This is a genomic window from Halomonas sp. R57-5, from assembly GCF_900070345.1.
Classification (GTDB): domain Bacteria; phylum Pseudomonadota; class Gammaproteobacteria; order Pseudomonadales; family Halomonadaceae; genus Vreelandella; species Vreelandella ventosae_B.
On sequence record NZ_LN813019.1, the window covers coordinates 1729376 to 1960061 of the forward strand.

Below are 230686 nucleotides of genomic sequence, written 5' to 3' on the forward strand. Positions count from 1 at the left end.
GTACCTGCGTCTTGGGCAATCCGCTCGGCCAGTGCAACGGCGGCTTCCGTCTCGATCCAGCCCGGCGACACCCGAACCACACGCACCCCTTTGGGTGACACTTCCTTGGACAAGCTCTTGCTATAGGTGGAGAGCGCCGCCTTGGCCGCCGCGTAAGCCGTGGTCGACTCGGGCAGGGGGAGCTCACGCTGAATGGACGTAACATGAATAATCACCCCATCGCCCTGGGCCAGCATGCTTGGCAACAGGGCGCGATCCAGCCGCACGGCGGGGAACAATTGATGTCGAACTCGCGTTGCCACTCCTCCTCCCCAAGGGCTGCGAACCCGCCGCCGGGGGCGGATGAACCACCCAGTACGTGAACGATAATATCCACGCCGCCCAAACGTTCGTTGACCGCATCGGCCACCGTGGCACAGCCTTCGGCCGTCGTCAGGTCAGCGGTTACAAATAGCTCATCGGGCAGGTCAGCGGGGCGAGTACGGGCGGCGGTCAGTACCTGCGCGCCTTCCTCGCGAAAGAGTGCCACCGCGGCAGCGCCAACCCCTTTGCTACCACCAGTGATCAATACGCGTCGCCCGTTCAAGTTCAGGATCATTAGTGAATCTCCAATGACTGAATTTGCGTATCGGCAAGCTGGAAAGCGTGGTCGAGTTGCACCGGGCTGCCAGTGAAGTTGCCAGTTACAGTGGCGGTAACCACCATCTTATTGCCTTGTTGGGAAACACTGACCGGCTCTACGCGATACTCAATCTTGCCACGGGTGGCGCGCACCCAAGCTTGAATAGCGGTGCGCCCGCGGTGCGTCTCTCCTTCATCCAGCACACAGGCATCTTGAGTGAAGCAATCCGCAATGAGGGAGGCATCCGCACCGTTGCTGATGCTGAAATAAGTGGTGATCGCGTCTGGCAGTGACAAGCTCATGATGGTCATCTCTCGCAAGGTAATGTGAGAGAATATTCTGCTCAGGCTGACGCGTTATCAAGAACGCACAAAAAGGTAAGTGGCTTACCCATGAGAAAGATTTATACGCCCACTACCGCCGCAAGCGATGTGGAAAATGTATTAAGAATGCTGGAAGGGCGCTGGAAGCTCATTATTCTCTTTCATCTCTTCGATGGAAAAGTGCAGCGCTACTCCGATTTCGGAAAACTCATCCCTGACATCTCCCAGAAAATGCTCGCCCAACAGCTGCGCCAACTGGAAGCGGATGGCATTGTGGCCCGAAAGGTCTATCCCCAGGTGCCGCCGAAAGTGGAATACCGCCTTACCGAATGGGGGCAAACGCTCTGCCCGGCGCTGGATGCCTTATTGAAATGGGCAGAGCAGAAGGATCACTTCAACAACCCTGACGAGAAGAACGAACAAAACGATGCCGCCACCCAATGAGAACCGCCTGATGCACTACCGCACCATGACCATCAACGACTATGAAGCTGCCATTGCCCTGTGGAGCGAAAGTGAAGGCGTGCGGCTGCGCGATGCCGATTCACGAGAAGGCATTGAGAAATACCTGCTGCGCAACCCCGGTCTGAGTTTTGTGGCAGAAGTCGAAGGAGAACTGGTGGGAACGATTATGGCGGGCCACGATGGCAAGCGCGGCTATGTTCAACACTTATCGGTATCGGATGCCCATCGCCGATTAGGCATCGCCACGCGGTTGGTAAGCCTCTGCCTGGAAGCGCTCAAGAGCGAAGGCATCCAAAAATCACACCTGATGATTCTTCCCGAGAACGTAGCCGCTCAGAAGTTCTGGGCCAATCAGGGCTGGGCCTACCGATCCGATATTTTGCTCTATTCGTTCGTGAATGGAGATAACCAGAACGTTTAGTAGCGCTCGTAGGTTATTGGTCTCGATTGACGTCTGTGAGCCTACACCGGGGCGGGTGGCATCTAATCACATAAGATATCGGCGATCTTTAAGATAAGCCCTCAATGTTTCTGAACGTGAGCCGATAATGCTAAATGGTGACTAGCAGGATACGTTCTGTCTGAACGCTTGCAGTTACCGAGCTGGCTTCCACCTGCCCAAAGAAGAGTGCTGCGGGCCTCTACGAGATCTTTCCATGCTACTTCTGAATCGAAGCGTCAAACTGCGGCTTGCCGTTAGTTTAGGCGCCTGCATCTTGATGCTGATCGTCGTCGGTACTATCGGTCTTTACAGTCTCAGCAAGACTAACGATGCCCTCAACAGAACTTACGAGGGCAACGTGCTCACACTGGGTAACCTTACTCAGATCAACCAAGCGTTGCTCGGCAACCGGGTGAAAGTGACGGCCGAACAGCGCGATCGGAATCCGGCATCTGCCATTACCACGAAGCAGGAGGTCGCTGAGAACGACGCTATTATCGATGCTGCCTGGAATGATTACTTTCCTGATCGTGTCTCCGATGATCAAGAACGTGCCATCGCTAATGAGTTTATTGCGTCGCTGACCAGTCTTCGCGCCGGTATTGACGACATTAACGCGGCAATGATCGGCAATGATTTCGATGCTGCAAGAGAGATTGCCACCACCACGCTACGCGCAGAATATCCAAAGGTGCTAACGGCGATCCAGGGGCTCATCGACCGTAACAGCACTCAAGCCGCTGCAAATAACCAACAGTCCTCAAGTGACTATGTTTGGACGCGCAATTTCGTTATTGGGGTGATGGCGGCGGCTGTCATCTTCGGAATTCTGCTCGCTATATGGTTGATCCGCGGCATCATGACGCCGCTGGGTAAGGCACAAGCACTCGCCAACGCCATGGCTGAAGGAAGGCTTGATAACGACATTGACGTTACATGCAAAGATGAGTTTGGTGTGATGCTTCGGGCGTTAAAGAGCATGGAAAGCAAGTTCTCGCAGGTTGTCATGYCCGTTCGTCATAACGCCGAGTCTGTGAATGTGGCCGCTGACGAAATCGTGCTAGGCACCGACGATCTTAGCCGCCGTACTCAGGAGCAGGCCTCAAACATCGAAGAGACCGCGGCCTCGATGGATGAAATTACCTCGACCGTGCGTCAGAACGCAGACAATGCTGCCGAAGCCGATAAACTCGTATATGACGTCAGCCAGCAAGCCAACGCCGGGGGGGAGATCGCCGAGCAAGCCGTCAAAGCGATGGAAGACATCAACATCTCAAGCCGTAAGATCTCTGGTATCGTCGGGTTGATCGATCAAATTGCCTTCCAGACCAATTTGCTGGCGCTGAATGCATCGGTGGAAGCCGCTCGCGCGGGCGAGCAAGGCCGTGGGTTTGCCGTGGTGGCCAATGAAGTACGCAACCTGGCCGGACGCAGTGCCGATGCCGCTAAAGACATCAAAAAGCTCGTGGAAGAAAGTATCAGCCAAGTTGACACCGGCTCAAAATTGGTCAACCGGGCGGGCAAATCGCTTGAAGATATCGTCAATGGCGTACAGCGCGTCACGGTGCTGATGGCTGAAATCGCAACCGCGAGCCGAGAACAGTCCCAAGGCATCGAGCAAGTCAACACGGCCGTCTCGCAGATGGACAGTGTCACCCAGCAGAATGCGAGCCTGGTAGAAGAATCCAGTGCGGCAGGTCGTTCTCTGCAAGGCCAAGCGGAGTCATTGTTGAAGGAGGTGTCGTTCTTTAGAGGAGCGACCGCTGACCTAAACCAGCGCGCTCTGCCTGCTACGATAAGGCAAAACGACAGCCAGCCACGGGCAGCTAAACGCTTGCCGACTCACGTTATTGGTAGCAAAAAAAAGACCGAAGAATGGGCATCTTTCTAAACGCCTGAAGCAACCATAAAGCGCCCAGCCAGGGCGCTTTTTTGTGAGCCGAAAGCCTCCACAAGAAAATTCTGGGCCACTCAGAGCTAGGCGTGCCGACCTGATATTCAGCTGTATTCGTTTATTAATGGAAATGATGCAAATATCTAAACTAGGACTGCCATGCCCTTGTCTACTTCTTATGCTATTTGTAATATGGTGAGCCTTTCCACGTTAAGCATAGGTAGTTGTCCAATGAGCCATTGATGCCCGCCGTTGCAATAACGGCCAGTCTCCATTAGCCCCTGACCCAGGGGGAGTACTTGGCATCTATGGAATCACCTATGACCACTACCCATCTCACCCTAACGGGTGTCTCCTACGTTTTGTCGGATGGCAGAACGCTTTTCACCGACCTTCATGAGCAGTTCGATGCACGCCCAACCGGGCTGGTTGGGCGTAATGGTGTGGGTAAAACAGTATTAGCCCAAATCCTCGCGGGCCTGTTGCAACCCACCGCCGGCGAATGTCAGCGCTCCAACAGCGTGCATTACCTTGCTCAACAAGTGGCCCAGCCGAAGGGTGCTTCTGTCGCCGATCTCGCAGGTATTCAACCAACGCTAGATGCGCTGGCACGCATTGAGGCTGGCAGCACTGCCATAGAGGATTTTGAGGCCGTGGGTGAGCGTTGGGATTTGCCCCAGCGATTTCGCCATGAACTTGAACGCGGCAGCTTGGGCTATCTTGTGGCCACAACACCAGCCAGCACATTGAGCGGTGGGGAAGCCATGCGGGTTGCCTTAATGGGCGCCATGCTCTCGAATGCTGATTTCCTGATTCTTGATGAGCCAAGCAACCATCTCGACCGACCAAACCGCCAGGCACTCATCGAACAACTGCAGCGCTGGCCGCGTGGGCTGATTGTGATCAGCCATGACCGGCAATTGCTGGAAACCATGGCGCGTATTGTAGAGCTGTCCCCCTCAGGGCTGCACAGTTATGGCGGCAACTACACCTTCTATGCAGAGGCAAAAGCACACGAGCAGCAAAATGCGATTGACCAACTCAATAAGCATAAGCTAGAGCGCCAACGCCAAGAAAGGGCGATGCGCAAGCAGCGTGAACGCCAGGAGAAACGGCAGTCCCGCGGAAATCGGCAAGGCAAGGAAGCCAACCAAGCCAAGATACTGCTGGATCGCCAGAAAGAACGCAGCGAAATCTCGTCAGGTGCACTGAGCCAACAGCAGGCGGCCAGCCGTGATCAACTTAACCAGCGCGTGCGGGAAGCGGCAAAACAGGTTGAAGACGAGGCGCACATCACCCTGCATGAGATACCCGTTAATCAGGTCGCCAAGCGCTGCTTGGCAGAATTAGAAAAGGTAGAACTACCGTTTGTCATGGGAGCCACTCGTCACATTAGCCTACTGCTGAGAGGGCAACAGCGCATAGGCGTTGTAGGCCCCAACGGCTGGGGGAAATCCACGCTGCTTCGCGTGCTAGCGGGCCAGATCGAACCATTATCCGGAACCTGCAAGGTGGCCCCAGAAAAGGCTTATCTCGACCAGCGGCTGGAGAGTCTTGAGCCGGACAAAACCGTGCTCGAACAGCTGCAACTGGCTAACCGCTCAACGACGGAAGGCGAGCTGCGCATGCTACTGGCCCAACTAGGCCTGGACGCGCAGAAGATCACCACGCCCAGCGGACTATTAAGCGGAGGTGAGCGTCTGAAAGGAGCACTGGCCTGCATCCTTTACGCCGACTCGCCACCGAAACTATTGCTGCTGGACGAGCCAAATAACCACCTCGACCTGCCATCGGCACAAGCGCTGGAAACGCTGTTGCGCAGTTATCAAGGCGCGTTAGTGGTGGTATCCCATGATGATGCGTTTCTGGAAAACCTCGCCCTGACAGACCGCCTGATTGCAACCGAACAAGGGTGGCATTTGGAGCCTCAATTCAGCTGAGCTTCTATTGCGCTCTTGTCGATCACCGACCAGACTTCCTGAATCTTATTATCATGGAAGAGGTAGAAGGCGTTCTCGCAAAACGTCACTTTTTTGCCGTCCACCGCAAGGCCGAGGAAGCTACCTTTGGGTGTGACATCGAATCGCAGCCTGCACGCGACATGGGGTGGATCAACGGTCAAAAGCTCAATGTTGAAGTGAAGATCTGGTATCTGCTCATAATCGGCTTCCAGCATGGCGCGATAACCATCAAGCCCTAGGCGCCTGCTGTTGTGGTGGACATTGTTATGCACGAACTGGTCAAGGTTCGTCCAATCCTGATTATTGAGGCAGGTGATGTAATCACGGTAGGTTGCTTCCAGGTCACGTTTGTTCATCTTGGTTCTCCTTTCCTGGTTAGGCGTGAAGGCATTCGCCAAGGGTATACAGGCTCAGTATCATAAGCAGCCTAAACCAAACCACAGAAGCCATCATTCATGTCGTGCCCACCTTGCCCCCATTGCCAATCCGAATTCGCCTATCAGGATCAAAGCCTGTTAATCTGCCCCGAGTGCGCCCACGAATGGAACCCTTCTGAGACTGAGGCGGAAGAAACCGTGACGGTAAAAGATGCCCACGGCACGCTGTTAGCGGAAGGCGATAAGGTAACGATGATCAAAGACCTCAAGGTCAAAGGCAGCTCACTGGTACTCAAGGTGGGCACCAAAGCCGTTATCAAGCGGCTCTTGGACAGCAAGGATCACCAACTGGACTGCAAGGTCGACGGCGTCGGCGACATGATGGTGACCGCCCACTTTGTGAAGAAGGCCTGACTAAAATCTGAACTTACATGACAACCGTGCCGCCGATGACTGCTAGCCGACATTACCGCTGGATCATTCTTCTGATAGCCACCCTGGCTCAAGCAGCGGCATGCTTTTTCGTTCAAGGCATTGGGGCCATCAGCGTTTATATACAGGCAGATATGGAGCTTTCTGCACTGCAGATTGGGGCGCTGGTCTCTGCTGCTCAACTGGTGCCTTTAGTCGGGCTGTTGGTTGCCGGGGAGTTGCTAGACAGATTCAGTGAGCGTTTGGTGGTGGGAGTGGGAACCCTCGTTGTGGGCATTGCGCTTAGCGCTGCCGTGCTGGCGGAGAGTTACTGGGCTATGCTGCTGTTTTTGGTCATCGTAGGGGCAGGCTACAGTACCGCCCAACCCGGCGGTAGCAAATCGGTAGCCGCTTGGTTTGACAAATCCCTGCGTGGCTTTGCCATGGGGATTCGTCAGGCAGGCTTGCCGCTGGGTGGGGCGCTGGCGGCTATCATACTGCCAACCGTCGCTATCACCTGGGGGTGGCGGGCCTCTTTTCTGGTGGGCGGGCTGATTGCGATCTTCGGGGCGCTGGTCTTTATGCTTTTTTATCGTGCCCCTGAGGGCGCGGTGCCGGTCGTAAGAGCCTCTGAAGGCAGCGTGACAAACGTCGTCTTGTCGCGACTGGCGATGATTCGCGAACCGGCCATGAAGCAGATTATGGCGTCCGGTATTAGTTTAATCTCGGTTCAATACGGTATTTTGATTTTTACCGTGCTCTATCTGCATAGCCGTTTGCAGATGGAGGTACTGCAGGCGGCGACGTTGCTATTCGTAGCCCAAGGGGCCGGGGTTGCCGGGCGTATTTTGCTGGCGGCCTGGAGCGACCGCTGTCGCTCGCGCTATTTTCCGGTAATGGTGTGCATGGTGGCGGTAATAGTAGGGCTGCTGGTATTGGTTTGGCTGCCGCTTCACTCAACGCTCATGCTGAGCGGTTTGATGGCCTGGTTGGGCTTTTTTGGTTTTGGTTGGTACGGCCCTTGGGTAGCTTATGTAGCGGAGTCTGCACCTGCTGATAAAACCGGCTTTGTTCTGGGATTGGCTATGGCGATTAACCAACTGGCGATTGTATCGATACCACCACTCCTTGGGTGGCTGTTAGATATAAGTGGCAGTTTTATGCTCGGCTGGAGTCTGCTGATCGCCATGACGTTATGGGGGCTATTAATGACCATCCCGCGGCAAGGAGAAAATAATGAAAGCGATCGTGTTTGACGTATTTGGCACTATTGTTGATTGGCGCTCCAGTTTGATTAAGCAATTCAATGAGCTAGAGAAAGAGCTGGGGGTTGAACTACCCAGTGAAGTATTGACGGATCAATGGCGTCATCAGTATGCCCCTTCGATGAATAGGGTACGGCAAGGCGAAATCCCATGGATGGGATTGGATGACCTGCACCGAGAAAGCCTAGTCAAACTACTCAATCAACATGGGATTGCGCTAGACGAGGCGATCATTGATCGCATTAACCTCTTCTGGCATCGCTTAGCGCCATGGTCGGATGTGCAACGCGGCCTTCAACAATTAAAAGAGCACTACATCATTGCAACCCTGACCAACGGCAACTTGTCGCTAATGGTGGACGTTGCCCGTTATGCCGAATTGCCATGGGATATGGTGTTTTGCGCAGAGTTATTCCAACACTACAAACCTGACGCTGAAGTCTATTTAGGGGCTTGCCGCCTGCTTCGCCTGCCGCCAGAAGAGGTGATGCTATGCGCGGCGCACAATTACGACCTGGGTGCTGCCCGTGCACTGGGAATGAAAACGGCGTTTATACCCCGGTGCACAGAATATGGGCCCCAACAGAGCAAAGATTTAGAAGCAGAAGAAGCATGGGATTATGTGGCTGAAGACCTCGTCGCGTTGAGCGAGCGGCTAATAAGAGATAGAAAGCGAGCTTAGTGCTGGGTCTCGGCCCGCAACCTTTCTACTTCTTCGACGCTCAGCTCTTCGATGTCGGCGATCATCTGGTCATCCATTTCGGTGCGAGCGATCAGCTTTCGGGCTGCATTATGCTTGCTTTCCAATGCGTGCTTCTCAGCTTCTTGACGTCCTTTCTCAATACCCAGTCTCTCAATCGTGTTGACGTAAGGCATGTGCTTCTCCTCCTGTATGGCGTAGACCGCCTGTGCAAATTCAGGATCTAAACTTCTAGGCAATTGGATCATCCAATCGATGATATTGAACAGCCGTAAAACCTGATCGCGGGTGGTCACCGCGGCGACTATCCTCCTGATCGCTCATGCATCCCCCTCGTATCAATACGCTATTCTACCGCTTCGCATAAAAATATATCTAAGAATAAGTAGCGGGTCTTCGGGAAGCAACTATTGGCTCATGAGAGAGAGGAGAGGCCCATATTAGGGCCCATTTTGTAAAAAAGCCTAAATACCCCCCGGAATTCTTAGATCCACCTCACGACGCAGTCAGCTGAGGCTCATCCACCACCACCGCGTCACGCAACGTTTCAGCGAAGCTTGCCAGGGCGGGTGTCCAGGACTCTGGTTCGGGGGCGACAAAATAGGTATCGACATTGGCGATGGACGTGGGCAGTTCCAGCGTGTGAATCCCAAACCGGTGCTGGTGGGCTTCAACCGTCCCACGGGGCAGAACCGTGTAACCCATCCCGGCAGCAACGCAGCCAAGCATCGCGTCCAGCGAACCGAACTCAAAAATTCGGCCKGCATTGACGCCGTAGGAAGCCAGCAACAGCTCGATACGCTGGCGGTAGCTGCACCCTTGGCGAAACGCCAAGAAGGCGGACGTCAGCAGCGCTTGTGAAGAGGGCATTTTCGTCATAGGCGTTGAGCCTACTAAAACAAGCTGCTCGCTAAACGCTTTGATCAAGTGGTAGCGGCCATGCTCAAGCCTCCCGGCCACGAAAACACAGTCCACCTGCCCGTTAAGCAACAACTCGACCAGCTCAGCCGTGGGCCCGGTCTTTATCTGGATATCAACGTCAGGCTGTGCCGCATGGTACGCCGCCAGTATCGGCGGAAGGCGCAACGCCGTTGTGGTCTCCATGGCGCCTATACGTAGCCGCCCACACGCCTTTTCCTGGCCTTTGAATAGCGATACCGCTTCATCGTGGGCGTTCAGTATGCGTTCGGCGTACTCCATCAGTGCCAAACCCGCACTCGTAGGGCGAACGCGTCCTGCGCGGTGAATCAGCTGTACGCCTAACTCGCCCTCAAGTTTCTTGATGTGGGCCGTCACATTGGATTGCACCGTGTGCAGCTGCTTAGCCGCCGTCACGAAGCTGCCTGTTTCGGCCACGGCCATGAATAGTCGCAGTGATTTCAATTGCACGTGCCGTCTCCCTGTCAGTCTATCTGTAAACAAGATAGTAGCTATCAAAACTAATCGTTTCTAGAAATAGCTCCTCGCGCGTAGTCTGGCTGTGCACTAACGCGCTGCCCACCTTGCCCGAAAGGCGGCACGAAAAGGACACCACATGATGCATCGAACACTCACTACCCACGATCTGCCCGCCCTGATGACAGGAATAATGGCGACCCTGGCGGGGATTGGCATTGCGCGCTTCGCCTATACGCCGCTATTGCCCGCAATTATTCAAGAGGGCTGGTTTTCCGCGAGCCAAGGCGCCTACCTGGGGGCCGCTAACCTGCTGGGGTATTTTATCGGTGCACTCGCAGCTCACTCGCTGAGTGAGCGCTTTTCTCCTCGGCTGGTAATCGGCGCAAGCTTCGCGGCTATCGCTCTCAGTTTTATGCTTTGCGCTGGGGCGGGCAGCTTCTCATGGTTCTTCTTATGTCGATTAGTCTCCGGTATTGCCGGGGCCGTCTTAATGGTGGTTGGCCCCTCGCTGGCGCTGGCGGCGACACCGCCTGAAAGGCGAGCCAGTGTGGGTGCCATGGTGTTTACCGGCATTGGTTTGGGCGCACTGCTTTCCGCCTCCATCGTACCCGTGCTTCTTGAGTTAAGCCTAACGGTCACCTGGGGCACGCTGGGGTTGCTTTGCATCGCGGCGGGCCTTTTAGGCGACTGGGGCATTGACCACTTACATGTAGCCCCACATTTGGCAACTAGCCCAACGGCCAATAGCCAGAAGGGAGTTGCGGGAGTCAAGCTAGTGGTGTTGCTGGTTATTGGCGCCTATGCCCTGGACGCGGTTGGGTTTGTGCCCCATACCGTGTTCTGGGTGGATTATCTCGCCAGGGAAAATGCGTTGGGCAGTCAAGCAGCTTCCCTGCAGTGGGGCATCTTCGGCTTGGGTGCAGTGTGTGGACCGTTAATGGTAGGCGCACTGGTGCAGCGTGTGGGTTGGCATCGCGGCTTGATGATCGCCTTTGCGGCAAAGGCCGCCGCTGTTTCGCTGCCGGTATTCTCGCTAGCACTGTTCAGCCAGTCGGTTTCCTCCTTCATGGTGGGGGCGATGATCCCCGGCATTGTTGCACTCACCTCTGGCCGCCTTGCTGAATTAGTAGGCCCGACCGCGCACAAGAGGCTTTGGGGGCAGGCAACCGCTGCTTTTGCTGCTGCCCAAGCGGTGGCAGGCTATTCCATGTCCGCGCTTTATGGTGCCTGGGGCACTTACACGCAGCTATTTGCCATCAGCGGCCTTATGTTGGTGGCAGGCTTTTTGTTGATACTGCTTAGCCGTGGTGTACAGCAACGCCACGCGCAGCTTTCTTCCCAGCACTCTTCAAACCAAGGGAGGCAATAATGGAACTCTACCTGAACGCGACATCACCCTATGCGCGCCTAGCGCGGATCGTGTTACTGGAAAAAGGCTTAGCGGAAAGCGTCACACTGAAGTGGTGCGACCCCTGGGCAGACGATGCCGATCTATTAAAAGCTAACCCCGCAGGGCGTATTCCGGCGTTGATAACGGAGAAGGGGATCACGTTAAGCGAGTCACTGCTGATTGCCGTTTACCTGGATAGCGTTAGCCCCAACAAGCCGATGATTGCCCAAGACAGCTTGGGTGAGGTGTTGCACCTGGCAGGGCTGGGACAAAACCTGATGGATGCCGCGTTCAATACCGTGATTGCCAGAAAGCATTACGGCAATGGGATTGATGATAGCGAGCTGGGGCAGAGGCGTTCGAGGGCCATTCAGCGGCTACTGAAACAGTTGGACGGTGAGCTTGGCGAAGAACAACAGAGCTCAACTATCAACCTGGGCCACATCGCTACCGCAGTGGCGCTGGATTATCTCGCCTTTAGGCTGCCAGAGGTGAACTGGAAAGAAGAGTATCCACAGTTACAGGAATGGCATGCTGGTGTTACAGCACGTGCAAGCTTTGAGCAGACTGCATTCAGTTAGTATCGCTGATTGGCACCAGTCATTATCTAAATTGATACTCCCCGCGCTTATCACTCATTTCAGGCTTTATATTCAAAATAAGAATATTAAACAATCCTTTTATGCTTTTTAGTAAATTAAGGATGCACTAAAATGGTGCCCTTTCTGAGCCAGGCCGCTGGGCGCCTGGAGCCGTGTTAGGTCAAAGATAGGGATGTCACCATGAGTGAGCCAGCAAGTGATCAAGAGGGGGCGCACTTCAAGCGCAGTATGCAGACGCGCCATTTGGTGATGCTCTCGTTGGGGGGCGTGATTGGCACCGGGCTGTTTTTGAGTTCCGGTTATACCGTTCAGCAGGCCGGGCCTATTGGGGCAGTGTTGGCCTATCTGGTAGGTGGCATTGTTGCTTGGCTGGTGATGATGTGCCTGGGCGAGTTGGCGGTGCATATGCCGGATTCAGGTGCCTTCAGCGCGCATGCCAGCCGCTATATCGGCCCGGGAACCGGCTATATGGTGGCTTGGATGTACTGGCTCACCTGGACAGTGGCGCTAGGTTCCGAATTCACCGCGGCGGCGGTCTTTATGGGGCGCTGGTTTCCCGACATCCCCGGCTGGTACTGGAGCGGCATGTTTGCGGCGATTGTGTTTGGTGTGAATGCGTTTACCTCGCGCTTCTTTGCCGAGTCTGAGTTCTGGCTTTCATTGATCAAAGTGATTGCGGTGGTGGTGTTTGTGCTGGTGGGCGCCGTGGCGATTATTGGCTGGGTACCGCTGCATGATGCCGCTGGCGCTGAGGTCGCCTCACCGGGGCTATCGGCACTGTGGGGAGAGGGCGCCATGCCGCCCAACCTGATGGCCATTGGTACCGCCTTACTGGCAGTGATGTTTGCCTTTTCCGGCACCGAGCTGATTGGCATTGCCGCCGGGGAAACGGTGGATCCGGCCCGCAATGTGCCCAAGGCGATCCGCGCGACTCTGTGGCGGTTGATCCTGTTTTTCGTCGGCACCATCGTCGTGATTGCGGCGCTGTTACCGCAGGATCAAGCCGGGCTCAGTCAAAGCCCCTTTGTGGCTGTGTTCCAGCGCCTTGGCGTGCCGGGTGCAGCCGATATCATGAATTTTGTCATCATCACCGCGCTGCTGTCGGCGGCCAATTCCGGTCTTTATGCCTCGTCGCGCATGCTATGGACGCTCGCTGACCAAGGCACCTTGCCCAAGTCGCTTGGCCGCCTCAACAAGCGTGGCATTCCGATGAATGCCCTATTACTCAGCATGGTCGGCGGCCTGGGTGCTCTGTTCTCCAGCGTTTATGCCCCTGAAACCGTCTACTTGGTGCTGGTCTCGATTTCCGGTTTGGCTGTGGTGGTGGTCTGGATGGCGATTGCGCTTAGCCAGTTTAACTTCCGGCGCCACTACCTGCGTGAAGGCGGGCAACTGAAGGATCTGGTTTATCGCACGCCGTTCTACCCCTGGGTGCCGATTATTGCGTTTGCAGCCTGTCTGGCCGCGTGCATTGGCATTGCCTTCGACCCGCAACAACGCGTGGCGCTCTATTTCGGTGTGCCTTTCATTGGCCTGTGCTACCTGGTGCACTATGTGCGCCACCGTGGGGCCTCCCAACGTTCTGAATATTCGCCCAACGCCGTTGAGGAAAACACCGTATGAATGAGTTGAATCCGATCAAAGCCCTGTTGGCCAACGTACCCTTTATGGTCATCGACGGCGCCATGGCCACCGAGCTGGAAGCGCTAGGCTGTGACCTCAATGATGCCCTCTGGTCGGCGCGCTTGTTGGCGCAAGCCCCAGAGAAGATTCGTCAGGTGCATCAGGCTTACTTTGAAGCCGGTGCCGATTGTGCGATTACCGCCAGCTATCAGGCCACGGTGCCGGGTTTTATGCAGGCGGGGATGACGGCAGAAGAGGCTCGGGCGTTGATTCAGTTATCGGTCACGCTGGCGCAGCAAGCGCGGGATGCGGTCTGGCAGTCCGGCCAAACCGACCGCCCCAAACCGCTGGTGGCTGCATCCGTTGGCCCTTATGGCGCGTATCTGGCGGACGGCAGTGAATACCGAGGCGGCTATGATCTGGATCGCGCCGGGCTGGTTGAGTTTCACCGTGAGCGCTTTGAACTCTTGCTGGCGGCGGGGGCGGATCTACTGGCCGCTGAAACCTTGCCTTCATTGGAGGAAGCGCTGGCGATCACCGATTTGCTGGCTGAGCACCCAGGTGTGCAGGCCTGGATTACCTTCTCGGCGAAGGATGGCAAACACATCAGCGATGGCACGCCGATCGCAGAATGTGCGAGGGCCCTGGCCAACTGCCCAGGCGTAGCGGCGATTGGTGTGAACTGCACGGCGTTGGCCCATATCGAATCGCTGATTGAGGAAATCCGCCGTCAGTGCGATCTGCCGGTGCTGGTTTACCCCAACTCAGGGGAAGTGTATGACGCGGTGACCAAAACCTGGCACCCGGCACAATGCGATCATACCGCTGCGGATATTTCCGGGCTGGCGCAAGGAGTTGAGCAATGGCTGGCAGCAGGTGCGTCAGGCATTGGCGGATGCTGCCGGACGACACCGGAGGATATTCAAACGCTGGCCCAGTGGCGGAGGTTGCGCCAGCTTGCTTAGGCCTTAATGCTGAGTCTCTGCCCGTCACGTCTCCATCTCTGCGACGGGCAGCTTTTCGATGTCCGCGATCACCTGATCATCCATTTCGGTGCGAGCGATCAGCTTACGGGCCGCGTTGCGTTGGCTTTCCAAAGCACGCTGCTCGCCTTCCTTAAGCTCTTCCAAACGTCCTTTCTCAAAGCCCAAGCATTTATTACTTCAGCCAAAGGCAGTGGTAGGGTGGTAGCACTGGCATCAACATGACCCAGGTCATGTCCGTATCCTAAAGTTTAATGAGGCAAACGTAGGATTCAACGGAGCCAACTGCTAGGCTGATTTTATTAGAGCGAAAATCGCCGCAGGGAACAACCGAATGCCACAGGCACCTCGCATTACGCTTCATCCCGTTAGCCAGCGCATGCAGGTGCATGTGGATGGCAAGCTGCTTGTGGAAGTTATAAAGAGTACCCAAACCCTCGAACTCCGCGAAACCGGCTACCCGCCGCGCCACTATTTCCCGCGAAAAGACGTGCGCATGGATTTGCTTAACACCTCAGAAACGACGACCCACTGCCCGTTTAAAGGACACACGGTGTATTTTTCGCTGGGTGAGCGTCGGGATATTGCTTGGAGCTACGAGCAGCCGATTGAAGGGATGGAAACGATAGCGGGTAGGGTGGCGTTTGGTGGCGACAGCGTCAAAGTGCAGGTGTTGAATGAATAAGAAAAGCTTAGTTATCAGTATAGTATTATTGAAATGAAAAATACAGCAGGCGCGCGAATTTTGCAGGTTGCATTTGCTGGATAAACGCGCCGAGAATTTTTTCAATTATAAGATGGGAATCAAATACGCTGTTATATCAGAATAGGGCTTTGAAACTATACCATGGAATAGTGTAAATAATATTAGCTCAAAGCAATACACATGTGGGCATTGCGGAAACATTATCGCCACTCACATTGGCTTCTTCTCTGACAGCAATCAAAGAATCTATATCTGTCCTCATTGTGATCAACCAACTCATATAGATGGCCAAGGTCATCAGCATCCAGATGTTGCACCCGGAAACGACGTTAACCGCTTACCCGAAGATCTGGACGCTTTGTACAAAGAGGCTCGTAACTGCGTTGCGGCGTCGGCCTATACCGGCTCGGTACTACTTTGTCGGAAGCTGTTGATGAACATTGGTGTAAAACAAGGTGCGGAAGAAGGTAAGCCATTCATTCACTACGTGAACTATCTCGCAGAGCAAGGCTTTATACCACCTAACGGTCGAGGTTGGGTAGACCATATTCGGAAAAAAGGAAACGAAGCAACTCACGAGATTGCATTGATGAGCAAGGAGGATTGTGAGGACTTAATCGCTTTTTCTGAGATGTTGATGAAGTTTATTTAGGAATTTCCGAATAAGGTGCCTAGCCAAAATTAAGGATATAATCACTGCAGGCAAGGGATGCTCCTGATGTCGCGCCCCTGCTACAAGCGTTAATGTCAGGGAGGAAAGGKAATGGAAGTAAAACAAACATACGAAACTGAAGTCTCTTTTTCAGAGGGCTTGGGAATTAGGGCTATCACCATTCCAGCGAGAAATTTCAACATAGAGAATTTCACTACTCTGGATCAAGTTGGTGAAAGGCTGGGGATTCGCTTATTAGAAGAAGTAGAGCTTGATTGGATTCAGCGGGCAATAGCGACTTTACTTCTAGCAGAAAATCAAGAAGATTTAGAGGGCTGGAAATCGGATAGGTCCTACCTGCTTGGCAAGTTCACACATGGGCCTGAGGTCTATAAATTTGCTGAGTATGTCTCGATGGCCGCGGTGTTCCCCTTCGAGAATTCGCCTTTGACCGCAGAATCTATAGGGAGCCTTTTAACGAAAGCTGGCGGATGTGGTGCTGGAACATATATAGGATTTGCGGTTGCAGGTACAACTCCACTACTTTTTATAGCGGTGCCTACAGGAATGATAATTTGTGGCGCTGCGGCTGGAATTGCCCAAGGACTAGAAGAGGGTTTGAGGGAGCGAATTTCAAAATTTATCCGCGACAAGTAGACATTAACAAAGCAGTCAACTAGACCGCTTTTCCGCGCCGCCTTTGGCTCTGCTTTAAAGCGGCCCGTTACCAGCGGCGTTAAGCATCCAAAAAATTAAGGATCAACGAAATGAAGATTAGCAATTTTTCGGTTAATAATTATCGAGGTATAACGGGCGGCTTAGAAAAGAACCGCATTGATTTTAATAGTATATACACACTTTTTATTTTTGGTCAAAACAATACAGGAAAGTCAACGTTTCTCAGAGCATATGAGTTCTTCTATCAAGGCATTGATCCAAAGCAACTGGATTTCTATCGCCAGGCTAATGGGACTACTCTACAAGTAGAAATAGAGGTTGAGCTCGATGAATGGGACATGAAGAGGATTGAAGAGGCTGCACCTAAATCAAAAGATAGTTATAAAAAATATCTTATTGATGGTAGTCGTATAAGGCTACGAAATGAATGGGTTCTAGATGGGAAGAAAATATCCAAAAAGGCTTTGAGTTGGAGTCCAGAAGATAACGATTTCGTTGACAAAGGCTATGCGTCAGTAGGGCTACATTCAGTCTTTCAATCATGCTTGCCGAAGCCAATCTTTATAAAAGCAATGCCTAGCGAGGAAGAAGCAAAAAATATCATAAATGAAATTCTGAAATCTGTTGCAGAGTCCCGACTAAAAGATGCCGAATTAGCAGAGTTGCAGGCGGCACAATTAAAAATCAAAGAATTGCAGGAAAAAATGTACAACAAAGATGTCATAGCCAGCTATGAAGAATCTGTTAACGAGTATATGATAGCACTTTTCCCTAAAATTCGTGTGGGGATTGAGGATAAAAAGGATCGTGTAGCATGGACAGAAAACAAGCTAGGTCGTGAGTACGATATCCATTTTCAAAATGTAAATAGTTCCGGAGAAATTGATACAGACTTGCCAAGTCATGCTGCTCATATTGGTCATGGAACAATTCGGACGACGATCTTTGCTTTACTTCTCATGAGAGATGTTGCCGAAGAGTTTGAACGGATAGAAGGAAGAAAAGACTATTTGGTTTTATTTGAAGAGCCTGAGCTATTCCTTTATCCAAAGGTAATACGTGAACTACGAGAGCTTATATATAAAGTTAGCTCTGGTAATACGCCATACCAAGTTCTTTGCGCTTCGCATTCACCGTCGATGATCGATATTTCTAAGCTCAAGTCTTCCATTGTCAGGCTGGTTAAGAAAGAAGATTCTAAACAGCTTCATCAAGTATCAGACCAATTCTTAAAAGCTGCTGCTGGCTCAAAATCAGATGATGATTTTAAACAAGAGATGTATGAAGTCCTAAGGTTCAATCCGCATATTTGTGAATCTTTCTATTCTGACGAGGTTATATTAGTTGAAGGGCCAACAGAATAAATAATACTTAGGGATTGATTCCAAGAGCACGTTCAGTCAAGATTTTATTTTATTCTTAACTGCGGCACAGTGAATAATATCCCGTTCTATCAGAAAGTCTTGTCTCAATTTTTTATTCCTTACAGCGTAATTTGCGACACTGATAAGGCAAGCATTATAGGTTATGACAATACGGGTAATCCTAGATTCGACTCGGGGATTCAAAAATCAATCTCAGACCAATTTGGTTTAGATTTAGCTAGTGGAATTTCGAGGGTACTACGCTGTCACGAAACTACTTTCGAGCCAGCACATAGAGATAATAGCATTCCGACTCACCTAAGAATGCCAGATGGGACAAGTCAAGGAAAACCAGGTGATGCCAATAAATATTGGAAGGATGTCCTTCTTCCGAATTTGAATGACCCGAATATCGATTCGGTTCCGATTATATCCGCCATGAATGCGATCACGGTATGATAGAAATTTGTAATAAGTTGCTGCTGTCGGTCAAATTGAAGTGACCCCCTCCAGAGCTGCACAGGCTATAGTGCAGCTATCAGGAGGATGAGATGAACAACGAACCCTCAGTCAAACGCTGGACCGCCAAGCGCAAAGCCGCTGTGGTCATGGATATCTTCAAGGGCAAGACCACCGTCGCTGAGGTGGCTCGACAGCATGACCTCACCGTCTCGGAAGKCGAGGGCTGGATCGAAGTAAGCGCTCCAATAACTACATCTAGCCAGTCATTGTTCAGAGGGGTAACGTCTCTTTCCACTGCCAAGGCAGCAGCGTGTTCAGTTCGTCATCGTTGTTGAGGGTGGGCAGTGTTTCGAAGACGTACTGCAGGTACTCGTAGGGCGAGAGGCCATTGGCCTTGGCGGTTTCGATCAGGCTGTAGATCGCCGCGCTGGCCTGAGCACCGCTCGGGGTGTGGCTGAACAGCCAGTTCTTGCGTCCCACCACGAACGGGCGGATAGCGTTCTCTGCTGGGTTATTGTCCAGCGGGATCAGGCCATCGTCCAGGAACCGGGTCAGGCGGGGCCACTGATGATCCAGGTAGTGAAGGGCTTTCCCCAGTGCGCTTTTGGGCAGCACCTGGGCCAGTGACTTGTCGAGCCAGGTGCGCAGTTGATCGATTAATGGGCGGCTCTTCTGGTCACGCAGCGTTTGACGCGCCTCAGGCGCCAGGGCCTTGGCCTGCTTTTCCACGCCATACAGTTTGCGTATGCGCTTGCAGCTCATCGGTAGACAGTCCTGACAAGTCAATGAATTGCTCGTCAATTGAGTACACCGATATTGGGCCGGTATGGGCCTGCATGGTGGACACAACCCGTCGCGACATCTAGCCAAACAGGGCATAGGCCGAGCTAAGCAGCACTGTCTGTCGACGGACATCAGGGGAGAGCTGGAAGGCGGGCAAGCCATTAGGCACGCCAAGGGCTTTCAATTCATTTGACCTAGCGACGAGGCATCCCTCGTTCGAGGATAGGACACCGACAGGGCGCCCGCGCAGCTCGGGCATGAAAACGCGAAAACAGCTGACGTAAAAGTTATTGCAATCACAGTGGCCAATCATCACACACCTCTACGACGATGCGTATGGACGTTGTGAGTGACGACACCCCATGTCTCGCAATCGGTTCCAATGAGAGCGATCGGATGGTAGGCCGGGTTACCTGGCAATAGCGCTGGCTGACCATGCCATTTGCCAAGCTGCTTGCAAGTAAGCTCGCCATCCAGACACACCACGATAATGTCTCCGTCCACTGGCTCCAGCGAGCGATCGACAATGAGCAAGTCCCCATCGTAGATGCCGCATCCCTCCATGCTGTCCCCCTTCGCACGGCAGAAATAGCTGGCGCTTGGGCGAGGTATCAGGTGCTCGGTAAGGTCGAGGATGCGATCGACCTCAGCCTCGGCATGGATCGGAAAGCCAGCCCTGACCTCGCCGGCCATCAGGGGGAGGGGATACCGCGAGCTTTCGGAGGACAAGCCCAGGATGGCAATGTGTCCGGCCAGTTGGCCGCTTCCGTTAGCGGTTCCTTCAAATCGTGGTGTGCAAACCATGAGGCAACTCCTTGTACTGTACAGTCATACTGTATCGAAGGAAATCCAGCCCCACTGCAAGCCAATGAACCTTCCCGAGAACCGAATGAGTATTCACCTTACGCAAAATGTGGCCTCACGCGGAAGAGAAATAGTGATTTTATCTAGCCGCTAATGGAAAACCCGCCATCAACGGGTAAGGCAACGCCTGTAACGAAATCAGAAGCAGAGCTGGCCAAGAAAACTGCGACACCGGCAAAATCACTGGGTAGGCCCCATCGCTTAGCAGGGGTTCGATCGATAACACGCTGATGTAAATCTTTCACCTGGGAGCGTGTCTCTCTTGTCATCTCCGTATCTACCCATCCTGGCAAAATAGCATTTACTTGAATATTCTTATCAGCCCAAGCTGCGGCAAAAGATCGACCCATCTGTACAATACCTCCCTTGCTAGCGCCATAAGGCACGCTTAAAGGCATTCCAAAAATAGATAACATCGAGCCTATATTAATAATTTTACCACCACCTACTTCAACCATATAAGGGTATACGTGATGAGAGCAATAAAACGCACCAGAGAGATTGACATCAATTACGCTACGCCATTCATCAACAGAATATTCCTCAGGGGGTTTGCGGATAGCAATACCAGCATTATTCACGAGTATATCAATACGACCAAACTCTTCTGCCACAACAGCAAGCATCGCTTTACATGAAAGCTCATCTGCTACGTCAACCTCAATCCCCAACACCCGCCCCCCTAGTCGAGAGAGTCTTTCAACAGCTGATTTATTCTTATCTTTCTGACGTCCCGCTATCACAACCGTAGCTCCGTATGAATGCAGCGCAGAAGCAATACCGAACCCTAGGCCTCCATTCCCACCAGTAATAACAGCAACACGACCTTCCAAGCTGAAAATATTCATAGATTACTCCTGTATCAGGGCGAAGCAATGGAAGATTTATCATGGCCTATAACGAGTTAGCCCTATCCCACCAGCTATCATCGCAGCAGAAACAAAGCGCCAAACACCAAAGCCCTCTTTAAGAATGAAAGTAGAAATAAGAGCAGCGAAAAGCACGCTGGTTTCTCTCAAAGCTGAAACCATACCAAGCGGTGCATATGCCATAGCCCAGATAACTATCCAATACGCTCCAACCTGCATGCCACCACCAATGCTTACCGAAACGATATTATTGCGAATCACCTCTAAGATTAATTTGTGCTTCCATGTCATAGCAATAATAAAAGTTAGCAAGCCGTTACCTATAGTCAATAAAACAGCAAATCCGAACGCTGAACCAGCTTGACGTGCACCAATTCCATCAACGAGGGTATAGGACGCAATAAAAAAACCAGTGCCTAAGGCGGTAAAAATTGCTCGCGGGTTCTGGGTAATCCCGGTTTTAGCATCGAGTGCTAGAGCCATGACGCCAACGGAAAGGAGTAAAATGCCAATTAAAATTGGAAAGCTTAATGCTTCGGAAGCAAACAAAGCTGCGCCTAATGTAACGAGTAATGGCGCCGAACCACGAGCAATGGGATACACTTGCCCATAATCCCCAAATTTGTAAGCCAAAGGAAGGGAAAAATGATAGGCAGTATGTATTAAGATTGCCACACATAAAAGTGGCCAGCTTTCAGGGGAGGGGATAGTAACGAAAGGTAAGGCAACAAGGGAAAACAAACTGCCCATAAAGGTTATTAACGCCATAACTGCAATTTTGTCTCCACCTACCTTTACAAGGGCATTCCAGCCAGCATTTAGCATGGCAGCAAACAACACTACAAAGGTTATCTCGATTTCCATTTAATATCCTCATGAAAATACATGCTCGTTAGCTTGGTTTAAGTATAGCAGGTGCTAGCCAGGCACTTTGTTGTGTAATGCTATAAAATCTTTAGCTTGCATCGCTGCACGTCCTACAAGCGCCCCATCAACGTTAGCGATCGATAAGATCTCTTCAGCGTTGTCTGGGTTGACAGAGCCACCGTAAAGAAGTCGAACAGAGTTAGCTGGCGAGCCCAGCAACCCAACAAGTTCGTTTCGTATAAAAGAGTGTGTCGAGGCTATATCCTCACGCGTAGGGGTCAACCCTGTACCAATCGCCCAGATTGGCTCATAGGCTATTACGAAGCTTTCGGAACCTGCAGCTTCAGGAAGGGAGCCTTTTAGCTGCTTCGATAAAACATCGAGAGTCTTTCCGGCTCTGCTATCTTCTAATGTTTCGCCGATGCAGATCACAGGCACCAGACCTGCTCGCCATGCGGCCTCAACCTTACTATTAACAATGATGTCCGTTTCGCCATGATCAATGCGGCGTTCTGAGTGGCCAACAATCACGTAGGTAGCCCCGGCATCCTTTAGCATTTCAGCGGAAATATCACCGGTGTGAGGACCAAATACCTTTATGGCACAATCTTGGGCGCCGATACGGACAGGCGAATTGGTTAGACATTCGCTTGCTTGATAAATAAGTGTTGCTGGCACAAAAATAATGGCCTCGGCCTCCGATGGATGTTTTTTTAAGCCTTGCCCAATAGCAGACAGCTCAGACAGCGAACTCATGAGCCCGTGCATTTTCCAATTACCAGCGATCAATGGAGTGATATTAGGAGTCATGTTTTCTTTTCCTTATTTGATCTTTCGAAGAAAAATAACAAAAGCAACAAGTAAGCTTATATCAAGCTCCCCCAGATCGAGTGACAAAGGACCTAACCTTAGAAACTATTCGATCCGCGATTGCATGTTGCGATTGACGTGTCTGCGCGCCTACATGAGGGGTAAGTACAACGTTAGGAAGAGATAGCAAAGGGKCATGCATTAGCGAATACTCATTATAATGTACATCAAGGCCCGCAGAAGCCAATGTTCCATTTTTCAAAGCCTGGAGCAAATCATCATGTGCAACAATTGAGGCGCGAGCGGTATTAATCAGAATGGCTCCTGGCTTCAACATTGATATCTCCTTTCTTCCAATAAGATCTACGGTGCCTGGGGTCAGGGGCAAATGAATAGAAACAACACTACACACCTTAAACAAGTCATTAAGAGACCTGCATGGCTTAATATTATAGCTTGAGAGCTGTTCGGCCTTGAGCCCAGCTTCTATAGACCTGTCCCATGCGTAAACGTCTGCGCCAAGAGCACGGACCATCTTTCCAAAGGCCTTTCCTATACATCCGAACCCTACTATGCCGACCTGGCGAGACGCTATTGTATCGGTAACTAGTTGAGATTTTATATCCCAGTTTCCTTGGCGAACTGCAGTATTAAACGTAGGAATCTGGCGCAAGCTAGAGAACAGCAGTGCCAAGGCTAAATCGGCGACGCTCTCTTCAGAGCCACCAGTGGCGACAACATCAATTTTACGAGCTGCCGCAGCTTGTAAGTCGATCGTATCTAAGCCAGAGCCGGCTTTTATAATTAACTTCAAACTAGGCGCCTGATTTAAGAAACTAGAATCAACCACGAGCTTTCCCCGGGTGACAAGAATAACCGCATCAATTAGCTTACCAGTGCCGATAGCATCATCGAGGCTGAATGTTTCTAAATATTTCGCCAAACGCTCATGAAGATCATGATGGAATTGACCACTAAGTGCGATCAGCATAACACCCTCACAATTGTCATATTTATAAAATAGCCTGATCGCTTCTTCCCATTGCTTTGTTAACGTCAAGTTCCAGGCGAGTCATTGCAAAAAGTGCATCAAGTGTTTCTGGAATAACAATAGATTCCATGTGAACGCCAGCCGAAAGGACAACATTTTCTCCAAAGGTTTGAACACTTTCTTGCCATATGATTAAATCAGGACAATCATTTCTTTTATGGCCACGTCCGACATCACGCAGATCAGTTAAACCACCTCGACCCTCTATCACCTTTATTCGAGGGGAACTCCTCAGAACATCTAGTATTTCATATCTACTGTGGATGCCCTTGAGGTTGGCGAACATGCTTATAAGGTGTCCACAGTTTACGGGAGCATACGTAGCTTGCGTATGTACTTCTAAGTCAGGCCAAAACAATTTAGCGTCACTGCTATGATGAGATACGCCCATAGAAGGCAATATGTTGTTAACATAACCTTTAAGGCTTTTATCTGGATCAGCTGCGGACCTAGTAAGAACAGCTCTAACTGATTGAACAGTGAAAGAAGATGAAAGTGAATGAATAATACGGACCAGGCCAGTCGTATTACAACTGAGTATTCGCACTGACGGCGCAGATATAGCTTCATTGTAACCATGGCCATAACAATAATTGCAAGCAGCCAAAGCAGATGACTCACCACCTTGGTAGATCATCCTTAGGTTATAATTATTATAGACATTTGAATAGACAGCACCAGTGCCTCTCGGAGTACAGTCTAATACATAATCGCTAGAGGATAGAAGATCTGCAGCATCCCCAGCCACTACGCCTTCTAGGCTGGTGTTATCATTAGAATCTGTGCAATAAACTGGAATCCCTGCTTGTATTATCGGAATCAAAGCTGGAGTTAAACGCCTAACCCCTACACCAGTCAGCTCAAATTCAGGTATACCTTTGACTGTCTCAGCCAGGCGTTTGCCGATGGTCCCCATACCAAGCAAAGCAATTCTTGGCTTAGATATAGAAAGCGAATTATGCCTATTCATGGTTGACCTCGCAAAGGGGTTTTCAGGGACTCATGAAGGATCTCATATCTAGTCTCTCTTTGTAGATCAGGCTGGTAATATGTGCCGATTTGATAGGCTAAGACAAAAGCGACAACAGCATCTGTAACTGCCAACCAAACATTAAATTCCTTATCCGTAGCGCAGATATTATCGGCCTTGCCTAACAAAACTATGTCGGGAAAGTATGCATCACTCCAGCCACAGTCCCTTGCAAACTCTGAAAGAGTGGCAGTATCAGCTATCTTCAACATGGCAGGCGGATTTACCATCTTGCTTGGAACAACACTTCTTCGAGCAAAGCTATCTACTTCAGGTTTTCGGTTACGGGAACCGATTATATTGACCAACCAGCAGCGCGTATGGCTTATTGAAACACAAGATAAGGCCCAAGCATCTCGCAGCCAGTCTGATTGAGGCGTGATGTTAGAAAATATTACGCTATCAATAGCGCCTATTTTAACAGGTGATAGATAGCTTCCGACTGGGGCAAGAACCACAGCATGCCCAGATGCGCCCGGGTATGCATTTTCAATAGCCAGTAGAGCAGCTTCCCAAGTGGTTGGCAATTGCACATTTAAGCATGGCAGCTCGCTCTTTAATTCGACAATATTCCTCTCCACATCGTGAACTACCTTAACTTCAAACCCATCCACCTCCAAAGCTGCACTGTTATTAGCTTCAGATAATATGATCGCCGGCCAACCAGCCTTGCAACTATATTCGACTCCCTTAACACTAATCGCCATAGCTACGTTCATTTGTCAACTCGCTGAGTTATAGGCATGATTTTCTGAAGCATAATTTGCGATCACAGCTTCCGCGAAGCCACTCGTACTCAGGGTTCCTCCCATTTCATGCGTTCGTGTATTCTTGTTCCGAAGAGTGCAATCTATAGCCTGCTCAATCTGCTCTGCAGCGTATACGAGATCAGTGCGGTGATGCTTCCTCCCTAACCATTCGAGCAGCATTGCCGCTGAAAGGATCAAACCTGACGGATTAGCTATATTATTTCCAGCAATATCTGGCGCCGAGCCATGGGAAGCCTGAGCCATGGCTAGTTTATGTGAGCAATTTAGAGAAGGTGCGCTCCCGAGGCCCCCACTTAATTCAGCCGCCTCATTGGAAAGTATATCTCCGAACATGTTAGTAGTTAGTATTACGTCAAACTGCTCAGGATTTCGCACCAGTAGCGCTGCGGCAGCATCTACTAGCACCTCGGACGAAGCTACGTCTGGGTAAGATTGAGACACTTCCCTTACAGTCCTGAGAAACAGGCCATCTGATAATTTTAGTACATTTGCCTTATGTACAATCGTTACGTGCTTCCTTCTTAGCTGAGCTAATCTATAAGCGGCGGTGGCAATGTCACGGGTAGCATCTGCAGTTATTTTACGCAAAGCAAACGCTGAATTAGCATCTGGCATAAATTCGCCATTTCCGCTATGCATAGAGCGGCTTGCATAAAATCCTTCAGTATTTTCACGCACTATTACTAAATCAATGTTATTATATGTTTTATTCGTATTGCGAAGCTTGCTCGGCCGATAGTTAGCAAAAAGATGGAGGCGATTTCGAAATTCCGCCGAAGGGTTCAAGCCACCTTCATCACGGCTTGGATATTCGTAGGTAGAGAGTGGCGCCAGTATAATTCCTTCGACCTCGCGAGCCCTCTTCATGACATCGTTTGGTAGAGTCGTACCCGTTTTTTCATACGCTTTGAGTCCTACCTCTCTTATATCAAAGGTGAGACCCAGACAATCGAAATTAGAAACGTGGTTTAAAACTGATAAGGTTGCCTTCGTAATTTCTGGGCCTATCCCATCACCCGGAAGAACCAATATATCCATTTTAGCCTCCAGCGCTGCAGATACGATATTGTCATTTGTATGAAATGACGATTAGGCGTCTGTAGATTGTTTTTCCCTTGCTAGAGCTGCATCGTAACCAACCAGACTGAAAATATCACCGACCGAGCTGCAGATACCATCTGCTTCAAAAGAACGATCATTTTCTAGGATTCTTTTGCAAACTTTCTTCATTGCAAAATGCGATGCTCTTAGCATATGGTTAGCGTGTATTACAATATTGGCACCATGCTCAAATAGGTCCTGGGCTCTTATTTTGTTGTAGGTAGTAGGCACACATATAATTGGTTCTTTGTGGCCCGCGCTTCTAAATCTGGTAATGAACTCTATAATATCATCGCCATCCTTTGATTTAGAATGAATCATTACTCCATGCGCACCATTACGCAGGTATATTTCGGCTCTCTCCAGTGCATCGTCTACGGTACGTCCAGCTATTAAGCTTTCAAGCCGTGCAAAAATCATAAAGGTGTCGGATAGCAATGCAGAGCGCGCACGTCTAATTTTTGCGCCAAAAGCATTTGGCTCTTCAAGGACGTGCCGCGAATCTAATGACAGGCTATTCCGCTTAGGGTGTTGTTTGTCTTCAATTACTACTGCGCTGACCCCTAATGATTCTAACCTAGTGCACAAATACTCAAAACTTGTTGTTTCTCCACCCGTATCACCGTCCACAATAATCGGCTTCATAGACGCTTGGCAAACTTCGTCTATTAACTCGAGTCTTCTCTCCAGCACGTACATTTCCATATCAGGCAACCCTCTGGATGCAGACCCAGTTAAACTTGAAATCCAGAGAGCGTCAAAATTTGGCGAGGATCCTTCAATTGCGTAGTTTGTCGCTTCACTACACACAAGCGCTGAAAGCCCGTTATGCACTTCTATACATCTCACATGGCCTTTTTCATCTAATTGTTTTTTGAGTTTACCCCGACGGCTATCTGGCAAGGTCCTATATTGTAGACACATGTTGCACACCTTTAATTAGATAAAATTATTGTCGGCTTAGTTGCCAGTCGCTTTTCGAGCATCGCAAGAAGCCCGCCCTGTTCTACCATTTCCAGCATTTTCTCTGGAGGTGGCTGAAAATTTATGGTTTCACTATTACCGGCGATTTCACCCTTTATCAAGTCGAGGTTTACAGTTTCCTTTTCAGCAAAGGATGGGCTAGGAATCTCGAGCGCAATCAGCCCAAGATTCCATGCGTTGCGAAAGAAGATCCTTCCAAAGCTTGGCGCTATCACAGCTATCACACCGGCAGCTAGAAGTGAACTCACTGCCTGTTCCCTTGAGCTACCTATACCAAACGTATCACTGCAGCAGATAACGTCTCGCTCCTGAAGAGTCACAGCAAACCCCGGTATCGCGTTTTCAAATACATGTTTAGCAAGTTCTTTTGCATCGGTATACATGTGTTTGTATCTACCCGGGATAATGTCATCTGTTGATATGGTCTGCTCAATTCTACGCACCCGTAAATTTAATATTTCTTTCATGAGACTAGTTCCGTACTATTTGGTATTTCCCCTTTTATAGCGGTATGCGCAGCTACCAAAGGAGATGCCAAGAAGATTTCTGCTTCGGGATTTCCCATCCTGCCTAGAAAATTTCGATTCATAGTAGATAAAACTCTATCACCGGAAGCAGGTATGCTTCCTTGTGTTCCCAGGCAGGCACTGCAACCAGGAGGCGAAATAATCGCTCCGGCTCGCATTAACGTAGCGATATAGCCTTTTTCCAGAGCCTCAAGATATACTTTTTGTGATCCCGGAGTGACTAGGCAGTGTACTTTTTGGCGCACCTTACCCTGTGCGAGTACGGAAGCAGCTTCTGCTATGTCCTCCAAACGCCCGTTTGTACAAGTTCCAATAAATACGTAGTTAATCTTTAATCCAGCGCACTCATCTAGGGGAACACTGTTTCCAGGTGAATTTGGCTTTGAAATCATCGGTGGTAAACCCTCGATATTGAACCTATGTAATCGAGGATCCCCATCTTCTGGCTTATGTAGGGAAACCATACCATTCGGTCGATCCTTGCCTTGAGGCAGAAACGAACATTTGGCGCCCATCTCAACCCCTAGGTTGGCCACACTTGCGCATGAATCCAGGCTTAAATCCTCCGCCCATGGTCCCACCCACTCGATGGATTTGTACATGAAAGGGTACTGGCCAAGTTCCGCTAGTACATGCATGACCACATCCCGTGCTCGTGCGCTTGCTGCGGGTCTACCTTTAATATCTAGCCAGACTGTTCCTGGGACCTTTAACCAAGTTTCCCCTGTAACCATGGCAGCCGCACAATCTGATGCTCCCATACCAAGTGCAAGGCACTGCGTTGCTCCGCCTGTACATGTATGCGAATCGGAACCTATAACAATTGTTCCAGGCTCATACCATCCTTGCTCAAGAGCCACCACATGGCTTATTCCCTCTCCAGCCCTAAAGACCTGTACTCCGAGCGATTCTGCAAATTCCTCTGCTTCACGGAGTCGGGCAGCAATGTGTTTGTCTGGAGACAACACCGAATGATCAAAAAACACCCCTACGTGTTCTTGATCAAACACATCCGAAAACCCGTGTTTTTTGAACAATTTGCTTATGGTTGGGGAGTTTCCGTCTTGGAGATAGACGCGATCCACACGAGCGGTGACTAGCTCACCTTCATGTATGCTGTCTCGGTCCGCATGCTTGGCAATGACCTCCTCGACGAATGGTGAGTTCATTTTGTTGCCTCCGCCTTCTGGTCCAGTTCCCGATATAAGCTCAGAAGCTGTGCTGGCTCAATTTGCGAACCCTGTCGAGTTGACTCAGTGCGTACTCTAGCAAGGCAGGCAGACAGCACTTCTTCTCTAATGGTGATACTATTCTGCTCAAGCACACTGCGTAACGTTGCACGGCCTGAATGCTTACCGATCACATAGCGTCTCTTATTTCCTACCTCTTCGGGTGTGAACGGCTCAAAGGTGGAAGTATCCTTCAACATTCCGTTAACATGTATACCCGATTCATGCGCAAATACATTATCTCCTACAACAGGTTGCCAAGCTGGGATAGGCTGTTTGCTGGCTACTGCTACTTGTTCGGACAGCTCCTTGAGCTTCGTGGTGTCCATTCCTAAGTCACGCCCATATAGATGTTTCAGTGCTAGGACCATTTGAGCCATGTCGGGCATCCCGGCTCGCTCACCCATTGCATTAACGCAAACATGAAAGTAACGTGCGCCAGCACGAAGGCCGGAAATCGTGTTAGCAACTGCAAGCCCGAAATCATTATGGCAATGGCATTGAGTATCTATAGAAGAGACTTGTCCTACTGCATCAACGCGCCTGGCATACTCTTCTGGCCCTAAAATTCCGATGGTATCTGATAACCGCAGACGGTCTGCTCCTGCTTCAGTTATTGCTATTGCATACTCCTGCAAGAAGGGTATTTCCGTTCGGCCTACGTCTTCTGCGCTAATCGATACAAAAACGCCTCTATCCTTGGCATATTTAATAAGGTCTGAGACCTTCTCAATGAGCCATACTCTATCTTTACCAATACTCCCTTTTAAGTGGTTAGTAGAAGTTGGCAGGCCTATGTGAACAGCCTTGAAACCCAAGTCTATCGAGAATGCTATGTCTTCCTTGATACCCCTGTTCCATCCAATCAGTGTTACTTCATCCCTCCGTTCGAGCATTTCTTTCAGGGTTTCTACCTCCTCACCACCCATTGCAGGTATGCCAGGCTCGATCCACTTTACTCCAGCCTCGATAAGTTTATTGAATAACTGAAGTTTTACCTCTTTTGAAAATGCTACCCCTGGTGCCTGCTCACCATCTCGGAGGCTAGTGTCTTCTAATATAATATCGTGACGCATCATGGCATAATTCCTCTGTACCTTAAGTTGTCATTTTTTCGTCATGCAGTTCTGAGTTTTAGCACAGCCACATCGGTACGCCACTGTCCTTTCAGACAGTGGCGTATCTAAAATGGCTTACCTAGGCTCGTGCTTGGCAATAGTCAAAATATGGAAAAACTTACTTTTTTGTTTTAAACAACACCACGCCGGCACCTACTCACTTCTATAAAGAATGATAGGTTATCGGTTTACTTAAGACCTAATATGAGGTATTACCTGTGCTTGCCAGACAACAATTAGAGTCGTTTTCTGTCCATACGAGCCACTACAACGATCTTGATGAGTCGACTCTCAAGCAACTTTATAAATTAAGGAAGCACGTCTTTATCGATCGCTTGAAATGGAATATTGTAAGTTATAATGGTGGGAATTCAGAGAAAGACGAATATGACAACTCAGACTCATACTATATTTATACTATGAGCGATGGCATTTTAAGTGGTTGTGTTAGGCTTCGCTCGTCCTCTAAGGCCACGCTTTTTACTGGTGCCTTAAGCTATGTTCGGCCAAGCTATTTAGAACCCTCCATATCGGCTGTAACTTGGGAGGCTAGCAGGTTTTGCCTTAAAAAGTATTCAGCGAGTAATTCATCCCCTCATAGAAACAGGTTTGGGATCGATCTCCGCACAATTTCAATATTCAAAAGTATGGTTGAGTTTGGCATTAATAATGAAATCTCTCAATATGAAGCAGCTATAGTTCCTGCAATGAGTAGGGTTTTGAGGCAATCTGGTTGGGAACACCGAATGCTTAACAAGGATGTAGCAGCCTTCGGCGAGCCTATACTCTATGTCTTATTACCCTGTACCGAAGCCATACATAGTAAGTTGTCCTATGAAATGTATTAACCTATGCAACTTATATTTCGTTATTTTTAATAGCTGCAGTTAGTGCCTGTCTTACATTGCATGCATTTAGCTTTGTGGCTGAGACGTTAATATGATATTTAACCGTTCTCTCTGTTATCCCTAATATCATGCCAACTTCGGCATATGTCTTTCCCATTGAAGCCCAGTACAAGCACTCACTCTCCCTTTCTGTGAGTATTTTATTTTTCGTTGGCATCATATAATTTGGTCTATACATATGCGAGAGATGGGCTAAATATATGAAAGTTTCCAACTCTCGTTCGACCAGCGTTTTTACTTTATCATGGTCACTTGGCGCTGCAAAGTTAACCAATCCAAAGGAGACCCCTGGTTCATGTATCGGTATTGAATAGCCTTGTTCTATTCCATAAGCACTTGATTCTTTAAAGATAGCGTCCTGATACAGATGATGCTCCGTCCAGCAAAAAGGTATCGAGCTTCGCGATGCGGTTTTTATTACAGGGTCCTTTTGATATAAATTGCTTTGGCGATATTTCTCGACCCATTCGTGAGGATAGTTACCTTCGATAACAGCCTTGCTGTGCTGGGTTTCATGTCGATATATGCAAACATAGCTAAAATAAGGGATGCTGAGCTTTGCGAAGGCCCATGAAAGCACCTCCGAATACCAGCTACAATCATCTCTTGAAAGAGTGTTTTTAACCTCCTGCAGGATGGCTTCTTTATCCTTAATCATTTTAATCCCTTATTGTTTGATTGTTTTAGGGTTTGTCTAAAATAACTCTAGTTGCGTTCAACTTTGCAAATAATCTCTGACTACAAAAATCTAGCGCGATTTGAGCCTTTCATCTGTAAGTTAACTACGTCTCGCCCTGCTCAACTATTTAACAATGTCCCTGTCGTTCGGTAATTCAGGCTATTTCCCAAGCCACCCTAGAACATTTACTGGCGATCACCTAGCCACATCGGAGGTACATGTTATGCATATCTAAAGGAAGTCTAGCGTGTCTCATGGCTTCCATCCAATGAATCCACCATCAAGTGTTCCAATTGAAGTGCGCAGGGCATGCCTACTCAGCGCAGTCTGGTAAGCTCGAGCATGGCCGCGTGTATGCATTTGGCGCGTTCGCCATCAATGTGCCAATTGTTAGGCTTTCATTCTTTCATATAGGCTATACCGCCGCTTGTAATTACCGAAGACGGGGAGCTACATGGAACCTAAATTTTGTTCCGTAAGCCAGGCAACATGGCCATGTCCATACACGGCTCGCCAAACCAGACTTTAAACAGGCCCAAGATGACGACACCGGACTCCAAGCAACTCTCTGACCACGCCAGGCAGGCACACGAAAAAGTTGATGCCTTTGAGCCCCGCAAGATTGAGATACAAGACCGCGGCCTACCTGCTCTCCAGCGCTTGGCCGCCAATGCCTTGGGATATACCCACCAGCCACACCATATCCGACGCATACTGCTGGCCACCTATAACGGGGAAGCCTGGCCCCTCGATTTGACCCGGCTACGTAGGCTGGATGCTGACCTCATCGCTGATGCGCTTACGGTCATCGAATGGTCGACCTATGCCGATGCTGAGCTGTTTGAGTATCTGCCTGACGGCGMCCGCTTCATGCAGCAGCTCGCCGACATTGAACGAGAGCCCTAGCCGCATATGTCCCATACAAGCCCTACCCCCTCCCTTTCCAGGAGACAGCTACCGAGCATCTTCAGGTAGTGCGGCATCGCTTGGCGCCAGCTCATGACATACAGCGCAAAAATTCCCTACGGGCTTCGCCAGGACCGGCTGGTACATATCAGCCAGTTGACCCCGGCCGAACGCGGTGATCGTTGCGGCTGTGTCTGCCCAGAGTGCAGAACGCAGCTGATCGCCAAGATGGGCAAGATCGTTCGCCACTACTTCGCACACGCCCCGGGCATACGCCCATGCGCTGGCGGGGCTGAAACGGGCATACACCTGGCAGCGAAACAGCTGATCGCTGATCGTAAGGAAGCGCCCATCCCCCTGCTTCTAGCGCAGATCGAGGGAATGGATACCGATGGCTACAAGCACACCGAATCCAAGGTTATTTTTCCCGGCTGCGATCGGCAATCCGTGGATGACGCGAAGCTCGAGTTCAGCCTGGGTGACATCCGCCCTGATTTGATCGTGACCCTGGGCCAGGTAGAGATCCTGGTTGAGGTGGCCGTCACCCATTACATCGACGCCGAAAAACTGCAGCGACTCGAAAGCCGTGGCCTGCGCTGCATCGAAATCGACCTGGGGGATATACCGCGTGACCTGATCCCAGCTGACCTCGAGGAGCATGTCTTTAACTACCACCGGGCCTAATGGATCGTGAATCCCAAGATCCACGCAGAGCAGGAGAAACTGCGCCCCAGGCTCCAGCAGCAGATCGAGCGGGCCAACAACCGAATCGCTCAGGCAAAGGCTGCCCGGGAGCGCGAGGAACAGCGCCAGCGCGAACGCTATGCCCAGAGGGAGGCCTACTTTCAGGCACAAGCTGAGAAGCAAGCCGAGCAGAAGCGCCAATGGGAGGTGGAGCAGCGGCTGGCGCGAGAAAAGGCTCGAAAAGAGGCTGATGCCCGACAACGAGAGGCCGAGGCAACTCGCCAGCGGGAAGCCAAGGCAAGGGCCGAGGCCGAACGGAAACGGCGACAGGAATCCTGGGCTGACGAGCGCCAGCAACTCGACTTGGAAAGCATGCGCCAGCTTGCCAGGGAACTATCAGCGGCCTGCCAGCGTATCGAAAGCCACCTGGCCACGGCGCCAGCGTCATCACGGCTCTGCCTACCACTGGCACGGCGCCATGTCCAAAGAGACATCTACAGGATGGACCTGGAGCCCATCCCTGCCGCGATCGAGACACGCACCGAGTACGACTGGATGTTCGGGGTGCCTGCCCGGGAGTGGAAACTAGCGGCCTTCCTGGGGGCGGTTTATACCCGGGAGAACCTTCAACGACAGACCTGGATCGCCATCCAAGACATCGAGCGCTGCCTCGTTGAATTCGGATACCGGCCTGTCGTCGCACTTCACCGCGCCGAGCAGTTGCTGACTACGGCTCGATACTACCAAGTGCTTGAAGACGACCCCGCGATCMCTGCACTTGGGCAGCTGCCACGGCCGCTGGCTGCGATCGCAGAATTCGTTGCGGAATTGGACAATTTCAACATGATCCAGCTGCGGGCAGCCGAGCTGGATGAGCTTACGCTGACCCTCAAGCCTGCCGCCAGCTGGCGCTTACGCGAATAGCCGGCTCAAAGGCCGGCTACGGAGCTGGAAGTGGGGTGCTCAGGCAGAAAGGAATTGAGATTCAGCTTTGGCCTCGGCGTCCGTATAGACCTTGATTAGAGCACCGTCAGCGATTGCTTTGCCCTCGAGCGCATCCTTGACCAGGCAATACTCGGTGAACACTTGCCTAATGAGCTGACCGGCATCAGCCAGCTCGTCATCGATGTGGGTATCAGCATCCAGGGCATCCCAGTGCAGACCTTCTGACATCCCAGTGAGCATATCCTCGGCAGTGGTTTCCCGCGGGTCAGAGTCTTGGGCGATGAAATCGCTCACCACCAGCTCGATGAGGTGTTGGCGCTTATCTGATCCGGTCATGCTTGAGTATTCAGTCATTGGCTTACCCTGGTCTCGATATGTTCGGTGGCAACGTGGCGACCTACCAACCTGCCGCTTAGGTTATGCCTCCATTGTAGTGTGCAATGCACACTTTTTGCAATGCATTTAAGCGCACACCGGCAATCAGTCCTTGTCGAGCTACCAGCGATCGGCAGCTCGCGGTGTGTTATTCGACAATCCCTCGATTGGCAGTTATTTCTTACATTAACAGCTCAATGCGGCCCACCAGGGGGAGGGGATATGTGTAGTCGATACGAGGCGCCTGATGCCGATCAGCTGATGCATGCCTTTGGCGTTGCGCCAGATCAGGGGATGCAAAGCGAACTCTGGCCAGGGTACATCGGCCCATTTCTCCGAGCGCCCCAGGCAAGCGATCCCGATGACGAGGCCGCTCCCTCTGTGGAGGCACTGACTGGGATGTTTGGCCTACTGCCGTTTTGGGCAAAGGACACCAAGCTGGCGCGGAGAMCCTACAATGCGCGATCGGAAACGGCCGATAGCAAGCCGTCATTCCGTTCTGCGTGGCGCCAGGGGCAGCACTGCATTATCCCCGCGACGTCGATCTACGAGCCCGATTGGCGCTCTGGGAAGGCGGTCCCGACTCGAATTACTCGGGCAGATGGTGGCCTCATGAGTATTGCCGGTCTATGGGAGAAATGGACCAACCCAGACGGTGAGACTGTGCATAGTTACTCGATGCTCACGGTAAACGCCGACGTTCATCCCCTGATGCGAAACTACCACCGTCAGGGGAGCGAGAAGAGGATGGTGGTTGTCTTGCCGAACGGGGCGCTCAAGGACTGGCTGACAGCGCCAGCGGCAGAGAGCAAGGCGTTCATGCGGCAGTATCCAGCGGATCGACTGCAGGCTGAGCCCAGGCCCTAAGGGCTTGGCTTGATACTCAAGGGCTCAGCAATGCTGGCATGTTTAGCGGGTAATAGTTCAGGTCATGGCTTAAAGAGCTTGATTGTAAAGATTAGACAAAAACCGCTCAATAGTCTTGATAGTTGAGTCTATATAATTCATCTCGACCTTGATCTGGTTGTTCCAACCATAACCGAGGTCAGGAGTATTGTTTACAATGTTCTCTATAGTCGAAGGGGGGGTAGTGCTTTTCACATATCCCTCTTCGTGAACAATCTGGTTTCTCAGTTTATTCAAATCACTAATAGCGCTCCAAAGAGCGTTCATGCCGCCAGAACTGAAGTCTACGCTGACCATTTTTTCTAGGTACATTTTAGACCGAACAACCCCTTCACCTCTCAGGTCAGTCACCGCGATCGGCAAGCTGTTCTTCTTATCAACTCGCTTACACAGTTGGTGCATCTGCCTTTCAAGGAATGAGTAAAGAGATACGAGGGTCGACTTCCTAAATGTGTCAATGAAAGTATTTTCTATCTCGTGTATATCGTCGGATATAAACTCGATTATATCGTTGTATTCGTCCTCATCCTGACCGTAGTTATCTGGCGACAAGTCATAAGATTCGACAATCGCTCGTTTGTCACTTTGGAACTTGGCATCCAGCTCCTCCGTGTACTTTCTAAAGCCTTCAAGCCTTGCGACACAGGCGTCAATCAAAATACTTTTCATCATACTGCTGGATACTCCCCATTCTAAAAAATCGCGTGCTGCTTCCTCCCGATTATCAGCCTACCCCACCCAGGGCGTAATCGAAGTGATGGCATAAACCGAGCGCTCCGGCACACCTTCGGAGGTGTCGACACGTTCAATTTCCTGCCCCTCTGCTAAGGGCCGGTCAAGGAAGTCGATAAAAGTCTCAGTGGAATCGCCGTGACTCCACTCTGCCTGGTAGCAACGGCAGCCCTTGTTCACGTCTGTGAGCAGGAGAGGGTAGAGAGTCAATAACTCGCCAAGGTCGCTACGTTCCTTTGAATAGCCATATATCTCTTCTGTCTGCAGTCGACCATCTTGGTTCACGACTGCCACCAGGCGCATCACGCACTTGCGATCGGCCGTGTACTCAAGGTCGATCTGAATTGCCCTGTTGCCTGTAGTCATAGATGTCTCCGAGGGCATCTCATTCAACTCCATGTCTGTCAGCCTTAGCTCTTCGCCTTAGGAATCTTTACCCCATCCAGCTTGTAGTGCTCACCTAGCTCAATGGCGCGGCGCACCGACTCCAATACGGGTTTGCGCACAGCACGGTAGCGGGTCGAGCCAGGCGAGGCGAACCAACCCTTCACCGTCTCCACGCTGTACCCAGTCAGGGTGGCCACATGGGTCTGGTTCAAGCCATGCCTCTCCATAAGCTGACGGAGGGCTTCATTCGTTGGTGTCTCGGAAGTGCTCATGAATGTCTCTCTATATATCGCCACAGGCTAATGCCAGCAGCGCTAGTTCTTGGATGACGCTTACTAGGCCTCTAAGCCCCAACAGCGTCTAGCGCGATCCCTGGCACTCTCTCGGTCGAACGTATCAGGTAGAGCAGGGCAGCTGTCCTGGTTGAAGTGCGCAAGCAGATCGCCAAACAGCGAGGAGTCACGCAAGTCGAGGTCGATACCCACCAGCACATCGACCGCTTGGTGTATCTCCACGACAGACCAGGGCTCCAGTTGGGCAATGAACTCATTGTCACGAATCAGCCGCTGGATCTCTGGATGCTCCTTGATTGTCTCGAGCTGCACGGTTGACGCCATGAGGCCTCCGTTTTCATAGGTACTGTTGACAGTTTAATGTGCAATGCACACCAATTCAATACTAACCAATCGTCAAACAGCGCAAACCATAGCCCATGTAGGCAAGGGTAGAGTATGCCCCGAGCAATCTACCGCAGCCCAATCGATTATTAAAAAAGTGTTCTTTGCACACTATTATGAGGTTGCTTAGTCAACGACGCCTTATTGGGAGCCAAAATGTCCATTTACTTCATTCCACTCTTCTCGCTACCAACAATCATTGAAGGGCCTGGTGACTATCTCACTCGCGGCGGGGAGCGGGTTACTATTGAACGCACTTCAGCACGGCATGACTTGAACTGTGTGGGGCACTATTCGGAATGCGGTACAGCTGAGCGGTGGCATAAAACGGGCCGCATTATGGCGACCTCCGAGACTCGTAACGACATCGTAAAGCGCCTCTAAACGCTAACCAATGGTCAGGTATCAACCATGAACAGCCATAGCATATACCCACCGCTTAATTCGCCTGCAGTCCTGCCGGAAACCCTGAAGCGTGGCCTACAGGTTCAAACACGCTATTTCTATGCGGACAGCGCGCCTGGCAATAAAGCCACAGTAGTCCGCCACTGGAGCACTCCTGCAGGCATCCAGGTCCGCTGTAACTTTGGGAAAGACCTAGGGGGGAATAGCCTGCTGAAAACCATGCCGATCGACGCCCTATCCCTGGGAACGCCCGCATCAACTGACCAAAGAAAAAAAGGAACCGAATAGATGACCACCAAGAAGCACACCAAAAACATGCCTGACAGCAAAAAAACATTTGCGGAAACGGTAATGCCTCTCATGACTCACTTTTTGTTCTACATCACTTTATTTGCCATTTTAGTGGTGTTTTTTGTCTTCACTATAAACCCCAAGGCCTCTTTGCTTTCTGGCGCGACTATGTTGTCTATCCTCCTTCCCGCTTATCAAACCGTTAACGATAGCGGCTGGGACAAGGGGTTTCGCGAATTGCCAAAAGCCAAGCGTTGCAATCTTGTAATGACGATTATTGGCATGGTGGTGACTGCTATTTCATTCCTGGCAGGCMCCAGCACTCTGTTCGKTTGCTAGCAAGGGGGAGACATGCTTGCTGAAATTCAACTGGATATGTTGTTCAACGCCGATTTGAACGCGAACGACATGGCAATCATGCGTACTCAGCGGATGATAGCTCTCGGAGGGACTAAGGAAATGGAGCTGGCGCTGGCACGAATCCAGCTTGAGCCCCATGAGGGCCGGTGGATGTGGGCAGTATCGATCAACTCTTCAAACGGCAGCGAGAGCGGATACAGGCCGTTGCCGAAGTGGGGCAAATTTGCCCAGACCCGGGAGGGCGCTCTTGGAATGGCTGCCGATGAATTGCGAGGGCAGCTAGGCCGTCTGACAGATCGAGAGCGGTTGCGTGTCATTGCTTGGTKAGGGAGCATTCTGCCCGCCACCCAATAACGATCGGAAATTAAGACACCGTACAAAGGCCTCCACTTCTGTGCAGCCAGCCATAGCTCTCAGTGTATGTATCCTGGCTAACCAAATTGTTACGCATGCGAAACATCAACGATCTTTGAAAGGCCGGGTGACCCTCTTGCTAGAAGTGGAACCCATAAAGCGCATCATTAAGATCCAGACACGCGCTTTCTATACGGTCAGTGCCCCAGGCAATAAGGCCGAAGTGGTGCACTACTGGCGATCTGCCAACAAAATTGCGGCGTTGAATTTGTCCCAGAGAGACAAGTGGTTACTGACCACTTAGGAAAAAAATAATAGGTATGCTTATCTGCATGATAGCCTGCTACGAAACTAGCGGGGGAGGAGATGCAGATGGAGAGCCTAAAGTTTTCCAATGAAGGCCCAGCGTTCCCAGGCCACTTGGTAAATGCCATGTTCGCTGGTGACGTTGTGTTCCTGTGTGGTGCTGGCATCAGCGCCCCCCAACTCCCCACCTTTAAGGCGTTGGTTGATGAGTGCTTTGCGCGTCTTCGCTTAAACATGAGCGCTTCAGAAAATCAATCTTATAAGGATGGACGGTACGAGGAAGTGCTGGGATCAGCCAGTCGTAGAATTGTCGATCCAGCCGAGTTGGAAAGAACGATCATGGACTTGCTTGGTCCGCAAATTGATCATGATCTTAGCCACCACCACACCATCCTGAAGTTGTCACGCAATCTCAATAACCAACCATTAATCATCACCACAAATTTCGATACATTGCTTGAACAGGCACTATCGGAGCAAGAAGACCCAGAGCAAATAATATCGCTTAGTTTCGCTGGGCAAGATCTCCCGCCACCAGGCAATGCAAATTTTGGTGGGATTATCCACCTTCACGGCCGCATCGAGAATGAAGAGCTCGGGCTCAGTGCGACACCATTAGTTATGACAAGCTCAGATTATGGTGAGGCGTACATGCGTGCTGGATGGGCGTCACGATTCCTCTTTGATCTGTGCCGATGCAAGACAGTCGTCTTGGCTGGGTATCGTGCTGGTGATGCACCAGTAAGATATTTTCTGAATGTGCTTGAAGCTGACCGCCAACGTTTTCCAGACTTGCATAAAGTTTATGCCCTTGAAGCGGTAACCGAGGACAAGAAAGTCGATACTCGCTGGGAGGCCTTGGCAGTAGAACCTATCGCCTATAAATATCATATTGAGCCTGAGACTAAGGCTGAAAATCACAGCGTTCTATGGCGCGATCTTGAAAGGCTTGCAGATGTGATCGAGCGCCCCAGTGTGACACGTCAACAATGGKCACGCGAAATTCTCGGCAAACCCTTTGCTGAAGCCGATCCCCTTGAGCTAGATCGTATAGCTTGGCTGTATCGCGGACATCGCGACCTTTGGTGGGTTGCCATTAAAACGATTGAGGATGCAGATTGGTTCGATTTTTTAGCTGATCGCAAGCTATGGAGTGATGAAGAGGCGCCGCGGATTCTTGCTGCGTGGGTCGCTCTTGATTTCCAATCAGCTGACCGATTTCAGTTGGCGATAGAATGGTTAAGGAAGCTGGGGAAGCCGTTCGCACATGAGATCTCTCGCCGCCTTCAGCAGCCTCAAGCGCTCCCTGAGTTCTGGGTACGTGCGTGGCGTTTGCTATCAATCAGCGAGCCTAGACCGAACAACCAATCCGATGAAGCGATGCCGTCCTTTATGCTCGTACAAGTGCTCCAAAGTGCAGTAGTGCTTAATGACGACTTGGAGCGGGCTGTTAGGCTTCTTAGGCCTGTTCTCGAGCTGAGACCAAAACTCACCAGCTTTTACACTGAACCCGATCCTGAGACACCAGAAAGGATTAATCAGCTAGCCTGGCCATATCTTCGATTGCGAGATGAAGTCGGCGCGGAAAGGCTAATGAATGCTCTTATCGAGTTTCCACAGCCTCAGGTCATTATGTCTATTGCAACCGCACAACTAGCGTCCGTAGCTAGGCTCTCGCTCGACATCGGCGACATCAGCGAAGACTTTGACAGAAGCAGTAGTAACGTACCCTCTATCGAGCCACACCCACAAAATGCTCATCGAGACGGATTGATCTACCTCGTACAACTACTCGCCAGCAAACTCCCTGAAGCGGCTGACGCGGATTGCCTTACTACCCGAAATCTTGTTGACGTGTGGCCAACGATGCCAGGCCAGCTCGGCACCCGACTTTGGCTCCATGCGTTGCGTAACAACAAGTTATTCACTGCAAATGAAGCAATTGAAGGGCTAATGGCTCTTACGCTCGCCGATTTCTGGACGTTGCGCCGCGAACTTGCCCTCGTCTTGCGAGACCGCTCAGCGGATGCCGATGCGGATTCGTTAGCCCTCATAGAACACCGTATTCTGACCGAAGGTCAGAATTACTTCGATCGCTACGAAATAGAGGCAGGGCAAGCCGACTGGCGAGTTCATGCTCTCGATACCGCCGTGTGGCTGCGGCTCAATATGCTAGCCGTTGCTGGCAGACTTTCCGATGCGGGTGCGGCCGAGTTAGAGGAAATTAAGAGGCGGCGCGATTATCTTGCTCGGGAAATCGATGACCAAGATTTTTTTGATTCATACTCATCTGGAGTGCGATTGGTCAAGGGTGACGCTCAGCCGATAATGGACGCTTCAGACACAGATCGAATTGAAATCGCACGCAAAGCTATGCACAGCCAAGACATAGAGCAGCAACTGGGCTGGAGAGCCTATTGCCAAGCCGATCCCCATGGCGCGTACGACACGCTAACGCAAGAAGAACTCGACGAGCCGAATGCCTTACTTTGGAGCGGTTTAATCGAAACCTTGTCTACTGCTAAAGAGGAGAGCGATCAGAGCCGCAATCAACTTGTATCGAGCATTTTTTCAGCTTTAGAGCCAGCAACCAACGAATTCCTCGCGCTAGTTATTAATCCCCTCGCAAACCTTTATGGCAGTGCTCAACGGCGACCTGAGTCTACAGTTATCAAATGGTGGCCGAGGCTATTCGACATTGCAGTGAATAACGATTCGACTCCCTTTGAGTTGGGTAATGATCTCATTGATGAAGCGATCAATTCACCCGGGGGGCGTCTGACAATTGCGGCTTTAAGTGACATCAGTGAACACAAGCAATCAGGCGAGCCAATCAACCTGGAGCTTATTAACGCGATCACCCAAGCTGCTTCAGCCGAGGGCCGACAGGGGGTGATGGCGCGTGCAATACTTGTTGAGAACGCGGCTTTTGTTGACTCGCTTGATGAAGAGCAGATCAACAAACCGCTTGAAATGGCTCTTAGAGGAGATACGAGCGAAGCCGTGGCGTTGCGATCGGTCATGGTAGTGCATGGGCGCCTATCGCGGCCCGCTTATCGAGCGTTCAGCAAGCATATCCTTCGTGGAGTTACTGAGGTCGATAGCCAAGGGAGTGCCCCTACTGTTGCGGCCAGGATTATTTCGCCCGCGCTGTCTATTGTAAGTGGAGATTCAGAGTCTGCGGACTGGGGCATCATGCTAACGGACGTCGCTGAGGCTCTGCGCAGTGGCCCACCAGCGTTGCGCGTGGGTGCCGCAAAATTCCTGAATCAATGGATCACCTATCAGTTCAAGGGAGACCCATCCACAGCATGGCGCAGCTACATAGGGCCATTACTCGCGAAAGTCTGGCCTCGCGAGCGGATGCTGCGTGAGAGGGAGCTAACTCCCCATTTTGCAGACTTGGCCGTAAATTCAGGAGAAGCCTTCCCAGAAGCCCTTAATATGCTGCAGCCTTATCTTGAAATATCTGAAAATCAACATGTCACACATACAATCTCTAAGACGCAAATCCCCGAGAATTTTCCCAGCGAAACGCTGGCTCTACTTTGGAAATTGTTTGGTGTGGGTAGCACCGGAGATCTATATAACGCCCACCAGATATTAGACCGACTCATCGAAGCTCAACCTAATATTGAGGTGGATAGGCGTTTTCAATGGCTAAACCAGCGTACTGTCCGATATGAATGATCAACCACACGCAAAACGGTATTAGGTAAGCCGCCACCAGGACTACACACTGCCGATCCTTCTACCGGCAGGGCAGAACTTAAAATGCCTGCTGGCGCCTTTGGGCCTGAGGGAGGTGGTTCGGATTGAGGTAGGGCGGGGAGACCCGCCTTCCCCTAGCCAGGGAAGGGGACTGAAAGGTATCCGCTACTGGCCTCGCCACAACCAGCAGGCGGCAAGGTTATCAACCATCTGCAATTACGCCTGGGCAGCCTGGCTGGCGCCAGGAGCAAGAAACAACGGCAGATAAAAACGGATTTGAAGCCGCCGATAAGCCGCTGAATGTGGCACAGCTATTTACACTACAACGGTTAGTTCTAGGGCTGTTGTAGTCGAGGAAGTGGCCCTATTAAGACTATGATCACATCACCACTGTGACAGAACCGTATTACCAATAACTTTTATAGCATTTAAGAAATTGATTTTAAACATGTTTGCATCATCATCAAAAAAGACGGTTCCACCACGTAGTGGAATGTTATAAATAGCGCTCTGTGACATTGGAATCTGACACATGTTAGCCGATACMCTGAAAACTCTTGGTCCTTGCTTGAGCACGGACCTGACAGACTACTTAGTAACCCATAAGGGGTTGTCTCAACAGGCGGCGCGTCAGCGCGTAAGCCGAGGTGGCGTGCGGATAAAGCGGCTAGCACATCTTCCTTTCGGCAGAAGGGCAAAATTTCTTTATCACGAAGACGACTTCGCGTCTCCACGGTATTGGGAAAATCTTTATGAAGCTATATTCAAAGCAAACGGACCCTATGCACGCGCCTTAGGGGCCGTTCAGGCACGTGGCGCCGTGCCACTGGAACATTTTAAAGGCGCATGTGGTGCGCCTGTTGCTCAGAGAAAGCAAATCTCCGCAAAAACATTGTTGGATCGTATGATCTCCGCGAACGTTTTAGTCGAGGAAACCTTGCCTGGGCTGGGGCTATGCGTGATGACCAAGGAGACGTATGAACGTTATCAGAACCAATTGGATAAACTAGCGGCTGCTACCCGATCTCGTCTCATCGCAGAGAGCATCTTATTGGATAGTGTTCGAGAATGGCTGCGAAGATTGGCTATGGTGAGTTACAACTCTGTTCGGACACGTGAGTCGGAGATGCCTCGTGTTGGCACCTTTAACTGGGATTTGACTGCTCCAAGCTACCTAACATCCGTAATAACTCGACAGAAGGATGAAGGGATTAAGCCAGGCTACGTAGTATGCGATATATTATTGATCGACCACGCGCAGCTTACACATGTCGAACCTTTCTTGCATAAAGTACGGTCACTAAATGCGCTCAAAAATATCGGGCGGACCATGTTTATTATGGTGGCACATAGCTACGATGAGGATGCATTCAGAGCCTTGCGATCGGCTGGCATTATGCCAGCCACCCCAAAATCTCTATTCGGAGAAGACATTGCCATTGGCTTTCGTGAACTTATTCAAACGCTCAAGAAAGCTGCCAAGGGTGTCGTCGAACCTGTTAAGTTTGATCAACTTTTCTCTACGTTCGGTAAACTTGAAGGTGCTGTCGGCAACATGCGGGGCGCTTTCTTCGAGTTATTAGTGGCCGAGGTGGTACGCAAAACAGCAGCGGGACAAGTTAAGTTGAATAAGATATGCAAGGGTGCAGACGGCGATGCAGAGGTGGACGTTTATCATCTAAACGAAGGTATCACAGCCCAAATGATCGAATGCAAAGGGGTCGCACCCGACACCTTCGTTGACGATGATGCTGTAGGGGTGTGGTTGACTACACGGATTACTCGTGTGCGTCATCATCTTCAAAGACTTGGGTGGTCAGATCCGCTTCCTCGTTTTGAACTTTGGACTAGCGGGGCGTTGTCCACACAGGCTCAGGAGAGGGTGGAAAGGACGCGGCTCGCCAATGCAAAAAAATTCGAACTCTTAGTAGTAGAGGGCGATGCGCTACGTACCTTGGTCAAGGGTTTGAACGATAAAGCATTGCTCAACACATTCGAACAACATTTTTTGCCATAGATGACCACATGAGGATTGCTTGATAAAGATCAGAAAACCTCTTCAAATTCGTAACAAAAATTCAAAGTTGATAACTCTATGAACTCTGCCGGCATCGACACCTGCGCCTTACTTACAATGCTAGGATTGATTGCTGCGGTTTGGGCAGTCGTACCAAGCACGGGAGGGATGACACGCCTTCCCCTGGCCAGGGAAGGGGGCTGAAAAGAATTCGCTACAGTGCCTAGGCTGGCCCCGATACGATCAGGAGTCGGCCATGGCTACCAACCAACCGCGATAACGCCTGGGCAGCCTGGCTGGCGCCACGCGCACGAAACAGCTGGCGCACTACCGCTGGTATGAAACGCCATGCGCCCATCAATCCCTTGGGAAGGGAGCCTTTCACCCACTCCTCAGCCATCACATCGGGATCGACCCTGATCTCTGTGATCGATAGATGCTGGTTTGTGCCAGTCCTCACCAAGCTACGGTAATACGCATCAGGCTCAAGAACAGAGGCGGCGCTAAGTTGATTCCACGGCTGGTGATAGAGGACGTTAGCTGAAGGGCTATCGCTCCACGAACCCAGGGTCTCGACTGGCCCTTCCCATTTAAGCCCCAGGACAACGCCATAGCCTCCAAAAATCTGCTGTTGCCCAGCTTGAGGCAATCGCTCGCCGTCAGCATCGAGCAACAGCATATTCAAACAGGCATCGGCACACAGCACGTCATGCGAGAACGGCTCGAATACACCACTAGACAGTATGTGATGCGCCGCTTGCGGCGAGGTAACGTGATGAAGGTAATTGGCCAAGTTGGGTTCCTCTTGTCAGTAAAGGGGTGAAATGAAGCTTCATCCCGGCAGGCTGGAGCATTAACGAGCCGGGATGGAGTGATGCAAACGATCGGGGAGCTTGTCCCCGTCTTCTAGCGTGCCAGCAGGTAATGCTTCGAGCACGCACTCGCCCATAAGTCGACGCCTAAAGCCAAAGTAGGGGGGGGGCTGTCACATGCTCAGCCATTCTGGCTGGCTCACTACCGGCAGCAGGGCGTGTCGTGTGTCCATATCGGCTTGATCCATGGTGGTGGGCACTGGCTCGCCAACCTCCAGGGCAATCGCGTACACGAGGCGATCCCAAAGTGCTCTGATCACACCATCCCCAATCGCGGCAAACGCAACGGGAAAAGTCAGTCTCGGCAGCTCGGCATAAATATCTTGAATCGATTTCGAGTCATCTACGGCAACACCGAGCAACCAGGCATTGGCGCTCGTAAGCTGCTGCAAAATCGAGTAGTGGGTATAGAGACGATTCAGCCCCCTGACTCGGCATATATGAAGACTCACATGCCTGGCCAGGCGGGTTGCCTCATTCCGAACCCGCAAATGTTGATGCATCGTTCATACCTCACAGCAGCGCGATGGCTTCAGCTCTCGTCACACTGAGCCTGAAGTAGGACGGCAATTTCTCGCTCGACTGACGCGACCACTGGCTGCAACGTCTCATCAACGTAAGCGCGCCATAAACCCCATCTATGCAGGCTTTGCTTAGACCGGTAATGTCTCTTTCCACTGCCAGGGCAACAGCGTGTTCAGTTCGTCATCGTTGTTGAGGGTGGGCAGTGTCTCGAAGACGTGCTGCAAGTACTCGTAGGGTGAGAGGCCATTGGCTTTGGCGGTTTCGATCAGGCTGTAGATCGCCGCGCTGGCCTGTGCACCGCTGGGGGTGTGGCTGAATAACCAGTTTTTGCGGCCAACGACGAACGGGCGGATGGCGTTCTCTGCTGGGTTATTGTCCAGCGGGATCAGGCCATCGTCCAGGAACCGGGTCAGGCGGGGCCACTGATGATCCAAGTAGTGCAGCGCTTTCCCCAGTGCGCTTTTGGGCAGCACCTGGGCCAGTGACTTGTCGAGCTAGGTGCGAAGTTGATCGATTAATGGGCGGCTCTTCTGGTCACGCAGTGCGTGACGCGCGTCGGGCTCAAGCGCCTTGGCCTGTTTTTCCACGCCATACAGCTTACGGATCTGGTTCAGCGCCCAGTCCGCCTTGCCGGTCTTGCCTTTGGGCTGCACCTTCTGGGCCTCGACGAACTTACGCCGGGCATGCGCCCAGCAGCCCGCATGGGTGATCCCATTGCGGCGCACAACCTCGGCGTAGCCTTCATAGCCATCGGTGATTAAGCGACCCGCATAGTCGCCCAACAGATCAACGGGCACCCGTCCGGCGCGGCTGGCGGCGTAGTCGAAAAGAACGACTTGTTGGCCCGGCGGCCCACCGCGCTGCACCCACATGTAAGACGTGGCACTCGCTTGACGATCCGCTTCTTGATTCACCTGGAGCGTTGTCTCGTCCATGTGGATCAGCGGTGCGCTGAGCAGGTGATGACGTAACGTCTCGATCAATGGGGTGATGCGTTCACCGGCCTGCACCATCCAGCGGGCCAGGGTATTGCGGGGGCTCTCGGCACCATGGCGGGCGAAGAGTTGGCTTTGTCGATATAGCGGCAAGGCATCCTGGTACTTGGCGGTCGCCACATACGCCAACAGCGTGGCGCTGGCATTGCTTTTGGGGAGTAGCTTAGCGGGTGCCGCGGCGATCTTAACGCCCTCTTCGCAGGTTCGGCACGCATACTTGCGCCGGACATGACGGATGACCTCGACCCGTGCGGGCACCACGTGAAGTTCCTCGCTAACCGCTTCACCCATGACCGTTAGCGCGGTGCCATCGTCCTGACAGTGGCGAGCTTCTTCGGGGAGTTCATGCACCACCTCAACCCGTGGAAGTTCGGGCGGCAACGCCACCCGGCCACCCCGGGTTCGGCGTGTCGTCGGCGTGGCGGGCTCGACCGTGGTGTCATCCACGACATCGTTATCTGTCGCCTCGGTGGCGCCGTCTTCCTCGTCAACCGCCACTTCGGCTTCGTTGATCAGCAAGTCTTTCTGATCCACCTGATACTTCTCAGTGGAAGGGCCGAACTGGCGCTCCAGGGCCAACCGGAACTGTTCAAACAGCGATTGCTTGGTGGCTTCCCACTGGGCTTCCTTTTTCTCCATCAACGCCACTAGCCGCGCATTTTCAGCGTCAGCAGCGGCCAGCTTGCGCTCAAGCTGGGTGATCGTTGGCGAGGAGGAATCGGCGTTTTTCATACCGCCTAGTTTACCAAAAACGCCGCTAAAACAAGAGCAAAAAAAGCTAACCAACCTGCTGAAAATACAACGCTTTGTGGGGTTGCATCGCCTTCAGATTCACACCATCCAGCAGCCAGTTAAGTTCCTGGCCCGTCAGCGTCACCGTGTCGCCTTCCAGGTGTGTTGGCCACTTAAAGCGTTCGCGTTCCAGCCGCTTGTACCACACCACAAAACCGTTACGCTCCCAAAACAGCAGCTTCACCTTATCGCGTTGGCGGTTACCGAACACAAAGAGCGCCTGCTCAAACGGATTCAAGTCCATGGCCTCCTGAACCAGCAGGGCCAACCCATCGATTTGTTTTCGCATATCCACAGGCTCGCGGCACAGGTACACCGTCAGATCGGTACCGGGGCGGATCATGTCACCMCCTCCACCGACAAAAATCGCGCGGGGCGGCAACGTGGTGGCACCGGTAACCCTTGCACGCTTAACCGCCTTTCCCACGTCAGCAGGTCGGTGAGGGTTAACGCCTGTGAGTCGGCGTAATCACTTAACGGCATGTTCCGCATTGAGGCAACGTAAAGATGCCCTAACCAAAAGGCCTGGGTCGGGTTGAGTTCACAGTGCATGAGGATCTCCAAACCAAAGAGATCGTCAGTGTGATCAGCACTGATTAGCTTGCCTAGATGGGGTTAATGGCTCGCTTACGGATCGAAGAGGACCAACGCAACATGGAGACCGGGTTCCGAGTCCGGCCCAAGGCTATCCGCGAGCAGTACGAGTCCGATCTGCGGGAAACCAAGGAGGCGCTGGGCGAGGCTAACCTGCAGATCTATGCATTAAAAAAGTTCAAACGCCTGCTCGACGAGGACGAGAACTCATAAGGTCGTTGCAGGCGGAACTGGCCCAGGAGGGCCACGTGGTATCACTCGTCAAGCTATGTCAGTGGCTGGGGCTCCCCCGGCGGACGCTGTACTATCGTCTCAAACCGCGTCGCCGGGTGATCAATACCGATCTCGCCGCTCGGGTAAAGCTGGCTCTGGAGCGATTCCCCACCTATGGTTATCGTCGTCTGGCGTGTGTGCTGGGTGAGAACCGCAAACCGATCCAGCGCATCCTGCAGTTGAAGAACTGGCAGGTACGCAAGCGACCGTAGGGCTTCCGGCCGCGTGCCCGGAGTCTGCCCTCAGTGACCACACGACTGGATGAGCGCTGGGCCACCGACCTGACGCACGTTTGGTGCGGCGAGGACCGACGGGCCAGCTTGGCGATGATCATCGATTGCTGCACGCGAGAAATTCTCGGTTGGCGACTATCGGACAATGGCAGCAGCAAGACCGCCGAGGCCGCGCTGGAAGAGGCTCTGGTGTATCGATTCGGCGCGCTGGGTCGTTTTCATCAACCTCTGGCACTGAGGTCGGTTAATGGCCTCGTATTCAGCAGTCGGCATTACACGGCGACAGTGAAGGCCTATGGGCTCACCCAGGAGTTCACGACGCCATATACACCGGAGCAGAACGGGCTTGTCGAGCGCTTCTTCCGATCATTGAAGGAGGAGTGCATCTGGTAGCATCGATTTGAGTCGTTGGGCCAAGCTAGAGCGGTTCTCGGGCGCTGGATGCGGTACTACAACGAAGAACGGCCACATCAGTCACTAGGCTATGTGGCGCCCCGAGCACACCCTGCAATAGCTGCGTAGGGTGTGCAAAAACCAGGGGGGCATTACAAATCTTCCCATCCCACTCACCCGCATAACCTCCCTCGTCATCGAATCGTTCAATGGGCGCTTTCGAGATGAATGTCTGGATGAGCATTGGTTCACCAGCCTTCATCACGCCAAGGTTGTCATCGAAGCATGGCGGCGGGAGTACAACAAAGAAAGACCGAAAAAGCGTCTTGGAGGGCTGACGCCTTCAGCCTATGCCGAGCAACTGGTGGTAAAACACGATAAAGTTACTTCTGACTCTAAACTCGGCTACTACTGAAGATGGCTTGACGTCGCTCCTGTTTCTACCGGGTTGCCCAAAGTGCTGCGGTTATTCTATGAATCCAGGTGATAAAGATTTGAAACCGCTTTGTAAAGTACTTTTATCTCATTGTCCTGATACGTCAACGAACATGGAATTTGATCTATGACCCCACTTAAGCGACTTGAGAAATGGCTTTACAGAAAGGCCGAAGGAAAGCCCATGCTGCAATGGTTTGTTGATGGCGAATTTCTGTTTGACTACACAAGCCCTCCTTTGAAGATAGTGGAGCTTGGCCTTACGTTGTTTCTCGGCGTGGTTATCACGTTCTGGTGGCGCCTGCCTCCCGAAGTACCGGTTGGCCTTTATCTATCGGTGCTGATGATAACACTGCTATTGGTTGGGGGTATCAACTACTTCCAACATGTGATCGGTTCTGAAAAGCAGGGTACTTTGAACGATCTGATCAAGTCGGTCAGTCGCAATCAGGACGATCTGACCAAACTCCTAGCCACCATGCCGCCACCGCATGCGATGGAGACCTTTATTCTCTCGTACAGCAAAACGCTGGACTTGAAGCGCAATCTGGGCTCCTACATACCCGAAGATGCCGAAGGGCTTGAGCAAAGGTTGAAGGATCTGAAAACCGGTGTCTTGATGTGCCTTCATGGTTTGGCCCGACTATACGTTCAGTACGAGCATAAACCCCGCTCTACCACCTGTTATGCCCACTGGCTGGAATACAGGGGAATGGCCGACCTCAATGCGGATGATACGCTGAAGCAGGCCGTGCGGGACAAGATCCAGTTCGTGGAGAACAAGGACGATCCCCTGTATGGGTTAGCGGGTGTTCTTCATGTCGATCCCGAGATGACAGTTCAGGTAGGCCGTACAGAAGCCAAACCAAAAGCTGATGAGAACGTCACGGAGATGTATCTCCCTTTCCCCGAGGAACGGGAAAGTGACACAGCCTCCACTAAGACGCGGTTTCTCCCTGTCGCCCCGCTGGCATTCCATCTAGGGCAAGTGGACTACAACAACGTCAGCCAGCAGATTACGAAGGACAGCCTCCAGAAGGAGTGGAATATCAGTTCCGAGGTCATGGATGAGGTGCTTGAGTTTTTTGGCAAGAGTGGTTCGGTCGGCAGTGTCGTCGGCTATAAGCTGAGCCTCAACATTGAAGGCGATACTGAACATCTAGGTGTTCTGGTTGTCTCGTCAAAAAGTGAGGACTCGAAGGATGGAAAAGCTGCAATTGATGCCTACTTGAATCTTTGCCGACCATTGATTGAACTGCAAAAAGAGTTTATATCTGATATCATAATAGTCAGGGCTATGTTATCAGAGCCCAAAGCCACCACCCAGTTGGAGGTGTGAAATGGAAAAGTTAACTACTGCAGAACGAATCAAAAAGCTTCGCATGGGCAACCCCGAGAGCGCAGCCAAGATCGCTGAACGCTACTACGAGGAGTCTCAGGCTCAGATGAACGGTGAGTTCGTAAACCTGCGCGACAACGATCATTACGTCGCCAGGCCAGATGGCTCCCTGGAGAAGGTGGCCGAGGCTGCTACATTCTGACACCGCTACGAATCCCCAGAACCCGTCATCAAGCTTTTTCAGTGCATCAAATAAGTCTTTGGCTATCGCAAAATCCGCTGTCGTAGCCTAGCCAAAACACCTACTGTTCGCACTTACTAACAGCGTTTCCAACCTGCTGATCGGAACCTCATTCGCTACCGTTACTCGCCAGAGCGCGTCCTGACACTTTATTGTAAACGCGTGAGGTCGAAACCAACATATGTGAACTCAAATTGGCTGTTGGCCGAAAACCGTCACTACGAGCACTGGTAATGTCGGATTTKATTACAACCTTCTCAACCCACTCACTCTCATAACCTCCCTCGTCACCGCATCATTCAATATCCCGCGTTTGGCTTCGATCAGCCTGAGCCATTCGCGGGCGCGGGTGATGCCAGTGTAGACCAGCTCGCGGGTGAGAATGGGGTTAGGCGTGGGTGGTAGCAGCGAGGCGGTGTGCAGGAATTCCGAGCCCTGGGACTTGTGTACCGTCATCGCGAAGACGGTTTCTACCGCGTGCAGGCGGGAAGGCAGCACCCAGTCGATGGGTTTTTCCGGGTCGCTGGTGGGGAAGGCGACGCGCAGTAATGATTTACCCGGCGTGCGCAGGTTCGGCACCGCGAGGGTAATGCTAATGTCGCCGTTCATCAGCTTCAGGCCGCAGTCATTTTGCGTCACCAGTACCTGGCGGCCTTCATACCAGCTTATTCAATGCGGTGTCGTCATTGACTACCTGGATGGCGTTAGCTCCAACCAGCTAATGCCTTGCCAGGTTAAGGTGCTGTCATTCAGTCGAACGAATAAAGGCCTCAACGGGGGGAGATAAATGACGGTAACCCAACACAAGATCGAATTGAGCTTCAGAACCCGGTAACGAACGATAGCTGATTCGGTCTCCCTGAAAGCCACGCATGCTTTCGGGAACAATAGATACGCCGCCTCCGACTGCTATCAACGACAGCACGGCATGCATTCCGTGTGCCTCTTGCGTCACCCTGGGTACAAAGCCTGCATTAGCGCAAAGGCGGATAACCTGCAGGTGAAAGCCGCGCCCCTCCACCATTGGCCATAGAATGAAAGGTTCGTCAGAGAGGTCGGCAAGCGTTAATGTTGGCCGCCTACAGAGAGGATGATCTTTCGGGATGGCCATGCATAATCGATCACTATCGAAGCGTGTCTGCTCGATATCTTCAGCATTCACAAGCGGTGGGATCAAAACACCCACGTCCAGTGTTCCGTCGCGCAACGCGCCAATCTGTGCAGCAGTCGTTGCCTCACGTAGCTCAAGACGAACCTCAGGATGGCTTGTCCGAAATTCACGAATGACATCAGGTAGTCGCCCATAAAGCGAACTTCCCACATAGCCTAGGCGCACTAAACCTGCTCTGCCTGCCGCGACATCTCGTGTTGCGGTAATGGCTTGTTCTGCTCGTCGAAGCGTTTCGTATGCTTCATCAAGGAATCTCTTTCCCGCAGGGGTTAAGCCAAGAACACGGTTGCCACGCTCAATCAGGGTGACATTGATATCGCCCTCCAGCTTGCGGATCGCGCTGGTAAGAGGGGGCTGCGACATATTCAATCGCGCTGCAGCACGGTGAAAGTGTAATTCTTCCGCCACAGCCACAAATTGCTCCATTGCACGCAAGGTGATATGAGCTTTGGTGTCTGACGTCATGCTGTAACTCCGAATATGCCATTAGTAATTCAATGCTCTTATGATATTAAAAATATATCAAATCACCATATTATTAGTATTTTATGTATTGTATTGCCCGTTTCATACTTTCACTAGTGTTCTCAGAAAGAACGGAGTGTGAAATGGTGAATTTTAAAGGGCAGGTGGTACTTATCACTGGATCAGGTCGCGGGCTTGGTTTTTCGTATGCTCAATGCGTTGCACGACTTGGTGCAACAGTTCTGATCCAGGATAACGGTGCCGGTTCTGATGGTAATGGAGCGGATCCACAGGTTGCGGAGCTTGCAGCAGAGCAACTTCGGTTGGAAGGTCTGGATGCAAGAGCAGTATCAGCAGATATTGGAACGCGTGAAGGCTGCCATGCACTAGTACGCAGTGCTCTGACAATCAACGGACGGTTGGATGCTCTGATTCATAATGCAGGGTGGGTAGCCTATGAAAACATTGACGCTATAGAGGAACGCGCCTTTGACCAAATGATGGCCATCGCCGCGAAGGCACCTCTTTGGCTCGCACAGGCAGCTTGGCCTGCGATGAAAGCAGCGGGCTATGGCCGCATCGTCATGATCACTTCTTGTCGAGCGCTCTACCCACAGTATGTTCAGAACGGGCTCGCTTCCTACGCGGCTGCCAAGATGGCGGTGGTGGGAATCATGAATGTGCTTGCTGCTGAAGGCAAAAAGGATGGGATTATCGTCAATGCGGTTTCGCCCGTTGCCAAGACACGCATGTGGGGAATAGAGGGTGAACCAGATGAACTGCGTCCTACCGATGTCGCGCCAGGCGTGGCGTATCTTGCATCTTCGCAATGCGCCGAAAGTGGTTGGATACTGCGTGCCGCGAACGGGCAGTTTCATGCCACCAAGGCAATGGAATCCGAGGGAGTGGACTATCCGCGTGATCTGCGTGCAGTACGTGTCTCAACAGCGGATGAGATGGCTGCGAACTGGCCGCTGATCGCTATTCCTAGCGTGGAGCCTCGCTCATGAACGAGGTGACAGTGGCATTCTCAAGTCAAGCAGTGCTGGGAGAGTCACCTATTTGGAGCGGATCCACTGCTCGGCTTCTATGGGTAGATACCCTGGGGGCTTCGCTCAATATATTCGACCCAATAACGGGCCATAATGTAGTACATGCGATGCCCAGCCCGTTAGGCTTTGTCGCTGAGACATCGGCTGGCCGGTGGATCATTGGCACCGGTTGTCATGTTGAGCTAGTCAGCAGGTCAGGTGATAGGCAGCGAATAGCGACCGCGCCGCATGCCCAAGAAGGGTGCCGGCTCAATGATGCTAGCCTCGACCCTTCAGGCCGCCTGTGGGTGGGCTTGATGAATGAAGAGCTAAAAGAAGGCTCGGGCTATCTTTACCGACTTGATCCTGATAGCGCGTGGCACACTGTCGATTCGGGATTCACGCTCATTAATGGAATTGACTGGAGCCATGATAGGAGCACGCTCTATGTGACAGACTCCCGGCAAGGTGTCATCTACGCCTATGATCACGACCCCTTATCCGGTGAGGTTAAAAACCGACGATCCCTCATCCTTATCAGCCCCAATAAAGGCAAGCCTGATGGGCTGACGGTAGATAGGGAAGGATTCCTGCTCAGTGTTCTTTTTGATGGCGCTGCTATCGCCCGGATATCTCCAGAGGGATATATCGCTAGTACGATTGCGCTCCCTGTTCCACGCCCTACGAGCTGTGCCTTTGATGCTACGGGCCAACACCTCTTCGTTACCTCGGCACGACTTGGTTTGTCCAGAAGCGAGATAGAAAGAGCGCCTGCATCGGGGGCGCTGCTTCGAATTGACTATAAACAGGTGACGGCATGAAGTTACGACTAACCTTCATTAAATAATGTTGAGGTCGCAGGTACGTATTGCCCAAGAGAGCATTGCGCATCGTCTGCCTCTCATATACAGCGGTCATGAGCACTGTTCAAAAGCGTGCATTATCGTGGGGGGGGGGGGCACCATGACGAAACAAAAACTGATTCTGCTATTCGATGGGACGTGGAACGACCCTGAAGACCAAACCAATGTTTATCGTATTACCCGGTTGATCCATGATGACGATGACGGTATCAGGCAGAGGTTCTATTACAACCCCGGCGTAGGGACATCTAAGTTTCAGCGCTTTACCGGCGGAGCCTTCGGTCACGGGCTGAGCACAAACCTACAGGAAGGCTATGACTGGCTGGCAAGGCGTTACAGTGAAGGCGATGAGATCTGGATATTCGGGTTCAGCCGTGGTGCCTACACCGCCAGAAGCCTGGTGGGGATGATTCGTAAATGCGGGCTAGTGCATGTCGTCACGCCAGGGTTGCTCGATAAGGCCGAAAGTATTTATCGAAACCGCGATTTGCACCCCGATTCTGAGGTGTGCACAGGGTTCAAGGAGAGCTTCAGCCTCCAGCCCAGGATTCATTTCATTGGTGTGTGGGATACCGTTGGCGCGCTGGGCGTGCCCGGAACCAACCTGTTCAAAAGCAAATACGATTGGCACGATACCGAGCTTTCCAGCATTGTCGATCATGCCTATCAAGCGGTCGCGCTGGACGAACACAGAGCGACTTACAACGTATCGCTCTGGACAAGCAAGGATGGCAAGCAGAAAACGGGCAATCGCGACGTAGAGCAGTGCTGGTTTATCGGCGCCCACGCCAATGTAGGCGGCGGCTATGGTGCTGACGACACACTGGCCGATATATCGCTGAGCTGGATGTTAGCCAAGGCGCAAAAGGCAGGCCTAAAAGTGGCACCCTACGAAGTTGCTGAGGATGCCTGGAAGACAGCACCCAAAGACTCGTTTTCTGATTTCCTGAGGGGGTTCTACGCCAGATACAAACGCCTTGGAAACACCTCTGACGGCCGTTTTTACCGACAATATGCGGAAGTGATGCCAGGGCAGTGTGCGGTGAATATTTCAGTCGATGAGAGTGTTTGGAAGCGCTGGGCCGATACAACGTGTGAGTACCGGCCGCGTACTTTGACCGATGTCCCCCTTTTCCCACCGGAGGAGTAGGCCGAGCGGGCACTTTTGACTCGCAGGCTACGAGCTGGCGCTATGCCGCATTCACCCAGGCGCCATAAGCAGTCGCATGAAAGTGATGGCTGACCTAGATCACGAAGTGGCCACTATCGACTAAAAACTAAGTATTCAAAGTAGGTTTAACCTAAGTTAACTGCTAGTCTCGAAGCATTAGAGCGAAAAACGCCGCAGGGATAATATGATGCAGAATGCCCGCATAACGCTTCACCCAAGCAAGCAGCGCATGCAGGTGCAGGTTGATAGCATTCTGATAGCCGACTCCACCAATACGCTCGAACTCCGCGAACACGGCTACTCGCCACGCCATTACTTTCCACGTGAAGACGTGCGGATGGATTTACTCACCGTTTCAGAGACCATCACTTATTGCCCCTTTAAAGGGCATACGGTGTATTTTTCGCTGGGTGAAAGTCGGGATATTGCTTGGAGTTATGAGGAGCCGATTGAAGGTATGAAAGCTTTAGCAGATAGGGTTGCATTTTCTGAGGAAGTTAGCGAATGACGCTTTTCGACCCAAAGCTGACGTTCGCATATGCAAATAATACGTCACAGGCAGGGTGCTTGAACGTCTACCTACTGCGTTCATAACCAAGCAGGTGGCTCAATATAATTGCACCGCAAGTTCTACCTAGAACAAATCCTACTGACGGCTGCTGCAACTCATCAAAAACTCCATTTGATGATTTATAAGGGAATATCGATACCGTTAAGTTACGCTGGTTTCCGTATAAAAAATTTATTCAAGGGAATGGGAGCATCCAGAAAACCATGCATATTTCAAAGCTGAAATTGGTCAACTATCGAAATTTTAAGAACACCACGTTGTATTTTAAGCGAGGTGTCAACACGATTATTGGCGAAAATGGTTCTGGTAAATCAAATATCCTCCGCGCTATACGTCTCCTACTGGATGACCACATGGTGCGAGCTGCCCATCGCCTGGATGAGTCAGATTTCTGTCGTTCACTAAGTCGGTGGCAAGGCCACTGGATTATCATTAGTGTGGAATTCGAGGAGATCAGCTCTGACGAAGCTGTGCAGGCGCTATTTCTACAGACCACCGCCATTCTAGAGGATGGCCCGATCGCAAAGGCGACCTATAACCTTATCTTTCGTCCTAAAAAGGAGATCCGCCTTAAGCTGGCCTCGCTTGGAGACTTCGACAATGATGAGCTAGCGGACATTCGAGACGCGATCACAATCGATGACTACGAGACAATATTCACAGGTAGAAGCAGCGCTGACTTTACTGACCAGTCGGTATACGAATCTATCGTGGGTGATTTCGATATGTGCTGTTTCAGCCCGGAGACTGAATTTCCGGAGATCGGGTCGAAAGTGCCGGGTTTTCTCTCAGTTACAAAAGAGGTTTCGCTGACTTTTGTCCAGGCCTTGCGAGATGTTGTTGCGGAGTTCCATAACAACCGAACGAACCCACTGTTTACGCTTCTTAAGAGCAAGAGCGGCGAAATAGATCCAGGAGCAATGCAGCCCATCTCTGAGATGGTTCGCAACTTGAACACCTCCATTGAAAGCCTTGAGGATGTGCAGTCGGTTCGCCAGCACATCCGTGAGACGATAAAAGATGCTGCCGGTGAGACCTACTCCCCGGCTTCGCTTTCAATCAAGTCCGACCTGCCAGACGAAGCGGAAAAACTTTTTCAATCCTTACGCCTGTTTGTGGGCGAGTCCGATGATGGCTATGAGGGTACGATTCATGAACTGAGCTTGGGTGGGGCAAATCTGATTTACCTGACGCTGAAGCTTCTTGAGTTTAAATATCAGCGCGAAAAGCTCGCTATTGCCAACTTCCTCTTAATCGAAGAACCAGAAGCTCATATCCACAACCATATTCAGAAGACCTTGTTCGATCGCATTTCTTATAACGATGCGCAGATCATCTACACTACACATTCGACCCAGATCTCCGAGGTTAGTAATGTAAGCAACGTTAATATCTTGGGTCGTCAAGGCTCTTTCTGCGAAGCCTACCAACCGGCAACAGGGCTTGATCCATCTCAAGTCGTGAGCATTCAACGCTACCTTGACGCGGTGCGTAGCAACCTACTTTTCGCTAAGAGCGTATTGCTGGTAGAAGGTGATGCCGAGGAGATACTCGTCCCAGTCCTCGTTAAGAAAGTCTTGGGACTAAGCGTCGATGAATTAGGCATCAGTGTCATCAATATTCGTAGTACAGGCTTCAAAAATGTTGCTGTATTATTTCATGACATGCGTATCCGCAAGCGCTGCGCCATAGTCACTGACCTTGACACGACATTCTTCAATGTAGAGCCAAAGTCTACTGATACTGCCGCCTTCGCAGCGAGGAAACTTAAGGCGATCGGCTCGCAGAAAGCCGGTGCTGATCGCAAAACCAATCTCGATACCTTTGTAACCGGAAMCCCCTGGGTCAATGCCTTCTACGCGACGCACACGTTTGAAGTTGATTTCGTCGCGGCTAATAACCAAGAGGCAATCGTTAAAACTGCCCATAAGGTGTATAAGTCGCCAGCAACTATCGAACTAGTACTTGAGCAGCTCCGTTCAGGCAAGCTGCAACAAGTAGGCTTACGGACGCTTCTGATGGCCGAGCAAGAAGGAAAAGGCTGGTTTGCGATCCTGCTCGCCGGTGAGCTCGATCATCAAGTTGTGATACCTGATTATATCAGGAAAGCAATTTTGTTCGCGCATGGTCACTTCTCCCGTCCGCTTATTGCTAGGATTCTTCAGTATCGGGTCGACTGCCAATTCCGTGCTGATCCTTCAGCGAATACGCGTTTAGCCATCTTCGAAGATGAAATCGACCGCTTTCTTCAGGGAGAAATCACACTGCCAGAAATTAGAGCAGCATTCGCCTTAGCGGTACCCTACGATGCTATCAATCCATTCTTAGCGGAGATGACCTGATGTTTGTTTGGGAAGAGAACGAACTTGACTCGGAACAAACAGCCGCAGTGAAAGAGTCATCGAGCGTCTTCCTAGTAGCGTGTCCCGGCAGTGGAAAGACGCGCACACTCACGTATAAAATTGCTTATGAACTTTCCCGCCAAGCGGACAAACGGTTCGTCGTTGCGATCACTTATACGCATCGCGCAGCCGACGAGATACAAGAGCGTATTGAAGAAATGGGTGTCGATACGTCTGGTCTGTGGATCGGAACTATCCATTCCTTTTGCCTTGAGTGGGTTATCAAACCCTACGGTATCTACCACCCTGAGCTTGCGCATGGGTACCGTGTCCTTGGTAAGCATGATCGCGAACTCATGCTTGACCGGCTATGCGCCTCTTATTCGGGAGTGACTCATTGGGACTGCGACTACTACTTCACTGTATCTGGATACCATCTTGGATGTGTTGATACTAGAAAGCATGGGGCACTAAACAAGATCCTAAGTGAGTATTTCCACGAGCTTTCAGACACGCGGCAGATAGATTTCGAACTCATCCTTTGGTATGCGCATTCGCTTATGCGTGATCAGAAACATATCGCGCCGCTGCTCTCCCAAGTATTTTCACATATCTTCGTGGACGAATACCAAGATACGAAGCAGATTCAATACAGCCTTCTAACAACTATTCTACGCGAAGGCGAGGGGCGAACGAAGACTTTCATTGTCGGCGATCCGAACCAGGAAATTTTCGGTTCACTCGGAGGTTATGCGATTTCAGCGGCCGACTTCCGAGCGCAGGCGGGAATCCCGATCAAGGAAATGGCTCTCAGTCGAAATTATCGCTCGAGCGAAAGAATCATCAGTCATTTTTCAAACTTCAACGTGCATGCCACTAGCATTCAAGGCGTGGGGATAAACGCAACGTTTCCAAGTATAGTTTCTTACAATCAGCACATAGCTCATACTGACCTACATGACGAGTTGGTTAGGCTGATCCAAGTGAGTCTCTCCGCAGGKCACGCACCCGCGGAGATATGCGTAGTCGCTCCGTGGTGGGTATTGCTTGCGTCAACTACGCGCAAATTGGTGGCAATGTTGCCTGATCAACAGTTCGACGGCCCGGGCCTAGTCCCTTTTAGCAATGACCTGGACAATTTCTGGTTCAAACTATCGAAAATTCTGCTTACTGAGTCTTCGCCAAACATGCTTGTGCGTCGCATGCGTTGGGCTAAAGTTATAATCAACGACCTCGACGATTTTGGCTTCAACACGTCTAGTCTGACACAGCGTTTGTTATTGAGAGAGTGTAATGCACTCTCGATTGTCGAGACGGATGGACTTAACTACCTTGATCAAGCCTTTACCCAACTGTTTGAGCGGCTCGACATAGATTTAGATAGCTTTCCTCCTCTGGTGGAACACCGTGAGGCATTCTTTCGTAGTTCATATTCACGGATTGAAAGGCTTCGTAGGGATGGGGCTAGTTATATAAATGATATATCTTTCTTCAGGAAAGTATTTCGCGAAAGAACCGGCATCACTGTTTCGACCATACACGGGGTCAAGGGTGCTGAGTTCGACGTCGTCATCGCTTTTGGTCTTCTTGAGGGTATGGTTCCGCATTTCAATGAAGTTGCTGGCCAAGTTGCCGCCCAGAAACTGCTTTATGTTATAGGCTCCCGCGCACGTAAGCATCTTCACCTCATATCAGAAGCAGGTCGCCCACGAGGGCGCTACGCGCACTATGTAGCTACTGAGGCCCTAGACTCATGCGCATTCAGCTATAACAAGTGTTGATAGGATAGAAAGGAGTTCTAAATAGGTTAGATCTGCTAAGGGTTATGCAGTAAATTAAAAATTATTCTTAGTAACAAAAAAATAGCTAGTGATGGTATCATTATGATTCGGAAACCATATTCACATATAAAGCCGCGAAGATCGTTAGCCTTAGTGCCTTAGTGCCTTAGTGCCTTAGTGCCTTAGTGCCTTAGTGCCTTAGTGCCTTAGTGCCTTAGTGCCTTAGTGCCTTAGTGCCTTATGGGCTATCGCTTCGCTCAACATAATGCATCTTTATGACAGCGTTGCATAGACCAAAAGTAGCGATAGCTATCTTAGCTATAGTTTACTTGTTATCATTCGTTATCATGTCTGAATCTAATGTTGGTTCGAATTTGGCAATGATCTTTGGCATAGTTGTTCTTATCATACCTTATTTAGTTCCTTTGGTTTGGCTAGGTAGTTTTAAAAGCCGCACTAAGTATCTAGATCCGGTGTGGGTAAAAGTTGCTCTTGCATTCGTGAGTGTTGGATATTTGGCAGTTTCGACCTCATGGGCATCTGCTGTGCTAAATGAGGCTTTTCATGTCCCAGCTTCAAATTTTCCAATCACTCTTGCGATCATCACACTTGTGTACTTGCCTACCCAGTTAATTTTATTAGTAATTTTTGGCATTGTTTTGATGTCGTTGTTCGCTAATGTAGCTGTCTTTTGGGCTATTTTTTCCAGCAAAAATTGGAAGGAAACACTAAAAAAATTGTTTTCTAATCTTTTTAATAACATATCTCGGTTTTTTGCACGGAAGTTCTGGGTTTTTTGATAAAAATATGAGCCATGTCGCACAACTAATCGCAGTGAGTTTAGACTTCGATGAAAATCATCAATGCACTAACCTCAATAATACTTCTGTAGCTAAGGTGTCACATGTGGGTAATGGTAATGTAATTATATTTAATCGGAACCGGACTGAATATAAAAATTTTAATGGTTTATTCGAGTTTGCGAAGTGTGAGTTCTGGCCAGAAACTTAGTGAAAAGGCTATTTTTGATATCTGTATCGCTGTCCGTCTACAATGCTGCATTAAAAATGTAAATTAAAAATACTTAAGCATAGGTTTTAACCTCGCCAGATCCACTCACCCGCATAACCTCCCTAGTAACCGCATCATTCAATATCCCACGCTTAGCTTCGATCACCGTAAGCCAATCGCGGGCGCGGGTGATGCCGGTGTAGACCAGTTCTTGGGTGAGAATTGGGTTGGGCGTTTGCGGTAGCAGCAGGGCGGTGTGCTGGAATTCCGAGCCTTGGGATTTGTGTACCGTCATGGCGAACACGGTTTCTACTGCGTGTAGGCGGGAGGGCAGCACCCAGTGGATCGGGTTTTCCGGGTCACTGGTCGGAAAGGCAACGCGCAGTAACGATTTACCCGGCGTGCGCGGGTCAGGCGCGGCGAGGGTGATGCCGATATCGCCGTTCATCAGTTTCAGACCGTAGTCGTTTTGGGTGACCAAGACCGGGCGGCCTTCAAACCAGCCTTTTTCCAGCGTGTGGTCGTTGCCGAACAGCAGCTTTTCACTGCGTAACGTTTTGGCTATGCGCAGGTTTAAGCCTTCTACTCCCCACGGGCCTTTGCGTAGCGCGCATAGCAGCTGAAAGCGGCTGTAGGCGTTGAGTACTTGCTTAGCCCACGCATCGTAAACGTCTCTGTTCTCTTCAAACGCCAGTGCCGTATCAAGCCGCTCACTATCTAATGTGTTTAGGTAGTGACAGTAGCCGGTGGGGGGGGCAATGGACTCGCCCTTGAAATTGGTGCGGCCTTCGCCTGCGTTGGGAAAGCGTTCCGGGCTGCCGGTGATCACCAAGCGCTCCAGGGCGCTGTCTTCGTTTTGTGCGTTTGGCTTCAACACCAGGTGGTGCAGGTCGGCGTAGCTGTTATTCAGTACGCCATGCACGGCTTGGTGTTTATCCCGTTCCCGCAATGCCTCACTTAGCGGCTGGTTAATCGCCTGGGCGAGCTGGCCGATGCCGCTTGTTTCAGTAAAGCGGTGGCTTACCCGCAGCATGGTAATGGCTTGATCCAGCGGCTGGCCGTCCGGGTCGATTAATACCTTTGGCAGCGGGTGGTCGGTAAGTTCGGAAAGCCACTTTGCCGTGGCGGGGGTGTAGTGGGCAGCGTCGGCGCGGCGGCATAGGTCGCCCAGCACGGCGCCTGCTTCTACAGATGCCAGCTGGTCTTTATCCCCCAGCAGCACTAGCTTGGCGCTGGCGGGTAGGGCGCTGAGCAGCGCCGTCATCATTTCGATATCCACCATTGAGGCTTCATCTACCACCAGCACATCCAACGCCAGCGGGTTGGCGGCGTTATGGCGGAAGTGGCGGGTGTCGGCTCTGGCACCTAATAAGCGGTGAAGTGTGGTGACTTCTGTAGGGATAGTGGCTTGAAGCAGCTCTGTGGCCTTTTCTTCGCCAGCTAAAGCTGCCTCCCACAATGATATTAGCCCTTTGAAAGGTAGCTTGCTCACCTGCCCGGCGATGGATTCATTTAGCCGTGCGGCGGCTTTGCCGGTGGGGGCGGCCAGGCGGATGCGCAGCGGATGGGCGTTGGGCTGGGCCAGTTGCAGGGTTTGCAGCAGGGCCAGCAGACGCACAACCGTGGTGGTTTTACCGGTGCCGGGGCCGCCGGTGATGATCGCGAAGGGGCTGCGGGCGGCTAGGGCGCAGGCAGTTTTTTGCCAGTCTATGCTGTTGCTGGCGGGGAATAGCGTATTCAGCGCGCTTTTTAGTAACGGGCTATCCGCCTGGCTATCCACACTAACCCGGTGGGCTATTTCCTGGTGCAGGGTTTGCTCGAACTGCCAGTAGCGGCGCAGGTAGAGCCGGGTGGTGAGCGAGGAATCGCTTTTCACCAAAGGCGTATTGCCGGGGCCGTCGCTGATCAGTGTGGGGTGGTTGAACGCGGCCTGCCACTCGGGCAGCGTTAGCGTGGTCAGTACATGGCTGGGCAGCGGCGGCGGGTCGTTCAGGTCGTCGCCTTCCGGCGGCAGCGAAAGCGCAAAATCCGGCGCTTCCAGGGTGGAGGCTATATCCAGGCAGACATGGCCACGGCCAAGCTGGTGGCTGGCCAACGCTGCGCCTAGCAACAGCAGTGGCGGGGCGTTTTGGGTTTCACGGTCGAGAAAGCGCACCAGGGCCAGATCCAGATCCCGCAGCCAGCCACGGGAAACCCAACGCTCACACAGCAGGAATAGCGCGGCTGTGTCGCTTAGCGCGGGGTGCGGCTGGGTAGCACTGGCGGCTGATTCTGTCGGTGGTGTTACCGATGCGGTTGAATCAGGTGCAGCGGGCGGCGCCTCATCGGCGAACAGGTCTAGGTTCATAGATTGTGTGTCTCTATTGCTCATACCAACGCCTCTAGGCCTGTTTCTGATACTGCATCTGCTGCCGTGCCTGTAAACAGTGCATCCAGTGCTTCAATCAATGCGACCGGCGCAGGCACAGCGTGTACGCCGCGGGCGGTGGTGCGGCTGCCGCGCAGAAATACCGTCATCGAGCCGCCCAGGTGTTGGTGCGGGTCGTAGTCGGGCAGGCGCGCTTTCAGCAGCCGATGGAGGGCGAGCATATAAAGAGCTGCTTGCAGGTCGTAGCGCTTTTCGAGCATGGCATCGCGCAGAGCGTCAGTGGTATAGGCGCTGTCGTCGCTACCCAGGTAGTTGGATTTCCAGTCGAGCACATAGAAGCGGCCTTCATGCTCAAAGGCGAGGTCGATAAAGCCCTTGAGCATGCCGTTGAGGGTGTCGGCATCCAGCGCGGGGCGCGATATTCCAGGCAGTAAGTGGTCACTGACCAGTTCGTCCAGCTTGCGGGTTCCTACATGGTGCGCGGTAAACCAAAACTCCAGCTCTACCTGATAGCTTTCGAGTTCGCATAGCGCCACCTGGCTGCCTTCGCTGGGCTGTGACTGTTGTTGTAGGAGTGGCAGGGGAAGCGGCGTGGCGAGCAGCTCTTCAAACCAGCCCGCCAGGGTGACGTGCCACGCCTGCCAGCCGCGCAGCTGCACGCGCCGCCGCAGCATATCTTCTCGGGCAGCGGGGTCTTCTAGCGCTTTGTTGAAGCCCAGTTGGCCCGCCCACTCCAGCAATCCATGCAGGAAGGTGCCGGGGCCTGGGCCACGTGGAAACCGGTGCAGGTGAAACGCTTCGGTGTTGATGGCGTTGTCGTGGGGCTCGTCCAGCACTTCCAGGGTGGTGGCTTCCTGGGGGGTGGTGGGTTCCGGCGCGGGCGTTGTCAGCGGGGTGGTGCTAGATCCAGAGACGGCCCCAGAAGTACGCAGCGCCGAGTAGCTGGCGATCCACCACTGTTCTCGAGCGGGGCGTAGCGGGGTGCGGGCGTGGCCCAGTGCCTGCTGCTCCGGCGCCGGGGTGAAGCGCAGCGCGGTGGGTTCCGGGGCGTCACTTAGCGCAATATCGCTGCCTTCCACCAGCTCGCCTAGCGCGTGGGTAAACGCGCCGGGGGCGATGGCCTTGCCGCCGTTGATCAAGTGGCCGATGGCGCTGTTCTCGATGCCTTTTAGCGGCGCCAGCCCCAGCCAGGTGGCGTGGCGGGCGCGGGTGAGCGCCACGTAGAGCTTGCGCAGGTCTTCGCCCAGCCGTTCACGGTCGGCGGTGGCCAGCGTTGCTTCATCGGCGCTTAGGCTGAGTTGCAGGTTGCCTTCGCTATCGTGCCAGCGCAGCGGCAGGTCGGTGTCGCTGACCGGGCGGTGGTTGGCGATAAACGGCAGGAACACCAGCGGGTACTCCAACCCCTTGGATTTGTGAATGGTCACTACCTTGACCAGATCGGCATCGCTCTCGAGGCGCAGCTTGTGGCTGTCGCCGTGGCTATCCGGGTCGGCAATGGCTTCGGCCAGAAAGCGAATCAGCGCGTGTTCGCCATCCAGTTCCTGGCTGGCGTGCTGCAGCATTTCACCCAGGTGGAGCAGGTCGGTTAGCAAACGCTCACCCTCGGCGAACTCGCCCAGTAGCCGCGCGGCGATATCAAAATCGACCATCAAACGGCGCACCAGCGGCAGCACACCTTGGCGCTGCCACAGGCGGTGGTAGTCGCTGAACTGCTCGACCCGCGCTTCCCAGGCCAGCTCGCTCTGGTTGAGGTGGTCTAACTCTTCAAGACTTAGCCCAAGTACTGATGTTGCCAGGGCGGCGCGCAGCTTGGCTTCCGCCTGGCGGGAGTTGGCCTGGGGTTCGGCGCAGGCGCGCAGCCAAATGGCTAGCTGCGGGGCAATGGGGGAACTGAACACCTTGTCGTGATCGGAAAGGTAGACGCTCTTAATGCCTCGGCTGGCCAGCGCCAGTCGAATCGCCCGGGCTTCCTGTAGGCCGTTGACCAACACTGCCATGTCCGAGGGGGCCAGCGGAGTGAGTCCGTTATCGTCACTGTCATCAGCGGCTTTCGCAAAGCCCGCTTGCTGTTGTCGGCCTGCTTCCAGAAGTGCGGCCATGTGCGAGGCGCAGCGCTCGGCCATCTCGGTTTGGTAGGCGGTTTTGGAAAGCGGCTCTTCGCTTTCAAGTGGCCACAGAGTCATAGCTGCTAGCGGTTTGCCGTTGAGTACCAGCGTCTCCTTGGTGCCTTTGGCGTTGACAGGGTTGAACGGCAGCGGGTTGTCGCCGCCATCGGCACGGAACAGAAAGGCGCCGGCATCGTGCTGGTCAGCGTAGCTGAAGCAGTGGTTGACCGCCGCTACCATGGCGCGGCTGGAACGGAAGTTGGTGCCTAGCGTGACGTGGCGGCCATCGGTGTCTTGGCGGGCCTGCAGGTAGGTGAAGATATCCGCGCCGCGAAAGGCGTAGATCGCCTGTTTGGGATCGCCAATCAGCAGGATGGCGCTGTCGCGGCGGGGCGATGCAACGTCATACACGGCGTTGAAGATGCGGTACTGGATCGGGTCGGTATCTTGAAACTCGTCAATCAGCGCCACGGGGAACTGGCGCTGGATCTGCGCGGCCAGGGCCTCTTTGTTAGGGCCTTTCAGGGCGCGATCCAGATGGGTGAGCAGGTCGTTGGGGCCCATCTCGGCGCGGCGTTCCTGTTCGCGCTCCAGCCGGGCGCGGCACCACTGCACGGCGTGAATCAGCAAGTCGTTGCGCGGCTCGGGCAGGGCATCCAGTGCTTTCGGTAGCTGTGCCAGCGCTTGCCATGCCTGCGGGCAGGGCGGTGCGCCCTCTTTCCAGATATCCGCCATGCCGTCCGGCGTCATGCGTTTCCAAGCGGCGTCGGTGAGCGCGGGGCGGTCAGCATCCGTTTCGCACCACTCGCGCAGTGCGCCTAGCCAGTTGGCGCGGCTTTTGGCGTTGAAGCTTTGGCCCTTGAAGGCTTTGCGTGTGGCGGCCTCTTCCAGGGCGGGTACCAGCTCGTCCAGCCAGGCGGCCCAGGGGGCTTTGAGCTCGCTGAGCTGGGCGGCGCGTTCGGCCTGGGTGGCGGCCAGGGTCTCTCTGGGCTCGGGCTTTTCGTCGCCCAGCGCTTCGCTTTCGGGCAATAGCCGTTGTAGCGGGGCGTGCAGGTCGTCGGGTGATTTCCAGTAGCGAGTGACAATGCCGAGGGCGTCACTGTCCAGCGGGTAGTAGAAGCTGCGCCAGTAGTCGCGCACCACTTCCTGTTCCAGTTCGCGCTGGTCGTTTTCCAGGTTGAGGGAGAACAGGCTGCCGCTGTCGAAGGCGTGTTCGCGCAGCATGCGGTAGCACCAGCTGTGGATGGTGGAAACCGCAGCTTCGTCCATCCACTCGGCAGCCAGGGCTAAGCGCCGTGAGCAGGCGGGCCAGGTGGCGGGGTCGTATTGGTCGCGGAGTTGGAGGAGTAGTGGATCTGCCCCTCCTTCTACGTCCTCAGCTCGAAATACTTCTGCTGCTTCTACCAGTCGATTGCGGATGCGTTCGCGTAGCTCTTGGGTGGCGGCGTTGGTGAAGGTGACGACGAGGATTTCCGGCGGCGTGAGCGGGCGGATAAACGCGGTGTCATCGTCAACGCTGTGACCGCCGAGCACCAAACGCACGTAAAGCAGGGCGATGGTGAAGGTTTTACCGGTGCCAGCACTGGCCTCTATCAGTCGGCTGCCGTGAAGGGGGAGGCTCAATGGATTGAGGGGGGCGGGCTGGCTCATAAGAAGATACTGTTAATTTCAGCGGAAAAATCTTGCCTAGAGATGAACAACTGACTCATGCCGCTTCCTCATTTTCAATCGGGCTCGACTGTGCCAAGGCTATTGCTTGGAAGGGTGTGGGTTCAGCCGTCGAGACATAGGTCACGATATCCACCGGTAACTGCAAGCGCTCTTCAAGGGCCATTTTAAGTTCGGCACAAGCAAGCAGCGGAATCGTTGTCTGGGAGATCAAGAGTAGATCCACATCGCCGCCTCGCTTTGCATCATCAAGACGCGAGCCAAGCACATGAACGTTGACAACTGTGCCCATGAATTCGTGCACGCCTGAAAGAATGATGGCACGCTGCGCTTGAGTAAGACGCATGAAGACAGCTCCTGCTTGTTAAAGTCTAGTCCTGACTGAATGAGCCGCGGCTACTTAATCAATAGGCAGAGCTTCAGCTAAGGCTTTCGCCTGGAGCGGGCTTGGTTCATCGGACGGATCATAGGTTACAATGTTAACCGGCAGCTTAAGATATTCTTCTAGTATGCCTTTGAGTTCGTCGCAAGAAAGCTCGGAGATCTCTGTCTTGGAGGTCAACAATAGATCTACACTGCCGCCTAGCTTGGTATCATCAAGTCGTGAACCGAAGACAAGAACTTCCACATCAGCATCAATATACTCTTCCACCCCGGAGAGAATGATTGCGCGATGTGTTTGAGTAATGCGCATGAAGTCAGCTCCTTAACTGTATGACAGCCCCGCCACCTGATAATCTTATCGCCGAGCCACTTTAGGTGCATTTTAGTTTACGCTACCGGCGGCTTCGGTTCACTCTAACGATGGGATCTCATGCTGACATCGCTGCTGGATAATGACTTCTATAAGATCACGATGCAGAACGCCGTGATCAAACGCTTTCCTTATGCCCATGCGCGCTACGCCTTTATTAATCGTGGCGAGCATGCTTTTCCTGACGGCTTCGGCGCCGAACTTCGCCGCGAAGTCGATAAGATGGCATCGCTGCGCTTGAGCGATGAGGAGAAGCGCTATCTCGAAATAACATGCCCTTATCTCGACCCTACGTATCTCGATTTCCTCGCCGGTTTTCATTACAACCCCAGCGAGGTGACTGTAGAGCAGCAGGGGAGTGATCTTTCGGTGATCATTGAAGGGCCCTGGTACCGCACCATTCTCTGGGAAGTGCCGCTGATGGCGCTGATCAGCGAGCTCTGGTATCGGCTGCGTGGCGTGACGATCGCGCCTGACGCTGATGCGATGATTGAGCAGCACGCCCAGGAGAAAATCGAACTTTACCGCCGTTTAGGGCTGAAAATTGCTGAGTTTGGCACCCGTCGGCGCTTCTCTTCTGACGTTCACGACCGGGTAGTCGGTGCGCTTAGCCACCACGGCGGTGAGGCCTTCAGCGGCACCAGCAATGTGCTGATGGCCATGCGCCACGGCGTTAAGCCGATCGGCACCCACGCCCACGAGTGGTTTATGTTCCACGGTGCCCGCTTCGGCTTCAAAATGGCCAATAGTCTGGCGCTGGAGCATTGGGTTGATGTGTACCGGGGGGATCTGGGAATCGCCTTAACGGATACCTTTACCTCGCGGGCCTTTTACGACAGCTTCGATAAGAAATTTGCCAAGCTGTTCGATGGCGTTCGCCACGACAGCGGCGATCCTATCGAGTTTGCTTCCCAGACCATCGAGCACTACGAGCGCTTGGGCATCAACCCGCTAAGCAAGACGATTATCTTCTCCGACGCGCTAACACCGGAGAAGGTCGAGCGGATACATGCCTTCTGCAAAGGTCGCATCGGCATGGCGTTTGGTATCGGCACCAACTTCACCAACGATGTAGGCGCTGAACCGATGAACATGGTGATTAAGATGGTCGAGGCGCGGCCGGAAGGGCAGGGCTGGCTGCCGGTGATCAAGCTTTCCGACGTGGCGGAAAAGAACACCGGCGACCCGGAAATGATCGCGCTGGCGAAGCGGGTATTGTCGCTGAATGGGCAGATTATTTAGCCTGTGGCTGGTTGCTTTCGCTAATCGTTTATTCCTGGTTCGGTAACGTTAAATCACCCCTTTACCGAACGGTGCAGCGGCGCGTAGAGCGCCTCGGTCAGCGTGACAAAGCTATGCCCTAGGGCGCGCTCGTTAAACAGTCGCTCAAAACTCGACCATTGGTGAGAAAGGTAGGCGCTTTGGGTGACTTCGCCGGTTTGGAATCGGCCGCCTTCGTAGGCGGTTTCGGCGGCGGCGTAGGCGTCGCTATCGGTCTCACTGTCAGGCGTGCCAAGCTTAGCCAGCCAAGCGAAAGCGGCCTGGGGGGCCAGCGGTAGCGGGGCCTGCATGCCATCGCACCAGGCGTTGAGCATGTTTTGTAGCTGGTAGTGTGCATTCTCGGCGTCTAGCGGCTCCAGCCGCACATGGCCCGCTTTTGAGAGTAGCTGGGTGGTCATTGGTCGTTCAATATTGCCCGCCAAGTGAGCGACCCAGGGGCGCAGCAGGTGCTGCCAGCGGTACTGACCACGGCCACGCCCTTGGCTGACCAGGCTACTGCTGAGCAGTAGCAAGCGGCAGCGGTTGCCCGCGTCATCCTGGCGAAGCTCTCCCAGCCAGTCTTCCAGCGTTACCTTCCCGGCAGCTGTTTCAACAACATGCACCGCCTGGGGCGCTGCGACTACCTGGGGCCACTCCTGCAGTGCTTCTTCGTAAGCGCCAAACAGCGCCTCCATCGGTTCCGCCAGCGCTTCACGCATCCGTTCACCAAAGGCGCCCACTGCCAGCACGCCCTGGCCTTTGAAGCGCTCTAGTGCTGCATGCAGCGCTTCTATTCTTGGTTGGCCGTTATCCACTGCATGGCGCTGGGCGGCGATTAACTGATCCTGTAACTGCCAGTTTTGTAGCCCGTCCAGGGTGAAGGGCTCTACATCCAGTTGAGTGAGTTCTTCCTGCTCGAAATAGACGCCCAGGCGGTTATTGAAAAACGCTTTGGCCGGTTCGCGCAGAAAGCCGCCTAGCTGGGCCAATGTTAAGGTGCTTTGTTGCTCGGTGTCCGGTTGAAGCGACGGTGGCTCGGAGCCTTGGGCGTTTTCGCTACGTGGTGCGTGCAGGGCGTGCCATTCATGTGCATAGGTAAACAGCCGCGCCTGGGCGGGGGAGTCGCTGGCTTGGGAAGAGAAGTAGCGGCGGCTAAAAGGCTGCAGCGGGTGCTCGGTGGTTAACGCTTCCAGCAGCGCCTCGCCATTTTGCGTGTGCCAGCCCGCTTCCAGGTGATCGCGTAGTTGGCCGACCAGCACCGAGGGCGGCATGGGGTTGTTGTCGATCTGACTGCGGCCGACCCAACTGACATAAAGCTGCTGGCGGGCGGAGAGCAGCGCTTCCAGAAACAGGTAGCGGTCGTCTTCGCGCCGTGAGCGGTCGCCGGGGCGGTAGTCGCTGCCCATCAAGTCAAAGTCCAGCGGCGGCTGGGAACGGGGGTACTCACCGTCGTTCATGCCCAATAAACACACACGCTTAAACGGAATGGCGCGCATGGGCATTAGCGTGGCGAAGTTGACCGCTCCCGCCAGGAAGCGCTGGGAAAGGCTGTGCTCGTCGATTTGCCCTAGCCAGTGTTCGCGCACCATGGAGAGCGGCAGGGGATCAAAAAGCTCGGCTTCTTCGGTGCTGTCCAACAGCTGCTGTAGTGCGGTTTCGAGCTTGGTGAGCATCACGCTTTCTTGAGCGTCGTCGGTCAGGAAGTAGGTTTCCAGCAGTTCACGCAGCCGGGCCACCCAGCTGGCGGCGTCGGTGGGCTGGCAGAAGGTTTTCCAGGTGCTTTCCAGTTTTTCCAGCAGATTTGCCAGCGGGCCTGCCAAAGAGGCTTCCAGCCCGCCGATATCATCGAATGGCTCGATKCCTTGCCACGCCTCGGCACTTCCCACCGTATACCCCAGTAGCAACCGGCGCAGGCCAAAGGCCCAGGTGTTCTGGGTTAGCCCTTCGGGTAGATCCAGCCGGGTGCGCTGTTCGGCATTGAGCCCCCAGCGGATACCTGCACCCTCAATCCAGCGGCTGAGCGTAGGCAGGTCGTGTTCATCGATGCCAAAGCGTGTGCGCAGGGCGGGGACTTCCAGCAAATCGAGCAGATCGCTCACCGAAAGGCGCAATTCCGGCAGGCGCAACAATTTCTCCAGCGCGATCATCATCGGCAGGCGGTGGCGGCTGGCTTGATCCGAAAGGGTGTAGGGGATGTAGCGCGGGTCGTCGGGTCTAGCGTTCGCGTTGTAGCTACCGAAGGCGGAGCGGTACTGGCCGAATACGGCTTCAATATGGGGCGCGTAGCGGTCGATATCCGGCACCATGACGATGATATCCCGCGGGCGCAGATCCGGGTCGGCGCTGAAGGCCGCCAGCAGCTGATCGTGAAGTATCTCCACTTCCCGCTGGGGGCCGTGGGCAATATGAAACACGATGGAGTCGTCGCTGACCGGGTCTAGCGCGGGCCAGTGGGTTTGGGTCTCTGCTACCGGGCGCAGCTCGCGGATATCGTCTTGGAGTTGGCTGAGTAGGCAGTTGCGCTCTTCGCCGCTAAAGGGCTCGAACATATCGATTCGTAGCGCCTGCTGCTCAAATAGGGTTTGGTAGTTGCCCGCGTCGTCGTGTTCGTCGAGCAGGCGCAGGTAGTCGCGGCCTTGCTTGCCCCAGGCGGCCAGCAGCGGTTGGGCGTGTAGGTGCAGGGCATCGCTGGCGTCACCGGTGCCCAGCACGTCCAAAGCGTCGGGCATGCCAGCCTTGCGCTGCTGGCGGTAGCGGCTGGCGCGCAGCAGGTCTTTGTGCTCAATGATATCCGCCCAGTAGTACTGGCAGGGGTTGTGCACGCAGAGCACGATCTGGCAGCAGCGCGACAGCGCCGCCAGGGCTTCTAACGTCTGTTGCGGCAGCGATGAGATGCCGAAAATAATCAGTCGCCGGGGCAGGCCGGGTGGGCACGCTTGGCCTTCAAGCTGAACGGCGGCTTCCAGAAAGCGGCTGTGCACCTGGGCGCGGCTGCTGTTAAGGCCTGCATCGCCAAGATTATTAGCCACATCATCGCGCAGTGCGCGCCACAGCTCTGGCTGCCACAGCTGGTGTTCTTCCAGCGGGCGGGCTTCGCCACGGGCGGTGATCAACACATCGTTGCCCTTGGCCCAGGCGTCCAGCCAGTCGGCGCGATACACCTGGTACTGATCGAACAGATCCGCCAGACGCTCGGCCAGCTGGTAGTGCTTGCGCTGGTCGCGATCCACTTCTAAAAAGCGTGCTAGCGGCGCGAAGGCTTCCTGCTCGGCAAGGCTGGGCAACAGGCGCAGAAGGCGCCATATCAACCGCGACTTATCGAACGGCGAGGTTTCAGGCACCGCGTGGTCGTCATTGGTTAGCTGCGTTAGCACCGTTCGGTAGGCCTGCCATAGAAAGCGCGCGGGCAGGGTGACGTTCAATGCCGCGGCTATGCCCGCACCGCCTTGGGCCGGGTCTTCTGCTAGCGCTAGCTTTAGCCACTGCCCGATGCCGTTGCTCTGCACCAGAATGGTCTCGTTCTCCAGCGGCGAGAGCGGATGTCGGCGCATCCACTCCACCGCCAAACCGCGCAAATCTTCCAGGCGATTGGCATGCACCACCATAAAGCCCGGCGTTAGCGGCGTTTGCGTGAGCAGAGAGTTTGCAGACATGCACGATTCCTTAATGGATGGTCCCTCACGGCGGTGGCGGGGCGACTAAGTGTATGGTGCCATAAGTTTAGTTCTGAAGCTTGAAACCCTAGCGTCCTGTTTGAGAGCTGCTATGATGAATATGTGATGCATATAAGTTGTATATTGGTTGTATAGGCGTAGCAGGAGGTTGCCGATGGCAATGGGCAATGTAAAAGAATCACTTAATGAGCCTTCCGGGTATCTTGTGCCTGATTCGTTCGAGCGGTTTTTGGCTGACTTGAAGGGCGTTGCTCGAGAAGAGCGTCACCCATTGATTAACCCGAAGTTGTTTGCCAGTGCATTGAGCATCGATATTCAAACGCTTGCTAGTCAAGCGCATGTTCATCGTACGACAATCTCACGTGCCCAGGGGGCAGAAAAACTCCAACGTTATCTTCGTGATGCACTTCGTGTGCTCGGTGCAGCGGCGGATATTAATGGTGACTTTCATGACGCTCTGTTTTGGTTTCGCAACGAGCCGCTTAGCGCATTTGACTATAAAACACCCGAGCAACTCGTGAGTGAAGGGCGCTCAAATGACCTTCTGCGCTATGTTCAGTCGCTGCAAGCAGGAATGGTGGGATGATGTTTTGCCACCTCTTCTCTTGCGCGAACGCCGTGGCATCGCCAAGCTATGCGGATACCGTGAACAACGCTAAGAGAGATTTCTAATGTCTGATTCATCGCAAAACTCCCGCCGCCACTCTTCCCAAGTGGTCGATGGCCCAGGCAAAGCCGCCAGCCGCGCTATGCTGCGCGCCGTGGGCTTTAACGACGAAGATTTCAAAAAGCCTCAGGTGGGTATTGCCTCTACCTGGAGCATGGTGACGCCCTGCAATAGTCATATTAATGAACTGGCCGAGTTTGCCCGCGATGGCGCCGATGCGGGCGGTGGTAAGGGTGTGATTTTCAATACCATCACCATTTCTGATGGTATTGCCAACGGCACCGAAGGTATGAAGTACTCGTTGGTGTCGCGGGAGGTGATCGCCGATTCCATCGAAACCGTTGCTGGCTGCGAAGGCTTTGATGGTCTAGTCGCCATTGGCGGGTGCGATAAGAACATGCCGGGCTGCCTGATGGGGTTGGCGCGTTTAAACCGCCCCAGTGTGTTTGTTTACGGCGGCACCATTATGCCTGGCAAAGGCCATACCGATATCGTTTCGGTCTTCGAGGCCATGGGTGCCCACTCCCGCGGCGATATGGATCTTATCGAGCTTAAGAACATCGAAGAAACGGCGATCCCTGGCCCTGGCTCCTGTGGCGGCATGTACACCGCCAACACCATGGCGTCGGCCATTGAAGCTTTGGGCATGAGCCTGCCGGGCAGTTCGGCGCAGAACGCTATCTCTCAGGAGAAACGCGACGACTGCAAAGCGGCTGGCGAAGCGGTACTGGCGCTGTTAGCCGACGATATCAAACCCTCCGATATTATGACCCGCGAGGCGTTTGAGAACGCGATTACCGTGGTGATTGCCCTGGGCGGCTCCACCAACGCGGTACTGCACCTTATCGGCATGGCGCGCACCATAGGCGTTGAGCTTACCCTTGCTGACTTTACCGAAATTGGTAAGCGTGTGCCGGTGCTGGCAGACCTTCGCCCTAGCGGCCATTACATGATGAGCGAGCTGGTGGCGATCGGCGGTATTCAGCCGCTGATGAAGATGCTATTGGATGCTGGCCTACTCAATGGCAACTGCTTGACCGTCACCGGCAAAACGTTGGAAGAGAACCTTGCTGAGGTTGAGCCTTATCCCGCTGAACCACCAATTATTGCTCCGCTCGGTAATCCGATTAAAGCGGAAAGCCATCTGCGCATGCTTTACGGTAACCTGGCACCAGAAGGGGCGGTTGCAAAGATTACTGGTAAGGAGGGCACTCGCTTCTCTGGTTCAGCGCGGGTATTTGGCTCGGAAGAAGAGGCACAGGCGCGCATTAATGATGGCACCGTCGTTGCCGGCGATGTGGTGGTGATTCGCTATGAAGGGCCGAAAGGTGGCCCCGGTATGCGCGAAATGCTGACCCCGACCTCGGCGATTATGGGCCGCGGTTTGGGTAACGACGTGGCGCTGATTACCGATGGGCGTTTCTCTGGCGGCAGTCACGGKTTTGTGGTCGGCCATGTGTCGCCGGAAGCCTTCGACGGCGGCCCGCTGGCGCTGGTGGAGGATGGCGATACCATCACCATTGACGCCGAAGCAGATACCATCGACGTGGATCTCTCTGATGAAGAGCTGATGCGCCGTCGCGCTGCCTGGCAGCAGCCAGAGCCCCGCTATACGCGTGGTGTGCTGGCTAAGTATGCGCGTTTGGTCAGTTCGGCCAGCACCGGGGCGGTGACCGACCAGGAGTAATCCGCGTTGCCGTTATGAGCGTATCCTCATGAACGCGCTGTCATAAAGAATTAAAGCGCAAGGCTTACTATAAGAGCCTTGCGCTTTTTTATTGGGATAACAGGTGGCCGAAATGGTGGAGCAATCGCAGGCACGCGGGCGTATAGGTGAGGTGTTTTGGGTGTTTTTAGCGTTCGGCTTAACGTCCTTTGGCGGCCCGGTAGCGCACCTGGGGTATTTTCGCACGGCCTTTGTGGAGCGCCGCCAGTGGTTAACTGAAAGCGCCTACGCTGATCTAGTGGCGCTGTGTCAGTTCTTACCGGGGCCCGCCAGCAGTCAGGTGGGCTTTGCGCTTGGCCTACTGCGCGCAGGCCCTTGGGGGGCGGCCATGGCGTGGCTGGCGTTTACGCTGCCCTCGGCGATCATCCTGGTGCTGTTTGCGTTTGGCGCGGCGGTGCTGGATGGCCCCATTGCCAGTGGCATTATCCATGGCTTAAAAGTAGTGGCGGTGGCGATTGTGGCCCACGCGGTGTGGGGCATGGCGCGTAATCTTTGCCCGGATAAAACCCGCACGGGCATTGCGCTTGCGGCGGTATTTGCGGTGGTGCTAGTCAGCGGCCCGCTGGGCCAGGTGTCGGCGATTGTATTGGGTGGCTTAGCCGGGCTAGCGCTGTGTCGCGATAGTGCTGCTGTCACAGCAAGTGAATCGCTGCATTTTCCAGTAACGCGCAAGGCAGGCATGGTGGCGCTGGGGATGTTCGCCGGGCTGTTAATTCTGCTGCCGCTATTGGCGGGAGTCGCCGCTTGGCTGGATATCGCCGACGCGTTTTATCGTTCAGGTGCATTAGTATTTGGCGGCGGTCACGTGGTGCTGCCGCTGTTGGAAGCAGAAGTGGTGCAGTCGGGCTGGGTGACGCCGGATGAGTTTTTAGCCGGTTACGGCGCCGCCCAGGCGGTACCGGGGCCGCTGTTTACGTTTGCTGCTTACCTGGGAGCGCTGCTGCCCGGCATTAATGGTTTAGTTGGTGCTTTGCTAGCGCTATTGGCCATCTTCATTCCTGGCTTTTTGTTATTGGTGGGCGTGCTGCCTTTCTGGAATCAATTTCGTCAGTGGGGCAGTGTCCAGGCACTGATGCGCGGTGCCAATGCAGCGGTGGTCGGCATTTTAGGCGCAGCGCTTTATCAGCCGGTGTGGACGAGCGCGATCATTGGTGCAGAGGAGTTTGCGCTGGCGCTTACCGGTTTCTTGCTATTAACCGTATGGAAGCTGCCCGCTTGGGTCGTGGTGGTTGTTGTAGCGTTTGGGGGGATTGCGATTGCGCCATGAGCCGTCATTACGAACGAAGTGAAGTAATCTCGGGATTGGGGTAAGCGTAAAAAAACTTTCTTAGCAGACCGCCGGGAGGCGGCCTGCGTTGAGTGGAGAAGTGGGAACAGCAGAAAAAGTGTCTGCTATGGCGCCTCCAGCTCTAAGGTGCGACGCAGGGCGTGAAGTTCATCCMCTCCCAGGTGCTCAAGCCTTCCGGCGAGCAAGTCGCTAATTTTCTGAACGGGAAGCCCTGCCCGGCGGGCAATTTCTCGGCTTCCTAGGTCTGATACGGCGATCAGACGCGTGATAATACGCATTAATCGCGTACGTTTTTCAAGTTCCCTGACGTCGAGGTCAGGGCTGCTTCGCGGAGGATCAAGCTGTTCCGCTGTGGCAGTTGCGCGTGCCGTGCTCATGTGGCTCCATCAGTCTGAAATGACCTTCACACAATGCCGCCAACCGATGCGCATTTCAATGCCTATTTTGATGAAAATTTCACGACCTCAGCAAAGCCCGCAAAGGGGCTAGCTCTGGTAAACTATGTGCCTTCCTATTTTTATGTGTATCGGGTTCGATGCACGCTACTTTTTCGATTTTTTATCTCGCTTTTATAGGCCGTTGGGCCGAGGAGTTTTGCATGTCGTCGAACAGCGCACCCAAGGTGGGCGTGATCATGGGATCTAAGTCTGATTGGCCGGTCATGGAGCACGCTGTCTCCATGCTGGAGCGTTTGGGCGTGGCTTATGAAACCCGCGTGGTCTCGGCGCACCGCACGCCTGACCTGCTGTTCGATTATGCCAAGAGTGCTGCCGAGCGCGGCTTGCAGGTTATCGTGGCGGGGGCGGGCGGTGCAGCCCACTTGCCGGGCATGGTGGCCTCGCAAACGCCGCTGCCCGTGCTGGGGGTGCCGGTGGAGTCGAAAGCGCTCAAAGGTTTGGATTCACTGCTCTCCATTGCGCAAATGCCGGGCGGCATTGCGGTGGGCACCTTGGCGATTGGCAAAGCGGGCGCCACTAATGCGGGGTTGCTGGCGGCGCAAATTGTCGGCCTGCAAGATGCGACTGTACGCAGCGCGGTAGAAGCGTTTCGCGCTGAGCAAACTCAGAAAGTCCTCGACAACCCTGACCCGCGCCCCGAGCCGGAAGCGGAATAAGGAGTCTGGCTATGAACTCTGGTATTGCAAAGAGCGACGTAGTTACAACTGATATCGTTAAAACTGACGTCGTACAAAACATTGGCGTACTGGGTGCAGGTCAATTAGGCCGCATGTTGGCGCTAGCGGGTTATCCGCTGGGTAATCGTTTCACTTTTTTAGATACTACGGGTAATCCCAGTGCTGGGATTGGCGATGTCATTATCGATCCTGACAACCAGCACTTGGCCGAGTTTTTGGCCAAGGTTGACGTAGTGACCTACGAGTTTGAGCACTTGCCCGTTCAGTTGGTGCGTGAGATCGAGCAGCACAAACCGGTCTACCCCAGCAGCCGTGCCATTGAAGTGTGTCAAAACCGAGTCGAGGAGAAGACACTGTTTGATCGCTTAGGCATCCCCACGCCTGCCTACCGGGTGGTTGAGAGCGCCGAGCAGCTTGAAGCGGCCGCCCGTGAGTTGGGTTGCCCCGTAGTGGCTAAATCGGTCACTGAGGGCTACGACGGCAAAGGCCAGGCAGTATTAAAGCAGCCTGAGCAGGCGGCGGATGCGTGGAGCGCTATCGGCCATTCGCAGTTAGTTGTTGAGGCCTTCGTCGACTTTGTGCGCGAAGTCTCAATGATTGCCGTTCGTGGTCGTGATGGCGAGGTGGTGTTCTACCCCATGGCCGAGAACCAGCACGTAGACGGTATTTTGCGCTACTCGGTGGCGCCTCTGCCGGATTTGGATGCCAGTGTTCAGCAGACCGCCGATGGCTATATTCGTGCGTTGCTTGATGAGCTGGATTACGTGGGCGTGCTGGCGCTAGAACTGTTTCAAACCCGCGATGGCAGCCTGCTGGCCAATGAAATGGCCCCCCGTGTGCATAACTCCGGCCACTGGACGATGGACGGCGCGGTGACCAGCCAGTTTGAAAACCACCTGCGCGCGATACAGGGCTTGCCCTTAGGCGATACCCAGGCGATTGCGCCTACCTGCATGATTAACGTGATTGGTCGTGAAGGTGACAACGCAGCGATTCTAGCGCTTGCCAATACGCACCTGCATCGCTACGACAAAGCCGAGCGCGCCGGGCGTAAGCTTGCCCACGTCAATATCCTCGCGCCTAATCATGCCGAACTGCTGGAAAAAGTGAACGCCTGCAGTGCGTTACTGCCTGAGGCACCGTCGCCACAGTTAAGCTTTTCCATCAAACAGTAGTTTCTAAAGCCGCCTGCTTAGCTCAGGCGGTTTTTTTCTACCAATGTTGACCAATCATGCAACTTTTATCGCTAAAAGTGACTGAATGCGCTAAAAAGGAGCCACAACAAAAAATCAGCTAATTATGCTGATCTTAATAGCCACTTTTAGGCGGATAGTTAGTATGCCTCACTCTTCAACTACTGGGTCTGCCCCTGGGCTGCGCAGTGGTTTCCATCGCGACCACCATGTCACTGTAAAGCGCCTGCATAGCGAAAAAGTACGTCTGCTGTACGACAATCTTTGGCAACCGGTGCTAAGCAGCGTGTTGGCAGGCATGCTGCTAGTCGCAGCCATGTGGCCAGTGGTCGCAAGCTGGGTACTGCTCACCTGGCTCGCAGTATTGMCCTTTGTTTCGTTCGCTCGCCTTGCCTTGGCCTACTATTTTCGCCGCTTACCGGCACAGCAACAGCAGCGTCGCCGCTGGCTTTATCGGTTTAGCGCCGGGGCGATTGCGGCTGGCTGCGTATGGGGTGTCGGTGGCATCGTTCTGTTTACTGGCGAAAATCATGGCCAGGTTGCGGCGCTTTCGATTGTACTGGCGGGTATTGCTGCTGGTGGAGTAACCACGCTTTCTGCCGTGTGGTGGGTAGCGCTTGGTTTCGTGCTGCCAATTTTGCTCCCTCTGTTAGTACAGTTTTTACTATTAGGCTCACCGCTGGCGATCTTGATTGGCGCCATGCTTAGCCTGTTTCTCGGCCTGATTGTTACCACCAGCCGCCGGTTAAGCCGAATTATTCACGATAACATTGCCCTGCGGGTGAGTATGTCCGCCCGGGAAGCGCAGCTGCAAGAGAGCGAAAATCGCTACCGCTCGATCTTTCAACACTCGCCGTTGGGAGTGCTGCATTTCGATGGGCAGGGGTACGTCACTGATTGTAATAGCAAGCTGCTGGAGATACTGGATGTTAACCGCGCGCAGCTGCTCGGCTATCGGATGTTATCCCGCTCAGCGGATCCAGAAGTGGCCAATGCAGTACGTAATGCCCTAGCTAAGGGAACTGGCTACTACGAGGGCACTTACTATTTGCCCAAAGCGAGCGCAGGCACCCCTTTGCGAGCGTTTTTTAACGGCGTGCATAGCGCCAGTAATGAGATGGTGGGCGGTGTGGCCATTATCGAAGACTTTACCGAGCGTAAGCGCGCTGAAGCGATCATCTATCGCCAGGCGTTCTATGACTCACTCACCAATTTGCCGAATCGGCGGCTGTTTATCGAGCGTTTGGAATCCCTCTGCGATGAGAAACACAAAGGACTTCAGAGCGGTTTACTGATGTTCTTGGATATGGATCGGTTTAAATTGATTAACGATACCTTAGGACACGCTACTGGCGATAATTTGTTAGTGCAGGTGGCCCGAAGGCTGGAAAGTTGCCTGAGCGAAGGCGACATAGCCGCACGCCTAAGTGGTGATGAATTTGTGTTGCTGGCGTTGTTTGATGAGCCCTCGGCACAGCGCCTCGAAGCATGCGCTGAGAGTTATATGCTCAAGGTTCAGCAGGCGCTCTCTCAGCCTTACCGACTGGCAAGCCACGATACGGACGTAACGCCGAGTATAGGTTATACCTGCTTTACTACAGCCGCCTGTGACCACGAAGAAGTGCTTAAACAGGCGGATATTGCGATGTACCGCGCCAAAACAGAAGGTCGGGCACAGCTGTGCCGCTATCAACCCTGGATGCGCGATAAGCAATGCAGTGATCCGAACGCTTAAGCCAATTGACCGATTAGCAGCACCCACAGCGCGATTAACGCAAAGTGGCCAGGGTACCATGCTAGCCATAAACGCCGTGGCATCACTAAGTAGACGGGGGGGATTCGTTGCGCTGCACCTGCAGCAAGAATGAGTACGAACAGGCAGGTGCCTACGGTAAACGACTTGGCCATATCAGAGGCATTCATCTGCCCGGCAATCCAGAGTACCGGAAATGCCGCTAAGCCTGCCCATAGGCGCGCTTGAAAATGGCTTTCTGCTTGGCTTAGCGCATGCATGGCAAACATTAACAGCGGAATCAGCAGCAGCCCGTTGTGACCATACTCCACCCAAAAGCCGAGCAGGTACCACACGGTAACGCCTATCGCCGCGCCTGCTAACAGCCAGGGCAGACTTAACGTTTGCTGCTGGTAGTGCTGCCAGCCTTGGCGCACTAACGCCCCTAGGGCTAAACCAGTAGCCAGGGTAAAGCAGACGTTGAGTATAAAAGCGTCTGATGAGCGTGGCATCATCATGTAGGGGAGTTGGGCGACCAGGCCGATAATCAGAATACGCCGTGAGTAGCGCAACGGGTTACGGGTATTAAACAGCCCGTGCCAGGCCACCATGGCGGCAAACAGCGGGAAGGCGATGCGGCCAATGGAAGAGCCTGCCCAGCTTAAATCCCAATCACCGGGCAATACATAGCGTGTGAGGTGGTCAATGGTCATAGTGATCAGCGCCAACCATTGGCCCCAACCTGTCCAGTGAGAAGAAGGGCGAGGGAGAGCGCCTGCATGTGGGCTAGTCGAGTGAGCCATAAAACCTCCGTGTTGAACATGCGCAATGATACACAGACAGAGGTAGCTTTACCTAGTTCACTGAATTAGCAGAGTTAGACAGAAACGCATCACCCCGGCAATTGCCGGGGTGATGGATATTAAGGCTTGCTGTGAAGCTTACTCTTGCCCGCCGAAATAACGGTTGTAGATCTCGTCGTAAGTACCGTCTTCTTGCACTTCAGCCAGGGCTTCGTTGAACTGCTCGGCGAGTGCTTCGTCGCGTTGACGGAAGGCGATACCAAAGCCATCACCAAAATATTCTTTAGGTTCGGTGAGCATCTCGCCGACAACAACGTAGTTGCCTTCTTCGCTATCCAGTAGCGTTGACTTACCGACCGGGTAGTCGAGGAACAGGATGTCCAAACGCTCGGATTCCATGTCCAGCACCATGTCGTCGGCGGTAGAGTAGCGGTTGATGTCGGCGACATCGCCGTACATGTCGGTGACGTAGTTATCCTGCAGAGTACCGCGCTGAACGCCGATGGTCATGCCGGCGAGTGATTCTTCATTGGTTGCATCAAGGTCGGTGCCTTCAGGGGCAAACCAAGCGGACGGCGGGGTGATGTAGGGGTCAGAGAACAGCACTTGCTCGCGACGGTCATCATTGATCGTCATGGAGGACATAATAGCGTCGTATTTGCGGGCCATGAGACCTGGGATAATGCCGTCCCAGCCCTGTACCACCCATTCACATTCAACGCCGATACGCTCGCAGAGGGCGTTGCCCAGGTCGATATCAAAGCCGGTCAGCTCGCCATCCGGCGTGCGGTATTCCATCGGCTCGTAAGGCACATCAACCCCGATACGTACTTGGTCTTCTTGCGCCTGGGCGGCGCTTGCTGCAACGGCTAAGCCTAGCAGTGAGACAGACAGCAGTTTTTTCATTATGTATCTCCTTGGAAGCAGAGTTCATCTAAGCAACCGCCGCGTAATGGTGGCGTTGCCTATAGGGCGTTGACCACGTTAATCACAGGTTGCTTTGCGATGATCATTGTTAACTTATCCTAACTCGGCGTTGACGAAAAGCGCTTGATGATGCGTAAACCAACGTTTGTTTCACACTAGGAGTTCTGTGGCTGCAGATGGGCGAGCAGCTTTTTCTCTAGATAACGAAAGAAATACAGGATAGTGAAGGTTAAACACAGGKATATCGCCGCCACAAACAAGAATGCGTCAAAAGGTGCATAAAAACGCGCATAGACAAAGCGCGCCGCGCCGGTCAGGTCCATAATCGTCACCACGCTGGCAATAGCGCTGGCGTGTAGCATGAATATAACTTCGTTGCCGTAGGCCGGCAGGGCGCGACGAAAAGCGCTGGGGATAATAATGCGCCGCATGGTCTGCTGGGGCGACATGCCGTAGGCTCGAGCCGCTTCAATTTCACCTTTCGAGGTAGACTTAATCGCGCCGCGAAAAATCTCGGTCGTATAGGCGGCGGTGTTGAGGGTAAATGCAATGAGGGCTGGAACGAACGGTTCTTCAAGTATCACCCATAACCAGGTTTCTTGGATACCTTCCACAAATACCACGCCGTAATAAATCAAGTAGAGCTGGATGAGTAGTGGTGTGCCACGAAAGACATAGGTGTAGACAAAAATAGGCCACTTAATCCAGGCATGTTTTGAACCACGCCCAATGGCAAGGGGAACCGCCGCAATTAAACCAATGACCAGCGATAAAAATACCAGCTGCACCGTGGTGGCCAGCCCATCGCCATAGTAGGAAAGCGTTTGCAGCGTGAAAATACTGTTCTCGGCAAGCTGATTTTCGAGCCATGTCATGAAAGCGGTCATTAGTCTGCCTCCCCATAGCCAATGTTGTAGCGTTTTTGCAGACGAGCAAAGATCCACTCCGAAACGCTGGCGATGAGCAGATAGATAAGCGCAACAATAATCATGAAGGTGAAAGGTTCGCGCGTCGCTTTAGAGGCTTCTGAGGCGACACGCACCATATCAGAAAGCCCGATGACCGAGACCAGTGCGGTGGTTTTGAGCAATACCATCCAGTTGTTGGAAAGGCCGGGCAGCGCATGGCGCATCATCTGCGGAAAACGGACGCGACGAAAAACCAACCCATCGCTCATGCCATAGGCTTTACCTGCTTCGATTTGCCCGTTATCGACCGCCATAAAAGCGCCGCGAAAGGTTTCCCCCATATAGGCCCCGAAGATTAGCCCAATGGTGACAACGCCCGCAACGAAGGCATTGATATTGATAAAAATATCGATATCGAAGGAGTAGTAAAGCCAGTCGGTGATCATGTTGACGCCAATTTGACCGCCGAAAAAAAACAGCATCATCAACACGAGGTCGGGCACACCGCGAATAAGTGTGGTGTAAAGCGTGGCAAGACGATGTGCTAACCAGTTGCGCGACATCTTCGCGCTGGCGGTCAGTAGCCCTAAAATAATCGCTAAAATCAGCGACAACACCGCTAATTGGATGGTGACGCCTGCCCCCTCAATCAGCCGGGGGCCATACCCTTGTAGATCAATCATGGTCAGCCTCGCGGATCAGTATTTGGGAGCCAGAAATTGCTGCAGGCGCGGTGATTGCGGATTGTCCAGTACGTCAGCCGGCGGTCCCGCCTCTTCCACTAAGCCTTCGTGAAGATAGATGACTTGGCTGGAGACATCACGGGCAAAGCCCATCTCGTGGGTCACCACCACCATCGTGCGGCCCTCTTCAGCGAGGTCGTGCATGACTTTCAATACATCGCCAACCAATTCCGGATCAAGGGCAGAGGTGGGTTCGTCAAACAGCATTACTTCCGGATCCATTGCCAGCGCGCGAGCAATTGCTCCACGCTGCTGTTGGCCACCGGACATCTGCGCAGGATAGGCGTTGGCGCGTGCCGTTAAGCCGACGCGATCGAGCAGGGCATGGGCGTGCTCCAGGGCTTCTTTTTTGGGTTTTTTCAGCACGTGTATCGGTGCTTCGATGATATTTTCCAACAGTGTCATATGAGCCCAAAGGTTAAAGCTCTGGAACACCATGGAGAGCTTGGCGCGCATTTGTACTACCTGCTTCCAGTCTTCCGGTTCGCGGCCATGCTTAGTGGTTTTAAAGCGAATGGGGTCGCCATGAACAATGAGGTCGCCATCGTCGGGCTGCTCAAGCAGGTTCATACAGCGCAAAAAAGTACTTTTACCCGATCCAGAGGCACCTATCAGGGTAATCACATCGCCCTTTTGGGCTTGCAGTGAGAGACCTTTCAGAACTTCCGTATCGCCAAAGCGTTTTTTAATATTACGCACTTCAAGGGGAGTAGGCGTAGCGGCCATATCATTGGCTCCAGTACAGAGTTGCCGCAGCAACATGTGGGTTTGATGCGGCTGGCGCGAAAAAAGGGGCGATTCTATCAGGCTGGGCGCATTATGCGCGCTTTCCTTATAACATTATGCACTCGACGTTGGTCGTATCGACGCCAAGGGGCCTGTTATCGCCTTACCATTGTTATTGTCTTAGCTAGATTGCCTGCCTGGGAGTCTAAGCGATTGGCGCCACCAGTAGCGCGGCACGGGCGCCCACTTCCACCTGGGCGTTGGGGAACACCACGTAAAGTGGCGTATCGCCCACCCGAAAATCACCTGCCTTACCATCCTGCGCCAGCAGGGTGCCAGGCTCAAAGCGGCTAAAGTTCGCCGTGTTCTCGGCAAAACAGAGCTGGAAGTCATCGGATTGACGAATTAACTCGTGATGCACCTGAAAAAACAGAATTTCTGCGGCTGGCTGACTGGGCGGGGAGCGTCCTTCACTAAGCGCCGCGAGCAGCACACGCATAGGCTTTAGGGAGGCCATGTCGTTTTGACCGAAAGGGGCGACGCGGCCCAGTTCAAAGGTAAATGCCTGGGCGGCGTGATAGTGCTTGCTGTAGTGAGAGAACGTCCAGCTGTGCTGATGTTGGTGCAGCACCGCCTGCATGTCCGCCGCTGCTAGCCAGCCCCACTGCTCGGCGTCTGTGTGGGCCTCGGCAAAGGGTTCTACAACGAAACGGGTGTAGCGGCTATCCCGAATCGCGGTGTGTAGGTCGTAATGCAGTTTGGGTAGCCCGGAATGACGCGCATAAAAACCATCCACAGCGGCCATTAATGCCCGGGCGCGATCTGGCTCTTCACCTTCGGCGCGTAATTCGCGGCTAAATAGCCGGTTTAAATTGGTAGTAACAAAACGCTGCTGTGCCTTAAGCGCGGGTAGATTGCCTAAAATCACCAGGACGGGCGCGCCGAGCTTTATGCTGCCTGCTTCTAAGCCGCTTAGCCATTCTCCTACCAATTCAACGGGCGCGGTTTCATTGCCGTGGATGGCTGCTGAAAAAATGCACGCGCGTGCGTCCTGACTGGCGGTGTGGGGAGTGAGTTCCAAAATGCCCGGCGCATGCAAACAGTAGCTGCCGCTTGCGAAAACGCCTTGGCTGGCGGCGGGGGGCTGCCCGTCAAGCGACCAGTCGAGCCATTGGCCTAGCATTGTCGCTCCTTAGCATCTGTTGACAGTATCTTTGTCAGTTTAAAAGTGAGCCTAGCATTACCATGCTTAACGTTTGTCACAAGCCAGTAGGTCGTTCGCGTGTAAAAGCCTAGCTTATTCGTGAAAAAGCGTATTCATGCAGCAAGTTGGATTCTAACAGCTGCTTTAATCAAAAAAGCGCCCATGGGATGCATGAGCGCTTTTTCTCAATTTGCTTAGTAATTTACGTAAAATGCTGGTTACGCAGAACGCTGGCGCTGCATTTCTTCTTGATACTCGCTGGCAAGCGACGTTTTTTGTTGCTCTTGCAATCCACGCCCAGCCAATTGAAAAACCTCGTGCTCCTCTTCATCCAAGTGATGAGTGACTAAATGCTGGAGCTGCTTAGCGTGGGTTAGCCAATGCGTAGCGCTGTAGTCGGTTTCATCAAGAAGCTCTAAAAGTTCATCAATCTCATGGTGTTCAGCAACGCTATGACGGGCTTTTTCCTGGGTCAGATCAATCGACATCATGGGAATATAGAGCGCCCGTTCTTCGGCGGCAGCGTGATAGTGCAATTCGGCACGCACCTGCTGGTAAAGGTTATCGCGCTCGCCGCTGTCTCCATGTGTCTCAACTAAGCGGGCAAGCAGGTCGCGCTGAATATCGTGATCCTTGCGCAGGGCTTCAAAAATCGTCATTCCAGACTCCTTGGATACGTTTGCGATAGACAAGTCAAAAGCTAGTGGTGGATGGCATAAAGTGCAAGGTGGCGTTCGTCGATGAAATCGACGCCCACGGACGAAAACATTCGCTTTTTTCTATTCTTGAGTGCGCTATGTTGTTGGCACTACTTATTACTGGGCGACGCCCGCTGCAAGACTAATGAGTCAATGACTAAGGGAAGGAGATAGTAATGACGAAGGTACTGGTACTCTATTATTCCATGTATGGTCATATCGATACGCTGGCCCAAGCCGTGGCCGAAGGTGCAAAAGGCGTTAGTGGTGTCGAAGTCACCGTCAAGCGCGTGCCGGAAACAATGCCTGACGAGGCGTTTAAAAACGCGGGAGGCAAGCAGGACTACGATACGCCAGAAGCCACGCCCCAAGAGCTTGCCGATTACGATGCGGTCATCTTCGGTACGCCCACCCGCTTTGGTAACATGGCCGGTCAGATGCGCACCTTCCTGGATCAGACCGGTGGGCTTTGGGCAAATGGCGCCCTGCGTGGCAAAGTCGCCAGTGTGTTCACCTCTACTGGTACCGGCGGTGGCGATGAAATGACTATTACCTCTACCTGGACCACACTTGCCCACCACGGCATGATTATTGTGCCGATTGGTTACGGTATCGAAGAGCAGTTTGATATTTCTAAGGTAAGCGGCGGCACACCCTACGGTGCAGCGACCCTCGCTGGTGGTGACGGTTCGCGTCAGCCCGACGAGCGCGAACTGAAAATTGCCCGTTTCCAAGGCGAGTTAGTGGCCAAAACGGCGGCTAAACTGGCTAGCTAATTGAGCATTTCGGTCAGTAAAGTATCGAGTGCTTAACTCGTATAGCTCGTAATCTAAAAAGCCTCGCTGGAGAAATCCAGCGAGGCTTTTTTATTGGCGTTACAGCCACTGGCTACGCGCCACGTGTAGCCGTATAAATTGTGTAGACAGATTGGCTGGCCGTCATAAATAGCCGATTGCGACCCTTGCCAGCAAAACACACATTCGAGCAGACTTCGGGCAGCAACACCCGCCCCAGCAGGGTGCCTTCCGGTGAGAAGACCACCACGCCATCAATGCCCTCGCCACCATTGGCACTTGACCAGATATTGCCATCTACGTCGCAGGTCATACCGTCGAAAATGGTATCCTCGCTGGTGACAATCACCTGCCGGTCGCTCACGCTGCGGCCATCTTCGCCCAGTGTCCAGCGTAGGATCTGCGCGGGCTCGTCGAAGTGAGTGGGAGCGCTATCGCTGGCATAGAACCCTTCGCCATCGGGTGTTAGCACAATACCGTTTGGCTTGCGGATATMATCAGTCAGCATGATGGGCTCATCAAGGCTGTCATCGACGTAATAGATCGCGGTTTCGAGCTCCAGGTCGCGTTTTTTGCCCTCGTAGTCGAAGTGAGCGCCATAGCCAGGATCGGTAAAAATCACGCCACCTGACGGCAGGGCAACCACATCATTGGGTGCATTGAGTGGCTTGCCTTGATAACGCTCGGCCAGCACCGKGGTGCTGCCATCCCMCTCGTAGCGTAAAACGCGTGAAGGGTAGTGTTCGCAAGCGATTAACCGACCCTGATGATCGAAGGTGTTGCCGTTGGAGTGCCCGACATTGTCTCTTAAAACGCTGACTTGGCCAGTGGATTCGTCCCAGCGCATCTGCTTGGCACGGGGTATATCGCTGAACACGACATAACGACCTATGGCGTTCCATGCTGGCCCCTCTGTCCACAGTCCTCCGCTCCAGTGGCGCTCCAGTGGGCTATTGAAAATCATATAATCACTAAAGCGAGGATCTTCGACCTTCCAGGCATCAATTGGGTATCTATCCGGGGTAGGGCCTTGTGAGGTCTGCAAAGCAAAAAGCTGAGGCGATGTGCCAACAGCGGCCAGCGCGGCCGTTGCCGAAAGGAACTGACGGCGTCCAAGTTTCATAGCATTTTCCTGATTGTTGTTTGTTAACGTTGAGTGTTGACGTGCAACGAGCGGACAGAACGGGATTTTCAGCCACTCTCAGGAAAATGTAGAACATATGTGGTTAAAAATCGCACATTGGCTGCCCGGCAGCAGTTCTCCGGGCAGCCAATGGCAGGAGGCTTAGCAGTTAGCGCAAAATCGTGTTGGCAATCGCCTTGCCTAGGCTTTCCGTGGTGCCTTGCCCGCCTACATCCCGGGTAAGTACATTGGCGTTACCCTCACTTAACACTGCTTCAATGGCAGTAACCATCGCATCACCGGCTTCTTTATAGCCAAGATGCTCCAGCATCATCGCGCCTGACCAAATCTGGCCAATAGGGTTGGCGATGCCCTTGCCCGCGATATCTGGCGCACTGCCATGCACCGGCTCAAACAGGCTGGGGAAGTGGCCTTCTGGGTTGATATTCGCCGAAGGCGCAATACCGATAGTGCCGGTACAGGCGGGGCCTAAATCCGAGAGGATATCGCCGAACAAGTTGCTGCCTACCACTACGKCGAACCAGTCAGGGTGAAGCACAAAGTTGGCGGTAAGAATATCGATATGGAATTTATCCACCGCGATTTCTGGGTAGCCCTTGGCCATTTCGACCACCCGCTCATCCCAATAAGGCATAGTGATGGAGATACCGTTGGATTTGGTCGCGGAGGTAAGCTTCTTGCGCGGGCGGGTCTGGGCCAGCTCAAAGGCGTACTTCAATACGCGGTCAACGCCAGTGCGGGTCATGACCGTGTCTTGAATAACCACTTCACGTTCGGTGCCTTCAAACATTTTGCCGCCAACGCTTGAGTACTCGCCTTCGGTGTTCTCACGCACCACGTAAAAATCGATATCCCCGGGTTCGCGGCCTGCCAGCGGGCTTTTGATCCCCGGCATCAGTTTGCAGGGGCGCAGGTTGATGTACTGGTCAAAGCGACGGCGGAACTGCAGTAGTGAGCCCCACAGGGAAATATGGTCGGGCACTTTATCGGGCCAGCCCACCGCGCCATAAAACAGTGCATCGAAGCCTTTTAACTGCTCAAACCAGTCATCCGGCAGCATTTTGCCGTGTTCCAGGTAGTAATCGCAGCTACCAAATTCAAAGGTGGTGAACTCAAGGTCAATCTTAAAACGCTTGGCGGTCGCTTCAAGGGCGCGAATGCCTTCGGGCATAACTTCGGTGCCGATGCCGTCACCGGCGATAATGGCAATACGGTGGGTCATAGTGGTTCCTTATCTTGTTAGTTGCTTTTTATGCTTGTGAGTCGTGAGTCGTGAGKCGTGAGTCGTGAGTCGTGAGTCGTGAGTTGTGAGTCGTAAATAGAGTGTAGCGGCTATTTTGGCGGAGATAATCAGGCTACTATTCAAGTTATTATTGCGTGAAAGTGCAGAATGGCTGAGGAGCGATATGGCGCACCTGGATGATTTGGCGTTTTTTCAGCACTTAGCTCGGGCGGGGAGTTTAACGGCGACCGCCCGTGAGCTGGGGCTGTCGCTCTCAGCGGTGAGCAAGCGGCTAAAACAGTTGGAGGCACGCCTGGGGGTAGAGCTGGCGGCTCGCACCACGCGGCGATTGACGCTAACCGCTGAAGGCGAGCGTTATCTGGCCCGTGGCGCGCTGATTTTAGATGAGCTGGAGGAGCTGGAAAACGCACTGGGAGAGGGGGCTGATCAGGCGCTGAGCGGTCGGTTGCGGGTTAACGCCACCTTTGGTTTTGGCCGTCGCCATATCGCACCGTTGCTGTCGCGCTTTTGTGCCGAGCACCCTGAGGTGGAAGGGTGGTTAGAGCTGACCAATTTCCCGCTTAATCTTAGCGATCACGGTTTCGATATAGGCATTCGTATTGGCGAACCACCGGAGTCGCGTTTGGTAGCTCGGCGTATTTTGGCCAATCGACGGGTCCTCTGCGCGTCGCCTGCTTATATTGCTCAGGCATTACCTATCCACACGCCGGTAGATTTGCAGCAGCACGCATGCTTAGTGATTCGCGAGAACGATAGTGATTTTCCACTGTGGCGCTTTGAGCCCTGCGATCAGCGGACAAAGCTGCAATCGGTGAAGGTGAATGGTCGCTTGGCAAGCAATGACGGCGAGGTGATCACTCGCTTGGCCTTGGATGGGCATGGGGTCATGCTGCGCTCCTGGTGGGATGTAAACGAACACCTTGCCAGCGGTGCGTTAGTTGAACTGCTACCGGGCTGGCAGGGAGTGCGGGCGGATTTTTACGCGGTGTACGAGCAGCGCCGCCATGTGCCCGCCCGGCTGCGCGCCTTTATTGACTATGTCCAGCGCGAGATTGCCGGGCGGGTATCGGCAATGCCCGAGAGTTAAGGGGCTATTGGGCAGGACACCCTTCACCTTGGGTAACGTCGATTAGTTCGTCGGTGGGGAAGTCTAGTTCAGCTGCCCTCTCGCGCAGGCGGGTCTCAGTCGCGCTATCCATCTCCGGCGTGCGCGAAAGTATCCAGAGGTAGTCGCGGTTAGGGCCAGCCACAAGCGCCCATTGGTATTCATCGTCCAATTCAAGGACGTTATAGCCGCCGTAGAAGGGGCCGAAAAAGCTGACTTTCAAACGTCCGACACTCTCTTCATCAATAAAGTAGGCGCGGCCTTCGGCTTCATCCCATTCTTGATTTTCAATATTGTAGCCACGGTTGATTACCCGCACGCCGTCGTCATCGCGCAGGCTATAAGTCGCGGTCACGCAATCCAGGCCGCGTTCAAAGGAGTGATCCAAACGGGCAATTTCGAACCACTGGCCGAGGTAGCGGTCTAGCTCAAAGCCCGAAACTGGCTGCGTACCATCGGGTATGCCGGTGCAACCCGTGAGTAAGGCCATGCTGACGACGCTGCTTCCTAGCAGGTGTTTCATAACGCGCTCCTTGGCGGTGAACTATATGTGAAGGGCTATATGTAAAGAACTATATGCGATGAACTATATGGGCAATCGACTATGGTTAGTGCTATTAGCGGTTATTTTGCCATACAAGAAGGGCACGCTGGTGATGAAGTGTCTCTGTTTACATAACCCACAAAGGAGTGTTTATGTGGTGCCAACAAGAAATCCATTTTCCCGAGCTGTCGCGCGGTTTTCATCTTATTACCGATGAAGTGGCCATGGCACTACCGTGCGTAAACGACTGCCATATTGGCATGTTGCATTTACAGCTGATGCACACCTCCGCCTCGCTAACGCTGAACGAAAACACCGACCCGGATGTGCGCCACGATTTAGATGCTTTTCTGCGCAGGCTGGTGCCCGAAGATTTAGCCTATTTCCGCCATACCTTGGAGGGCCCTGACGATATGCCAGCCCATGTGATTGCCAGCTTGCTGGGGACACAGCTTACACTGGCGGTGCGGGATGGCCGTTTGGCCTTAGGAACCTGGCAGGGATTATGGTTGGGTGAACACCGTAATCAAGCTGGGCCGCGACGGTTACTGGCCACGCTAAACGGGTGTGACGCTCGTTAACCCGAGACGCCAACTCTATGCAGCGTTGCTGTATAGTAAAGGCTTTTTTTAGGCTTAGACCGCCAGTGTGGCGGTTATATATCTCCATTTTCATCCTTGAAAAGCGCTTTTAAATGCCACGACGCTCCTTTCTTCGCCTCTCCCGCCAGCGCTGGTTGCGGCTGTTCTTCTATCTTAATCTCGCTCTGGTGGTTGGGCTGATTGCCCACCAAATCTGGCTGTACGTGGCAGAGCCTAAGTTTGAATCGGTGCATACCCTGGAAGTAGCTAATATTCGTGAGGTATTAGCGGAGCGAAGCGACTACCGCTTTGCGGTGGTCGGCAATATCAATAACTCCGTGAGCGTGTTTCAAGATGAGATTGTGCCGCTGATTAACCAGGGCGGTATCGACTTTCTGATTTCGGCGGGGAATGCCGTGAATGGGGGGCAGCAGGAGAGCTATCAGGCGATCTACCGGAGTCTGGAGCTGCTTAATGTGCCTTACCTGCTCACCTACGGCGAAAATGAAGACAGTGATTTTGGTAGCTACCTGTTTTATGAATACTTTGGCCCGCACTTTTACTCCTTTGTCGCGGGCAACAGCCACTTTATCTTTCTGGACGGTACCGGAAAGTCATCCACCTCTTGGCAGCTTGACTGGTTATCCCGGGAACTGGCGGCCTCTGAAGCGCAGCATAAGTTTTTGTTTGTTGGCCTGCCGCTGCACAATGTGGTGAGCGACGCACCGCTGTTTGAAGCGGACAATTATCTCAATGATCCGCGACTGGCGGATGGCATTATGGCGCTGGCGGAAGAGCATGGGGTTGATACGGTGTTCTCCGCTAACCTAACCCTCTTCTCCCAGCAGACGGTTAACGGTGTGGATTACGTCACAACCGGCGGAGCGGGCGGTATTCTGATCGATGCCGATAGCAGCTTCCATCACTATGTTATCGTCGATGTAGCAGGCGACAATGTCGCCATTGCCCCAGTGCGATTGAACGTGGATAGCCCCGGCTGGTGGCGTATGGTCACCAGCGTCTGGTCGACGCTTTATGCATTTTTCTACGTTAGCTACACGCGGTTTTTGCTGATTGTAGGTGTACTCACGCTACTCGCCCTGCGTTTGCATCGGCTGATTTTTGAAGATCGTGATTACTATCCCGATTTTGATATTGATCCAACGCCTTTCCTGGATAAATCACTGCGCGTGGCGATGGTCTCCAATAACTATTTCCCGTTTGTTTCCGGGGTGTCGGTATCGGTGGATCGCTTGCGCAATGGCCTACGCGCCTTAGGGCACTCCATTCAGCTGTTCGTACCGCGCTATCGAGAAGCGTGGCAGGACGATAGCGCAATAAAGCGCATACCTACGCTGATGGCGTTTGGTCAGAAGCGCGAGTTCCGGCTAACCAACCCGTTTAGCGCGCGGTTTCGGCGCTGCCTGAGGGTCTTCAAGCCTGATCTTATTCACGTTCATCATCCGTTTTGGCTGGGTTCCATGGGGCTGTTTATGGGCCGTCGGCTTAAGGTGCCGGTGGTTTACACCTACCATACCCGCCTAGAGCACTATGCCCACTTTGTGCCGTTGCCTGGCGCGCTGTTTCGTAATCTGATCTCGCATTACCTGATCAAACGCTTTTCTAACCGCTGCCAGGGGGTAATTGTGCCGACCTATTCGGCAGAAGAGTATCTGCGCATGATTGGGGTTAAAACCCCTACACTGGTGCAGCCTACGGGCATTGATGTCGAGCGTTTCTCTCAAGTTGATGAGAGTGAGCTTGACGCGTTGCGCGAGCAATTAGGTGTTAGCGCTTCAGGCAAAATATTGATCAGCGTTTCGCGGATTAGCAAAGAGAAAAATATCGGTTTTATGCTGGAATCCCTCGCCGAGCTTCGGTCTCAGGGGCACGAGGATTTTCATTTGCTGCTGATTGGTGATGGGCCAGATCGCGAGGCGATACAAACTCAAATCGATACCTTAACGTTAACTTCACAGGTCTCCCTGGTGGGGGCTGTGCCTCCGGAGCGCATGGCGCTTTATTACCATCTTGGCGATCTGTTTGTGTTTGCCTCCACCTCTGAAACCCAGGGCATGGTGATCCTTGAGGCGATGTCAGCGGGACTGCCCGTGGTGGCGGTGCGTTCCAGCGGTATTGATGACGTGGTACGCCAGGGAGTCAACGGCTTCAAAACACCGCAAAATCGCCAGGCGTGGGGGCAGAAAGTGGTGGAGTTAAAAGATAACGCAGAGCTACGCCAGCAGTTGGGCAAGCAGGCCAGCCACTTTGCCGAAGAGTTTGATATCGCCAACTTTGCTTCAGCGGTGGCTAACTTCTACGCCGAAGTGCTGGCCAAGCATCACTCACCCTCACGGTGAGTCTGCTTTTTTGATGCTTGGCGCTGATTGGCATAACGTCTAAGGCCTATTAACAGGCCAACCCCGGCCGCAAGCCCGACAGCCGCTAGAATGAGCTCTTTGGCCGACGCGGCGGTGAATAGTGCACCTAGTTGGCTACCAAGTAGAATCACTGCCGCCAGCCCCGGCACGATACCCAGAGTGGAGCCGATCATATAGTCGCGAAACTTAAGGTGGAAAGCGCCCGCCAGCATGTTGGTGAGCGTGAACGGGGCGAGCGGCAGCAGGTTAATCACCGTCATGGTTCGAATGCCGCGCTTGGATAGATAGCCGGATAAACCGCGTAGATGTCGGCCGCCATAACGCATCAGCGCCTCACGGCCTAACCAGTGACCTACCCAGTAAGACACAACCGACGAGGTCAATGTGCCTAGCGTGGCGTATGCCAGCCCCCATATCGGGCCAAACAGTAAGCCTGTGACCACCACCAGTAAGCTAAGCGGAAACATTACCAGTAGGGCGCTGGCGTAAGTGACCATCACCGCGGCAAACATCCAGGGCGCGGTTCGCCACTGGCGAATGTAACCCATCAGCTCGCTAATGCGCGCCTGGTTCAGTAGGTCATAGCTCAGCAGGTCGTAGCGCTGCAGGAGGTTCCACATAAAACCTAGCAGCACGATCGCTACCAGCAGGCCAACGCCCTTGCTTAATGTTCGCGACATGCCCACTCCCATCGGCGCAAAAAAGCGCTAGCATACGCTAGCCGTCCGATGGGATGAAGATGCTTTTACACCAAGCGTTAGTTGTTGAGCTGGGCTTCTATGATCGGCCAAGCAGGGTCGCCGTCGGTGGTGGTAACGTCGGCCAGCATGGCTTCGATACGCTCTGGGTGCTCATTGATCCACTGCTCGGCCACATCCGCTAGGTCCTGCTCTTCCTGGCCAAAGGCTTGAATCATCCAGCTCTGCTCTTCGGCGGAGAAGGTGAACTGCTCAAAGAAGGTCACCACATTGGGGTTGGCTTCAGCATAATCACTGCGCAGCAGCGTCAGCACATCGCTTTCACCATTATTCTCACCGAACAGGTCTTCGGGGTCTTCCAGGTAGCGCATGGGCAGTTCAAGGTTCATCCAGTGGGGCGTCCAGCCTACCCAGACAATCGGTTCCTCACGGGAAATGGCATCACGTGCAGCGGAAAGCATGCCTACTTCACTGGTATCGACGATCTGCCAGTCGCCTAGGCCCCAAGTGTCGTTATCAATGGCATTGTGGAGAATCTCGCTGGCGGCGGAGCCTGCMCCAAAGCCATAGATCTCGCCGTCGAACTGTTCGCGATTTTCATCCAGATCAGCAAAACTTTGAATACCGCTCTCATACAGATATTCCGGCACCGCCAGGGTCATTTGTGCACCATCGACGTTATTCGCCACGTCAATCAGTACACCCGACTCCTTACGGGGATCGAACATCTCACGCTGGGCAGGCAACCAAGCCCCTAGAAAGGCGTCGATGTCGCCGCTTTCTATACCCTGGTAAATCACTTGCAGGCCGATTTCCTGGGTGCTGGTCTCGTAGCCCAGTGGGTTCAATAACTGTTCGGCGATGGCGGTCTTGACGGTAATGCCGGGCCAAGCAGGCACGCCAAAATCGAGAGTTTGATCATCAGCCTGGGCAGCCGAGGCAAATAGAGCGGTGGTGGCGAGGGCAATGCCCGAGGCGAGAGGTTTGGGGTGTGTCATAAGATCTCCTTGCTTGGTTTTATAGTCGACAGTTTTTGTCGGATAGCGGTTGTTGTTAAATAAATGAATGCCGCGTTACTCGTTGCGGGCTAGCACGCGAAGGCGTGAAGCCAGCATATCGCGGTCTAAATAGGTGCCCTGCAAATGGCGGGCGCCACTGTTGGGGTCGAACTCGCGCCGTCCATGCAGTACCCGGCGGTTATCAAAGGCGACCATCTGACCTGGGAGAAGGGTGAACTCTAGCTGGTGGGCTTCGCTGTGAAACAGTTTCCACAACAGAGCGTAGGCGCTGTACCAGGCCTCCATCTGCTCTACCGGCAGGTGAAGCGCATCGCGAATCCAGTTGTTTAAGCGCATTTCGACCAGGTTACCCGCGCTATCCAGGGTGATCACCGGTGCCCGCATGGAAATATCGTGGGTTTCATCCTGAAAGCGAAAGTCGATGGGCGTTTCGCTAAGAATCGCGAGCGCTGCCGGGTCTTGCTGGCGCAAGGCCTCGACCACACGCGCACCATCGGCAAACAACGACTCGCCACCAGTGGCGCCGTTTTGCAGGCAGTAGAGCAACTGGATATCCGGCGGTTGGCGCCAGTTGGGCAGATCGATGTGCAGCGGCAGCCCCACGGCGGTATAGGCCGCGTTATTGGGGTTGGGTTTGGAGCGCACGTCAAAGCGGGCACCAAAGTTGGTGGCACGCAGGGGGCCAATACGCTCGGCTAAACGGCTCACTTCCTCTTCCACCAGGGGGCCATCGGTCATCAATGCCAGCCCGTCCCGCAGCATGGCAGTGAGCCAAGCTTTCTCGCCTTCAGGGGTTAAAAAGTCGCTATGGCGAATGCGCTCGGGAGCAAAGTTATCTTCCCATGGCGCGACTTTTGGAACGGCTGAAGTAAGCGCGGTTTCTGGGCGGCGCTGGTATAGCCAGCCGCTATGAAAGGCGCTGACGTGACCATCCTGCCAGGTAAGGTGTAAGTGGCCCTCCGTCAGCGCAACGCTGGGCGGCTCAGTGATGGGATCAAGAGGCAAGTAGAGCCGTTCGCGGGTCTGCGGATGACGGCAGGCCGGGCAGGCGCAGTGGTCGCGCAGCCAGAGCAGGGGCAGGGTGGTTTGCTGACCGTCTTGCCACTCCAGTGCCATCCCCTTTTGAGTCAGCGTCGCGTGGGTGAGTGCCGGGCCTGATTGGTAAGGGCTTAGTTCGCCCATTTCAGGTGAATGGGGTGCCGTTGGTGAGGTTTGTAACGCGCTATTCATGATAACTCCAGGTAACTCCCATAGCGGCAGTGCCCCAGCAGTATGGATGTAAGGGCTTTGCTTAAAGGGCTTTACATAAAAGGTGTACGTAAGTGCTATCTAGGATGGGGAGTAGCCGCGGCAGTGACAAACGATTAATCTGACCCCTAAGATGTCATTTTACTTATAGGTCTCTTTTCCATGAGCCAGTTGCCGCCATTGCTATGGCTACAAGCCTTTGAATCTGCGGCGCGTACGTTGAGTTTTACCGCCGCGGGAAATGAGTTGGGCGTCACTCAGGCAGCGATTAGTCAGCGTGTTCGCTTGCTGGAAGACCGCGTGGGGCAGAAGCTGTTTGTACGCCATGCGCGCAGCTTAACCCTCACCCCCGCCGGGCAAGCCTGGCTGCCGAGCATTCACGATGCCTTTGTGCGTATCAGCGAAGGCACCTTGGAAGTATTCGGTAGTACGACAGAGCAGCCGGTGACGCTGCGTGCCACGCCGGCGATTCAGCAGTCTTGGCTGGCGCCGCGCTTAATGGCTTTCCATCGCGCTCACCCCCAAGTGGCGATTCGTCTGGTAAGCGCTATCTGGCCCGATGACTTTGGCCCCGAAGGGGCGGATATTGAGATTCGCTATGGCAAAGGGGAGTGGACGGGCATCGAAATGCAGCCGCTAGGCGAAGAGCAATTACTGCCTGTTTGCTCGCAAGCCCTAGCTGAGACGCTAACCGCGCCAAGCGATTTGGCTGGGCATACGCTGCTACACGCCGTGGGGTTTGGCGTGGGGTGGCCGGGGTGGCTGCAGGAAGCGGGAGTTGCTCATCTGGAAGCGCAGTGCTGGTCGCTCACGTGCGATAACCAGGTGATGACGCTGGCGCTTGCTAGTCAGGGCGGTGGCGTTGCGTTAACTCATCGACGCTTAATGGAGCAGCGTAGCGATTTGGTGGCACCTTTTGAGCTGAGTGTGCCCAGCGATGAACGCTTCTGGCTGGTGCGCCCTAGCCGACGCCACGTTAGCGACGAAGCCGCGCTGGTGTGGCAGTGGCTTTGCGATTCAATATGATAAGTGGTTATTGTTGTTTTAAGGTCTTTTTGCCAATTTTCTTGCCATTTTGGTGCAGCCGTGAAGAATGATGCGCCTTCATTGTTTAAAAAGGCGTGATTTTCATGGACTTTACCCTTCCTCCTTTGCTGACATCGCTGGTGGATCGCGGCAACGGCTTGCTCTGGGGCAGCGTGCTGATTTACCTGCTGATTGGTGCAGGCCTCTATTTCACAGTGATGACCCGCGGTATTCAGCTGCGCTATTTCGGCCATATGTTTAAGCTGCTGCGTAGCTCACGCCAATCAAACGGCGGTATCTCTTCGTTTCAAGCGCTCTCAACAAGTCTGGCGGCCCGGGTAGGCACCGGTAACCTGGCGGGTGTCGCGGTGGCTATTTATTTTGGTGGCCCTGGGGCCATTTTCTGGATGTGGATGACCGCAATGGTTGGGATGGCGACCAGCTTTGTGGAGTCCACCCTGGCCCAGGCGTATAAAACCGACCACGGCGACAACACTTTCCGCGGCGGCCCGGCGCGTTATATTGAGCGTGGTTTGGGCTTGCGCTGGCTGGCTGTGCTGTTCTCTATCTGTTTGATTATTGCCTTTGGGTTGGCGTTTAACAGCGTTCAGGCCAACTCTATCGCCCAGGCCATGGAACAGGCGTTCGCTATTCCCACCTGGGCCATGGGGATAGTCTTGATGGTCATTGTGGCGCCGATCATCTTTGGCGGTTTGAAGTCGATTGCCAAGGTGGCTGAACTGGTGGTTCCGCTCATGGCGCTGCTCTACTTAATTCTGGCGCTGGTGGTAGTGGGGTTGAATATCAGTGACTTGCCCGCAGCGATCATGACCATTGTGCGCAGTGCTTTTGGCTTTGAGCAGGCGGCCGGTGGGGCAGTAGGCTACGCGGTATCCCAGGCGATTATGAACGGTATTCAGCGCGGGCTGTTTTCAAATGAAGCGGGTATGGGCTCGGCGCCCAATGCCGCGGCAACGGCCTCTACGCGGCCAGATCATCCTGCTGCCCAGGGCTTTATTCAGATGCTCGGGGTGTTTCTGGATACGCTGGTGATTTGCACAGCCACGGCGGCGATCATCATTATGGCGGGGCCGGAGCTGATGGCGGGCGATGAGAACAACGGCATTCAGTTGACCCAAATGGCGCTTTCCAGCCATGTGGGCGATTGGGGCGGTATGTTTATCGCGGTGGCGATTCTGCTGTTTGCGTTTACCTCGGTGATTGCCAACTACTCCTACGGTGAGTCCAACATTGAGTATCTGGCCGGGCGCCGCGCCCCGGTTGCCGTGTTTATTTACCGCTTAGCGGTGCTGGCGATGATTATGATTGGCTCGGTGGCAAGCCTGGGGGCGATTTGGAACTTCGCCGACCTTTCCATGGGGATGATGGCGATTATTAACCTTGTCGCTATTCTGCTTCTCTCGCCAGTAGCTTTCGCACTCTTCCGCGACTACGAAGCGCAGTTGAAAGCGGGCAAAGAGCCTGTGTTTGATCCCAGCCTTTTTCCCAAGCTGGTTAATAAAGTTGATCCCAAGGCCTGGCCCAAGAAGTAATCGAGCTTAAGTAAACGAGGTAGAGCCATTTTATACACTGGCTGTGCCCTGCTTCGCATTTTGCGTCGCGGGGCTTTTTTATTGGCCGTCACATGATTCGATTTAATCGAATACAAGTCGGAAAACGTTGCGCTTTTGCATATTGGAAAGCGCCGTAGAATAGCTTCCAATCCTTCCCTATACTTTTTGGAGCTTTCAATGACGACCCGTGCCCTGGTAATTACCTCTTCTATTCTGGCTGAGAACGGCCAATCCATTGCGTTGGCTAATCGCTTTATCGAGCAGGCGAGCGCCCGCAACAATGTAAACGTTACTCAGCGTGACGTGGTGAAAACCTCGCTCCCTCACCTGGATATTAGCGAATTGGGGGCTTGGCAAGTGGTGGACGCAGAGCGTACCGCTGAGCAGCAGGCGTTAGCCGCGCGTTCGGACGAACTGCTGGCTGAGCTAAGCGCCAATGATGTGCTGGTCTTTGCGGTACCGATGTACAACCTGGGTATTCCTTCACAGCTGAAGGCGTGGTTTGACCGTGTACTGCGTGCCGGTGAAACGTTCCGCTATACCGAAAACGGCCCGCAAGGGTTGGTAGAAGGCAAGCGAGCGATTATTCTGGCAGCGCGGGGTGGACAGTACGCGGGAACTGAATTTGACAGCCAAACACCCCACCTGAAAGCCATGCTAGGGCTGATGGGAATTAAAGAGGTAGACGTGGTCTATGCTGAAGGCCTGAATTTGGGTGAGCAGCAGCGCGAAGCTGCAATAAAAGAAGCTTTTCAAGCGATCGATCAATTGGTTGAGGGGCTTTAAGCGCGTTTAGAAGCGCTCTCAAGGCATATCTCAAAGCATAGAAGGATAATCACATGGCTCGGCCGGAATTACTTGAACAGATCTACACCATTGTCGATCAAATTCCGCCTGGGCGTGTGACCACCTATGGTCGCATTGCCGCCATGACCGAAGGCGCCACGCCGCGCATGGTGGGTTCGGCGATGCGCCACCTGCCGGATGGCCACCAGTTGCCCTGGCACCGCGTGATTGCCTCCTCTTTGAAGCTTGCCGATCACGGCGGCGCAGAACGCCAGCACCGCAAATTGCGCGATGAGGGGGTGTTGTTCGATGCCAAAGGTCGAGTGCCAGCGCACCTCGTCTGGCCTGATTAAACTATATAAAACGCTTTTAGAAACAACAACGCCGCCCAATTTGGGCGGCGTTGTTGTATTTATGAATTACGTTGGTGAGCCTTCTCACGATTCACGATTCACGATTCACGATTCACGATTCACGATTCAATCCTCCAAATTAGCCCCCGATTTCCACGACCAGTCACGCCAGCGTAGGTCAAACAGATCCTTGCGGCGGTCTTTAAGGTTGGTCACCGAACCTTCGGCTCGTACCACCGTTAGGCGGGTTAGATCCAGATCCGAGAAGAAGATCATCTCGGTGTTGGGCGTGGTTTCCGCCAGTACCGCATCATGGGGGAAGGCGAAGTCCGACGGCGAGAACACCGCTGATTGGGCGTACTGGATATCCAGGTTTTCAATCGAGGGCAGGTTGCCGACGCTGCCGCAGAGTACCACGTAGCACTCGTTCTCAATCGCCCGCGCCTGACTGCAGTGGCGCACCCGCAGGTAACCGTTTTTGGTGTCGGTCCAGAAGGGCACAAACAGAATGTCCATATCCTGGTCGGCCAGCAGACGGCCAAGTTCTGGGAACTCAACGTCGTAGCAGATCAGGATGCCTACGCGGCCTGCGTCGGTATCAAACACCTGCAGCTCATCGCCGCCCTCGATCACCCAGTCGCGGCGCTCTTGGGGGGTAATGTGCAGCTTGGCTTGGCGCTCAACGGTGCCGTCGCGGTGGAACAGGTAGGCGATGTTGTAGAGGCGATCATCGTCGCCCACTTCAATCATCGAGCCGCCGACAATATTGATATTGTAGGAGACCGCCATACGCGACAGTTCAGTCTTAAAACGTTCGGTGAAACCGGCCAAAAAGCGAATCGCGCCCATTTGATCTTGCTGGGCAGCACGGTCTTGCAGGCCCATCAACGGCGCGTTAAACAGCTCTGGGAAAACGGCGAAGTCACTTTGGTAGTCGGAGAGCGCGTCGACGAAGTATTCGATCTGCTGTAGCGCGGCTTCTACCGATGAGAACTCACGCATCTGCCACTGCACCGCACCCACTCGCACCTGAGTCGGTTTGTTGTCGAGCACGCTGGCCGCGGGCTCAAACAGAATGTTATTCCACTCAAGCAAGGTGGCGTAACCGCGAGACTGCTCATCTTCCGGCAGGTATTTGCGCAGTAGGCGTTTTACCTGAAAGTCGTTGGCCTGCTGGAAAGACAGAATCGGATCGTAGATCTCTTTGCGGGAGACTTTATCGATGTATTGAGCAGGCGTGAGCTCATCGGCGTGCTGGTGGTACTCAGGAATACGCCCACCGGCAAGGATCGCCCGCAGGTTCATTGAGCGGCACAGCTCTTTACGTGCTTCGTAAAGGCGGCGGCCCAGGCGATAGCCCCGGTAATCCGGGTGAATCAGCACATCCAGCCCGTACATGGCGTCGCCATCCTCGTCGTTGAGGATGATCTCGCGATGGCCGATCAGGTCATCGTACTTATGCGGGTTGGAGAATTCGTCGTAATCCACCTGCACGGTGAGCGCTACGCCCACCAGAAGGCCGTCGTCTTCAATGGCAATTTGGCCGTCGGGAAATTCCTGAATTAATTTGTCGATGGTGTGCTTCGGCCATGACCCGCCGATATCGTGATAGACGGCGTCCATCAATGTCTTGAGCTGATCGTAGTCATCGCTCATTAGGTTGCGCAGATTAAGATGCAGTTCTTCCAGGGACATATCAGGGCTTCCCAGCGTTAGAAATCGACAGCCATTCTAGCATTATCGGGCGCTGCTCGGCTTATCCGAGGTTAAACCGCGTGTTAACGGACGTGTCAGCGTTTGCGCCATGATCACCCCGGCCAGGATCAGCAGTCCCCCGGTAATGTGGAACCCCGCCACCTGTTCGCCCAAGAATGCCATCGCTATCAGCGCGCTAAACAGCGGCATTAAGTTGATAAAAATACTCGACTGGTTGGCGCCAATTTGACGTACTGCGCGCATCCATAGAAAAGTGGTGATGACAGAAGCGGGGATGCCCGCATAAACAATCAGCCCGATGTTTTGGCTATCAATAGGCGTCATTGGCCCCATCAAATAGGGAGGGAGCAGGAACAGCACCGCAAAACAGACCTGAGCGTAGAGCATCACCCAGGGCGGTAAGTTCATCGACCAGCGTTTAAGCATCACCCCATACAGCGCATAACAAGTAGCCGCCACGACCATTAGCGCATCGCCAAAGGCGACCTGCAGTTGCAACAAAGAGAAGGGATTGCCGCGCCCCAGCAGTACGGTAACGCCTACGAAGGCCAGCACGCCGCCTAAAACGCCGCCTAAGGAGGGGGGCTCGCGAAGAATCAGCGCGCTAAGCAGCACGGTGAGCAACGGCACCATGGCGGCGAGAATGCCCATATTGGTAGCGGTGGTTGTTTCTGCCGCCACATAGGCCAGCCCTTGCCATAGGCCCATGCCGAGCAAGCCCAATAGCGCAAGCTTAGGCCACTGGCGACGGATTTCGTCGCGGTGGCGTAACACGGCGGGCAGCACAAATGGGGTCATCACCGCCAGGGCGAGCAGCCAGCGTAGAAAAGCAATGCTGCTTGGCGCGATGGCGCCTACGCTAAGCTGGTTAATGGTCATATTGCCCGACCAGATAAGCACGGTGGCGAGCGGCGGCAAAAAATACATCAAGGGCATAGCAACGGTTCCTTATCGTTAGCCGGGTAATGTGACGCGGATTCGCACGCTGGGCAAGAGGGTAGCTCGGCAAATCTGGCAATATTCAGGTAGGTAAAGGTCTGTACGTTGCGGCGAGTATGTCATACGCTTGTTTGAATATGCTTTAACCGTGCTACTAATAATATCAAGGAGACCCGTGATGACCCGTGCGCCCGCCTATCCGCATCTGTTCCGCCCGCTGACTATTGGCCATTTAACGCTGCCCAACCGCGTTTTAATGGGCTCAATGCACACTAACTTGGAAGAAGCACCCAATGGCTTTGAACGCTTAGCAGCTTTTTATGCTGAGCGGGCGCGGGAAGGGGTTAGCCTGATCGTCACCGGCGGTATCGCGCCTAATCCAGAGGGTGCGGTGTTCCAGGGAGCCAACGCGCTTGTGAACGAAGCGCAGTTGCCAGAACACCGAGGGGTCGTTGATGCGGTGCATGCGGAGGGCGGCCACCTATGTATGCAGATTCTCCACGCCGGGCGTTACGCTTACTCGCCGGACTTGGTTGCACCTTCGGCCATTCAAGCGCCTATCAACCCCTTTATGCCTCGGGCGCTGAGCAGCGATGAAGTCGAGCAGCAAATCGCCGACTATGTTCGCTGTGCCAAGCTTGCTCAACAGGCGGGTTACGATGGTGKAGAAATCATGGGATCAGAAGGCTACCTGATCAATCAGTTTATCTGCCAGCGGACCAACCAGCGTGACGATGAGTGGGGCGGGGCCTTTGAGAACCGTATGCGCTTTGCTGTCGAGATTGTCCGTCGGGTCCGCGCGGCGGTGGGCGAGCGTTTTGTGATTATCTTCCGCCTTTCGATGATTGATCTGGTGGAAGAGGGCAGCACTTGGGAAGAGGTCGTTACGCTGGGCCAAGCGGTCGAGGCTGCCGGGGCGAATGTCATCAATACCGGCATCGGCTGGCACGAAGCTCGGGTGCCGACCATTGTGACCAGCGTGCCCCGGGCTGCCTTTACTGAAGTGACTAAGCGCATCAAATCGGCGCTATCGATTCCGCTGATCACCACCAATCGCATCAATATGCCCGAAGTGGCCGAGCGCGTACTGGCGGCAGGTCACGCTGATATGGTCTCCATGGCGCGACCTTTTCTGGCCGACCCCGCCTGGGTTCGCAAAGCCGAGGAGGGTCTGGCGGAAGAGATCAATACCTGCATTGCCTGTAACCAGGCCTGCCTTGATCACACCTTTGCCGGAAAGCTGACGTCTTGCTTGGTTAATCCCAGGGCCTGCCACGAAACCGAACTGACCATTGAGCCTACACAAACACCCAAACGGGTGGCCGTAGTGGGCGGTGGCCCTGCTGGGCTAGCCACTGCAGTGACGGCGGCCAGCCGTGGGCACAACGTAGTGCTGTTTGAACGGCGCAGCGAGCTAGGCGGGCAGTTCAACTATGCGCGTAAGATTCCCGGTAAAGAGGAGTTTAATGAAACCTTGCGCTACTACCGGGTAATGCTGGAGAAATATGCGGTAGAGGTACGTTTGAATACCACCGCCACTGCAGAAGCGCTTGCCGATTTCGATGAGGTGGTTATGGCCACCGGCGTTCAGCCCCGGGAGCTCAATCTTCCAGGTCACGACCACGGTAAAGTGCTGAGCTACGCCGAGGCGATTGAATCCCCTGGGCGGGTTGGGCGTAAAGTAGCGGTGATTGGCGCAGGAGGTATTGGTTTTGATGTGTCGGAACTGCTGGCGCACCAAGGCCATCCAGCGTTGGACATTGCCGAATGGTGCGACGAGTGGGGCGTTGATTTAGCAGTCGGCGAGCGGGGCGGTTTAAAAGCGCCGACGGCGCCCGTGGTTCCCCGCGAAATTGTCATGCTACAGCGTAAAACCTCCAAGCCAGGCAAGTATCTGGGTAAAACCACCGGTTGGGTACACCGGGCATCGCTTAAGCAGCGCGGAGTGAAAACCCTTACCGGCTGCGAATACCTCAAAATCGACGATGGGGGGCTGCACATTCGTCGCGACGGCGTCGATCAAGTGCTCGCCGTTGACAGCATTGTCGTGTGCGCCGGGCAGGAGTCGGTGCGTGATCTGCTGGCGCCGCTGGAACGTGCAGGAACAGCGGTACATATTATTGGCGGCGCGGATGAAGCCAGCGAACTGGACGCCAAACGCGCCATTGAGCAGGGCACTCGATTGGCCGCGAGCTTGTAAAAATGAGTAGAGGGGGGACTTGATAAGGAAGCGCTTAAAAGCGCAGGTGACGTTAGCCCATAAATGGCGATAGACTAAATGACTAATCTACCTATTAAGCATAGTTAGATATTTAAGGCGCGAGTGGCACCCAGCTCGCGCTGTTCGATCGCCAGATAAAAGGACTGTCGTCATGACCTCGGAGTGTAGCCCGCGATTTTTAGCCAGTGATAACACCTCCGGTATCTGCCCGGAGGCGATGGAATATCTGCTTGAAGCCAACCGCTGCGATGATTTGGCTTACGGCAACGATCTCTGGACCGCCCGTGCCGCGGATCGCTTCCGCGAGATGTTTGACTACGACTGCGATGTCTTCTTTGTTTTCAACGGTACCGCCGCCAACTCACTGGCGCTCTCCGCCATGGGACGCAGCTACCATAGCGTAATTTGCCACGAGCTGGCGCATATCGAAACCGACGAGTGCGGCGGTCCGGAGTTTTTCTCAAACGGCGCTAAACTGCTTACCTCGCCGGGCGCCAACGGCAAGCTCACCCCGGAAGGCATTGAAGCGCTGGTCACCAAGCGCAGCGATATTCACTACCCCAAGCCTAAAGTGGTATCACTCACCCAAGCCACCGAAGTCGGCACGCTCTACTCCCGTGAAGAGCTGATGGCGATTCGCGCCATCGCCGATAAACATGACCTGCGCCTACATATGGACGGCGCCCGTTTTGCCAACGCCTGCGCTAGCCTTAATGCCACCCCGGCTGAACTTACCTGGCAGGTAGGCGTGGATGCGCTATGTTTCTCGGGTACCAAAAACGGCCTAGCGTTTGGCGAAGCGATCCTGTTCTTTAATCGGGAGCTGGCCGAGGACTTCTCCTACCGCTGCAAGCAGGCTGGGCAGTTGGCCTCAAAAATGCGCTTTGTATCTGCCCCCTGGTTAGGGTTGCTTGAAAGTGGTGCCTGGCTAACCAACGCCCAGCATGCCAACGAGATGGCGCGCTACCTATCGGAAGGGCTGCAGGCGCTACCCGGCGTATCGCTAATGTTTCCTACCCAAGCCAATAGTGTGTTCGTTGAATTGCCGCTTTCGGCGATTGAAGCGTTGAAAGCCAAAGGGTGGACCTTCTATACCTTTATTGGCGCAGGCGGTGCCCGTTTTGTTTGTGCTTGGAACACTACCGTTGAACTGTTAGATGAGCTGTTGGCCGATATTCGTTCAGTACTCGAGGGTTAAAGCCGACAGATAACCGCTTTTTCGCCACGGTTTGGCGCTTACGACCTAGCGACGCCGCTGCCAATGGCAGCGGCGTCGCTGGTTGAGTGCCTTGCGTTTATTGATGATGCGTGGACTAACGCAACTATTCGCCTGAATAATTCTCTTATCTGTATCGCCGCAGCGTTGAAGGTTTTAGTCATCACTTTTTGCTAATGCTGACTACGCTAAAAAAGCGACACCTCGTTTGGCACACCGTTGCGAGACACTTGGCTTTGCGGTGACTGCCTGGGGATGGGCCACAGGAGAGTTCCATGAGCATCTTTGATCACGTTCAAGACCGTTTTTCCCGCGTTCAGCAAGAGGACATGAGCCTTGAGGAGTACTTGGCGCTTTGTCGCCGTGATCCGAAGGTTTATGCCAGCGCCTCCGAGCGCATGCTGGAAGCCATAGGCGAGCCTGAAGTGATCGACACGGCGAAAGACCCGCGTCTATCACGTATTTTTTCTAATAAAGTGATTCGCCGCTACCCTGCCTTTGCTGAGTTTCACGGCATGGAGGAGGCCATTGAGCAGATCGTGTCCTACTTCCGCCATGCGGCGCAAGGGCTGGAAGAACGCAAGCAGATCCTTTACCTGCTTGGCCCGGTAGGTGGCGGTAAATCGTCACTCGCTGAGCGTCTAAAACTGCTCATGGAGCGCATCCCGTTTTATGCCATTAAGGGTTCACCGGTTTACGAGTCGCCGCTGGGTCTGTTCTCCCCCGAAGAGGATGGCGAACTGCTGGAGAAAGAGTACGGCATTCCACAGCGCTATTTACGCAGCGTGATGTCGCCCTGGGCGGCAAAACGGCTGAAAGAGTACGGCGGCGATATCTCCCAGTTCCGGGTAGTGCGTTTGTACCCTTCACGGCTTAACCAGATCGCGATTTCCAAAACCGAGCCGGGGGATGAGAACAACCAGGATATTTCGTCACTGGTGGGTAAAGTCGATATTCGCCAATTGGAGCTTTACTCCCAGGACGATCCGGATGCCTACAGCTTCTCCGGAGGTTTATGCCGTTCAAATCAGGGGCTGATGGAGTTTGTGGAGATGTTTAAGGCACCGATCAAGGTGCTGCATCCACTGTTAACCGCCACCCAGGAGGGCAACTACAACCCCACCGAAGGTATGGGGGCTATTCCCTTTGATGGCGTGATTCTGGCCCACTCCAATGAGTCGGAATGGCAGGCGTTTCGCAACAACCGCAATAACGAGGCGTTTCTTGATCGGGTGTATATCGTCAAAGTGCCTTACTGCCTGCGGGTCACCGAAGAGATCAAGATCTATCAAAAACTGCTCGAAGACTCTTCGCTTAACGCCGCGCCCTGCGCACCGGATACGCTGCGCATGTTGGCCCAGTTCTCGGTACTGTCACGACTCAAGGCGCCGGAAAACTCCAATATCTACTCGAAAATGCGCGTCTACGACGGTGAAAATCTGAAAGACACCGATCCTCGCGCCAAGTCGATTCAGGAGTATCGCGACGCCGCAGGTGTGGACGAGGGTATGCAGGGGCTCTCTACCCGCTTTGCGTTCAAGATTCTCTCCAAGGTCTTCAACTTTGACAGCACCGAAGTAGCGGCTAACCCAGTGCACTTGCTGTACGTGTTGGAGCAGGCGCTGGAGCGCGAACAGCTGCCATCAGAAGTGKTTGAGCGCTACTTGGGCTTTATCAAAGAGTATATGGCGCCTCGCTATGTGGACTTTATTGGCAAAGAGATCCAGACCGCTTATCTCGAATCCTACAGCGAATATGGCCAAAACATCTTTGACCGCTATGTCACTTACGCCGATTTCTGGATTCAGGATCAGGAGTACCGCGACCACGAAACCGGCGAGTTGCTAAACCGCCAGGCGCTCAACGAAGAACTGGAGAAAATCGAGAAACCCGCGGGTATCTCGAACCCCAAAGATTTCCGTCACGAGGTGGTCAACTTTGTATTGCGGGCGCGGGCGCAAAACAACGGTATGAACCCCAGCTGGCAGTCCTATGAAAAGCTCAAAGGCGTTATCGAGCACAAGATGTTCGCCAATACCGAAGAGCTGTTGCCGGTGATTTCGTTTAATGCCAAGGCGTCGCGGTCGGATCAGAAAAAGCACGAAGACTTTGTGGCGCGGATGGTCGATCGCGGCTACACCGAGAAGCAGGTTCGGCTACTTTCCGAATGGTACCTGCGCGTGCGCAAGTCTCAGTAGCGGCCCGCGTTTAAGACAAGAGCTAAGGAGGTCGTATGACCTACTTTATTGATCGCAGGCCTAACGCTAAGCATAAGAGCGCGGTAAATCGTCAGCGCTTTTTAGAGCGCTATCGGAAGCATATCAAGCGCTCTGTTGAGGAGGCCGTTAACCGCCGCTCGATTACCGATATGGAGCGCGGTGAGAAAATCTCGATACCGGCTAAGGATATCTCTGAGCCAGTATTTCAACATGGCCCCGGCGGGGCACGCAATATTGTCTCGCCGGGCAACAAAGAGTTTGTCGCCGGTGATAAAATCCGCCGCCCTAGCGGCCAGGGCGGCGGCAGTGGCGCAGGCGAGGGCGGCGCCTCCAATCAGGGCGAAGGCGTTGATGAGTTCGCCTTTACGCTTAGCCGCGAAGAGTTTTTGGAGTTTGTATTCGACGGTCTGGAGCTACCCCATCTGCAGCGCAAGCCGCTAAAATCGCTGGAAGAGGTCAAGATGGTGCGGGCGGGGCTCTCCCGCGATGGCGTACCCTCTCGAATTAGCATTACCCGCTCGATGCGTGAGGCCTATGCCCGGCGCATTGCCATGCGCGCGCCGATTAAGCGGGCGCTAAAAGAGGCGCAGGAAGCGCTGGAGGCCGAAGAGCGCAAAGACCCAGTGCTGCGCAACCCTGCCCGCATCACTGAGCTGAAAGCCGAAATTGAGCGCCTGGAGAAGCGCATCGCCGGGGTGCCGTTTATTGACACCTACGACCTGCGCTACCACCAACTAAGCGCCCAGCCGCAGCCCTCCAATCAAGCAGTGATGTTTTGCGTCATGGATGTCTCCGGCTCAATGACCCAAAACCATAAAGACATCGCCAAGCGGTTTTTCCTGCTGCTCTATCTGTTCTTGGAGAAGCACTACGAGAAAGTCGAGCTGGTGTTTGTTCGACACCATACGGCCGCCCGCGAGGTTAGCGAGGAGGAGTTTTTCTACTCAAGGGAAACCGGCGGCACGATAGTTTCCAGTGCGCTGAATCTGGTGAATAAAATCATCGAAAAGCGCTATCCCGTTGGCCAATGGAATCTGTATGTGGCCCAGGCATCTGATGGCGACAACTGGGACGATGACTCGAATATCTGCCGCGACTTACTGGTCAAACAGCTTATGCCGCAGCTGCAGTACTACGCCTACGTGGAAATCACGCCCCACGACCATCAGTCGCTGTGGCAGGAGTATGAAAGCGTGGTGAAAGAGTTCCCCGAACGCTTTGCCATGCGCCAAATCGTGGAGGCGGGCGATATTTATCCGGTCTTTCGTGAACTGTTTAAGCGTCGCTTAAGCCAGTCCCAGTGACCTTATATACAGGTTAGTGACCGTGTGCAGAGGAGTGGGCTATGAGTGCGACCCGCAAGCGTAAGCCGATTGCCACCGGCTCTGATTGGAACTTCAGCGTGCTGGAGCGTTTTGATGCGGAGCTGGCCAGACTCGCCGATGAGTATCGGTTGGACACCTATCCCAACCAGATAGAAGTCATCACAACCGAGCAAATGATGGACGCCTACGCCAGTGTCGGCATGCCGGTGGGCTATCATCACTGGTCGTTTGGCAAGCAATTCCTGGCCGTTGAGCAGGCTTATAAACGTGGCCAAATGGGCCTGGCCTATGAGCTAGTGATTAATTCTGACCCCTGCATCGCCTACTTGATGGAGGAGAATACGCTGATGATGCAGGTGCTGGTGATGGCCCACGCCTGCTATGGTCACAACTCTTTTTTTAAGGGTAACTATCTATTCCGCACCTGGACCGACGCCTCTTCAATTGTTGATTACCTAGTGTTCGCGCGACAGTATATTGCCAAGTGTGAAGAGCGCCACGGTGTGCAGGCCGTTGAGCAGCTGCTAGATGCCTGCCATGCACTGCAAAACTACGGTGTCGACCGTTATAAACGCCCCTCGCCGATTTCTGCCGAAGAGGAAGCTAAGCGCCAGGATGAGCGCGAAAGCTACCTGCAAACCCAGGTAAACTTGCTGTGGCGTACGATTCCCGATAACGCTGAGCACGGCGAACGGTTACCAGGCAGTTTATTACCCGAAGAGGATGATCCGCTCGGGCTGCATAGTGGCGGGCGCTACCCTCCGGAGCCCCAGGAGAACCTGCTCTACTTTATTGAGAAAAACGCCCCGCTTTTGGCGCCCTGGCAGCGTGAAATAGTGCGCATTGTGCGCAAGCTTGCGCAATATTTTTACCCTCAACGGCAAACACAGGTCATGAATGAGGGCTGGGCGTGTTTCTGGCACTACACGTTGATGAATCGCCTCTACGACGATGGCAATGTCGATGAAGGATTGATGCTGGAGTTTTTGCAGTCTCACGCAGCAGTCATTAACCAACCTGATTTTGATAACCCACACTTCAGTGGGATTAACCCCTATGCTCTGGGCTTCGCGATCTTTATGGACATTAAGCGGATCTGTGAAGCGCCTACCGATGAGGATCGCGAATGGTTTCCTGATATAGCAGGATCGCCATGGCGGGATACGCTGGAGTTTGCAATGCGCAACTTCAAGGATGAGTCGTTTATTCAGCAGTTTCTATCGCCGAAAGTGATGCGTGACCATAAGCTATTTTTAGTCGTGGATGACGATCAGGTGGAGACCCTTGAAGTCGCAGCGATTCATAACGAACAGGGCTACCGTCAGGTGCGTGAAGCGCTTGCCACTCAGTACGCACTCTCGGTCCGCGAACCCAATATCCAAGTCGTTGAAGCGGCTATTCGTGGGGATCGCTCTTTGACGCTTCACCACGTTCAGGATAGTCGCCGACCATTAGGGCGCAGCGTTTATCCAGTGATTCGCCATTTGCAGCAGCTGTGGGGATTTCCCGTTCATCTTGTCTCTCTGGAAGAGGGGCGTGTAACGCGGCGTTTTCACTGGCCGATAGAGGATGAAAGTCCGGTATCTTAGCTAACCTTTGGTCTTCAAGCCCTTGGTCTTCAAGCCCTTGGTCTTCAAAACCGCTGATCTTAAAAAAACTACCCCGCTCAAAAGGCGGGGTAGTGGTGTTGATACAGCTATTAAGCATGAGACGCTTACGCTTGGGCGGTCCAGGATTGGCACCAGCCGGCAGGTGCTACGCTGTTCTCTGGAAATAGCTGGCAACCCTCATTGTCTGCATTGTAGAACATACAGTTATCACAACGCTCACCCTCTTCATAAGCCGGGTGATCGCTGGCTTCGCTAGCTTCTTCTACATAGTTAAGCGCTTGGGCATTGGTTGCGGAAGGATCAAGACGCGGCAGTTCCTGAGCGAAAGCAGTCTTGGAAAGAATACCAGCACCCAGAGGAAGGGCGGCAAGGCCCAACATGCTGTTGCGCATGAAGTCACGACGGCTTTTATTAGCCATGATTTCTCCTTATCGTCACGGTCTGACGTTTGGTCACGTTATCGGGTGGTTATCCACCTCTTGATGCTCCGCATAATCTTACAAGCCGGAGCTCTCTGCTACATCTTTTAATCAGCTGTATTTTTCAACCAGTTATTTTCAACCAGCCATATCTTCTAATCCTATACTTCAACTACATGCTAGCGGATGTACAAGGGTTGTGCGAATACTGCTGCTGGTATAGCGACAATTGGTCACGCTGTCGTTGGGTGCTGCGCTCGCTTCCCCGTCGCTGCTATACTCTGACCAGCTTTAACACGACGGTTTGTGGCTATTTTTATGGCTATTTTCTCTAAACTATTTTTTTGAGTATTTTTTCTCTAAAGAGGCGCGCCATGCAAAACGCAGTCATTTTAATCAATACCGACAAAGGCCAGGTCAAGGCTGTGGCCGAGCGGCTGGCCGATGTGGAGGGGATCAGTGAGGTTTACTCCACCTGTGGCCGCTACGACCTTGTCGCGATTGCCCGCACCCGTGATTTTGAAAGCCTGGCCGAGCTGGTGACTGAGCGCTTAAACGCCGTGGAAGGGATTAGCGATACAGAAACCCTCAATGCCATGCAGGTTCACTCTCGTCACGATCTTGAAACCATGTTCTCTTTGGGTTGGTAACCTTTTATTGCTTGGGTAACTCGCACAACGACCACTAGCGTATTAACAAATGCAAAGCGCTAAATAAGCATTAAAAAGGGGAAAGTCTGTTGGGAACATCGCTTTTGAGCTGGCGTCGGCAGGGGCGACGCTTAGGCATCGCCGTGCTATTTGTCGTCGTTGGCACAGGGCTGTGGGAGTTTCAGGAGCGCCAGCATAAAGATGCCTACACTTGGATGGGGGTGCCCACCTGGGAAGAGTTTAGCCCCACGACAATGCACAGGGTGTTGCGCAATGATGGCTACTTGGTTGGCTGGTCCGATGTGCGGGTCAATCCGCTATGGGTCAGCTATCAGGTTGCAGCGGTAGACGATTCTCGCATCGGTTCGCGGCCTAATTTTCAAGCCGATTGGCGCACGCTATGGCCTGTGGGCACCGACAGCTATGCGGGTAGCGGCTACGACCGAGGCCACTTGGCGCCCAACTACGCCATCGCCGCCGTGCATGGACGCAGCGCCCAGGTCGATACCTTTCTAATGAGCAATATGACCCCGCAGCGGCCCAATTTGAACCGACAGCTCTGGCAGCGGTTGGAAGAAGCGGTCATGGATCATTTTGCGCCGCGTTTTGATCGCTTGCAGGTGATCACCGGGCCGGTGTTTCCCGAGCACTTTATGGATAACGTGTTTAATCGCGTGGGTTTGGTAGAAGTCCCAGAGGCGTTTTATAAGATTATCGTGGTGCCGCATAGCGAAGGGCCTTTAGCGCTGGCCTTCATCATGCCGCAAGACGTGCGCGGCAATGAGCCGTTAGATGACTACTTAGTGACCATCGATGAAATTGAAGCGCGTACAGGGCTTAACTTCTTCCCTGATCTGACACCAGCGGTGGAAGCAGTACTAGAAGGCGAGCTGCGCACGCAAGGGTGGGCGCTTGAGGCAGTTGCAAAGAAACCAGGGCGATATCAATAGTAGTTTAAGTGCTTAGTAGCTGATATCTATTGGATTAGTTTGTATCCAGCACCCAATGGCGGAAGGCGCGCATAGGGTCTGTCAGGTGTCGGTGCTGGGGTGTAAAAAGCGATAGTTTTCCCCTGCTGGGTATGCTGAGTGGCAGTGCCTGAACAAGGTTCCCTTGTCGAAGTTCGGCATCTAAAAGCCGCATCCAGCCTAAAGTCACTCCCTGGCCAGCCAAAGTAGCATTCATCAGTAGTTGGAAGCTGTTGGCGCGCAGCGTATGCAGCGGGGTCTGCCACTTCAGGCCAAGTTCACGGAACCATATTTCCCAGCTTAGCCAGTCATGGTAATGGTCTTCCACCACCATAAGCGTGTGATTCGTAGGCAGTTGCTCAGGTTCAATGCCATTGCCATGGCGTTCCAGGTAAATGGGGCTACAAACGGCGGCTACCATTTCATGGTCAAAAATAGCATCTGCTAAAAGACCTGGAGGATCGACTTCATTGGGTACATGGTAATAAATACCCAGGTCAAACTCCGCCAGATCAAGGCGGTGTGGATCTTCTACCGTCAATATGCGAATTTCGATATTAGGGTAAGCGCGCTGAAAGTCGGGCAACTGGCGTGCCAACCAGATCGAAGCAATGGTCGGGCTTGAGGCGAGGGTCAGCTGTCTGTCATCTCCGCGGCGCCTCAGGCGTGCAGTTTCATCGCCCAGATCGCGCAATAGTCGTTGCACAATACGAAAGTATCGCTCGCCGGTTGGGGTGAGTCGCAGTCCTTCAGGATGGCGTTCAAAAAGAAGCCGCCCTAGGTCATGCTCAAGGCGCTTGATCTGTCGGCTCACGGCGCTTTGCGAAAGATTTAGCTCGTTTCCCGCCTGCGTAAAACTGCAGTATCGTGCGGCAACTTCAAAGGCGCGCAGGCAAGATAGCGGCGGTAAAGCATCACGCATGAATCAAGCCTTAAAATAACGAGTAGTAGTTTCCAGCATACCACTGCCGAGCGGCGGCTGCCGCCCGGCCGGGTTGCAGAGACTAAACGGCCGTACGCGGGATCTCTCGCTGCCACGATTTATCGCTCACCAGCTTATCGTCTTCATAAGCGTGCTGCTCGGCATTCAGATAAAACGTGTGTTCATCGCAGTGTAGGTGGTAGCGGCTGAATACGCTGACGGCAAAGCTATCCTTCTCTCCTTCACGGCGAGCGCGGTACACCCACTCGATATCGGCGCGTGTACGAGTGGCATCGTCAGGGTGGCTGGTATAGGTCTCCTTAGCGTACTGTTCAACTTGCAAGCCGTGATCAAGAAATTTGATGTCCCCCATATCATCTTCAATGATCACGCTCACTTCGCCACTGCCCACATCTTCGCTGATGGTGCGCTTGGGGTGGCCAGTACGTAGGGTGTCCACCCGGCAGGGGGCAGCACTTTCTGGCGGCTCGAAAGGCATGGGAATATAGGGCGATTTGGATAACGGCAGCTCCAGGCTGGGTGTTCCTGATTTAAGGGTCAGGTCAGCGCGTTTTTTAGGCGACCACACCAGTGGAAAGCTGGCGCTGGAGAGGGCAATCCGTAATCGATGGCCCTTAGGCAGTCGATAGCCGATTAGATCCATGGTAAGGCGTACCTTCAAGGGTTCACCTGGTATGGGTGGCTCAATCGTCCCTGCATCGTCACGCAAATTCAGGTTAAGCGTGCCATAGGTAATCAAGGCACTTTCACCGCTGGGTGACACATCACACAAACGAGCGTGTAGCTGGCCGCACGCCTCGCTACTTTCCAGTGTCAGTGAAACCGAGGGTTGACCCAGGATGTCGAGCCCCTGTGCATAAGGCTCGGAGTCAAATGTCAGTGCAAGCGCATCGTCACGACGCTGATCGGGGGGGAAGTCAGCCCCAAACCATAATGGAATATACTCTCCTTGCAGGGCGCCAGTGGTAAGAGGCGATGCAATCAAGCAATCTTGGCTGAGATGAGTGTCGGACGCGAGGCCCTGGTCACCCAGCGTTAGCGTGATAGACCCACACTCGTCTTCAGGGGCTGGCCAACCACGGGTGCGCACCCACTGGCCCGGTCGCTCACGATACTTGGGAGCAGGCGGAACGCCATCTTGAAGGTAAAATGTGCAGGCGGGTTCATTCATTACACCTGTCTCAATACCCTTGAGCCAGTAATCCCACCAACGTAGCGCTTCTTGTAGAAAGCCAATCGCCGGGTCGGGCAGTGCGAAGTGTGGGTATTTGTGCATCCAAGGGCCCAGCAGTGCTTTTTTTGGGCATTGAAGATGCTCCATCATTCTAGGGATCGTATTGATATAGGAGTCGCCCCAGCCGCTTATCATGTAAACGGCCGCTTCAATGTCGGCATACTCCTCGCAGATGGAGCCATGCTTCCAATACTCGTCGCGATGCTGGTGCGTGAGCCAGGTTTCAGCCAGCAGAGGCATATTATCGAGGCGAGACTTCCACATATTGCGCCATCGATCGCCCACGAGTGCGGGGTCTGGTACCGCTGCTGAAAAACTTAGCATGGTGGCCGCCCAGCCAAGATTCTCCAGCAGCATATTGCCGCCCTTGTAATGAATATCATCAGCGTAGCGGTCATCGGTTGAGCAGAGCGTGATGATGGCCTTGAGCGGTGCGGGGCGCAGGGCGGCCACTTGCAGGCTATTAAAACCGCCCCAGGATATTCCCATCATGCCGAGCTGGCCATTACACCAAGGCTGGCTGGCAATCCATTCAATGACGTCAAGGGCGTCTGCCTGCTCTTGAGGGGCGTACTCATCTTCCATCAAACCATCTGATTCGCCGTTTCCGCGCATGTCTACTCGAACGCAGGCATAGCCGTGACCCGCGAAGTAGGGATGGGTCAATTCATCGCGAATCGCGGTTCCATCTCGCTTTCGGTATGGGAGATATTCCAGGATGGCTGGAACCGGTTGTGCTTCGGCGTCAACGGGCAACCAGATCCGCGCAGCTAAGCGGGTGCCGTCAGCCATTGGAATCCAAGTGTTCTCTATTTCGCGGGTGCGATGCGGAAAATCCTGCTTGATATTCATGAGTCACGCTTGTTGCTGGTGGGTGTTGGAGCACGATTAAGTTGCTCAGGGTTTTTTAGCCAGACCCAAAGCGAACCAGTGGCTATCAGCACGATAAACAGGGCTGGCAGGCCGCCTAGGTTAGACAGCATCTTGACGCCATCAATACCTACGAAACTCACCATCACCCAGGCGACGATCCCCACAATCACCCCCCAGGTGACTTTCATGGTAATCCCCGCATTGAGGTCTGAATCCGCTGTCAGCCCACGGGTGGAGAGATTGCCGATAGCATCGGTCTGGGAGTCGGCGGCCGTTACATAAGAGATATAAGCAATGAACAGCAGTAACGGTATCCACAGCCCTGAAAAGGGGAGTTGCCGGAATAGCTCATAAAGAACGTTTTCCACCCCGCGGTCATTGAGGATGGCGTAAAGATCGACGCCGGTGTGGGCCTGATAGTAAAGCGCAGTTCCAGAAAAGATCAGGATCCAGACGCTGGCGAACAGCGCTGGGTAAAGCAGGTTGACGCGAAGAAACTCACGTACGGTGTAGCCACAGGATATCTTGCCGAGAAACAGGGCGGCCACGGGGGCCCAGGAGAACCAAACGGCCCAATAAAATATCGACCACCACTGTGGCCACTGATCTTCCCCCGCCGCGCCGGTAAACAGACTCTTGGTAAAAAAGTTATCGATAAACACACCAAACGACTCTACTCCGAGAGCCAAGCTGAAAATGGTGGGGCCCGCGACGAAAGCGAACACGCCCAGAATAAGCAGCAGGACAGCATTTAGAGATGAAAATCGCGCAATACCTTTTTGCAGCCCGCTGGCGGCGGAAAGAACGAATGTTGTCACGATAATGGCGACAATAACGCCTAGCCGAAGGGGGCTGGTTTCACCACCCATATATTGGCCCMCGCCACCCGCAAGCGTCAGGGCGCCGGTGCCCAGCGAAGAAGCCATGCCGGCTACCAGGGCATAGAGTGAAACGGCATCAATAAGTCCTGCAAAGCGTCTAATTCTTGAGCCGAAAAGAGGTTCAAGCATGCTGGAAATAGAGAAGCGAAGGCGCAAATTGTAAAACGCTAGGGCAAAGATCAGTGCGGGTACGGCATAAATAGCATAAGGCGTGAACGTCCAGTGTAAAAACATGGTCGACATCGCAAACACCATGGCATCGCTTGAACCAGCCTCTAAGCCACTTGAACTTGGCGGACTCATGAAATGATAAAGCGGTTCAGCGGTGGTCCAAAACAGAACCCCTACGGCTAAGGTGGTGCAAAGGGTGATCGAGAACCAACGAAAAGGTGATAAAAGAGGCTGGGCGGAAGGGCCACCAATGCGAACACGGCCGATAGGAGAGAAGTAAACAATAACCGCCATAATAAGCAGGTAAAGGCTACCTATACTGAACAGCCACGAAAAATTATTCAGGATGGCGCCATTAAGCCCGCTCGCAACGGCTAGAAAGGCGTCTAAATTGATATAGCTGGCAATGACTGCCGCAAATAGAACCAGAAATGTTGGCCAGAAGACCAACGGTCGCAGCGATTTTATCGGCATACCGTTCTCCCTTTATCGTTATTGCTATGCTTGAATTTCATGGCATAACAACCTAACGCCTTTCTAATCCTGATATAAAGCGAAGACTCGGAATGGGGGTATGCGTTGAATGCATGGGTGGCCAATAGCTTAGCTAGCCATACAGACAGCAAACGCTGGAAGTTAAAATCTAAATATAGGGGCGAGCAGGAAGCTAGAACTGGTGGCGACTTAAACCCATGGGATAAAAGAGCGCATAGGAGATGAAAGGGGATTTAGAGAGAATAGAACATACTGAAGAGAGTACACTGATGCGGACTGGCCCATGTAAGTCATGGTGCCCAGGAGAGGACTTGAACCTCCACGTCCATACGGACACTAGCACCTGAAGCTAGCGCGTCTACCAATTCCGCCACCTGGGCGCATCATCTAACGCTTAGATTAACTACTTACCGTTTGTGTTCGTATGGTGCCCAGGAGAGGACTTGAACCTCCACGTCCATACAGACACTAGCACCTGAAGCTAGCGCGTCTACCAATTCCGCCACCTGGGCGAACACAAACTTTGACTTACTTGTTACCACCTGCCTTAGCACCGTCCTGCTTATACAAATAAATAGCATAAAAGCAGTTTGGTGCCCAGAAGAGGACTTGAACCTCCACGTCCATACGGACACTAGCACCTGAAGCTAGCGCGTCTACCAATTCCGCCATCTGGGCAAGTGGCGCGTATAATACCGGGGTGATGGTTAAATGCAAGACCCCACAGGTGCTTTTTATAAAGCAAATTGTATAAACAACGTCTAAGACGGTTGGGTGATTGAACGTGCAGCGCTATACTGCGCCCATGACTAAACAAAACCCTATTCATTTCAGCTTATCAAGCATTGAAATATCCAGCCCGCAACGCACCGCGTTTGCGCCTTTTTTATGCCTCCCGCAAATGACGCCATCAAGGATGTTGATCGCATGAAGTATTGGACGTTGAGTGATGATCCGCACGCCGAGCGTGAGGCACATAAATATGGCAACCCAGCACCGAGCCGTGAGTACTTACTTGCTGCCCTAGAAAGCTATGGTAAGCCGATTACCCACGAAAATATGAGCCGCATGCTGGGGCTGGAAGACGAAGACCTTATTGAAGCCGTCAGGCGCCGATTGGCGGCGATGGAGCGGGACGGTCAAGTGCTGCGCGACCGTCGCGGCGCCTACGCGCTGATCGACAAGCTCGATCTGGTCAAAGGCAAGGTGCTGGGGCACCGAGACGGCTTTGGTTTTCTGCTGCGCGATGATGGCAAAAAGCCAGACCTAGTGTTGCCACCGCGCCAAATGCGGCGCGTTTTTCACGGTGACCATGTGTTGGCGCGCATTAGTGGGCGTGATCGCCGTGGCCGTGATGAGGCGACCATTGCCGATGTCATTGCGCGCAACACGCAAACCATCGTCGGCGTTTACCGCAGTAATACCCCTGAATTTGGTATTCTGATTCCGGAAAATCCGCGTATTACTCAGGAAGTGATTATTCCTCATAGCGCCTGCGGCGGCGCTAAAGATGGCCAGGKGATCTCGGCCAAGATTGTCCAGCAGCCGGCCACCCGAGTGCAGCCGGTGGGCGAAGTGGTCGAAGTGCTGGGGGAGCGTATGGATCCTGGTATGGAAATTGATATTGCGATTCGCAGTTACGATATTCCTGCAGAGTTTCCGCCTGAAGTGCTCGATCAGATCGCCGGTATTTCAGCAGAAGTGCTGGAAGAGGATAAGCAGCACCGCGTTGATCTGCGCGATGTGCCGCTGGTTACCATCGACGATGAGTCCGCCAAAGACTTTGACGATGCGGTATGCGCGTGGAAAACCAAATCAGGTAGTTGGAAGCTTCTCGTCGCCATTGCCGATGTTTCCCACTATGTGCGCCCAGGCACGCCGCTGGACGATGAAGGCCGTACCCGGGGTAACTCGGTCTACTTCCCCGGCCAAGTCGTTCCCATGCTGCCGGAGCTGCTGTCCAACGGGCTCTGTTCGCTGAATCCCCACGTGGATCGCCTGGTGCTGGTATGCGAGATGAATATCTCTCAAACCGGTGCTATTAGCCGCTACCGCTTCTACGAAGCCGTCATGAATTCCCACGCCCGCCTTACCTACAACAAGGTGGCCGCGATTCTCGATGAGAAGAGTGAAGAGGGTGAGGCGCTACGCGCCGAGCATAACGAGCTAGTGAAGCCGCTGAAAAATCTTGAAGAGCTTTACTACTTGTTGCGCGAAGCACGTGCGGAGCGCGGCGCGATTGATTTTGATACCACTGAAACGGCGATCATCTTTAATGATGAACGCAAAATCGAAAAAATCGTCCCGCGTAGCCGTAACAATGCCCATAAGCTGATTGAAGAGTGCATGCTGGCGGCCAACGTGGCGACCGCGCGCTTTTTGGATAAGCATGACTTGCCAGCGCTGTACCGGATCCACGAGCGTCCAACACCTGAACGGCTTGATAAGCTGCGCCTGTTCTTGAACGAGCTAGGCCTTGCGGTTGGCGGTGGCGATATGCCCACCCCGCAGGATTACCAGGCGCTACGTGAAACGATATCCGACCGTCCCGACTTTGATATCATCCAGACGGTCATGCTGCGCTCGATGAACCAGGCGGTCTACTCGCCGCAAAACGAAGGCCACTTTGGTTTGGCCTATCAGGCCTACGCCCACTTTACCTCGCCGATTCGTCGCTACCCCGACCTGCTGGTACACCGCGCCATTCGTTCGGTGATCCGCGGTCCGCGTCAGACCAATACGGTGCTTCGCGTTGAGGGTGCGCCGGTTGAGCCGCCCAGCAAGTGGTGTCCGTATACCTTCGAGCAGATGCTTGAGCTGGGTGAACACTGCTCAATGACTGAGCGCCGCGCCGACGAGGCTACGCGTGATGTAGAGAGCTGGCTGAAGTGCGAGTTTATGTCCGACAAACTCGGTGAAACCTTCGAAGGTACCATCGCTTCGGTCACCCAGTTCGGCCTGTTTGTACGCCTGGATGAGTTCTATGTGGAAGGCCTGGTGCATGTCACGTCGCTGCCCTCGGACTACTACCATTACGAGGCTGAGAAGCACCGTCTTAAAGGCGAGCGCACCGGCACGACCTACCGCTTAGGTGATGGCCTTACCGTTCAGGTGGCGCGTGTCGATATGGATGACCGTAAGATTGACTTCGGTCTGAATGATGAGAAGCCACGCCCACGCCGTCAGCCGCGTAAGAGCCGCGGTGGGGAAGAGGGCGCCGGTGCTAAAAGAGATAGTGCCAAAGCTGCTGGAGACAAGAAACCCAATAGCGAGAAGCCCGCCACCCGCCGTGGTCCCCGGCGCACCCGTAATGGCCCGCGCAAACCATCACCGAATAAGGGGTGAGCATGAAGTCGGCGTCTTCTCGGCGGGGGCCCAAGACCCCTGATGGCCTGGATCAGGTATACGGCGTTCATGCCCTGCAAAGCCTGCTAGACAGAGGTGAAGCGCCCCGGGAACTTTGGGTGCAGCAGGGGGCGGGTAGTCGCTTAAAAGAGTTGGTCGCCCAAGCCCAGGCCCACGGCGCCCGAGTGAAGGAGCAGCCACGCGACCTGCTTGATCAGTTAACCCAGGGCGCGGCCCATCAAGGGGTGGTGGCGTTCTGTCCGCCGTTAACCCCTGAAGGTGAAGAGTCGCTCTGGCTTAAGCTGCGCGCCTGGCAGGCGTCTACACCGCCGCTTCTACTTATTCTCGATGGTGTCACTGATGTGCATAACTTCGGCGCCTGCCTGCGCAGTGCTGATGCCGCCGGTGCCCACGGGGTGATTGTGGCAAAGGATAAAGCCGCGCCGCTCAATGCAACGGTGCGCAAGGTCGCTTGTGGTGCTGCCGAAGTAGTGCCGGTTTATCAAGTCACCAATCTGGCGCGTACGCTCGCCAAGCTAAAAGATGCCGGTGTGTGGATAACCGGTACGGCTGGCGAGGCTGAGGCCAGCGTCTTTGATATTGATATGACAGGCCCCACCGCACTGGTGATGGGGGCAGAAGGCAAGGGCATGCGGCGCTTGACCCGCGAAGCGTGCGATAACCTCGCCAAGCTCCCTATGGCAGGGGAGGTTTCTAGCCTTAATGTTTCGGTGGCCACCGGTATTTGTCTGTTTGAGGCTGTCCGTCAGCGCCAGCTTGCAAGTTAACCGCCGTACTACTAAGATACACGCGCCCGTTTGTCTGCAAATGGGCGTTAGCTGTAAGAACTAGTCGTTGAAACAGTAATTGAAATCGTTGTTGAAATAAAAGTTCTGTTTGATGCCCCAATAGCCGTCTAGTGCGGTGGCGGAGCACTTCAGTTAACTCCTTGCTTCCCTGTCGTCGTTTATTGCGTTTAGCAATTGCACACAACGGAAGCTGTCAAACCGCAAGGAGATCCCATGCGTCATTACGAAATCGTATTTATGGTCCACCCGGATCAAAGCGAGCAGGTGCCGGCGATGGTCGAGCGCTACACCAGCATCGTTACCGAAAACAGCGGCACTGTGCACCGTCTAGAAGATTGGGGCCGTCGTCACTTGGCTTACCCGATCAACAAGATCCACAAAGCCCACTACGTGCTGATGAACGTTGAATGTTCCGGCGAGACTCTCGACGAGATCGAGAACATCTTCCGTTACAACGACGCCATCATCCGCAGCTTGGTTGTACGCTGCAAAGAAGCGGTTACTGAAGCTTCACCGATGATGAAACCGGCAGAAGAAAAACGTCCGCGTCGCGAAGAAAAACCGCGCGCTGAAGAAGAAGAAACTGCCTGATTTTATTCACTGCACGTTTTAAGGAGCTAGTCCATGGCACGTTTTTTCCGTCGCCGTAAGTTTTGCCGCTTTACCGCTGAAGGCATCAAGCAGATCGACTACAAAGATCTGGACACGCTGAAGGCCTACGTAACCGAAACCGGCAAGATCGTTCCAAGCCGTATTACCGGCACCAAAGCACGCTATCAGCGTCAGTTGGCGACTGCTATCAAGCGCTCGCGTTATCTGGCGCTGCTGCCCTACTCCGATAGCCACCAGTAAGCGTTTAACGTGATGCTGGCACTAGCCCGGTGGCTAATGCGGGGCACGCCTTACGCTGCAGGCGGGGCGGCTCTGGCAACGCTAGTGCCGTGGTTGTTCTGGTTAGGAGCAGCCATTGCTGCGTTGATGACCCTGCGCAAAGGTTTTGCACCTGCGCTACCGGTGATCATCGCCGCAGCACTACCGGCCGGTTGGTGGTGGGCTCAGGGTGACGTGATTCCGCTTGCTAGCATACTGCTGGTAACGCTGATGGCCGTTATCCTGCGCGAGAGGATGCGTTGGGGAGAAACCTTGATTGTGGGGACCTTGGTCGCCGCTGTTATGGTTCAACTGGGCATCTTCAGTCCGCCAGGCGGCACTGAGCTAATGCTTGAGCAACTGCGTGAAGGTTCAGAAGAAGTGGATCGCATGCTCACGGAATTTGCCAATCAAGGCTACGATACTCAAACCATTGCCTCATTGGTGGTGGGTGGAGTGACTGGGCTTGTGGTGCTGTTGGCAGCCATCGTGTGCTTGGCGCTTGCGCGTAGCTGGCAAGCTGGGTTGTACAACCCAGGTGGCTTTCGCGAAGAGTTCCACGCACTGCGCTTGACCCCTAAGGAGCTGGCCGTACTGGTCGTCATTGGGGTGATAGGCATGCTGTTAGGCGCTCATGCGCTGGCGATGCTTGGTTGGATTCCGCTGTTGGTAGCTGGCGTTGCGTTAGTGCACGGGTTTATTGGAATAAAGGGGATGAACGGGCTGTGGCTGGTAGCATTTTATGTGCTACTGATCACGACCTGGCCCACGATTCTCATTGTGCTGCTGTTGGGGCTGATTGATACATTCGCGAACGTTCGCGCACGCCTTGCCCGCAGCAACTGACAAGAGGTTTACGAGATGGAAGTCATTCTGCTCGACAACATTGGTAAGCTGGGCGGCCTGGGTGACAAGGTCACCGTCAAGCCTGGTTATGGTCGTAACTACTTGGTGCCTTACGGTTTAGCCGTACCGGCAACCAAAGACAACATCGAAGCGTTTGAAGCGCAGCGTGCTGAGCTCGAAGCGCAAGCTGCTGAGCGTAAGGCTGAAGCCGAAGCGCGCGCTGAGCAGTTGAACGACATCGAACTGTCTTTGGTTTCCAAAGCAGGCGATGAAGGCAAGCTGTTTGGTTCGATTGGTCCGCGTGACCTGGCCGACGCAATTTCTTCTGCTGGCATCGATGTTGCCAAGAGCGAAGTTCGTATGCCGACGGGTCCTATTCGCCAAACGGGTGAATACGACATCGCTATTCACTTGCACGCTGAAGTGGATGCCGTTGTACGCGTGGTGGTAGTTGCAGAGTAACTAAGTAAAGACTTAGCCACTCATTGTGCTAGCACGAACGCCTCAAAAGGCGCGGGATACCCCGCGCCTTTTGTTATTTCTGATGCCTGTGTTTTACGGCAGGAGTACTGGATATTGTCATAAACCCGCCTCGGCTATTAAGGTTTGGCGTTTTTCAGACAATGTCTAGATGGGTGGTAATGTCGGTGGTCGAATGCGCCCGCTCCGGCTAACATATCCCTCTTCATCGGTTACGCTGATGTGTTTAAAGGAGCTCGCTATGCAGGATCAGCCTTCTGCTGATAAAGAAACGGCAGCGTTAAAGCTGCCGCCGCATTCGTTGGAGGCGGAGCAGTCGGTACTAGGCGGGCTCATGCTGGACAACCAGGCCTGGGATAACGTCTCAGAGCGCTTGGTCGCTGATGATTTCTACCGCTATGAGCACCGTTTGGTGTTCAACGTGATGATTCACCTGGCTGAAGCCGGCCAGCCACTGGACGTGGTGACGCTTTCCGAGGCGCTGGAAGCACGTGATCATTTGGATACGGTCGGTGGGCTGGCGTTTCTGGCTGAGCTTGCCCGTAACACGCCCTCTGCCAGTAATATTCGCGCCTACGCCGATATCGTACGTGAGCGGGCAACGCTACGTAAGCTGATCCGTGCCGCTAATCAAATTGCCGATAGTGCTTTTACCCCCCAGGGGCGCCCGGCTGATGAGTTGCTCAACGAAGCCGAGCGGCTGGTATTCCAGATTGCCGAGGAGCGTCCCAAAACAGGCGGCCCTATCGGCATGAGTGATCTATTGACCAAAGCCGTTGATCGCATTGACGAGCTGTTTAACCTTAAAGGTGAGATGACCGGGCTTTCCACCGGTTTCCGTGATCTAGATGAAATGACCACCGGCTTGCAGCCTTCGGATATGGTGGTGATTGCAGGCCGCCCCTCAATGGGTAAAACCACTTTCGCCATGAATCTGGTTGAGCATGCAGTTATTTCCAGCGACAAGCCGGTCATGGTGTTCTCCATGGAGATGCCCGCAGAATCGCTAATGCTGAGGATGCTGTCCTCGCTGGGCAGGATCGATCAAACCCGCGTGCGTACCGGTCAACTGGAAGATGAGGATTGGCCGCGTTTAACCTCCGCGGTTAATCTGCTCAAAGATAAGCAGCTGTTTATTGATGACACTGCCGCCTTATCGCCTAACGAGATGCGCTCACGGTTGCGGCGTGTGGTGCGTGAACACGGCAATATCGCGCTGGTCATGATCGATTATCTTCAGTTAATGCAGATTCCCGGCTTCAATGAAAACCGTACCGGTGAGATTTCTGAAATTTCACGCTCCTTGAAGGGCTTGGCAAAAGAGTTTAACTGCCCGGTGGTTGCGCTCTCACAGTTGAACCGCTCATTGGAGCAGCGCCCCAATAAACGTCCGGTTATGTCGGATTTGAGGGAGTCTGGAGCGATTGAGCAGGATGCGGACGTTATTGCCTTCGTTTATCGCGATGAAGTCTATAATCCAGATAACCCCGACAATCAGGGTATTGCCGAGTTAATTATCGGTAAGCAGCGTAATGGGCCTATCGGCACGGTACATATGGCGTTTATCGGCAAATATACCCGCTTTGAGGATTTGGCGCCGGATAGTTACGGCCAAGCCTTCGGCGACTAAGTTTTGATGACCGGTTCTTGATGACAGGTTTCTTTTATTACAGGCGAGTGATGAGTCACTTGAGGATGGGGAGCGAGTTCGTATAATGCCCCACCCACGATATGCAAAAAATGGGAGTAGCACATGGCAGGTGGATTTCGGCGCGGTAATCGGCAGCGTCTTCCTAAACTTGAGGGGCGCGGTGAGCTAGAGGCGCTAGAGCGCGAGGGCCCTTTCAAAGAGTGGTTGGGTATGCCAGACCTTTATCGCTACCATTTGGTCGTGGCAGGCGAGAAGTATAGCTACCAGACCGAAGACGGTGAGCTGCCCGTGACCGTGGGGGATAAGGTGGTGTTCCGTTACAAAGAGACCAAAGGCGGCAACTGGATTGACCGCAATTCGCTGGGTAAAGCCATCGACCCCTCTGAATATCAATGATGTCTTGACCTTCCGGTCAGGAACTCTCTTGCACTATTGGCCTCCTAGCTATTAATGTCTAGTGATTGCTTGTTGTCATTACATTGCAATGACGGGGCAACAGAAGTGTCATGGGGTGCAGTCATGCTGTGCCCTGATGACATATCTGAAGGCATACCGTCTGACATTCCTTATGACATCGCCAAATAATAGGAGGGAACCATGGAACTGAAGGATCTTAAGCAGTTTGTCGCCAGTCACGACAACTTTGAAATTCGCGTGATTACCCATTCGGGTAGCCGCTTTTATCAGGTTGAACTGGAAGACGTTGAAGGCGAGCGGCACATGCTGATGCAGCGTACCAAGCCGATGCTATTTCGCTCGCTGGACGATGCCTATATGGAGCTTAAGCGTGCTGGGATTCACCGTGCTTACTTAGTGCAGCATGTGCCCCACGACGAAGTGATTGGCCGCGATGCGCATTATAGCGAGCCGCTGACATCGCGCATGCCGCTTGTTTTCTAAGGCGCTATTCTCACCCATTAACGTTTAGCCTGACGCTTTTCCCACCACCGCCCAAGCCGAATTCGACGACGGGCAAAAAACCGGTAACCGGCGTTCATTGCGCCGTATAGAGCCGGTAAGCACGAAAGCCTCACCAGCCGCCGATAGCCCAACACTGCATAGAGGGCACGGCTGGCATCCATACCGATAAACCACTCTCCTTGGCTGTCGCGCAGGTGCAACTGGCCCATCATGGCGTTAAATTCTTTTCCATACTCATGGGCGTTAAAGTCCTGAGCCTGAATATCGACCAGCGCGATGTGTTCCCGATGGCGATGCTTTTCCAGCCACGCAACTTCCTGCTGGCAAAAGGGGCAGTGGCCGTCGTGAAATAGCGTGACCGGCGGTAACGCGTTTAACGGTGCGAAGCGGCTCATGGTGACTCCTGGTTGGTATTGTTCATATGGGTATCGATCGTATGCCATCGGTTTTGGTAGTGGCATAGCCGGCGGTGTGACAGGCTTGCCCATAGCCAGGTGACACTTCCAGTTGAGCCAAGAAGCTTTCAGCCTGTTGGCGCATTGCTTCACGCTTGTCATCGGACATTCTGCTGAGCGAGCCGTAAATTAGCTTCATGCGCGGGTTCTGGTTCAATTGCTCGGCATTAGTTTCCAGGAAGTGCCAGTAAAGGCTGTTGAAAGGGCAGGCCTTTGGCCCTGTAACCTGCTTAGGCGAGTAGCGACAGTGCTGGCAATGATCTGACATCTTGTCGATATATTTACCCGATGCACAATAAGGTTTGGAGCCCATTAAGCCGCCATCCGCATGGAGTACCATGCCCAAGGTATTGGGCAGTTCCACCCATTCGCTGGCATCGGCATAAACAGCCAGGTACCAGTCGCATAGCGCCTCGGGTTTGACCCCACACAGCAGGGCAAAATTGCCCGTGACCATTAGTCGTTGAATATGGTGGGCGTAGCTATTATCGATGGTCATCTGTATGGCACGCTGCAGGCAGCGCATATCGGTATTCGCATCCCAGTAAAACGCTGGTAGCTCGCGGTTGAAGCCGAGCTGATTAGCGCTTTTGTAGTTGGGCATCTGTGTCCAGTAGAGCCCGCGTACGTATTCTCGCCAGCCAAGAATTTGGCGGATAAAGCCTTCGGCGGCGTTGATCGGCACATCGCCGTCATAGTAGCGCTGCTCGACGGCTGCACAGACTTCATGGGGCGACAGCAAGCCGAGGTTCATCGCGGCTGAGAGCCGTGAGTGATATAGATAGGGCGCTGAATCGCTAATCGCATCCTGATAGCAGCCAAAGTCAGCCAGCCCATGCTCAGTGAAGTGATTTAAATCTACCAGCGCTTGTCGGCGGGTGACCGGCAGGTTGAAGTTTTCCACACAACCTATGTGATCACCAAAGTGGCGTTCCGCATCGGCCAATGCGTCTTTTGTCAGCGTGTCAAAGCGGTGTTGTGGCAGGTCAGGAAACTCAAGCGCTGCTTTGATAGGTTGGCGATTGTCGTGGTCAAAATTCCACTTGCCGCCAGCGGGTTCATTGCCCTCCATCAAGATCCCGGTACGCTTGCGCTGCTCGCGATAAAAGTATTCTAGGCGCAGCTGCTTGCGGCCTGTGGCCCAGTTGGCGAAATCCTTTGGCGTGGTAAAGAAGCGCTCATCTTCAAGTAGCCGCCATGGAGTCGTTGCGTCTTTGCGCTGCTGCATCGCCTCCCACAGCCGCCATTCACCTGGTCGGGCAACGCGTATCTCATCGCAGCCATACTGTTGGGCGATGCGCTCAGCTTCATCAATGAGGGAGTGACAGTTATCCGCATCGTCCAGAGCGCTGTAGTGAACTTGAAAGCCTTTTTCACGCAGCGCTTGGGCAAAGTGACGCATGGCGGCCAAAAAGAGGCCGATTTTATGTATATGATGCGGCACATAGCGGGCTTCTTCAGCCACTTCGCAAAGGGCAACCACGGCATTGGCGGGGGCGTCTTGCAGCGTTGTTAGTGAAAAAGAGAGCTGGTCACCAAGAACCAAAAGCAAAGGCTTGGACATGAATTGCCTCGGAGTTATACAAATAATGTTGATAGTATAACTTTATGCCGCCAGTTTGCCGAAAAGTGATAGCATTTAATTAGCTTGTACCGAGTGTTAGCGAGATCGTAATTTTCCAGGAGCATGACTAATGACCGAGAATGTCGTCAAGGATCAGCCGGGCGAGGGCCGCTTGGCCCATGCACCTAGCGATCATCCACCGGTGCCACGTGCCAAAGTGGGCGTGGTGCTAGCGAACTTGGGAACCCCGGATGCCACTGACTATTGGTCAATGCGTCGTTACCTGAATGAATTTCTGTCTGATAAGCGCGTGGTCGACTATGCCGGTTGGAAATGGCAGCCGTTGCTACAGCTGATTATTTTGACCAAGCGGCCATTCTCATCGGGTAAAGCGTACCGAAGTATTTGGAACAACGAGAAAAACGAAAGCCCGCTGCTGACAACTACTCGCGCTCAGACTGAAAAAATGACCGCACGGTTAAAAGCGCTTTACGGTGATGACGTCGAAGTCGATTTTTGCATGCGCTACGGCAATCCCTCGACGGAAAGCGTGCTGACGCGATTAAAAGAGAAAGGGTGCGAGCGAATCGTGTTTTTTCCGCTTTACCCTCAGTACGGTTCACCGACCACGGCCACGGCGAATGACCAGGCATTTCGCACCCTGATGAAGATGAAATGGCAACCTTATATACGCACGGTGCCGGCTTATTTTGAACATCCTGCCTACATTCAGGCGTTGGCCAATTCAGTACAAGAAGCCTACGACGGTTTATCAACCCGGCCTACTAAGCTGGTGGCCAGCTACCATGGTGTCCCCGAGCGCTATCTGATGGAGGGGGATCCTTACCACTGTCAGTGCCAGAAAACCACGCGCCTGCTGCGTGAGAAGCTGGGTTTTAGTAAAGAGGAGGTGGATACCGCTTTTCAGTCGCAGTTTGGGCCCGAAAAATGGGTCGGCCCGCAAACTGTCAAGCATGTGGCGGAACTCGCCAAGCAGGGACATAAACACATTGCCATTATGTCGCCTGCCTTCTCTTCCGACTGTGTCGAAACCTTGGAGGAGATCGAGGAGGAGATACACGATAGCTTTATGGAAGCGGGGGGCGAAACGTTCAGCTATATCCCTTGCCTGAATGATCGTGACGACCATATCGAGGCCTTGCTTGCCGTCATCAATAATGAATTAGCCGGATGGCTATCGGCTCCTTAGCGCCACATTTATCGTCAATGCTAGCTCAAACTAGCCGCAGTGCGAATCAAGACGCCTGCGGCTATTTGCGTTTAAGGGTTTGACTGGTCAGCCAAAACTGACTGTTATAAGGTGTACAACTTTAGAATCACTATTATTCAACGCTGGCATGCCAGTGATAAGGCACGATGCCTGGGCTTTAGCCGCTGTTTGATGGTGAGCCTTGCATTATTCAGGAGGTTTCGCTTGATACAATTCGCCGTATTAATGGGTTTCGTGCTGGCGGCGTTGTCGCCAATGTTGAACGGCTGGTTCGGTCAGCGCACTAGCTTGGTGCTGGCTATGTTTCCCGCTGGCCTGGCGGCGTGGTTGGCACTCCAAGCCCCCGCGGTCATTGAGCATGGCAGCCTACTGTTAGAGTGGCAGTGGGTGCCTTCGCTGGGTATTAGCCTTACTTTCCTGCTGGACGGTTTATCGCTGCTGTTTGGGCTGCTGATTACCGTTATGGGGGCCTGTGTGCTGGTGTATGCCGGCGGCTACCTTAAAGGTCACCCTGATCTACCACGCTTTCATATCGCCTTAGTCGCTTTCATGGTCTCGATGCTGGGGCTGGTATTAGCGGATGGGCTGTTGACGCTATTTATTTTCTGGGAATTGACCAGCATTACCTCCTATTTGCTGATTGGTTTTAATCACGCTGACATTAATGCGCGTAAATCAGCACGGCAGGGCTTATTCGTCACCGTGGCGGGCGGTTTGGCATTAATGGCTGGGTTGGTGCTGTTAGGGATTGCCAGCGGTAGCTGGTCGCTGGCGGAGATTCTGGGCCAGGAAGCCGACCTGCGCGAACATGCGCTCTACACACCCATGCTGATCTGTTTGCTGCTGGGCGCTTTCACCAAATCGGCGCAATTTCCGTTTCATTTCTGGTTGCCTAACGCCATGGCGGCGCCGACCCCGGTTTCCGCCTACCTGCACTCTGCCACTATGGTGAAAGCAGGCATCTATTTATTAGCACGTTTACACCCGGAGCTTGGCGGTACGGCGATGTGGGTCGGCATTCTTTCCGTGGTCGGCGCAACCACGATGCTGGTCGGGGCGTTTTTAGCGATTCACCACACTAATATCAAAAAGCTGCTTGCCTACTCAACCATAATGGCGCTGGGCACGCTGACGATGTTATTAGGCATCGGCAGCGAGTACGCGATGACCGCCTTTGTCACCTTCCTGTTAGCGCACTCGCTCTATAAAGGCGCGCTGTTTATGGTCGCCGGTATTCTTGATCACGAAACTGGCACCAAAGACGTCACTCAGATGGGTGGACTACGCCCGCTGATGCCGGTAACCGCCACGGTTGCTTTGGTCGCAGCACTCTCGTTTGCTGGTGTGCCGCCGCTACTTGGTTTTATCGGTAAAGAGTTAATGCTTGAGTCAGTGCTCGGCGCCGATAGCTTCCAAACGCTATTGGTATTGTTCGCCTTCCTGGCTTCAATATTGACTATCGCCGTTGCCTTTATTGTGGCGTTACGCCCTTTTTACGGTAAACGTCACCATACACCGCTTGAGCCTCATGAAGCGCCGTTTAGCATGCTAATAGGACCTGCGTTACTCGCGTTGGGATCGCTTTTACTGGGCCTAATGCCCGCTTTGTTGGGCGCTGATGCGTTATTAACGGCAACCGCCACGGCGATATCCGGGCAAACGATAGAGGTGGCGCTGTCGCTTTGGTATGGCATCAATGTCGCGTTGATAATGTCGATCATTAGCCTTGGCCTCGGCTTTTTGCTGTTTAAGCGTTGGGACAGCGTGCGAGGCAAGCTTGCTGTGCTGGCACCGGTGATGCGTCATGGCCCCGAAGCCGGATATGAAAGCATGATGAATGGCATTGTGCACTTCTCAGAGTGGCAAACACGGCTACTGCAAAACGGCTATATGCGTAACTACATCCTGGTGATGTTAATCACGCTCATAGCGCTGATTGGTAATTCAATTCTGCTGCGCCATTCGCCAGTGTTTGCCTTTGACCTGGATGTGCGTTTCCACGAGGTGGTTGTGGCGGGCACCATGGTGATGGGGGCMCTATTTGCGACCATTTCTCGATCGCGGCTGGGGGCAGTAGTTTCCGTAGGTGTCATGGGTTTCTCCATTGCGTTAATTTTTATTCTGTTCAGTGCGCCAGATCTAGCCATTACCCAACTGTTGGTAGAGACCTTAACGGTTATTTTGCTGGTACTGGTGCTGTTCCGGCTGCCGCGCTTTTCGAATCTTTCCACCAGTCTGGAACGCATACGTGACGGCGTGGTGGCCGCGATGGTAGGTATCTTGATATGCCTGCTGATTATGACTTCGTGGAGCATTCAACAGTTTGAACCCATTTCGACCTATATGATTGAGAACAGTGCACCTTTGGCCTACGGCCGCAATATCGTCAATGTCATTTTGGTCGATTACCGTGCCTTGGATACGCTAGGCGAGATGTTCGTGTTAGCCCTCGCCGCGATCGGTGTTATCGCCATGTTAAAGCTGCGTCATGGAGAAAACAGCGACGCAAAAACCGCCGAGAGCAGCAAAGTGGCTGCGAAGGAGCCTTACGATGGTTAAGTCGGGCACGATTATTCTTAATACTGCTGCGCGCTTTTTAATGCCTCTACAGCTGCTGTTTTCTGTTTTCCTGCTGTTAAGGGGGCACGATGAGCCGGGCGGCGGGTTCATTGCCGGGTTGGTAGCAGCGGGGGCGTTTACGCTCTACCTGTTTGCCTTCGGGGTAAGCGCCACAAAAGAAGTGCTGCGCATGGTCGACCCCCGTGACCTGATTGGCATTGGCTTATTGCTGGGGATGATTTCGGTGGTGCCGGCTTGGTTTATGGGCCAACCCTTTTTGACCGCCCAATGGTGGACCATCCCCATCATCGACTTTAAAGCGTCTACGCCGCTGATTTTCGATATAGGCGTCTATTTTGCCGTGCTGGGTTCGGTCACCGGTATGGTGATGACGCTTATGGAGGTCGACAAGGATGAACCTTGAGTTAACAGGAGGCACAGCATGGAACCATTAATGGCAGTGGCCATTGGCCTGCTCTATGCGACGGCTATTTTTATGATGTTACGCCGCTCTATCGTTAAATTGGTGATTGGCTTAATGCTGCTCTCTAATGCTGCCAATTTACTGATTTTTACCACGGCGGGCATGACCCGTGGGGCACCACCGCTTATCCCTGAAGGTATGATGCAGCCCCCCAGCGGCGTGGCCGACCCCTTGCCCCAGGCAGTCGTGTTGACAGCGATCGTGATTGCTTTTGGGGTGCTTGCCTTTGCTGTGGTGTTGATTCGACGCGCCTACGAAGTGGTTAAGGCCGATGATCTCGATAAGATGAAGGATACTGATACGTGAGGCCTGAAGTTGCCCTTCCCGTCCTCTTGCCCTTGCTATCAGGGGCAATCTCTCTGCTGTTTTGGCGTTCGCGCCCCATGCAGCGCTTTATGGCCGTAGCAGGCAATGTTGCGCTGCTGATGGTTAGCCTTTGGTTGTTTGTAGTGACGTTGTCGGATGGCTACGTCACTATGCAGATGGGGAGCTGGCCAGCCCCCTTTGGTATTACCTTGATTGCTGACCTGTTGAGCGCGGTGATGGTATTGATGACCGCGATTATTGGCTTGGCAATGGGTATTTACTCGCTGGCCACGACTGGTAGAGGCCATGAGAAATTTGGCTACTATCCATTAATGCATTTGTTGCTCGCCGGCGTGATGGGCGCCTTTTTGACCGGTGATATTTTTAACCTCTACGTATGGTTTGAGGTAATGCTGGTAGCCTCTTTTGCGTTGTTAATCCTGGGTGGCGAACGGGCGCAGATGGAAGGGGCGATTAAATACGTCACCCTTAACCTGTTGGCATCGGTCATCTTCCTGACCGCGGTAGGGCTGCTTTATGGCATGGTAGGCACCCTCAACATGGCAGACATCGCGCTGCGCATGGACGAGGCGGAGCATACTGGCATGGTCGAAGTACTAGCGGTCATGTTTATGGTGGCCTTTGGGATCAAAGCAGCCGCCTTTCCMCTGTTTTTCTGGTTGCCAGCCTCTTACCACACCCCTCCGGTAGCTGTTTCTGCCCTGTTTGCCGGGCTGCTCACCAAAGTGGGTGTTTACGCCATGTTCCGTGTTTTCACCCTGATGTTTGATCAAACCATGGGTTATCTCCAGGACATCATGCTCTGGGGCGCTGCTTTTACCATGGTCACGGGCGTGCTCGGCGCTGCAGCCCAGCACGAATTCCGGCGTATTCTGTCGTTTCATATTGTCAGCCAGATTGGCTACATGATTCTAGGCTTGGCGTTGTACACCCCTCTGGCAATCGCCGGGGGGGTGTTTGCCATCGTGCATAATATGGTAGTCAAGACCAACCTCTTCTTGATCAGTGGCATCACCCATCGTTTGCAAGCTACCTACCAGCTTAAAAAAATGGGCGGGTTGTACCGAGAGCGCCCTTGGCTGTCGGTGGCGTTCTTTCTGTCTGCCTTCTCGCTGGCGGGGATACCGCCGCTATCAGGGTTTTTTGCCAAGTTTGTGATTGTGCGTGCCGGTTTAGAGCTTGAAGCCTATTGGGTTACCGGCATCGCGCTGGCCGTAGGACTAATGACGCTCTACTCCATGGTGAAAATTTGGAATGAGGTGTTTTGGAAGTCTCTTCCAGAAGACAATCACGTTCCTGAAACAACCACACCTACTGGCGATGACGGGCGGTTGCTAAAGCCCAGCCTGTGGATGATGTATTTGCCGGTAATGGTGTTGGCGTTATTTTCACTGCTCATCGGTGTGCTTGCCGAGCCCATTATGTGGGTGATGATGGGCATTGGTGATCAACTGTTTGAMCCCTCGGGGTATATAGAAGCCGTGCTAGGAGCATCAGCGAGCGTCGAAAATGTGCTGCTGGAACCTTCCACCACAGCAGAAAAGCAACCTGAGGCTGACGCCGGGGAGGCAGTGCAATGACTGGGGCCATTTGGAACCTGCTGCTAGGCCTTGCGTGGGTGCTTTTAAGCGGTGACTTCAGCGGCTTAAACCTCCTTGTCGGGCTAATATTTGGTTACATTACGCTGATACTCATTGAGCCTCAGCTCGACTCCCTGAAGGGCTACCCGGCGCGAGTCCCGCGTTTTATTGGTTTTATCGGTTTTTTTCTTAAAGAATTGGTGCAAGCCAACTTGCGCGTCGCTTTCGATATTGTCACTCCCCCTTGGCATATGAAACCTGGGGTCATTGCGATGCCGCTTTCTGCCCGCACCGAAATGGAAATTACCCTGGTGGCTAATCTCATTTCACTGACACCCGGCACTTTAAGCCTGGATGTGTCGGATGATCGCAAGGTACTGTATATCCATGCGATGTTTTTAGATAACGAGGAGGAGCTGCGGCGCAACTTAAAAGAGATGGAGCACCGGGCTTTGGAGCTGTTTCGCTAATGGATACTGTCATTTTAATAAGCCAAGTCATTATGAGCCTGGCATTAATTCTTACTTTTGTGCGTGTGGTGCGTGGCCCAAGCTTGCCCGATCGCGTCGTGGCGTTAGAACTGTTTTCAACTACCGTGGTGGGCTTAGTTGGGGTTTATGCCATCAAGTCGAACGTGGCTAGTTTTCTGGATGCGGCCATTGTGATTGCCTTGATGGGGTTCTTAGCGGCCATTGCGTTTGCACGCTTTCTGGAAAGGGGAGGCCCGCGAGATGATTGATTTTATAAAAGGCACATTGATCATCGCTGGCGCGCTGTTTATGTTGCTTGCCTCCGTCGGGCTGCTGCGGCTACCTGATTTGTTAACCCGTATGCATGCCACCACCAAAGCCGCGGCGCTCGGCGTCATTTTAATTATGTTGGCAGCCGCCATGCACTTTGCTGAAGTGGGTATCGTGGCACGTTCGTTTGCCATCATTGTGTTTATTTTGATGACCGCACCGGTAGCCGCTCACGTGATTGGCCGCGCCGGGTACTTTGTCGGCTCAAAGCTGTGGAGCGGTACTGTAAAGGATGAGTTACGCCCTAACTACGACCCTTTAACCCACGAGCTTAAAAGTGGCCTGGAAACCCAGGAAAATGCCAAGCGACAACCCCGCGAGACTGACCCTGACTAGGCTTGACTAGAGCAGGTCACATCGTTAGCCATTGAATAACGCAAAAAAGCCACCCGAAGGTGGCTTTTTTGCGTCTGGGATAGTGAGTGTTCAAGCAACCCTAATTATTTCGACAGAAGCAAAGTCTGTACAATAAAATAATGTACAATAGTTGTACTGTATAAGATAATGCGTTCATGTTTATTAACATGCTACGCAAAAGTGTGATGAGACGAGAGCATGCGACGCAAACAACATCTGCCGCAAAAAACTTGCGCTCATTGCCAGCGACCGTTCACTTGGCGAAGAAAGTGGGCGCGCTGTTGGGACGAGGTGCGCTACTGCAGCGAAAGGTGCCGCCGTAGTGCTAAGGCCTGCTGACGTTTCATCGCGATAGTGAGTGAAACGTCAGCAGGCCCTAAGCAGCTAATGCGCTTGGCACCCAGTTCTGGGTAGTCATGTACCCCTAGGAGGCACAAGCATGTACAGCACGATTGATATAGTCTGGTTGCAAGACGACCTGCGTGTTGCTGATAACCCGCTTCTACATTTCACCTCGCCCCCTAGTTATCTGCTGTGTCTTTATGTGTTAGATGAGCAGTGGTTCTCGCCGCTAATCGATGGCGAATCGACACCACGTATAGGGCCTGCGCGCTTGCGCTTTTTATGGCAAAGCTTAATGGAGTTGCGCGGGGAGCTACTGCAGCGCGGTAGTGACCTGCTGGTACGTATCGGTAAGCCAAGTGATGTGGTGATTGAGCTGGCATCAACGCTTAACGCCCGGCAAGTACGTGTAGCCGACCATGCTGGCGTTGAGGAAACCGCGCATATTGCCGCGGTTGCACAAGATTTGCCCAGCCAGACCGCGCTAGATTGTTTAGAGAGTGGGCGGCTGATTAATCGCCAGTCACTGCCTTTTGAACGCGAAGCGCTGCCTGGCAGCTTTTCTGCCTTTAGGCGCAGTGTTGAGGATGAATGCGCTGTCCCCGCCAGCCGCTGCGCCCCAGTAACGCTGCCCCCCTGGCCAGAGGCAGCTAGAGGTTTCCCTCCGCTAAAAGCCGTTTGCGAGCAGAGCGCCAACTGGCAGCCTGATCCGCGCCAAGGTTATGCCTATTGGGGAGGGGAATCGGCGGCGCATGCGCGGCTGAAAGATTACCTTTGGCGCCAACAGGGCGGCGAAGCGTACAAAAAAACCCGCAATGGGCTGCTGGGGGCTAATTTCTCAACCCGCGTTTCACCCTGGCTGGCGCGTGGTTGCCTGTCGGCTCGCCAAGTCAATGACGCGGTGAAAGCGTGGGAAGTGGAAAACGGAAGCAATGAATCGAGCTATTGGATTACCTTCGAGCTACTCTGGCGAGAGTATTTTATCCGCGCTGCCCAATTGGAAGGTGAGAAGATGTTTGGCGCTCGGCAGACTGACAAGCCGTGTGCTGCTTTCAATGCTTGGCGTAATGGCACCACGGGGCTGCCGTTTGTGGATGCCGCGATGCTGGAACTTCGCCACACTGGTTGGCTATCCAATCGTGCCCGACAAAACGTTGCCAGCTTTTTGGTCAAAGACTTAAAGGTTGATTGGCGTTTGGGGGCATTATGGTTTGAGCACTGCCTGATTGATTATGACGTTGCCAGCAACTGGGGCAACTGGCGCTATATTGCGGGGGTTGGTCGAGACCCACGCCAAGATCGTTACTTTAATGTACTCAAGCAGGCGGGGCATTACGACCCCCAGGGGCTTTATGTGGCTCATTGGCTGAAGCCGCTTGAAAAGCTACCCTACGGTTTAGCGCGCCAACAGCCGTGGCGGGCAGATCCCTCTGCGTTTGAGGCTCCCTGCGTTGTGCCCGAGCAGTGGGAGCGATGGCTAATTCCTTGCTTAGAACATCAAGCAAGTGATGAAGTGAGTCGTCATGAACTTGCTGTAAGGGCTAAGGCGCTATGACGTTGTGGAGTAGCGAGCGCCGCCTCGCGTGGTGTCTGGGACTCGCTGGTCTTGTTCCATTCATCACTGGCGGCGTACTGGTATGGTTCGCGCCGTTGGTATGGCAGGCAACTGCCATTGATGGATTTGTTTACTACAGCGCTATAATTCTCTCTTTCTTGGGTGGTGTGCACTGGGGCAGTGCGTTGCAGGTGGCTAGGCCAGGTAATCGTTGGCGTTTACTGTTAGCCATGCTGCCCAGCTTAATCGCATGGCCTGCACTGCTGCTTAACGTTGCAGCGGGACTTTGGGTACTATTGGCCGGGTTTATTCTGATTGGCAGCTACGATTGTAGTCGTGTCGGTCGGAAGGGCTTTCCTACTTGGTACTTTACACTTCGTGGCTTGCTTACTGTGGTAGTGGGGCTATTACACTTGGTCGTTTTACTACGCCTGAGAGGGTAGGGCTAGTATCCGTTGCTTTTCTGGGCCATTATCAGAACAATGCCATGGATTGCCGAGAGATTGATGCTATGTCTTTGAAAGTAAATGGGTCAGCCAAGGGGCGCCCTGCTCTGTATGCGACGTTTCTATTTTTTGTCGGTGCACTGGCACTGAGCAGTGGCCGGGTGCAAGCAAGCCCCCAACTGATGTCAGAAGTCGACACTCAGGCTGCTTCAGAGGTTAGCTACGCTAATTTCCAACAGTGGCTGCGAGATTTTCGCCAATATGCTGCTGGCCAAGGGATCAGCGAAGCGACGCTAAGTAACGCCCTGGATGGCATTCGTTTCCGTGAGCGTGTGATTGAACTGGACGGCTACCAGCCTGAGTTTGTCCGCCCTATTTGGGAGTATCTTGATACTGCGGTTTCATCCACGCGTATTACTAACGGCCAAGAGAAGCTGGCTGATCACCGTGATACCGCGCAGCAAATGGAGCAGCGCTATGGGGTGCCCGCTGAAATAATCGTCGCCATTTGGGGTATTGAGAGCAATTACGGCAGTAATTTTGGCGATTTTTCGACCTTGGAATCTCTCGCCACACTGGCTTACGATGGTCGGCGCCGAGACTTTGCCCGCGGTGAACTGCTCGCGGCTTTACGTATTATTGACCAAGGTGATATCGCCGCTGAACAGATGAAAGGCTCCTGGGCTGGGGCCATGGGCCATACCCAGTTTATTCCCAGCAGCTTTGAAGCCTATGCGGTTGATGGCGATGGTGATGGTCGGCGCGATATTTGGGACAGTATTCCCGATGTTATGGCGTCTACGGCCAACTATCTTGATCGGGCTGGATGGCAAGCCGGCCAGCCCTGGGGGGTTGAGGTACGCCTGCCTGAAGGGTTTGATTACGCCCAGACCGAGCGACGCAGCAGCGATGAGTGGCGCAGTCAAGGCGTGCGGGCGCAGCAGGGTGAATTGCCGAACTTTGATAGTGCAGCCATTGTGATACCCGCTGGCGCGGATGGCCCCGCCTTTTTGGTAGGTGCCAATTTCCGTGCGATCTTACGCTATAACAATGCCACCAGTTATGCACTGGCTGTCGCGACGTTAGGCGATGCGATCGCTGGACGCGAGGGCATTCAGCACAGCTGGCCGCGGGAGCAAGCGCCGCTGACCCGTGACGATGTTCAAGAACTTCAGCGCGCATTAAACCGTGTAGGCTACTCAGTGGGTGGCGCTGACGGCGTTATGGGGCCCAATACGCGGCAAGGGTTGCGGAACTTTCAGCGTGATCAAGGGGTAATACCGGATGGGTTTGCGACCCAGGAGCTGCTTGAACAGCTACGTCAGCGTTCGCAGTAAGTCGCGTTTATCGGATGCTTTTACTTTCCAAGGATGATGTTATGCAATTGATGGGTAAGATATTTGTTAGCAGTGTGGTATTAGGAGCCTTTCTGTCTGCCTCCACGACGATGGCAGATGATGATCAGGTATTCGGCTGGGTTGAAAAAGCCACCCTACAACCCTGGGATATCGAAGTAAAAGCCAAGCTCGATAGCGGAGCATTAACCTCCTCGTTAGACGCCCGGGATATTGAGATGTTCGAGCAGGATGACGAGGAGTGGGTTCGTTTTCGGTTGAAGCTTGAAGATCAGGGAAGTGGTGAAGTGTTTAGCGATCAAATCGAGCGGCCGCTCTACCGCGAGCTTACCGTGCGCGGTGCAGGTGGTCGTGATGAGCGCCCCGTGGTGCTGTTGGAAGTTTGTATGGGCGATACCATTTACGAAGAACAGTTTAGTCTGCGCGACCGTGGCGATATGAACTACCCGCTGCTGCTTGGGCGCCGCACCATTAGCCACCTTGGCCTACTGGATGTGCGTGAAACCTTTTTGCAAGAGCCAGGGTGCGGGGAAAACGCGACCGTTGTGCCCCACGACCCGGAAGATGATCAGTCCTGATGGGTTCATCCTGCTAAGATGTTTAAAACAGCCGTGACAGAAGCGCGGTCACGGCTGTTTCAACGCGTAAAATGCGTGGACCAAGATGCATCCCCTCGCAGCCTGCCAAGATGAGTTGCTCTACCTCCCAAGCAATAAAGCCGCCCTCAGGGCCTACCAATAGCAAGGTGGGGTCACTGATACCTCTGGGGCAGGCATTGGGCATGCCTGGGTGGGCCACCAGTCCCCGGCGCTCGCTGAGCAATTCAGGCAGTTGCTGCTGCAAAAAAGGACGAAAGCCTTTACTTAGGGTAACCGAGGGTAGCTGGGTGTCGCGGGCTTGCTCTAAGCCAAGCACCAAGTGCTGGTGAATTTTATCCGGGCGTAACTCTGGGGACTGCCAGTAGCTCTTCTCAACCCGCTTGGTATGGAGCAGGGTGATCTCTTTGACACCTAGCGCGGTCACGTGCTCCAAGGTACGTGCCAACATGCGCGGGCGGGGTAGGGCCAATACCAAATGCACGGGTAGCGGTGGTGGAGGCGGTTCGTCGAGGGTTTCCAGTTGGAAATAGGCCCGCTCAGCGGTGAGTTCTTTTAGCAGCGCTTTACCCATCGTGCCGCCTTGAACACCAACGGTTAGCAGGTCGCCGGGGGCCGAGCGATGGACATCTCGAAGATGTGTCAGTCGACGTGGATCGGTAATGCAGACGTGGCCATCGTCAGTGAGATCGTTGGGATTGAGCAGAATCAAATTCATAATGATGGTCTATTGGTCACAAAGCAGGCACGGTACGCCTTGCTAAACTATTAAGGTGGCTTGCATGGGCGCGTAGTGCAGGCACAATATCAGTAACGGGAATAAAAAGTCCCTATCGCGTTTAAGGAGATGCGCCGTGCGCGTGATTCGCAAATATGCAAACCGCAGGTTGTACGATACTCAGCAGAGCCGATATGTGACGCTGGAAGACCTGCGCCGTTTAATCATCGAAGAAGAACCGTTTCGGGTGGAAGACGCCAAAAGCGGAGAAGATCTAACGCGGACTATTCTGCTCTCTATCATTATCGAGCAGGAGCAGGCTGACAGTGAAGCAGAAGTGTTTTCTAACGACCTGTTGGCACAGTTAATCCGTGTTTACGATATGACCTCACCGCTGCCGCTGTCGCGTTACCTTGAGCAGGGAACCCAACTGATGTTGGAGCAGCAGAAACGTCTGCAGAGTCAGTGGAAGCAGGCAATGCGTAACACACCGTTGGAATTTATGCGCGAGCTCGCCGAAGAGAACATGCGCTTTTGGCAAAATACCTTGAATCAGCCGGGTCAAGCCGATGAGTCGGGTAATACCGAGCAGCATGAGGGCGATGCCAGCGAAGCCAACGATGCCAACAAAGATAACAAACCCTCCTCCTGACCCCACTTGGTGCTGCGCTGTGGCATAATGCCGCCGATATACGCTCTCCCGTTTGAGAAGGATGCACATGAAGGTTTTGATGATAGGCGGCGGTGGTCGCGAGCATGCCCTGGCTTGGAAGTTGGCGCAATCTAATCTGGTTGAGCAGGTATTTGTGGCCCCCGGCAATGCGGGCACCGCGACGGAAGCAACGCTGACCAACGTAGCGATTGCTGCAACAGATCTAGATAGTCTGGTCGCCTTTGCCCGTGATGAGCAGATTGGCTTAACGGTGGTGGGTCCAGAAGCCCCCTTGGTAGACGGTGTTGTTGACCGTTTTCAGGCGGCTGGTTTAACTATTTTTGGCCCTACTCAAGCGGCCGCCCAGTTGGAAGGTTCAAAATCATTTACCAAGGACTTCTTGGCCCGCCACAATATTCCTTCAGCTGACTATCAAACGTTTACTGAAGTTGACCCAGCGCTTGCCTATTTAGGCAAAATGGGCGCGCCTATTGTGATTAAAGCGGATGGTTTGGCGGCGGGCAAAGGCGTCATTGTGGCGCTGAGCGAAGCCGAAGCTGAGGCGGCTATTCGCGACATGCTGGAAGCTAACGCCTTTGGCGATGCGGGCGCGCGTGTCGTCATCGAAGAGTTTTTGGAGGGCGAAGAGGCGAGCTTTATTGTCATGGTGGACGGTGAAAATGTCGTCCCCATGGCTACAAGCCAAGACCACAAGCGTGCCTATGATGGTGATACCGGCCCCAATACCGGCGGTATGGGCGCCTATTCGCCAGCGCCGGTGGTCACGCCTGAAGTTGACGCACGTATCATGGAGCAGGTCATTCTGCCCACTGTGCGTGGTATGGCCGCAGAGGGCAATGCCTACACGGGGTTCTTATACGCAGGCCTGATGATCGACGCAGCCGGTAACCCCAAGGTTATTGAGTACAACTGCCGCTTTGGTGATCCTGAAACCCAGCCTATTATGCTGCGCCTAACCTCTGATTTCGCTGAACTCTGTTTAGCGGGTGCCCAGGGCAAGCTAGCTGGACAACGCTGCGAATGGGATCCCCGTGCCGCTGTGGGCGTGGTTTTGGCGGCTGGCGGCTACCCAGGCAGCTATCGCAAAGGCGATGTGATTCACGGTTTGGCAGCGGCCGAGCAAACGGGTTGCAAAGTATTTCACGCGGGCACCGCGCAAAATACCCAGGGCGAGATCATCACGGCAGGCGGCCGGGTGCTATGCGTGACAGCACTGGGTGACAGCGTCTCTGAGGCGCAGCAGCAAGCGTATCAAGGCGTTAACGCTATTCACTGGGACGGTGTTGAGTGTCGTCGTGATATCGCCTTTAGGGCGATTACCCGCGAGGGGTAAGCAGGCCTTACGCCAAGCTAAGACTAACGAGGAAACAGGCATGGAGCGTGTCAAGCTGGATTTTCCCGCTGAGGCGGTCATACATCGTCACCCTTTGACGGTGCGGGTAACCGACATGAACTATGGCCGCCMCTTGGGGCATGATGCGCTGGTATCGCTGCTTCACGAGGCGCGCACTCAAGCCTTCGCGGCCCTCGATCTGCCTGAGTGGGATATGCACGGGTATCCTACGGTGGTCGCTGATCTCGCCGTACAGTATCAAAGTGAAGCGCGCTGGCCCGATGCGTTAACGATTGCCACCGCCGTGCCTGAACCGCAAGGTAAAGCATTGACGATTTATCAGCGTATTTATCAAGCGGACTCCCAGCAGGTAGTTGCCACCGCGAGAGTCAATCAGCTATTGATCGATGTGACTACCGGGCGTCCTGTCGAGGTGCCTGAGCCGGTGAAACAAGCGCTTTCTCATGCGAGGTGTGGCTGATGTCACGGGAGTATCCGATTATCGCGGTGACCGGCTCTTCAGGGGCGGGGACGACCACCGTTCGGCGCAGCTTCGAGCGCATGTTCCTGCGCGAAGATGTGCATGCGGCGATGGTCGATGGTGATGCCTTTCACCGCTATACCCGCGATGATTTGCACCGCATCTTCCGGGAAGAGCCCGAGCGTAAGGACGAGCTTTCGCATTTTGCCGTAGAGGCGAACTTGCTGGACCGCTTGGAAGGGCTGTTCAGTGAGTATGGCGAGCACGGCTCGGGTACTTTTCGGCACTATATCCACGCCGAAGATAAGCAGAAAATCGAAGCTGGCTGCCGGGTAGGTACCTTCACCGAGTGGCAGTCGCTGCCTTGTGGCACCGACCTGCTGTTTTATGAAGGCTTGCATGGCGGGCTGGTTACCGAAGAGTATGATATTGCCCGCCATGTGGACTTGTTGGTAGGTGTGGCGCCGACCATGAATCTTGAGTGGATTCAAAAAATTGACCGCGACACCAAGCTGCGTGGCTACTCACAGGAAGCGGTTATCGACACTATCCTGGGCCGGATGGATGACTATGTACGCTATATCCAACCGCAGTTTTCGCGTACGCACATCAATTTTCAACGTGTGCCGACTGTCGATACCTCTAACCCTTTTGAAGTGCAGGATATTCCCACCGATGCTGAGTCCTTCGTGGTCATCCGCTTTCGGGATCCCTCCACCGTTGATTTCCCTTGGCTGCTGGCGATGATTAAGGACTCGTTTATGACCCGCCCGCATACGTTGGTGGTGCCGGGGGCGCGGATGTCGTTGGCGATGGAGCTAATTCTTGCGCCCTTGGTTCGCCACTTATTATCTCAGCGGCGTTTTCGTTAAGTGACAAGGAACTCATAAAAGGAGAGCGGTATGGATTGTCTGTTTTGCAAAATCATCCAGGGTGAAATTCCCGCTGATATCGTTTATGAAGATGACCACGTGATGGCATTCAATGATATCAACCCCCAAGCGCCTACTCATCAGTTGATCATCCCTAAAAAGCATATCGCCACGCTCAATGATATCGAAGAGGCTGAGCTTGCCATGATAGGGCGGCTTCAGTTTACCGCTGCCAAGCTTGCCCGTGAGCAGGGCTTTGCTGAGGATGGCTATCGCGTGGTGATGAACTGCAACGAAATGGGCGGACAAACGGTCTACCATATCCATATGCATTTACTGGGTGGGCGCGCATTCACATGGCCTGCCGGTTGAGCTAAGCAGACCGCTATCGCAAACAACGAGGTGTTGCCATGGATCGTCAACAGAGTCGTTCAGATCGCCTAATACATCAGTTTGATACCGTTTTACGGACGCTTATGCCACATGCTGCTTCGCCGCAGCGTACCAGTCCTGCTGAAGGTGTGGCCGAGGGAACGCTCGACGATCAAGATCGCCGCCATGCGGCGGGTTTAATGCGCATTAATCATGCCGGAGGGGTGTGTGCTCAGGCGCTCTATCAGGGTCAGGGCGTGACCGCTAAACTTCCGCATGGGCGTCACCAGTTGGAACAGTCGGCACGGGAAGAGATTGATCATCTAGCCTGGTGCGATGAGCGTTTAGAGCAGTTGCAGAGTCGAACGAGCTACTTAAATCCGCTGTTCTATGTCGCCTCCTTTGGCATTGGCGCAGCCACTGGGGCGGTCAGCGATCGCATCAGCTTAGGTTTGGTCGCCGCGGCCGAGGAGCAGGCAGGCAAACAGCTTGAATCAGATCAACAGTCGCTAGCCAGCGGCGACACCCGCTCGCGGGCCATACTGCGCCAAATGGCCGTTGATGATGCTCACCACGCCCAGCTGGCTTTAGAGGCTGGCGGTGTCCGTTTTCCGGCACCGGCTAAGTGGGGTGTGCGTTTGGTTGCAAAAATGGTGACCAAAAGCGTCTATCATTTTTGACGCGTACTGATAGCGCTATCGATTTTACAATCCAGGCTTTAGAACCTAAAAGGCCCCGCTGTGCGGGGCCTTTGCGCTGTCAATGTCGACTGTCAACGTGATGCTGGTGATCAGGCATCAATGCGCTTGTACTTCATGCGCTTAGGCGTATCGTTACCTACCCGTTTTCTATGGTCCTCTTCGTACTCCGCGTAGTTGCCTTCAAATAAGACCACTTCGGAGTCACCCTCAAAGGCCATAATGTGCGTGGCGATCCGGTCAAGGAACCAGCGGTCGTGGGAGATCACCATGGCGCAGCCAGGGAAGGCCAGAAGTGCGTCTTCCAGTGCCCGCAGGGTTTCGATATCCAGATCGTTGGAGGGCTCATCAAGCAGTAGCACGTTCGCGCCTTGCTTAAGCGTTTGAGCAAGCTGTAAACGGCCGCGTTCACCGCCAGAAAGCTCCGATAAGCGTTTCTGCTGATCGTTGCCTTTAAAGTTAAATCGGCCCACATAGGCGCGCGAGGAGACTTCGTAGCCATTAATGTTGAGGATGTCCTGGCCATCGGAAACGGCTTCCCAGACGCTCTGCTTGTCGTCCAAGCCGTCGCGTAGCTGCTCGACGTAAGCGATATCGACCGTCTCACCCACCAGGACTTCGCCCTCATCTGGCTGCTCTTTACCAGTGATCAGTTTGAAGAGTGTCGATTTACCCGCACCGTTACCGCCGACGATGCCGACAATCGCACCTTGGGGAATGGTGAAGGAGAGGTTCTGGTAGAGCAGCTTGTCATCGAAGCGCTTGGCCACATCACGAAACTCAATGACGTTATCGCCCAGGCGCGGGCCAGGCGGAATATAAATCTCATTGGTTTCATTACGTTTTTGGAAGTCGCCTGACTGCATCTCTTCAAAGCGGTTAAGACGCGCTTTGCTTTTTGCCTGGCGGCCCTTGGCGTTACTGCGCACCCACTCAAGCTCTTGCTTGATGGCTTTCTGACGCGAGGCTTCCTGCTTGGCTTCTTGATTCAGACGCTGGTCTTTCTGCTCCAGCCACTGGGAATAGTTACCCTCAAACGGGATGCCCTGGCCACGGTCAAGCTCCAGAATCCAACCCGCCACATTGTCTAGGAAGTAGCGGTCGTGGGTGATTGCCACGACGGTTCCGTTGTAGTCGTGAAGGAAACGTTCTAGCCACGCCACCGACTCTGCGTCAAGGTGGTTGGTTGGCTCGTCAAGCAGCAGCATATCGGGGCTGGAAAGCAGTAGGCGGCAGAGTGCTACACGACGGCGCTCACCGCCCGAGAGATTGCCCACTTTGGCCTCCCAGGGGGGCAGGCGCAGTGCTTCCGCAGCCACTTCAAGCTTGCGCTCCAGGTTGTGAGCATCCGCAGCTTCGATAATATTTTCAAGCCGGGCCTGCTCGCTGGCCAGCGCATCAAAGTCGGCGTCGGGCTCTGCATAGGCCGCATACACACCATCCAACTTCTCCTGCGCCTGTTTAATCTCCCCTAGCGCTTCTTCGACGGTGTCGCGGACGTTTTTCTCGTCGTCTAGCTGCGGCTCCTGGGGCAGGTAGCCMACATTGATGCCGGGCATCGGACGAGCTTCACCTTCAAACTCTTTATCGACACCGGCCATAATGCGCAGCAGTGTGGATTTACCCGAACCGTTAAGACCCAGTACGCCGATTTTGGCGCCCGGGAAAAACGAGAGCGAAATATCCTTGAGAATTTGCTTTTTGGGTGGCACTACTTTGCCAACCCGGTTCATGGTGAAAACGTAAGAACCTGTTTGACCTTTTTTGTCACCTTTTGACATGGTCTATTTTTCCTCTAATTAAGTTATCATGGGGCTTTGAGAGAGGTGATGAACGCTCAAAGCAGAAAAAGTAAAAGTTAAGTTTCTCTTTTCTATACTCCTGTTCTTTATTTTTCTTAAAAAAGTTATGTTTTGGGGTTAAATAATATGAGTTATCGAGTTATCGAACAGGTGGTGAATGCTGCGCGAAGAAAGCTGCTTGTGCAAGACCATATCCCCGTCTATTACCCGAATCTGTACGTCACCTTCGAACTCTCTGGCAAGGCTCTGGAAACCACAAAAAAGTATCTTGAACACTTGGCCGTATTTGAAGACTTCCTCGCTTTCTCATCCATCGATCTCATTTCCCGCCTGGAGCAGCGTCCCAAGTCGCAGTATCTGACGGACATTGAAATCTCCCGATTTGTATCAGACGCGGGATTCAACAAGGTAACTTTGGCTAAAAAGTATGAGGGTATGCGCCTGCATCCAACGGCATACGAACAGGTTGGAAAGGTCCATGCGAAACAGCGTATTGAAGCAGTACGCGATTACTTGGCTTTTCTGTACGACAAGCTGGGTGATCACTTGACGCGAGATGAAGCGGTTGACGATGTTAAACGGCGTTTTAATCGCAAAATTAAAGCGGCTAGTCCGGGGTGGAAAAAGACGCGAATCGATGAGATGAAAGGTCTGACATCCTCGGAACGGAGTCGATTGTTGGAAGTCATGCATCCGGAGAGCGCTGAGAATCCATTCGCAGATGAATCAATTAAGCTGCGTAACTATATCATTTTGCTGTTAGGTCTCCATATGGGGTTGCGCCGTTCTGAAATGCTTTTGATCAAGACCGGCGACATTCACTGGCACAATCGCCAGCTCTCGGTGGTAAATCTTGAAGATGAAAGCATCGATCCGCGCACAATGGCTCCGCAATTCAAAACGCATGAGCGCATGGTGGTCATGAGCGACGACCTTTATGAGGCGATTAGTCAGTATGAGTCGAAATATCGCTACAGAAAGACTCATAAAGGCGCATCGCAGGCGAGAAAGCATCCGTTTTTGCTTGTATCTCATAGACGAAATGAAGGCAAGCCGATGAGCATCAAAGCGCTGGATGGCGTTTTCCCCCGAGTTTGCAAAGTAGCGCCTGAACTGGCTCACATTCACCCTCATATCCTCAGGCATGATTCGGTCTACATGATGCTTGAAAGCATGCGCGAGGAGCTTGAAAAGCTCACGCCAGAGGATCGCACAACTCAAGTTCAAAAAGTCCTAACCTGGATGTTCGGATGGAGCCCAGAATCGAATATGCCTGGACTCTATGGGGCGAAATTTTGGAAGGAAGAAGCAGATAAGGCAATGAAAAGGCGATCGGATAAACTCAAGGAAAGTAGGGAGAGGATCGAGGCTGGAATGCGAAAGGGGTACGCAGAATGAATATAACAGTTTCAGCGCTTGAAGCACCGACTCAGGACTCGCTTGAAGAATGGCTGAATACACCTCGACTCGCCAAATGCGGTGAACTTTTCACTCCCTCTGAGACAATGTGGTGGCCTGATAAATCAGCTCCCTATGCGATCAATTGGCTAGCCGCAATTGCTTGCGTTCCGTACGACTGGCAACGATGGTTGCATGCTGCTTTGGCCTACCGCATGGCGGAAGTCGCACACGTAACTAATTTACAAGCTACTTCAATTCTGTCACGCGCGGCGCAGGCAGGGCTCAATCCTCTCAATGAGCATCAACTGATCGATTTGCGCGAGCGTTTTAGTATGAGCGAATTTTCCGCGCTGGCTAGTTTCATGAAATTTTGGCAACAGTGTGAATCGCTTGAACAGCGACCAACTAAAGTCCTGATTGATGCTTATGGCGCACTACCTCGAAAGAAGCGACCACGAAATGATGTCGTCTTGCGTTTAGATCCTGAACAGGGGCCATTCACGCAAGCGGAGCAAGCCGCCCTATACCAGTGGGCGCATGAACAGTTCTGTCAAGGCAATTTAAAGCCTGAGCGCTACCTATATTTGCGTCTGTTGATGACCTACGGACAGCGAGGTACACAGCTACGCATGATGGTCTTTAATGACTTTATCAAAACCGAGCGGGGCTACCAAGTTCGAATCTTTTGGGCGAAGCAGAAAGATGATGGTGCGGGATGGAGAGAAAAATCCGAGACATTCATCTTGGATAAAGATCTTTACAATGTCGTGCAGGCCTATCGGTCGATTGTCCTAGCTCGACTTGAGCATGAATATCCTGGTCGAGCAGATTGGTGTAAAGCGATTGAGCATGTGCCGCTCTTTCGTCGCACGCGGGGTAAGACAGGAGGTGATAACAAGCTGATCCCCGTAATAATTGACCTGCCTGGTCTAAATGTTTTAGAGCATAAGCCACAGGTGAAGTTTCATACTAGCTATGGAGTTACAAGTTATTGGCTGTTTCAAATTGAGGGTATGCCTAACTTCCCCATTTCTTCGCGTACACATCAGCCTTTGAAAATCAGTAAGGGCCATCGTTTCAGACACACGCTCGGTACCGATCTTTCGAATGCAGGKCTGGATGAGTGGTCAATCGCTAGCGCCCTTATGCATTCTAATACACATACTGTCCGTCAATACCGAGCAGTATCGGGAGAGTTGATGCAGCTGATTGACGAGAAGATGAGTGATCATCTCGCGCTGGTCGTAAAAGCTTTTACGGGCACTATCGTGACAGATCGCGCTTCAGCCAAAAATGGAGATCGAGTGGATCGACAGATTGAGGATTTGGCTGTCTGCGGTGCCGATACAGCCTGCCATTTGGACGCTCCATTTACCTGCTACGGCTGTAGCAAATTTCAGCCACTCTTTGACGCTGATCACAGCGCCGCACTTGAGCGGTTGGAACGTCGCCGTTCGCAAACCATCGCCTCGGATAAAACCACGGGTGTGCTCTGGGACCGTGCCATTCTCGCGTGTCGCAAGGTAATTCTCGATTGCATTGAGCTGCGTGAATCAGGCAAAGCAGGCAAAGCAGGCAGAAGTAACGCATGAGTAGCATTATCGATTTTAAACCGCAGAGCGACCTTAAAGCCGCCGCGCAGCTGGATGCTTTTATTGCATGGGCGAAAGCCACTTTGTCCAAAGGGGTTCCTAATAAGCGAGTTCATGCGGGAATTCGTTGGAGCATGGCCTCGTGGCATAAGTCGGGTGTTGCCGGTTGTGCCTTTACTGCGCATGGATCAGATAGAAATGCGAAGGCGAAAGATAGAGAGTATATGCAGCCGCCGTTCATAGATTTCGCCAAGGCGCTCATTGTGTATTACAGAGTATTTCGAGGGAAGAAATCGGTGAGTGGTTGGCTTACCGCCGCCAAGGTTCTTGAAGTTTCCCTGGTAGAATTGTCCGGTACAAGGGACGTAACGAGAATATCGGCTGCTATTTGTAACAGAGCCTGTGAGTACTTAAAAAACGCGTATCTGACCGGCAATATTGCATATGTTCTGAGCAAGAATGTTGAACAGATTGTTAAGCTGATGAGAGATAAACAGATACTCGCGCAGCCCTTTCGATGGACTTCGCCACTGCGACAGAAGCCTCTAGGTTCTCTGAAAGAGCAGAGGGCAAATCGCAACAAAAAATTGCCGAGCCGTGAATCCATTCAAGCCTTGGGTGAACTGTTTAATAATGACTTAGCTAGTCCGCTGGACATTATAATCACCTCCGCGTGTGCCCTCTTACTCAGTCAGCCTAGCCGCATCGGAGAATTAGCTGATGTTGAGCGTGACTGTGTGGTATTCAAAGAGGCTGCTGGTGGCGGTCAGCGCATGTTCCTGCGCTGGTATGCTGAAAAGGGCTATGGAGCGACAACGAAGGCCGTTGTTACAGGTATGGAACCTGCTGTAAAACGTGTCATTGAGCTGGTGGCTCCGATCACTAATGAGGCGCGCCAGTATGCAGCATGGCTTGAAGATAATCCCGACGAGTTTCCGCCGCATGAAGGTGTACCCCTGAAAGGCCCAGATGAACCGCTTTCGTATGATGAGGCCTGTGCAGCGCTAAAGCAGAAGGTGAATAGATCGCAATCATCGCGAAGTATACTTAAATTTAGGTTTCTCATCCCCTTAGCAGAATGTAAAGCCCTAAGTCCTAAGGCAAAGAGTGTACTGGACGAGATACTAGAAGGATGGGATGCCGTTAAGGGAAAGCGAATTTATGCGAGTGGCAAAAATAATCACTATCAGTTTAATAATACAGCGGTCATTACGTTGCGCAAACTCAATATACTGATACGTGAAAAGCATCTGCCTAAAGACTTTCCGTACACCACACCTGCTGAAGACGGCAAAAACCGCGTGAAGTATCGTGATGCGTTGTTTACGGTGCGAACGGGTAGCCTGCCTGATGAGACAATGAGTGGTGCCTCAATGCCACGTAATTTTGGAGTGGAGATTGCCGTCAACCATAATAGAATGACGAGACAATTAGTAGGTCCAACGAACAGGCAGAATATTTTCGATCGACATGGATATAAGGGCCTGAGGGTTAACACGCACGCATTTCGTCACGAGCTTAATACTGAGATGCAACGAGCAGGCCTTTCACAACTACTGATTGATGCGTTTTCTGGGCGCACTGCAATGGGCTCTGTCTACAACCATGAGACCGTCGAGGAGCGTACCCAAAGAGTTGCGGACTACCATCCTAAAACGAAACGTAGTAACTCGGCTCAGCGGTTGGAGAAGGTCAAAACAAATCAACCTTTGAGTCTCAGTGATGTGAGAGATCTGCATGAGGGTGATAAGGACATAGTCATCCATCAGACCCACGTTGGGATCTGTGTACACAACTTTGCATCTGAACCCTGTCCGAAAATGGGAGCCTGCTTGACCTGTGGGAAGCTCGGTTGTGTTAAGGGGGATGATGTTAAACTCGCAAACCTCAAAGAAGAACGCAAGGACCTTAAACGCCGCTACGACAAAGCTCTTGATGCGCAATCTCGCGATATTTTTGGGGCCTCAGAGTGGGCCAAAAAAGTGGGTATGGATCTCTATAAGTGTGACGCACTGATCCGAACCCTAGAGAACCCTGAACTCGAAAACGGCGACATCGTGTGGAACGTCGACAATGGTTGGACACTGACAAACAACGCAGCAGCCATGGCAGGATTGATTGATGCCAAAGACATCGAAGCGAAAAATGAGCGATTGCTGTCATTAGATGACTTGTCAGCAATGCTAGACGAGATCGAGGTATAGCCATGGGGCATTTAACAAAGAAAGATGAAGCGCGCATTATCAAGCTGATTGAAGAATGGTCTGAGCCGAAGCTGACCTGGCCTCTACTCGTTGAAGCGTGCAAAGAAAAACTGGGTATCAGTCGTGCTCGCCAGTCTCTGATGAAGCTACCCGCCGTTGATATGGCGATGAAGAATCGCAAGGCTGCCTTGAAGGCCCCGAAAGAAAAAGCAGGATGGATTGGCGACATTCGCGAAGCGAACGAGCGCATTGAAGAGCTGACCGAGACTAATCAAAAGCTTATGTACGCTCTTCGTGAGATGCATGCGCGATTCTTAATATGGCAGGCAAACGCTGATATGCGTGGGGTAACGCAATCGATGCTTGAGCAGCCAGTGCTTCAGCTTCAGAAGAAATCCTAATTAAGTGTTCATGAAGCTATACTTTGTGGACACCATGCTCAAGCCCCTAAATGCCAACCTTTATGGTGTCCAAAAACCTTGCTTGTTAATTTCTTGACATGATGTATAGAAACCTTATTCTGTTTATGAACAGTATGAGGTTGGATGGAATTTATGTCGGGAAAGCATGTTGGATACATTCGCGTCTCAACGGTCGGTCAGAATAGTGACCGCCAGCTTGATGGCATTCAGCTAGACAAGGTGTTCGAAGAGAAAGTGTCTGGCAGAAATGCTGGTTCACGCGACATCCTCAATCTCTGCCTCGATTATCTCCGCGAGCACGACACACTTCATGTTCACAGCATTGACCGGCTCGCTCGCAACATGTCTGACCTGCTCTCGATTGTTGATGACCTGGTAAAGCGTGATGTTACCGTCAAGTTTCATTCCGAGGGGTTAACGTTCGCCCCGCAGACAGATGATCCCATGGCTTCGTTGATGCTGCACATGCTTGGCGCATTTGCCGAATTTGAACGGTCGCTTATCGGCCAGCGGCGGAAAGAAGGGCTAGAAGCTGCCAGGAAACGCGGAAAGCAAATTGGTCGGCGGAAATCGTTATCTGATGAGGATCTTTCAGAAATTGCTCAGAAGCTCTCCAAGGGGGATTCTAAGAGCGATTTGGCAAAAGAATATGGCGTTTCCCGCACAACGTTATATGCAGCTTTGAACAAGTTTCAGGAGGCGTAATGGCGAGCCCACAAGAGCAGGGCCAAATCTATCTTGAAAGATTTCGAGAATGGATTAAGTCCATGTCTGATGATGATTTTCGCCAGATCGTATACTCCCCAAAGGGCATCCTGAATAGACAGCAAATCAAAAAGCTTGCAGGCCTGTCAGACCAGGCGATCAAAAAAAATGAAAATGTAAAAGCCGAACTGCAAGATCTGGAGAATAGGCTGCGTGAACGTAACGTGCTGCCACCACTGTCTGAAGCAGGAAAAGCGTCTCTTTCAGCGCCAAAACTCTATGATGCTTTCTCCAAGAGAAACGCTTTGGATCATGGTCGACTGGGGAAGCTTGAGGCCGAGAATCAGGACCTCAAAGTACAGCTCGAAAAATTACAGCGAGAAAATGTGCGACTGAAGGCGCAAATCGCATCGAGCCGAGAGACGGTTGACGCGGTAAACGATGGTTTGATGGTGTTCCTCAAATGTCCGAGCTGACACAAGCCTCTGAGCTTGTTCGCGTCACCCAGGTGCCTTTCCGGAACTCTAAAGCCACGGTTATCCGCGGTGTGCCTGTGCGTGAGGACCAGACTTTTGCGTCTGCAAATTATAATGTATCTATCGTAGCTAATTCTGAATATTTGCCTGTAGATCCGACCCCCGGGCAGATCTGGCGAGTCGCGGGTTACAAACGCACTTACGTGTATGACCACGGGAAAATTAAAGCGCAAGAGCATCAATACCGAGAGCCCGATACCCTGGAGTTTTATTTACCAGATACTGGTGAGACCTTTATCCAGTTTATCAGCGATGATAAAGCTTTTAAGGGGATAGGAAACCGCAAGGCACGCCAGCTTTGGGCTAGGTTCGGTGAGGACATTCACCGGATGCTGACTGCGGGCACCCGAAACGACTTTAACGCTCTCTCAGAACTGCTCTCCACACAATCCATTCGGGCGTTGCATGCCGGTTATGAAAAATACGCGAACCTCAGGCACACCACTTGGATGTCGAAAGCCAGAATTCCCCACGCAGTCCAGAAGAGAATTCTCAAGTATCACGGCCTTGGAACTGTTGAGGCGATCAAGTCTGACCCATACAAGCTGCTTCACTTCGGGTTGAGTTTTAAAGACGTAGAAAGCATCCTGCATCACCGTTTTGGACACGCCTGGCAGCAGAAAAGATACCCTAAAGAGCGTATTCAAGCTGGGATGATTCAGGCGCTTAATGATCGAATGCGTGATGGTAGTACGTGGGTCAAGGCCAGTCAGCTATTAACGCGAGCATCTGATTATCTTAAATCGTACCCTGATCGTGAGGAGGGAATTGAGTGGCTGAAAAGCGCAACAGATATTGCTCTTTACCATGAGGATGGACGCTTTCATGCCACTGCCACTGCTATACAGGAGTTGGCGGTAGCTAGGCGCATAAAGCATCTGATTGATCTTAGAAAGCCACTCACCGAGGGTGAGGAAGGTATTGTAAATGACGTCATTGGCGAGCTGCCCTATGAGCTGACCAGCCAGCAAGAGCTTGCCATTTATACGAGTCTAACCGAGGGGATTAGTGCGATCACTGGAGGTGCCGGAACTGGCAAGACCACAGTGCTTTCGACCTTCCTGAAAGCCGCTGACCGCCTAGGGTACAGCATTCACGCTATCGCTCTATCGGGTCGCGCTGCAATGCGTCTGCATGAGTCAGTCGGCTACCTCACGATGACCATCGCACGATTCCTGCGAGAAGATCCAGTGACAGATAACAAAGCTTTGCTGGTCATTGATGAAGCTTCTATGACGGATCTGCCTACGATGTTTCGCATCATCAACCACATCAATCCCAGCTGTAAGTTGGTTTTGACCGGAGATCCCAGCCAGTTGCCACCCATAGGTATCGGAAAGATACTGCACGATGTTGTTCTCTCGACGCACGTAAAAAACACGACGTTGGACATTGTGAAACGCCAAAAGAGAACCACCGGGATACCTGAGTATTCGGCGACCATTAATGCCGGTGAGGTGCCTGAGTCACTCAGTGCAGGCAATATCTATTTTCATGAGGTTTTAGATCCCATTCTGGCCAAGCAGAAGGCTGTCGAACTCTACGCCCAGCAGCCTGGCAACTCTCGTGTAATTGCCGCAACGGTAACTCGCGTTGGGGAGATCAATGGTGAGATTCAGAAAAAGATAAACGGTGACTCTCCGCTGCTCAACTTCAATCTTAATGGAGAAGATTTTTATCTGCGGCTAAGGCTGAATGACCAGATTTTGTTTACTCAGAATCACGCCAGCGCTGGCGTGCAGAATGGATCTCTTGGCGAGCTAATCAGCATTGATCAAGTCGATAACGTGATTGGCTCTGTGAGGCTGGACACAGGCGAAACGGTCGATTTGCAAGGTGGCTTGATTGATGCTTTGAGCCTGGGATATGCCATGACGCTTCATAAAGCTCAAGGGAGCCAGTTCGGTCGGATCATTGTCCTTTTGCAAGACACTAGAGTAGTGGATCGCAGTTGGATCTATACAGCGATCACAAGGGCAATATCCGAAGTCCACATAGTTGGCGACCCCCGTGTGTTTGAGCGTTTCGTGAAAGCCTCACCGAAGGCTTTTCGACGGAAGACCATGCTCACCAATCTCATTAACTACCTGCATAGTGAGCAAGACTCCGGGCCATTCAAGATTGAGTAGCCCGACTTATGTAGAATACGTAAAAAAGGCCTTGAGACGAAGGTAGCCTGTCAAAAGAAACCACTATCTAACCCGCTCAATGATTGAAAGCAATGCATCCATAACGGCATTGAATCTATGATTCTCATCCGTTGTTAGTGCGACGCCACCGACGATGGGGATTCTCGGTAAGGCTGAATAGATTCCCCTAGATGGCCAGTGTGAGAAATAGCCGGAGCTATTGCCGGGAGKGGCATGGATCGCCATGACGCAAAGAATAGGGCTGCTGATCAGCAGTCCAGCTTTTTGGTCATAAACCGCTGTTTTCTCGAAATACTTCTCGTAGATATCCGGCAAAGACCATTTTTTGACAGTATAAGAAGAGCTGTATTTTGCATCGAGGATTAGATAGCGGATATTGCTCCCCACCTCCATGCGTAACACAAAATCAGGTTCCCAATAGGCATACTGGCGCTTTGGTTTGTGCCAAATATCAACGAGATCCATATGTCTTGTGGTGTCTTCATCAAAGGGGAATATCCTCATTTCATAGTAGAGGCTGAGAGTCGTATTACCCCGAGTCAGTTTCAAGTAGCTCGGAACGGCTTCCCCTAGTTCGTCATGTGCCAGGGCCTCGGCAATGGTCCATTCACGCATTACGAAATATTCGATCAGCTTGATTATCGTAAATATCTCGTAGAGTCTTGAGAGCGATCTCAGCTTCATCAGAAAGTGGATGCCTTCGATGAAAGGTACACCGAGCTGATACCAGCGCGAGAGCTGGGTAAAAATACCGCGGTAGACCTTCGATCCTCGGACGAAGGCCGTCATGACGGGCTTGAGTTCTCCAGCAAAGTCGATACGGGCTTTTCTTTCTAAGAGACGGATAGACTGATCGCAGCCACGAACTAACCGGGCGCACCGGTTCATCATACCTTCTGCTGTCAGCTCCAGCATGAGGCGGCTGAAGGACTCGTAGCCATAGGGGGTGTTACCTTCATCGACATCTACTTGGGAAAGCTCCTGATACAGGGCCAGGATGCGTCGTCGGATGGAATAAAAGCCGCCGAGGATAACCTGGTTCTCGAATACGTCACTTGACGGTTGCAGGCTCGAAATGTCCGAACCATTGAAATCGAAGTATCTTCCCCGGATGAAGACTTCTCCACCGCCTGCAGCGGGCGTTAGAGAGTTCAAGTTGCTGATCACGTTGTAGGGGTCAATTTCGATATTGGTCTCACTCACATCCCATACCGGCGTGAGAGCCGGGATGAGTCTCTCGCGAAGATTGCGGAAGAGTTCGGTGCGGTGGACCTGAAAGTATTCGAGGATCTTTTCGGCCTGACTGACCAGCGCCTCCGGTTCTGTGCGGTTGTCAGGGAGCATGTTAACGCCGGTTGTTGAGCGCGAAAAGCAAGTTTTCAAGATATTGAAGTTCTGGCCTGCAATGTAATCCAGCATCTCATGAGCGCGCTGGCTGTTGGCCTTGCGGATCAGGACATCGAACGGCAGTGACAACTCCTCGTCAGCGTACTCAATGCGGACAAAAGCATAGCCGAAGCTCTCTTTGAAGTAGTTTCGTGGCTCGGTTTCCCAGGCCATTCCACCGTCGACAGCGATAGCCTCATCTTTCAGTTGGATTCGGTAGTCGCCCAGAAAGATATTGGGGAGATCCGTATCATCCTGCTGAATCACCCGCAGGGTCAGTAGATCATCCTCGGTGACTCGATGCGGCACCGGACTCTTTGAATACGGGATGAAGGGTCCCTGATTGATGCGAAAATGAATGTCACCAGCCATATCTTGCCCCATCACCAGCAGAAGAAGTCGTAGGTATTAAGATCCTCTTCACCGAAGGCGAGAATTCTGGAGGCATATCGGGCGGACAGGAGCAGCTCCGCGCGCTCCAGTTCGGCCTTAAGGCGTTCAATCCGCTTGGCAAAGTTGGGGCCATTGCCGCGTACTAATGGCAGAACAAACTGAAGCATCGCCACGTCCAAAGCACGCAGATCCTGATACTCGCGCATCACTGCTCGCGCCTTGCCGCAGTATTGCCGAATAGCCATCTCTTTTCTGGGGCTGATGGTCACTGGGCGCCCGTACTCTAGTGAAGGGTCACGAAGGATGTCGCGGATGCGCCGATAGATGAAGAGTTCGGCATCCTCAAGCTCTGGTGCTTTAGCTTCGCGCCCAAATAGGTTATCCATCTGCACCGAACTCAGCGGGAATGCGGCTTCGTGGGTGATGGCCGACACATCTTCCTCTTCATCGTCATATTCGTTGGGATCGAGGACAATTACCGGTGCTCGGTCCACCACGCGTGGGCTCAACGGTTCAGTCGTTCCATCGTAGTTGATGGTCGATATGAAACGCAGATTGKGGGAAATATGGATAGTATCGTCACCGAGAATCATATCGCGGCCCTGGTTACCGTCCGTCATGCCCATAAACGATGACCAATAATGCTCAATGGGACTGAGGTTGGCCTCATCAAGGATGACGTAGGCCATGGGGTTATTACGGATATCCTTCTCTTGGTGAAGAGCGAGCAGAAAGTTGTAAAGGCCGGTGTTCGACGGCTGAAAGCGACTGGAAAGCGGATTATAGAAGCCGATTAGGTCCTTCTGTGCCGTCCAGCCGCGTGCGACGGCAATCTCTTGACTGCGACGTCCTAATCCCTGTATCTCGACTAGAAGTCGTGCCAAAGAGGTCTTACCGACACCCGGCAGCCCCGCCATAAAGGTGATGAAGGATTGTTGAGTGCTAATCAGCAGGTTGGCAACCTGCCAATCAGGCAAGTGCCGCCCACGCTGACTCATCTCACGCTTTGTAAGATCGATGATTTCCTTTTGGCGTTCGACTAAGCTCTGCGCAGTGGGCGAGTAGGCTGGTTGCACGGTGACATCCCTTTCGGTGAGGGTGTGCGCGATGATGCCCCCCGTGATGTGATCGACATACGGCCTCATGTTGTTGAGCTTCTTCCTCAGTTCGTCCTCAGCACTGGAGCATTCATTTTTGAGAGACCTGACTTCTTCGAATAGCGCATCCCGCTGTTCCTTTGTTCTCTGGTTGAGTAGTGCCAGTACTTTTCCTTCATTGGTAAGCTCCTCGATATCTTTGATGCCTTTAACAAGCGGCTGCTTTTCTTCAATCCAGGCATCGAGCTGCTCTATTTCCTTGAGCTTTTCCTGTATTTTCTTGTCGGTATCCAGATATGCGGTTTGCAGGCTTTCGTCAGAGTTGACCGACTCACGCTTTTTCTCGACCTCGATATTGAGCTGCGACTTGGTTTCGTTCAGTTCGCGGATTCTTTCCTCGATCTCGGCCTGTTCGGCGCGGCGCTCAGCTAGAGATGACTCAATTTCCTTTTCCTTCGACTTTCTGATTTTAGAAAGGAAGGCTTCCTCGTTTTCCTCGATATAGTTGCTGATCACCTTTCTGCCGTTCTCCGTATTGAAGAACAGCGATAGGGACTCGATCACGTCCTGCTTAATCTCATGAACCTTGCCTCCGATCTCGGCGAATCGGGCTAGGCGGTTGGCATAGACTTCGCCCTTGATTTTGGGGTTGCGGTTCAGCAGTCCTACGACTGTATCAACCTGTTTCTTTTCCAGCAGTTTGGTATTGAAGTCCGATGCAATCTTGGCACAGAAGCGTATGATTTCATCATCCGAGGCATAATCCTCATAGCTGACGGCGCTCGTGGTTTGAAGAATGCTCAAGTCATCAATGAGCTTGATTCCGGTTCGGCTGGACTCTGTAATCGCTTCCTCGACATCAGGGTTGCTCAGGTCAATCCGATACATCTGGTACGGAATCAGCTTGACGTTGGGCAGAGGCGTATCGACAAAGCTCAGGGTGACTTCACTGGCGTTTTCATCATCACGCGATGACGTCCACTTAAAAGGGCCGTAGAGATACTTTTCGTCTTCAATGAAGATGTACTGGGTACCTGGCAGGTTTTCATCTAGGTGCAGAAGACGATTGTTAGCATCCGGCAAGGAGTGCTGGATGACTTGAAGGTAATCCTTGGCCTTGATTCGCTCTGCGTTCCTCCCGGTGGCTACGTACTTACAGAAGGCATTAGAATCGGTGTCGGGTGTTTCTCGCTCGGTAACGCGGACTTCTATTTTGAATATTTCATCCTCTTCGAAGCGTCTTTCTATATCTTCATAATTGCTTGTAATGAAGACCTTCATTGAGGGACAGAAATTATGCTCGGTCAGGGGGACGAGTACTTTATCCTGTATTTCGAATACAGGGATAATCATTCCTAGCCTTGCATCTTTTGCGTGATGCCGTTTGGCCAATAAGACACGAGGCTGCTCATCATTAAAATACATAAACTAAATTTACTCTTAATTATGTGGTGGGACTATTGACTGACCGTAATAGCCGTCATTATTACTCGGCCCTGTCTAACAACAAATAGTGCTTTGGACAGACTAGGTTGCTTTTCTCTATTTCCGCTACGCTTGAGGCCCCCAGGCCACTTATACGCGTTAACGACTGCACACTGCCCCATTGTCCCATGTCGATAATCTGCGCTCACGGGCCGGGCCCACGACCGTACCCAAGCGGTAGGCGGTCTTTTCCTTATGCAGGGTAATATCGGCAAATAGCTGACTGATATCTTTTGTTGTCCACTTGTAGGGGCGCTGGTATGCGGGAATGTCCAAGCTCCCATCGCCCAGCAGCTCACGAACACTGAGAATGCCTTTTTCCAATGGAGCCGTTGCCTTCATATCACTTATATCCTTACGTTTGGCGTATTCTGGTTCACGCTCTCTTCGAGTCAGCTTGCTTGGTCAGTTCAATGCGTCTTCCACCACCGCTCCTGCCAGCTGGCAGCGGGTGTCGCTAGCCTGGTTCAGGCGTTCCTTGAGTTGGTCGCAGATGGCCATAAGTTCATCGACTTTTTGGACGATGCGGTGTTGTTCTTTGGCAGGTGGCACGGCAACTGGCATTTTCTTCAAGATACCGTGATTCAAGTTCGTCATGGTTGTTCCGACGGAGTTGCCAGTCAAATAATTCCTGACAGTATCCGTTGAAAACAGCAACAAGATGAACTGCCTATTAACGGCGGGGTGAAATTTCAGAACGAAACTGCCTGTTCCACATAGCCATCCAGCCTCCCTGTCGGTTACTGCTGCACAACGTCCAACTTCTCCTCGTCTGGCCATCACGATGTCGCCATTGGCTACTCTATAGCTAGATAGTTCCTCAGCTTTGGCCAGAGAAACACTCACTGATAAATCTTCTTTGATATGACCTTTGAACATATGTGAAGGATTAATTAAAGGGATTCCACCTTCAACATAGTCATGCTTATGAATCATGGAGCCAAATGGCCCGGTCGATATCTCGTCAGCAACATCCTGAAATGAAGTCCAGGCCCAGTGTGAGGGGGCTATGTAACTATGCTCTGAATCTTTCAGTAGAGTCAGCTCTCTTGGGCGCTTGATTATTTTTTTGTTGGCGAGTTCGACCTTTCTTGTATGGATTTGAGTAAGAAAGTCTGTAGCCGACTCATCCCCCGCATCCTTTTTCACCAATCGCCCCATCACCGCCAGTTGCAGAATGGTCTGCTTGAGCTTGTCGATGCTTTGTTCGGTGGTAAACAGCGTATCGAAGTGCTCAGCTAGGCGCGCCCAGTTGTCGGCCAGTTCGGTGGCGTTCTCGGATTGGGTTAAGGKGCCAAGCAGAGTGTCCACGAGGGTTTCGTGGGCGTCGAGCTGGTTGCTGGTGTGCCGCTCCAGCTGGTCGCAGAGGGCCATCAGTTCATCGACTTTCTGGACGATGCGGTGTTGTTCTTGCTCAGGAGCCAACGGAATCATAGCCGATCTGGCCTTGTCGGTTCCTAACCGAGGTAAATTCATACCATGAGTTGACTCGTTAGCGTAATGCTTAAACCTCGGCGACTTGAGTGCTAGCCGAAGAAATTCTGGCAAAAGCCCGAGATAGCCCCGAATAGGAATGATCTCAGTGGTACAAACACCTGATTCATCCGCAACGAGCACTTTATCGAGATAGGGCCGCAGCTTCCCGTAAAGTACATCGCCTTGCTTAAACTGATTTTTCGAACTTTTGAATTGGCGCTCCGTATAGCGAATTTTGCTGAGAAGTTTAGAACTTTCCTTCTCAATATCTTCTAATTCAAGCACCCAAGTGTCATTAGCAATCTGCTTAGGTTCAGCTTTATCTGTTGTTCCGTAGTTGGTTACATCACCTAACCTCACCCAGCACCAACAGGAGGGAAGTGAGTAAGGTTCTGTGCCTGAGTCCGCTTCCAATTTCTTGGGCTTCTTAATCGCTTTCTCTGCCACTAGACGAGGCTTTTCCGCCTCAATTTTTGAAAGTAACTGATGTGCAGGCTCATCATCCGGGTCTTGCTCCACTAGCTTCCCGCGCACCGCCAGCTCAAGAATCAGCTCCCGTAGCTTCTTGATGCCGGTCAGCTCAATCTTGCCGTTGCTACCCCGACCCGCCGTGGATTTCTGGGTGACGGCTTGCGTCCATAGATCCAGATGGTCGGTGATCAGTTCATGTGCGCTCATACCTGTTCTCCTGCATCGCGGGTCAGCGCATCACCGAGGATGATTTTCAGCTGGTCGCGTAGCTGCTGAATCTCCGCCTGCTGCTGTTGGTACTGGGCCAGCAGTTCCTCCGGGTCGTGGGTGATGGTTTCGCCCTGCCAGGGGTTCTTGATATCCAGGTTATAGTTGCGCGCCTTGATCTCATCGATCGAGACCTTCCAGGCCTGGTGGGTTTCCTCGCGGCTGGCAAAGCCATCGGCGTCAGAGCCCCACCAGTCGATCTCTGTCTGGAATTCGGCAAACTTCATCGGGCGGGTCTTACTGTAGTTCTTGTAGCCTTCCGGGTAGGGATGTTCGTAATACCAGATATTCTCGGTCGGCTGGCCCTTGGTGAAGAACAGCAGGTTGGTCTTGATGCCGGTGTAGGGGTTAAACACGCCGTTGGGCAGGCGCACGATGGTATGCAGGTTGCACTCCTCCAGCAGCTTTTCCTTGAGGCGGGTTTTCATGCCCTCGCCAAACAGAAAGCCATCCGGCAGCACCACGGCGGCGCGGCCGGTGTTTTTCAGCAGCTGGATAAACAGCGTCATGAACAGATCAGCGGTTTCCCGGGTGCGGAAGGCGCTGGGGAAGTTGGTTTCAATGCCGTCTTCTTCCATACCACCAAACGGCGGGTTGGCCACAATCACATCCACCCGTTCTTTCGGCCCCCAATCGCGTAGCGGGCGTGCCAGGGTGTTGTCGTGGCGGATCTGGTTGGGCACTTCAATACCGTGCAGAATCATATTGGTGGTGGCCAGCAGGTGCGGCAGCGGTTTTTTCTCGACCCCATGAATGCTGTTCTGCAGGGTCTGTTCGTCCTGCGGCGTTTTCACGTAATGACGGCGCTTGTGCTCAATGGTGCAAGTTAAAAACCCGCCGGTGCCGCAGGCCGGGTCCATCACGCTTTCTTCCAGCTGGGGGTTGACCCGGTTGACCATAAATTCAGTCACCGCCCGCGGGGTGTAGAACTCACCGGCGTTGCCCGCGCTTTGCAGGTCTTTGAGGATCTGTTCGTAGAGTTCGCCCAGCTCGTGGCGCTCGGCGGACTTATTGAAGTCGACGCCGCTCTGCAGGCGGTTGATCACCTGGCGCATCAGCTGGCCGGACTTCATGTAGTTGTAGGCATCCTCGAACACATCGCGAATCACCACGCCGCGAATATCGTCGCCTTGGGGCTGTAGCTGCTGCAGGCCGGGGAAAAGGGTGTTATCGATAAAATCCTTGAGCTCGTCGCCGGTCATACCTTCCGGGTCAGCGGCCCAGTGACGCCAGCGCAGCGGCTCGGGAATCGGCGAACGGTAGTCGTCGTTGAACATCTCCCACTCTGTTTCCCGGTCATCGAAGATCTTCAGGAAAAGCAGCCAGACCAGCTGGCCGATTCGCTGGGCGTCGCCGTCAACGCCCACGTCTTTACGCATAATGTCCTGAATCGATTTGATGGTGCTGCTGATTGACATGGTGAGGTGTATTCCGTTGGCGTGTTATCTGTTGATATGTTGATAGCGGCCTGCACAGGCAGGCCGCCAGCAAAAAGACAATGGTATCAGGCGGGGGTCTGGTAAAGCGCGTCTTCCAGTTCATGCAGGGCGCGCTGGTAGCCCGGCTTGCCGCCAAAGGCGTTGATCAGCTCCATGGGCGCACCCAGCTGGCTGAAGGGCGAGAGCGTCAGCACCTTGGGGTCTTCGATGGGGGCTATGCCCGCATCGGCGTATTTATCCACTAGGGATTCAAGCACCTGACGGGCCTGGCCTTCATAGCGGTTGAAGATATCGCGCTTTCTGACCTGTTCGGCGCGCTCGCGGCGAGTCAGCGGTGGGCGGTCGAAGGCGATATGGCAGATCACATCAAAGGGGTCGGGCTCTTCCCCCCATTTCTGGCCAAGCTCGGCGACCAGGGCATCCCAGAAGATGCCTTCCTCGGCCAGTTCATCGAGAATAGCCTGCTTGCGCTCGGCATCCTGCCAACGGCGCAGAAACGCATCCAGGGAGGCGTACTGGGCTTTCACCTGCTTGCGGGTGTAGTCACGCAGACTTTCGGTGATCAGCTTGCCATCCGGCCCCAAGTATTGAACACGTTCGGCAACAATACTGACCTCAACGTCATCCACCACATATTTGCGCCGGGGCTCCGGCCCATCGGTGGTGCCCAAGCCGCCTGCATCGTCAGATTCCCAGGTGGCGTTGTCGTCTACCTCGTACTCGGCCCAGTCTGTTTCGACGCCTTCTGCGGTTGTGTCTGCTGTAGCTTGTAGGTCTTCCTGTTCTTCATCCAATGCGCCGTCTTGCTCGTCTTCCGGCACGATGGGGGCATCATCGGCATTAGGCTGGTAGACCTGCACCGGTTCGCCGTCGAAATCCGGGTCGGCGAACAGCTCGGTAGCTTTCTTGAAATCCAGAATGGTGAACCAGTGTTTGTGGTAGTCGTCGTTGATGCGGGTGCCCCGGCCGATAATCTGCTTGAACTCGGTCATCGACTGGATGCGCTGGTCGAGCACAATCAGCTTGCAGGTCTGGGCATCCACGCCTGTGGTCATCAGCTTGCTGGTGGTGGCAATCACCGGGTAGCGCTCTTCCGGATTGATGAAGTTATCCAGCTCGGCCTTGCCTTCCTGCTCGTCGCCGGTAATGCGCATCACGTATTTACGATTCTCGGCTACCCGCTTAGGGTTGAGGTTGACCAGCGCTTGGCGCATACGCTCGGCGTGGTCGATGTCCTCACAAAAGACGATGGTTTTCTGGAAAGGGTCGCTGCTTTCCAGAAGCTCGGTAATCTTGGCGGCTACCAGGGTGGTGCGTTTTTCGAGCACCAACTGTTTATCGAAATCCTTCTGGTTGTAGATGCGGTCTTCAATCTCTTGGCCAAGCTTATCCCGCTGGCCCTTGCTGGGCCGCCAACCTTGCAGATCCTTGTCGATATCTACCCGCACCACTTTGTAAGGCGCCAGAAAACCATCCTCGATGCCCTGCTTGAGCGAGTAGGTATACAGCGGCGCGCCGAAGTAATCTATGTTGGAGACTTCCTTGGTTTCTTTGGGCGTGGCGGTTAAACCGATATGCGTTGCTGCGCTGAAATAATCCAGAATTTTGCGCCAGGCGGAGTCTTCCGCCGCGCTGCCTCGGTGGCACTCGTCGATCACAATTAGATCGAAGAAGTCTGGCGAGAACTGCTTGTAGATGTTCTGCTCTTCTTCGCTGCCGGTCACCGCCTGATACAGCGAGAGATAGATTTCGTAAGAGGTATCTACCGTGCGGTTGGTGACCTTAGTCATCGCCTGGCCGAAAGGTTTGAAGTCGTTGTTCTTGGTTTGGTCGACCAGGATATTGCGGTCAGCGAGGAACAGGATTCGCTTCTTCTGGCGCGATTTCCACAGCCTCCAGATGATCTGAAACGCGGTAAAGGTCTTGCCGGTGCCGGTGGCCATCACTAGCAGAATACGGTTCTGCCCCCGCGCAACGGCTTCGACAGCGCGGTTGATGGCAATGCGCTGGTAATAACGCGGGCTTCGGCCACTGCCGTCATCGTAATAGGGCTGCTCCACCACTGGGCGGGCAGCCTGCTGAATGCCTTTGTACTGGCAGTAGCGCTCCCATAACTCATCAGGAGACGGAAACTCGGCCAACGTCAGCGTGGTTTCAGTTTGCCGGCCAAGCCCCGTGCGGTCGTGGAGCAGAAAACCATCGCCATTGCTTGAAAACACAAAAGGCACATCCAGCGCATCGCTATAGGCCAACGCCTGCTGCATACCATCGCCCAGGCTGTGCTTGTTATCCTTGGCTTCTATCACCGCAATCGGCTGGTTTTTCTGGAAGCTCAGTAGGTAATCAGCCCGACGCTTTTTACCCCGGGTATGCAGCCGCCCGCGCACGATAATCCGCCCRGCGGTAAAGGTCACCTCTTCACGAATTTGCGTTTGGATATCCCACCCCGCCTGCACCAGGGCCGGGGTAATGAACTTAGTGCAAATATCGCGTTCGCTGAGGGCCTTCTTATCCATGGCAAATCCTACTCGTCTGGCGGGCTGGGCATTGATTACCCAAAGCTTACGATACTCAGTCGAATTAAGCATCCTGTGCTAGGTTAAATGCGGGGTAAGGTAAGGTGCAGAGTATCAAACAAGTGACCGTTGATACTGTGACCAATGTGGTATGCCATGGCTCAAAACAAGTACATTTCGAAACTAAAGCTGATATGAAGCAAAGAGGCTGTTGCGATGGGCGATCAACAAAAACGAGGGAAGCGTCTTCAAAAGAACCCGCTGTCAAAGCTCAAAGACTCTGTACAGTACTACGACCAGCCGTTTGATCCCGTGGGTATTGAAGATTGGGAAGCCGCTCTACTTGATAACCTGACACCCGAAACCGCCCATGCGGATTCACTGGCTACACCCACTGCAAAGGAGCTAGGGAACGACATAGACAATAAGCCGTAAATCTCCCCGCAGGGAAGAATTGCCCGCTGTGCGGTAGACATACATGGTAAAAAAAGAAGCGATCACCCTGAGGCTGCCAAGATAATCGCCGTTTCGTCTGTCTCCGAGGGGAAGCTTTCGCTAACAGGTCTCAGAGCTCACCCAGCCAATATACGGGTACAAAGGGAACTATGCTAGCCGGAGAGGCACTACAGCTATACTCATCATAAAAGTGCATTAAATAACTAATTAATAACGATTATCCCCAATTATCCAAAAAAGATAATTGGGGATAATGTGATCCTGCGCTGCCAAACAGAACACTGGCCAACAAGGCACTTGCCTCAGCTGCAGTGATGACACGCATCATTAAATCAGCTGAAGAATGCCCAAGTTAGTCATTAAGTGCTAAGGTGGATTAGATAATAAAAGTTGCCAGTGGAGAGCAGGATGCCATCAGACCACACTCCCCAGCACGATCCGCTAGAACGCATCTTTGCGTACCGGGCGTTCGATCTGCGTGACCGCTTCTCACAGCCGCTAGAAACCTTTCGGCAAGCGCTAGAGTGCTTGCAAAGCGATAACGCCTATCTGCCCGATATGAGCGGTGAGATTGTGGCGTATCTGCGTGGTGGGCGCGCAGTCCCTATTCCTGAACACCTGTTCATCCAACAGTCTGGCAGCAGCGGCTCAGTGGTACCAAAAGTTGACAATGATCGTGTCTGCAACGCTGTGGACGCGTGGCTACGAGAGACCCTTTCGCGAGAAAACGAAGACACGGTGAATGCCTCAACCCTCAGGCCATCCCGGCTCAATATTTTGCTTGATCAGTGTGACCCCAATGCCCCCGAACCTGACGATATACAGGCATGGCAGCACATGGGGCAGGTCGGTAGAGAAATCATTGAGGCACCTGGCAGGGAAGATATATGGGACGCCGCCGTCAAAGCGATGGGAGAAGTACAAGCAAGACGATGGATGAAAACGTCGCACCCTAAGCTAAATGGCAACAGCCCCAACCTGTGTATCGAGGAAGATCCTACGCGGGTTTATGAGCTTGTGTTGCAAATGGATACAGGGACAGGCTAATGGCTGATATAGACCCTGAGCGGACATTGAGCTCGATCTTCTCTCGGGCCGGCGTTGGGCTGTTCTCTGAAAATTGGCCAAGCTTCTGGGATTAAAGGTTGTGATGACTGCCCCACTCGGGGACTTAAAATTTGGGAGAACTATGGCGCCTTTTAGAGTGCTTTGCCTAGACGGGGGAGGAATGCGCGGCATATATCAAGCCGCCTACCTCAATCACTTTGCCAGCCATGTTTCTGGGGTGGATCAGCCCCCTGTTGATATCGGCCGCTGTTTTGATCTGATCGTGGGGACGAGCACGGGGGGGATTGTCGCATGCGCATTGGCCGCGGGAAGGCCTTTAAAGGATGTGGAAGCTCTTTACGCCGAGCACGGGTCTCAGATATTTCCTTATCAACGGCTAAGGACGTGGCCCTGTATCGGGGGAATCATTAGAGCATTAGGCTGCGGCACGAAGCATGGTGAGAACGCCCTAAGAGAGGCCCTCCAAGCAACTTTGGGTGAAACCACATTCTTAAATATCCAGGAAAAGCGCGGCATCCGGTTGGCCATCCCTGCTATCGATATGGCGCGCCACGCTGCAGTAGTCTTTAAGACCCGTCACCTTGAACGATTGAACGGTCGAGATGACCAACGCACGTTGGTCGATGCATGCATGGCAACCAGCGCGGCGCCGATTCTACGCGCACTGGCTGAACTCCAAGAGCCTGGCAGCGGAGCGAGAGTCGTCTATACAGACGGTGGATTGTGGGCTAATAACCCGGGGGCTTTAGGCGCGATTGAGGCTAGCGAGATTCTGGCAAGCACTGGGCAAACTGAGCGTCCTATCCACCTTTTCATGCTGGGATCGCTGCCGGCCCAAGGGGGTGAGGAGATTTCTGACGCTCAGCGCTACCGTGGTGCTTTCGGCTGGAAGGGCGGATTGCGCGCCATCGAGACCAGCCTCAATGCACAGGCGGTCGGTTACGACTACATCAGCAACAAGATTACAACTGTTCGCGGACCAGACAACTTTGCATACAGATTGCCCGCCCAATGTCCATCCGAGCAACTGCTGGCTTACCTAAAGAATATGGACGACGCAAGACCTGTTGTGCYCAACGCGTTGCGGCGGCAGGCCGTATCTGATGTCGATTTCGCTTGGGCAAAATCTAATGAGCCGAGCTCGAAGCTGGAGGCTTTTCGTGCTGCCCTTTCAGAAGGGTACGCAGTTCAACGAGGTAAGGAAATGAAATGAGGGTTTTCGATTGCAGCAGTGAGATGTCAAAGTATCATGGCGAAAAAGTCACACTTCGTGACAAGGATCGTAAGGATATGAGGGAAAGGCGCGATAACGGCCGCACCCGCCTAAAGAATGGATTGAATGATAACGGTCATGCTCAACCCAAAATAGTCTGTTCGCAAGGCTCTTATCAGATGAGGACCATGATCCAGGATGAGGATTGCGACTACGATATCGACGATGGCGTGTACTTTCTTCCCAATGACCTGAAAAATGGCGACGGCGTTGATTTGACGCCATTACAGGCGCGTCAAAGAGTGTGCGACGCATTATCATACGATCTTAGATTTGCGAGTCCTGCTGAGGTTCATAATAACTGTGTTCGCCAAGAGTATCGGGCCGGCTATCACATCGATGTGCCGGTCTATCGGATCCAGGTCCAGAATGAAGGCATGGATAACGAGAAGGAAATATACGAGCTGGCTAGCGGCGACATGTGGCAGGTCTCTGATGCTCGCGCAGTCACCCAGTGGTTTAGGAATGCCATCAGCCAACTGAATGGTGAACATGGTGTTGATGGATTACAGATGAGGCATGTTGTTCGCCTAACTAAAGCTTTTGCTAGAAGCCGCAAAGAGTGGAAAAACAAGACTACTAGTGGAATTACCCTCACCAGACTTGTAGTGGACGAGTTCAGGCCCTTCAAGAACCGAGACGACCAAGCATTGCTCGAAACTTGGAAGGTGATCAACTCCCGCTTGGCGACATCTACGAAGGTCGAACACCCGGTAAATGAAACTGAACTGGCCAAGGAAGGTGATGGGAAGGTGACTTTTTTCCGGAACTGCCTTTCCGATGCTCTCGAAATTTTGGCAACACTTGAGAAAGATGACTGTACCCGCAACGAAGCGCGGGATGCATGGGACCGCGTGTTTAATACCACCTATTTTGGCAATCTACCTGACCCACGTAATTCAGGCACCGACGCTAAGACCTTCTTCGTAGCGACGGAGAGCAAGACGGATACCCGCGATGACGGCAATGGGCGTTACGGTTGGGGGAGCTAAGCTCTGAACTTCCAGTCAAAACAAGCGCGAGCTATTGAAGCCGCACTAAAGTTCGCAAGTCCTGGTGGCTGGCGGCGTATACGCGATGGTGAGCAGTGTCTTATTCCGAGGCGGCTGCACTGCGCGGCTACCTGGCGAGTAGACCTACCGAAGGGCTATCTACAGCACCCGTCTGTCGACTACGTTTTCCTCACTATTGATGATGCCTTTCCCCTTTCTGAGCCGCGGGTAGTTGCTCCTCAGGCAGTCATGGACAACGCGCTGTACTGGCCTCATATAGAGCGAGATGGTGTGCTGTGCTTGACGACCACCAAATACTCCGCTCACGTGGGCCAACGAGTGCTGACAATGCTTCAGCACGCCGTAGACGTACTAGCCATGGACTCGGAAGCACGTACCATAGAATTTCGTCGTGAGTTTCTCTCGTACTGGTCGCAGCAGATTGGCCCCAAGGAGCCTCACTGCTATGCGCTTCTCTCACCTCGTTCGAATGACCGCGATATCTACTATCACTCAGCGAGGACTGGACAAATCATCTTTGCTGATGACCCTAGTGAACTTTCTTCGTGGCTCAAAAATGCTGGAATAAAAGCTGAAGCCCTGCTAACCACCCGTGTTGTCTGGCCGGCGCAGATTCCTACACCCGACCAGTATCCCGTCAAGGGGCGAGACATTATCAAGTTGGTGGGGCGTGAGCACATTGAACGTCACGTGCGTGCTGGATATGAATTGCCGTTAGTCATGGGTTTCATGATAAATGGGGCACCGATGTTTGCAGCTGCAAGCATCAGCGGCGCAAGCGCGAATTTTCTGAAGAAGGGGTTTCGCGAGTCAAGTCCACGACCTGCACGTTTTGTTGCGAACACATTCTTCGCCAAGGCTATTGTGCCCCTGTCGATTGAGAGAATTGACCCGTTCTGGGTGCATGGTCGTGACTCAAACATAACCCTTGATCGCCTGCGGACAGCCTCAGTAGGAATTGTTGGATGTGGTGCCATCGGCGGATTCCTCGCACGCGGCCTTGCTCAAGCAGGTGTTGATTCCCTAACCCTAGTGGACTTCGACGAAATCAGGCCGCAAAACCTTGGCCGACATGTGCTTGGTAGTGAGTGGCTCGGATGGCGAAAAGCTGACGCTATGTCTGCACAGATCCGAAGGGACTTTCCCCATATTCGGGATGTGCAGCCGCATACCAGAGCTTTTCAAAATTTGAAGCCCGGAGATCTTGAAGGTTTGGCCCAATGTGACGTTTTGGTGTTGGCTGGACTCGACCTGCCAGCGGAACTAGCAATAGACCACTGGATTGACACTATAGAACACCCGCCTACCCGTGTTTGGACGTGGACCGAAGAATTCGCACTCGCGGGCCATGCGGTAGCCTTGATTGGCCGAGATCGTTTCAGCGAGGGTCTGGATGCCGATGGCTTTTACTTCGGTCGGCTAACACACGGTTGGAGCCAGAAAAATGTCGTATTAGGTGAGGCTGGCTGCGGGGTAACATTCCATCCCTACGATGCAGTCGACATGTCCAGCACGGTGTTAATGGCCCAACGCCTCATAATTGATGTCATATTGGGCAAGGTTCCACAATCGACGAATCGAATGTGGTTGGGTAATAGAGACATAGTAATCGAGCGCGGCGGAGTACCATCTGAGCTTTTTGATCGGAGCCATTGTGAAATCTCAAGGGCTTGGGAGCCATGACGATGGAACCAATTATTAGGGCGCATCTGCCTACCTCTGCTCAGCACATCGTGCTGAGGAAAAGTGCGCTGGATTATATGGCTAAGTACATACAGAACCGGCTCTGGAAGCTAGAAGCTGGTGGGCAACTCTTTGGACATCTGAAGGACGGAACATTAGAGATCAAGGTGGCCACCGGTCCTTACCTGGGTGACTTGCGTAAACGCTTCGGCTATCGATCCAAACCAGACTGCGCCCAACGAGAGATTGAGAAGCAGCGGGAACGAGGGCTTTACTACTGTGGTGACTGGCATACCCACCCTCAGGCCCATCCTACGGCATCAACCGAAGATCTCAGCACTATATCCAAAATGGTGCAACGATCAGATTTCAGATTGAGCTGCATGGTGATGGTGATCCAAGGCACCGATGATGGAGCAAAGGGTGTGGCCGTATACACATCCTCGGGAGACGCTCCAAAGCGCTGGGAGGTCGTAGACGATTGGGTAAGGATCGTTTAAGACAATGCCTAGCAGCTACGGTTTGATATGAGGGCGCAGGGAGCACGACACGCTGAAGTGAGTTGATCATGCTGAAATCTTGATTAAAAGTTTCAGCTTAGCAAACGTAGAACCTCGAACACGCTTACCGACGTCAAAAGGCTTTAAAGTGAGGCTCGATTTGGCGTCCGCTTGCAGGATGCCTAACCAGTGGCGTCAGTCGGGCTGGTTTGTTTCAATACTGCCCATAAACCTACCGCTGCGTGCAGCCGCTAGATTTCTTATGAAGGATTATCGATGACCCCACCCAAACGATTAAGAAGCCTGCTGCTGAGAGTCCGTGACTCAATCCCAAACGAGGAGTTCTGCGGCGTTGGAGTTGTTGTAACGGCAGACTTAGAGCGTCTGCCTATTGTTTCACTTTGTACTGATGCAAATTTGCCTGCCCAACAGGATCTTGCCGAACAGATTGCCGAATGCAGCTTTTACAGCCAGCCTTGTCATGATGGATTCCAAATCGTTTCTGGACAGTGGCATTTGATACAGCGAAATCAGTATTTCGCACCTTTTCCTGCTGCAGAATGTCGAGAGCTTATTGGTAATGTAAACGTAGGTTCTCGGTACATGGCAGCTAGATTAGGGTCGTTAATCGAGGGAGTTGTGTGCACTGGCCTTCTGAGCGAAAGAGACGGAATCTTGGTTTTTGAAGGTGGTCTGCCCGTTGATTAATCTACTACCAATAACACAGTTGATCGCTTGGATATCCGGTCTTTACGCGGCTATTGTGCTGATAATTTCCTTACTGATTGGAGCATCTGGGGTCGCATCATTTGAAACGGCTTTAAAAGGCGTGGCCATTCTGAATCTAGTACTGCTCTGCATAGCAATAGGCGGGTGGAAGGCAGTGTGGCGGTGTATTCCTAAGCTAAATGACTGGGTCTTCCCCGATCTCAACGGTAAGTGGACGGTTGATATTCATTGGAACTGGGGTGACAAATCTGGCGAGAAGACTGCGACTGCCTTCATCAAACAGAGTCTTTTGAAGGTAAGTATCGAATTGTCTTCGGACGAATCAGAGTCTGAGACATTGATKGTCACTCCCCATAAAGATGCCCAATCTTCGCGTCCTGGCTTGTATTACATCTACAGAAACGTGAGCACTGCTGGTGCGGCAAAGAAGCAGGATCCTCACATAGGAGCAGCAATTCTCAAGGTCAGCCAAGAATCACATGACGTGCTTCGCGGCAATTATTTCACCGACAGGTCAACAAATGGTCAGTACACTATGCGCCGTGCCGGCAAAATCTAGCAAATCGAAACAGGTGATGTTTGACGCGCCACCCAATTTTGCTGACGCAAAAAAGGGTGGCGCCTCACACACCTGAGTCCAGGCGCTATAACAGTGACACCTACAAGACCATTTTTAGCCGTTATTTGCCGCACACAAGATGTCCATGCTAAACAATAAATCATGGAGGGCTGCCCCACTCCAGAGCATGTAAAACGCGCTGCACTTGTTTCTTACCTGATTCAGTCTCGCAAAGTACCAAGGGAATTTGGCCGTTCAACGACTGGTTAGGTCGCGACAACCAGGAAATAGCGGCATCTGTGTCCTCCCACACATCTAGAGTTAGCATGCTGATGTGTGCGATTCTACTCAGTCGCTCAAGCTTTTGATCCAGCTCGATTGCTTGCTCGTTTTTACCTGATGTGCTTGATGGGACAGGAATAGCTTCAAGATTTTTCTGTTTAGGTTCAATAGGTGCCACTTCGATAGCCTACCTCAATGATTAAAGAGCGACGGAGCCGCCATTGCGTAGTCAGCAAGCGCATGATCGCCATCCTGACAGGCGCCTTCTTTGCTTAAGAATGCAGCATACTTCCAGTCTTTCTCATGATCTTTCGGCTGTTCGGTTTCGCTTTCTAGAACCGATAAGCGTGCTTCTAGTATCTCACGAACTACCTTTCCTATCGAATGTCGTTCTTCAAGCGCCAGAGTGATTGCTTCGCTGTCAGTTGTTATAACTAGCTTTGAAGGTTCCCACTGCTGGTTGAGCGAGTCACGGGTGCACTGTATCGCTTGGTTCAGTTCCAGGCCGCCGCCAAAGGCTGCAAGAATGTTTTCGTGTCGCATCTATGGCTATTCTCCTGCCTTAATCTTTTTTTCAGCGATGAGTGAATATTACCTGAATCCGTGAAGCCGGCGCCGACACTTTCCCTATCACCGCCAGCGAGCACTTTTTGATCATTCGCCCCGTGCAAGTTGGCTTTCGCAAGCCCGTTATTGCCAAAACCCACCGTGCTGATCGGTGCTGACGGCCCGTTTTGTCATGCCTTTCCACCCGCCAGGCACGACATATCTGGCGATCGCGTGTCGCTTGGAACTGCTTGTGGATAGAGTGTCGCCGATTGACGGTCAGCATGGCGTTCCTCGTGGATAACGCAGTCGGCTCCGCAGCGTCTTGAGCACCGTCATGCGCCCGATATCCTGCCCGAAGTCGAGGATGATCTGCCGTGCCTTGTGAATCACGAGAGCCGCACGGTGCACCAGCTCTTGTAGCACGGTGCGCAGCCGGCGCCGCTTGGCCGGGTGGCGAACCGGGCTCAGCTCGCCGGTCATGCCCAGCTGTCCCATCAGGCGCAGGATGTTGTAGGCCAACTGGGCGAGATGCAGGATCAGATCGTTGGTGGCGAACTTGCCGGACGGCAAGCGCTCCAGGTCGAGATCGGTCTTGATCTCGCTGTGAAACTGCTCATGGGTGGCATGCGCCTGGTAGCGTTTGATCACCGCCTCCGGCGCCTCGTCCAGGCTGGTCCACCAGCCTTCCAACTCATAGTCCGGTTCGAGCAGCAACTGGCCATCGCGATCGGCGGTGCGCTCTACCAGGCGCATCACGCGTTGGACGACGTATTCGGTCTTGTTGTCGTCGTGGATCGAGACGGTCTGCGACCACAGCGCCTGGCGCTTGCCAGGACGCAGCTCTTCCCAGTAGTCCGCCGCCACCGCCAGCCAGGTATCTCGATCAGCCGTGGCCGAGCCACGCGGGTTCCATTTGACGACATAGTCGAGCCGGCGCCCCTCGTCGGCAAAGACCTGGCGTTGCTGTTCGAGAAGCGCCAGGTGCGCCTGGCTGTCGAAGCCGCTGTCCTCGCGTAACAGGATCGGTTGCTTGGTCAAGCATTGGGCGCGAGGCAGTACCCGCTCCAGGAAGGCGTTGCTCTCCTTCATGGTGTGCTGCTTGCCAGGCCGCAGTTCCAGACCCAGGCACCACCCTTCGTTGCCCAGATAGGCGGCGATCGGGGTGTAGCCATCGACCTTCTGGTAGGTCCGCGAGACGCCTTCCTTCTTCGAGTTGCTGTTGTCCATGACGAAGGTGTCGATGTCCAGGCAGACGTGCGTCGTCTCGGCGGTGATCGGTGCTTCGATCAGTGACAGCAGGGTCGTGGACCAGGTGGCGGTGCGCGCCTGCAGGTCGTTGGCGGCAAGTTTCTCCAGCCGCTGTCGCAGCGTCGCCGCGCTCGGCACCTTCTGCAGGGTCAGCAGTTGTTGGAAGGGCTTGTCGCGGCGGAAGTTCTCGACAGCGTCATAGTCGCTCATGCCCAGACACAGCAGGCCCAGGTAGCTCTTGATCACGTCACTGGTGCGCATGCCCAGCGTGGTGGGGAAGCGGCTGTCGATGCTGTCGACGCCAGCGATCTCGAAGCATTGCCCGATGATGGACAGCCCGGCGTGGCTGGTGAGGGTGCGGCGACTGGCGCGGAACTTTATGTTGGGCATGGCACTGTCTGGGTGAATGGCGATAATGGCTATATTGCCATGCAGGTCAGTGGGTTAGCCCGGATGTTGCATCGGGTTGGTCAGCAGCACCCAAATGCCAGGTTTGGTGGCGATGATGCCGCCCAGAGCTGGAAGTTGGCTATATATTGATCAATTTCCTGAGCTCAAGGCGCATTTCCCCCTACCCCCATGTGTTTTCTGTGCCGGGGACAGCACGCCGCGGCGCTATCCCGGCACCAGCTTGCTGGCCAGCTTCAGGAAGAGGTCCTGCTCCGGGTACTGGCTGCTCAACATCAGCCGAATCGTGCGCGTGTTGCGGGTGATGACAGCGCCGATCTTCAGCAGCTTCAGGCGGAGGGTGTTGACCTGGGCCTGGGCGAAGGCGGTGCGCTTGAGGTAGACCCGGCGCAGCCGCTCCAGCAGCAGGTAGGCCAACCCGACAGCAGCAGTCGGTACTGGTTGGGCCACCATTCGTGGCAGCTGGTGCGGKCGGAGAACAGGAACTGCTGCTCCTTGATACGGTTCTCCMTCTCGCCCCGAGCACAGTAGCGGTGGTCATAGAGCCACTCGGCGCTGCAGCCGCGCAGGCTGGTGACCACATAGCGGGTGTTGAAGCCACGCCGGCTGGTCTCGGACTTGACGATGACCTTTCGTCGACGCTCCTTCCAGCTCTTGGCAGCGTACTCGATGAAGCCGAAGACACGCTCCTTCTCCCAGGTCTTCTCGAAGCGGATGGCCGACGCGTAGTCGATGTTCAGAGCCAGCTTGGCCAAGCGCTTGTTGCCGGCGAGGCCGATGATGTAATCGACGCCGTGGCGGTCACACCAGTTGAGGATCAGTGGACGGCAGAAGCCGCTGTCGCCTCGGAAGACGATCTTCMCCTCAGGCCACGCCTGGCGCAGCCGCCGGACCAACAGGGCGAGGATGGCACCGGCGTGGTGAGCGGCATCCAGCGAGGCCGGACGCAGATAGCTGACCAGCAGCTGGKCGCCACAGAATACGAACAGCGGCAGGAAGATGTAGTGGTTGTAGTAGCCGKTGAAGTGCCGCCCGAGCTGCTGGCCATGCACCCGATCGTCGGTGGCATCGAAGTCGAGGTAGAGCGGTTTCTTGGGTGGCCGCCGGAACGAGCGGATGAACTGCTCGATCATCTCTTCGTGGATGGTGATCGCCCAGTCCCGGTCGGCTTGCTGCTCGAAGCGGCACAAGGTGGACTGACTGGCCAGCACGCCATCGGTATCGACGGCGGTCTGCAGGGCGATATCGTGACGCAGGGCCTGGTGGTCATTGAGATCCTCATAGCCCAGCGCCAGGCCGAACACGCGCTGCCGGACCAGGGTTTCGGTGCGATGCAGGCAGCGCTGAGCGTCGCGCTCGTCGCTGAGCCGGCGAGCGACGGCGCGGGTCAGGCCCATCTCGCGATCGAGCTGCCGCAGCAGCAGGATACCGCCGTCGGAAGTGAGATCACCGCCATCGAAACGGGCGATGACCTGACGGCCTTTGCAGCGTGGAAAGGAAGCGGACGGCGTGGTACATTTTGTCATGGCGGCTGAGGCGGTTGGTTCTTGTGTAGGAGCTTGAATTATAACCGATTTTCAGCCGCCTTTTTCATGTCCTATGCAATATCCAGGTTAGAAGTGCTTCCGGGGGCCGGTCTCACGGATTCAGGATTAAGTTTAGGGTGCATCCAGTACTGGAAAATCTCCAGCAACAGCAACATCGTGGACGAACTGAAAAMCCAAGGCGAAACGGTGGACGACGACACACTGGCACACAACTCATTATTGCCTTACAAACACGTGCTGCCCAAAGGCACTTATTTCATCAACAAAAAGGAAACGCAATCCCTATGAGACAAAGAAAACTTTGGCCCCACATTCCCGCTTGCCATGACGAAACATTGGCGTGGGAGGTTTGATGGAAGTAGTTCAGGCCTTCTGGTTGGGCATCATTCAGGGCATCACTGAATTTTTGCCGATTTCCAGCTCCGCGCATCTGATTCTGGCTCCGGTGTTGGTTGGCTGGGCTGACCAAGGTGTCGCTTTTGACTTAGCGGTACATGTGGGCACTTTACTCGCCGTGATGTTGTATTTTCGTCGCGATGTTGGAGATTTGACCAAGGACAGCGTTACTTCGCTGATTCAGCGACGCTTTATCGGACAAGGCCTGATGGCAGGCTACCTGGTTATCGGCACCGTTCCAGCTGCACTGGCCGGTTTGCTCTTGCTGGATCTGATTGACACCCAACTGCGTTCTGTCGCGATCATCTTTTTCACCACGTTAATTTTTGGCTTGTTGCTGGGCTGGGCGGATTGGTGTCCCAAACAGAGCCGGAAGATCACCACATTGACCTGGAGAGATGTGCTGTTAGTCGGTGCAGCCCAAGCACTGTCACTCGTTCCCGGCACCTCCCGTTCGGGTGTGACCATCACTGCTGGGTTGATGTTAGGCCTCAGTCGAGAGGCAGCAGCTCGCTTTTCCTTCCTTCTGGCCATTCCCATTACCGCGCTGGCCGCTTCCGCCAAATTGCTGGAGGTGGCCACTGGTGATATTGCAGTGGATTGGATCGCGTTCCTAGTGGGCGGACTGACCTCCTTCGCTATGGCGCTAACAGCCATCCACTTTTTTCTGAAATGGCTCAACCGCTTTGGGATGTGGCCCTATGTGGTCTATCGCCTGGGGCTGGCTGCCCTGATTTACTGGGTTCTGATGAGATAAGGAGTACGATGGTAATTGTTTCAGTGGCTATTCAGGGGCTTGGCACAATAGCTGGGAAAGCCTCCAGATTGGTCAGCATGAGGCTTAAATGGCCTGTAGTGTTTGCCATCGCTTCGGTGCTATCAGGATGTGATTCATTCGACAATCAGGTGCATAAGCTGAGTGGTGCCGCTCAGGGCACTACTTGGCATGTCAGCGTCTGGCAATCTGAAGGCGTGGACGTTAACGCGCTCCAGCAACGGATCGATGCTGAATTCAATCGCCTGGATCGCTCGTTGTCGAACTACAAACCGGATTCAGATATTGAACGTTTTAACGCCACGGAGACTACCGCTCCGATTGATGACGGCTCCGAGATCGTCGAACTGGTAGAAGCCGCAAAGCAGGTCAGTCAAGCCAGCCAGGGGTGCTATGACCTGACCATCAAACCATTGTTTGATCTTTGGGGATTCTCGGGCCAAACGCTGACACCACCGGATCCGGCTACCCTGATGCAGCAGCTACAACACGTCGGTTTTAGCAAACTAGAAACCCCGACACCCACCCAACTGCGCAAAACCGACCCGCAGATTCATGTGGATATTTCCTCCATTGCTCAAGGCTACAGCGTTGGTCGGGTTGCCACCGTAGTGGAAGCTGCTGGGATACAGAACTATCTCGTGGAGATTGGCGGAGAGCTGCAAACCCGGGGGCATAAGCCGGACAGTTCTTCCTGGCGTATTGGCGTCAAGAGGCCTCTGCCCGGTGGTCATTCGGTGCAAAAAGCCCTCACCATCCGTCAGGATGCCCCAGTTTCCGTTATGACGTCGGGCACCTACCGCCATTACTTCGATGAACAGGGCAAGCGCTACAGCCATGTCCTGGATGCCCGCACGGGCAAACCGGTCACTCACAACACGGTCTCGGTCACTGTCACTGTCATCAATGACAATCCAACCCTAGCGGACGCCTGGTCCACGGCCCTTCTCTGCCTGGGACGGGAATCCGGTATGCCGGCCGCGGATGATAATGGTATCGCCGCCTTGTTCATCACTACACACAATAACCAGTTCGAAGAAGCCGCAACCTATCGCTGGCAATCACTGAAAACAATAGAGATCCACTGATGTTGAGATTGTTTAAAATTGAAAACGGCCTGATCCACGAAATTAAATGCCCCCTCGAGGAGTTGGGTAGCCATCTGATCCAAGCCGACTGGATTGATGCCCACGAGCCGGATGAAGACGAACGTGCTCTCTTGCAACACATGCTGTGCACCGAGTTGCCCGAACCGGATGAAGTGGAAGAGATTGAAACCTCGGCCCGCTGCTTCGTGGACCAGGCCGGTATCCACGTCCACTCACTGTTTCTCGCCCAAAGCGAGGGTCGCCACACAACCGTATCCGTTGCCTGTATCCTTCAAAAAAATTGCTTGATCACCATTCGTGAAGGAGATTTGGCCGATTTCCGCCTGCTACGTATGAGAGCGCACAAGGGACAGGTGGAAGTGCAATCCCCACAAGACCTGTTGGTCACGCTGTTGGAGCAGAAAGTGGAGAACCATGCCGATGCTCTGGAAGATCTGCATCGCCAACTGGAAAAGATCAGTTATATGGTTCTAGAGGACGAGGAGTCGGAGTTGGAAGACGCCATCGGCAAACTGGCCCGCCTGGAGGACAGCAACGGAAAAATCCGCCTTTGCCTCATGGACACCCAACGGGATATTTCGTTTTTGCTGCGTCATCTAAAAACCCAACCGGAGCAGTCGGAAAGCCTACGTGAGATTATGCGCGATATCGAGACTCTCATGTCCCATACCACTTTTCTGTTCGATAAAATCAACTTTCTGATGGAGTCGACTCAGGGCTTTATTAATATCGAACAAAACCAAATCATCAAGACTTTCTCGATTGCTGCCGTAGTGTTCCTGCCGCCTACTCTCGTTGCCAGCATCTATGGAATGAATTTTGACTACATGCCGGAATTGAAGTGGTTGCTCGGCTATCCCTGGGCACTGGGGCTGATGGTTATGTCAGGCATCGCACCGTATTGGTACTTTAAACGTAAAGGATGGCTCTGATGGAAGGAAGCGAGCCGTAGGTGAAAATCGTTAAAGAATTTAAACTGGGTATCCTGATTAAATGGTTGACGATCCATTCTGATCCACCAAAGACTTAATCTCCCTAGAAGGTTGATAGATCGACGCCGCAGTTCTTCTCGACTCGGGGAAACCCCTGTTGTAGGTCATGGTGGCCTTGCCTAGGAACGGGGGACACCTTGGTCTGCGGCGCCTTCTGCTTGTGCTTGGTGGTATTGAATATTACGCACGCATCAGTGAATCATATCGAACAACCTCAGGCTGCCGTGTAACAGTGCTACAGAGACACCACTAGCCAATACCGCAAGGCTCATACCAACCAATACTGCAATCCCATCTTGCCTCGCGAGGCCTAGCGATAGAGCCAGAATCGCCAAGCCAGGCAAGGKATTTCCAAATGGGATGGGCAATGCAATCAGTAACGCCATAACAACAATAACCCCTCCGATAACTCGCATGGCCAAAGGGGACATCAGCCCGGCCAGACGGATGCTCAGGCGGCGTTCTAGCTTATCTATAAGTGGCGTAGCGCGCTGGAAGACTTGGCGCAGCACTTCTTGCCCAATACGCCGCTGAGCGATGAAAGACGGCAAGCGGACACGCTTTGCACCGACCACCATTTGCCCACCGAGCAGCGCAAGCGCCGAGCCGAATATCATGCCAGCTGGAATGCCTGGTGTCGGAATAATGGCTGGGATCGAAAAAATTAATAGAACGAGCCCAAGTCCACGATCCCCCAGAGCGCTCAGGATATCATTCAGCGTCGGACGCCCAGCTGGCAAACGGTCAGGCAGAACACGCAATGCAGAAGCCAGGCTTGAGTTGTCACCGCTCATGGCGAAATGGTTCCCGTCTCGTAAAGGTTAGGCCTTTAGGCTTACTAGGCGTGGTCAGTCGCTTCTCCCACTCTTGCCCCGCTTAGAGAAGCACACTGTCAATTAGACCGCTGAATCCTACAATAATCAATACGAGCCAAAGCGGAATTTTCCATGCTGACGATCTCGACCTTGTCGTGATCGGTCATGGTAGCGTTTGATCACCGCCTCCGGCGCCTCGTCCAGGCTGGKCCACCAGCCTTCCAACTCATAGTCCGGTTCGAGCAGCAACTGGCCATCGCCATCGGCGGTGCGCTCTACCAGGCGCATCACGCGTTGGACGACGTATTCGGTCTTGTTGTCGTCGTGGATCGAGACGGTCTGCGTCCACAGCGCCTGGCGCTTGCCAGGACGCAGCTCTTCCCAGTAGTCCGCCGCCACCGCCAGCCAGGTATCTCGATCAGCCGTGGCCGAGCCACGCGGGTTCCATTTGACGACATAGTCGAGCCGGCGCCCCTCGTCGGCAAAGACCTGGCGTTGCTGTTCGAGAAGCGCCAGGTGCGCCTGGCTGTCGAAGCCGCTGTCCTCGCGTAACAGGATCGGTTGCTTGGTCAGGCATTGGGCGCGAGGCAGTACCCGCTCCAGGAAGGCGTTGCTCTCCTTCATGGTGTGCTGCTTGCCAGGCCGCAGTTCCAGACCCAGGCACCACCCTTCGTTGCCCAGATAGGCGGCGATCGGGGTGTAGCCATCGACCTTCTGGTAGGTCCGCGAGACGCCTTCCTTCTTCGAGTTGCTGTTGTCCATGACGAAGGTGTCGATGTCCAGGCAGACGTGCGTCGTCTCGGCGGTGATCGGTGCTTCGATCAGTGACAGCAGGGTCGTGGACCAGGTGGCGGTGCGCGCCTGCAGGTCGTTGGCGGCAAGTTTTTCCAGCCGCTGTCGCAGCGTCGCCGCGCTCGGCACCTTCTGCAGGGTCAGCAGTTGTTGGAAGGGCTTGTCGCGGCGGAAGTTCTCGACAGCGTCATAGTCGCTCATGCCCAGACACAGCAGGCCCAGGTAGCTCTTGATCACGTCACTGGTGCGCATGCCCAGCGTGGTGGGGAAGCGGCTGTCGATGCTGTCGACGCCAGCGATCTCGAAGCATTGCCCGATGATGGACAGCCCGGCGTGGCTGGTGAGGGTGCGGCAACTGGCGCGGAACTTTATGTTGGGCATGGCACTGTCTGGGTGAATGGCGATAATGGCTATATTGCCATGCAGGTCAGTGGGTTAGAAGTGCTTCCGGGGGCCGGTCTCACGGATTCAGGTATTATTTAGGCTACCGCACAAGATAGTACGAGTGAGTATTTCTCAAGAAAGTGAATCACAAAAAATTGCTGATATTAATGAGAGGCAGCCACGATGGGCATACGAAAAATAAGTGATTTGAAACCGTTTTTTAGCGGTGACAACGCTGTTGAGTGGCCATCACCTGCTGGGAACCCCCATTCGTCATGATATACTTGAAGAATGGCGTGTTGAGTGCCTAGACGGATAGTGAACCGGACAAGATGTGGCCAAAGGGCTGGTGGAAATAAGATGGTGTTTGGTGAGGTATTGTAATGTACGGAAATACTATTCTTATATTGCCTTTAGGCATAGCCCCCTTCGTCGCAATCATTGTGTGGGTGGTATTCTTTGAATCCTCTGCAGGCATCCGGAAAAAAATCGCCGGACGTTTTAGAAAGGGAATCACAGAGTACCCCACTGAAGCGTTTATGTTTCTGGCCCATTCAATAGACAATTCAATAGAATACATGGGCGAAGCCAATATTCTTGTGTTAACGCTGAAAGGACCTTCTTATTCGAACGTCACCACTGTCGCCGATCTTAAAAGATGCTTAAAGTCTTACAGCGATAATGATGGGGTCAATCTAGATTGGATTGATGAATACGTCCTTATGTTTATTCATAAGGACAAAGAGGCGGGGAGCATTAAAGTCGTTCTCTCGATACCAACTTCCATCGTGCGTAGTGAAGCGTATATTGAGCATGAAATACGCAATGTGGGAAAAGTCTTTATCGAAGGTGGCTATAAATATTCTCTGCGGTATATCCCTACCAATCACTACACAAACTCGTGCGAACGGAAAGATGGGCGCCTGTTAGTGCATATTGACCGTCGACAGGAAGTTGATGGTTTTTTGGATGTAAAGACCGTTCTTATGTCTGAGAGCCAAATTACTCGCAATATTGAAAATCGGCTATGGAACCGAGTCAAGGTCGAGTGTATTGGGTTGGATGATGAAATGTATCACGGGGTCATTGTTGACGTTTAAGGCGCCTTATCCTCTGTCGGCAGTAGATAAAGCCTATTTCCTCGAAGTGGTGGAGGCGTTGGAGGGACAATCTGTAATTTGGACGGTGGTAGTCAAAACGCATGATGAGGACACTCGCACAATTCAGTGCCCCAATGATTTCGGGATTTGCAGAGAGCATATCTACTGCAAGCTTTGGTCGGAGCTATAACGACGTTGGCAGGTGCCTATTTCGCCGTTAGTAACGATAAGCTAGGGCTAGTTTGCGCCAAAACTTAGTCAATCTTCCCGCATGAACTTCTCATAAGCGTGAGCATGATTGGAACACAGCCCACCGCTGTCCTGATCTGCTTGTGTCAGGTTCTCCTCACAAATCTCGCATTCCGAGTATTCGAGTTCAGCGGCACACCACAAGCAGGACTGCTCATGAATGAGGAATGTTCTCCGGCCGCATTGATTGCAGCCCTCAAGACTGGGCTCGTCACCGTCGCGTGGGTCGTAACTATGGGCTCTCTCCAGTGCAACTATCATGAGCGGGGCTATCAAGACTGTGTATCCGCAGGCTATACAGGTGGTCTGAAAACGGTCATCGTTATATTCAACGGTATCGCCTGCATCCAGGCTTTCTTGCGCAGGTGCTAACAAGGTGGAGCCGCATCCTGGGCACTTACATTCGTTGAGCCACGATTCCATCCCTTCTGGTACGCAAGCCTCAGACCAAGCCTCTTCGCATTGTTGTCTGGTATCTATAAAGAAGTTATGGTGCAAAAGCATGATTTTCCAGGCATTTCCGAGGATTGCTGCTGGTGACTCTCCCAGCTCCAACTGAATGAAGTTGCGCAGCACTGGGAACAGCTCCGCTACGAAATCGGCTACCTCACCTAGCGTGTGGGCGGGATGCAGATGCTCCAGATGATTACGACAATCCTGTAACGTTCTGATCACATCCCAGTCAATATCGATCTCAAAAGCTTCGAAGCGCTTTCGAATCGTTCCCACATCAATTGTTGTGGTCTTGAAATTGCCCACAGGCACCCACTCGATTCCTCCAGCGTCATCTGAGCGAGGCAAAACCTCGGGTGGATTTAAGATCAGAGCTGCAGCATCAGCAGGATCCTCCACACATGTAGCGATTTTGTACTTGAATAGGAGCAGTACTCCTGCGAAAAGATTTCGGATAGCCGAGAGTGCCCGTGCTGGATCGCCGCCTTGGTGCCTGGAGCATTCAAAGTCTTCAACGCCCAATCGAATGGAGGTAAGAGCGTTTTCTCGAAGCTTGGCGGCATCAAGCATCGGTGTAGGGCGTTGGCGAGCCATGTGATGATTTACCTTCGAGGCCTTATAATCCAGCAGATTTTAGCTGAATATCATATTTTACCCTAGAGGGAGCGAAGCGTACGAGTGGTACATGCTTGCCAAAGTGATCTCAACTAAGCCAAGCGAATGGTGTTCCGGTTAATCAGTGAAGATGCGTTCTGAAAACCACAGGAAATTTCCTATACAAGAATAGCTCTTGATGCTTTTTTATATCATAAAAAAACAATAATCTATGATGATCACGTGGAGATAAATGTCTTTATGCCAGATAAAGCACCATATCGCGAAAACGTCATATCAAACAGCTGTAGAGTCACATCTCATAGCGGAATATAGCTACTGTCTTTTTTTAAGACTGCTTTTATTGGCCTTATGGGGCGGCTGCAGGTGGATAGAAGATATCTTAGGAAGCAGGGCTACCGGCTCGCACTGCAAGGCCGCTGCAATCCTATACAGTTTCTCAACGGTGATGCTCACTTCTCCACGCTCTATCCTTCCCATATAGCTACGATCAATGCCTGCTACTAATGCAAAGCGATCCTGAGGGAGGCCATTCGCTCGGCGCTTTTCTCTAATATTTTTCCCGATAGCGAATGCCAGCTCTTCCATATCTGCCTCATTGGTTATGAGGCAGAACTATCGAGCGTTGCGGCCTATCAAGCCACGGCTTATAATCCGTATTTTAACTCCTTTGATGCCCATACCCATGTCCCGTAACCTCCCGAGCATAGATCGGCGAATCATTCAGCTCTTGCTGAAGCCAGAAAACTCCACATTCTGTGTTCAAAGCCTTCGGGATCAGTATCTGGAGCTATACAGCGTTAATCCTGTACACAAAGCACCACTGCGACGCTTCATTTATGAACGAATCAAAAAGCTGGTTAAGGCTCATTTTGTTGAGAAGGACAGCGAGAGACGTATACGTGGTCAGCTGTACCATGTAGGAGCTGCGCTGCTGGAAGCTGATCTTGGTAATCCTGAAGATGACTTTGCTGAGTGGCTTCAGCGCACACATCCTCAAACACTGAATGAGCCAGTCATCAATGATGCGAGCCAGTCAAGTAGCGAAGAGAACAGGCAAGCAGTAAAAGTGCCTACCGATAGCTACACGGTATTGGAAAAAAAGTTAAATGAGGCGCAAAGCCGATTTTTGGAATCTTTAGGGGAAGTGGAAGCCTTCCAACAGCTTATGAGTGACCATCCGGAGCTTAATAATAGCCTTTCAATTGACTACCGCAGTGCCCACGAGCGTAGCTCACGTCTTTTAGGCCATGTCAGCGCTTTAGAAAAGGCCATAAGCCGCCTCAGTGGCTCATGATTATATTGCGGAAGTGGCAAGCGGATTGTTTAGACAAGGCCAAAACACACTATCAGAGCCACCGTGATTATTTCGTTCAGGCAACCCCCGGCAGCGGAAAAACCCGTCTTGCTGCCGAATTGGCCAAGTGGTTACTTGAAAAACAGCTTATCGACTTCGTTATCTGCTTTGCCCCTACGCGGGAAGTGGTTGCAGGTATGCAGCGCACGTTTTCTGCTGTTTTAGACCAGCGTTTTGGAAACGTCATTGCATCCGCAGGCGCCGCTTATACTTACCAGTCCATGGAATACCAACAGGAAGAATTTTGGGATATTTTTAAAAAATTCCGCGTATTAGCTATCTTCGACGAAATTCATCACTGCGCAGGTCATGATCCTCTCCTTAGTAACACATGGGGGCAGCAGATTATTCGAAATATCCAGGATCAAGCAACTTATACCCTCGGCTTGTCTGGAACCCCTTGGCGTTCTGATGACCTTCCTATCGCGTTGGCACGTTACTCTGATCCAGAAGGGCAGCTGATCTGTGACTATCGTTATGACCTACAAAGTGCTGTAAACGAGGGCGTGTGCAGAGCTCCACGGATTACGCTGATCGATAACCCTCTAATCAGGCTCGTCGAGGAAAAAGAAAACACCGAGTCTGTTCGAGGGTTTTCATGCTTCTCTCAACTACTCAGTGAGTCACCCGTTAGCTATGAAGACCTGTTGCGCCATGACGACATCCTCAATGCTGTGCTGGATATAGGTATTCAGCAGCTGAGTGAAACCCGACATAAGACCCCTCAAGCTGGGGGGCTAGTGGTGGCAACGGATATCGAGCATGCCCATCAAATTGCTGGAATACTGAATGCTAAGCATCAAAGCTATGTCGTGGTCACCAGTAAAACACCTCGGGCTCAGCAACTAATCGACCAGTTTCGGCATGACAACACCTGCTGGATTGTAGCGGTTAGCATGATTTCTGAAGGCACTGATATTCAGCGTCTTTCTGTGTGCTGTTACCTCAGTCGCATTCGCACTGAGCTTCACTACAGGCAGGTTCTAGGCCGTATTTTAAGAAAGATGGGTATTGAAGATAGGGAAGCGTGGCTTTACGTGATCGCTGAACCTACTCTGCGTAAATACTCGCAAAGAATCGCGAATGATCTTCCCGAGGATCAATCCACGCTGCAGGCAAAAAAGCTTAATGGCCGTCCGACCCAATCCCACACTGAACGCGCCAATGGCGATACCGAAGGCGCAAAAGAAAGTGAAGGTAAACCCCTTTCTGTTAAAGAGCAGAATGGAAAGAGCGAGCTGCAAGTTAATGAGGCTTCATTACTGACGCTGAGCTTTTCTCAATACTACCGGCAGTATCTCTTGTCACTGATATAGCCACATCTACCCTTATATACAAGTTCCACCTAGTGCAATGAGCATTGACAAAGCAGCCTCAAACAAACGGAAGCGACTCCCATTCCATGCGAATGAAAATACCCTTGTGTGTATCGACTGACCGCCGCACCGGCAGTTTATGGCGTGACTAAAAAGTTAAGTTTTGGAGCCTAAATTCGTCTCATAAACTTAAAATTTAACTAAAATGCCAGTTTTCTACAGAAATTGAGCGGGATTTTTTTCCAAGCGATGACTTAAGCTCCTTGGTTTGGCGTCCTCCAACCCACCCACCCATCAAAGTTAACGAAAAATTTATGGGATAGATAGCAATATTGCGCCATGGAGATCCGTTAAGTTGATGAAAAGAATAAAGCGACAGCAGCGGGCTACTGACTCTTATTACTAACTGCTATTACTGACCAGGGAGTGATGATAGTGGTCTGCGCCAGGAAAGGCTAGGAGCGTATAACTTAGCTGGCCCGCTCATTCGCTGAGAAGGCCGAGCCGTAAAAAGTTTACTCTTCTTCGTCCCAGTCATCTTCAATGGCACGCTGGAGGCGGCGTTCTTCCAGCCATGCTTCAACTTGGCGTCGCGCGCGCAAGCTGTCAGCTTTGCTTGGTTTGCTTTTGCTGTAGTGATCGTCATTGACAGCGTCTAAGCTTTCGAACTCGTCTGATTCGAGTGCATCGGTAGTAAACGTTTCACGACTTAGGGGATCACGGCTCATGTGATGTCCTCCAACCCAGCCGGCGTGCCGGCGTAACAATGGCTTCATACGCGGACATGTGAGGTTCAAAAACACATGCCATCCGCAAAGTGAAGCACCTAGCGCAGTTTAAGCGCCTTGCCGCTATATAACGCCAGTTGGGATGAAGTTCAAGCTTTATAGTTTTTTTTAGTGAGAAAGTTAATGATTAGCTGTTTTCTCGCTGCTTTTGCAGCTCCGCTAGCGCAAGCTGCGCTTCCACGCGTTCGGTAACGTCTTTTTGCACGCCAATGTAATACATCAACTCATCTGCTTCGTCGTAGACCGGCGTAATGGACAGCTCATTCCAAAACATAGTGCCGTCTTTGCGATAGTTACGCAGTACTTCGCGAGAAGGTCGGCCATCTTTAAGCGCATCCCGGATAGCAACTAGCGCGTCCTGATCGCGGTCTTCATTTTGCAAGAAGCGGCAGTCGCGATACAAGATTTCATCCGCACTATAGCCGGTTAGGCGCTCAAAGCCTTTGTTGACGTAGATGAGGATATTTTCATCCCCCTCCTGTTCGGCAACGACAATGCCGTCTTCCGATGCATCAACAATTCGTTCGAGCAGTTCTGGACTGATCAATGGAGATCGTTTCATCAAGGGGTTCCTGTTGCAGCTCAAGTCCTTTTCCATCGTTCACGGCAGTTCAGTTTGTCCGTGAAACTCCGGAATTTCCAATTGCTTATTATAGGCAGCGTAGCAAATGCTCCAACACCTTGCTGCTATTAGGCTCTATCATGGCGAGCGTTGTCACGCATTGCAATCTTGAGCAGCACCTTAACCTTGGCAGTCTTGTGGATAGCCGCTGTGGTGCTCATTTTTTGAGGTGAAGGCCGTGCCATGTCACTCCACCTCAGGTAGTTGGTGAGCGCTAAGGATAGCTCCCACGGCGGTAGCCGCTAGAATGAGGAGTAATACGCTACTACCAAACCACTGTGCAAAGGCGCCAATGATGCCGCCTACGATGAGCATTAACACGCCGGTTAAAGTATTCGAAAGCGCCACATAAAGTGCACGGTTATCTTGGCTAGCCATATCGACGAGATAGGTTTTACGCCCTAAGCGTACGCCGTGGTGAATAATGACTAATAACGCGTAAACTGCCGCATAGGGCCATATGCTGTGTGTCCACCCACCGGGTAGCCAAGTCAGGCTGGCGCCCAGTAAGCAGCAAATAGCGGTACCGATCGCCGCATCGCGCATCACACCACGGCTCGACTGATCTGCCCGTTTTCCCCAGACCGGGCTTGCTATCATGGCAGCAAGCCCCGATACCACAACCAGTATACCCAAGCCCCCCAGGTCGGTGCCGCTTTGGTTTTGTCCTAGTAGTGCAATGTAGGGGAGGGCGAGGGCACTTGACAGCAGAAGTGCCCGGGCAAGGTTGAAATGTAAAAAAGTGCGGTCATTTTTTAGCAATGATAGGCCCAATTTAATACTGTCCCAGCCGTTTTCGCCGCCTTTTACTGCGCCGGGGGCCTCCTGAATACGGGCAGCGGCGATGGCATTCATTAGCCAGCCGCTAGCAGCTATGGCCAGCAATATCGCTAACACTAAATTGCCTGGGTGGCCATCAAATAGCATTAACACAGCCCCTGCCACTAGCGTGGCAGCGCCGGCAATGCTGCCGCTCCAGCCCATTAGCGTGCCGCGTCGGCGCTTGGCAATGGTTTTGCCCAGCACATCTTTTGTAGCAATTGAAGATAACCCTCGGGCCAGCGAGAGTAGAATTAACGCTGCGAGTACTAACGCACCGCCTAAGGTGCCGGAGGCGAATAACGCAAGCACGGCAAGGACTAACGCAGCGAGCCCTTGAACCAGCGCGCCGGTTACCCACACCCATTTTCGCTTAGGTTTTAAGCGGATAAACCCAGCTACAAAAATTTGCGGCAACAGGGCGCCTGCCTCTCGAATGGGTACCAGTAGCCCTACCATCCAGACGGGAGCGCCAATAATCCCCATCAGCCAGGGTAGCACTAAACGCGCGCTAGACAGCTCGTCAGCCAGCTTATTACCCAAAGAAGCCCATACGTGCAGAAAAAAATTGCGCGGCTGTTCGTTGCAAGCGCTTTCAGGTATGTCGTCGCACATGCGGCTATCGTCATCGCCCGTTAGCCACTCATACAGGCGAGTTTGCGAAACGTGATGCTCGGCCATCGGGGCTCCTTCTTAATCGACCTATCTCAGGCTAACTCAAAATGACAGAATGTCTGCTTAGGATGCCATATTAACTTGTCTAGGAGGCCAGGGATGTCACGTATTCAAATCCGCTATTGCACTCAATGCCAGTGGCTACTGCGTAGCGGTTGGTATGCACAGGAATTGCTCTCAACCTTTGGCGAAGGATTAAGTGAGGTATCGCTCTCCCCCTCCCATGGCGGCACGTTCGAGATCTGGTGTGATGATGAGCTGTTATGGGAGCGAAAGCGTGATGGTGGCTTTCCGGATATCAAGCTTCTTAAGCAACGTGTGCGAGACCAGTTGGAGCCAGGTCGAGATTTAGGGCATATCGATCGATGAGCCAAGATCGGTATGCCATTTTATGCGGGTTGGGAGCAGTAGCGCTTTGGTCAACGGTGGCAACGGCCTTCAAAGTGGCGCTTGCTTGGATGAGCCCTGTGGAGCTGATGTGGCTCGCAGCACTTGTTTCCTGGGCATTGATGGGGGCGCTGGTCATTAAGCAGGGGAATATCAGCATAGCGTTGCGCACCGGTTGGAAAACAGCCGCGTGGGCGGGGCTGATGAATCCCGTGGCCTATTATTTGGTGCTCTTCGCCGCTTATGACCGCCTCCCTGGGCAAGAGGCTATGACCCTAAATTACACTTGGGCCTTGGCGATGGCGTTTTTAGCTGTGCCTTTGCTTGGGCAGCGCTTGACGCGTATGGATATCGCTGCTGGGTTCGTCGCCTACGCAGGTGTATGGGTAATCGCTACCCGTGGCTCGGTTTTTAATGTTTCTTTCGCCGACCCGCTAGGGGTCGTGCTGGCACTTGCTTCGACGTTGCTATGGGCACTTTATTGGCTGCTCAATGCGCGTGATAGGCGCCCACTCCTTGTAGGCCAGTGGCAGAACTTTAGTGTTGGCCTGCCCGTGTTGACCGTCTTGTTACTGTTGGGTCCAGGATTGCAATGGCACGGTTGGCCCGCCTTTGGTGCCGGTGTCTATGTGGGCTTATTTGAGATGGGTGTGGCGTTTATTCTCTGGCAGTTGGCGGTACACAAGGTGTCGCGCACGGCCAAAGTCTCCAACCTGATCTTTCTTTCACCTCCTGTTTCACTGCTGTTACTTTTCCTGGTCGTTGGAGAGCCTATCTTGCCTTCAACCTTGATTGGGCTAGTGCTGATACTACTGGGGCTCGGGCTGCAACAAGCCCAGAAAAACGAACAATCCTGAATTTTTTTTGTGATTTAATGATGTTCTTATTGTAATTTTTTGTGACATTTGGTTTTATGTCCTCACGATGAGTAGGAAATTAACTAAATTAAGCTAAGCTCAGCTGATTAAGTATTAACTACCATTGGCTTAATTCAAAAATTGGGCGCTCGTAGGGATATAAGCTCACTTAGCGATGAGGTTTCGTGGGCTGATACTTGATGCAATAGTGCAACATAGCTCAATGGATCATACGAATAATGAGCTGCGTGCGATGAGTGCCACACTATAGGGAACGCTGACGATGAAAAAAAATGCCGTATCGAGACTCAAAAAAATCTTCTGTCACCATGTTTTTAAGCCGCTGACAGTGACCACGTTAGCGTGTGTCCCGCTTACGGCATTGGCGCAGTCTCTTCCCGCTAGCCTCTACGCGCCTGGCAACACCGATCTTCCCAGCACTATTCAACAAACGATCATTTCCAATCCCGATGTCAATGCTGCTTGGGCGAATTTTAGCGCTTCCGGGAGCGATGTCAGAGTCGCAAAGGGTAACTATTTGCCTTCGATTGATGTCTCTGCCGGTGTGGGGCGGCAAGACCAGCAAAATGATGGGCGCGGAAGCTACAGCAGTGACTTTGCTGAACTCACGCTCACCCAAATGGTATTTGATGGGTTTGCCACCCGTAGTGAAGTAGAACGTTTGGATCGCACTCGGCTGATTGCCTATTTTGAATTGCTGGGTGCAAGTGAAGAGGTGACCCTTGAAGCTTTTCAAACCTATCTTGACGTGCTTCGCTACCGTGAGATGGTGCGTTTAGCTCAAGACAACTATCGCGAACACCAACGGGTGTTCGCGCAAATTGAAGAGCGCGCTCTTTCCGGAGCAGGCCGTGGCGTTGACCTGGAGCAAATCAGCGGCCGCTTGGCGTTAGCCGAATCCAACTTGATGACCGAAGCGTCAAACCTGCACGATGTAACGGCCCGTTATCAGCGTATCGTAGGCGAACTTCCTCCTCAGAATATGTCGCCTGCACCTAGCTTGGCCGATGAACTGCCCGCTGATGTTAGCCAGGCCGTCGAAATGGCGTTCGAGGGGAACCCGGATTTCCATGCCGCGATCGAAAATATTGCTGTGCAACGGGCGGAACAAGGAGCTGCGAAGGCCGCCTTTATGCCCCGCCTGGATATTCAGGGGCGCACGGGAACCAATAATCAAGACGACTCAATAGCTGGGCGCAGTGATGAGCACAGTATTCAGCTAGTCGCCAGCATGAACCTCTATCGCGGTGGTTCTGATAGTGCGGCCTTTGATGCGGCGACCACGCGTATTGAACAAGCCGTCAATCAGCGCGAAACGGCCTGTACGAACGTACGTCAAACCACTCAAATTGCTTACAACGATACCCAGCGCTTGGGAGAGCAATTGAGCTACCTGAACGAGCATCGCCAATCAATTAACCGGGTTCGTGGGGCCTACCAGCAGCAGTTTGATATTGGCCAGCGTACTTTGTTGGACGTACTTGATAGTGAGAACGAGTACTTCGAGGCCAGCCGAGCCTACGCGAATGCAGAGTTTGACTTAACCTTGGCCCAAGCGCGTACGCTAGCCGCAATGGGTCAACTTATGCATACCCTTGAAGTGGTTCGTGACGATATCCCCACTCTAGCTGAATTGGGTTACGACGACGCCATGCTTAGCGCAGAGATGGCCTGTGGAACGGAAGGGCCTCGTGGCTTTAATTTAGAAGACTTTACTCGCGGTATTTCTTCGTTACCCGCTCAAGCTGATACGCTAGCGTCGTCGTATGCCGCCAACGAGCTGCTAGTCATGACCTCCCCGTATCTGCAGTTGAACCACGAGGATACGCTGGTCACTAGCGGCTAACGTTTTTGAATAGTCTTCTGTACAGAAAGAGAATGATTCGTCGTTTGGCGGCGAAGGGTTAGCGGCTTTCGCTAATCATGGGGGAAATAGATGCCTAAATAGGCATTAGGGGAATGAGGTCTCTGTGACACAAACCAAGCTGGAAAGGCCGACCGCTGCAAATGCTAGCGAGCAGCCAATAGGCGATGAGTTACTCGAATGTTTGAAAGCGGTTGCCTCATTTCATCAGCATGAGGTGTCATCAGAGGCCCTTAGAGCCGGCTTGCCCTTGGAGCAGGGCAAGCTAACACCTTCCGTATTTGGTAGGGCCGCCTCCCGTGCTGGACTAACGGCGCGGATTGTGAAAAGCAAGCTGTCGGCGCTTAACCCAGCACTCTTTCCGGCTATTCTCTTGCTGGAACCAGGTCGGGCGTGCGTGCTGTTGGGGATTGATCTCAAACAGCAAAAAGCGAACGTCATTTTTCCTGAGCTATCTGAATCAAACGTTGAACTGCCCCTTGAAGAGCTGTATGCGGGCTATAGCGGCGAAGCTATTTACGTTCGCCCTAAATTTCTAGCGGATAATGCGTCTGAACCAGGGGTCAAGAAACGCCGCGATCAGCACTGGTTTTGGGGCGTCATTCGCGAAAACAGACCTCTCTATCGCGATATCGTATTGGGCTCGGTGGCGATCAATGTTTTCGCCATCGCAATGCCGCTGTTTGTTCTTAATGTCTATGATCGAGTAGTGCCCAACCAGGCAACGGAAACGCTATGGGTGCTCGCGATAGGCATCTTTATCGTGCTGTGTTTTGATCTGGTGCTCAGGCTGATGCGTAGCAGCTTTGTTGACTTAGCCGCTAGCAGAGCAGACGTGAAGCTCTCTTCCTCTATCATGGCCAAAGCACTGGGCCTGCGTTTAGAAGAGCGTCCGGCATCAACTGGGTCGTTCACTTCCACGCTGCAATCCTTTGAGTCGGTACGTGCCTTTATTGGTTCGGCAACTATTTTAAGCATTGTCGATTTACCCTTTGTGCTGATGTTTGCGGCGATTATCGCGCTGATTAATCCCTGGCTAGTGCTGCCGGTGTTGGTGGGCATCGTGTTTGTACTGCTCTATGCGCTGGCTGCACAAGGCAAGCTCCATGAGCTTTCGCAAACTACCTGGGAAGTCGGCGCACAGCGCAATTCACTGTTGGTGGAATCGATATCCCAGTTAGAAAATGTTAAGGCGCTGCGGGCAGAGAGCCGCATTCAGMGCCACTGGGAGAAGTCGTCGGCCTTTCTTTCCCGTACCGGCGCGCAGTTAAAGATGGTCAGCACTTCGGTCTCCAATGTGGCCCAATGGGCACAGCACAGTGTGGCGGTGTGCGTGATTATTGTGGGTGTTTATCAGATCATCGAAGGTAACCTCACCCAGGGTGGGTTGATTGCCGCTTATATGCTCTCTTCACGTGCAATGGCGCCGATCAGTCAAGCTGCGGCGCTGCTGGCGCAATATCATCAATCCTCAACGGCGCTTGAGTCACTAAACGCTGTGATGGATAAAAAGGTAGAGCGCCATGAGGGCAAAGCCTACGTAGAAAAGCCCAGCTTTGTAGGCAATATACGCCTTGAAAAAGTCACGTTGCGTTACCCCAATGAAGAGCGCGAAGCGCTGAAGGATGTTTCGATAACCGTCAAAGCTGGCGAAAAGGTCGCGCTACTTGGTCGCATTGGTTGCGGTAAATCGTCATTAAACAAATTGGTGCTAGGGTTTTATCAGCCAACATCGGGTGCCGTGCTGGTTGATAACGTGGATATTCGCCAGCTAGACCCGCTGCAGCTGCGTCGCCATATCGGCTACGTTCCTCAAGATGTAAGCCTGTTTTCAGGTTCGCTACGGGACAATATTGTGGCTGGGGGCGGCAGCGATCGGGTTGATGATGAGGCGCTGCTTAGGGCGATTGAGTTGGCGGGTTTGGAGTCTCTCGTCAATAGCCACCCGCATGGTGTGGATTTGCAAGTAGGCGAGCGCGGCCAAGCGCTTTCCGGCGGGCAAAAACAGTCCGTCGCTATTGCCCGTGCGCTGGTGCAGGATCCGCCTATTTTATTGTTGGACGAACCCACAAGCTCAATGGATAACGCCAGCGAAGAGGCATTTAAAGTTAACCTGACAAACGTGGCTGCAGGAAAAACCATCCTGGTGGTCACACACCGCACCTCGCTGCTTTCACTGGTTGATCGAATTATTGTTATGGATGGTGGCAAGGTCGTGGCTGATGGTCCGCGTGACACCGTGGTCGAGGCCTTGCGTAAAGGCCAGATCGGGAGGGCATCGTAATGGCGCGTAAACCCTCATCCACGACCGAGCAAAAAGGCTTTGACGCCATTGGCCGTTTCTCAGAAAAAGGTCAAAAACCGTTTCGTCCTTTTATGGATCGGTTGTTTGCCAAGCGAGTGTCTTCCGCCCACTTAAGCCGTGATTGGGCTAGCGATACCGATTGGGCGCGCATGCAGCAAGAGCCCATTCGTGCCCGGCTATTTCTCTATACCGTACTGATCACCGTTGTGGCGCTTTTAGTGTGGGCTTACTTTGCCTCTATCGATGAAGTAACTCGTGGAGCGGGGCGTGTGATACCCGCCAGCCAGCTACAGCGTATTCAGTCGTTTGACGGTGGCGTTGTTGAACAAATCTTTATTCGCGAAGGACAGATTGTCGAGGCGGGCCAAGTGCTGATGCAAATTGACCCCACCCGTTTTGTATCTGATTTTCGTGAAAACCGCGCTCAACGCTATGCGCTTCAAGCGCGCGCTGAAAGGCTACGGGCGTTAGCAACGGGTACGGCCTTTGAGCCTTCCGAAGAGTTGCGGCAAGAAGTCCCTGATATCGTGATGCAAGAGCGCGAAGTGTATGAAAGCCGCCGTGAAGAGATGCGCGAACAGGAGAACGTTTTAAGGGATCGTATCCGCCAGCGTGAGGAGGAGCTGCGTGAGGCACAGGCACGCCGTGATACTGCCCAGCGAGAGGTCAATATGGCGAGCCAAGAATTAAATCTAACGCGCCCACTACTGGCCTCGGGTGCTGTTTCTGAAGTAGAAGTGCTGCGTTTGCAAAGAGATGTATCAAGTGCAACCGGCGAGCGTAATCAGGCTGATGCCGCTGTTTCACGCCTAGAGGCTGGGGTGGAAGAAGCTGAGGGGCAACTGCTGGAGCTAGGCGCAGAGCGAAGAAGTGAATGGCGAAACGATCTGGCTCAAACGCTGGGCGACTTAAATGCGTTGCAACAATCGGGAACAGGGTTGCAGGATCGCGTTCGGTTAACCGAAATTCGTTCGCCGGTTGACGGTATTGTTCAACGCATTCATATCAGTACCATTGGTGGCGTCGCTCAGCCTGGCCAGGAGATGGTGGAAATAGTCCCCACCGATGACCAACTGCTGGTTGAAGCGCGCATTGCACCTCAAGATATCGCCTTTCTGCATCCAGGGCAGCCCGCGACTATCAAGCTCACGGCTTATGACTATGCCATTTATGGTGGCTTACAGGCCGAACTTGAGCGTATTAGTGCCGATACCATTACTGATGATGACGGTAATACCTTCTACCAAGTGCGGGTGCGCAGTTTAGAAAACGAAAATGTCGCCGATAGACTACAAGTAATTCCCGGCATGACGGCGCAGGTGGACATAGTGACGGGCAAGCGCACGGTGATGCAGTTTATGCTGAAACCTGTCTTAAGAGCGTGGCGTGATTCCATGGGGGAGCGCTGATGAAGCATTGGTTTATTACCACCGACGGTAGTTTAAAAGGACGTTGGAAAAACGCATTTGAAAATGTTGCTTCATCAGACCCGGAAACGATTCTTCAGTCGGCTCAACCGAATGATTTGGTTTGGCTCTCCACCACGGTTGAACATTGGCCGCAGTTAGTTCCTTCAATTATTGCTGAAGGTGCCGTTGCCGTGGTGCTCAGTTATGCGCCGGATGACCGGGAAGCGCTCAGAGCGTTAGATCTTGGTGCGCGTGGCTACGTGCATACCCTGGCCGCGCCTGAGGTGCTTAAGCAGGTTGCCTTAGTGGTATCCAATCAAGGCGTATGGGTAGGCCAAGAGCTGCTAGCCAAGGTGTTGGGGGGCTCGTTTAAAGCGTTGCAGCAGCGCAACCAAGGTGGTTCATTTCAGCATAGTGAATATCTCGATTTGCTAACTGAGCGTGAGCGAGGAGTGGCGCTTGCGGTTGCCCGTGGTGCTACCAACAAAGAGGTGGCGAGACAGCTCGACATTACCGAGCGCACCGTAAAAGCGCACCTTAGTGCTATTTTTAAAAAGCTTGCTGTTCGGGATCGCTTACAGCTAATTCTGAAGCTGGCGCCGGTTACTGAACAGTTAAGTTCCTAGCATAGCTAGTGTCGAATTGTGGTAGTTATCCTGCATTACAAATTGAGGCCTAAATGGCCTCATTTTTTTGTCCATCAGTACAATACTTTTTAATTGCCTACTCCCCTAGGATGGATTCATATGCCGCTAATCTGACTAGTGCTCACGCGCTAGATTAAGTGGCGCCAAACAATGATCGAGCAATGATCCAGGAGTGACACATGGCAATGGCAACAGTAATCGCGATTACAGGGCAAGCATGGGCTCGTGACGAAGCGGGTAATCTACGTGAGCTGCGCATTGGCGATACGCTTCAAGAAGGCGAAACGCTAATTACCTCCAACGATGGTCGCGTAGAGCTTGATTTTGCTGATGGGTCGGGCGCCAATGTCGTAGAAGGTGGTCAGGAAGTTGCCGTCACTCCTGAGTTAAACAGCGACCAGATTGTTGCTACTGAAGATGCCAGTGTGCAAGACGACGATCTTGACACATTACTTGCCGCCCTAGACGACGAGGGTGATCTGCTCGACCTTCTTGACGCGACTGCAGCCGGCGGTGGTGCCGGTGGCGGTGGTGGCGGTAGTGACTTTGTACGCGTTGCCCGTATTGCTGAAGAGACGGATACTCTTAGTTTCAGCACCGAAGGCGGCCTAGAAGGTGCTGAATTTTTTGAATTTGATGGCGGTGAAGTTGCTGCGGCCGTTGCTGATGACCTCCCAGAGCCAGAGCCGACTCCAGGTAATGGAGAGACCGATGTTATTACCCTAAGTGTTCCTCAGCAGGTCATTGAAGGCGAGCCGATCACTGTTTCGGCCAGTGTTAGCAACGCTCCTCAGGCCAGCCCGTTGGTTATTACGCTGAATAATGGGCAACAGATCACTATTGCCGTTGGTGAAACAACTGGCAGCGTGACGTTCGCCAGCCGKGMAGACGACGTCTTCCAGCAAGGCGACGAGGGCCAGMCCCTCAGCATCACCGACACCGACGGTGGCAACTACGAAGCCCTCGACACGACCAGCACCGCCACAGTGACCACGGTCGACGACAGCGACGTCACCACCATCACCCTGGACGCCCCGGACACCGTCACCGAAGGCAACGACATCACCGTCACCGCCCGCGTGAACAACGCCCCGGCCACGGACCTCACGATCACGCTGTCCAACGGTGAGCAGATCGTCATTGCCGCCAACGCCACCGAAGGCAGCGTGACGTTCGCCAGCCGTGAAGACGACGTCTTCCAGCAAGGCGACGAGGGCCAGACCCTCAGCATCACCGACACCGACGGTGGCAACTACGAAGCCCTCGACACGACCAGCACCGCCACGGTGACCACGGTCGACGACAGCGACGTCACCACCATCACCCTGGACGCCCCGGACACCGTCACCGAAGGCAACGACATCACCGTCACCGCCCGCGTGAACAACGCCCCGGCCACGGACCTCACGATCACGCTGTCCAACGGTGAGCAGATCGTCATTGCCGCCAACGCCACCGAAGGCRGCGTGACGTTCGCCAGCCGGGCAGACGACGTCTTCCAGCAAGGCGACGAGGGCCAGACCCTCAGCATCACCGACACCGACGGTGGCAACTACGAAGCCCTCGACACGACCAGCACCGCCACGGTGACCACGGTCGACGACAGCGACGTCACCACCATCACCCTGGACGCCCCGGACACCGTCACCGAAGGCAACGACATCACCGTCACCGCCCGCGTGAACAACGCCCCGGCCACGGACCTCACGATCACGCTGTCCAACGGTGAGCAGATCGTCATTGCCGCCAACGCCACCGAAGGCAGCGTGACGTTCGCCAGCCGGGMAGACGACGTCTTCCAGCAAGGCGACGAGGGCCAGACCCTCAGCATCACCGACACCGACGGTGGCAACTACGAAGCCCTCGACACGACCAGCACCGCCACGGTGACCACGGTCGACGACAGCGACGTCACCACCATCACCCTGGACGCCCCGGACACCGTCACCGAAGGCAACGACATCACCGTCACCGCCCGCGTGAACAACGCCCCGGCCACGGACCTCACGATCACGCTGTCCAACGGTGAGCAGATCGTCATTGCCGCCAACGCCACCGAAGGCAGCGTGACGTTCGCCAGCCGTGAAGACGACGTCTTCCAGCAAGGCGACGAGGGCCAGACCCTCAGCAYCACCGACACCGACGGTGGCAACTACGAAGCCCTCGACACGACCAGCACCGCCACGGTGACCACGGTCGACGACAGCGACGTCACCACCATCACCCTGGACGCCCCGGACACCGTCACCGAAGGCAACGACATCACCGTCACCGCCCGCGTGAACAACGCCCCGGCCACGGACCTCACGATCACGCTGTCCAACGGTGAGCAGATCGTCATTGCCGCCAACGCCACCGAAGGCAGCGTGACGTTCGCCAGCCGTGAAGACGACGTCTTCCAGCAAGGCGACGAGGGCCAGACCCTCAGCATCACCGACACCGACGGTGGCAACTACGAAGCCCTCGACACGACCAGCACCGCCACGGTGACCACGGTCGACGACAGCGACGTCACCACCATCACCCTGGACGCCCGGACACCGTCACCGAAGGCAACGACATCACCGTCACCGCCCGCGTGAACAACGCCCCGGCCACGGACCTCACGATCACGCTGTCCAACGGTGAGCAGATCGTCATTGCCGCCAACGCCACCGAAGGCAGCGTGACGTTCGCCAGCCGGGCAGACGACGTCTTCCAGCAAGGCGACGAGGGCCAGACCCTCAGCATCACCGACACCGACGGTGGCAACTACGAAGCCCTCGACACGACCAGCACCGCCACGGTGACCACGGTCGACGACAGCGACGTCACCACCATCACCCTGGACGCCCCGGACACCGTCACCGAAGGCAACGACATCACCGTCACCGCCCGCGTGAACAACGCCCCGGCCACGGACCTCACGATCACGCTGTCCAACGGTGAGCAGATCGTCATTGCCGCCAACGCCACCGAAGGCAGCGTGACGTTCGCCAGCCGKGAAGACGACGTCTTCCAGCAAGGCGACGAGGGCCAGACCCTCAGCATCACCGACACCGACGGTGGCAACTACGAAGCCCTCGACACGACCAGCACCGCCACGGTGACCACGGTCGACGACAGCGACGTCACCACCATCACCCTGGACGCCCCGGACACCGTCACCGAAGGCAACGACATCACCGTCACCGCCCGTGTGAACAACGCCCCGGCCACGGACCTCACGATCACGCTGTCCAACGGTGAGCAGATCGTCATTGCCGCCAACGCCACCGAAGGCAGCGTGACGTTCGCCAGCCGGGCAGACGACGTCTTCCAGCAAGGCGACGAGGGCCAGACCCTCAGCATCACCGACACCGACGGTGGCAACTACGAAGCCCTCGACACGACCAGCACCGCCACGGTGACCACGGTCGACGACAGCGACGTCACCACCATCACCCTGGACGCCCCGGACACCGTCACCGAAGGCAACGACATCACCGTCACCGCCCGCGTGAACAACGCCCCGGCCACGGACCTCACGATCACGCTGTCCAACGGTGAGCAGATCGTCATTGCCGCCAACGCCACCGAAGGCAGCGTGACGTTCGCCAGCCGTGAAGACGACGTCTTCCAGCAAGGCGACGAGGGCCAGACCCTCAGCATCACCGACACCGACGGTGGCAACTACGAAGCCCTCGACACGACCAGCACCGCCACGGTGACCACGGTCGACGACAGCGACGTCACCACCATCACCCTGGACGCCCCGGACACCGTCACCGAAGGCAACGACATCACCGTCACCGCCCGCGTGAACAACGCCCCGGCCACGGACCTCACGATCACGCTGTCCAACGGTGAGCAGATCGTCATTGCCGCCAACGCCACCGAAGGCAGCGTGACGTTCGCCAGCCGTGMAGACGACGTCTTCCAGCAAGGCGACGAGGGCCAGACCCTCAGCATCACCGACACCGACGGTGGCAACTACGAAGCCCTCGACACGACCAGCACCGCCACGGTGACCACGGTCGACGACAGCGACGTCACCACCATCACCCTGGACGCCCCGGACACCGTCACCGAAGGCAACGACATCACCGTCACCGCCCGCGTGAACAACGCCCCGGCCACGGACCTCACGATCACGCTGTCCAACGGTGAGCAGATCGTCATTGCCGCCAACGCCACCGAAGGCAGCGTGACGTTCGCCAGCCGTGAAGACGACGTCTTCCAGCAAGGCGACGAGGGCCAGACCCTCAGCATCACCGACACCGACGGTGGCAACTACGAAGCCCTCGACACGACCAGCACCGCCACGGTGACCACGGTCGACGACAGCGACGTCACCACCATCACCCTGGACGCCCCGGACACCGTCACCGAAGGCAACGACATCACCGTCACCGCCCGCGTGAACAACGCCCCGGCCACGGACCTCACGATCACGCTGTCCAACGGTGAGCAGATCGTCATTGCCGCCAACGCCACCGAAGGCAGCGTGACGTTCGCCAGCCGTGAAGACGACGTCTTCCAGCAAGGCGACGAGGGCCAGACCCTCAGCATCACCGACACCGACGGTGGCAACTACGAAGCCCTCGACACGACCAGCACCGCCACGGTGACCACGGTCGACGACAGCGACGTTACAACGCTAAGCCTAAGTGATGTCACTGTAAAAGAGGGAACAGGAACCGCTACTATCTCCGCCACACTTAGCAACGCGGCGGGTCAAGACTTCACTGTTACGCTAAGTAATGGGGCCACTATCACGTTTGCTGAAGGCGCTACCGAGGGCACCTCGACACCGTTCGATATCCAGGGTGACGATGTCTACATTGATCCTGAAAGCTACGTGGTCACTGTCGTCGATCAAGGCGATAACAACTTCGAAGACCTAGATACCACTGATACTGCTACGGTTAAGGTCAACGACACTATCGATACCACCGACGTCAGCATTAGCGCGATTGTGACGAAAACATCCGTTATTAACGTTGGCAATGTAGATAATACCGATAGCTTTACCGTAACGGCTTCCAACCCTAATGGTAGTGAAGGGACTGTTTCCAAAGTGACGGGAACCAATCATGATGGATTTGGTGTGGTTGGGAGCACTACCGGCGGGGGAGCGAACAGTGAGCTTGGTTTCGGCAATGCAGGCAGTGAAAGTATCGTTGTCAACTTCAATAACGAGGTGAAAAACTTCAACGTTCAGTTCGCTTGGCGGAACAACAATGAACGAGCAAAAGTAGAGTTCTTTGACAAAGACGGAAACTCTGTTGGTTCAGCGATAGTTTCGGGTGGCGGTACATCAACGGAAGCCTTGGTTACCTACTATGACGCCAATGGTGATGTAACCAGGACTGAGCGGGCGCAGGGTGGTTCTGACCGCGTTGACAATGCCTATACCTTTGAACCGGGAAGCGGCGACACATTCACAAGCGCCGAGTTCACGGCGGTCGGCTATGACGACGACTACCTGATCCACTCAATCGCCTACAAAGAAGTAATGAACGGTGATGCGACCAGTCTAGGCGGTGCCTCTGACGTTACCTTTGAAGTCGAGACGTCTAATCCACCTGATGAAAGTCAGTTCGACTTCATTGACACTTTCCCGACAGCCACGGTCAATATTGGTGGTCAGGAGTACACGGTCAATCTTGATCGTAACGGTAAGGGCAGTGTCTCGGTTGAAACGGATGGCCAAAGTGACCTGACTGCTGAGGTTATTAGCGTCAATGGTAACTTTGAGAACGTTGATGTTCCTGTTAGCCTGACGCTGTACAAGGGCGATCTTGAAACCGCGAATAACGGTGATAACACTATCCAGGGTGGTCAAGGCGACGACGTTGTAGTGGGTGACTTGGGCGGCAATAAAATCGTTACCACGCCTGGTCAGAACTATAATGTCTCATTGATTGTGGACTCTTCAGGGAGTATCGCCAATCAGTTGACCATGCTGAAGAATGCACTTAATAAGCTCGCTGATCAGCTTGTCAATCACGATGGCACCATCAACTTCCAGCTTGTCAGCTTCGACAGCAATGCTGAAACTTTATTGGCGCTGAGTGACATCACGAATACGGATGATGCACTTAGCACGATTAAGTCAGCCATTCAAAGCCTGGATGCAAGTGGCGGTACGAACTATGAGGCCGCTTTTGTAGAAGCCAAGCAGTGGTTCGATGGTCAAGGGAACGACTATGAGAATCTGACTTTCTTCCTGACAGATGGCGATCCAACCTATCATCTTGATGCGTCGGCTAACCCCACCAGTGATGGTAGCGGCTCTCAGACCAGTCAGGGGAATTTACAGAATGCTCTTGATGCCTTCACACCCCTGTCGAATATAAGTACCGTGCATGGTATTGGCTTGGGAAGTAATAACGTTAATGAAGAGTATCTAAAATTCTTCGATAACACTGAGACACTGGGACAAGGTAGCGTTTCATTTGGTACGTCAGAGCTCAAACTGGCGGACTTTAAAGGATCCAATGATCAGCTCGATAATTTGAGTAAATGGATTAAGCTAAGCAATAGTGACGCTTCAGGCAATGTTACCAAGTCGTATGGTGAGTTCTTGACGATCCAGGACTCCATTAGCCTTGGTGCCACTTTCGTAGTGAGTAGTGCCTTTGAGGTATCTGTTGACGGAAGTCTGATTGAGTTTGATTACCGAACCTTTAACTCACGTTCTGGAGACGAATTTGGGTGGAAACTTCAGAAACAAGCTGGTTCAAGTTGGGAAGATGTAAGCGATTTTAAAGCGTTGGCAACTTCGTCAGAATGGACAGATAACCAAAGTAGTGATCTTGCCGCGGGTGCCTACAGGCTAGTTTTCAGTGTTGAAGACAATAGCTTCTCAGGTGACTCTGACCTGGATATTGATAATATTAAGTTGACTACACCTAACTTGGTCAGTGGTCAGGTTGGTCAGCCATCATTGATCGACACTGCTGAAGATCTTGATAACGTGCTTATAAGTGGCTCCACCAATACCGAGCTTGATGAGCTGGGCGATGACGTTGTCAACGGCGGGGATGGCAACGACATCCTCTTCGGTGACGCCATCAATACCGACGCTCTGGATTGGGCTGGACGTGAACTGCCAGACGGTTCGGGCATGGCTGCGCTGAAGGAGTACTTGAAAGTCAGCAACGGTGGAGAAGAGCCTACCGAGCAGCAGCTGTATGACTATATCAAGGCCGGTAACGCCGAGCTGAACGTCGCAGGCGATACGCGCGGCGGAAACGATGAGTTATATGGTGGCAAGGGAGACGACATTCTCTATGGTCAGGGGGGGGACGATCTGCTGGTCGGGGGCGAAGGCGATGACCTCCTCTTTGGAGGAGCAGGTGCTGATACTTTCGCCTGGGAATTTGGKGATCAGGGTACGACAGACCAGCCAGCCATGGATCAGGTAATGGACTTCACCCAGGGAGAATTTGGTACGGACGAAAATGCTGATAGGCTCGACCTTTCTGATCTTTTAAAGGGTGAGAATAGCAGCGAGTACATTTTTGCCGAGGAAGATGGGTCTGGCAACGTCGTCCTTAATATCAGCGCTCAAGGCAGTCCGAGCGGTGCTGATCAGAAGATAGCGCTTGAAGGCAAATCCTTTAGTGACTTTGGCGTCAATAATGGAGAGGATTTGATCGCTAAACTGATCACGGATGGTCAACTGAAAATCGACCAATAATCTATAATTGTTCTATTGATTAGCTTGATAGCCGCTCTGAAAGGGGCGGCTTTCTTAATTGAGAACAGCTTTCTTTAGGGGGGACTATGCTCTACATCAACCGCAATACATCCGGCGAGATCGTGATGCTCAGCAAAGAGCCAACGGCAGAGTGCAGTGAAACGATCGCCTCCGATTCACCTGAGGTACTGGCTTTCCTTGCCGATCAGCCGGGATCTTCAGCGCACTTTATTGCCTCTGACTTAGCGTTTGTCAGGGTGGTAGAAGATATTCTTGAGGTGTTGCTGGACAAAGGAATCATCACGTTCACTGACCTGCCGGAAGCTGCGCAGGCCAAAGTGATGGAGCGTAAGTCGTTGCGGTCAAAAAATGATGTCGGTTTACTAAGCGACGACGACACTATATAAAGCCATCGTCGCTTGGGACCGATATGCCGGAGTTTTGCGTCAGAGTTGCACGCCTGGCCCGGTGGCTCCATCAACCCCCACGCGGAACAGACAGGCGATCTCCTCATCGTCTGCAACACCTTCCCCTATTACCTGAATGCCCAGTGAATGGCAGAGCGTGGCCATGCCGCGCACGATGGTCTGCTGCTCATTTGAAGCATGCAGTTGGTGGATAAGACTGCTATCCATTTTTAAGTAAGCAAGCCCCACATCGTGCAAATCTGCCAGTTTGGTGAACTCTGCGCCTACGTGTTCGATGCCAAAGGTACATCCCAGTGGTCGTAAGGCTGTACACAGACCTCGTAAGCTGCCAATCGCGTGGGTGCTAAGCGTGGCGGGCACTTCAAAGCAGAGCTGTTTGGCCAATAGCGGGTGTGCGACTAGCAGTGTACGCAGCTCGTTAACAAACTGGGTATTGGTAATCGACGCCGCGGAAAGGTTAATGCCTACCGGCTTGAGATCATCTTCTAGGTTAGTGAGTGCTTTTTTCACCACGGCTAAGTCGAGCGCTGGTTCCATCTCAAAACGGGTTATCCAGGGGATAAAGACGCCGGCAGTTTGCCACTCACCGCCGAGCAGTAAGCGGGCCGGACATTCGTAATGGATGATGTCGCCTTGGGCGTCTACTACTGGGAAGTACGCTAACTCTGGGCCTACCAGAATGGCAGCTTCCAGTGCGTTCCGCCATTCGGCATGGCTGCTATAGAGTGAGATACGCTTGCGCTGTCGCACGACTACCTGTTCAAAGGAGGTCAGGCTTTCGGCTTGCGCCAAGGCGTCATCCAGAGTAGCTAACAGTGTGCCGCGTTCATCGTGCGCAGCATAAGGTACAATCGCTGTTGGTAGATAAACCTCGATGTCGGGCTGTGTGGCGGTTACCTCGGCCAATGCTGCCATTACCTGGATTCTGAGTTCCTCAACATCATCCATAAGCGGCAGCATAAAGATAAAATCACTACCGTTAAGGCGTCCTATCATTGGCTCTGCCGATGCAGTATCCAACTGCCCTAACTGGGTAACCAGTGTACTTAATAGCTGGTCGGTGGCGGCGTAGCCGAGCTGTTCGTTGAGCGTTTCTAAGGCCTGAACGCGAACCATGACCAGCATGCCTGTTGAGCGAGCGTCCTCACTGTTCAGTTGAGAGGCGAGTTTGCCCATAAATACATCGCGATTAAGCGCACCGGTGACACGGTCATGCTGCAAATGGCGGCGCAACTCGTCCAGCTTATGGCTTTCGTGACTTAGCATCTGATGCACATTGGCAGACAGCACGTTCATTGCTTGAGTAACTTGGCGTAATTCCAGCGTGCGCGGCTCTTTAATAGTGGTAAAACGCCGCGCGCTGATATCTTGCGCCTGAGTAACGACGCGGGAAAGTGGGTGCTTAATACCACGAACGATCACGGTGGCAATCGCTAAGCTGATTACCCCAGCGAGTACAAACCAAGCGGCGAGTTCGAGCATGCTGCGCCATAAAGAGGTATAAGCAAAACTGTGCTGGCTCTCAAGCTCCAAGGTGCCGTACTGGCGCCAACCGTCTTGAATTGTCGCTGTGCCGCTGGGCACCTCAAACTCAACGAGTTGACGAAACCAGGCAGGCACATCGCCACTATATTGTTCAGAGGAGCGCTCGATGAGTACGCTTCCTTCTGTATCGCGCAGGGTGATTTGGCGGTAGTAGCCGGTGTCAAACTGAGCGGCGATTAACAGTTCCAGAGTGACAAGGTCTTTGTCGAGCTGGCTCATGGAAAGCGCCAACGCAGTGGCATTGTCTTCATTCTTAATGCGCACTTCCTGCTCAATATAGTCGCGGCTGGTGGCAATGCTAATGGCAAGGCTGCCTATGAACGACAGCAGTAGCAGGGCGATAATGGCAAGCCAAAGTTGTTTAATAAGTGACATCGTGCCTGTTCCTCTTAAATGAAACCCTGGGTTTGCATACGTTCGATGACGCTGCGCCAGCGTGATAGCCGAGCCAATGGATCTGCGCGGGATTCAGAAGAACCACCCGCCCAGAGCCCGTCACTGTTAAAACTAAACAGTGGGTCGAGATCCGTACGCTGAGAGGCAGGGGTGATGGACGGTACAATATTGTCTAGCACCAACGGTTCTGCATCGGGGGTTGAGTAATAGCCCAGCACCATATGGGCTTGGGTAATTTGACTACGTCCAATGCGTGCGCGGACATAAATCATACGTAGATACTGGCTCGTAACGCCCAATTGCTTAAGGGTAATATACTTGGCAATGGAGTAGTCCTCGCAATCGCCTTGGCCTTTACCCATCGCTTCCAGAGGTGTGGCCCAATAATCCTCTTGCCCCCAAACCTGGATGTCGTCAATCCACCGGATACGGCGATTAAAGAAGTCATTAACCCCGCGAAGCTTGGCTTGAACGTCTTGGGTCTGCAGTTGTTGAAGTAGGTCAAACCACTCCTCTAATACTGACAAACCGGCCTGGCCATACTGTTGTTGCATACTTTGGCGTAGGCGTTGCGGGTCAAATGCTGCTGCAGGCGTTGGGTGAATGCCAAGACTTGCGCCTAAGCACAGCGCGCCGACAGTAGCTAAGAACTGCCGACGCGAGAATGCAGGAGTGTGATGCGAAGATGCAGGCATGAGTCGCCGTTAGTAACCGCCAAATTGAGGTTAAGATTACAAGCTGGCGGGTTGAAGTGCTATACCTCTCAGCCAAAAGGGTGGCGCTAAGCGCTGCATTTTCGCCGATTTATGCCTTGTCTGGCCTTCGCTCGCCGACTTTTCAGACACAGCCTGGTTGCTTATTGAACTGCTGCCTGCTGCGTTGTTTCTAACGGTCGCTCAACCAGCGGCTCAATCAGTTGTTCAAGTTCTGGCCACACATTGTCTAGGATAATCGGCTGCGCATCGGCGGTAGGGTGAATGCCATCACTCTGCATTAGTGCATCGTTTAGGGCGATATCCTCAAGTAAAAAGGGCACTAATGATACGTCATACTCCTCTGCCAGAGAGTAAAAGACGCCGGTAAAAGCATCTCGATACGCTTGGCCATAATTAGGCGGGATATCGATCCCCAACAGCAGTACCTGAGCACCTGCATCCTGGCTCTGCTCAATCATACTGGCTAGATTCGCCTGCATCTGATTGGGTGATAGGCCGCGTAGGCCATCGTTGCCGCCCAGTTCAATGAGAACAATATCCGGCTGCCGTTGTCCGATAATCTCAGAGAACCTTTGTAGCCCCCCGGATGTGGTTTCACCGCTAATGCTGGCGTTAATAACGTGCGCATCGCCTTCTAAACGCGCTGCTAGCAAACTCACCCAGCCCTCATCACGCTCTATACCGTAAGCGGCGCTTAAACTATCGCCCATCACCAATAGGGTGGGGCCAGCGTCTGTATTGACAGGCTCTGCGTTGATAGACGGTGAGGCAACGGTGACTATCAGCAGCACCAGCCATCCGGTTACCATGCGGTTCAGTCCATGCCATGCCATAGGGATGCCACGCTTCATGTCTTACTCCTCAAATTCCAGCTCTTCAAATTCCAACTCCTTAGATCAAACTGCGAATTCATCTATCGATAAAACAGTGTCAAGCGAGTCACCCCAAGGCGAGCGCCAGTCTACTACCGACAGCCAAGCGGTTAACGATGTTCCCCACGGCGCTGTTAGGCCCCCCGTACTACACGCGGATAAGCTGTCTAAAAAAGTCACCAGCGGGGAACGCTCGCTCACCATCTTACACGACCTGTCGCTGAGCGTAGCGGCGGGGGAGAGCGTCGCCATCCTGGGTAAAAGCGGCGCAGGCAAATCAACGCTGCTAGGCATGTTGGCCGGTCTTGATACGCCAAGCGATGGCGAGCTAACGCTGTTTGGCCACGCGCTGAGCCGTTTGGATGAGGATGGCCGCGCCGCGCTGCGGGCTGGGCGAGTGGGGTTTGTGTTTCAGAACTTCCAACTGCTGCCCACCTTGAGTGCACTAGAGAACGTCATGCTACCCCTTGAACTGTCGCCGCGCGCCGGGGAGACGCAGACGGCTGCTCAGTGGTTAGTGCGAGTAGGCCTGGGCGAGCGGGTGAATCACTTGCCCAAGCAGCTATCCGGTGGCGAGCAGCAGCGGGTAGCCGTTGCCCGTGCTTTTGTTACCGACCCTGAACTGGTATTCGCCGATGAGCCAACCGGCAATCTGGACCCTGACACCGGGGCGCAAATCATTGATCTGCTCTTCACCCTAAACCGTGAGGCGGGCACCACGCTTATTCTAGTCACCCACGACCACGCCCTGGCGCGTCGCTGTGATCGCTGCCTGCGGTTAGATCATGGCAAGTTAGAGGCCGTACCTGAAAACATCGTACCCACAGCGGCTTCGATTGATGAGGGTACGCAATGAGTGATGTGAATTGGCGTTTGGCGATGCGCAGTCTTAAGCGAGATCTGCGCGCTGCCGATGTGCGTGCGCTGTTTATTGCCTTGGTTCTGGCCGTGGCAGCCTCCACCATGATCGCGTTTTTTCTTGACCGTTTAGAGCGCGGCTTGGAGCGCCAGGCGGGGCAGATGCTGGGTGGCGACCTGGTGCTGGAACAGCGTGATCCGTTTTCCGAGGAGCTGCGCGAACGTCTGGAGAGCGCGGGTTTTGTCCTTAGCGACCAGATAGATCTGGTGTCGATGATTAGCCGCGATGGCCGTTTTCAGCCCGCCAGCTTAAAAGCCGTGGATGAGGTCTACCCACACTACGGTGTCTCCTACGTGGATTTTGGCGATGGCACTGAGCAAATAGCCTCTGGCCCGCCGCCTGGAGAGGCATGGGCTGACCCGCGACTGATGGAGCTGGKCGAGATCGAGCTGGGCGACCGGGTGCAAGTGGGGCAAACCGAACTGACCGTTAGCGGGATTATTGAGCGCGAAGCGGATCAGTCCGGTGGGTTTGGTAATTTTAATCCGCGCCTGATGATGAACACGGCGGATGTCGAGGCCACTGGCCTGGTTCAAGAGGGCTCGCGGATTGAGTTTGAAATACTAGCCGCAGGGGCGCCTGCAGCGCTGGATCAAGTGCAGGAGCTGCTTGCCGAGCTACGCCGCGACGGAGTCGAGGTGCGCGATGTACGCGTTGACCGCCCACAGCTCGGCAATGCGCTGCAGCGTGCGGAAAGCTACCTGGGGTTAGCTGGTTTAGCGGCGGTGCTGCTAGCGGGCGTGGCCGTGGCAATGTCTACCCGCCGCTATGTGGAGCGCCACCTGGATACCGCTGCGCTGCTGCGCTGCTTTGGTGCCAGCCAGCGTCAATTAGTGACGATTTTTACTCTTCAATTACTCGGCTTAGCATTGGTTGCAGCAGTGATTGGGGCGCTACTTGGGCTGCTGGGCCAAGCGGTACTGATCTGGTTGTTGGTGAGTTTTCTACCCATGACGCTCCCGCCACCGGGGCTGATGCCACTAGGATTAGGGGTATTCACTGCTCTTGCTGTGTTAGTTGGCTTTGCCGGGCCAACGCTGCTGCGTATCAAGCAAGTCAGTGCTCTAAAAGTGCTACGTCGTGAGCTTGATCCACTGCCGCCTTCGGCTTGGCTGGTCGTCGGTGTAGCGAGTATCGTGTTTGGCGGGCTGCTGTGGCTCTATTCGGGCAGTCTGCCGCTGGCGATTGGGTTGTTGATCGGTGGGGCTCTGTTACTTGGTGTGCTGTGGATGATTAGCGCGCTGCTGCTTAGCGGCCTATTACGCGTTGTGCAGCGGTTCTCTGGGCGTAGTGAGTGGTCACAGGCGCTGAGGCTAGGTGGCCGCCAGTTGGCACGCAGGCGTCAAGCGGGGCTGGGTCAATTGCTGGCTTTCTCAGTGACTTTCTTTGCCATGGCGATGATCGTGCTAGTGCGTGGCGATTTGCTAAGCACCTGGCAGGATCAACTGCCCGAAAATACCCCCAACTATTTTGCTATCAATATTCAGCCTTCTGAGCGTGATCCCTTTGAAGCCGCGGTCTCGCCGCGAGTGGAAACCCAAAGCACGCTCTACCCGATGGTGCGTGGCCGGGTGATTGCGATTAATGATCAGCCGCCGAGAGACGCTGTTCCACCGGATGCGCGGGGCGACAACTCGTTACGCCGAGAGCTCAACCTTACCTGGCAATCAGACGTGCCGGAAGGCAATGAAGTGGTGGCCGGCGAGTGGTTCTCTGCCGCGCAAACTGAGGGAGACGCGAGTCAAGGCTGGATGAGCGCCGTCGACGCAACGCCCCAATCGGCGCCAGTGCCTATTTCGATGGAAGATGGGCTGGCTGAAAGGCTTGGGTTGGGCATTGGTGACGAGATGACGTTCTCGGTGGGTAGCGACGAGATTACTACCCAAATTACCAGCCTGCGGAGTCTGAATTGGGATAGTTTTCAGCCTAACTTCTTCGTCATCTTCCCGCCGGGCGTACTTGAGCAGTTTGGCCATAGCTACATTACCGCTTTTCACCTACCTGAGGCGGAGCAAGGGCTGATCCGCGAACTGATCACTGACTTCCCCGGTGTCTCGCTGCTTAACGTGGACGCGATTTTAGGACAGGTACGGGATGTGCTTGCCCAGGTCACCCGGGCAGTGGAGTTAGTGCTCGCCTTGGTGCTACTGGCAGGGATTAGCGTGCTGTATGCCGCGCTGACCGCAAGCCGCCCGGTGCGCGCCCATGAAAGTGGCCTGCTGCGCGTATTTGGCGCAGGCAGCCGGATGATTTCACGGGTACAGGGGGCTGAATACGCGTTGTTGGGCTTTGCCAGCGGTTTGATGGGCGCAGTGCTTGCGGAGCTCACGTCGGCGGTGCTGTATGTTTACCTGCTGGATCTCACTCCGCGTTTGCACCTAGGGCTATGGGTATTCCTGCCCATTGGCGGGGCACTGTTGATCGGTGTCATTGGTCATGCGCTTTCGCGGGGATTACGTCGTCAGGCACCGGCGGCCAGCCTAGGCCTGCTCGGTGAGGCCTAGTGAGCAACCAAATGCTTATTTGGCAAGCCAAAAACCGACGACAGTGGCGCTGATAACAGCAATAAAAAAGACCAGATTACGGGCGCGGGTATCGCGACGGGGTTTCATAACGGCACCAATGCAATGTTAAGTACAATGTTGAAGTAAAATATGCCTAGCATGGTAACGTTTGTCGCCTTCGCCGTCATCCTGCCTTTGAGAGGTGGTGTTTATTTAGAATCGCTAGCTGTTTATTCAGGACTGTGAATTATGCCTCAATCTAGCTCTACGGCTGCGCGCGCTTATGCGCCGCAGCCGCTTTCACTTGCTCAGGGTCGCCTAGCGGCGCTGAGCTGGGGGCGTTCTGATGCCCCAACCTGGTTGGCCTTGCATGGCTGGCTGGATAATGCGGCCAGCTTTACCCGGTTAGCCCCGCTATTGGTAGAGGCGTTGGGTATTCGGATTGTGGCGCTGGATTTTCGAGGCCACGGCCATTCGGCCCACGCGCCACCAGCCGGTGATTATGCTCTATGGGACTATTGCCAAGACGTACTGGACGCCATGGAGACCTTGGCGCTGGAGCAAACCAGCCTGCTGGCCCACTCTATGGGCGCTGCGGTGGCCTGCTTGCTCGCTGCTGCGCTACCTGAGCGGGTTGAACGGCTAACGCTAATTGATGGGCTGGGGGCGCTCAATACGCCTATCGAAGAGACCGCAAGCCAGCTGCGAAAGGGGTTAATTGCCTACCGTCGACCACTTTCCCGCGCACCGCGCTATCCCGATATCGAGAGTGCCGTGGCCGCCCGAGTGGCGGGTGGCGTTACGCCCATAGATAGCATAACGGCAACCCCGCTAGTGGAGCGTAATACCCAGCCTACCACCGATGGTCATGTGCAAATGCGCACTGATAGCCGATTGCTGAAGCCGTCTCTGGTGCGCTTTACACCCGAACAGGTCATTGCACTACTGGCGGACATTACCGCGCCGCTGCTATTGATAGAAGGCGAGCAGGGTATTCTGGGCGAACGGAAATGGGCCCAAGAGGCGCGGCAAGCTGTCAAGGGGTTAACCCGCCAGGTGCTCAAGGGTGGCCATCACTTACACTTGGAGCCCAGGGCTGTGGCGCAAGTCGCCTCAGTTATCGGCGGACACTGGGGCAATACCGGTACCGTTTAGGTAAGGAACGTAGCATGAATGAATTGGCGCATTTGAATAGTGGCAATAAGGTCGCACTAGTACTGGGTAGCGGTGGCGCTCGCGGCTATGCGCATATCGGCGTGATTGAAGCGCTAGAGGCGCGTGGATTTGAAATCGTGGCCGTATCCGGATGTTCGATGGGGGCGGTGATTGGCGGGATTTATGCCGCAGGTAAGCTGCCGGAATACCGAGACTGGGTGTGCCAGCTAGACTACCTTGATGTGCTCAAACTGGTCGATGTCACCTGGAGCCCTATGGGCGCTATGCGTGCCAGTAAAGTTATGAGCAAACTAGAATCGCTGGTCGGCGATATTCTCATCGAAGACCTGGCGATCCCCGTTACCACGGTTGCGACAGACCTGGTGCGACAGCGGGAAGTGTGGTTTCAAAGTGGCCCGTTGCTGCAGGCGATTCGTGCCTCCATGGCCGTACCAGGTGTTATCACACCGGTTCATCTAGGCGAGCAGGTGCTGGTGGACGGCGGGTTGCTCAACCCACTGCCGATTATGCCCATGGTCGCCGCCCACCAAGCGGACTTTGTGGTCGCGGTTAATGTAACTGCCCATAGCCCGTTGCCGGTGACCTTAGAGGAGTTACTGCCTAAAGAAGAGGAAACAGCCGATAGTCGTACTCAGAACGAAATTGATCGTGATCAACGCATGGGAAGTTGGATAGGTGATGTGCGTGCCGTTACCCAAAAGCTGTGGGCAGGGTTGGGAGCAAATGGCGAGAGCGACGACGAAGAGCTAGAAGAAATAACTGAAGCGCGAGGCAAGCGCGAGTGGAGCAAGCTCGATATGATTTTGGAGTCGTTTGATATTACCCAGGCGGCGTTGGCCAAGTACAAGGTGGCGGGGTACCCGCCCGATGTACTGATCGAAATACCCAAAACGGTGTGTAGCACTTATGAATTTTACCGGGGCCGTGACTTGATTCGCCTTGGCCGCCATTTGGCAGATGAAGCGCTGGAACGCCGCATGCCCAGCATTGCTTCTGACGCTACCGAGTAGAAGCCTACTGGCCCCGCTTACGTAGCAATATATAGACTGCTCCGGTGCCACCGTCGATATCGATGGCCGAGCAGAAGGCCAGCACTCCCGGCCACTCCCGCAGCCAGGTGTTGGTATGGCTCTTGAGCACCGGAAAGTCTGAGGTGGTGCCCCACGCCTYGCCGTGCACCACCAACACGCAGCGCAGTCCTTGCCCCGCCGAATCGCGTAAAAAACTCTCTAACTCCGCGCGAGCCTCCTCCAGCGTATAGCCATGCAGATCAAGCCCCGCCTGCCACGCCGTTTGGCCGCGTTTTAACTGACTAAACGTACGCCATGGCAAGTCGGGTACGCTGAACTCTAGGTACTCAGAGGGACGTACGGCTTCCACCCGGCCATCCGAGGTGCGTCCACTGGCTTGTGGTGTGCTGTTCTCAACCGCTGCGCTGCGACGCGCCTCATGAACCTTATTGTCGCGTTTGGGCTTGCCAGGGTCGGCCTGATTGGTGGCGATAGGGCGAACCCCCGCCGCCTTCAAAGCGTCGCGGAAGGCACTGATATCGTCATCATTAGGCAGGTGGCGGCGTCGCGTCATGGCAGGCTCGGGTGGCAGAAAAAGTGGCAAAAAAGGTGAATCAACTAAACGAGCACAGTATAGCGGGCTGAGCGTTGCTGTGAACCGGACGAAGTGAAAGGTACAATCTTTTTATCCGTTATCTGTATAACGCGTTATTGCCATGAACAACCAGGAGCCGCTGTGACCACGCATCTAAACGTTGAGCATTCTCACTCAACCCTTTCCCTGTCAGAGTCGTTGCTGGTGAGTCAGCTGTTTACGCTGCGCGACTACCTGCGCTGGGTCTCCAGCGAGTTTTATCTGGCAGGGCTGCACTATGGCCATGGCACTGACTCAGCCTGGGATGAGGCGGTGGCGCTGTGCTTAGGCGCGCTACACCTGCCGTGGAATATTGACCCCAGTGTCCTTGAAGCGCGGCTGCTGCCCGTTGAACGCCAGCGGATTATTGCCCTGGCGCGTGAGCGTATCACTACCCGCCGCCCACTGCCTTATTTGCTCGGTGAGAGCTTCTTTGCCGGCCACCCGTTTAACGTTGATGAGCGCGTGCTGGTTCCGCGCTCTCCGATTGCCGAGCTGATTGAAGATGGCTTTGCCGCCTGGTTCCCCGAAGAGCCGCCCGCCAGCGTGTTGGATCTATGCACCGGCTCCGGCTGTATCGGCATTGCCACCGCCCTCTATTTGCCCACCTGCGAAGTGACGCTGGCCGATATCAGCCAGGATGCCCTCGCCGTGGCACGGCAAAATATTACCCGCCATGATGTGGGTGACCGGGTGCGAGCGGTCGAATCGGATGTGTTCAATGGCTTGGAGGGGCGGCGTTTTGATCTCATCGTCTCCAATCCMCCCTATGTAGATGCCCGCGACCTTGCCACCATGCCCGCCGAGTTTCGCCATGAGCCTTCGTTAGCGCTGGGCGCAGGCAGCGATGGCCTGGATATTGTGCGGCGTATACTGCGTGAAGCGCGGGAGCACTTAACCGATGAGGGCTGGCTGATTGTAGAAGTCGGCAACTCTGATCGCCATGTGGAAGCCGCGTTTCCCGACGTGCCTTTCCTGTGGCTTGAATTCGAGCGTGGCGGCCAGGGCGTATTTGCCTTGAGCGCCGCTGAACTCGACGCCCATGCGGCGTCTTTCCTGTGAGGAACTAACCGCCATGTCTGGCAATACCTTTGGCAAACTATTTACCGTCACTACGTTTGGTGAGAGTCACGGCCCTGCGCTCGGCGCGATCGTTGATGGCTGCCCGCCTGGGTTACCGTTAAGCGAAGCAGATTTGCAGCACGATCTGGATCGCCGTCGGCCGGGCAGTTCGCGGCATACCACCCAGCGCAAAGAGCCTGATCAGGTGCGCATCCTATCCGGGGTGTTTGAAGGTAAGACCACCGGTACCTCTATTGGCCTGTTAATCGAAAATACCGACCAGCGCTCTAACGACTACTCAAAAATCAAAGAGCAGTTTCGGCCTGCTCACGCGGACTACACCTACCACCATAAATATGGCCACCGGGACTACCGCGGCGGCGGGCGCTCCAGCGCCCGTGAAACCGCTATGCGAGTGGCCGCTGGAGCGATCGCCAAGAAATATCTGGCCGCTCAAGGGGTGCAGATTCGCGGTTATATGAGCCAGCTAGGCCCGATTAAGATTGAATTCAAGCAGTGGGAGTCGGTGGGCCAAAATGCGTTTTTCTGCCCTGACCCGGAGCGCGTAGCCGAACTGGAAGCCTATATGGATCAGCTACGCCGCGACCAGGACTCCGTGGGTGCAGAGATTACCGTGATTGCCGAAGGCGTGCCGGTTGGGCTGGGAGAGCCGGTGTTTGACCGCTTAGATGCTGATCTGGCGCATGGTTTGATGAGTATTAATGCGGTAAAAGGGGTTGAGATAGGTGCAGGGTTTGGCTGTGTCGCCCAACGCGGCAGCGAGCACCGTGACGAGATGACGCCTGAAGGCTTCCTCTCTAATCATGCGGGTGGCGTGCTGGGGGGTATCTCCAGCGGCCAGCCCATTGTAGCTCGTTTGGCGCTAAAACCGACGTCCAGCATTACCACGCCTGGCCGCTCTATCGACATCCATGGACAGGCCGTCGAAGTGATTACCAAAGGCCGTCACGACCCCTGCGTGGGTATTCGTGCAACGCCCATTGCTGAAGCGATGATGGCGATTACCCTGTTGGATCACTGGCTGCGTCAGCGCGGTCAAAATGGCGAAGTAAGCGTTGATACGCCGCGTTTAACCCAGCGCTAACGCAATACGGTGAGATTTGCAGTTCGCTGCTACACTCAAACAAAACAAATGCATGACTAATGGTCGTGACAAACAGTGCAGGAGCCGCCTATGAAGATTAACGTTGAGTTTGATCTTACTCCGGATGAATTTCGCCAATCACTGGGCCTGCCGGATGTCGAAGCCTTCCAGAAAAACCTGCTGGAAAATATCCAGCGGCAGATGGAGTCTGGGGTAGAGGGCTACGACCCCATGAGTCTGATGCGGCCTTTTCTGCAGCAGCCGATGATGCAGCCAGGGCTCTCCCAGGGGTTATCCGAAGGACTGTCTCAAGGACTTGCTAATTTCGGCACTTATCAGCAAATGATGCTGGATATGCTGCGCCAAGCGGGTACCACTGGAGAAACGGCAGCGACTGATAAACAAACGCGTCAGTCTGCATCGAATAAAACGTCAACCGATAAAGCGTCGTCGGATAAAGCGGCATCAAGCGAAAAAAGTGACAAGGCCAAAGCCACCGCTTCCTCTCGCTCTCGAGCAAAAGGTTAGTGGGTAAGAGTGCGAGCGGAAGTATGTTGCAATGCAGCATGGTAGGCGCTACTCTTTTTGCAGTGCAGCAAATTAACGTAAAGCAGGAAAAGCTACATCACGATGAGTCACTCCAAGGCTCATGCCAAGGAACGAAACAGGAGCAGACACTATGCAAGACAATATGATGGACGCCTTTAACGCCCAAACTAAGCAAATGTTTGAACCCATGCGCAAAATCAATTCGCTGATGCTCAATAACATGGAGAAAATGACCCAATATCAGTTGGAAGCCATGAAGCGCTACAGCCAGATGGGTACTGAGCGCATTCGAAGTGCCACTGAAATTCAGGACGCAGAAAGCCTGCGTGATTTTGGCACTAAACAAGCAGAAATGATGAACGAGCTTTCCCAGCAGATGCAGGAAGACGCGCGGGTCATGAGCGAGATGAGCCTGCAATTCAAGTCTGAAATGGAAAAGATGTTCAGCGAAGCCGGTCAGCAAATGTCTGAGCAAGCCAAGGCGGCTACTAAAGGTGAGCAACCTGCCAAAGCCTCCAGTCAGTCATCGCGTAAGAGCTGATTAGCGACATCATCGCGGCGCCCAAGGGCGCCGCGATGCATTTATAAGCTTTAATTTATATATAATATGAACTTATAAATTCTTAAAATTGGTCATAGCCAAAATGGTCGGTGCGCCCGAAGATAGGCGTGGGGAGAATAAGTATGCAGTCAGCGTGGCACAATCCATTTCAGGCAATGTCAGGGCTAACTGAAAGCCTGTCGCAAGGATTTTCTGAAGGGCTGCCTGAAGGGCTATCCCCGGCGGAGATTGAAGCCTGGAATAATCAGCTTAAAGAGATAGGTGAACAGTACCAAGGATTGATGCAGGAGCTGCTTTCTCGTATCGCGCCCAGTGAAGCCGCCGACTCCATTTACAGTGATATGCGCGAGAGCTTTGAAGCGGGTGCTCAGTCGCTGATGCAAAACCCCACCCTACTGTGGGAGACCCAAACCCGATTACTCCAAGATCAGTGGTTATTGTGGCAACAGGCCATGCGTAGTATGGCCGGTGAGCAGGTTACGCCGCTGATTATGCCCGACAAGAGTGACCGTCGCTTTAAAGACGACGCCTGGACGCAAGATCCCCACTATATGTCCATTATGCAGCAGTATTTGCTGTTCTCGCAGATGGTGGAAGAGCTGGTTGAAAGCTTGGGTGGTTTGGATGACACCCATAAGCGTAATTTGGAGTTTTACGCCCGCCAGCTGGTCAATGCGATGGCGCCGACTAACTTTATTTCGACTAATCCAGAAGTCATGCGCCGTACGCTTGAAACCCGCGGCCAAAATTTAATCGATGGTTTGGAGCGGTTGCGAGAGGATTTAGGCAATTCAGCTGAAGGTATTAATGTCCGTATGACTGACCGCGGCGCCTTTGGCGTGGGTGAAAACATAGCGGTAACGCCCGGTTCGGTGGTATATGAAAATGAATTGATCCAGTTGATCCAATACACGCCAACCACGGAAAAGACCTTTAAAACACCGCTGCTGATGGTGCCGCCGTGGATCAATAAGTACTACATCCTTGACCTGCGTGAAGATAACTCAATGGTTAAGTGGCTTGTGGATCAAGGCCACACAGTGTTTCTTATCTCCTGGCGTAACCCTGGCCCGGAGCAGCGCGATATCACCTGGGCCGACTATATGCAGATGGGGCCAATTAGCGCCATGGAAGCCATCGAACAGGCCTGTGGCGAGAAGTCGGTGAACCTGCTCAGCTACTGCGTAGGCGGTACGTTAACCGCCTCAACGGTGGCGTACCTGACCAGCACCCGGCGCGGGCGCAAAGTAAAGTCGGTGACCTATATGGCCACGCTGCAGGATTTCCGTGACCCTGGCGACATCGGCGTATTTCTTAATGAGCGGGTGGTTGAGGGGATTGAGCAAACGCTAGAAGCGAAGGGCTACCTTGATGGACGCTCTATGGCTTACACCTTCAACCTGCTGCGTGAGAATGATCTGTTTTGGTCGTTCTATATTAATAATTACTTGAAGGGCGAGACGCCCGCTGCCTTTGATCTGCTCTACTGGAACACTGATGGCACTAACTTACCTGCTGGGACGCATGCTTGGTACCTGCGCCATATGTATCTGGAAAACCGTCTGGTTGAGCCCGGTGGCATTGAGCTGGATGGCGTGAAAATTGATCTGCGTAAGGTATCGGCGCCCAGCTACTTTGTGTCTACCAAAGAAGACCATATTGCCAAGTGGAACAGTACTTACTACGGGGCCTTGCTTCCCAAGGGGCCGGTTACCTTTGTACTAGGCGGCTCGGGGCATATCGCGGGTATCGTTAACCCGCCCCATAAGAACAAGTATGGCTACTGGACGAGCGACGCACTGCCGGAAAGTCATGAGGCGTGGCTGGAAAGCGCTAAGGCTCAGGAAGGTTCCTGGTGGCCCCATTGGCAGGCGTGGATGACCGACAATGGCTATGCCGATAGCGAAAAAATGCTGCCTGTACGTCAACCCGGTGACGGCGAGCTCAAGGTGATCGAGCCTGCGCCAGGGCGCTATGTGAAAACCACCATTCCCGAAGTGCTGGGAGAAATCCCGTCTAAGTCTTAATGGCGTGTCTTAATGGCGTCGTCGCTGATATTAAAACCCAAAAAAGCCCGCTGAAATCAGCGGGCTTCGTTTTATCATGGTTCAATTACGAATTAAGTAGTCGAAAGCACCCAACGATGCCTTGGCGCCTTCTCCCATGGCAATAATGATCTGCTTATAAGGCACGGTAGTCACATCGCCCGCGGCGAATACCCCAGGTACGGAGGTCATACCGTGAGCATCGACGATGATCTCACCGCGGGGCGTCATCTCAATCGGTGAGCCTTTTAACCACTCGGTGTTAGGCACCAGACCAATCTGAACAAAGATACCTTCCAGCGCGATGGATTTGCTCTCATCAGACGTGCGGTCTTTATAGTTCAAGCCATTAACACGGCTACCATCACCAGTGACTTCAGTGGTTTGTGCGTTGAGAATAATCTCGACGTTAGGCAGGCTCTTAAGCTTTTTCTGCAGCACTGCATCGGCGCGCATCTCACCCATAAACTCTACCAGCGTGACATGGCCGACAATACCCGCCAGATCGATCGCCGCTTCAACGCCAGAGTTACCGCCGCCGATCACCGCTACCCGTTTACCTTTGAACAGCGGGCCGTCACAGTGAGGGCAGTAGGCCACCCCTTTATTGCGGTACTGCTGTTCGCCGGGCACATTCATTTCGCGCCAGCGGGCGCCCGTCGCCAATACCAGGGTTTTGCTCTTAAGCGTCGCGCCGGACTCAAAAGTGACTTCGTGCAAACCACCTTCCGCTTCGGCGGCTTTAAAGGTAGTGGCAAGTTGCAGGTTCATGACATCGACTTCGTAATCTTTTACGTGCTCTTCAAGCGCGCTAACCAGCTTGGGGCCTTCGGTATGGGAGACGGAGATAAAGTTTTCAATTCCCATCGTGTCAGCCACCTGACCACCGAAACGCTCAGCGGCAATGCCTGTGTTAATACCTTTACGGGCTGAGTAAATGGCGGCCGCCGCGCCTGCCGGGCCGCCACCAATCACCAGCGTATCGAAAGCGGCTTTTTCACTTAGCTTTTTGGCATCGCGCTCCGCGGCACCGGTATCCACCTTGGCCAGAATCTGTTCAAGGGTCATGCGGCCTTGATCGAACGGTTTACCGTTCAGGTAGATGCTCGGTACCGACATGATTTCCCGCGACTCGACTTCATCCTGGAACAGCGCGCCGTCGATAGCGACATGGCGCACCTTCGGGTTGAAAATAGCCATCAGGTTAAGCGCTTGAACCACGTCAGGGCAGTTCTGGCAGGAGAGCGAGTAGTAAGTCTCGAAAAGCATCTCGCCGTCGAGCTCTTTAATTTGCTTGAGTAGCTCATCAGAGGTTTTGGGTGGATGGCCGCCGACTTGCAGCAGCGCTAAAACCAGCGATGTGAACTCGTGGCCCATGGGGATGCCAGCAAACACCACGCCCGTCTCTTCGCCGGGGCGGTTGATTGCAAACGATGGCTTGCGGTCGTCCTGGCCGTCACTGTGTAGAGTAATCTTATCGCTCAGGCTGCTGATGTCCTCAAGCAGGCCGAGAAGTTCTTGTGACTTGGCACCGTCATCGAGGGAGGCAACAATCTCGAACGGCTGAGTCACTTTTTCCAGATACGCTTTTAACTGGGATTTTAAATTGGCGTCCAGCATGACAGTAGCTTCCTCGCAAGTAACAGACGTATTAAATACACGCGTGTGACGGTGCTAATCATTAATAATTTAAAACAGAACGCCCGGGCGAAACCCGGGCGTTGAACCTGCACGCTCTTGCGCCACGCAAATAAGAGCAAGCGCGTGAAAGCCGTAGGCGGTTTAGATTTTGCCTACAAGATCCAGTGAAGGTGCCAGTGTTTCTTCACCTTCTTTCCATTTGGCCGGGCATACTTCGTTCGGGTTGGCACGAACGTATTGAGCGGCTTTCACTTTACGCAGCAGCTCTTCAGCATTACGACCGATGTTGCCAGCGTTGATTTCAACAATCTGGATTTTGCCATCGGGGTCGACGACAAAGGTGCCGCGCTCAGCAAGACCCGCTTCTTCAATCAACACTTCGAAGTTGCGTGAAATGCGCAGCGTCGGATCAGCAATCATCGGGTACTGCAGTTTGCCGATAGTTTCAGAGCTGTCGTGCCAGGCTTTGTGCGTAAAGTGGGTATCGGTTGAAACACTGTAGATTTCAACGCCCAACTTCTTGAATTCAGCGTAGTGATCGGCCAAATCGCCAAGCTCAGTCGGGCAAACGAAAGTAAAGTCGGCTGGGTAGAAGAAGAAAATAGACCACTGGCCTTGTAGATCCGCTTCAGTCACATCGACAAATTCGCCATTCAGGTAAGCGGTAGCTTTAAACGGCTTTACTTCAGTGTTGATCAAGGACATTGAGATAGTCTCCTGGTGTCATGAGTGTAGGGTTTATAAAGTATGGCTAATACTAACGGCTAGCGACTAATGTCTAAAATTAAAAAAAGCCATCCAACCAATAGCGTTGCCCTATTGGCGGATAAAAGAGCGTTGTTTTACCTGCTACTTAATGGGGACGGTAGGGCAAAATACAAGAATTTTTCACATTGGCTTGCGGTAGCCGTCACTGCACCGCAAAATTCGCACGGTCAGCATTATGGCCTACGCTATTGTTAGCCGCTGATGGCAGGCTTTGTGGCGCACTGGGTAAGAAGCACTTGATAGGCAACCCTTGGCAAATTATTTGGTTGAATCGTTTACTAAAATAGTTAGGACAACAGGAGCAGTGATAATGGGGAACATCCACAAACTTTCCGCGGCCGTTGCGGCTATCTCCTTCGCCGCAGCGGCTAGCGCTGCCCACGCCGAAGAGGTGCGGGTGTTTAACTGGTCAGACTACATTGCACCGGAAACGCTGGAAAAGTTCACCGAGCGTACCGGCATTGAGGTGACCTATGACGTTTATGATAGCAATGAGATTTTGGATGCTGCACTGCTCGCAGGGCGCTCCGGTTACGATGTGGTAGTACCCTCTACCTACTATTTTACCCGCCAAGTGAAAGCCGGTGTTTTCCAGCCGCTTGACCATGAGTTACTGCCCAATTTAGACAATCTCAACCCCGAACTGATGGCCAACTTGGAAACTATCGACGCTGGTAGCGAATACTCGGTTCCTTATATGTGGGGCACCAATGGGATTGGCTATAACGTTGATCGCGTTAAAGAAATTTTGGGTGACGACGCGCCGGTAGATAGCTGGGCGCTGCTGTTTGATCCGGAAATAACCGCCGCGTTGAGCGAGGCGGGCTGCGGCTTGTCGATGCTGGATTCCGCTGATGAGATGCTCTCACCCGCCATGGCTTATTTGGGGTTAGATCCGCTGAGTGAGAATATCGACGATCTGGAAGCCGCCGGTGAACTGATCGCCGAAGTGCGCGACGACATGACCTACTTCCACTCTTCGCGCTATGTGTCCGATCTGGCCAATGGTGATATCTGCGTGGCCGCAGGCTATTCTGGCGATATTTTCCAGGCCGCCGAGCGTGCAGAAGAGGCGGGGCGCGATTTTAGTATTGGTTACAGCATTCCTAAAGAAGGCGCAGCGCTCTGGTTCGATATGATGGCGGTACCCGCTGACGCGCCGAACACTGAAAACGCCCACGCCTTTATCAACTTTATTCTCGACCCTGAAATCGCCGCTGAAATTACCGAGTACGTTCGTTATGCCAACCCTAACGCGGCGGCCAATGAATATCTCTCCGATGAGATCCTCAATGACCCGGCTATTTACCCGGAAACCGAGGTCATGCAAAACCTATACGTCCAGGCCGAAAAGCCTCAAGATGTGCTACGTGCCCGTACGCGTATTTGGAATCGCGTAAAGTCGGGTCGTTAAGCCGACATTTATCCGACGGCGAGCCTGGGGTTGATACGCAGGCTCGCTGTTCGTCTTTTTTAATGCCCGGATTTCCGGGCCTTTTGATGGGAGTGGCGAATGGTCACTACGCCCCTGTCGAACGAGCCTTCATCTGCTTCACCCATCACGCCTTCAGCGTCGCGGCCCCAGGGTAAAATCCCGCGGTTCGCTGAGGATGTGGTGCTGGAAGTTAAACGCTTAAGCAAGCGGTTTGATGATGCGCTGGCGGTGGATGATGTTAATTTGCAGGTTAAACGCGGAGAAATCTTCGCGCTATTGGGTGGTTCTGGGTCAGGTAAATCAACCCTGCTGCGGATGCTGGCGGGCTTTGAAACCCCAACAGAAGGCCGCATTCTATTAGACGGTGAAAATATCACCGCGATGCCTCCGCACAAGCGGCCTATCAATATGATGTTCCAGTCCTATGCGCTATTTCCGCATATGACAGTGGCGCAGAATATTGCTTTTGGCTTAAAGCAGGACAAACTGCCCAAGGCGGATATCGATGCTCGCGTCGAGCAAATGCTCAAACTGGTGCATATGCAGCGCTTTGCCAAGCGTAAGCCGCATCAGCTCTCGGGTGGTCAGCGCCAGCGAGTGGCACTGGCGCGTTCACTGGCCAAACGACCCAAGCTGCTACTGCTAGACGAACCTATGGGCGCGCTGGATAAAAAGCTGCGCACGGAAATGCAGCTAGAGGTGGTTGAAATCATCGAGCAGGTCGGCGTTACCTGCATTATGGTCACCCACGATCAGGAAGAAGCCATGACCATGGCCGACCGTGTGGCGATTATGGCCGATGGCTGGATCGAACAGATAGGCTCGCCCATCGATATTTATGAAAGCCCGGTGAGCCGCATGGTGGCCGAATTCGTCGGCACGGTGAATCTGTTCGAGGGCGAGATTATTGAAGATGCAGCCGACCACTGCCGCATTGTTGCCCCCGCGCTTGAGCGCCCCATCTATATTGACCATGGTATTACCACCCAGGCGTCGAATCGTCGGGTTTGGGTCGCACTTCGGCCTGAAAAAATCTGGCTTACCCGCGAGAAACCCACCACTGAATATAACTGGGCGGAAGGCAAGGTGGACGATATCGCCTACTTAGGTGGTTTCTCGCTCTATTACGTGCGCACACCGTCGGGCCAGATCATTAAGGTCAGTATGGCCAATACCGAGCGTCGCGGTGATCGCCCCACCTGGGAAGACAACGTCTATGTCTACTGGGAAGATCACAGTACGATTGTGCTCAATCGCTGATGGCTGGGTTTCTCATGACTGGACTTCTTACCACTGAGTTACTTTCTGGGAGGAGACTGCCTTAAATGATGCCATCTCGTGTTTCAGCATTACTCAAACGCTGGCAATTGGGGCGAAGGGCAGTGATAGCGTTTCCATTAGTGTGGCTAACACTATTTTTCTTGCTGCCTTTTGCACTAGTACTCAAAATCAGCCTGTCCGAGGCCGCGATTGCCATTCCGCCTTATGGGCCGCTGCTTGAGTACGCCGATCAGACGTTGCATGTCTTTTTTAATTTAGGCAATTACCTCTTTCTGCTGTCGGACTCGCTGTATATCGCCGCCTACTGGGGCTCGGTGAAGACGGCGTTTATGGCCACGCTGGCCTGTTTGCTGCTGGGTTACCCGATGGCCTATGCCATGGCGCGGGCACCGGCGCGCTGGCAACTGCTGTTACTGCTGCTGGTGATGTTGCCGTCGTGGACGTCGTTTTTGATTCGTGTCTACGCCTGGATGGGAATTCTCAGTAATAGCGGCTTAATCAACAACCTCTTGATTGGGCTGGGTCTGATCGATTCGCCGCTGCGCATGATGAATACCCAGTTCGCGGTCACCATTGGCATTGTTTATGCCTACTTGCCGTTTATGGTGTTGCCACTGTATGCCCACCTGACCCGGATGGATAACTCGCTGCTTGAGGCTGCTGCAGACCTTGGCTCGCGCAAGCTCAATACGTTTTTAAAGGTCACTTTGCCGCTCTCTACAGGAGGTATCGTGGCGGGGTCGATGCTGGTGTTTATCCCAGCGGTGGGGGAGTTCGTGATTCCTGAACTGCTTGGTGGCCCGGATACATTAATGATTGGCAAAGTGTTGTGGGAGGAGTTCTTCCTCAACCGCGATTGGCCGGTGGCGTCGGCGCTGGCCATGGTAATGCTGCTGCTGTTACTGGTACCGATTGTCTGGTTCCACCGCTATCAATCCCGCGAACTTGAAGAGTGAGGCTGGCAACATGAGTAGAGTGCTGCGGATTAATTTCTCCACAACTATGCTGGTGCTTGGCCTGCTGTTCCTCTATCTGCCGATGTTTGTGCTGGTGGTGTATTCGTTTAATGCTTCAAAGTTGGTCACGGTGTGGGCAGGGTTTTCCACTCAGTGGTACGGCGAACTGTTTCGCGACCAGCAGATTTTATCGGCGGTATGGACGAGCCTGCGCATCGCCTTTTTTGCGGCCAGCATGGCGGTTTGCTTGGGTACCGTGGCCGCTTTTGTGATGA

At 53.4% G+C, this 230686-nt stretch carries 207 protein-coding genes, 3 tRNA genes and 8 pseudogenes (2 of these 218 cut by a window edge); 131 read left to right on the forward strand and 87 right to left on the reverse strand.

The annotated features are described in order from the left end of the window. Together HALO_RS23715 and HALO_RS07850 are read right to left on the reverse strand one after the other, a co-directional pair. Positions 1-598 (reverse strand): annotated as a pseudogene (locus tag HALO_RS23715) (SDR family oxidoreductase); it reaches 175 nt to the left of the window's first position. After that, the gene (locus HALO_RS07850) at positions 598-924 is read right to left on the reverse strand and encodes a nuclear transport factor 2 family protein (protein WP_035584407.1); all 327 of its coding nucleotides are present in this window, start codon (positions 922-924) and stop codon (positions 598-600) included. The pseudogene HALO_RS23715 and the gene HALO_RS07850 overlap by 1 nt, the downstream one beginning before the upstream one ends. A 90-nt stretch (positions 925-1014) precedes the next feature. Here HALO_RS07850 and HALO_RS07855 point away from each other — a divergent pair, with 90 nt between their 5' ends. The 4 genes from HALO_RS07855 (at position 1015) to HALO_RS07870 (ending at position 5686) form a co-directional block, all read left to right on the forward strand. Then, positions 1015-1389, forward strand: coding sequence for a winged helix-turn-helix transcriptional regulator (locus HALO_RS07855; RefSeq protein ID WP_035584404.1), 375 nt, complete (start codon positions 1015-1017; stop codon positions 1387-1389). Further along, positions 1373-1831: a GNAT family N-acetyltransferase gene (locus HALO_RS07860; RefSeq protein ID WP_231896827.1), complete on the forward strand. Its 459-nt coding sequence runs from the start codon at positions 1373-1375 to the stop codon at positions 1829-1831. The genes HALO_RS07855 and HALO_RS07860 overlap by 17 nt, the downstream gene beginning before the upstream one ends. 235 nt (positions 1832-2066) lie before the next feature. Then, positions 2067-3743, forward strand: coding sequence for a methyl-accepting chemotaxis protein (locus tag HALO_RS07865; RefSeq protein ID WP_050713286.1), 1677 nt, complete (start codon positions 2067-2069; stop codon positions 3741-3743). A 323-nt stretch (positions 3744-4066) separates the two neighbouring features. Then, positions 4067-5686: an ABC-F family ATP-binding cassette domain-containing protein gene (locus HALO_RS07870; protein WP_035584398.1), complete on the forward strand. Its 1620-nt coding sequence runs from the start codon at positions 4067-4069 to the stop codon at positions 5684-5686. Here HALO_RS07870 and HALO_RS07875 read toward each other — a convergent pair. Further along, a complete protein-coding gene (locus HALO_RS07875; RefSeq protein ID WP_035584395.1) occupies positions 5674-6063 on the reverse strand; it encodes an ester cyclase in 390 nt (129 codons plus the stop codon). The genes HALO_RS07870 and HALO_RS07875 overlap by 13 nt on opposite strands. A 99-nt stretch (positions 6064-6162) precedes the next feature. Here HALO_RS07875 and HALO_RS07880 point away from each other — a divergent pair, with 99 nt between their 5' ends. Genes HALO_RS07880 through HALO_RS07890 form a run of 3 tightly spaced genes read left to right on the forward strand, consistent with a single transcriptional unit; the run spans position 6163 to position 8442 of the window. After that, positions 6163-6498 (forward strand): zinc ribbon domain-containing protein YjdM, encoded by a 336-nt coding sequence (locus HALO_RS07880; protein ID WP_035584392.1) that lies wholly within the window; start codon positions 6163-6165, stop codon positions 6496-6498. A gap of 17 nt (positions 6499-6515) precedes the next feature. Continuing rightward, entirely contained in the window at positions 6516-7751 is a 1236-nt protein-coding gene (locus HALO_RS07885) for an MFS transporter (protein WP_035584389.1), read from the forward strand. Beyond that, a complete protein-coding gene (locus HALO_RS07890) occupies positions 7732-8442 on the forward strand; it encodes a haloacid dehalogenase type II (RefSeq protein ID WP_035584386.1) in 711 nt (236 codons plus the stop codon). Before HALO_RS07885 ends, HALO_RS07890 begins: the two co-directional genes overlap by 20 nt. Here HALO_RS07890 and HALO_RS07895 read toward each other — a convergent pair. Further along, positions 8439-8756 (reverse strand): hypothetical protein, encoded by a 318-nt coding sequence (locus HALO_RS07895; RefSeq protein WP_050713287.1) that lies wholly within the window; start codon positions 8754-8756, stop codon positions 8439-8441. The two genes, HALO_RS07890 and HALO_RS07895, sit on opposite strands and share 4 nt — an antisense overlap. Before the next feature lie 199 nt (positions 8757-8955). Beyond that, positions 8956-9849, reverse strand: a complete 894-nt coding sequence (locus tag HALO_RS07900; protein ID WP_035584383.1) for a LysR family transcriptional regulator — start codon at positions 9847-9849, stop codon at positions 8956-8958. Positions 9850-9997: 148 nt separating this feature from the next. Here HALO_RS07900 and HALO_RS07905 point away from each other — a divergent pair, with 148 nt between their 5' ends. From HALO_RS07905 to mmuM, 4 genes are all read left to right on the forward strand, one after another. Then, positions 9998-11227: a YbfB/YjiJ family MFS transporter gene (locus tag HALO_RS07905; protein WP_035584381.1), complete on the forward strand. Its 1230-nt coding sequence runs from the start codon at positions 9998-10000 to the stop codon at positions 11225-11227. Then, a complete protein-coding gene (locus HALO_RS07910) occupies positions 11227-11829 on the forward strand; it encodes a glutathione S-transferase family protein (RefSeq protein WP_035584378.1) in 603 nt (200 codons plus the stop codon). The genes HALO_RS07905 and HALO_RS07910 overlap by 1 nt, the downstream gene beginning before the upstream one ends. 201 nt (positions 11830-12030) lie before the next feature. Then, the gene (locus HALO_RS07915) at positions 12031-13473 is read left to right on the forward strand and encodes an amino acid permease (RefSeq protein ID WP_035584374.1); all 1443 of its coding nucleotides are present in this window, start codon (positions 12031-12033) and stop codon (positions 13471-13473) included. Then, on the forward strand, positions 13470-14438 hold the full coding sequence (gene mmuM / locus HALO_RS07920) for a homocysteine S-methyltransferase (RefSeq protein ID WP_092490821.1): 969 nt from the start codon (positions 13470-13472) through the stop codon (positions 14436-14438). The genes HALO_RS07915 and mmuM overlap by 4 nt, the downstream gene beginning before the upstream one ends. A 24-nt stretch (positions 14439-14462) precedes the next feature. On the opposite strand, the gene HALO_RS23085 is transcribed toward mmuM, so the two are convergent. Further along, positions 14463-14624 carry a hypothetical protein gene (locus HALO_RS23085; protein WP_157693163.1) on the reverse strand — a complete coding sequence of 54 codons (162 nt, stop codon included), beginning with the start codon at positions 14622-14624 and terminating at the stop codon, positions 14463-14465. Positions 14625-14790: 166 nt separating this feature from the next. Here HALO_RS23085 and HALO_RS07925 point away from each other — a divergent pair, with 166 nt between their 5' ends. The 5 genes from HALO_RS07925 to HALO_RS23720 all read left to right on the forward strand — a co-directional run bounded on the left by HALO_RS07925 (position 14791) and on the right by HALO_RS23720 (position 18653). Next, positions 14791-15141 carry a DUF427 domain-containing protein gene (locus HALO_RS07925; RefSeq protein WP_035584371.1) on the forward strand — a complete coding sequence of 117 codons (351 nt, stop codon included), beginning with the start codon at positions 14791-14793 and terminating at the stop codon, positions 15139-15141. Positions 15142-15520: 379 nt separating this feature from the next. Then, complete coding sequence (locus HALO_RS07930; RefSeq protein ID WP_081899165.1) at positions 15521-15814, forward strand: DUF4145 domain-containing protein; 294 nt, start codon at positions 15521-15523, stop codon at positions 15812-15814. Positions 15815-15925: 111 nt separating this feature from the next. Further along, positions 15926-16471: a hypothetical protein gene (locus tag HALO_RS07935; protein WP_035584368.1), complete on the forward strand. Its 546-nt coding sequence runs from the start codon at positions 15926-15928 to the stop codon at positions 16469-16471. A gap of 110 nt (positions 16472-16581) precedes the next feature. Then, entirely contained in the window at positions 16582-17856 is a 1275-nt protein-coding gene (locus HALO_RS07940; RefSeq protein ID WP_197671986.1) for an ATP-dependent nuclease, read from the forward strand. Positions 17857-18470: 614 nt separating this feature from the next. Further along, positions 18471-18653 carry a hypothetical protein gene (locus HALO_RS23720; protein ID WP_442906067.1) on the forward strand — a complete coding sequence of 61 codons (183 nt, stop codon included), beginning with the start codon at positions 18471-18473 and terminating at the stop codon, positions 18651-18653. Here the strand turns inward: HALO_RS23720 and HALO_RS07950 are convergent. The 14 genes and pseudogenes from HALO_RS07950 to HALO_RS08015 form a co-directional block, all read right to left on the reverse strand. Beyond that, positions 18589-19065, reverse strand: a pseudogene (locus HALO_RS07950) (IS66 family transposase); the annotation flags it as partial. The gene HALO_RS23720 and the pseudogene HALO_RS07950 sit on opposite strands and share 65 nt — an antisense overlap. Before the next feature lie 115 nt (positions 19066-19180). After that, a complete protein-coding gene (locus HALO_RS23500; RefSeq protein WP_268746299.1) occupies positions 19181-19414 on the reverse strand; it encodes a Y-family DNA polymerase in 234 nt (77 codons plus the stop codon). Beyond that, the gene (locus tag HALO_RS07960) at positions 19414-19905 is read right to left on the reverse strand and encodes a LexA family protein (protein WP_081899163.1); all 492 of its coding nucleotides are present in this window, start codon (positions 19903-19905) and stop codon (positions 19414-19416) included. The genes HALO_RS23500 and HALO_RS07960 overlap by 1 nt, the downstream gene beginning before the upstream one ends. A 143-nt stretch (positions 19906-20048) precedes the next feature. Beyond that, the gene (locus HALO_RS07965) at positions 20049-20813 is read right to left on the reverse strand and encodes an SDR family NAD(P)-dependent oxidoreductase (protein ID WP_035584362.1); all 765 of its coding nucleotides are present in this window, start codon (positions 20811-20813) and stop codon (positions 20049-20051) included. 39 nt (positions 20814-20852) lie between these two features. Then, positions 20853-21698, reverse strand: a complete 846-nt coding sequence (locus HALO_RS07970) for an EamA family transporter (protein ID WP_035584359.1) — start codon at positions 21696-21698, stop codon at positions 20853-20855. A gap of 54 nt (positions 21699-21752) precedes the next feature. Continuing rightward, the gene (gene tpiA / locus HALO_RS07975; RefSeq protein ID WP_035584355.1) at positions 21753-22511 is read right to left on the reverse strand and encodes a triose-phosphate isomerase; all 759 of its coding nucleotides are present in this window, start codon (positions 22509-22511) and stop codon (positions 21753-21755) included. A gap of 61 nt (positions 22512-22572) precedes the next feature. Beyond that, positions 22573-23502, reverse strand: a complete 930-nt coding sequence (locus HALO_RS07980) for an NAD(P)-dependent oxidoreductase (protein WP_050713288.1) — start codon at positions 23500-23502, stop codon at positions 22573-22575. Between the two features lie 22 nt (positions 23503-23524). Beyond that, entirely contained in the window at positions 23525-24532 is a 1008-nt protein-coding gene (locus HALO_RS07985) for a type II glyceraldehyde-3-phosphate dehydrogenase (RefSeq protein WP_081899162.1), read from the reverse strand. After that, on the reverse strand, positions 24529-25311 hold the full coding sequence (locus HALO_RS07990) for a hypothetical protein (protein WP_152561162.1): 783 nt from the start codon (positions 25309-25311) through the stop codon (positions 24529-24531). The genes HALO_RS07985 and HALO_RS07990 overlap by 4 nt, the downstream gene beginning before the upstream one ends. Positions 25312-25314: 3 nt before the next feature. Beyond that, positions 25315-26400 (reverse strand): isocitrate/isopropylmalate dehydrogenase family protein, encoded by a 1086-nt coding sequence (locus HALO_RS07995; RefSeq protein ID WP_035584344.1) that lies wholly within the window; start codon positions 26398-26400, stop codon positions 25315-25317. 51 nt (positions 26401-26451) lie between these two features. Beyond that, positions 26452-27387 (reverse strand): isocitrate lyase/phosphoenolpyruvate mutase family protein, encoded by a 936-nt coding sequence (locus HALO_RS08000; protein ID WP_050713289.1) that lies wholly within the window; start codon positions 27385-27387, stop codon positions 26452-26454. A gap of 11 nt (positions 27388-27398) precedes the next feature. Next, entirely contained in the window at positions 27399-27914 is a 516-nt protein-coding gene (locus HALO_RS08005) for a LeuD/DmdB family oxidoreductase small subunit (protein WP_050713290.1), read from the reverse strand. Next, complete coding sequence (locus tag HALO_RS08010) at positions 27911-29143, reverse strand: 3-isopropylmalate dehydratase large subunit (RefSeq protein WP_035584342.1); 1233 nt, start codon at positions 29141-29143, stop codon at positions 27911-27913. Before HALO_RS08010 ends, HALO_RS08005 begins: the two co-directional genes overlap by 4 nt. Continuing rightward, positions 29140-30282: a homocitrate synthase/isopropylmalate synthase family protein gene (locus tag HALO_RS08015; RefSeq protein ID WP_035584339.1), complete on the reverse strand. Its 1143-nt coding sequence runs from the start codon at positions 30280-30282 to the stop codon at positions 29140-29142. The genes HALO_RS08010 and HALO_RS08015 overlap by 4 nt, the downstream gene beginning before the upstream one ends. Before the next feature lie 257 nt (positions 30283-30539). Between HALO_RS08015 and HALO_RS23725 the strand changes: the two genes are divergently transcribed. Then, on the forward strand, positions 30540-31169 hold the full coding sequence (locus HALO_RS23725; protein ID WP_035584336.1) for an acyl-homoserine-lactone synthase: 630 nt from the start codon (positions 30540-30542) through the stop codon (positions 31167-31169). Between the two features lie 10 nt (positions 31170-31179). Here the strand turns inward: HALO_RS23725 and HALO_RS08025 are convergent, their stop codons facing one another. Continuing rightward, on the reverse strand, positions 31180-31887 hold the full coding sequence (locus HALO_RS08025; protein WP_035584334.1) for a LuxR family transcriptional regulator: 708 nt from the start codon (positions 31885-31887) through the stop codon (positions 31180-31182). A gap of 561 nt (positions 31888-32448) precedes the next feature. On the opposite strand from HALO_RS08025, the gene HALO_RS08030 reads away from it, so the two are divergent. From HALO_RS08030 to HALO_RS08040, 3 genes are all read left to right on the forward strand, one after another. Further along, positions 32449-32814 carry a DUF7673 family protein gene (locus HALO_RS08030; protein WP_050713291.1) on the forward strand — a complete coding sequence of 122 codons (366 nt, stop codon included), beginning with the start codon at positions 32449-32451 and terminating at the stop codon, positions 32812-32814. Positions 32815-32907: 93 nt separating this feature from the next. Beyond that, on the forward strand, positions 32908-33498 hold the full coding sequence (locus tag HALO_RS08035; protein WP_035584332.1) for a competence protein CoiA family protein: 591 nt from the start codon (positions 32908-32910) through the stop codon (positions 33496-33498). Between the two features lie 6 nt (positions 33499-33504). Next, positions 33505-34422 carry a hypothetical protein gene (locus HALO_RS08040; RefSeq protein WP_050713292.1) on the forward strand — a complete coding sequence of 306 codons (918 nt, stop codon included), beginning with the start codon at positions 33505-33507 and terminating at the stop codon, positions 34420-34422. Positions 34423-34461: 39 nt separating this feature from the next. Here HALO_RS08040 and HALO_RS08045 read toward each other — a convergent pair whose 3' ends face one another. Next, positions 34462-34779 (reverse strand): hypothetical protein, encoded by a 318-nt coding sequence (locus tag HALO_RS08045; protein ID WP_035584330.1) that lies wholly within the window; start codon positions 34777-34779, stop codon positions 34462-34464. Between the two features lie 261 nt (positions 34780-35040). Here HALO_RS08045 and HALO_RS08050 point away from each other — a divergent pair, with 261 nt between their 5' ends. After that, positions 35041-35685: an SOS response-associated peptidase gene (locus HALO_RS08050; RefSeq protein WP_050713293.1), complete on the forward strand. Its 645-nt coding sequence runs from the start codon at positions 35041-35043 to the stop codon at positions 35683-35685. Positions 35686-35754: 69 nt separating this feature from the next. On the opposite strand, the gene HALO_RS08055 is transcribed toward HALO_RS08050, so the two are convergent. From HALO_RS08055 to HALO_RS08070, 4 genes are all read right to left on the reverse strand, one after another. Then, on the reverse strand, positions 35755-36396 hold the full coding sequence (locus HALO_RS08055; RefSeq protein WP_035584326.1) for a hypothetical protein: 642 nt from the start codon (positions 36394-36396) through the stop codon (positions 35755-35757). A gap of 57 nt (positions 36397-36453) precedes the next feature. Next, positions 36454-36822: a hypothetical protein gene (locus HALO_RS08060; protein WP_152561161.1), complete on the reverse strand. Its 369-nt coding sequence runs from the start codon at positions 36820-36822 to the stop codon at positions 36454-36456. A gap of 44 nt (positions 36823-36866) precedes the next feature. Next, complete coding sequence (locus tag HALO_RS08065; protein WP_035584320.1) at positions 36867-37115, reverse strand: helix-turn-helix domain-containing protein; 249 nt, start codon at positions 37113-37115, stop codon at positions 36867-36869. 63 nt (positions 37116-37178) lie between these two features. Further along, positions 37179-37460: a hypothetical protein gene (locus HALO_RS08070; protein WP_035584318.1), complete on the reverse strand. Its 282-nt coding sequence runs from the start codon at positions 37458-37460 to the stop codon at positions 37179-37181. 753 nt (positions 37461-38213) lie between these two features. On the opposite strand from HALO_RS08070, the gene HALO_RS08080 reads away from it, so the two are divergent. The 4 genes from HALO_RS08080 (at position 38214) to HALO_RS08100 (ending at position 44964) form a co-directional block, all read left to right on the forward strand. Then, the gene (locus HALO_RS08080) at positions 38214-38555 is read left to right on the forward strand and encodes a hypothetical protein (protein ID WP_050713295.1); all 342 of its coding nucleotides are present in this window, start codon (positions 38214-38216) and stop codon (positions 38553-38555) included. Positions 38556-38567: 12 nt separating this feature from the next. Beyond that, positions 38568-38930: a hypothetical protein gene (locus HALO_RS08085; RefSeq protein WP_050713296.1), complete on the forward strand. Its 363-nt coding sequence runs from the start codon at positions 38568-38570 to the stop codon at positions 38928-38930. 372 nt (positions 38931-39302) lie between these two features. Continuing rightward, on the forward strand, positions 39303-42926 hold the full coding sequence (locus tag HALO_RS08095; protein ID WP_050713297.1) for an SIR2 family protein: 3624 nt from the start codon (positions 39303-39305) through the stop codon (positions 42924-42926). 553 nt (positions 42927-43479) lie between these two features. After that, positions 43480-44964, forward strand: a complete 1485-nt coding sequence (locus HALO_RS08100; RefSeq protein ID WP_035584302.1) for a hypothetical protein — start codon at positions 43480-43482, stop codon at positions 44962-44964. A 223-nt stretch (positions 44965-45187) separates the two neighbouring features. Here the strand turns inward: HALO_RS08100 and HALO_RS08105 are convergent, their stop codons facing one another. The 4 genes and pseudogenes from HALO_RS08105 to tnpB all read right to left on the reverse strand — a co-directional run bounded on the left by HALO_RS08105 (position 45188) and on the right by tnpB (position 48491). Then, the gene (locus tag HALO_RS08105) at positions 45188-45757 is read right to left on the reverse strand and encodes a hypothetical protein (RefSeq protein ID WP_035584299.1); all 570 of its coding nucleotides are present in this window, start codon (positions 45755-45757) and stop codon (positions 45188-45190) included. 192 nt (positions 45758-45949) lie between these two features. Then, positions 45950-46339, reverse strand: coding sequence for a hypothetical protein (locus tag HALO_RS08110; RefSeq protein WP_152561160.1), 390 nt, complete (start codon positions 46337-46339; stop codon positions 45950-45952). A 150-nt stretch (positions 46340-46489) separates the two neighbouring features. Next, positions 46490-48088: pseudogene (gene tnpC, locus HALO_RS08115) on the reverse strand (IS66 family transposase). Positions 48089-48134: 46 nt separating this feature from the next. Further along, positions 48135-48491, reverse strand: a complete 357-nt coding sequence (tnpB, locus tag HALO_RS08120; RefSeq protein WP_035584294.1) for an IS66 family insertion sequence element accessory protein TnpB — start codon at positions 48489-48491, stop codon at positions 48135-48137. Positions 48492-48802: 311 nt separating this feature from the next. On the opposite strand from tnpB, the gene HALO_RS08130 reads away from it, so the two are divergent. From HALO_RS08130 to HALO_RS08150, 6 genes and pseudogenes are all read left to right on the forward strand, one after another. Further along, complete coding sequence (locus HALO_RS08130) at positions 48803-48955, forward strand: hypothetical protein (protein WP_157693164.1); 153 nt, start codon at positions 48803-48805, stop codon at positions 48953-48955. A gap of 35 nt (positions 48956-48990) precedes the next feature. Continuing rightward, complete coding sequence (locus HALO_RS23320) at positions 48991-49227, forward strand: hypothetical protein (protein WP_197671987.1); 237 nt, start codon at positions 48991-48993, stop codon at positions 49225-49227. Between the two features lie 33 nt (positions 49228-49260). Then, positions 49261-49770: pseudogene (locus tag HALO_RS23325) on the forward strand (IS3 family transposase). 67 nt (positions 49771-49837) lie between these two features. Next, positions 49838-50056 (forward strand): annotated as a pseudogene (locus HALO_RS08140) (integrase core domain-containing protein); the annotation flags it as partial. Between the two features lie 147 nt (positions 50057-50203). Beyond that, positions 50204-51415 carry a hypothetical protein gene (locus tag HALO_RS08145; RefSeq protein WP_035584285.1) on the forward strand — a complete coding sequence of 404 codons (1212 nt, stop codon included), beginning with the start codon at positions 50204-50206 and terminating at the stop codon, positions 51413-51415. Between the two features lies 1 nt (position 51416). Next, a complete protein-coding gene (locus tag HALO_RS08150; RefSeq protein WP_035584282.1) occupies positions 51417-51617 on the forward strand; it encodes a hypothetical protein in 201 nt (66 codons plus the stop codon). A gap of 285 nt (positions 51618-51902) precedes the next feature. Here HALO_RS08150 and HALO_RS08155 read toward each other — a convergent pair. Both HALO_RS08155 and HALO_RS08160 read right to left on the reverse strand, forming a co-directional pair. Then, positions 51903-52319, reverse strand: a pseudogene (locus tag HALO_RS08155) (ATP-binding domain-containing protein); the annotation flags it as partial. An 82-nt stretch (positions 52320-52401) separates the two neighbouring features. After that, positions 52402-53292: a LysR family transcriptional regulator gene (locus HALO_RS08160; RefSeq protein WP_035584276.1), complete on the reverse strand. Its 891-nt coding sequence runs from the start codon at positions 53290-53292 to the stop codon at positions 52402-52404. A 143-nt stretch (positions 53293-53435) separates the two neighbouring features. On the opposite strand from HALO_RS08160, the gene HALO_RS08165 reads away from it, so the two are divergent. The 7 genes from HALO_RS08165 to HALO_RS08195 all read left to right on the forward strand — a co-directional run bounded on the left by HALO_RS08165 (position 53436) and on the right by HALO_RS08195 (position 61851). Beyond that, positions 53436-54302 carry an SDR family NAD(P)-dependent oxidoreductase gene (locus tag HALO_RS08165; protein ID WP_035584273.1) on the forward strand — a complete coding sequence of 289 codons (867 nt, stop codon included), beginning with the start codon at positions 53436-53438 and terminating at the stop codon, positions 54300-54302. Beyond that, complete coding sequence (locus HALO_RS08170) at positions 54299-55144, forward strand: SMP-30/gluconolactonase/LRE family protein (protein ID WP_035584270.1); 846 nt, start codon at positions 54299-54301, stop codon at positions 55142-55144. The genes HALO_RS08165 and HALO_RS08170 overlap by 4 nt, the downstream gene beginning before the upstream one ends. A gap of 142 nt (positions 55145-55286) precedes the next feature. Continuing rightward, positions 55287-56336 (forward strand): DUF2235 domain-containing protein, encoded by a 1050-nt coding sequence (locus HALO_RS08175; protein ID WP_050714143.1) that lies wholly within the window; start codon positions 55287-55289, stop codon positions 56334-56336. Positions 56337-56544: 208 nt separating this feature from the next. After that, positions 56545-56865 (forward strand): DUF427 domain-containing protein, encoded by a 321-nt coding sequence (locus HALO_RS08180; protein ID WP_050713298.1) that lies wholly within the window; start codon positions 56545-56547, stop codon positions 56863-56865. A 266-nt stretch (positions 56866-57131) separates the two neighbouring features. Next, positions 57132-59270 carry an ATP-dependent nuclease gene (locus tag HALO_RS08185; protein WP_050713299.1) on the forward strand — a complete coding sequence of 713 codons (2139 nt, stop codon included), beginning with the start codon at positions 57132-57134 and terminating at the stop codon, positions 59268-59270. Then, on the forward strand, positions 59270-61051 hold the full coding sequence (locus tag HALO_RS08190) for a UvrD-helicase domain-containing protein (protein WP_035584258.1): 1782 nt from the start codon (positions 59270-59272) through the stop codon (positions 61049-61051). Before HALO_RS08185 ends, HALO_RS08190 begins: the two co-directional genes overlap by 1 nt. 275 nt (positions 61052-61326) lie before the next feature. Beyond that, positions 61327-61851: a hypothetical protein gene (locus HALO_RS08195; RefSeq protein WP_035584255.1), complete on the forward strand. Its 525-nt coding sequence runs from the start codon at positions 61327-61329 to the stop codon at positions 61849-61851. 284 nt (positions 61852-62135) lie between these two features. Here HALO_RS08195 and recD read toward each other — a convergent pair whose 3' ends face one another. Genes recD through HALO_RS08215 form a run of 4 tightly spaced genes read right to left on the reverse strand, consistent with a single transcriptional unit; the run spans position 62136 to position 68897 of the window. Next, on the reverse strand, positions 62136-64409 hold the full coding sequence (gene recD, locus HALO_RS08200) for an exodeoxyribonuclease V subunit alpha (protein ID WP_035584252.1): 2274 nt from the start codon (positions 64407-64409) through the stop codon (positions 62136-62138). A gap of 20 nt (positions 64410-64429) precedes the next feature. Continuing rightward, positions 64430-68185 carry an exodeoxyribonuclease V subunit beta gene (gene recB, locus HALO_RS08205; protein WP_035584249.1) on the reverse strand — a complete coding sequence of 1252 codons (3756 nt, stop codon included), beginning with the start codon at positions 68183-68185 and terminating at the stop codon, positions 64430-64432. Positions 68186-68240: 55 nt separating this feature from the next. Then, positions 68241-68549 (reverse strand): nucleotidyltransferase family protein, encoded by a 309-nt coding sequence (locus HALO_RS08210; RefSeq protein WP_035584246.1) that lies wholly within the window; start codon positions 68547-68549, stop codon positions 68241-68243. Between the two features lie 54 nt (positions 68550-68603). Then, entirely contained in the window at positions 68604-68897 is a 294-nt protein-coding gene (locus HALO_RS08215; RefSeq protein WP_035584243.1) for a nucleotidyltransferase domain-containing protein, read from the reverse strand. Positions 68898-69017: 120 nt separating this feature from the next. Here HALO_RS08215 and pncB point away from each other — a divergent pair, with 120 nt between their 5' ends. Next, a complete protein-coding gene (gene pncB, locus HALO_RS08220; protein ID WP_035584240.1) occupies positions 69018-70199 on the forward strand; it encodes a nicotinate phosphoribosyltransferase in 1182 nt (393 codons plus the stop codon). A 53-nt stretch (positions 70200-70252) separates the two neighbouring features. Here pncB and recC read toward each other — a convergent pair whose 3' ends face one another. Further along, positions 70253-73870 (reverse strand): exodeoxyribonuclease V subunit gamma, encoded by a 3618-nt coding sequence (recC, locus tag HALO_RS08225; RefSeq protein WP_035584238.1) that lies wholly within the window; start codon positions 73868-73870, stop codon positions 70253-70255. A gap of 175 nt (positions 73871-74045) precedes the next feature. Here recC and HALO_RS08230 point away from each other — a divergent pair, with 175 nt between their 5' ends. The 3 genes from HALO_RS08230 to chrA all read left to right on the forward strand — a co-directional run bounded on the left by HALO_RS08230 (position 74046) and on the right by chrA (position 77551). Further along, positions 74046-74477, forward strand: coding sequence for a hypothetical protein (locus tag HALO_RS08230; protein WP_035584235.1), 432 nt, complete (start codon positions 74046-74048; stop codon positions 74475-74477). Positions 74478-74562: 85 nt separating this feature from the next. Then, on the forward strand, positions 74563-76245 hold the full coding sequence (gene ilvD, locus HALO_RS08235; RefSeq protein WP_035584233.1) for a dihydroxy-acid dehydratase: 1683 nt from the start codon (positions 74563-74565) through the stop codon (positions 76243-76245). Between the two features lie 112 nt (positions 76246-76357). Next, positions 76358-77551 (forward strand): chromate efflux transporter, encoded by a 1194-nt coding sequence (gene chrA / locus HALO_RS08240; protein ID WP_172821665.1) that lies wholly within the window; start codon positions 76358-76360, stop codon positions 77549-77551. A 125-nt stretch (positions 77552-77676) separates the two neighbouring features. On the opposite strand, the gene HALO_RS08245 is transcribed toward chrA, so the two are convergent. After that, positions 77677-77949, reverse strand: coding sequence for an XRE family transcriptional regulator (locus tag HALO_RS08245; protein WP_050713300.1), 273 nt, complete (start codon positions 77947-77949; stop codon positions 77677-77679). Between the two features lie 221 nt (positions 77950-78170). Here HALO_RS08245 and purE point away from each other — a divergent pair, with 221 nt between their 5' ends. From purE to HALO_RS08260, 3 genes are all read left to right on the forward strand, one after another. Next, positions 78171-78686, forward strand: coding sequence for a 5-(carboxyamino)imidazole ribonucleotide mutase (gene purE, locus HALO_RS08250; RefSeq protein WP_022522693.1), 516 nt, complete (start codon positions 78171-78173; stop codon positions 78684-78686). Positions 78687-78697: 11 nt separating this feature from the next. Next, on the forward strand, positions 78698-79882 hold the full coding sequence (locus tag HALO_RS08255) for a 5-(carboxyamino)imidazole ribonucleotide synthase (RefSeq protein WP_081899158.1): 1185 nt from the start codon (positions 78698-78700) through the stop codon (positions 79880-79882). Between the two features lie 163 nt (positions 79883-80045). After that, positions 80046-81635, forward strand: coding sequence for a sensor domain-containing diguanylate cyclase (locus tag HALO_RS08260; protein WP_050713301.1), 1590 nt, complete (start codon positions 80046-80048; stop codon positions 81633-81635). Here the strand turns inward: HALO_RS08260 and HALO_RS08265 are convergent. The 7 genes from HALO_RS08265 to HALO_RS08295 all read right to left on the reverse strand — a co-directional run bounded on the left by HALO_RS08265 (position 81632) and on the right by HALO_RS08295 (position 87602). Continuing rightward, positions 81632-82435 carry a TraX family protein gene (locus tag HALO_RS08265; RefSeq protein WP_035584224.1) on the reverse strand — a complete coding sequence of 268 codons (804 nt, stop codon included), beginning with the start codon at positions 82433-82435 and terminating at the stop codon, positions 81632-81634. The genes HALO_RS08260 and HALO_RS08265 overlap by 4 nt on opposite strands. Before the next feature lie 138 nt (positions 82436-82573). Continuing rightward, positions 82574-83341 (reverse strand): transporter substrate-binding domain-containing protein, encoded by a 768-nt coding sequence (locus tag HALO_RS08270; protein ID WP_035584221.1) that lies wholly within the window; start codon positions 83339-83341, stop codon positions 82574-82576. A 176-nt stretch (positions 83342-83517) separates the two neighbouring features. Further along, a complete protein-coding gene (locus HALO_RS08275) occupies positions 83518-84249 on the reverse strand; it encodes an ABC transporter permease (protein WP_050713302.1) in 732 nt (243 codons plus the stop codon). Continuing rightward, a complete protein-coding gene (locus tag HALO_RS08280; protein WP_008958949.1) occupies positions 84249-84953 on the reverse strand; it encodes an ABC transporter permease in 705 nt (234 codons plus the stop codon). The genes HALO_RS08275 and HALO_RS08280 overlap by 1 nt, the downstream gene beginning before the upstream one ends. A gap of 15 nt (positions 84954-84968) precedes the next feature. Continuing rightward, positions 84969-85739 (reverse strand): ABC transporter ATP-binding protein, encoded by a 771-nt coding sequence (locus tag HALO_RS08285; RefSeq protein ID WP_035584215.1) that lies wholly within the window; start codon positions 85737-85739, stop codon positions 84969-84971. A gap of 205 nt (positions 85740-85944) precedes the next feature. Then, positions 85945-86922: a succinylglutamate desuccinylase gene (locus HALO_RS08290; RefSeq protein ID WP_035584212.1), complete on the reverse strand. Its 978-nt coding sequence runs from the start codon at positions 86920-86922 to the stop codon at positions 85945-85947. 239 nt (positions 86923-87161) lie between these two features. Next, the gene (locus HALO_RS08295; protein WP_035584209.1) at positions 87162-87602 is read right to left on the reverse strand and encodes a hemerythrin domain-containing protein; all 441 of its coding nucleotides are present in this window, start codon (positions 87600-87602) and stop codon (positions 87162-87164) included. Between the two features lie 215 nt (positions 87603-87817). On the opposite strand from HALO_RS08295, the gene wrbA reads away from it, so the two are divergent. Next, positions 87818-88417 (forward strand): NAD(P)H:quinone oxidoreductase, encoded by a 600-nt coding sequence (wrbA, locus tag HALO_RS08300; RefSeq protein ID WP_035584206.1) that lies wholly within the window; start codon positions 87818-87820, stop codon positions 88415-88417. A gap of 112 nt (positions 88418-88529) precedes the next feature. Here wrbA and HALO_RS08305 read toward each other — a convergent pair whose 3' ends face one another. Beyond that, positions 88530-89558 (reverse strand): SMP-30/gluconolactonase/LRE family protein, encoded by a 1029-nt coding sequence (locus tag HALO_RS08305; RefSeq protein WP_050713303.1) that lies wholly within the window; start codon positions 89556-89558, stop codon positions 88530-88532. A 169-nt stretch (positions 89559-89727) separates the two neighbouring features. Further along, positions 89728-90801 (reverse strand): tartrate dehydrogenase, encoded by a 1074-nt coding sequence (locus tag HALO_RS08310; protein ID WP_050713304.1) that lies wholly within the window; start codon positions 90799-90801, stop codon positions 89728-89730. Positions 90802-90985: 184 nt separating this feature from the next. Between HALO_RS08310 and HALO_RS08315 the strand changes: the two genes are divergently transcribed. Next, positions 90986-91909: a LysR family transcriptional regulator gene (locus HALO_RS08315; protein WP_035584198.1), complete on the forward strand. Its 924-nt coding sequence runs from the start codon at positions 90986-90988 to the stop codon at positions 91907-91909. A 4-nt stretch (positions 91910-91913) separates the two neighbouring features. Here the strand turns inward: HALO_RS08315 and HALO_RS08320 are convergent, their stop codons facing one another. Continuing rightward, a complete protein-coding gene (locus HALO_RS08320; RefSeq protein ID WP_035584195.1) occupies positions 91914-92450 on the reverse strand; it encodes a lipocalin family protein in 537 nt (178 codons plus the stop codon). A gap of 173 nt (positions 92451-92623) precedes the next feature. Here HALO_RS08320 and HALO_RS08325 point away from each other — a divergent pair, with 173 nt between their 5' ends. Together HALO_RS08325 and HALO_RS08330 are read left to right on the forward strand one after the other, a co-directional pair. Next, positions 92624-93052 (forward strand): secondary thiamine-phosphate synthase enzyme YjbQ, encoded by a 429-nt coding sequence (locus HALO_RS08325; protein ID WP_035584192.1) that lies wholly within the window; start codon positions 92624-92626, stop codon positions 93050-93052. Between the two features lie 113 nt (positions 93053-93165). Continuing rightward, positions 93166-95412 (forward strand): glycosyltransferase, encoded by a 2247-nt coding sequence (locus tag HALO_RS08330; RefSeq protein ID WP_035584189.1) that lies wholly within the window; start codon positions 93166-93168, stop codon positions 95410-95412. On the opposite strand, the gene HALO_RS08335 is transcribed toward HALO_RS08330, so the two are convergent. From HALO_RS08335 to HALO_RS08345, 3 genes are all read right to left on the reverse strand, one after another. Beyond that, the gene (locus HALO_RS08335; RefSeq protein WP_035584187.1) at positions 95394-96113 is read right to left on the reverse strand and encodes a TVP38/TMEM64 family protein; all 720 of its coding nucleotides are present in this window, start codon (positions 96111-96113) and stop codon (positions 95394-95396) included. The genes HALO_RS08330 and HALO_RS08335 overlap by 19 nt on opposite strands. A gap of 77 nt (positions 96114-96190) precedes the next feature. After that, positions 96191-97129 (reverse strand): ABC transporter substrate-binding protein, encoded by a 939-nt coding sequence (locus HALO_RS08340; RefSeq protein WP_035584185.1) that lies wholly within the window; start codon positions 97127-97129, stop codon positions 96191-96193. A 75-nt stretch (positions 97130-97204) separates the two neighbouring features. Next, positions 97205-98380 carry a TauD/TfdA family dioxygenase gene (locus tag HALO_RS08345; RefSeq protein ID WP_035584182.1) on the reverse strand — a complete coding sequence of 392 codons (1176 nt, stop codon included), beginning with the start codon at positions 98378-98380 and terminating at the stop codon, positions 97205-97207. 180 nt (positions 98381-98560) lie between these two features. On the opposite strand from HALO_RS08345, the gene HALO_RS08350 reads away from it, so the two are divergent. The 4 genes from HALO_RS08350 to HALO_RS08365 all read left to right on the forward strand — a co-directional run bounded on the left by HALO_RS08350 (position 98561) and on the right by HALO_RS08365 (position 102137). Further along, positions 98561-99424: a LysR substrate-binding domain-containing protein gene (locus HALO_RS08350; RefSeq protein WP_035584179.1), complete on the forward strand. Its 864-nt coding sequence runs from the start codon at positions 98561-98563 to the stop codon at positions 99422-99424. A gap of 104 nt (positions 99425-99528) precedes the next feature. Beyond that, on the forward strand, positions 99529-100977 hold the full coding sequence (locus tag HALO_RS08355) for an alanine/glycine:cation symporter family protein (RefSeq protein ID WP_035584176.1): 1449 nt from the start codon (positions 99529-99531) through the stop codon (positions 100975-100977). Positions 100978-101175: 198 nt separating this feature from the next. Beyond that, positions 101176-101784, forward strand: a complete 609-nt coding sequence (locus HALO_RS08360) for an FMN-dependent NADH-azoreductase (RefSeq protein WP_035584174.1) — start codon at positions 101176-101178, stop codon at positions 101782-101784. 53 nt (positions 101785-101837) lie between these two features. Next, on the forward strand, positions 101838-102137 hold the full coding sequence (locus tag HALO_RS08365) for an MGMT family protein (RefSeq protein ID WP_022522712.1): 300 nt from the start codon (positions 101838-101840) through the stop codon (positions 102135-102137). Positions 102138-102263: 126 nt separating this feature from the next. On the opposite strand, the gene HALO_RS08370 is transcribed toward HALO_RS08365, so the two are convergent. Both HALO_RS08370 and HALO_RS08375 read right to left on the reverse strand, forming a co-directional pair. After that, complete coding sequence (locus HALO_RS08370) at positions 102264-103832, reverse strand: carbon-nitrogen hydrolase family protein (protein WP_035584172.1); 1569 nt, start codon at positions 103830-103832, stop codon at positions 102264-102266. Between the two features lie 42 nt (positions 103833-103874). Continuing rightward, positions 103875-104789 carry a DMT family transporter gene (locus HALO_RS08375; protein WP_035584169.1) on the reverse strand — a complete coding sequence of 305 codons (915 nt, stop codon included), beginning with the start codon at positions 104787-104789 and terminating at the stop codon, positions 103875-103877. Between the two features lie 181 nt (positions 104790-104970). Between HALO_RS08375 and HALO_RS08380 the strand changes: the two genes are divergently transcribed. The 5 genes from HALO_RS08380 (at position 104971) to HALO_RS08400 (ending at position 113362) form a co-directional block, all read left to right on the forward strand. Next, complete coding sequence (locus tag HALO_RS08380) at positions 104971-106992, forward strand: NADPH-dependent 2,4-dienoyl-CoA reductase (protein ID WP_050713305.1); 2022 nt, start codon at positions 104971-104973, stop codon at positions 106990-106992. A 172-nt stretch (positions 106993-107164) separates the two neighbouring features. Next, positions 107165-108211, forward strand: a complete 1047-nt coding sequence (locus HALO_RS08385; RefSeq protein WP_035584163.1) for a threonine aldolase family protein — start codon at positions 107165-107167, stop codon at positions 108209-108211. Positions 108212-108504: 293 nt separating this feature from the next. Next, positions 108505-110427, forward strand: a complete 1923-nt coding sequence (locus tag HALO_RS08390; RefSeq protein WP_050713306.1) for a PrkA family serine protein kinase — start codon at positions 108505-108507, stop codon at positions 110425-110427. Positions 110428-110462: 35 nt separating this feature from the next. Further along, positions 110463-111752, forward strand: coding sequence for a YeaH/YhbH family protein (locus HALO_RS08395; RefSeq protein ID WP_035584156.1), 1290 nt, complete (start codon positions 110463-110465; stop codon positions 111750-111752). A gap of 41 nt (positions 111753-111793) precedes the next feature. Beyond that, the gene (locus HALO_RS08400; protein ID WP_035584149.1) at positions 111794-113362 is read left to right on the forward strand and encodes a SpoVR family protein; all 1569 of its coding nucleotides are present in this window, start codon (positions 111794-111796) and stop codon (positions 113360-113362) included. 125 nt (positions 113363-113487) lie between these two features. Here HALO_RS08400 and HALO_RS08405 read toward each other — a convergent pair whose 3' ends face one another. Further along, entirely contained in the window at positions 113488-113802 is a 315-nt protein-coding gene (locus HALO_RS08405) for a high-potential iron-sulfur protein (RefSeq protein WP_035584146.1), read from the reverse strand. 374 nt (positions 113803-114176) lie between these two features. On the opposite strand from HALO_RS08405, the gene HALO_RS08410 reads away from it, so the two are divergent. Together HALO_RS08410 and HALO_RS08415 are read left to right on the forward strand one after the other, a co-directional pair. Beyond that, the gene (locus tag HALO_RS08410) at positions 114177-114452 is read left to right on the forward strand and encodes an Lrp/AsnC family transcriptional regulator (RefSeq protein WP_008958975.1); all 276 of its coding nucleotides are present in this window, start codon (positions 114177-114179) and stop codon (positions 114450-114452) included. A 104-nt stretch (positions 114453-114556) separates the two neighbouring features. Next, a complete protein-coding gene (locus tag HALO_RS08415; protein ID WP_035584144.1) occupies positions 114557-115402 on the forward strand; it encodes a DNA/RNA non-specific endonuclease in 846 nt (281 codons plus the stop codon). A 34-nt stretch (positions 115403-115436) separates the two neighbouring features. Here the strand turns inward: HALO_RS08415 and HALO_RS08420 are convergent, their stop codons facing one another. The 6 genes from HALO_RS08420 to HALO_RS08445 form a co-directional block, all read right to left on the reverse strand. Then, positions 115437-116342 (reverse strand): LysR substrate-binding domain-containing protein, encoded by a 906-nt coding sequence (locus HALO_RS08420; RefSeq protein ID WP_035584142.1) that lies wholly within the window; start codon positions 116340-116342, stop codon positions 115437-115439. A gap of 82 nt (positions 116343-116424) precedes the next feature. Continuing rightward, positions 116425-118449, reverse strand: coding sequence for a CocE/NonD family hydrolase (locus HALO_RS08425; RefSeq protein WP_035584139.1), 2025 nt, complete (start codon positions 118447-118449; stop codon positions 116425-116427). Next, positions 118446-119996, reverse strand: coding sequence for a BCCT family transporter (locus HALO_RS08430; protein ID WP_172821667.1), 1551 nt, complete (start codon positions 119994-119996; stop codon positions 118446-118448). Before HALO_RS08430 ends, HALO_RS08425 begins: the two co-directional genes overlap by 4 nt. A 314-nt stretch (positions 119997-120310) precedes the next feature. Further along, positions 120311-120397: transfer RNA gene (locus tag HALO_RS08435), tRNA-Leu, on the reverse strand. 45 nt (positions 120398-120442) lie between these two features. Beyond that, positions 120443-120529 (reverse strand) — tRNA-Leu (locus HALO_RS08440). A gap of 79 nt (positions 120530-120608) precedes the next feature. Beyond that, a tRNA-Leu gene (locus HALO_RS08445) sits at positions 120609-120695 on the reverse strand. 249 nt (positions 120696-120944) lie between these two features. On the opposite strand from HALO_RS08445, the gene rnr reads away from it, so the two are divergent. From rnr to HALO_RS08490, 9 genes are all read left to right on the forward strand, one after another. After that, positions 120945-123362, forward strand: coding sequence for a ribonuclease R (gene rnr / locus HALO_RS08450; protein WP_050713307.1), 2418 nt, complete (start codon positions 120945-120947; stop codon positions 123360-123362). Positions 123363-123364: 2 nt separating this feature from the next. Next, positions 123365-124150, forward strand: a complete 786-nt coding sequence (gene rlmB, locus HALO_RS08455; protein WP_035584133.1) for a 23S rRNA (guanosine(2251)-2'-O)-methyltransferase RlmB — start codon at positions 123365-123367, stop codon at positions 124148-124150. A gap of 234 nt (positions 124151-124384) precedes the next feature. After that, a complete protein-coding gene (gene rpsF / locus HALO_RS08460; protein ID WP_007113338.1) occupies positions 124385-124762 on the forward strand; it encodes a 30S ribosomal protein S6 in 378 nt (125 codons plus the stop codon). Positions 124763-124795: 33 nt separating this feature from the next. Further along, positions 124796-125023 carry a 30S ribosomal protein S18 gene (rpsR, locus tag HALO_RS08465; RefSeq protein ID WP_007113337.1) on the forward strand — a complete coding sequence of 76 codons (228 nt, stop codon included), beginning with the start codon at positions 124796-124798 and terminating at the stop codon, positions 125021-125023. Between the two features lie 12 nt (positions 125024-125035). Next, complete coding sequence (locus HALO_RS08470; RefSeq protein WP_035584130.1) at positions 125036-125887, forward strand: hypothetical protein; 852 nt, start codon at positions 125036-125038, stop codon at positions 125885-125887. A 15-nt stretch (positions 125888-125902) separates the two neighbouring features. After that, positions 125903-126349: a 50S ribosomal protein L9 gene (rplI, locus tag HALO_RS08475; RefSeq protein ID WP_035584127.1), complete on the forward strand. Its 447-nt coding sequence runs from the start codon at positions 125903-125905 to the stop codon at positions 126347-126349. Between the two features lie 259 nt (positions 126350-126608). Further along, positions 126609-127997 carry a replicative DNA helicase gene (gene dnaB / locus HALO_RS08480; RefSeq protein WP_035584124.1) on the forward strand — a complete coding sequence of 463 codons (1389 nt, stop codon included), beginning with the start codon at positions 126609-126611 and terminating at the stop codon, positions 127995-127997. Between the two features lie 123 nt (positions 127998-128120). Further along, complete coding sequence (locus HALO_RS08485; RefSeq protein WP_035584122.1) at positions 128121-128414, forward strand: hypothetical protein; 294 nt, start codon at positions 128121-128123, stop codon at positions 128412-128414. Positions 128415-128615: 201 nt separating this feature from the next. Then, positions 128616-128918 carry a DUF6482 family protein gene (locus HALO_RS08490; RefSeq protein WP_035584120.1) on the forward strand — a complete coding sequence of 101 codons (303 nt, stop codon included), beginning with the start codon at positions 128616-128618 and terminating at the stop codon, positions 128916-128918. Positions 128919-128935: 17 nt separating this feature from the next. Here the strand turns inward: HALO_RS08490 and HALO_RS08495 are convergent, their stop codons facing one another. Next, on the reverse strand, positions 128936-129334 hold the full coding sequence (locus tag HALO_RS08495) for a thiol-disulfide oxidoreductase DCC family protein (RefSeq protein ID WP_035584119.1): 399 nt from the start codon (positions 129332-129334) through the stop codon (positions 128936-128938). Between the two features lie 22 nt (positions 129335-129356). Next, a complete protein-coding gene (locus tag HALO_RS08500; protein ID WP_035584117.1) occupies positions 129357-130958 on the reverse strand; it encodes a cryptochrome/photolyase family protein in 1602 nt (533 codons plus the stop codon). A 130-nt stretch (positions 130959-131088) separates the two neighbouring features. Here HALO_RS08500 and hemH point away from each other — a divergent pair, with 130 nt between their 5' ends. The 13 genes from hemH (at position 131089) to rloA3 (ending at position 142572) form a co-directional block, all read left to right on the forward strand. After that, complete coding sequence (gene hemH / locus HALO_RS08505; RefSeq protein ID WP_035584114.1) at positions 131089-132168, forward strand: ferrochelatase; 1080 nt, start codon at positions 131089-131091, stop codon at positions 132166-132168. A 228-nt stretch (positions 132169-132396) separates the two neighbouring features. Further along, positions 132397-134748: a putative monovalent cation/H+ antiporter subunit A gene (locus HALO_RS08510; RefSeq protein ID WP_035585644.1), complete on the forward strand. Its 2352-nt coding sequence runs from the start codon at positions 132397-132399 to the stop codon at positions 134746-134748. After that, positions 134741-135172 carry a Na+/H+ antiporter subunit B gene (locus HALO_RS08515; RefSeq protein WP_035563150.1) on the forward strand — a complete coding sequence of 144 codons (432 nt, stop codon included), beginning with the start codon at positions 134741-134743 and terminating at the stop codon, positions 135170-135172. The genes HALO_RS08510 and HALO_RS08515 overlap by 8 nt, the downstream gene beginning before the upstream one ends. A gap of 18 nt (positions 135173-135190) precedes the next feature. Continuing rightward, positions 135191-135538, forward strand: coding sequence for a Na+/H+ antiporter subunit C (locus HALO_RS08520; RefSeq protein WP_007113325.1), 348 nt, complete (start codon positions 135191-135193; stop codon positions 135536-135538). Then, positions 135535-137139, forward strand: coding sequence for a Na+/H+ antiporter subunit D (locus HALO_RS08525; RefSeq protein WP_050713308.1), 1605 nt, complete (start codon positions 135535-135537; stop codon positions 137137-137139). The genes HALO_RS08520 and HALO_RS08525 overlap by 4 nt, the downstream gene beginning before the upstream one ends. Continuing rightward, positions 137136-137609: a Na+/H+ antiporter subunit E gene (locus tag HALO_RS08530; RefSeq protein ID WP_022522734.1), complete on the forward strand. Its 474-nt coding sequence runs from the start codon at positions 137136-137138 to the stop codon at positions 137607-137609. Before HALO_RS08525 ends, HALO_RS08530 begins: the two co-directional genes overlap by 4 nt. Continuing rightward, a complete protein-coding gene (locus HALO_RS08535) occupies positions 137609-137878 on the forward strand; it encodes a monovalent cation/H+ antiporter complex subunit F (protein ID WP_035584108.1) in 270 nt (89 codons plus the stop codon). Before HALO_RS08530 ends, HALO_RS08535 begins: the two co-directional genes overlap by 1 nt. Then, positions 137871-138275: a monovalent cation/H(+) antiporter subunit G gene (gene mnhG / locus HALO_RS08540; RefSeq protein WP_035584105.1), complete on the forward strand. Its 405-nt coding sequence runs from the start codon at positions 137871-137873 to the stop codon at positions 138273-138275. Before HALO_RS08535 ends, mnhG begins: the two co-directional genes overlap by 8 nt. A gap of 219 nt (positions 138276-138494) precedes the next feature. After that, positions 138495-138635 carry a DUF2256 domain-containing protein gene (locus tag HALO_RS08545; RefSeq protein WP_081899156.1) on the forward strand — a complete coding sequence of 47 codons (141 nt, stop codon included), beginning with the start codon at positions 138495-138497 and terminating at the stop codon, positions 138633-138635. Between the two features lie 100 nt (positions 138636-138735). Continuing rightward, positions 138736-140193, forward strand: coding sequence for a DASH family cryptochrome (locus HALO_RS08550; RefSeq protein ID WP_035584103.1), 1458 nt, complete (start codon positions 138736-138738; stop codon positions 140191-140193). Further along, entirely contained in the window at positions 140190-140636 is a 447-nt protein-coding gene (locus tag HALO_RS08555) for a DUF3429 domain-containing protein (RefSeq protein WP_035584100.1), read from the forward strand. Before HALO_RS08550 ends, HALO_RS08555 begins: the two co-directional genes overlap by 4 nt. A gap of 68 nt (positions 140637-140704) precedes the next feature. Beyond that, complete coding sequence (locus tag HALO_RS08560) at positions 140705-141976, forward strand: lytic murein transglycosylase (RefSeq protein ID WP_035584097.1); 1272 nt, start codon at positions 140705-140707, stop codon at positions 141974-141976. Positions 141977-142017: 41 nt separating this feature from the next. After that, on the forward strand, positions 142018-142572 hold the full coding sequence (rloA3, locus tag HALO_RS08565) for a retropepsin-like aspartic peptidase RloA3 (protein ID WP_035584094.1): 555 nt from the start codon (positions 142018-142020) through the stop codon (positions 142570-142572). A 22-nt stretch (positions 142573-142594) separates the two neighbouring features. Here rloA3 and HALO_RS08570 read toward each other — a convergent pair whose 3' ends face one another. Beyond that, complete coding sequence (locus HALO_RS08570; RefSeq protein ID WP_035584090.1) at positions 142595-143308, reverse strand: 16S rRNA (uracil(1498)-N(3))-methyltransferase; 714 nt, start codon at positions 143306-143308, stop codon at positions 142595-142597. A 136-nt stretch (positions 143309-143444) separates the two neighbouring features. Between HALO_RS08570 and phaR the strand changes: the two genes are divergently transcribed. From phaR to coq7, 6 genes are all read left to right on the forward strand, one after another. Further along, a complete protein-coding gene (phaR, locus tag HALO_RS08575; protein ID WP_035584088.1) occupies positions 143445-143960 on the forward strand; it encodes a polyhydroxyalkanoate synthesis repressor PhaR in 516 nt (171 codons plus the stop codon). A 67-nt stretch (positions 143961-144027) separates the two neighbouring features. After that, positions 144028-145314 carry a phosphoribosylamine--glycine ligase gene (gene purD, locus HALO_RS08580; RefSeq protein WP_035584084.1) on the forward strand — a complete coding sequence of 429 codons (1287 nt, stop codon included), beginning with the start codon at positions 144028-144030 and terminating at the stop codon, positions 145312-145314. Positions 145315-145354: 40 nt separating this feature from the next. After that, on the forward strand, positions 145355-145795 hold the full coding sequence (locus tag HALO_RS08585; RefSeq protein ID WP_050713309.1) for an acyl-CoA thioesterase: 441 nt from the start codon (positions 145355-145357) through the stop codon (positions 145793-145795). After that, positions 145795-146667, forward strand: coding sequence for a phosphoribulokinase (locus HALO_RS08590; RefSeq protein ID WP_035584077.1), 873 nt, complete (start codon positions 145795-145797; stop codon positions 146665-146667). The genes HALO_RS08585 and HALO_RS08590 overlap by 1 nt, the downstream gene beginning before the upstream one ends. 30 nt (positions 146668-146697) lie before the next feature. Next, positions 146698-147039 (forward strand): histidine triad nucleotide-binding protein, encoded by a 342-nt coding sequence (locus HALO_RS08595; protein ID WP_035584075.1) that lies wholly within the window; start codon positions 146698-146700, stop codon positions 147037-147039. A gap of 38 nt (positions 147040-147077) precedes the next feature. Beyond that, the gene (coq7, locus tag HALO_RS08600; RefSeq protein WP_035584072.1) at positions 147078-147719 is read left to right on the forward strand and encodes a 2-polyprenyl-3-methyl-6-methoxy-1,4-benzoquinone monooxygenase; all 642 of its coding nucleotides are present in this window, start codon (positions 147078-147080) and stop codon (positions 147717-147719) included. 110 nt (positions 147720-147829) lie between these two features. On the opposite strand, the gene ettA is transcribed toward coq7, so the two are convergent. Beyond that, on the reverse strand, positions 147830-149518 hold the full coding sequence (gene ettA / locus HALO_RS08605) for an energy-dependent translational throttle protein EttA (RefSeq protein ID WP_050713310.1): 1689 nt from the start codon (positions 149516-149518) through the stop codon (positions 147830-147832). A gap of 147 nt (positions 149519-149665) precedes the next feature. On the opposite strand from ettA, the gene HALO_RS08610 reads away from it, so the two are divergent. From HALO_RS08610 to HALO_RS08640, 7 genes are all read left to right on the forward strand, one after another. Beyond that, positions 149666-150937, forward strand: coding sequence for a site-specific integrase (locus tag HALO_RS08610; protein WP_050713311.1), 1272 nt, complete (start codon positions 149666-149668; stop codon positions 150935-150937). Then, positions 150934-152532: a tyrosine-type recombinase/integrase gene (locus HALO_RS08615; protein WP_050713312.1), complete on the forward strand. Its 1599-nt coding sequence runs from the start codon at positions 150934-150936 to the stop codon at positions 152530-152532. The genes HALO_RS08610 and HALO_RS08615 overlap by 4 nt, the downstream gene beginning before the upstream one ends. Beyond that, positions 152529-154736 carry a hypothetical protein gene (locus tag HALO_RS08620; RefSeq protein ID WP_050713313.1) on the forward strand — a complete coding sequence of 736 codons (2208 nt, stop codon included), beginning with the start codon at positions 152529-152531 and terminating at the stop codon, positions 154734-154736. Before HALO_RS08615 ends, HALO_RS08620 begins: the two co-directional genes overlap by 4 nt. A 2-nt stretch (positions 154737-154738) precedes the next feature. After that, the gene (locus HALO_RS08625; RefSeq protein WP_050713314.1) at positions 154739-155137 is read left to right on the forward strand and encodes a hypothetical protein; all 399 of its coding nucleotides are present in this window, start codon (positions 154739-154741) and stop codon (positions 155135-155137) included. A gap of 144 nt (positions 155138-155281) precedes the next feature. After that, positions 155282-155863, forward strand: coding sequence for a recombinase family protein (locus HALO_RS08630; RefSeq protein WP_226917005.1), 582 nt, complete (start codon positions 155282-155284; stop codon positions 155861-155863). Beyond that, complete coding sequence (locus HALO_RS08635) at positions 155863-156339, forward strand: VPA1267 family protein (RefSeq protein WP_050713315.1); 477 nt, start codon at positions 155863-155865, stop codon at positions 156337-156339. The genes HALO_RS08630 and HALO_RS08635 overlap by 1 nt, the downstream gene beginning before the upstream one ends. Beyond that, on the forward strand, positions 156327-158528 hold the full coding sequence (locus tag HALO_RS08640) for an AAA family ATPase (RefSeq protein ID WP_050713316.1): 2202 nt from the start codon (positions 156327-156329) through the stop codon (positions 158526-158528). The genes HALO_RS08635 and HALO_RS08640 overlap by 13 nt, the downstream gene beginning before the upstream one ends. Positions 158529-158591: 63 nt before the next feature. Here HALO_RS08640 and HALO_RS08645 read toward each other — a convergent pair whose 3' ends face one another. The 6 genes from HALO_RS08645 to hsdR form a co-directional block, all read right to left on the reverse strand. Further along, entirely contained in the window at positions 158592-160307 is a 1716-nt protein-coding gene (locus tag HALO_RS08645; RefSeq protein WP_157693165.1) for a hypothetical protein, read from the reverse strand. A gap of 11 nt (positions 160308-160318) precedes the next feature. Further along, on the reverse strand, positions 160319-162850 hold the full coding sequence (locus tag HALO_RS08650) for a hypothetical protein (protein ID WP_050713318.1): 2532 nt from the start codon (positions 162848-162850) through the stop codon (positions 160319-160321). 159 nt (positions 162851-163009) lie between these two features. Continuing rightward, positions 163010-163252, reverse strand: a complete 243-nt coding sequence (locus HALO_RS08655) for a GmrSD restriction endonuclease domain-containing protein (protein WP_050713319.1) — start codon at positions 163250-163252, stop codon at positions 163010-163012. Between the two features lie 63 nt (positions 163253-163315). Further along, positions 163316-165064 carry a restriction endonuclease subunit S gene (locus HALO_RS08660; protein ID WP_050713320.1) on the reverse strand — a complete coding sequence of 583 codons (1749 nt, stop codon included), beginning with the start codon at positions 165062-165064 and terminating at the stop codon, positions 163316-163318. Then, a complete protein-coding gene (locus HALO_RS08665; RefSeq protein ID WP_050713321.1) occupies positions 165061-166542 on the reverse strand; it encodes a type I restriction-modification system subunit M in 1482 nt (493 codons plus the stop codon). The genes HALO_RS08660 and HALO_RS08665 overlap by 4 nt, the downstream gene beginning before the upstream one ends. Positions 166543-166628: 86 nt before the next feature. After that, positions 166629-169079 (reverse strand): EcoAI/FtnUII family type I restriction enzme subunit R, encoded by a 2451-nt coding sequence (gene hsdR / locus HALO_RS08670; protein WP_050713322.1) that lies wholly within the window; start codon positions 169077-169079, stop codon positions 166629-166631. A 216-nt stretch (positions 169080-169295) separates the two neighbouring features. Here hsdR and HALO_RS08675 point away from each other — a divergent pair, with 216 nt between their 5' ends. The 8 genes from HALO_RS08675 (at position 169296) to HALO_RS08710 (ending at position 176360) form a co-directional block, all read left to right on the forward strand. Further along, the gene (locus HALO_RS08675) at positions 169296-169514 is read left to right on the forward strand and encodes a hypothetical protein (protein ID WP_050713323.1); all 219 of its coding nucleotides are present in this window, start codon (positions 169296-169298) and stop codon (positions 169512-169514) included. A 429-nt stretch (positions 169515-169943) separates the two neighbouring features. Then, positions 169944-170582, forward strand: a complete 639-nt coding sequence (locus HALO_RS23335) for a hypothetical protein (RefSeq protein ID WP_050713324.1) — start codon at positions 169944-169946, stop codon at positions 170580-170582. A 142-nt stretch (positions 170583-170724) separates the two neighbouring features. Next, positions 170725-171816 (forward strand): CBASS cGAMP-activated phospholipase, encoded by a 1092-nt coding sequence (locus HALO_RS08685; protein WP_050713325.1) that lies wholly within the window; start codon positions 170725-170727, stop codon positions 171814-171816. Further along, the gene (locus HALO_RS08690) at positions 171813-172868 is read left to right on the forward strand and encodes a cyclic GMP-AMP synthase DncV-like nucleotidyltransferase (RefSeq protein ID WP_050713326.1); all 1056 of its coding nucleotides are present in this window, start codon (positions 171813-171815) and stop codon (positions 172866-172868) included. The genes HALO_RS08685 and HALO_RS08690 overlap by 4 nt, the downstream gene beginning before the upstream one ends. Positions 172869-172982: 114 nt before the next feature. Further along, positions 172983-174572: a ThiF family adenylyltransferase gene (locus HALO_RS08695; RefSeq protein WP_269449326.1), complete on the forward strand. Its 1590-nt coding sequence runs from the start codon at positions 172983-172985 to the stop codon at positions 174570-174572. Positions 174573-174574: 2 nt separating this feature from the next. Continuing rightward, complete coding sequence (locus tag HALO_RS08700) at positions 174575-175072, forward strand: Mov34/MPN/PAD-1 family protein (protein ID WP_050713328.1); 498 nt, start codon at positions 174575-174577, stop codon at positions 175070-175072. 276 nt (positions 175073-175348) lie between these two features. Then, the gene (locus HALO_RS08705; protein WP_050713329.1) at positions 175349-175780 is read left to right on the forward strand and encodes a hypothetical protein; all 432 of its coding nucleotides are present in this window, start codon (positions 175349-175351) and stop codon (positions 175778-175780) included. Further along, a complete protein-coding gene (locus tag HALO_RS08710; protein ID WP_050713330.1) occupies positions 175773-176360 on the forward strand; it encodes a hypothetical protein in 588 nt (195 codons plus the stop codon). The genes HALO_RS08705 and HALO_RS08710 overlap by 8 nt, the downstream gene beginning before the upstream one ends. Before the next feature lie 160 nt (positions 176361-176520). Here HALO_RS08710 and HALO_RS23340 read toward each other — a convergent pair whose 3' ends face one another. From HALO_RS23340 to HALO_RS08730, 4 genes and pseudogenes are all read right to left on the reverse strand, one after another. Further along, positions 176521-176820: an MbcA/ParS/Xre antitoxin family protein gene (locus tag HALO_RS23340; RefSeq protein WP_197671989.1), complete on the reverse strand. Its 300-nt coding sequence runs from the start codon at positions 176818-176820 to the stop codon at positions 176521-176523. Between the two features lie 14 nt (positions 176821-176834). Further along, on the reverse strand, positions 176835-177185 hold the full coding sequence (locus tag HALO_RS08720) for a hypothetical protein (RefSeq protein ID WP_050713331.1): 351 nt from the start codon (positions 177183-177185) through the stop codon (positions 176835-176837). A gap of 282 nt (positions 177186-177467) precedes the next feature. Further along, a complete protein-coding gene (locus tag HALO_RS08725; RefSeq protein WP_050713332.1) occupies positions 177468-178829 on the reverse strand; it encodes an IS1380 family transposase in 1362 nt (453 codons plus the stop codon). 225 nt (positions 178830-179054) lie between these two features. Further along, positions 179055-180373: pseudogene (locus HALO_RS08730) on the reverse strand (IS1380 family transposase). A 373-nt stretch (positions 180374-180746) separates the two neighbouring features. On the opposite strand from HALO_RS08730, the gene HALO_RS08740 reads away from it, so the two are divergent. The 3 genes from HALO_RS08740 to corA are packed head-to-tail and all read left to right on the forward strand — an operon-like array spanning position 180747 to position 183606. Continuing rightward, positions 180747-181547, forward strand: coding sequence for an undecaprenyl-diphosphate phosphatase (locus HALO_RS08740; RefSeq protein ID WP_023006435.1), 801 nt, complete (start codon positions 180747-180749; stop codon positions 181545-181547). A gap of 8 nt (positions 181548-181555) precedes the next feature. Further along, positions 181556-182653 (forward strand): FAD:protein FMN transferase, encoded by a 1098-nt coding sequence (locus tag HALO_RS08745; RefSeq protein WP_197671990.1) that lies wholly within the window; start codon positions 181556-181558, stop codon positions 182651-182653. Further along, on the forward strand, positions 182653-183606 hold the full coding sequence (gene corA / locus HALO_RS08750) for a magnesium/cobalt transporter CorA (protein WP_023006440.1): 954 nt from the start codon (positions 182653-182655) through the stop codon (positions 183604-183606). The genes HALO_RS08745 and corA overlap by 1 nt, the downstream gene beginning before the upstream one ends. Positions 183607-183857: 251 nt before the next feature. Here corA and HALO_RS08755 read toward each other — a convergent pair whose 3' ends face one another. After that, positions 183858-184460, reverse strand: a complete 603-nt coding sequence (locus HALO_RS08755; RefSeq protein WP_050713334.1) for an exopolysaccharide biosynthesis protein — start codon at positions 184458-184460, stop codon at positions 183858-183860. Positions 184461-184649: 189 nt separating this feature from the next. Continuing rightward, positions 184650-185654: pseudogene (locus HALO_RS08760) on the reverse strand (IS1380 family transposase); the annotation flags it as partial. A 386-nt stretch (positions 185655-186040) separates the two neighbouring features. On the opposite strand from HALO_RS08760, the gene HALO_RS08765 reads away from it, so the two are divergent. Further along, positions 186041-186757 carry a hypothetical protein gene (locus HALO_RS08765; protein ID WP_050713335.1) on the forward strand — a complete coding sequence of 239 codons (717 nt, stop codon included), beginning with the start codon at positions 186041-186043 and terminating at the stop codon, positions 186755-186757. A gap of 258 nt (positions 186758-187015) precedes the next feature. Here HALO_RS08765 and HALO_RS08770 read toward each other — a convergent pair whose 3' ends face one another. Continuing rightward, complete coding sequence (locus HALO_RS08770) at positions 187016-188053, reverse strand: hypothetical protein (protein WP_050713336.1); 1038 nt, start codon at positions 188051-188053, stop codon at positions 187016-187018. A gap of 336 nt (positions 188054-188389) precedes the next feature. After that, positions 188390-188662, reverse strand: coding sequence for a helix-turn-helix domain-containing protein (locus HALO_RS08775; protein ID WP_050713337.1), 273 nt, complete (start codon positions 188660-188662; stop codon positions 188390-188392). A 97-nt stretch (positions 188663-188759) separates the two neighbouring features. Between HALO_RS08775 and HALO_RS08780 the strand changes: the two genes are divergently transcribed. Together HALO_RS08780 and HALO_RS08785 are read left to right on the forward strand one after the other, a co-directional pair. Further along, entirely contained in the window at positions 188760-189371 is a 612-nt protein-coding gene (locus tag HALO_RS08780; RefSeq protein ID WP_050713338.1) for a hypothetical protein, read from the forward strand. Further along, entirely contained in the window at positions 189368-190747 is a 1380-nt protein-coding gene (locus tag HALO_RS08785) for a DEAD/DEAH box helicase (RefSeq protein WP_050713339.1), read from the forward strand. The genes HALO_RS08780 and HALO_RS08785 overlap by 4 nt, the downstream gene beginning before the upstream one ends. A 515-nt stretch (positions 190748-191262) precedes the next feature. On the opposite strand, the gene HALO_RS08790 is transcribed toward HALO_RS08785, so the two are convergent. The 3 genes from HALO_RS08790 to HALO_RS08800 all read right to left on the reverse strand — a co-directional run bounded on the left by HALO_RS08790 (position 191263) and on the right by HALO_RS08800 (position 193657). Beyond that, the gene (locus tag HALO_RS08790) at positions 191263-191475 is read right to left on the reverse strand and encodes a PA3496 family putative envelope integrity protein (protein WP_035584066.1); all 213 of its coding nucleotides are present in this window, start codon (positions 191473-191475) and stop codon (positions 191263-191265) included. Positions 191476-191662: 187 nt separating this feature from the next. After that, the gene (locus tag HALO_RS08795; RefSeq protein ID WP_035584062.1) at positions 191663-192097 is read right to left on the reverse strand and encodes a PAS domain S-box protein; all 435 of its coding nucleotides are present in this window, start codon (positions 192095-192097) and stop codon (positions 191663-191665) included. 246 nt (positions 192098-192343) lie between these two features. Further along, a complete protein-coding gene (locus tag HALO_RS08800) occupies positions 192344-193657 on the reverse strand; it encodes an MFS transporter (protein ID WP_035584060.1) in 1314 nt (437 codons plus the stop codon). A gap of 93 nt (positions 193658-193750) precedes the next feature. Here HALO_RS08800 and HALO_RS08805 point away from each other — a divergent pair, with 93 nt between their 5' ends. From HALO_RS08805 to HALO_RS08845, 9 genes are all read left to right on the forward strand, one after another. Next, positions 193751-194020 (forward strand): SelT/SelW/SelH family protein, encoded by a 270-nt coding sequence (locus HALO_RS08805; protein ID WP_035584056.1) that lies wholly within the window; start codon positions 193751-193753, stop codon positions 194018-194020. Next, complete coding sequence (locus tag HALO_RS08810) at positions 194017-194895, forward strand: DMT family transporter (protein ID WP_050713340.1); 879 nt, start codon at positions 194017-194019, stop codon at positions 194893-194895. The genes HALO_RS08805 and HALO_RS08810 overlap by 4 nt, the downstream gene beginning before the upstream one ends. A gap of 283 nt (positions 194896-195178) precedes the next feature. Then, the gene (locus HALO_RS08815) at positions 195179-196762 is read left to right on the forward strand and encodes a TolC family outer membrane protein (RefSeq protein WP_035584050.1); all 1584 of its coding nucleotides are present in this window, start codon (positions 195179-195181) and stop codon (positions 196760-196762) included. A 124-nt stretch (positions 196763-196886) separates the two neighbouring features. Further along, positions 196887-199064, forward strand: a complete 2178-nt coding sequence (locus HALO_RS08820) for a type I secretion system permease/ATPase (protein ID WP_050713341.1) — start codon at positions 196887-196889, stop codon at positions 199062-199064. After that, positions 199064-200494 carry an HlyD family type I secretion periplasmic adaptor subunit gene (locus HALO_RS08825; protein WP_035584044.1) on the forward strand — a complete coding sequence of 477 codons (1431 nt, stop codon included), beginning with the start codon at positions 199064-199066 and terminating at the stop codon, positions 200492-200494. The genes HALO_RS08820 and HALO_RS08825 overlap by 1 nt, the downstream gene beginning before the upstream one ends. Beyond that, positions 200494-201120 carry a response regulator transcription factor gene (locus HALO_RS08830; RefSeq protein WP_035584041.1) on the forward strand — a complete coding sequence of 209 codons (627 nt, stop codon included), beginning with the start codon at positions 200494-200496 and terminating at the stop codon, positions 201118-201120. Before HALO_RS08825 ends, HALO_RS08830 begins: the two co-directional genes overlap by 1 nt. Positions 201121-201320: 200 nt before the next feature. Next, a complete protein-coding gene (locus tag HALO_RS08835; RefSeq protein ID WP_050713342.1) occupies positions 201321-203723 on the forward strand; it encodes a retention module-containing protein in 2403 nt (800 codons plus the stop codon). Then, complete coding sequence (locus HALO_RS08840) at positions 203720-208807, forward strand: immunoglobulin-like domain-containing protein (RefSeq protein WP_231896830.1); 5088 nt, start codon at positions 203720-203722, stop codon at positions 208805-208807. Before HALO_RS08835 ends, HALO_RS08840 begins: the two co-directional genes overlap by 4 nt. An 86-nt stretch (positions 208808-208893) precedes the next feature. Continuing rightward, the gene (locus HALO_RS08845) at positions 208894-209214 is read left to right on the forward strand and encodes a hypothetical protein (protein ID WP_035584035.1); all 321 of its coding nucleotides are present in this window, start codon (positions 208894-208896) and stop codon (positions 209212-209214) included. Between the two features lie 39 nt (positions 209215-209253). On the opposite strand, the gene HALO_RS08850 is transcribed toward HALO_RS08845, so the two are convergent. The 3 genes from HALO_RS08850 to HALO_RS08860 form a co-directional block, all read right to left on the reverse strand. Further along, positions 209254-211155 carry a bifunctional diguanylate cyclase/phosphodiesterase gene (locus HALO_RS08850; protein WP_035584032.1) on the reverse strand — a complete coding sequence of 634 codons (1902 nt, stop codon included), beginning with the start codon at positions 211153-211155 and terminating at the stop codon, positions 209254-209256. 14 nt (positions 211156-211169) lie between these two features. Further along, entirely contained in the window at positions 211170-211871 is a 702-nt protein-coding gene (locus tag HALO_RS08855; protein WP_035584029.1) for a transglutaminase-like cysteine peptidase, read from the reverse strand. A gap of 161 nt (positions 211872-212032) precedes the next feature. Further along, on the reverse strand, positions 212033-212743 hold the full coding sequence (locus HALO_RS08860) for an arylesterase (RefSeq protein ID WP_035584027.1): 711 nt from the start codon (positions 212741-212743) through the stop codon (positions 212033-212035). A 76-nt stretch (positions 212744-212819) separates the two neighbouring features. Between HALO_RS08860 and HALO_RS08865 the strand changes: the two genes are divergently transcribed. The 4 genes from HALO_RS08865 to HALO_RS08880 all read left to right on the forward strand — a co-directional run bounded on the left by HALO_RS08865 (position 212820) and on the right by HALO_RS08880 (position 218373). Next, a complete protein-coding gene (locus HALO_RS08865) occupies positions 212820-213620 on the forward strand; it encodes an ABC transporter ATP-binding protein (RefSeq protein WP_035585641.1) in 801 nt (266 codons plus the stop codon). Continuing rightward, positions 213617-216187, forward strand: a complete 2571-nt coding sequence (locus HALO_RS08870; protein ID WP_050713343.1) for an ABC transporter permease — start codon at positions 213617-213619, stop codon at positions 216185-216187. Before HALO_RS08865 ends, HALO_RS08870 begins: the two co-directional genes overlap by 4 nt. Before the next feature lie 249 nt (positions 216188-216436). Continuing rightward, complete coding sequence (locus tag HALO_RS08875; RefSeq protein ID WP_035584017.1) at positions 216437-217342, forward strand: alpha/beta fold hydrolase; 906 nt, start codon at positions 216437-216439, stop codon at positions 217340-217342. 14 nt (positions 217343-217356) lie between these two features. Next, positions 217357-218373 carry a patatin-like phospholipase family protein gene (locus HALO_RS08880; protein WP_035584015.1) on the forward strand — a complete coding sequence of 339 codons (1017 nt, stop codon included), beginning with the start codon at positions 217357-217359 and terminating at the stop codon, positions 218371-218373. Between the two features lie 4 nt (positions 218374-218377). On the opposite strand, the gene HALO_RS08885 is transcribed toward HALO_RS08880, so the two are convergent. Continuing rightward, positions 218378-218947, reverse strand: a complete 570-nt coding sequence (locus tag HALO_RS08885) for a Smr/MutS family protein (protein WP_050713344.1) — start codon at positions 218945-218947, stop codon at positions 218378-218380. A 162-nt stretch (positions 218948-219109) separates the two neighbouring features. Between HALO_RS08885 and prmB the strand changes: the two genes are divergently transcribed. The 5 genes from prmB to phaC all read left to right on the forward strand — a co-directional run bounded on the left by prmB (position 219110) and on the right by phaC (position 224312). Next, entirely contained in the window at positions 219110-220069 is a 960-nt protein-coding gene (gene prmB, locus HALO_RS08890) for a 50S ribosomal protein L3 N(5)-glutamine methyltransferase (protein WP_035584011.1), read from the forward strand. A 13-nt stretch (positions 220070-220082) separates the two neighbouring features. Next, positions 220083-221174 carry a chorismate synthase gene (gene aroC / locus HALO_RS08895; RefSeq protein WP_035584009.1) on the forward strand — a complete coding sequence of 364 codons (1092 nt, stop codon included), beginning with the start codon at positions 220083-220085 and terminating at the stop codon, positions 221172-221174. Positions 221175-221264: 90 nt separating this feature from the next. Further along, positions 221265-221702, forward strand: a complete 438-nt coding sequence (locus tag HALO_RS08900) for a hypothetical protein (protein ID WP_035584007.1) — start codon at positions 221265-221267, stop codon at positions 221700-221702. A gap of 151 nt (positions 221703-221853) precedes the next feature. Next, complete coding sequence (locus tag HALO_RS08905; RefSeq protein ID WP_035584005.1) at positions 221854-222264, forward strand: phasin family protein; 411 nt, start codon at positions 221854-221856, stop codon at positions 222262-222264. Positions 222265-222407: 143 nt separating this feature from the next. Further along, positions 222408-224312, forward strand: coding sequence for a class I poly(R)-hydroxyalkanoic acid synthase (gene phaC, locus HALO_RS08910; protein ID WP_081899155.1), 1905 nt, complete (start codon positions 222408-222410; stop codon positions 224310-224312). 81 nt (positions 224313-224393) lie between these two features. Here phaC and ahpF read toward each other — a convergent pair whose 3' ends face one another. Beyond that, on the reverse strand, positions 224394-225950 hold the full coding sequence (gene ahpF / locus HALO_RS08915) for an alkyl hydroperoxide reductase subunit F (RefSeq protein ID WP_035584003.1): 1557 nt from the start codon (positions 225948-225950) through the stop codon (positions 224394-224396). A gap of 162 nt (positions 225951-226112) precedes the next feature. Next, entirely contained in the window at positions 226113-226676 is a 564-nt protein-coding gene (gene ahpC, locus HALO_RS08920) for an alkyl hydroperoxide reductase subunit C (RefSeq protein WP_007113282.1), read from the reverse strand. Between the two features lie 373 nt (positions 226677-227049). On the opposite strand from ahpC, the gene HALO_RS08925 reads away from it, so the two are divergent. The 4 genes from HALO_RS08925 to HALO_RS08940 form a co-directional block, all read left to right on the forward strand. Continuing rightward, positions 227050-228153 (forward strand): polyamine ABC transporter substrate-binding protein, encoded by a 1104-nt coding sequence (locus tag HALO_RS08925; protein ID WP_035584001.1) that lies wholly within the window; start codon positions 227050-227052, stop codon positions 228151-228153. A gap of 99 nt (positions 228154-228252) precedes the next feature. Beyond that, on the forward strand, positions 228253-229434 hold the full coding sequence (locus HALO_RS08930; RefSeq protein ID WP_035583999.1) for an ABC transporter ATP-binding protein: 1182 nt from the start codon (positions 228253-228255) through the stop codon (positions 229432-229434). A gap of 65 nt (positions 229435-229499) precedes the next feature. Beyond that, on the forward strand, positions 229500-230411 hold the full coding sequence (locus HALO_RS08935) for an ABC transporter permease subunit (RefSeq protein ID WP_035583997.1): 912 nt from the start codon (positions 229500-229502) through the stop codon (positions 230409-230411). Between the two features lie 10 nt (positions 230412-230421). Then, on the forward strand, positions 230422-230686 hold the beginning of the coding sequence (locus HALO_RS08940; protein WP_050713345.1) for an ABC transporter permease subunit. 566 nt of this gene lie beyond the right edge of the window; 265 of the gene's 831 nt are visible here — the first part of the coding sequence; its start codon is at positions 230422-230424; its stop codon lies beyond the right edge, outside the window.

Excerpts from the sequence above, each read along its gene's own strand:
- HALO_RS07850 (WP_035584407.1), bottom strand. The coding sequence starts at position 924 with ATGAGCTTGTCACTGCCAGACGCGATCACCACTTATTTCAGCATCAGC.
- HALO_RS07855 (WP_035584404.1), top strand. The coding sequence starts at position 1,015 with ATGAGAAAGATTTATACGCCCACTACCGCCGCAAGCGATGTGGAAAAT.
- HALO_RS07860 (WP_231896827.1), top strand. The coding sequence starts at position 1,373 with ATGCCGCCACCCAATGAGAACCGCCTGATGCACTACCGCACCATGACC.
- HALO_RS07870 (WP_035584398.1), top strand. The coding sequence starts at position 4,067 with ATGACCACTACCCATCTCACCCTAACGGGTGTCTCCTACGTTTTGTCG.
- HALO_RS07875 (WP_035584395.1), bottom strand. The coding sequence starts at position 6,063 with ATGAACAAACGTGACCTGGAAGCAACCTACCGTGATTACATCACCTGC.
- HALO_RS07880 (WP_035584392.1), top strand. The coding sequence starts at position 6,163 with ATGTCGTGCCCACCTTGCCCCCATTGCCAATCCGAATTCGCCTATCAG.
- HALO_RS07885 (WP_035584389.1), top strand. The coding sequence starts at position 6,516 with ATGACAACCGTGCCGCCGATGACTGCTAGCCGACATTACCGCTGGATC.
- HALO_RS07890 (WP_035584386.1), top strand. The coding sequence starts at position 7,732 with ATGAAAGCGATCGTGTTTGACGTATTTGGCACTATTGTTGATTGGCGC.
- HALO_RS07905 (WP_035584381.1), top strand. The coding sequence starts at position 9,998 with ATGCATCGAACACTCACTACCCACGATCTGCCCGCCCTGATGACAGGA.
- HALO_RS07910 (WP_035584378.1), top strand. The coding sequence starts at position 11,227 with ATGGAACTCTACCTGAACGCGACATCACCCTATGCGCGCCTAGCGCGG.
- HALO_RS07915 (WP_035584374.1), top strand. The coding sequence starts at position 12,031 with ATGAGTGAGCCAGCAAGTGATCAAGAGGGGGCGCACTTCAAGCGCAGT.
- mmuM (WP_092490821.1), top strand. The coding sequence starts at position 13,470 with ATGAATGAGTTGAATCCGATCAAAGCCCTGTTGGCCAACGTACCCTTT.
- HALO_RS07925 (WP_035584371.1), top strand. The coding sequence starts at position 14,791 with ATGCCACAGGCACCTCGCATTACGCTTCATCCCGTTAGCCAGCGCATG.
- HALO_RS07935 (WP_035584368.1), top strand. The coding sequence starts at position 15,926 with ATGGAAGTAAAACAAACATACGAAACTGAAGTCTCTTTTTCAGAGGGC.
- HALO_RS07940 (WP_197671986.1), top strand. The coding sequence starts at position 16,582 with ATGAAGATTAGCAATTTTTCGGTTAATAATTATCGAGGTATAACGGGC.
- HALO_RS23500 (WP_268746299.1), bottom strand. The coding sequence starts at position 19,414 with ATGATTGGCCACTGTGATTGCAATAACTTTTACGTCAGCTGTTTTCGC.
- HALO_RS07960 (WP_081899163.1), bottom strand. The coding sequence starts at position 19,905 with ATGGTTTGCACACCACGATTTGAAGGAACCGCTAACGGAAGCGGCCAA.
- HALO_RS07965 (WP_035584362.1), bottom strand. The coding sequence starts at position 20,813 with ATGAATATTTTCAGCTTGGAAGGTCGTGTTGCTGTTATTACTGGTGGG.
- HALO_RS07970 (WP_035584359.1), bottom strand. The coding sequence starts at position 21,698 with ATGGAAATCGAGATAACCTTTGTAGTGTTGTTTGCTGCCATGCTAAAT.
- tpiA (WP_035584355.1), bottom strand. The coding sequence starts at position 22,511 with ATGACTCCTAATATCACTCCATTGATCGCTGGTAATTGGAAAATGCAC.
- HALO_RS07985 (WP_081899162.1), bottom strand. The coding sequence starts at position 24,532 with ATGAATAGGCATAATTCGCTTTCTATATCTAAGCCAAGAATTGCTTTG.
- HALO_RS07990 (WP_152561162.1), bottom strand. The coding sequence starts at position 25,311 with ATGAACGTAGCTATGGCGATTAGTGTTAAGGGAGTCGAATATAGTTGC.
- HALO_RS07995 (WP_035584344.1), bottom strand. The coding sequence starts at position 26,400 with ATGGATATATTGGTTCTTCCGGGTGATGGGATAGGCCCAGAAATTACG.
- HALO_RS08000 (WP_050713289.1), bottom strand. The coding sequence starts at position 27,387 with ATGTGTCTACAATATAGGACCTTGCCAGATAGCCGTCGGGGTAAACTC.
- HALO_RS08005 (WP_050713290.1), bottom strand. The coding sequence starts at position 27,914 with ATGAAAGAAATATTAAATTTACGGGTGCGTAGAATTGAGCAGACCATA.
- HALO_RS08010 (WP_035584342.1), bottom strand. The coding sequence starts at position 29,143 with ATGAACTCACCATTCGTCGAGGAGGTCATTGCCAAGCATGCGGACCGA.
- HALO_RS08015 (WP_035584339.1), bottom strand. The coding sequence starts at position 30,282 with ATGATGCGTCACGATATTATATTAGAAGACACTAGCCTCCGAGATGGT.
- HALO_RS08025 (WP_035584334.1), bottom strand. The coding sequence starts at position 31,887 with ATGATTAAGGATAAAGAAGCCATCCTGCAGGAGGTTAAAAACACTCTT.
- HALO_RS08035 (WP_035584332.1), top strand. The coding sequence starts at position 32,908 with ATGACATACAGCGCAAAAATTCCCTACGGGCTTCGCCAGGACCGGCTG.
- HALO_RS08045 (WP_035584330.1), bottom strand. The coding sequence starts at position 34,779 with ATGACCGGATCAGATAAGCGCCAACACCTCATCGAGCTGGTGGTGAGC.
- HALO_RS08055 (WP_035584326.1), bottom strand. The coding sequence starts at position 36,396 with ATGATGAAAAGTATTTTGATTGACGCCTGTGTCGCAAGGCTTGAAGGC.
- HALO_RS08060 (WP_152561161.1), bottom strand. The coding sequence starts at position 36,822 with ATGACTACAGGCAACAGGGCAATTCAGATCGACCTTGAGTACACGGCC.
- HALO_RS08065 (WP_035584320.1), bottom strand. The coding sequence starts at position 37,115 with ATGAGCACTTCCGAGACACCAACGAATGAAGCCCTCCGTCAGCTTATG.
- HALO_RS08070 (WP_035584318.1), bottom strand. The coding sequence starts at position 37,460 with ATGGCGTCAACCGTGCAGCTCGAGACAATCAAGGAGCATCCAGAGATC.
- HALO_RS08110 (WP_152561160.1), bottom strand. The coding sequence starts at position 46,339 with ATGCATCAACATTTGCGGGTTCGGAATGAGGCAACCCGCCTGGCCAGG.
- tnpB (WP_035584294.1), bottom strand. The coding sequence starts at position 48,491 with ATGATCCGCCCCGGTACCGATCTGACGGTGTACCTGTGCCGCGAGCCT.
- HALO_RS08130 (WP_157693164.1), top strand. The coding sequence starts at position 48,803 with ATGGAGACCGGGTTCCGAGTCCGGCCCAAGGCTATCCGCGAGCAGTAC.
- HALO_RS08145 (WP_035584285.1), top strand. The coding sequence starts at position 50,204 with ATGACCCCACTTAAGCGACTTGAGAAATGGCTTTACAGAAAGGCCGAA.
- HALO_RS08150 (WP_035584282.1), top strand. The coding sequence starts at position 51,417 with ATGGAAAAGTTAACTACTGCAGAACGAATCAAAAAGCTTCGCATGGGC.
- HALO_RS08160 (WP_035584276.1), bottom strand. The coding sequence starts at position 53,292 with ATGACGTCAGACACCAAAGCTCATATCACCTTGCGTGCAATGGAGCAA.
- HALO_RS08165 (WP_035584273.1), top strand. The coding sequence starts at position 53,436 with ATGGTGAATTTTAAAGGGCAGGTGGTACTTATCACTGGATCAGGTCGC.
- HALO_RS08170 (WP_035584270.1), top strand. The coding sequence starts at position 54,299 with ATGAACGAGGTGACAGTGGCATTCTCAAGTCAAGCAGTGCTGGGAGAG.
- HALO_RS08175 (WP_050714143.1), top strand. The coding sequence starts at position 55,287 with ATGACGAAACAAAAACTGATTCTGCTATTCGATGGGACGTGGAACGAC.
- HALO_RS08180 (WP_050713298.1), top strand. The coding sequence starts at position 56,545 with ATGCAGAATGCCCGCATAACGCTTCACCCAAGCAAGCAGCGCATGCAG.
- HALO_RS08195 (WP_035584255.1), top strand. The coding sequence starts at position 61,327 with ATGACAGCGTTGCATAGACCAAAAGTAGCGATAGCTATCTTAGCTATA.
- recD (WP_035584252.1), bottom strand. The coding sequence starts at position 64,409 with ATGAACCTAGACCTGTTCGCCGATGAGGCGCCGCCCGCTGCACCTGAT.
- recB (WP_035584249.1), bottom strand. The coding sequence starts at position 68,185 with ATGAGCCAGCCCGCCCCCCTCAATCCATTGAGCCTCCCCCTTCACGGC.
- HALO_RS08210 (WP_035584246.1), bottom strand. The coding sequence starts at position 68,549 with ATGCGTCTTACTCAAGCGCAGCGTGCCATCATTCTTTCAGGCGTGCAC.
- HALO_RS08215 (WP_035584243.1), bottom strand. The coding sequence starts at position 68,897 with ATGCGCATTACTCAAACACATCGCGCAATCATTCTCTCCGGGGTGGAA.
- pncB (WP_035584240.1), top strand. The coding sequence starts at position 69,018 with ATGCTGACATCGCTGCTGGATAATGACTTCTATAAGATCACGATGCAG.
- HALO_RS08230 (WP_035584235.1), top strand. The coding sequence starts at position 74,046 with ATGGCAATGGGCAATGTAAAAGAATCACTTAATGAGCCTTCCGGGTAT.
- chrA (WP_172821665.1), top strand. The coding sequence starts at position 76,358 with ATGGTGGAGCAATCGCAGGCACGCGGGCGTATAGGTGAGGTGTTTTGG.
- purE (WP_022522693.1), top strand. The coding sequence starts at position 78,171 with ATGTCGTCGAACAGCGCACCCAAGGTGGGCGTGATCATGGGATCTAAG.
- HALO_RS08255 (WP_081899158.1), top strand. The coding sequence starts at position 78,698 with ATGAACTCTGGTATTGCAAAGAGCGACGTAGTTACAACTGATATCGTT.
- HALO_RS08265 (WP_035584224.1), bottom strand. The coding sequence starts at position 82,435 with ATGGCTCACTCGACTAGCCCACATGCAGGCGCTCTCCCTCGCCCTTCT.
- HALO_RS08270 (WP_035584221.1), bottom strand. The coding sequence starts at position 83,341 with ATGAAAAAACTGCTGTCTGTCTCACTGCTAGGCTTAGCCGTTGCAGCA.
- HALO_RS08280 (WP_008958949.1), bottom strand. The coding sequence starts at position 84,953 with ATGATTGATCTACAAGGGTATGGCCCCCGGCTGATTGAGGGGGCAGGC.
- HALO_RS08285 (WP_035584215.1), bottom strand. The coding sequence starts at position 85,739 with ATGGCCGCTACGCCTACTCCCCTTGAAGTGCGTAATATTAAAAAACGC.
- HALO_RS08290 (WP_035584212.1), bottom strand. The coding sequence starts at position 86,922 with ATGCTAGGCCAATGGCTCGACTGGTCGCTTGACGGGCAGCCCCCCGCC.
- HALO_RS08295 (WP_035584209.1), bottom strand. The coding sequence starts at position 87,602 with ATGACGATTTTTGAAGCCCTGCGCAAGGATCACGATATTCAGCGCGAC.
- wrbA (WP_035584206.1), top strand. The coding sequence starts at position 87,818 with ATGACGAAGGTACTGGTACTCTATTATTCCATGTATGGTCATATCGAT.
- HALO_RS08315 (WP_035584198.1), top strand. The coding sequence starts at position 90,986 with ATGGCGCACCTGGATGATTTGGCGTTTTTTCAGCACTTAGCTCGGGCG.
- HALO_RS08320 (WP_035584195.1), bottom strand. The coding sequence starts at position 92,450 with ATGAAACACCTGCTAGGAAGCAGCGTCGTCAGCATGGCCTTACTCACG.
- HALO_RS08325 (WP_035584192.1), top strand. The coding sequence starts at position 92,624 with ATGTGGTGCCAACAAGAAATCCATTTTCCCGAGCTGTCGCGCGGTTTT.
- HALO_RS08330 (WP_035584189.1), top strand. The coding sequence starts at position 93,166 with ATGCCACGACGCTCCTTTCTTCGCCTCTCCCGCCAGCGCTGGTTGCGG.
- HALO_RS08335 (WP_035584187.1), bottom strand. The coding sequence starts at position 96,113 with ATGTCGCGAACATTAAGCAAGGGCGTTGGCCTGCTGGTAGCGATCGTG.
- HALO_RS08345 (WP_035584182.1), bottom strand. The coding sequence starts at position 98,380 with ATGAATAGCGCGTTACAAACCTCACCAACGGCACCCCATTCACCTGAA.
- HALO_RS08350 (WP_035584179.1), top strand. The coding sequence starts at position 98,561 with ATGAGCCAGTTGCCGCCATTGCTATGGCTACAAGCCTTTGAATCTGCG.
- HALO_RS08355 (WP_035584176.1), top strand. The coding sequence starts at position 99,529 with ATGGACTTTACCCTTCCTCCTTTGCTGACATCGCTGGTGGATCGCGGC.
- HALO_RS08360 (WP_035584174.1), top strand. The coding sequence starts at position 101,176 with ATGACGACCCGTGCCCTGGTAATTACCTCTTCTATTCTGGCTGAGAAC.
- HALO_RS08365 (WP_022522712.1), top strand. The coding sequence starts at position 101,838 with ATGGCTCGGCCGGAATTACTTGAACAGATCTACACCATTGTCGATCAA.
- HALO_RS08370 (WP_035584172.1), bottom strand. The coding sequence starts at position 103,832 with ATGTCCCTGGAAGAACTGCATCTTAATCTGCGCAACCTAATGAGCGAT.
- HALO_RS08375 (WP_035584169.1), bottom strand. The coding sequence starts at position 104,789 with ATGCCCTTGATGTATTTTTTGCCGCCGCTCGCCACCGTGCTTATCTGG.
- HALO_RS08385 (WP_035584163.1), top strand. The coding sequence starts at position 107,165 with ATGACCTCGGAGTGTAGCCCGCGATTTTTAGCCAGTGATAACACCTCC.
- HALO_RS08395 (WP_035584156.1), top strand. The coding sequence starts at position 110,463 with ATGACCTACTTTATTGATCGCAGGCCTAACGCTAAGCATAAGAGCGCG.
- HALO_RS08400 (WP_035584149.1), top strand. The coding sequence starts at position 111,794 with ATGAGTGCGACCCGCAAGCGTAAGCCGATTGCCACCGGCTCTGATTGG.
- HALO_RS08405 (WP_035584146.1), bottom strand. The coding sequence starts at position 113,802 with ATGGCTAATAAAAGCCGTCGTGACTTCATGCGCAACAGCATGTTGGGC.
- HALO_RS08410 (WP_008958975.1), top strand. The coding sequence starts at position 114,177 with ATGCAAAACGCAGTCATTTTAATCAATACCGACAAAGGCCAGGTCAAG.
- HALO_RS08420 (WP_035584142.1), bottom strand. The coding sequence starts at position 116,342 with ATGCGTGATGCTTTACCGCCGCTATCTTGCCTGCGCGCCTTTGAAGTT.
- HALO_RS08425 (WP_035584139.1), bottom strand. The coding sequence starts at position 118,449 with ATGAATATCAAGCAGGATTTTCCGCATCGCACCCGCGAAATAGAGAAC.
- rlmB (WP_035584133.1), top strand. The coding sequence starts at position 123,365 with ATGAAGTCGGCGTCTTCTCGGCGGGGGCCCAAGACCCCTGATGGCCTG.
- rpsF (WP_007113338.1), top strand. The coding sequence starts at position 124,385 with ATGCGTCATTACGAAATCGTATTTATGGTCCACCCGGATCAAAGCGAG.
- rpsR (WP_007113337.1), top strand. The coding sequence starts at position 124,796 with ATGGCACGTTTTTTCCGTCGCCGTAAGTTTTGCCGCTTTACCGCTGAA.
- HALO_RS08470 (WP_035584130.1), top strand. The coding sequence starts at position 125,036 with ATGCTGGCACTAGCCCGGTGGCTAATGCGGGGCACGCCTTACGCTGCA.
- rplI (WP_035584127.1), top strand. The coding sequence starts at position 125,903 with ATGGAAGTCATTCTGCTCGACAACATTGGTAAGCTGGGCGGCCTGGGT.
- dnaB (WP_035584124.1), top strand. The coding sequence starts at position 126,609 with ATGCAGGATCAGCCTTCTGCTGATAAAGAAACGGCAGCGTTAAAGCTG.
- HALO_RS08485 (WP_035584122.1), top strand. The coding sequence starts at position 128,121 with ATGGCAGGTGGATTTCGGCGCGGTAATCGGCAGCGTCTTCCTAAACTT.
- HALO_RS08490 (WP_035584120.1), top strand. The coding sequence starts at position 128,616 with ATGGAACTGAAGGATCTTAAGCAGTTTGTCGCCAGTCACGACAACTTT.
- HALO_RS08495 (WP_035584119.1), bottom strand. The coding sequence starts at position 129,334 with ATGAGCCGCTTCGCACCGTTAAACGCGTTACCGCCGGTCACGCTATTT.
- HALO_RS08500 (WP_035584117.1), bottom strand. The coding sequence starts at position 130,958 with ATGTCCAAGCCTTTGCTTTTGGTTCTTGGTGACCAGCTCTCTTTTTCA.
- hemH (WP_035584114.1), top strand. The coding sequence starts at position 131,089 with ATGACCGAGAATGTCGTCAAGGATCAGCCGGGCGAGGGCCGCTTGGCC.
- HALO_RS08515 (WP_035563150.1), top strand. The coding sequence starts at position 134,741 with ATGGTTAAGTCGGGCACGATTATTCTTAATACTGCTGCGCGCTTTTTA.
- HALO_RS08520 (WP_007113325.1), top strand. The coding sequence starts at position 135,191 with ATGGAACCATTAATGGCAGTGGCCATTGGCCTGCTCTATGCGACGGCT.
- HALO_RS08530 (WP_022522734.1), top strand. The coding sequence starts at position 137,136 with ATGACTGGGGCCATTTGGAACCTGCTGCTAGGCCTTGCGTGGGTGCTT.
- HALO_RS08535 (WP_035584108.1), top strand. The coding sequence starts at position 137,609 with ATGGATACTGTCATTTTAATAAGCCAAGTCATTATGAGCCTGGCATTA.
- mnhG (WP_035584105.1), top strand. The coding sequence starts at position 137,871 with ATGATTGATTTTATAAAAGGCACATTGATCATCGCTGGCGCGCTGTTT.
- HALO_RS08545 (WP_081899156.1), top strand. The coding sequence starts at position 138,495 with ATGCGACGCAAACAACATCTGCCGCAAAAAACTTGCGCTCATTGCCAG.
- HALO_RS08550 (WP_035584103.1), top strand. The coding sequence starts at position 138,736 with ATGTACAGCACGATTGATATAGTCTGGTTGCAAGACGACCTGCGTGTT.
- HALO_RS08555 (WP_035584100.1), top strand. The coding sequence starts at position 140,190 with ATGACGTTGTGGAGTAGCGAGCGCCGCCTCGCGTGGTGTCTGGGACTC.
- HALO_RS08560 (WP_035584097.1), top strand. The coding sequence starts at position 140,705 with ATGTCTTTGAAAGTAAATGGGTCAGCCAAGGGGCGCCCTGCTCTGTAT.
- rloA3 (WP_035584094.1), top strand. The coding sequence starts at position 142,018 with ATGCAATTGATGGGTAAGATATTTGTTAGCAGTGTGGTATTAGGAGCC.
- HALO_RS08570 (WP_035584090.1), bottom strand. The coding sequence starts at position 143,308 with ATGAATTTGATTCTGCTCAATCCCAACGATCTCACTGACGATGGCCAC.
- purD (WP_035584084.1), top strand. The coding sequence starts at position 144,028 with ATGAAGGTTTTGATGATAGGCGGCGGTGGTCGCGAGCATGCCCTGGCT.
- HALO_RS08590 (WP_035584077.1), top strand. The coding sequence starts at position 145,795 with ATGTCACGGGAGTATCCGATTATCGCGGTGACCGGCTCTTCAGGGGCG.
- HALO_RS08595 (WP_035584075.1), top strand. The coding sequence starts at position 146,698 with ATGGATTGTCTGTTTTGCAAAATCATCCAGGGTGAAATTCCCGCTGAT.
- coq7 (WP_035584072.1), top strand. The coding sequence starts at position 147,078 with ATGGATCGTCAACAGAGTCGTTCAGATCGCCTAATACATCAGTTTGAT.
- HALO_RS08610 (WP_050713311.1), top strand. The coding sequence starts at position 149,666 with ATGAGTTATCGAGTTATCGAACAGGTGGTGAATGCTGCGCGAAGAAAG.
- HALO_RS08620 (WP_050713313.1), top strand. The coding sequence starts at position 152,529 with ATGAGTAGCATTATCGATTTTAAACCGCAGAGCGACCTTAAAGCCGCC.
- HALO_RS08625 (WP_050713314.1), top strand. The coding sequence starts at position 154,739 with ATGGGGCATTTAACAAAGAAAGATGAAGCGCGCATTATCAAGCTGATT.
- HALO_RS08630 (WP_226917005.1), top strand. The coding sequence starts at position 155,282 with ATGGAATTTATGTCGGGAAAGCATGTTGGATACATTCGCGTCTCAACG.
- HALO_RS08635 (WP_050713315.1), top strand. The coding sequence starts at position 155,863 with ATGGCGAGCCCACAAGAGCAGGGCCAAATCTATCTTGAAAGATTTCGA.
- HALO_RS08640 (WP_050713316.1), top strand. The coding sequence starts at position 156,327 with ATGTCCGAGCTGACACAAGCCTCTGAGCTTGTTCGCGTCACCCAGGTG.
- HALO_RS08655 (WP_050713319.1), bottom strand. The coding sequence starts at position 163,252 with ATGAAGGCAACGGCTCCATTGGAAAAAGGCATTCTCAGTGTTCGTGAG.
- HALO_RS08665 (WP_050713321.1), bottom strand. The coding sequence starts at position 166,542 with ATGTCAATCAGCAGCACCATCAAATCGATTCAGGACATTATGCGTAAA.
- HALO_RS08675 (WP_050713323.1), top strand. The coding sequence starts at position 169,296 with ATGGGCGATCAACAAAAACGAGGGAAGCGTCTTCAAAAGAACCCGCTG.
- HALO_RS23335 (WP_050713324.1), top strand. The coding sequence starts at position 169,944 with ATGCCATCAGACCACACTCCCCAGCACGATCCGCTAGAACGCATCTTT.
- HALO_RS08690 (WP_050713326.1), top strand. The coding sequence starts at position 171,813 with ATGAGGGTTTTCGATTGCAGCAGTGAGATGTCAAAGTATCATGGCGAA.
- HALO_RS08700 (WP_050713328.1), top strand. The coding sequence starts at position 174,575 with ATGGAACCAATTATTAGGGCGCATCTGCCTACCTCTGCTCAGCACATC.
- HALO_RS08705 (WP_050713329.1), top strand. The coding sequence starts at position 175,349 with ATGACCCCACCCAAACGATTAAGAAGCCTGCTGCTGAGAGTCCGTGAC.
- HALO_RS08720 (WP_050713331.1), bottom strand. The coding sequence starts at position 177,185 with ATGCGACACGAAAACATTCTTGCAGCCTTTGGCGGCGGCCTGGAACTG.
- HALO_RS08725 (WP_050713332.1), bottom strand. The coding sequence starts at position 178,829 with ATGCCCAACATAAAGTTCCGCGCCAGTCGCCGCACCCTCACCAGCCAC.
- HALO_RS08740 (WP_023006435.1), top strand. The coding sequence starts at position 180,747 with ATGGAAGTAGTTCAGGCCTTCTGGTTGGGCATCATTCAGGGCATCACT.
- HALO_RS08745 (WP_197671990.1), top strand. The coding sequence starts at position 181,556 with ATGGTAATTGTTTCAGTGGCTATTCAGGGGCTTGGCACAATAGCTGGG.
- corA (WP_023006440.1), top strand. The coding sequence starts at position 182,653 with ATGTTGAGATTGTTTAAAATTGAAAACGGCCTGATCCACGAAATTAAA.
- HALO_RS08765 (WP_050713335.1), top strand. The coding sequence starts at position 186,041 with ATGTACGGAAATACTATTCTTATATTGCCTTTAGGCATAGCCCCCTTC.
- HALO_RS08770 (WP_050713336.1), bottom strand. The coding sequence starts at position 188,053 with ATGGCTCGCCAACGCCCTACACCGATGCTTGATGCCGCCAAGCTTCGA.
- HALO_RS08775 (WP_050713337.1), bottom strand. The coding sequence starts at position 188,662 with ATGGAAGAGCTGGCATTCGCTATCGGGAAAAATATTAGAGAAAAGCGC.
- HALO_RS08780 (WP_050713338.1), top strand. The coding sequence starts at position 188,760 with ATGTCCCGTAACCTCCCGAGCATAGATCGGCGAATCATTCAGCTCTTG.
- HALO_RS08785 (WP_050713339.1), top strand. The coding sequence starts at position 189,368 with ATGATTATATTGCGGAAGTGGCAAGCGGATTGTTTAGACAAGGCCAAA.
- HALO_RS08790 (WP_035584066.1), bottom strand. The coding sequence starts at position 191,475 with ATGAGCCGTGATCCCCTAAGTCGTGAAACGTTTACTACCGATGCACTC.
- HALO_RS08795 (WP_035584062.1), bottom strand. The coding sequence starts at position 192,097 with ATGAAACGATCTCCATTGATCAGTCCAGAACTGCTCGAACGAATTGTT.
- HALO_RS08800 (WP_035584060.1), bottom strand. The coding sequence starts at position 193,657 with ATGGCCGAGCATCACGTTTCGCAAACTCGCCTGTATGAGTGGCTAACG.
- HALO_RS08805 (WP_035584056.1), top strand. The coding sequence starts at position 193,751 with ATGTCACGTATTCAAATCCGCTATTGCACTCAATGCCAGTGGCTACTG.
- HALO_RS08810 (WP_050713340.1), top strand. The coding sequence starts at position 194,017 with ATGAGCCAAGATCGGTATGCCATTTTATGCGGGTTGGGAGCAGTAGCG.
- HALO_RS08815 (WP_035584050.1), top strand. The coding sequence starts at position 195,179 with ATGAAAAAAAATGCCGTATCGAGACTCAAAAAAATCTTCTGTCACCAT.
- HALO_RS08825 (WP_035584044.1), top strand. The coding sequence starts at position 199,064 with ATGGCGCGTAAACCCTCATCCACGACCGAGCAAAAAGGCTTTGACGCC.
- HALO_RS08830 (WP_035584041.1), top strand. The coding sequence starts at position 200,494 with ATGAAGCATTGGTTTATTACCACCGACGGTAGTTTAAAAGGACGTTGG.
- HALO_RS08845 (WP_035584035.1), top strand. The coding sequence starts at position 208,894 with ATGCTCTACATCAACCGCAATACATCCGGCGAGATCGTGATGCTCAGC.
- HALO_RS08850 (WP_035584032.1), bottom strand. The coding sequence starts at position 211,155 with ATGTCACTTATTAAACAACTTTGGCTTGCCATTATCGCCCTGCTACTG.
- HALO_RS08855 (WP_035584029.1), bottom strand. The coding sequence starts at position 211,871 with ATGCCTGCATCTTCGCATCACACTCCTGCATTCTCGCGTCGGCAGTTC.
- HALO_RS08860 (WP_035584027.1), bottom strand. The coding sequence starts at position 212,743 with ATGAAGCGTGGCATCCCTATGGCATGGCATGGACTGAACCGCATGGTA.
- HALO_RS08875 (WP_035584017.1), top strand. The coding sequence starts at position 216,437 with ATGCCTCAATCTAGCTCTACGGCTGCGCGCGCTTATGCGCCGCAGCCG.
- HALO_RS08880 (WP_035584015.1), top strand. The coding sequence starts at position 217,357 with ATGAATGAATTGGCGCATTTGAATAGTGGCAATAAGGTCGCACTAGTA.
- aroC (WP_035584009.1), top strand. The coding sequence starts at position 220,083 with ATGTCTGGCAATACCTTTGGCAAACTATTTACCGTCACTACGTTTGGT.
- HALO_RS08900 (WP_035584007.1), top strand. The coding sequence starts at position 221,265 with ATGAAGATTAACGTTGAGTTTGATCTTACTCCGGATGAATTTCGCCAA.
- HALO_RS08905 (WP_035584005.1), top strand. The coding sequence starts at position 221,854 with ATGCAAGACAATATGATGGACGCCTTTAACGCCCAAACTAAGCAAATG.
- phaC (WP_081899155.1), top strand. The coding sequence starts at position 222,408 with ATGCAGTCAGCGTGGCACAATCCATTTCAGGCAATGTCAGGGCTAACT.
- ahpF (WP_035584003.1), bottom strand. The coding sequence starts at position 225,950 with ATGCTGGACGCCAATTTAAAATCCCAGTTAAAAGCGTATCTGGAAAAA.
- ahpC (WP_007113282.1), bottom strand. The coding sequence starts at position 226,676 with ATGTCCTTGATCAACACTGAAGTAAAGCCGTTTAAAGCTACCGCTTAC.
- HALO_RS08925 (WP_035584001.1), top strand. The coding sequence starts at position 227,050 with ATGGGGAACATCCACAAACTTTCCGCGGCCGTTGCGGCTATCTCCTTC.
- HALO_RS08930 (WP_035583999.1), top strand. The coding sequence starts at position 228,253 with ATGGTCACTACGCCCCTGTCGAACGAGCCTTCATCTGCTTCACCCATC.
- HALO_RS08935 (WP_035583997.1), top strand. The coding sequence starts at position 229,500 with ATGATGCCATCTCGTGTTTCAGCATTACTCAAACGCTGGCAATTGGGG.